Raw genomic sequence first — 221,748 nt, forward strand, 5'->3', positions numbered from 1 at the left:
ATAAAGCCGTACAGCGTCCAACCGTCGTCACGGATGCTGTGGTGCACGTGCAGGCCCAGATCGCTGCCCACCCCAGGCAGGCGCTGCCACTGCTTCAGGGTGAACTGGACCTCATAACCCACCCCCTGGCAGATCAACAGGGCCCCGCAGCGGTTCGCCTGCTGCCATGGTTCGGCCAGTCGCCCCTGCAGCCAGCCGATCATGGTGAGACGTGCGTCAGCCCCCATGCTGCCCCTCCTGCCAAGCCCCCCGGTCCGCTCCCGGTCGCCGCTGAGGCTGGTACTGGCACCCCTGCTGGCCCTGGTGCTGCTGCTGGGGGGCTGCAGCAGAGCCGCCCAGCCCCCCAGGGGCGTGCTGCTTGATGCCCTGTCCCTGCAGATCCAGCTCACCCAGGGGGCCATTGCCCGTGCCCTCGACCTGGAAGCCGGCGGCCTGCCCGAGGTGAGCCGGGTGCGGGTCGAGGAGCAGGAGACCATCGCCATCGGCGAGGGCCGGGGCCTGCACCTGAGCGGCCGCTTCGACTGGCGCCTGCCGGGGGATGCCATTCGCGTCGACAGTCCCTTCGAGCTCTACCTGCAGCGGGGCTCCAAGGGGGAAAGCTGGCGCCTGGCCCGCCCCAGCGGCAGCAGCGACGGCAACAGCCAGGACTGGATCACGGAGCCCCTGCCACTTCCTCGGAAAGCCTGAGCCAGCGGGCCACGTGGGGAAGGGTGAGGCCCTGCACCAGCAGGTTGATCACCACGACACAGAAGACGATGCCGCCGGCGTTCTGCACCAGGGACGGCACCGTGGCCGGGTCGATGCCGCGCACCCTGGGGATGGCGTCGACCATCTCGAAACTCAGGGCGAGCGGAACGGCGCCCCGCAGACCGCACCAGGACACCAGCAGCGAATCCCGCAGAGTGAAGGGGGAAAAGCGCTGCAGCAGCAGCACACTCGCCGGCCTGGCCACCAGCATCATGGCGAGGGCGACGACGATCCCCTCCGGCAATGCGGGCAGCAGCTCCAGGGGATGGACGCTCAGGCCGAAGATCAGGAAGACGGTGATTTCGGTCATGTTGTTGAACGGCAGCAGGGTCTGCTGCAGGGCTTCCGGTGTGATCTGTGCGTTGCGGTAGGTGTGGTTGCGCAGCATCAGGCCCGCCACGTAGGCGCTGATGAAGCCGGAACCGCCCATCAACTCCGCCACCCCATAGGAGATCAGGCCGATGGCGATGCCCAGGATCAGCAACTGGCTGGACTCCCGCACCAGACGGTTGAGGCTGAAGCGCCCCAGGTAGCTCACGCAGAGGCCAATCAGAAGGCCCGAACCGATCTTCTGCAGGAACGTCTGCAGCTGCTCCACCACCACCTGCTGCCCGCCGCTGGCACCGTCCAGGGTCGTCAGGCCGATCACCAGTCCCAGAAACAGGATGCCGGTGGGATCGTTGACGGAGGATTCGAACTGCACCAGGGCCGAAAGCCTGCCAGGGATCGCCCGTTGCACCAGTTGCAGCACATTCATCGTGGCCCCGGCGTCGGTCGAGCCCAGGCAGGCGGCGATCAGCATCGCCACGGCCACGGGCATCTGGCGGAAGCCGAGTTGGATGCCGCCCGAATCAGGGGAGGCCACGAACCAGATGATCAGCCCCAGCATCAGGCTGGAGAGGATCACGCCTCCCACCGCCAGGATGATTCCGTATTCGAGGAAGCCGCGAATCGAGCGGATGTCGGTTTCCAGTCCGGCGTTGAACAGCAGGATCGACAGACTCAGAACCTGCAGCCGCAGGATCGTGTCATGGCTGAACAGGGTGACGGAAGGATTGATCAGCAGGCCGAACAGCAGCACGCCCAGAATCGCCGGCACCCCGATTTTCAGGGAGAAGCGACTGATCGCCAGGGTGCCTAGAAAGATGCCACCGATGGTCAGCATCATCAGCGGCAGGGGGACGATGCCAGGCGCCATCGGCGGCCTGATCAGGGTCGTCTCCGCCACCTGACGGAAGCTGGCCACCATCGTGGCCAGCGAGGAATCGAAGACACCAGGTAGGGGGATCAGCAGCAAGGGAACCCAACCTGGCGGCGTCATCGTAGGAGTGGCTGGCCCAGACAGATCAGCGTGGCCATCAGGATCAGGGCCGCCCCGATCGCCGTCGGCAGATCAATGGCTTCCCCGAAGATCCACCAACCCCAGAGGGCGGCGAATCCCACCTGCACGTAGCTGATCGCCGTGGCCCTGGCCGCCGGCAGCTGGGTGAGGGCCCGGGTGAGTCCCACCTGACCCAGCTGGGTGAACACCCCCACCCCCAGCAACCAGAGCAGCTCGGCCGGTGTCGGCAGCACCGGATCGAGCAGCACCAGGGGCAGGCTCATGGGCAGCGCCACGAGCGGAAAGTAGAAAATGATCACGGCCGGCTCTTCACTCTCGGCCAGGCTCCGCACGCTCACGTAGGCCACGGCGGTGAGCAGGGCGCCGGCCACCGCCACCAGCACCCAGGCGACCGGCAGGGCGGAGCTGGCCGTGGGCTGGGCCACCAGCAGCACGCCCAGCCAACCCAGCCCCATGGCCAGCAGTGCCGTGAAGGTGGGGTAGAGGTACTGCAGCACCGTGGCGGCGGCCAGGGGCAGGTGCACCACGGCGGCATAGACGCAGAACAGGGCGGCACTGCCCACCAGGCCCCGCAGCAGTAGCAGTCCCCGGCGCCGGCCCCAGGGATCCACACCGAGCCTTCGGACCATGCCGTAGCTGAGCACCAGGCTCACCAGGGCCCGGGCCAGCACCACCTCGGCGATCGGCAGCCGGTCGCCCACCTGCTTCACCCCCACCACCATCAGGCTGAAGGCCAGGGCGCTGAGCAGCATCCAGCCCCCGGCCGGCAGGGCTCCACCGGGCTGGGGCTGGCGCGTTCGGTTCACCCGGTGATCTCCATCCGTGGTGTCAGGCCCCAGAATGGCGCCAAGTCCACCACTACCGATAGGGTCGGCGCCGCGGCGGCCCCTCCGTCCCGCCTGGCCCCCACGCCCTGGCTCTCCTTCACCCTGCTCGCCCCGCCCTGTCTTGAGCCTGCACCCTTGAGTCTTCCCCGTCTCCACCCCCGCACGATTGAGGCCGTCAAGGAGCGGGCCGACATCGTCGATGTGGTGGGGGAGCACGTGGTGCTCAAGAAGAAGGGCCGGGAATTCGTCGGGATCTGCCCGTTCCACGACGACAAATCACCGTCGATGACGGTGTCGCCCGCGAAGCAGTTCTATTACTGCTTTTCCTGCGGGGCCGGCGGCAACGCCATCAAGTTCCTGATGGAGCTGCAGCGCACCAGCTTCAGCGAGGTGGTGCTGGATCTGGCGCGCCGCTACCAGTTGCCGGTCGAAACGCTTGATGGCCCTCAGCAGGAGCGGTTGCGCCAGCAGCTCTCCCGCCGTGACCGGCTGCACCGGGTGCTGGCCCTGGCGGCGGGCTGGTTCCAGAGCCAGCTGCGCGCGCCCGAGGGGGCCCCAGCCCTCACCTACCTGCGCCAGACCCGCGGCCTCAGCGAAACCACCCTGGAAGCCTTCCAGCTGGGCTATGCCCCGGCCGGCTGGGATGGCCTGCTGCAGCACCTGCAGCAGGTGGAGGGCCTGGATGCCGACCTGCTGGAGGCGGCCGGTCTGGTGGTGGCCCGCAAGGGGGGCAGCGGCTTCTATGACCGTTTCCGCGACCGGGTGATGGTGCCGATCCGGGACCGCCAGGGCCGGGTGATCGGCTTTGGCGGGCGCGGTCTGGATGGGGCCGAACCGAAGTACCTCAACTCGCCGGAGACGGAGGTGTTCGAGAAGGGCAAGCACCTGTTCGGGCTGGATCGGGCCGCCGACGCCATCCGTCGCGATGACCGGGCCGTGGTCGTGGAGGGCTACTTCGATGTGATCGCCCTGCACGCCGCCGGCATCACCAATGCGGTGGCGGCCCTCGGCACGGCCCTCAGCTCCAGCCAGATCACCCAGCTGTGCCGCTGCTGCGACGGACGGCGACTGATTCTCAACTTCGACAGCGATGGGGCGGGCATCCGCGCCGCCCAGCGGGCCATCGGCGAGGTGGAGCAACTGGCGCTGCAGGGCCAGCTGGAGCTGCGGGTGCTGCACCTGCCCGCCGGCAAGGACCCCGACGAGTTCCTGCAGCAGCACGGCCCGGGGGAGTACCGCTCCCTGCTCGATCAGGCCCCGCTCTGGCTCGACTGGCAGATCGAGCAGGTGTTCGAAGGCAAGGATCTGGCCCGGGCCGACCAGTTCCAGCAGGCCGTCTCCGCTCTGGTGCAGCTGTTGGGCAAGCTGCCCCAGTCGGCGGTGCGCAGCCATTACCTGCAGCAGGTGGCCGAGCGCCTCTCAGGCGGCCAGGCCCGGCTGGCCATCCAGCTGGAGGAGGACCTGCGCCAGCAGGTCAAGGGCCAGCGCTGGCACGGCCGCTCGCTGAAATGGGAGCAACCCGGGGAGGTGGGGCACCGGGAGCGGGCCGAGGCGGAGATCCTGCGCCTCTATCTCCATTGCGCCCCCTGGCGCGGTGTGATCCGCGCCGAGCTGCGGCGCCGCGAACTCGATGACTTCGCCCTCCAGCACCACCGCCAGCTCTGGGCCGCCATCGGCGAGCTGGAGGAGGACAACCTCGGTGCCGGTCGGCTCGAGGCCATCAACCGGGGCTCCGATCCCGGGCTGGATCTGGCCGATCTCGACCTGCCCCGCCTGCTGGGCGACCGGCTGCTGGTGGAGCAGAGCGCCCTGCTCGGCCGGCTCACCCCCCTGCTGGAGCCCAGCGAGGTGCAGCGGCTCGCCCTGGCCCACCCGCCGCTGCAGCTGCGGGGCGCCACGGCGTCGCTGGAGCGGCAACGGGTGCTCAGGCGCTGCCGTCACCTGCTTGATGCCTGGTCGAGCCAGCGGCTGCAGACCCTGGAGCACTGCATCGCCCGGCTGCTGGAGGAGGAGCGCCAGGCGCCCGCGCCAGGGCCCGCCACCCCGCCGGTCGGCAGCGGCCTCGACATGGAGACCCGCATCCACGAGCTCTTCGATGCCCTCAACGGCGATGCCCTGCGTTTCCAGGAGGCCTATTACGCCGAGCGCCGCTACCTGAATCAGCTCGATGACGGCCGCCGCGCCGGCTACGAGGAAACCCTCGCGGTGCCGGCGGCCTGAGGCCTGGATCTCTGTTCGGATTCCGCTTGCCAGCGCCCGATCTGACTAGATTTTCTAAGGACGCAGGCTTGCCATGGCTCCCTATCCGGCTTACCCCGTCCCCGCCGACGAGAACCAGCGGCTTCGTGAGCTGGAGCGCTACGGCATCCTCGATGCCGACAGTGACGAGCACTTCGATCGCATCCTGGATCTGACCGCGGCCATCTTCCAGACCCCCATCGTGGCGATCTCCCTGGTGGAGGCCGACCGGCAGTGGTTCCTGGCCAAGCGGGGACTTGAGGTGCGCGAAACACCCCGTGAAATGGCCTTCTGTGCCCACGCCATCGTCCACGACGAGGTGATGGTGGTGCCCGATGCCCGCGCCGATGAGCGCTTCCGCAGCAACCCCCTGGTCTTCGCCGATCCCCACATCCGCTTCTATGCCGGGGCGCCCCTGCAGACCCCTGAGGGCCACAACCTCGGCACCCTCTGCGTCATCGACCGGGAGCCCCGTGACCTCAGCCCGAAGCATCGCGAACTGTTGCACCGCCTGGCCCAGCTGGCGATGCGAGAGCTGGAGCTGCGGCGCCTGGCCCACCTCTGCCCGATCACCGGCTTGCCCACCCGTCACGCCTTCCTGAGCATCGGCACCAGGGAGTTTGAGCGTGCCCGCCACGACCAGCACCCCCTGTCGCTGCTCCTCTTCGATCTCGACAATCTGCGCCTGATCAACAACCGCTGGGGCCACCTCGCCGGCGACCAGGTGCTCACCGATGTGGTCCAGCTGGCGCGCACCTTCCTCCAGGAGCAGGACTTCGCCGCCCGCCTGGGGGATGGCGAGTTTGCCCTGCTGCTGGTGGGCATTGGGCCCGATCAGGCCATGGCCCTGGCGGATGGCCTGCGCACCGCCGTCGCCCACATGCCCGGCGTCTACAGCCATTCCGACTTCCGTCTGCACATCAGCGGCGGCCTCACTGTCCTGGCCCCCGCCGATCGCGGCTTCACCGACCTGATCCAGCGGGCCGAGCGGGCCCTTGAGCTGGCCAAGGGCAACGGCCGCAACCAGATCGCCAGCCTCTTCGACGGACCCTGACTCTGACCCTCAGGCCCGCACCACCGGCACATCGCTCAGCCGGGTGGTGGCGGCCCTCGACAGGCGCGAGCGCCGCATGGTCCAGCGGGGCCGCAGGCCGCAGGCCGCCCACTGCACGGTGCCGCTGCCGTAGCGGCGGTTGAGGCCGTCGACCGTGGCCATCAGGGCTTCGCGCCGTTGCTGCTGTTCCGGTGGCAGCGGAGCCAGCAGGTGGTGCTGCAGCAGCCCCACCGGCTGCAGATCCTGCAGCAGCACCCCCGCCTTCTGCAGCGGCTTATGGGGCCGGAACAGCCGCTCGGCCAGGGGCAGGGCGGCGGCGAGCAGCACGGCGGTGTCGTTGCTGGGCAGCAGCAGGGAGACGGTGGCGGCATTGGCGTAGAAGCGGGTGCCGTTGAAGGGGCTGCTGCGCACGAACACCGTGACGCTGCCCGCCCGCTGCCCCTGGCGGCGCAGCTTCTCGCCGGCCCGGCTGAGGTAGGTGGCGATCGCCTGCCGCAGGCCCTCGAGGCTGGTGACCGGTTCGCTGAAACTGCGGCTGACGCAGGTTTCCTGCTTCGCCGGCGGTACGGCCACCAGGGGCAGGCAGCTGTGGCCGCGCAGCTCCTGCTGCAGGCGCACGCCCACGACGCCACAGCGGTGCCGCAGTTCGCCGCTCGGCATGTCGCGCAGGGCCCGGGCCTGGCTGATGCCCCGCAACCGGCACCAGCGGGACAGCTTGCGGCCGATGCCCCAGACGTCCTCGATGGCGATGGCCTCCAGCCAGGGGCCCGGATCCCCGACCTGGCCCAGGTCGAACACGCCGCCATGGGAGAGGTCGCGTTTGGCGATGCGGTTGGCGATCTTGGCCAGCACCTTGGTGGGGGCGATGCCCACCGCCACCGGCAGGCCCAGCTGGCGGCGCACCTGCCGGCGCAGGTCTTTTCCCCAGGCGGAGAGGTCGCCGTCGCCGGGGGGGCGGTGCAGGCGACCGAAGGCCTCGTCGATGGAATAGATCTCCAGCTCCTCCACCCAGGCTTCGAGGCTGGCCATCAGCCGCTGGCTCATGTCGGCGTAGAGGCCGTAGTTGGAACTGCGCACGATCACACCGCGGCGTTCCAGGTCGTGGCGCACCTGAAACCAGGGGGTGCCCATGGGAATGCCCATGGCGCGGGCCTCGGCGCTGCGGGAGACGATGCAACCGTCGTTGTTGGAGAGCACCACCAGGGGCTTTCCGATCACGGAGGGGTCGAGGGCCGCTTCGCAGGAGGCGTAGAAGTTGTTGCCGTCGACCAGGACGGTGGCCTGGCTCATCGGCCCCCCGGCAGCGAACGGATCACGTGCACGGCCACGCCCCAGAGCCGGTCGTCGTCGTTGCCACCGAGGGCCAGGGGCGGGTAGGCGGGGTTGGCGGGCTCCAGCCACCAGTGCGCCCCCCGGCGCACCAGGCGCTTGAGGGTGAATCCCCCCTCCAGCAGGGCCACCACGATGCGGCCCGATCGGGGTGTGGCCTCCCGGTCCACGACGAGCAGGTCGCCGTGGCGGATACCGGCACCGAGCATCGAGTCGCCGCAGACGCGCAGCAGCAGGGTGCGGCCGGGGTGGAGGTTCAGCTGTTCGTTGAGGTCGACCCCCATCCCGGCCCCGGGCGACGGCCTTCACCTTAGTATGCTTGTACTGGTCAGTCGTCGTCTTCGAGCAGCAACTGCTGGAAGGCGGTGTAGAGGTCCAGCTCGGGATCGGCGGCTGCGGGGCGGCTGTTTCCTCCGCTCCGGGGGGTCTGGGTGCGGCGGCGGCCGGTGTGGGCAGGAGGCTGGCTGCTGCCGGCGGGGGTGCTGGTGGGGGGAGGCACCTCCAGTTGCCGCAGCCGCTCCAGCAGGTGGGGCGGCACGCTGCCGTCGGCGCTGACGTCCATCAGCCCGCGGAACAGCTTCTCGGGGTCCTGCTCGGTTTCGACGGGATGGCGGCGGTCGACCGCCCGGCTGCCCGGGGCCGCATCGCCGGTCGTCGGGGTGGGTGGGGGCGGAGCGGGAAGCTTGCTGGGCAGCTGGCGGCCGAGGGCCTCCAGCCGTTCACGGCTGCGGGCATCGAAGCTCATCGGGGCGGGGTCAGCTGCAGTTCAGTGTGTCGCGGGTGAGCCGACCGCTGACGGGGTTGGTGCCGCTGGCGGCGGCGCAGAGGGTGGTGAGGGCATCGCCGCGCAGGGGCACGTTGGTGAAGTCGGCGCCGTCGATGAACACACCGCGGAATTTGGTGTTGAAGGCGAAGGCGTCGTCGAGGCGGGCGTTGCGCAGGTCGGTGCCCTCGAACACGGCCGAATCGAGGGTGGCGTCCCGCAGATCGCTGCCGCTGAGGTCGGCGTCCTGGAGCTTGGCGCCGAACAGGCTGGCGCCGCGCAGGTCGGCCCCGGAGAGATCGGCGTCGCGCAGGTTGGTGAGGTTGAAGGTGACGCCGCGCAGGTCGGCGCCGTGGAAATCGGCCCCGATCAGCACCTGCTTGGCATAGTCCATCGCCGCCGCCACAGGGAGGGGGCCGGCCAGCAGCAGCAGGCTGCCCAGCAACAGGGACAGCAGCAGGGTCAGGGACCGGGGCGGGACGAAGGGGCTCGCCATCGGGGATGGAGCGAAGGAGTGCAGCCTAGGCAAAGGGTTCTCACCACTCCGCGGCCCGCGGAACGATGCCGATGGGGACAGGGCGACTAGCGTGGTGAGGGTCTGGATCTCCGGCCCGTTCGCTCTCCGAATCCGTGGATGGCCCAGGACCTCCAGCCCAAGGACTTGCAGCCCAGGGACTTCCAACCCAGAGATTCCCAGCGATCAGGGACCGAAGCGTTCGAGGCCCTGTTGGAGAGGATCGAGCGGCCGGCGGCCCTGGCGGATGGCCTGGGCGAGATCCAGGCGGCCAATGGGGCGTTCTGCCGGCGTTCGGGGCTGGACCTGCAGGCGTTGTGCCAGCGGGGGCTGCAGGGGCTCTGCGCCGCTGATGTGACGCCGTTGCTGCAGGGTGCCGTGGCCAGCCTGAGCAGCGAACTGGCCGGCTCCCCGGTGGCGGATGGGGCGATTCCCCTGTCCCTGAGCCGCCTGCCGGCCAGCGGCGGGACGGAAGCGGTCTGGTGCCTGCTGGAGCTGCTCGACCGGCGGGTGGCCCTGGCTGACCTGGATGAACTGGTTACGGCCCGTTACGCGGATGGCGCCGTGCTGCTGCATCTGCAGGTGCTGCAACTCGACCTGGTGCGGGGCCGGTTGGGCATCGCCGCCTGCGAGGCCCTGATCGAGGAGATCGCCCACCGGCTGGAGGCGGCCCTTCCGGCCGGTGGCTTCTTCTCCCGCCAGGGGGGCGACCGCCTGCTGGCCCTGCTGCCGGGCGCGCTGGGCATCGACGCCGTGCGGGACATGGCCGGTGCGCTGCTCTCCAGCCTGGAGGCACCCACCACGGTGCTGGAGCACGTCATCGAGCCCTCGCTGAACGTGGGCATCAGCCGCGCCCCTGACGACGGCAACGAGTTCGCCGTGCTGCTGGAGGCCGCCACCCGGGCGCTGGAGGAGACCCATCGCCAGCCGTTCCCCAGCTGCTGCATCGCCTCGCCGGTGGAGCGATCCGTCCAGTTGCAGGAACTGCTGGCCCGTCCCCTGGCCCTGGCGATCGAGCAGGAGCAGCTGGAACTGGCCTATCAGCCGATCATAGAGCTGGAATCCGGCCGGGTGATCGCCGCCGAGGTGCTCTGCCGCTGGGATGATCCGGTGCTGGGCCGCCAGTCCCCCGCCGATTTCATCGACGTGGCCGAGGCCACGGCCCAGATCTCGTCCCTGGGGCGCTGGGTGATGGAGCGGGCGTTCGAGACCCTGCACCGCTGGGATGGGGCCGGACTGCAGCTGGCCAAGATCTGCGTCAACGTCTCGCCGCTGCAGGTGCAGGACCCCACCTGGAGCAGCGACCTGCTGATGGCCCTGGAACGCCACCAGCTGACCCCCGGTCGCATCGTGCTGGAGCTCACCGAAGGCAGCATCCTGGAGATGTCGAACCACGTCGCCAACCAGCTGCGGGACCTCCGGCGCCAGGGATTTGAGCTGGCCATGGATGATTTCGGTACCGGCTATTCGGGGTTGCAGCGCCTCACCGAGTTGCCGTTCAGCGAGGTCAAGATCGACAGGAGCCTGATCTCCGCGATCGACTACGACCAGCTGCAGCAGGCGATGCTCAGCGCCGTGATCCGGCTCAGCGACGCCACCGGAATCATGGTGGTGGTGGAGGGGGTGGAACGCTCCCGGCAGCGGCAGATGCTGCTCACCCTCGGTTGCCGCCATGGCCAGGGCTACCAGCTGTCGGCACCCCTTTCCGATCTGGAGCTGGAGGCCCTGCTCCAGAGCCAGATCGCTGCAGAGGCCTGAGCGGTCCCGTCAGGATGCACTGGATGGTCCCGCTGCTGCTGTCCGTGGACGTGGGGGATGGGCGCTCCGTGGCCGGCCTCTCCAAGGCGATCCAGCTGTCGGTGGCGCCGGTGTTCCTGTTCACCGGCGTCACCGGGCTGCTGAGCCTGTTCAGCTCCCGGTTGGCCCGGATCATCGACCGCACCCGCGTCATTCAGGAGGCCCTGGCCCAGAGCCGGGCGAAGGAGGAACCCGATCCTGAGGACGGCGACCGGCTGGAGCAGGTGCTGGCGGTGCAGCGGCGCCGCACCTTCCTGATCAACCGGGCGATTTTGGCGGTCACCGTCACCGCCCTGCTGGTGGCGGCCGTGGTGGCGGTGCTGTTCATCAGTGCCGTGGCGGCCCTCGATGTCACCGCCATCGTCGTGCCCCTGTTCGTGGCGGCCATGGGCGCCATGATCGTGGGCCTGCTGCTGTTCCTGGTCGAGGTGCAGCTGGCCATCAGCCAGAACCCCCGCCGGTACTACTGAGCCCCATCGACCCCTGGTGCGCCGCTCGCTGGCTTGACCGTCGCCGGGAACCCTGCAGCAGCAGCTGCTTGCCGCCATGCCCCCCAGCCCCGCCCAGCGTCAGGGAGCCTGGGCTGAGCAGCGGGTGCTGCGGCTGTTGCGGCTCCAGGGATGGCAGCTGCTGGCGCGCAACTGGCGCTGCCGGTGGGGGGAGCTGGATCTGGTGCTCCACAAGCCGGGACGGCTGCTGCTGGTGGAGGTGAAGGGGCGCCGCAGCGGCAGCTTGGACGGCTGGGGAATGGGCGCCCTGCGGCGGCCGAAGCGCCAGCGGCTGGAGCGGGCCTGGGACTGCTGGCTGGCGGCCCATCCCCACTGGGCGCGGACGCCGGTGGAGCAGGTGGCGGCCCTGGTGCCCCTGCCGCCCTCGCCGGGTCCGGTGCGCTGGATCCGGCTGGGCGATTAAGGGTGTGCGGGCCGGGTGCCCCGGCTCAGGGCTGGCTGGTGGCAGGGGCCGTTGTGGCTGGAACTGGCTTGGCCGGGGCTGTTGTGTAGAAGACCGTGCAGCGGTAGCGGGTGTTGTCCATGCCCACCTCCAGGTCCTCGCAGACCGTGCGGGTGATCGTGGCCCCCTTGGGCACCTGGCTCCTGGCCTGCTGGCGGGTGGCCTGACGGTCGAAGATCGATTCGGCGGTGACGCTGCCGGCCCGGGCGGCGCCTGCCAGCAGCGCAAGGACACCGGCCAGCAGGGCACCGGTCAGGCGGAAACCATGGGCCATGGCGGACGGAGGAACACTGCTCCATCTCTAGCCAGGCCCGACGGCCCTGCAATCTGGGGAGACCTGCCGGCGCCTCCATGACCTTCAGCGGCCACCGGGCCCGCAAGCGCTTCGGCCAGCACTGGCTCACCGATCCCCAGATCCTCGATCGCATCGTGGCGGCCGCCGATCTTCACGGTGCCGACCATGTCCTGGAGGTGGGCCCGGGGCGGGGCGCCCTGACCGAACGGTTGCTGGCCTCGCCGGCGGCGTCCCTGCTGGCCGTGGAGCTGGACCGGGACCTGGTGGTGGGCCTGCGGCAGCGGTTCGGCGGCGACGGGCGCTTCAGCCTGATCGAGGGTGACGTGCTTGAACTGGCCCTGCCCTGCCCCGAACGGCCCATCCCCACCAAGGTGGTCGCCAATATCCCCTACAACATCACCGGTCCATTGCTGGAGGTGCTGGTGGGCCGCCTCGGCCGGCCGGCCCCCTGCCGCTTCGAGCGGCTGGTGCTGCTGGTGCAGCAGGAGGTGGGCCAGCGCATCCGGGCCCGGCCGGGCAGCAGCGCCTTCTCGGCCCTCAGCGTGCGCATGCAGTTGCTGGCCCGCTGCAGCAGCGTCTGCACGGTGCCGCCCCGCTGCTTCTCCCCGCCACCGAAGGTCACTTCGGAGGTGATCGTGATCGAGCCGGTGGCGGCGGCGGACCTGCCTCCACTGGACCAGGCCCTGGCAGTGGAGAGCCTGCTGCGGCGCTGCTTCGCCGGGCGGCGCAAGATGCTGCGCACCAGCCTGGCGGGCCTGCTGCCGGCGCCGCAACTGCTGGAGCTGGCCGCCGCCGCCGGTGTGGACCTGCAGCAGCGGCCCCAGGAGCTCGGTCCCGATCGCTGGATGGCCCTGGCCAGCGCCCTGATGCTCGTGCGCGACGTCGCTCAGGGAGAGGGGGGGGTGTACCAGACGCTGCAGCGGTAGCGGGTATTGCCGACCACGGAAATCTCGGTGCATCGGGAGTCCGTCACCGTTGCGCCGAGGGGCACCTGATCCAGCGCCAACCGGAGGGCATCGCCACGATTGCGGATCGATTCGGTGCTGATCAGGGTTGGCTTCCCCAGCGGCACGGACGGCTGAGGCACGGTGAAGGCGGGCTCGGGCTGCCGGGGCATCGGCAGGTTTTCGATCCGACTTCCCCCTGGCGGAGCCGTCGCCTGGGGAGGTGGTGAGGCCGAAGGCGGTGAGCGTGGGTGGAGGGGCTGGAGGCTGCCGCCAGAGGCCCCGACGACTCGGAACACGATGTCGCCTTCATCCAGGCGAGGATCACGAATCTTTCCGTATTGGGGATTCTGAGCCGTGCTGTAGTTGGCCATCTGCTGGGGAAGATACTCGCCCAGTTCAGAACCAGTGATGTAGCCATCGCGGTTGATATCTGCCGCACCATCCAGGGCTCGTATGAGCAGTGGGGTGAATAAACTTGTCGCAGGGACCACCTCATTGACATCACCGGCAGTAAGAAACTGTCTGACCGGTAAATTCATCTTTCGTTGCAGGTAGGTGGGTACAGGAGAGGCTGATCGCACCTTGAAGATGGCACCGGAAAAACAGCTGTCGAAAATGAAAAGTACGTGCTTGGCCTCCATCTGCTTTGCCCATGACATGATCTGCTCCATGCTGAGGGCAGACCTCGCAAACTCAAGATCACTGTCTTGACGAGCGGCGGCTGGAGCATCCACTGGCACGAGATAGCCGAGGTCATTGTTGCGGGTCCAGCCGTGACCAGCGAAGTAGATCACCAAACGATGATCTGGGCGATAGCCAAACCGCTTCACGAAGTCTTCGATGGACTGCTTCAGCTTCAATGAGCCTGGATTAGCAACGACATCAACCTCAAACCCCTGGCGATTCAGCGCTGCGGCGACATCGGCGGCTTCATGCCGCAGATTGTTGAGTTTCTTCCAGAAAGGATCTTTGTAATCGCCTGCCCAGATGACCAGAGCGTGGCTGCCCCCGTAGCGGAACAGGACCGTGCCTCTGGGGTCGGTGACCTGCAATCCATCCTGAGCCGATGAGCTCGTGACGCACCCCCACCCAAAGCAAAGGGCGCACGCCAGCTGCACAAGGGCCGGGGGGCGGCTGGTGGTCATCGCAGCAGGGGGGTGATCGCCTCAAGCAACTCCCCGGAACCGGGCTTTTCACCGGCTCGGAAGATCCGCACCTCCTTCGCCTTTCCCTGATCGATGAGAATCGTTCCTCCTTCCAGGCGCTTGTCGTTCTGGATCTCCAACCTGCCATCGGCTCCACGACGAACAACGATGCCGCCGTAGCGCACCTCCTTGTAGGCGGTCATCAAGGTCTTCACCAGCAGATCGACGCTCACGATGCCCACGAGGACGTAGATCAGGGCCGGTGATCGGACGTCGGCTTGGGATGGACCCTCCGGCGTCACACGGCCATCGAAGGCAAGTTCCTTCTGGATGGCGATGGATTGACGCCCTGGGGCCCTCCAGAGGATGTCCACGGTTCGTCCAGACATCGGGTCGGCCCCAAGGGCTGCAGAGGTCTGCAGCAGCAGACTGAACAACACGACAGCGCCGAAGGTTGCTCGAAAGGTGTTGCCATGGCTGGCTTTCATCTGTGCACCCTGACGTTTCCACCATTCTGATTGCTCTGGCCGGACCCACGCCATGGTCGAGGGCCTCCCAGCGCCTGCCGGGTGCTCCGCTTGAATCAGGCCTGCACTCCGCGTTTCTGCAGGGACGTCCGCCCAGCCCCATGCCCGATCTGATCGTTTCGGCCCCCGCCAAGATCAACCTGCATCTCGAGGTGCTGGGGCTACGGCCCGATGGTTACCACGAGCTGGCGATGGTGATGCAGAGCATTGACCTGGCCGACACCCTGGTGCTGCGCTCAAGCGCCGACGCCACGATCCGGCTGCGCTGCGACAACGCGGATCTGCCCACCGACGGCACCAACCTGATCGTCAGGGCGGCGGAAATGCTGCGCTCCCGGGTCGGCCTGCCGGAGCTGGGGGTGGAGATCACACTGGACAAGCGCATCCCCATCGGCGCCGGCCTGGCGGGCGGCTCAAGCGATGGAGCCGCCACCTTGGTGGGTCTGGATGCCCTCTGGGGTCTGGGGCTGGGCACCGAGCGGCTCCATGGACTGGCGGCCGAGTTGGGATCCGACATGCCCTTCTGCCTGGAGGGCGGCACCCAGCTCTGCTTCGGCCGTGGGGAGAGGCTGGAGCCCGTGCCGCGGCAGCAGGTGGCGCAGCGGGCAGTGCTGCTGCTCAAGCACCCGCAGGCCAGCGTGTCCACCCCCTGGGCCTATGGCCGCTGCCGGGAGCTGCGTGGCGACTTCTACCTGGAGAGCGAGGCGGACTTCGAGCAGCGGCGCCAGGCCCTGCGCCAAGGCCCGCTGCTGGCCGCCCTGGCCGAGCCTGGCCCCCTGCCACCGTTGCGCAACGACCTCCAGTCGGTGGTGGCGCCGGAGGTGGAGAGCGTCCGCGCGGGCCTTGATCTGCTGCGCCGCGGACCGCAGGCTCTGGCCGTGGCGATGAGCGGTTCCGGACCGAGCCTCTATGCCCTCTACCCCGACCTGGCCGCAGCCGAGGCGGCCAGGAGCGCCCTGGCGGGGGAGCTAGGCGCCCTCGGTTTGGCCTCCTGGTGCTGCCGTTGCGGCGGGTCCGGTGTCAGCCTGGTGACGGATGGATCCCCACCATGACGGACGAACAACCCACCCCGCCGCCGCGCAAGGGACCGCTGAGCTTCCTGTCCGGTGCCCTCACCAGTGGCCTGCTGGCCTGGCTGAGCCTGGGCGTCAGCCAGCGGGTGGTGGGCTGGTACGTGACCCATCCGCCCCACTTCGATTCGGCCTTCGCCCAGAGCATTGCCACGGCGATGAAGACCCTGATGGTGGGGATGTGCTTCCTGGCCACCTTCACCTTCGCCTTCATCGGCCTGGGGCTGTTCCTGGTGTTCATCCGCAGCCTGTTGCCGGCTGAAGCGGAATCCCCTTCCTAAGCTGCCACCGCCGCCGTCCTTCCCCCTGATGACTCCCCACGACCTGGGTCTGCTGGTGGTTCTGCTGCTGCCGGGCATGCTCCTGTCGGTCCTGCTGCTCAGCACCTTCGCCGCCGGCGGCTGAGATAGGTTAGCCGCGCAAAGGCCCCCGCTCCGTGGCTGAAACTCTCCTGTTCAACGCCCTGCGCGAAGCCATCGACGAGGAGATGGCGCGCGACCCCCATGTCTGTGTCATGGGCGAGGACGTGGGCCATTACGGCGGCTCCTACAAGGTCACCAAGGACCTCTGTGAGAAGTACGGCGAACTGCGGGTGCTGGACACCCCCATCGCCGAGAACAGCTTCACCGGCATGGCCGTCGGTGCCGCCATGACCGGCCTGCGGCCGATCGTGGAAGGCATGAACATGGGCTTCCTGCTGCTCGCCTTCAACCAGATCTCCAACAACATGGGGATGCTGCGCTACACCAGCGGCGGCAACTACACCATCCCGGCCGTGGTGCGCGGTCCCGGCGGCGTCGGTCGTCAGCTCGGTGCCGAGCACAGCCAGCGCCTCGAGGCCTACTTCCACGCCGTTCCAGGCATCAAGATCGTGGCGGTCAGCACCCCCACCAACGCCAAGGGCCTGATGAAGGCCGCCATCCGCGACAACAATCCCGTGCTCTTCTTCGAGCACGTCCTGCTTTACAACCTCAGCGAAGACATCCCTGAAGGCGACTACATCTGCGCCCTCGACCAGGCCGAGGTCGTCCGTGAAGGCAAGGACGTCACCATGCTCACCTACTCGCGCATGCGCCACCACTGCCTCAAGGCGGTGGAGCAGCTGGAGCAGGAGGGCGTGGATGTGGAGCTGATCGACCTGATCAGCCTCAAGCCCTTCGACATGGAGACCATCGCCCGCTCCATCCGCAAGACCCACAAAGTGGTGGTGGTGGAAGAGTGCATGAAGACGGGCGGCATCGGTGCCGAACTGATCGCCCTGATCACCGAGCACTGCTTTGACGACCTCGACGCCCGGCCCCTGCGTCTCTCGTCCCAGGACATCCCCACCCCCTACAACGGCAATCTGGAGAACCTCACGATCATCCAGCCGCACCAGATCGTCGCCGCGGCGCTCGATCTGAAAGCGGGCCGTCGCTGAGATGGGACGCCAACAGGGCTGGTTCGCCCTCATCCTCGCCCTCACCATCGCCTCCGGCGCCCTGCTGGCCAACTACGGACTGCAGCTCGGTCTCGATCTGCGTGGCGGCAGCCAGCTGACCCTCCAGGTGATGCCCGCCGGCGCCATCACCCGGGTGGACACCGAGCAGCTGGAGGCCGTCAAGGACGTGCTGGAACGGCGCATCAACGGCCTGGGCGTGGCCGAATCCACCCTCCAGGCCGTGGGCAGCGACCAGCTGGTGCTGCAGCTCCCCGGCGAGCAGGATCCCAGCCAGGCGGCCCGGGTTCTGGGCAGCACCGCCCTGCTGGAGTTCCGCGCCCAGAAGCCCGGCACCGAGGAGGAGATGCGGGGTCTGCTGGCCCTCAAGCGCCAGGCCGAGTCGGTGCTGCGGGCCAAGCGCCCCCCCTCCCCCAGCGATGACCCCACGTCACCCCCCCCGCCGGAAACACCGTCCCTTTCGCCCCAGGATCTCTCCAAGGCGCTCAGCTCCCTCGGCATCCAGGTTCCCGCCGGCAGCACGGAGGTTGACCAGATCGAGCTATTGCTGCGGGAGACCAACCGCCGCATCCTCGGCCTCTACGGGCCGCCGCTGATCACCGGCAAGGATCTCACCAGCGCCGGTCGCCAGCAGCAGGCCACCGGTACCGGCTGGGAGGTGACCCTCGGCTTCAACCGGGAAGGGGGCGAGAAGTTCGCCTCCCTGACCCAGTCGATCGCCGGCACCGGCCGGGTTCTGGGCATCGTCCTCGATGGCCGCTCGATCAGCGAGGCCAGTGTCGGCGAGCAGTTCAAGGTGGCCGGCATCACCGGTGGTTCCGCTTCGATCACGGGCAATTTCAGTGCCGAAGAGGCCCGAGACCTGGAGGTCCAGCTGCGTGGTGGCTCCCTGCCCCTGCCGGTGAAGATCGTCGAGGTGCGCACGGTCGGCCCATCGCTGGGAGCCGAGAACATCCGCTCCAGCCTGGTGGCGGGCCTCTCGGGCCTGGTGCTGGTGGCGGTGTTCATGGCGGTTGTGTACCGCCTGCCAGGGATCGTCGCGGTGGTGGCCCTGAGCCTCTATGCCCTGTTCAACCTGGCGATCTACGCCCTGATCCCTGTCACCCTCACCCTGCCCGGCATTGCCGGCTTCATCCTCTCGGTGGGGATCGCCGTGGATGCGAACGTGCTGATCTTCGAGCGCATCAAGGAGGAACTCCGCGGCGGCAACACCCTGATCCGTTCGATCGACATGGGATTTTCCCTGGCCTTTTCCTCGATCTTCGACGGCCACGCCACCGGCCTGATCAGCTGCGCCGCCCTCTTCTTCCTGGGCACCGGCCTGGTCAAGGGTTTCGCCGTCACCCTGGCGATCGGTCTGCTGCTGAGCCTGTTCACCGCCCTCACCTGCACCCGAACCCTGCTGCGCCTGTTGATGAGCTATCCCGCCCTGCGGCGCCCCACCTACTTCCTGCCGGCCCGCCAGCTGCCCCCCGCCAAGTCCGGTGCGGCCCAGGCGGGTCTGGCCTGAATGACTGCCATGACCCCCGCCCCTACCCCCCGTTTCCGCATCAGCCGCCACCGGCGCCTGGCCTGGCTGGGATCGGCCCTGGCCTGCGGCCTGAGCCTGCTGGGTCTGGCACTCTGCTGGCTGAACCCGGCCATCCACGCACCCCTGCGGCCCGGCCTGGATTTCACCGGCGGCACCCAGGTGCAGGTGGAGCGCGATTGTGCCCCCTGCACGGCGATCACCGCCGCAGAGATTCGCCAGGGTCTGAGTGGCCTCAACCTGCCCTCCTCAGAGGGCGATCGCGCACCCAACCTGGGCAGTGCCTCCGTTCAGGTGCTGGATAGCGGCCGGTCCCTGCTGCTGCGGCTGCCGGCCCTCGAGGCTGAGCAGAGCTCGGCCTTGGTCGATGACCTGGCCAGCAAGTTTGGCCCACTGCTCAAGAGCGGCACGTCGGTGAACACGATCGGCCCCACCCTCGGCTCGCGCCTGCTGCGGGGCAGCCTCATTTCCCTGCTGGTCAGCTTCGTCGGGATTTCGGTGTACATCTCCTTCAGCTACAGCGGCATTTTCGCTGTCCTGGCCCTGCTGTGTCTGGCCCATGACGTCCTGATCACCTGCGGACTGTTCGCCTGGCTGGGCCTGCTGCAGGGCATCGAAGTGGATTCCCTGTTTGCCGTTTCCCTGATCACGATCGCCGGCTATTCGGTCAACGACACCGTGGTGGTGTACGACCGGATCCGTGAACAACGCCGCACCCTGGGTGATCTGTCGCTGGTGGATCAGGTGGACGTGGCCGTGGATGCCACCCTCACCCGCTCGCTTTACACCTCCTTCACCACCCTGTTGCCCCTGGTGGCCCTGATCTTCTTCGGCGGCAGCACCCTGTTCTGGTTCGCGGTGGCGCTCACCGTGGGTATCGCCGTCGGCAGCTGGTCGAGCATCGGTGTGGCTCCCACCCTTCTGCCCGTCCTCTCCAAGCGATGAGGGGCCCGGAACGTGTCGAAGGGGGCCGGCGTGGCTGGTCCATGTTGCCGCTGGTGCTGCTGGTGCTGGCCCTGATCGATCTGCGGGTGGAGTTGATCCTGCTCTGGGACCACTTCACCCTGGCGTCCCTCAGCGCCGCCGTCCGCTCCCATCTGCTGGCCGTGGCGGTGCTGGTGGCCCAGCCGTCGCTCTGGCACCACTACCGCCGCTCCCGCGGCTGAGCCGATCGGGACCGGATGGCTAGTTCTGTTCAGGTCAGGTCCCAGCGGTCCATCACGTCCCGCACCAGCACCTCTTCGCAGGCCACCTGCAGCACCACCACCAGGGGCAGGGCCAGTAGAAGCCCGGGCAATCCGAGCAGAGCCCCCAGACTCAACTGGGCCATCAGGGCGACGGTGGGCAACAGGTTGACGGTGCGGCTCAGCAGCAGGGGAGTCAGCAGGAAGGCTTCGCCGTTCTGCAGCAGCAGCCGCAGCACGAGCACCTGGACCACCTTCGCCGGAGAGATCAGCAGGGCCACAGCCAGTGGAAGCAGGGTGGCGGTCGTGGGTCCGATGGTGGGCACAAAGGTGAGAAGGCCGCAGACCAGGCCACTCAGCAACGCCAGGGGCACTTGCAGCAGGGCCAGCCCCGCCCAGGTGGTGATGAACACCACGGTGCCTGAGATCGTCATCCCCGCCAGCCAGCCACCGAGGGCCTCGCGGCATTCGCCCAGCAACTGCTCCATGCGCCGCCGGTAGAAGCGGGGTGTGGCGGCGATCACCAGCCGTTGGTGGCTGACCGGATCGAGTGCCATCAGGATCGCCAGCAACAGCATCAGCAGCAGCTGGATGGTGCTGTTGGCGGCACCACCCGCCACGCCGAGCAGTTGGCTGCCCAGGGGCTGAAGCCGGTCCCAGAGGGTTCCATCGTCCAGCTGCCGCTCCAGGTCGCGCAACAGGGGGGTCTTGGGCGCCATGTCACCGAGTCGCTGGACCAGCTCGGGCACCAGCTGGCTGAACTGGCGGATCTGGTCGATCAGCTCCGGCAGCAGCAGATGGCCCAGCAGCCAGCCGATCACCAGCAGCACCAGCAGCACCAGCGACAGGGCAGCCCCCCGGTTGAGGCGGGTGAGCCGCCGCAGCAGGGTGGTGGGCACATCCAGCGCCACCGCCAGCACCACGGCGCCGAAGAGGATCAGCAGCACCCAGCGAAGTTCCCAGAGCAGCAGGAACAGCGCCACCAGGGCCAGGGCCCCGAGCAGGGTGCGTGCCTTCATGTCTGCCGGCGCTCCCGCTTCCAGGGATCGAGGATGTCATGGATCAGCACATCCCGCAGCAGCACCTGCAGACAAACCGCCAGTGGCAGGGCCAGCAGCAGGCCGAGGGGGCCGAACAGCAGGGTGAAGAGGAGCTGGGCGGTGAGGGTCAGGCCCGGCAGCAGCTGCAGCTGATGGTGCATCACCGAAGGGGTGATGACATAGCTCTCGAGGTTCTGGATGACCACGTAAACCAGCAGGACGGCCACGGCCTTCCAGGGGGCATCCAGGAGCGCCACCGACATCGGGAAGATCGTGCTGAGCGTCGGTCCCACGTTGGGGATGATGTTGAGCAGGCCGGCCAGCAGGGCATTGGCCGCCACCAGCTTGACCCCCAGCACGGACAGGCCGATGGCGGCCAGCAGGCCCACGCAGACGGAGCTGATCAGCACCCCCACCATCCAGCTGCTCAGGGCGGTGCCGCAGGACACCAGCACCTGGCGCAGGCGCCTTCGGTAGAAGGACGGCGCCAGCAGCAGCAGGGCCTCCCGGTAGCCGGTGGGTTGGGCCGCGACCATCAGGGAGACGGCCACCACGAACAGGGTCTGGAGCAGGCCGGCACCGAGGTTGCCGGCCACGCCCACCAGGCCGATCGCCCCACCGCCGAGCCGGCCCAGCAGGTCAGGGGGCAGGCTGGCGGGAATCGAGAGAGTGGATTTGAGCCAGTCCAGGCTGCCGTCCCTGCGGCCGTAGACCATCTGGGACGCCCCCTCGAGGGCGTTGCGCACCAGCTTCCAGAGCTCCGCCCAGGCCCGCGGCACCTGCTGCACCAGTTCGCGGAACTCGGCGATGAAGGGGGGGATCACGACCGTGGCCACCAGCAGCACCACCAACGTCACCAGCAGCAGGGCCAGCAGCAGGGCGATGGGTCTGGCCACACCGAGGCGTTCGCGAATGGCGCCCACCAGGGTGCACAGGGCCATGGCAAGCACCACGGCGGCGAACAGCAGGATCAGGGCGTCACGCAGGCTCCACAGCAGAACCAGCGCTGCCAGCAGGGCGATCAGGCCCAGCCACTGCCCGAACTTCAAACCTCCTCCTGGCCCTCCTCGGCCGGTTCGTCACCCTGGCCGGCAAATCCCAGACCATGGCCGTCGGCATAGCGCTGCGCGAAGCGCATGAAGCGCTCGAAATCGGCGGTGCTCTTCCAGGTGTAGGTGGCTTCCAGGGCGCTGGCCTTGCCGTTGACGAAGCGGGCCTTCACCTCCCGGGTCACCATCTCGCCTTCCTCATCGAGCATGAACATGCCGGTGATGTCGCCCACCGCCTGGGGGGCCAGGGCCTCGGGTTCCTCGAACACGAAGGTGGCCTGGCCGGTGCGGCCATCCCGGGATCGGGTCAAGCGGATGTCGGGCACGACCGTCTCGTCCACCCCGCGGAAGAACTGAATGGCGGCGGCCATGGCACTCGCTGAAAAGGGGACTTTAGGCAGAGCCCGAACCCGCCCTCCACGCCCCTGGAGCCAGTGCCCATCGGCCCTGACATAGTGGGACCCACCATGCTGCCTTCTCGGCTGGTCGTTTTCCCATGCTTTCCGGTCCTCCGGTTTCCAGCACCGTTGATGCCGATCAGCTGCTGGAGCGTTTCCTGGCAGGCTCCGCGCGTCAGCGCCGCAGCCTGCTGGGCCCGCTCGAGCAGGCCGGCTCCGACCTGCTCGAGCGGATCCCGGACCGGCTCGACCGGCTCGATGCCACCGGTGATGACTGGGCAGCGGGCCATCTGATCCAGCTGCTGCTGGCCCGCGGGGACACAGGCCGGCAGGAGGCCTGGCGGGCCCGACACCCCGAGGGCTGGCTCGCCGTCGCCAGCGCCGCCGGCCTTGACTACACGCCGCTGCAGCAGCGCCTGATGCGGCAGGACTTCGAAGCGGCCGATCGCCTCACCAGCGAGCACCTGCGCCAGCTGGCCGGAGAGGCAGCCGTGCGGCGCGGCTATGTCTATTACAGCGAGGTTGCGGTGATGCCAGCCACCGACCTCACCAGCCTCGACCGTCTCTGGTGCTGCTACTCCCAGGGGCGTTTCGGCTTCTCGGTCCAGGCCCGCCTGCTGCAGGTGTGTCAGGGACAGTGGGATCGGCTCTGGCCCCGGCTCGGCTGGAAGAGCAACGGCACCTGGACCCGCTACCCGGGCTCCTTCCAGTGGTCGCTGGAGGCCCCGGAGGGCCACATGCCCCTGATCAACCAGCTGCGGGGCGTGCGGTTGATGGACGCGGTTCTGCAACATCCCGCCATACGGGCCCGCCTGGGGGAGGCGCCGGCCGGGGGTGCGCGTTAGGTTCCGGAGAGGCGAACTGGACTTCCTGCTGCATGCAGCTCCGCTGGGCCGATTACATCACCCCCTCCACCCTGCAGCTGGCCCCGCTGGTGGAGTTGCTGCTTGAACCCATTGGCTGCGCGCTCCGCCAGGCGGAGCTGCAGCTCGGTCTGCAGGAGGCCCTTGTCAATGCCGTGCGTCACGGCAACGGCTGCGATCCCGGCAAGTGCCTGAGGGTCCGCCGCATCGTCACCCCCCGCTGGGTGATCTGGCAGGTGCAGGACGAAGGCCCCGGGCTTCCACCCCATGCCCGCCACAGTTCCCTGCCCTGCCAGCAGGATGCTCCCTCAGGCCGGGGCCTGTTCCTCATTCATCACTGTTTTGATGACGTGCGTTGGAGCGGCCGGGGCAACCGGCTGCAGCTGGCGGCTCGGCGTGCGGTGGTCAGCGACCGTGGGCCGGGCAGCCCGGATCGCTGATCTCGGCCCGCAGCCAGGCCAAGGCGTTCTCCAGCAGGGCGATGGCGCTGCGCCGACCTTCGCTGTCCGCACGGGCGGCCGGTTCATCGGCGGCCAGAAGCTGAACCAGGGCTGCTGCCACCTGTTCGGCCGCGCGCCGGGAGCGCTGGTGCTTGAGGGCATGCCAGTCCCGATCACCGATGCTGAGCTGGCGATGCAGGCGTTCGGCCAGGGGCAGGGTCTCCGGCGGCCACGACCGGTGCGACGGGATCACAGCATCGGAAGGAGACGCCGTTTCGGCTGGAGAGCTGGTGGCTTCCACTGGACGATCGGACCACGGTGGCCCCATCCTGTCGTTCCAGGCCTCGCCCTGTCGATCGCGCCACCATGAGCCGCCTCCAGCGCCCCCGCCGCTCACCACCACCCGGACTCCTGCACCATCTGGCCGCGGTGCTGAGCATCGCCGGCCGCCCGGGGGCCGTTGCCCCCACTGGCGTGACGCTGCGGCGGCGGCGGCAGAAGCTGGAGCTGGCCCAGAGGCTGCTGGATCCCCTCCCCGACGGCCTGCTGCCGAGCAGCCGTCATGGCGAACGTTTCTGGTCGGCCCTGCGCTGGGGGGGGCTTGGGCTGCTGCTGGCCTGGCTGCTGCGTCCCTGAGTCAGCCGATGGGGTCACTGGCGAACTCAAGGGGATGGGGCCGGCGCTCCAGTTCCTCCAGCTCCAGGCGTTTGAGGGCGATCCAGTCCTCGATCAGCTCCTGGCTGAAGACACCACCGGCCAGCAGGTAGTCATGGTCGCCGGCGAGGGCCGCCAGGGATCCGCCCAGGTCGGTGGGCAGGCTGGCGCCAGCTGGCGGGACAGAACCGGCGGCGGGCTCCAGATCGCTGGGGGATCCGGGATCGCTCTGGCGGCGCACGCCATCGAGCCCTGCCATCAGCATCGCCGCCAGGGCCAGATAGGGATTGGCCAGCCCATCCGCCTGGCGCAGCACCAGCCGCCGCTTGTCGGGGTCGCTGCCGCTGTCGGCAACCGCGACCACCGTCGAGGGGTCGTTCCTGGCGTAGGTCAGGCGGGTCGGGGCCGCGGGGCCGCTCCGCAGCCGCCGGTAGCTGTTGGTACCTGGATTGGTGAAGGCGGCCAGGGAGGGGCCATGGTGCAGCAGCCCCCCCAGGTACCAACGGGCGGTCTGGGACAGGTCGCCATAGGTGCCTGCACCGCAGAACAGGGGCTGGCCGGCCCTCCAGAGGCTCTGGTGCACCGCCAGGCCGGCGCTGATCGGATCCAGCGTGGGCTTCGGCAGCATGGTGGCGCTCCAGCCGTGGCGCCGGGCCACGTGGCGCAGCACATAGCGGCTGACCATCAGGGCATCGGCGGCCCGCAGCAGGTCGTCGCTCCCCAGGCTCAGCCCAAGCAGGGGGGCCGGCGGAGACGGCTGACGCAGGCGGGCCGGCAGGCCCAGGGCCGTCAGGGTAAGCACCAGTTCGTTGCCAAGCGCCTCCGGTGGCTCAGTGCCGTTGGCGATCTGGTAGCCACAACCCTGGTCACTGCAGTGCCAGATCAGCTGGTTGAACAGGAAAAAGTCCTGCGTCACTCCGAAGCGGGCTGCATCGGCCAGGCCGCTGCCGGCCAGCAGGGCCAGGGCGCGGCCGGCCAGGGAGCGGGGGCAGTGGCGGACGTTCGGCCCGGACCCCGCCGGTGCCTCGACCGTGGCGATCAGGCTGAGGCTTCGGGGGGAGAGAAAGGGGTCGATCCAGGCGGTGGCGGGGTCCGGATGCAGGACCAGACCGCTGGCACGGCTGTCGAAGGAATCGCTGTCGAAGGAAAACTTGTCGAGGCAAAGGCCCCGCTGAAAGGCCCCCTCGCCGAGCTGGTCGGCCTCCAGCCCGAACGAATGCCAGCGGCCCTGCAGGTCACTCACCTTGAGGTCGATGCGCTCGATGCCGTCCTCCCCGAGGCGGCGCAGGACGTCCTGGGCGGAGGTGGCCATGGTGGAGGTGGATGGGAAGGCTGCCGCCACGATGGTGCCCCCCCGGCTGGCCGGTGGCCGCGTAACCGTTTCTGTCAGATTCCCCAGAACCAGCCGCAGCACAGGAATCTGGCGGATTGCGAGTGCTACCTTCCGCTGCAGGTGCGTCGATCCGTTTCGTCCATGCGAGATGCCATCACCGGTCTGATTGGTCGTTACGACCAGCTGGGCCGCTACTTCGATCGTTCCGCGATCGATCGGATCGATGCCTACTACGGCCAGGCCGAGTTGCGACTCGCCGCCGTCGAACTGATCAACCGGGAAGCGGCCGTCATCGTGCGCGAGGCAGCCCAGCGCCTCTGGCTTGAGGACCCCGAGCTGCTCCTCCCCGGTGGCAACGCCTACACCACCAGGCGCCTGTCGGCCTGCCTGCGCGACATGGATTACTTCCTGCGCTACGCCAGCTATGCCCTGGTGGCGGACGATTTCACCATCCTCGACGAGCGCGTTCTCAACGGCCTCGATGACACCTACAAGAGCCTGGGTGTTCCCACCGGTCCCACCGTCCGCAGCATCGCCCTGCTCGGTGAGGTGATCGCCGAGATGCTGGCCGATGCCGGCCTGGTGGACACCGGACTGGTTCGGGCCCCCTTCGAGCATCTCTGCCGCGGCCTTTCCTCCAGCAACGTCCGCGCCCGCTGAGCGGCTGTTCCCTAGTCTCAGATCACTTCTGCCGCTCCGCCAGGTCTTGCCTCTTCTCCCAGTGCCTCCCACCGTCAGCAGCACCCACAGGCTCGCTCTGGATCCCATCGCCACCCCGGAGCGGCTGCTGCTGGGCCCTGGCCCCTCCAACGCCCACCCCACGGTGCTGCAGGCCCTGGCACGGATGCCGATCGGGCACCTCGATCCCCTCTACATCGAGCTGATGGGTGAGGTGCAGGAGCTGCTCCGCTACGCCTGGCAGACCGACAACCGGCTCACCATCCCGATGAGCGGCACCGGCAGCGCCGCCATGGAGGCGACGCTGGCCAACACCATCGAACCCGGCGACAAGGTGCTGGTGGCGGTGATGGGCTACTTCGGCCAGCGCCTGGTCGACATGGCCGGCCGCTACCGGGCCGAGGTGGCCACCATCGAACGGCCCTGGGGCGAAGCCTTCGATCTGGCCGAGATTGAGGCGGCCCTGATCGCCCACCGGCCCGCCATCCTGGCCATGGTCCACGCCGAGACCTCCACCGGGGTGTGCCAGCCGATGGAGGGCATCGGGGAGCTCTGCCGGCAGCACGACTGCCTGCTGCTGCTCGACACCGTCACCTCGCTTGGGGCGGTGCCGCTGCACATCGATGCCTGGCAGGTGGATCTGGCCTACAGCTGCAGCCAGAAGGGGCTCAGCTGCCCTCCCGGCCTGGGTCCCTTCACGATGGGACCGCGGGCCGAGGCCAAGCTGGCCGGCCGCTCCGGCAAGGTGCCCAACTGGTACCTCGATGTCTCCCTGCTCAACAAGTACTGGGGCAGCGACCGGGTGTACCACCACACCGCACCGGTGAACATGAACTTCGGCATGCGCGAAGCCCTGCGGCTTCTGGCCGAAGAGGGCCTGGAGGCCGCCTGGGCGCGCCACCGCAGCAATGCCGAGCGCCTCTGGGCCGGTCTGGAGCGGCTGGGCCTTGAACTGCATGTCAGCGAGCCCCTGCGCCTGCCCACCCTCACCACCGTCCGCATCCCAGAGGGGGTCGACGGCAAGGCCTTCAGCCGCCATCTGCTCGATCGCTTCGGCATCGAGGTGGGCGGCGGGCTCGGGGATCTGGCCGGCAAGGTGTGGCGCATCGGCCTGATGGGCTACAACAGCACCCCGGAGAACGTCGATCGCCTGCTCGACCTCTTCGCCAGCGAACTGTCCGCCTTTCAGTCGTCCCCTGCCGCCGTGCCCGCCGCCATCGCCTGACGGGCCAGGCGTCGCTGCCGGAACCACTGCTCCAGCTGCTGACCGGCCCGCGCGCCCCTCACCCCACCGCTGACCGCCATGTGGTGGTGGGCGCTGGGGTGGCTGGAGAGGTCGAGGCTGCCGCCGAGGGCACCACGCTTGGGGTCGCCTGCGGCGTAGATCACACGGCCCACCCGCGCCTGGATCAGGGCGCCGGCGCACATCGGACAGGGCTCAAGGGTCACCAGCAGGGTGCAGCTGTTGAAGCGCCAGTCGCCCCTCGCAGCCGCAGCCTGGCGCAGGGCCAGCAGTTCGGCATGCCCAAGGGGATCTGCCTGTCGGTGGCGACGATTGCTGCCCCAGCCGACGCAGCGGCCGGCCTCATCCAGTAAGGCGGCGGCGACGGGGATCTCCCCCCGGGCCCCGGCCGCCTCGGATAGGCGCAGGAGCCGGTCCATCCACAGCAGGCTGACGGCGTCACTCACCATCCTGTTTTTCTAGCCATCCCTCCGCCAGGGCAGGCGGCAGAATGCCGAAGCCCCCACAGTCGCCGTTGGCCAGCGTCCCCCCCGCCCACCGGCCATCGCCGTCCCCTCAGGACTTCGGCGCCTTTGCCGATCCCTTTCAGCCGGACCCGGCCCTGGAAGAGGTCCTGCAGCAGGCGTCCGGACTCCTTTGCCGCTGGCTTGGCCAGGCCGGCCACGGCACCCCCCTTCCCGGGCTGAGTGTGCTGCCGGCGGTGGAACCGGAGCTGGCGGGACTGGGAAGCGACCGGCTGCTGGCCGATCTGCAACTGGTGATGGAAGGGGCCTACAACCCCAACCATCCCGGCGCCCTGGCCCACCTCGATCCGCCGCCCCTGTCGGCCTCGATCGTGGCCGATCTGATCTGCGCCGGCCTGAACAACAACCTGCTGGCCGAGGAGCTCTCCCCCAGCCTCAGCCGTCTGGAGCGGGCCCTGTGCGCCTGGATGGCCGGGCGGCTTGGGCTTCCTGACGGTGCCGGGGGCGTGGCCGCCAGCGGCGGCAGCCTCAGCAACCTGATGGCCCTGGTCACCGCCCGCCATCAGCGTGGCCTGGCCTGCCGGGGCGAGGCGGTGGTGCTGTGCAGCGAGGAGGCCCATGTCTCGCTTGTCAAGGCCACCGCCGTGATGGGTCTGCCGCCCGAAGCCCTGGTGCAGCTCCCCGTGACGGCTGCCGGCACGCTCGAACCCCAGGCCCTTGAGGAACGGCTGGCGCAGCTCGATCGGGCTGGTACGCCGGTGATCGCCGTGGTGGCCACCGCCGGCACGACCGTGCGCGGCGCCTTGGATCCCCTGGAGCCGATCGCGGCCCTGTGCCGGCGCTACGGCCATTGGCTGCACGTGGATGGCGCGATCGGCGCGATCTTCGCCTTCAGCGAACGCTTCCGTCCCGCGCTGACGGGCCTGGGGCTGGCCGATTCGATCACGGTCAACCCCCAGAAGCTGCTTGGCATCACCAAGACCTCCTCGCTGCTGCTGCTGGCGGATCCGCGCCACCTGCAGCGGGCCTTTGCCACCGGCCTGCCCTACATGGAACCCAGCTGGGGCGGCGGCCACCAGGGGGAGGCGGGGCTGCAGGGCACCAGGCCCGGGGAGATCCTCAAGCTCTGGCTGGGTCTGCGCCAGCTCGGCCTCGACGGCGTGGCCGCCCTCATCGACGCGGCCGTCCAGCGCCGCACGCAACTGGAGCAGCGGCTGCGGGCCATCGGGGGCCTCAGCCTCTGCAGCGGCCCCCTGCACCTGCTCGCGTTCCGGCCCGAGGGCTGTGAAGGGGTGCAGGCGGAGCGCTGGAGTGCCGCCACCCGGGCGGCCCTGCTGGCTGAACAGCTGATGCTCTCGCGGCCCGTCTACCGGGGCCATCACCATCTCAAGGCGGTGCTGGGCAACCCGCACACGCTCCCGTACCATCTGGACCGGCTCAGCCTGGTGGTGCAGCAAAGCCTGGCGGAGCCCAACCATGGCTGAACCAGTGGCTGAACCGATGCCGGATCCGATCCCGCCGAAGCCCCCGCTGAAGGATCCCCGCGGCAGGTGGGTGGCGATCTTCACCGGTGCCATCTCGATCCTGATCGGGGTGGCCTACCTGGTGCTGATCACGGTGCTGGATTCCCGCGGTCCCCTTCAGCCGCCCCCCCCCGAGGCCCTGGTCGGGGCGGTAGCCGCCGTCTCTGGCGTTGCTGCAGAGGTTCCACCACCCTGTTGAGGGCTGTTTCCAGGAAGCTGCGCAGCATCCCCTCCCGTTTGTTGAGGTCGTATTCGCGTTGCAGCACCTCCTGCAGCCCCCCATCGCCCCAGTCCTGGTTCTGGCTGAAGTAGGTGATGAAGCTGCGCCCCGCCACCCGGGTCAGCCAGGCCGCGCTGACCGCCTGAATCGCCCGGCTGACCACCAGGGCGGGGAGATTGAGGCTGAGGGCCGAAGTGAGCAGACCCACGCCCCCCTTGACCAGCCCCAGCCCGGCCAGGGTCCGGCCCACCGAGAGGGCCAGATCCTGGGCGATGTCGCGGCTGAGGCTGACGCCGTAGACACGGCCGATCTCCACCACCATCTGGGCATTCACCGCGGCGGTGGCGAGCAGGTCGACGCCCGGCAGCGGGGTCACCATCACCACCCCTGCGCCGATCCACATGTAGCGATCGACGATCGAGCTGGCGTCGCTGTTCCGTTGCCGGTCCAGCAGGTCCTGGCTGGCCTGGTTGAGGCGGCGGCACTGCAGCAGCAGGTTGTCGGCGATCAGCTCCTCCCCATCGGCATGCAGAACGCTGGCGACACGGCGCAGCAGGGCCTCCACCTCCGGGGCCGGCTGCAGGGGTCGGCCACCGGGCATCGGCACACTCTGGGGAGCGGCGCTGGCGGGGATCACATCCTCGGGGGCGAGTCGGCCGGCGCAGCGTTGCCGCAGCAGCGCCAGCAGGCGCCGCTCCTCCTCTTCGCCGCGCAGGTCGCACTTGTTGAGCACCAGCAGCAGCCGCTTGCCCAGCCCGGCCAAAGCCTCGAACACCTCCATCTCACTGGCGCGCAGGTCGCCATCCAGCACCAGCAGCAACAGATCGGCCCTGGCGGCCAGCCCCCTGGCCAGCCGCTCCCGCTCCCGGCCCTGGCGGCCCGCTTCGAGGATCCCCGGGGTGTCTTCCAGGATCACCGCGCGGGGCAGATCCCGCAGCCGCAGCCGGTAGCGGGTGGCGGCGGTGGTTGAACCCATCGGGGCGCCCACCTCACCCACCAGCTCCTGCAGCAGGGCGCGGATGAGTGAGGTCTTGCCGGCCGAGCCGGTGCCGAACACAACGATCACCAGGTCGCCCCGTTCCAGTTCCGCCTCCATGCGCTGCCGTTCCTGGCGCAGGGCTTCGCGCTCCACCGCGTGGCGCACCTGCTCCAGGGTCCGGTCGATGGCGCCCAGATTGCGCTGGGCCGCCTCCCGGCGGCTGGAGGGCACCGCCGCAGGAATGCGCTTGCCTGCCACCGAAGGGCCCGGGCGGCGCAGCCTCTGCAGCCAGGGCCAGCCGAGCTGCACCAGGGCCAGCAGCAACGCCACCAGCACGACCAGCATCAGCGGTCCCACCATCCAGTAGGGCAGCCAGGTGCTCAGGGTCCATTGCAGTTGCTGGACCGCCTGAAGCACCATCCCCAGCACCACCAGCGCCAGCAGACCCAGCAGGATCCAGATCCAGAGGCGTTGGGGCAGCTTCATGACCCCGGTGGGGCGGAGCGCACGATCTCCCCGAACAGTGAGGCCGCCAGGGCGCTGCTGGCGGCGGTGGGGCTGTTGTCATCGTTGCCCAGCCAGATGCCGATCACCCACTGACGCCGGGGTGCATAGCCCACGAACAGCAGGTCCCGGCCGTCGTTGGTGGTGCCGGTTTTTCCCCAGCTGCCGGCGCCCACGTAGGCGGCGCTGCCGGTGCCGCCGCTGACCACCGCTTCGAGCAGCGTTCGCATCGCCTTGGCGGTGGCGGGGCTCATCACCCGGCGGCCGGGACTGCTCACCGTCCTGGAGCTGCCGGCGGAGGCTCGGCAATCGGCTCCGCCCGAGGTGCCGCAGGCCTCGGCATCGGTGAGCCGCCGGATCGTGGTGGGTGTCCGCCAGAGCCCATCGGCGGCGACGGTGGCATAGGCGGCCGTGAGCTCCAGCAGGGTCACTTCGCTCTGGCCGAGGGCCAGGCCCGGCACCGGGGCCAGGGGACTGGTGAAGCCCAGATCCCGGCCCTTGCTGACGACGGCGTCGAGGCCATCTTTTCGGGCCAGGCGCAGGGCGGCGGTGTTGCTGCTGATCGCCAGGGCCTGGCGCAGGCTGAGGCTGCCGCCACAGCCGCTGCTGAAATGCTGGCCGCCCCAGTCCAGCGGTCCACAGCCGATCCGGTCTCCGGGCCGGGCGCCCCGCTCCAGGGCCACCACGTAGGGGACGAGCTTGAAGGTGCTGCCGGGTTGGCGCAGGGCCATCGAGGCCCGGTTGAACTGGCTCTGCAGGTAGTCCCGGCCGCCGGCGATGGCGCGGATTCCCCCCGTGCGGCTGTCGATCACCACCACCGCCCCCTGGCTCACCCCCAGGGAGCGGCTGGCATCGATGCGCTGCCGCAGCACCAGTTCCACCCGCTCCTGCAGCAGCGGATCCAGGTGGGTGTCGATCAGGAAGTTGCCTTCGGCGGCCACCTCCTTGCCCACCAGGTTCTCCAGGTCGCGGCGCACCTGGTCGGTGTAGAAGGGGGCCCCGCGCTGCTGGGCTGATCGGCAGGCATCCGGCGCCAGCCGGATCGGTTGGCGCCGGGCCCGCCGGGCCTGATCGGCGCTGATCCGGTTGGAGGCGGCCATCTTGTCGAGCACCTGGTTGCGGGAGGCCAGGGCGGCCGAGGGATCGATGCAGGGGTCGTAGCCGTTCGGGGAGGGCAGCAGGCCCACCAGCAGGGCGGCCTCCTCGAGCTTCAGGGCCGCTGCCGGCCGGCCGAAGAAGCGCCGGGAGGCATCCTCGAAGCCCCAGACCGCGCCGAGATAGACCCGGTTGAGGTAGCTCAGCAGCAACTCCTGCTTGCTGAAGCGCGCCTCCAGCTGCAGGGCCACCAGCAGCTCGCGCCACTTGCGCCCCAGCGTCTCGCCCTGGCCCACCTGCTCCGGGTAGAGGCTGCGGGCCATCTGCTGGGTCAGGGTGCTGCCGCCTTCCAGCACCCGGCCGCCGAGCAGGTTGGTGAGCAGGGCGCGGGCGGTGCCGATCGGGTCCACGCCAGGATGCCACCAGAAGCGGTTGTCCTCACTGGCGAGCAGCGCATCGATCAACACGGCGGGATAGGCGCCCAGGTCGGGGAGTTCGCGGCGTTTGCGATCGGCCACCGACGCCACCGGGCGGTTGTTGCGGTCGTACAGGAGCAGCGGTCCCCGCACCGTCGCCAGGCTGCCGCTGGTGGGCACCTGCAGCAGGGACAGGGCCAGCAGCAGGCTGCCGGCGCCGGCCACGGCGACCGCGGCCCGCGCCCCCCAGCGCCCCTTCCAGGACCGGCGCAGCCCCCCCTCAGGTCCGAACAGCAGCGTCGGCAGGTCCTCCTGATCAGCGGGCCCGAAACGCACCTGATCCCCCTGGCGCAGCACCAGCTCCCGCACCCGCCGGCCCTGCCACCAGAGCCCGTTGGTGGAGCCGGCATCGCTCAGTAACCAGTGGCCGCCGTGGTTTTCCAGCAGGGCATGGTGGCGGCTCACGGCCGTGTGGTCGATGACGATGCTGTTGTCGGTGGCGCGGCCGATCCGGTAGAGGCTGCCGTGCAGCGGATGGCTCTGCTCCGGCAGGCCGGGCCTGAGCACCCGGAGTTGGGGACCGGCGGCGGGGGAGCGGGGCCGCAGCCGCCGCTCCAGCCCCTCAAGGATGGCGGTCGGCATGGGGTCGCAGCAGATCGATGAGGAAGCACGCCACGGCCAGGTTGATGGCCACGTCGGCGAGGTTGAAGATCGGGAAATGGATCGGGACGAACTCCAGAAAATCCACCACCGCGCCGTAGCGCCAGCGGTCGATGCCGTTGCCCAGGGCGCCTCCGAGCAGCAGTCCCAGGGCCAGGCCGCTCCAGAGGCCGGCGGGAGGGCGCCAGAGGATCCAGACCAGCAGACCAAGGCTCACCAGGGCGCTCACCAGGCCCAGCTGGTTCGTCGCCCCGGTGAACAGGCTGAAGGCGGCCCCGGTGTTGCTGACCCGCTGCAGCTGGAGCAGGCCAGGCAGCAGCGGCCGGATGCTGCCGCTGGCGAGGTGGTCGAGGGCCCAGGCCTTGCTCACCTGATCCAGCAGCAGGGCAAGGGCCGCCAGCAGCACGATCCCCAGCCGCCGACGCAGCGGACGGGCCATCACGAGGGCACCAGCAGCAGCCGGCGCAGCAACCAGCCCAGAACGCCGGCGGCACAGCACAGCAGCAGCTGGGGCAGCAGGGCCAGGCTGTAGCCCACCACCAGGGTGAGGGTGTCACCCCCCCAGCGGCCGGCCAGGCTGCCCAGCAGTAGGTTGGTGAGGCCGCAGAGATGCAGCACCACCAGGCCGATGGCGGCGGCCCCGGCGAGGGTGAGCGGATCGTCCATGCCCGGCTGGCGCGCCAGCTTGCCGGTGATCCAGGCGGCCGGCAGGAAGCCGGCCAGGTAGCCGAAACCCGGATCCAGCAAGTAGCCGATCCCTCCACCTTCGTGGAATACCGGTAGCTGGAACAGACCGACGCTGAGATAGGCCACGGCCGCCAGGGTCGCACTGCGGGGCCCGCAGACCAGGGCGGTCAGCAGCAGGGCCGGCACCTGCAGGGTGATGCCGAGGGGCCGCACGCCCCAGCCACCGGCCTCGTGGACGGGAAAGGCCGCCGGCACCAGACCGCCGACAAGGATGAGCAGGAGGCCGGCGATGGCTCCGCTCCAGGTGGCAAGGGCTCGCAATGAACCGTCCGTGGCTGGCGCCCATCCTGCTCCAGCTAGGTTCGGCTGAGAAGGGCCCCCAGCCCGCTGAAGCGCCGTACCGATGCCGGATCTCACCCCCACCGATCCTGCGCCAGGGGAGGGTCTGCCGCTGGAGGCACCGGTGGTGATCCATCTGGGCGATGCCGTGCGGCTGCGCCAGCCCCTGCGCTACCTCAAGACCGCAGACCCGATGCCGATGCTGCGTCCCCCGGATCTGGTGGATCCGGGGGAAGTGGGCCGGGTCGTTGAAATCCGGGCGCTGGAACTGAGGGCCATCCGTTTCCGTCGGGGCACCTTTCTGATCAACCTCTCCGATCTGGAGCCGGCCTCGACGGACGGCTGAGTGCATGCTTCAGCCAGGCCTGGTGCGCCTGCTCCAGGGCCGGGGCTGGCCCCACCAGGCTCAGGCTGGGGGCGACCAGCCAGCGGCGGGCCGCCGCCCGCAGATCCTCGGGGCTGATCCCGGGTGCCCGCTCCATCACCTGGCGCACATGGTCGGAGGGCAGGCCATGGCTGAGCACAAGGGCCTGGCGTTCAGCGATCTGGGAGCAGGTCTGGCGCCCCATGGCGTCCTGCCCCTGGAACTTGGCCAGGGCCAGCAGCCGTGAGCCCTCGTCCAGGAGCTCCTCCAGGAGCCGCTGCCACTCCTCCAGCAGGCAGGTGGTGGCCTCGGCCACCCGCTCCGCCGACGTGGACAGGTGCATCACAAAGGGCGGAGCGCCGCGATAGGCCGGCAGGTGAACACCGACGTCGTAGGCCAGACCACGCTCCTCCCGCATGGTGATGAACAGTCGGCTGGACATGCCGAGGCCCAGGTGCGCCTGCAGCAACCGCAGGGCCAGGGCATCGGGATGGGCCAGGGGAACGGTCGCGGCCCCCAGCATCAGCACCACCTGTTCGGTGTCCTGCACCTGCTGGCCAAAGTGGCCCGTTGCCCGTGGTGGACCGGCGAACGCCTGCGGCCGGGGGGCGTGGGTGTTCCAGGGGGACGCCGCCAGTTCCCGCTCCAAAGCCGCCTCCAGGGCATAAGGGGCGTCGCCACAGAGCACCAGCACGGCCCCGTCAGCCCCGAGGCCATCCACCAGAGGGCGCAGGTCCTCCGGTCCGAGACCGGCCAGCTCGGCCTCGATTCCGAGGGGGTCATGGCCGTAGGGGCCGTCGCCGTAGAGCAGGCGGCGCAACTGGTCGTGGGCCAGCTGGAAGGGGTCCTCCTTCTGGCGCTGCAGCATCTGCAGGTTGAGCTGCCGTTCGATCGCCACCTGCTCGGGCTCCAGCCGCGGCCGCCGCGCCATCGCCAGCAGCAGGGGCACCAGGGTGGGGGCGTCGTCGGCGGCACATTTCAGGGCCAGCACCAGACCGTCCTCATGGGCCTCCACCCGCAGGGCGGCGCCGGCCCCCTCGACGCAATCGGCCAGGGCCTCGGCATCCAGCTCGCCGCAGCCCCGGGTCATGCTGCCGGCCAGCAGCTGGTGGGCCCCCCGGCCTCCGGCCGGGTCCCGGCCGCTGCCGCCTGGAATGGCCAGTCGCGCCGCCAGGATCGCCGGCCCTGGCCGATGCAGGATCCTCAGGGGCAGGCCGCCGTCCAGGGTGCGGTGGTCCTCGGCGCTGGCAGGCGTAGCGAGGCTCATGCCGGCACCGCCTCGAGCAGGCAGGCCCGGGCCGGATCCAGCAGGTCCAGCATCTGCTCCTGGAGCCGGTCTGGCGACCATCGGTCCAGCAGTGCCAGGGGGTGGTCGAGGGGCTGGCGCCGTCCCCAGAGGCGGCTGCTGCCGATCAGGCCCGCCACGCCGCCAGGGGATTCCAGGGAAAAGCGATAGCCGTTGGCCACCAGGCGGCGGGCCCGCCACCATTCCTGTTCGCCGAGGCTCTCCTGGCGCAGCTCCTGCCACACCTGGGTGATGGCCTCCCGCACGGCCGCCAAATCCTCCTCGTCGCAGACCGCCTCCAGCAGGGCGAAGCTGCCGCCCTCCATGGCGTGCAGGTCCAGGTCGATGCTCTCGACGATCTGCAGCTGCTCCCGCAGGCGGTCAACCAGACGGCTGCGGCGTCCCTCCGCCAGCACGGTGGTGGCCAGATCCGCCCCCGCCAGTCCTTCCACATCGCTGGCGGCCGGCAGCCACCAGAGCATCAGCAGCCGGGCGGCCTCCAGTCGCGGCAGGGCCAGTCGGTGCACCCCCGGGGTGACATGAAGCGTTGCCGGGGCCATGGCCGCGCTGGTGGCCGGCAGGCCCGCGAGGGGGCCTGCCGCAGCACGCGCCAGCAGATCGCCATCCGCCACGGCGCCGCTGAGGGCCAGGACGCAACGGCCGGCGGCGTACTGGCGCTGATGAAAGGCGGCCATGGCGGCCGGGTCGTGGGCCACCAGCGCCTCGCGCCGACCGAGGATCGGCAGGCCGTAGGGGTGATTGGGGCAGGCCAGGGAGAGCAGGCGCTGCAGGGCCACCTCCTCGGGCTGATCCTCGCTCTGGGCCAGTTCCTCCAGCACCACCTGCCGCTCCATGGCGAAGCTGTCCGGATCGAGGCGGGGCTGCAGCACCAGATCCATCAGCAGATCCATGGCTTCAGCGGCCCCCTCCGGCGGCATCAGAGCGTGGAAGTGGACATCGTCGAAGCCGGTGGCGGCATTGCTGCTGCCGCCCAGAGCCTCGATGCGGCGATCAAATTCGCCGGCCGCCAGCCCGTCACTGCCCTTGAACACCATGTGCTCGAGGAAATGGGCCATGCCGCTTTCCGCCGGGTCTTCGAAGGCGCTGCCGGCCCGGCACCAGAAGTCGATGCAGACCAGGGGGGCGTCCTTCAGATCGAGCTGCACCAGTTCGACGCCATTGGCGAGGGTGTGGCTGACGGGGTCAGCCAGCCCAGGCAGCAAGGACCCGCAACAACCCAGGGACACACTCACGGACGCATGGCAGGATCCGCATTCTGCTGTCACGACGTGTCCATGGGTGAGGTCGCTGCGGCCGGAGTTGGTGGTACCCACCCGCTGGTGGATGGCCTGGCGGAGCGGATCCGGCTCTGTCGCAACACGCTGCCGGATCTGGCGCCGTTGGCGATCGATCCCGAGCTCGAGGCCATCAGCGGCAGCCTGGACGGGGATGCCCTGTTCATCCGCAACGAGGTGCACCGCTGCCGCGGCATGCGCAAGCTGCATCTGGAGACGGCCCGGCTAGGCGCCGGACTGCAGATCCTCCACTGTGTTTTCTTTCCTGATCCCCGCCACGATCTGCCGGTGTTCGGCGCCGACATCGTGGCCGGCAAGGCCGGGGTAAGCGCCGCCATCGTTGACCTCTCGCCGGTCGGGGAGGCGTTACCGGCGACGATCGCCGCGGCCCTGGCCGCCCGCCCCCGTCCAGGCTTCGAGCAGGTGAGGGAGCTGCCGCCCTGGGGCTCGATCTTCTCGCCGCATGTGCTGTTCGTAAGGCCGGTGTCGGAGGCGGAGGAGCAGGGGTTCGTCGAGGAGGTCGCCGCGTTCCTCGGGGTGCTCGCCGAAGCCGCCAGAATCAGCCCTTCCCAAGCCCATGACCACCCAGCTACCGTTGCGCGATGGCAAGCGCAGTTAAGGTATTGCAAGCAACAGAAACAAAACGACAAGACCCGCAGGGTCCTGGAGAAGGCCTTCACCCCCCAGTGGGCGGATCGCTACATCGAAGACCTGCTCTTCGACGACCCACCGGCCCCTGGCGCAACACCCTGATCGTCGCCGGTTTGTTGGCCGCTGTGGCACTCACTGTCACAGGTGTCCGCAGAATGCTCTCAGCCAAGCCGGTAGCTGCCCCTCTAGTCACGCGTGCACCCGCCCCGATCAAGGCGGTGGCAGCTCTTGGGCGCCTCGACCCTGCCGGAGACATTCGTGTCCTGGCAGCCCCGATCACTGGCATCGGCGGCAGCCCCCGCATCACCCAGCTCTTGGTGGGGGAGGGTGACAAGGTGAGTTCCGGCCAGCTGTTGGCACTCTTCGACAACCAGCCCGTTCAGAAGGCCGAGCTCAACCTGATCCGTACACGCATCACCAACCTCATTCGCCGCCTCAGCATTCAGCAACGGGATCTGGACCGTTACAGGCGTCTCGCCAGTGACGGGGCCTATTCAGCAGCGGATCTTGATGTGCTTGAACAGCGAACTCTCGAGCTGCAGGGGCAGCTGCTGGAGGCAAAGGCGGCGCTGCTCAAGGCGAGCACCGACCTGGTCAACACCGAGTTGCGTGCCCCCATGGACGGCACCGTGCTGCGCATTCAGTCCCGTGTCGGCGAACGCCCTGGCGATAAGGGAATCCTTGAGCTGGGTGCGAGTGACCGGATGGAAGCTCTCCTCGAGGTCTACGAGAGCGACATCGATCGGGTGCGTCTTGGCCAGGCTGTGAACCTCACCAGTGAAAACGGTGGTTTCAGCGGCACCCTCAAGGGCACGGTCAGCCGCATCAGTCCTCAGGTGCGCCAGAGATCAGTGCTTTCCACCGACCCCACCGGAGATGCTGATGCCAGGATCGTGGAAATTCGCGTGCGGCTTGACGCCAACGATGCGGCCAGAGTCAGTGATCTCACGGGCCTGAAGGTGATTGCCCGGCTGGTCCCCTGAAATCCACGCCAAGTGATGCATTTCTGGCAAGCTCGAAAAATTCCCCTGGCGTGGTTGCTTCTGACCCGTCAGCCGATGCGGCTGGCGGTTGCCTTGGCAGGCATCGGCTTTGCAGGTCTGCTCATGTTCATCCAGCTGGGTTTCCGCGACGCGCTCTTTGACTCCAGCGTCACGATCCACAAGCTGTTTGACGCTGATCTGGTGCTCCTGAGTCCACGCACGACCAGTTCCATCCGAATGGCCAGTTTCCCCCGACGCAGGCTCATCCAGACCATGGCTGATCCTGATGTTGCGGAAATTGCCCCTGTGCATTGGGATTTTCTGCTCTGGAGAAACCCTGAAAACTTCAGTAATCGCCCCATCCTCGCCCTCGGATACGAACCCACGGATACCGTGTTTCTTGATCCAGCGGTCACGGAACAGTCCAGCCTGCTGTCCCAGAAGGGTCGCGTCATTTTCGATGAACTTTCCCGCGATGAATTCGGTCCCATACCCGAATGGTTTCGCCAGGGACGCACCGTCGAGACAGAAGCAGCTGGCAAAAAGCTTCGCGTGGCTGGTCTCTTCACCGCAGGCCCTTCCTTCGGAGCCGACGGAACGCTTCTCACCAGCACCGAAACGTTTCTCAGTCTGCTGCCCAACAACCCTCAGGGCGCTATTGAACTTGGGCTGATCCGTCTGAGACCGGGAGCAGACCTCCTGCAAGTGAAAAAGAGCCTCGGACGCCTTCTACCTGATGATGTAAAGGTTTTCACCATGCAGGACTTTGTAGATCTGGAGATGAACTACTGGAAAAACAGCACAGCCATCGGATTTATATTTGCACTTGGTGCTGCCATGGGTTTTGTTGTCGGCTGTGTCATTGTTTATCAGATTCTCTACTCCGACGTCAGTGACCACTTGCCTGAGTACGCCACCCTCATGGCGATGGGATACAAGCTGTTTACTCTGCTCGGTGTTGTCGCCCGAGAAGGCTTCTTGTTGGCGCTCATTGGTTATGTTCCTGCCTATGGGATTAGTCAGCTTTTATACATCTTCATACAGTCAGCCACAAAACTTCCCGTCATGATGGTTTTCGACAGAGCGGTGCTTGTGTTTGCCATGATCCTCGTGATGTGCATGGGCTCGGCAGCCTTGGCCATGCGCCGTCTCGGCGACGCCGACCCGGCCGAAATCTTCTGAAGCCCATGACGGTCTCGCTCCAGGCCGATGACACGGCTCGCGGCGCCTCCACCATCGTCTCGGTGCGGGGTCTGAGCCACTGGTACGGCACCGGCTCCATGGAGCGCCAGGTGCTGCAGGGCATCGACCTCGACATCCACCCCGGGGAGGTGGTGCTGCTCACGGGACCCTCCGGCTGCGGCAAGACCACCCTGCTCACGCTGGTGGGGGCCCTGCGCCAGGTGATGGAGGGATCGGTGCGGGTGCTGGGCTGCGAGCTCAAGGATTCCAGCCGCCACGAGCGCCAGCTGCTGCGCCGCAGCGTCGGGATGATCTTCCAGGGCCACAACCTGCTGCGCTGCCTCACGGCGGAGCAGAACGTCCAGATGGGGGCCGACCTGCTGCCGGATTTGGGCTATCGCGCCCGTCGCGATCTTTCCCGGGAATGGCTGCGGGCCGTGGGGCTGTCCGACCACCTCGGCAAGCTCCCCCACGACCTTTCCGGCGGCCAGAAGCAGCGGGTGGCGATCGCCAGGGCCCTGGCCGCCCACCCCCGCCTGCTGCTGGCCGACGAACCCACCGCCGCCCTCGATAGCCGCACCGGCCGGGAGGTGGTGGATCTGCTCAAGCGGCTGGCCCGGGATGAGGGCTGCGGGGTGCTGATGGTGACCCACGACCCGCGCATCCTCGATGTGGCCGACCGGCTGGTGCGCATGGAGGATGGCCGGCTCTGGGCCAGTGAGGTCCTGGTCGGTTGAGTAGGGTGGAGCCTGACAGTCTTTTCGAAGCGCCGAAGCCCTATGTCGAAACGCAGGAACCTGAAGAAGGAAAAGCAGGAACGCAACCGGGCCTACGCCCGCAAGTTCAAGAAGCGCAAGCTGCGTAACGACGGCCGTGGTGAAGGGGCCGGCAACGGTGTGACCGGCACGGCCAACAACGGCGGCGCCGCGGACTGATCGCGCCTGTCCGGTCATGGCGACACCGGGGGGATTCGATCGGGATCCCCCCTTTTTCATGGCCGCCTTCCCCATCTCCTTGCCGCTGCCTACGGCCCTGCCACGCCCCGGACCCCGATGTTCATCAGCGTCGTCATCCCCACCTACAACCGGCTGCCGATCCTGCGCCAGTGCCTGCAGGCCCTGGAGCGCCAGGAGACCGGCGGCCCCCTGCAGGCCTATGAGGTGGTGCTGGTTGATGACGGCTCCACCGATGACACGGTGCGCTGGCTGGATGCCCATGCCACCGCCTTCCCCCATCTGCGCCTGATCCGCCAGGACCACGGCGGCCCCGCCGAAGGCCGCAACCGGGGGGTGGACGAGGCCCGCGGCGACGTGATCGTCTTCATCGACAGCGACCTGGTGGTGACGGAGCGGTTCCTGCTGCACCACGCCACGGCCCTGCAGCGCGCCTGGGCGGAGAGCGGCGATCGGCTCTGCTTCACCTACGGCGCCGTGATCAACACCCACAATTTCGAGGCGCCCACAGCGGAGCCCCACAAGCTGCGCGATCTCTCCTGGGCCTACTTCGCCACCGGCAACGTGGCGATCGATCGCCGGGTGCTGGAGCAGTCCGGTCTGTTCGACACCGGCTTCCGTCTCTACGGCTGGGAGGACCTGGAGCTGGGGGAACGGCTGCGCCGCATGGGTGTGCGGCTGGTGCGCTGCCCCGAAGCCGTGGGCTACCACTGGCATCCGCCCCTGAGCCTGGATCAGATCCCGGACCTGGTGCGGGTGGAGCGGGAACGGGCCCGCATGGGCCTGGTGTTCTACCGCAAGCACCCCACCTGGCGGGTGCGCTTCATCATCCAGTACACCTGGCTGCACCTGGCGTTGTGGGAGTTGCTCACCCTGGGCGGCCTGATCAATGAGCGCAGCCTGCGGCCCCTGCTGCGCTGGCTGATCCGCCACGGCAAAGCGGGTCTGGCGATGGAGCTGCTGCGCTTGCCCCTCAATCGTTTCGGAGTGCGGGCCCTCCATGCCGAAGCCCGCCAGCAGGGCCATTTGGTAGGTTGACTGGGTAACCCCAACACCGCACACCTGCACGTTTCGGGTGATCCGCTGCCTGTCCTATGGCGCGGCATCCCTGGCAGGTGGAGGCCAACCCGAAACCCCCCAACACCCATGGCTGTCGTCACTCTCTCCGAGATGATGGAAGCTGGTGCCCACTTCGGACACCAGACCCGTCGCTGGAATCCCAAGATGTCGCGCTACATCTATTGCGCGCGCAACGGAGTCCACATCATTGATCTCGTGCAGACCGCCGTCTGCATGAACAACGCCTACAAATGGACCCGCAGTGCTGCCCGCAGCGGCAAGCGCTTCCTGTTCGTCGGCACCAAGAAACAGGCCTCCGAGGTGATCGCCCAGGAAGCCGCCCGCTGCGGCGCCTCCTATGTCAACCAGCGCTGGCTGGGCGGCATGCTCACCAACTGGAGCACGATGCGCGCCCGCATCGACCGGCTCAAGGACCTGGAGCGCATGGAGTCCTCCGGCGCCATCGCCATGCGGCCCAAGAAGGAAGCCGCCGTGCTTCGCCGTGAACTCGACCGTCTGCAGAAGTACCTCGGTGGGCTGAAGAACATGCGCCGCCTGCCCGATGTGGTGGTGCTGGTGGACCAGCGCCGCGAAACCAACGCCGTGCTCGAGTGCCGCAAGCTCGACATTCCGCTGGTGTCAATGCTCGACACCAACTGCGATCCGGATCTCTGCGACGTCCCCATTCCCTGCAACGACGACGCCGTGCGCTCCGTGCAACTGGTGCTGGGCCGCCTTGCGGATGCCATCAATGAAGGCCGCCATGGAGCCCAGGATCAGCGCAGCGGCGACGACGACGCCTGAGCCCTTCACTCCCTCCCGACCTCCCTCCCACCCAACCCATGGCTGAGATCACAGCGAAGCTCGTCAAGGAACTGCGCGACAAGACCGGCGCGGGCATGATGGACTGCAAGAAGGCCCTCACCGAGTCCGGTGGGGATGCCACCAAAGCGGCCGAATGGCTGCGCCAGAAGGGCATCGCCACCGCCGAGAAGAAGGCCGGCCGCACGGCGGCTGAAGGGGCCGTCGGCAGTTACATCCACACCGGTGCCCGCGTCGGTGTGCTGGTGGAGGTGAACTGCGAGACCGATTTCGTGGCCCGCGGTGAGCTCTTCCAGGAGCTGGTGCGCAACGTGGCGATGCAGATCGCCGCCTGCCCCAACGTGGAATACGTCACCACCGACGACATTCCCCCTGAAGTGGCGGAGCGCGAGAAGTCCATCGAGATGGGTCGCGACGATCTCGCCGGCAAGAAGGAGGAGATGAAGGTCAAGATCGTGGCCGGGCGCATCGGCAAACGCCTCAAGGAACTGGCCCTGATGGACCAGCCCTTCATCCGCGACAACACCCAGACGGTGGGTGAGATGGTCAAGTCGGCCGCCGGCAAGACCGGCGAGAACATCCGCGTGCGCCGCTTCACCCGCTACACCCTCGGCGAGGGCATCGAGGTGGAGCAGTCCGACTTCGCAGCGGAAGTGGCGGCGATGGCCAAGGCGGCCTGAGCCGGAGCCGTTGAGCGAACCCTCCGACGCGATCGATCTGCCGGGTCAGTTGCAGGCCCTGACCCGGCAGCTGACCGCCTCGAACCCGGAGCTCTATCGCCATGTGGCCCTCTATCTGCAGGTGCTGCGCCAGGTGCTGCCCCAGCGGGTGCAGCAGGCCTGCTTCCATCTGGCCACCCAGGTTCACCCCCATCGCTACGCCGAACTCCCCGAAGAGCGCCGTCGCCTGCTGCTTGGCCAGATCAACGAGCTGGTGAGCCGTTGCTCCAGCCTGCTGACGGTGGAGCAGCTGGTGATCCTCGCCTCCCAGATCTCCCGCGAACGTCAGCGGCGGGAGCGCCACGAGCGCCAGCAGCTCCTGGAGGAACTCTCCTGGGATGGGGAGTCCCCCGACCGTTCTCCCGAGCCGGAACCCCTCCCGCCAGGGTCGGTGCAGATCGCCATGGCTCCGCCCCTGAGCGGGGCCTCCTTCCTGATGGCAGCGCTGGCCCATGGGGCTGGCGTGGCCGCCGATGACCGCCCTTCCGACGACGAGGAGGCGGACGAGGACACCGATGGCGACGTCCAGGCCGAAGCCCAGGACCAGCCCGTTGACGACGAACAGGACGACGACGATGAGCCTGCATCCCCGCAGGATCAGTCCCTGTGGCAGGCGGGCCGGTTACCGGAAGATCCCGAGCAGGTGCTGCGCTGGATGGATGGCATGGAGCTGGCCCTGGGCCGGCGTCTTCGCAACCTGTCCCATGCCATCAACGTGGAGCTGCTGCGGGGCGGCGTCAGCCGCAGCCTGCTGCCGGTGAGCCTGCTGGATGCGGTGCTCGACGGTCAGCTGGAGACCATGGCCGCCCCAGCCAACCTGATGCGACTGCCCCTCCCCTTCGGCGCCAGCCGTTCCCCCCAGGCCCACGCCATGGCGGTGCTGCTGCGCCCCGTGGAACTGGAACTGGAAGAACCCCGGCTGCGCACCTGCCGGCGGCGGCTGCAGCAGCATCGCCAGGAGGTTCGCAGAATGGCCCAGCAGTTCCGTCGTCTGCAACGGCGGTCACGGATCCATCAGGCCGAACAGCTTTGGCTGCAGGACATCCGCCCCCCATCGATTCCCAGCGACTGACCGGGTCCTCCGACGGCCAGGGAGGGGGCGCGTCCGCCCTGGACGCTGTCGATGCCTGGTGCACCCCCCTGCAGCTCGCCTGCCGTCTGGAGGCCGAAGCCGGCTTTGGCGATCTCCAGGGACGGCGGGACCGTTTCAGCGGCTTCGTCAGCGCCAGCCTCGCCGCTCCGGTGGCGGGGCTCGAGGCCGCCGAACGCCAGCAGCTGGCCGCCCTGGCCCGTGACTTCGGCGGCTATGGCGAGCTGGCCCTGGGGAGCCGCCAGGGCCTGGTGCGCAAGCTGCGCCAGGCCCTGCATGAGCTGCGCTGCCGCCGCCGGGAGGTCTTGCCAGTGGCGCCCCCACGGCTGCGGCTGGCGGCGCCCCCCGCACGCTCCGCGGCCCGCTTGACCGCCCAGACCCCCCTTTCGGAGGTGGCCGGCATCGGGCCGAAGACCGCCACCCGGCTGGCCGCCCTGGGGCTGCTGGTGGTGCGCGATCTGGTGCACCACTACCCCCGCGACTACCTCGATTACGCCCATCTGGTGCGGATCGCCGCCCTGGAGCCGGGGCGGACCGCCACGATCGTGGCCACCGTGCGTCGTTGCCACGCCTTCGGCAGCCCCCGCAACCCGAATCTGGCGATCCTGGAGCTGCATCTCCAGGACGTCACGGGTCGCCTCAAGGTGACGCGCTTCTTTGCCGGCCGCCGCTTCAGCAGCCCCGGCTGGTTGAAGTCCCAGCAGCGGCTCTACCCGGTGGGGGCCACGGTGGCCGTAAGCGGCCTGGTCAAGGAGAGCCCCTACGGCCCTGGCTTCGCCGATCCCCTGCTGGAGGTGCTGGAGGCCCCCGGGGCGCCGGTGCGCTCGGAGCAGATCGGCCGCTTCGTGCCCGTCTATGCCCTCACCGAGGGCCTCAACGGCGAGACCCTCGCCCGGGCCATCGCCGCGGTGCTGCCCTCGGCGATCCGCTGGCCGGATCCGCTGCCGGAACCCCTGCGCCTGGCGTTGGGGTTGGTGGGCCGTGGCGAGGCCCTGCAGGGCCTGCACCGTCCCGCCGACAGGGAGGAGTTGCAGCGTTGTCGGCGGCGGCTGGTGTTCGACGAGTTCCTGCTGCTGCAGCTGGCCCTGGGTCAGCGGCGCGAGCGCCTGCGCCGCTCACCGGCCCCACCGCTGCTGCTGCCCGTGGATGGCGAAGACCTGGTGAGCCGGTTCCTGGCCCTGCTGCCGTTCCCGCTCACCGGCGCCCAGAACCGGGTGCTGGCCGAGATCCGCGCCGACATGGAGCGGCCCCAGCCCATGGCCCGGCTGGTCCAGGGGGACGTGGGCAGTGGCAAGACGGTGGTGGCCCTGGCGGCCCTGCTGGGCGCCATCCAGGCGGGCCATCAGGGGGCCCTGATGGCCCCCACCGAGGTGCTGGCGGCCCAGCATTTCCACAAGCTGGCCGGCTGGCTGCCCCAGCTCAACGTCAGCATCGCGTTGCTCACCGGCTCCACCCCCGCCCGCCGCCGCCGCCAGATGCTGCAGGACCTGGCCAACGGGCAGGTGAACCTGCTGGTGGGCACCCACGCCCTGCTCGAGGACCCGGTCCAGTTCGACCGCCTCGGCCTGGTGGTGGTGGATGAGCAGCACCGCTTCGGTGTGCGCCAGCGCAACCGGCTGCTGGCCAAGGGGCTCCAGCCCCATCTGCTGACCATGACCGCCACGCCGATCCCCCGCACCCTGGCCCTCTCGATCCATGGCGATCTGGACATCAGCCAGATCGACGAACTGCCGCCGGGTCGCACCCCCATCCGCACCCGCCTGCTGCGGGGATCGGAGCGCCCCAGTGCCTGGGAGCTCGTGCGCCAGGAGGTGGCCAAGGGTCAGCGGGCCTACGTGGTGCTGCCCCTGGTGGAGGAATCGGAGAAGCTCGACCTGCGCTCGGCGGTGGAGGTGCACCGCCACCTTGATGAGGAGGTGTTCCCCGCCCTTGCTGTGGGGCTGCTGCACGGGCGCATGACAGGCGAGGAGAAGCAACGCGCCATCAGCGCCTTCCAGGAGGGGCGCTCCCAGGTGCTGGTGTCCACCACGGTGGTGGAGGTGGGGGTGGACGTGCCGGAGGCGAGTGTGATGGTGATCGAACATGCCGAGCGCTTCGGACTGGCCCAGCTGCACCAGCTGCGGGGCCGGGTGGGCCGGGGCGCCGCCGCCTCCCATTGCCTGCTGCTGCACGAGGGCGACAACGCCATGGCCCGCCAGCGGCTGGAGCTGCTGGCTCGCAGCAGCGACGGCTTCGAGATCGCCGAGATGGACCTGAGACTCAGGGGCCCCGGCCAGGTGCTCGGCACACGCCAGTCGGGGCTGCCGGACCTGGCCCTGGCCAGCCTCAGCGACGACGGCGCCGTGCTGGAGGAGGCCCGGCTGGCGGCGCGGCGCATCCTGGCGTCGGACCCTGGCCTGGAACGCCAGCCGAACCTGCGCGAAGCCCTTGAAGCCCAGCGGCGCCGTTCGGTGGAGGCGGCCCAGTTGAATTGATCCGGCCCACCGGGCCGACCCGTGCCCACCGCCCCATGCCCCCTCTGCGCCCCTGGAGTCCGATCCCCATCGCCGAGGCCGGCGACCCCCTGGACGAGCTGCCGGCGACGCTGTGGCGACTGGAGCCCCATCCGTATCAGGCCCTGGGGGCGCCCTACGGCACCGGCGCCAGTCCGTTCCGGCTGAGGCGGGGGGTGATCGCCCGGCTGAAGATGGCCCAGGGCCTGCTTCAGCAGCAGCAGCCCCACTGGCGGCTGGCGATCTTCGATGCCTGGCGCCCCCTTGCCGTGCAGGCCTTCATGGTTCGCCACGCCTTCTGCGAGGTCTGCCGGGAGCGGGGCCTCGACCCCGATGCGATCGGACCTGCCCAGGCGGCCGTGGCGGCGGAGGTGGATCGCTTCTGGGCTCCGCCGAGCCCTGATCCGGCCACGCCGCCCCCCCACAGCACCGGGGCGGCGGTGGATCTCACCCTGGCCGAGGCCGACGGCCAGCCCCTGGCGATGGGCGGGGAGATCGACGCGATCGGGGCCATCTCCCATCCCGAGCACTACGCAGGCTCCTCACCTGGCAGCGAGGCTGCCGACTGGCACGCCCGCCGGCGCCTGCTGGCGGCGGTGATGGGGGCGGCGGGGTTTGCCCAGCACCCGAACGAGTGGTGGCACTTCAGCCACGGTGACCAGCTCTGGGCCTGGCGATGCCAGGAGCCGCAGGCGCTCTATGGCGCCGTCGCCGGGGAGGGTTGAGGCGCGGCCACGGGGATCACCGTGCCGGGCAGGGTCAGGCCCAGGGTCCTGAACAGCACGCTGGCCTGGGGACGGGTCAACAGCCCCTTCTGGACGCAGCGCTTGAGGCTGGCCAGGGTCAGGTCATCCTGGACGCGGCGCAACTTGGCCAGCACCTCGGGGCTCTGGTCGGCGTAAGGCCGCAGGTGGTTCTTGTAGGAGGCGCTGATCGACTCCGGTTTGCAGGCCTGGGGGTCTGAATCGAAGTACTGGACAGGCGCCTCGGGGGGCCGGGGGCGTTCCGCCGCCTCGCTGGTGCGGCCGGCCCCGGGCAGGAAACCCAGCAGCACTCCGCAGAGCAGGGCCTGGACGGCGACGTCCGTACGGTTCGGCATGCGCAGGAGCTGAAACGTGACCAACGTTAGGTGGCCTCCAGGGACGGCCTGATCAGGCGGCGGAGAGCAGCTGGCCGACCCGATCGTCACCGAGCCGGTCAATGAAGTCGCCGAAGCGGCTGCGGGCGCCGCCCTCGTCGCGCCAGGCCGTCAGCAGGGGCTCCAGGGTGGCCTCCAGCTTCTCCAGGGGCATCTTCTCCAGGTACGGCCGGGCCAGCCGCGTCAGGCCATGGCTGCCGCCGAGCCACAGCTGGTAGGTGTCCACGGCGCTCCCCACAAGCCCGATCTCCGCCATGTAGGGGCGGGCACAGCCGTTGGGGCAGCCGGTCATGCGCACCAGGAGTGGTTTGCTGATCTCCAGCCGCTCCAGCAGGGCATCGAGGCGAACCAGCACGTCCGGGAGGACCCGTTCGGCTTCGGTGACCGCCAGACCGCAGAGGGGCAGGGCCGGGCAGGCCAGGGCGTGCCGGGCCAGGGCCGGCGGGGCCTCAGGGCTGCTGAGACCCAGCGCCGCCAGCGCCTCACGCACCGACGTCCGCTGGGCGCTGCCGATGTTGCAGAGCAGCAGGTCCTGGTTGGGGGTGAGCCTTACCTCCAGCTGGTAGGTCTCGATCAGGCGGCGCAGGCCACTCTTGAGGTCTCCCTGCAGGCGTCCACAGAGCACGGGCAGACCCACGAACCACAGGCCCGGTGACTGGCGGTGCCAGCCCAGGTAGTCGGTGAGGACAGGGGCCGGTTCGCGGCGCAGTCCCTTGATCGGATGGGGGAAGTAACGGCCCAGTTCGGTCCGGAACCAGTCCACGCCACGGTCGTGGATCAGGTACTTCATCCGGGCGTGGCGGCGCTGTTCCCGGTCGCCGTGGTCGCGCTGCAGGGCCACGATCGCCTGCACCAGTTCCAGCACATGGGCGGCGGCCACGTAGCCGAGGGGATCGGCCGTGCGGGCGAAGGTCTCCTCCTTGTTGTGGGTCCGCCCCATGCCACCGCCCACGTAGACGTTGCAACCCAGGGGTCGGCCGGAGGGATCGCTGAACAGCACCAGGCCGATGTCCTGGGTCAGCAGGTCGACGGAGTTGTCACCGGGGACGGTGACGGCCACCTTGAACTTGCGCGGCAGGTAGGTGGCGCCGTACAGGGGTTCGGCCGTGTCGCCACTGAACACGGCACCGCTCTCCTGCCGCTTGCGCGCCTTCCTCACGGGCCCTTTGGGCTTGATGCGGTAGCTCAGGTCACCGTCGACCCAGAGGTCCAGGTAGGACCCCTCGGCCGCCTGGGGCGCCAGCAGGTCGGCGATCTGATCGGCCAGCAGACGGGCCTCCGGGTAGCCATCGCGCTCGAAGGGGGCGGCCGGGGCCATCACGTTGCGGTTGATGTCGCCACAGGCCGAGAGGGTCGAGCCAAGGGCGCGCACGATGCCGCCGATCACCTCCTTGAGGTCCGTCTTCAGCACGCCGTGCATCTGGAAGGCCTGGCGCGTGGTGATCCGCAGGGTGCCGTTGCCCAGCCGATCGGCGAGGGTATCGAGGGCCAGATACAGGGACGTGGGAATGCGGCCGCCGGGATTGCGCAGCCGCAGCATCATCTGCCAATCCTTTTCGGCCCCCTTGCGACGGTTGTCCCGGTCGTCCTGCTGGTAACTGCCGTGGAACTTGAGGATCTGGACGGCGGGATCGGTGAAGCTGGGCAGCGCGTTGCCCAGTTCGGCAGCCAGCGGATCATGCAGGTGGCCGCTGCCGGCCTTGAGCGCCTCCTGTTTGGTGGGGGGTTTGGCGGGGGATGCCGATGGGAGCGACGTGCTGTCGGCGACCGTCGTCGAGGACATCGGCATGCAGAAGGGTTGTTGGAACGAAACTAGCGAACGGGACGGATCGGTCCGCTGGCGCTGATCGCCATCTCCCTCCTTTGCATACAGTCGCGTCCTGCCCGCCCCCCCGCATGGCCACCTTTCTTCTGGAGATCGGAACCGAGGAACTGCCGGCCGATTTCGTGCGCCTGGCCCAGCCCCAGCTGGAGGCGATTGTGGCCAGGGATCTGCAGGACGCTCGCCTGTCCTGGGACAGCCTCAAGGCCAGCGGCACCCCCCGCCGGCTGGCAGTGACCATCGCCGGATTGCCCGAGCGCCAGCAGGATCTGATCGAAGAGCGCAAGGGGCCCCCGGCCCAGCAGGCGTTCCGCGATGGCCAGCCCACCCCGGCCGCCCTGGGTTTCGCCCGCCGCTGTGGCTGCGACCCCGAGCAACTCGAGATCCGCGACACCGACAAGGGCCCCTTCGTGTTTGCCCGCACCACCGAGGCCGGCCGCTCCGCCGAGGCGGTGCTGGCCAGCTGCATCCCCGGCTGGATCCGCTCCCTGCAGGGACGGCGCTTCATGCGCTGGGGGGACGGTGACGGCCGCTTCAGCCGGCCCCTGCGCTGGCTGGTGGCGCTGCTGGATGGGGCGGTGGTTCCGGTGCAGCTCACCGATGTGGATCCCCCCCTGACCAGCGACCGCCTCAGCCGCGGCCACCGTCTGCACCAAGGCGCGGTGATGATCCCCTCCGCCGGGGCCTACGCCGCGACCCTCGCCGCCGCCGATGTGCAGGTCGACCGCCAGGCCAGGGGCCAGATGATCCGGCGGGAGCTGGAGGCGGCCGCAACGCGGGCGGGGGCCGAGCTGGACCTGCCAGGGGCCCTGTTCGATGAGCTGATCGACCTGGTGGAGTCCCCCCGCCTGATCGAGGGCAGCATCGATGCTGAGTATCTGGCCCTGCCCCCGGAGGTGCTCAGCACGGTGATGCGGTCCCACCAGCGCTACGTGCCCCTGCGTCTCTCGGCGGCCAAGGCTGATCCCCTGGCCCTGGTGGCGGAGGGGGTGCTGCTGCCGCGTTTCCTCTGCATCTCCAACGGCCTCGAGGCCGCCGCCGCCACGATTCGGCGTGGCAACGTGCGGGTGCTGCGGGCGCGGCTGGCGGATGCGGCCTTCTTCCTGGCGGCCGATCGCCGCCAGAGCAGCGCCGAGCGGGTGGAGGCCCTCAACCGGGTCACCTTTGCTGAAGGACTGGGCAGCCTGGCCGATCGCAGCCAACGCCTGGCCTGGCTGGCCGATCTGCTCTGCCGCAGCCTGGAGATCGGCGACGACACCGCCACCGCTGTCCGCCGGGCCGCTCCCTTGTGCAAGCACGATCTGGTCAGCCAGATGGTGGGGGAATTCCCGGAGCTGCAGGGGGTCATGGGAGCCAAGTACCTGCTGGCGGAAGGGGAAACCCGCACCGTGGCCCTGGCGGTGCTGGAGCATTACCAGCCCCGCGGCGCCGGCGATGCCCTGCCGGAGTCGGAGGCTGGGGCGCTGCTGGCCCTGGCGGAGCGCCTGGAGCTGTTGCTCAGCATCTTCGCCAGGGGGGAGAGGCCCAGCGGCTCCTCCGATCCCTATGCCCTGCGCCGTGCCGGCAACGGCCTGCTGCAGATCCTCTGGGATCGGGGCTGGTCGCTCGATCTGGTGGCTGTGATGGCCGCAGCGACGGCCCATTGGCAGGGCCTGTTGCCGGCCCTGGCGATCCAGCCTGCGGCCCTGGCGGCCGACCTGCTCGAGTTCCTGCGCCAGCGCCTCGCCAGCCTGCTGGAGGAGGAGGGCTTCAGCGCCGATCTGGTCCAGGCCGTGGCTGGAGAGAGCGTGTCGCTGGAGCGGCTGCTGCGGGACCCGGCCGATGCCCGGGCCCGGGTGGAGCTGCTGCGGCGCCTGCGGGATGAGGAGCGCCTGCCCCTGGTGCAGGCGGTGGTGCAGCGGGCCTCCCGGCTGGCCGAACAGGCCGATCTGGCCGCCGACCTGCTCAGCCCCGCCGGGGTGGTGGATCCGGCCCTCTTTGCCTCGCCCAGTGAGGCCGCCGTCCTGTCGGTGCTGGAGCGGTTGGCGGTGCATGCCGCCGCCAGCGGCACGGCCCGCTACGACCCCCTCGCCCGCCTGCTGGGGGAGAGCGGCGCCACCCTGTCCGCCTTCTTCGATGGCGACGACAGCGTCATGGTGATGTGCGACGAGCCCGAGGTGCGTCGCAACCGGCTGCGGCTGCTGGCCGTGCTGCGCAACCAGGCCGCGGTGCTCGCCGACTTCGCTCGCCTGGGTGGCTGAGGCGCCTGGGGCCTGGATCACTCCAGCAGGGCCACCTCGATGCACAGGCCGGGTCCGAAGGCCATGGCCAGGCAGGGCCCGGCAGCGCCGCTGCGGCGCAAGCGCTCAAGGATGAACAGCAGCGTCGGGGACGACATGTTGCCGTAGTCCCGCAGCACCGACCGGGACGGTTCGATCAGCTCTGGATCGAGCCCGAGGCCCTTCGTGACGGCGGAGAGGATGCGGGGCCCGCCGGGGTGCACGGCCCAGGAGCCGATGGCGTCGAGGCTGAGCTTGTGGCCGGCCAGCCACCCCTCCAGCCAGGGCCGCAGATGCTCGCCGATCAGATCAGGGACCTGCGGGGAGAGGCCCATGGCGAAGCCGTGGTCCCCGATCCCCCAGGACATGGCGTCCGTGCTGGCCGGCACCAGCAGGGAGCCGCTGGCGATCAACCGACCCAGCGGGGCGATGGCTGGTGTCCCGCTGGCCACCAGGGCAGCGGCGCCATCGGCGAACAGGGCGTTGGCCACGATCCGCTCGGCATCCCAGCCGTACTGGAGATGCAGGCTGCAGAGCTCGACGGCGCACAGCAGCACACAGGCGTCCGGCTCGGCAGCGGTGAAGGCCGCGGCGACCCTCAGTCCATTGAGGGCACCGTGGCAGCCCATGAATCCCACATGGGTCCGGGCCACGCCGGCGTCCAGCGGCAGGGCGGCCATCAAGGCGAGATCCACGCCGGGGGCATGGAAACCGCTGCAGGACACCGTGATCAGATGGGTGACCCGCTCCGCGGGCACCTCGGCCTGGGCCAAGGCCGCCTGGACGGCCCGCAGGGCCAGGGGCGGCGCTTCGCGGGCATAGCGGCGCATCCGCTCCCCGGTGCCGGGGCTGGTGGCTCCGAAGAAGGTCTGCCTGGGGTCGCTGCCGGCGGGCTGGAGCAGCACGCTGTTGCGGCTGGCGACGCCGGAGCGGCGGTGCAGGGTCTCGAGCAGCCGGCGCTGGCCTGGTGAGGGGGTCTGCTGGGGCAGGGCCACCTTGGCGGCAATGGCGGCGGCATCGCCCTGGGCGATGTGCTCGGGGGGCAGGGCCGTGCCCAACCCCTGGATGGTCAGGGACATGGTTCGGGGACCGGCGGATACAGGCTGGTGCCAGCAGAGGGGTGCAGGAAGGGGGCGGCCAGGACCGGCCAGCGCTCCACCGCCGCCAGCAGCCAGTGGCTGAGGCCAGGGCGGCGCAGGGCGAAGGCCAGGCCATGGCAGAGGCGCTGGCGGGATCCGATCAGCTGGCCGTGGCGCCGCACCCATTGCCGCTCCAGCTCCCGGCTCCACTGGCCTTGGCCCTGCAGCACCAACGGCACCACCGCCAGAGCCCCCAGCAGGGCCCAGCCCATGCCCTCACCCGTGAACGGTTCGACATAGCCGGCGGCATCCCCCAGCAGCAGCAATCGCTCGGACGCCGGCGGCCACTGGCGGCCGGTGAGGGCCGGGGTGGCCAGCCAGGCGGCAGCGGCGGCCTCGGGCAAAGGCTCAAACCCCGCCTCCGCCAGCACGCCCGCGGCGGCGAGCGCCGCTCCTCCCGCCGCGATCAGATGGCCCCGTTCAAAGGCCGCCGCCAGGTTGAGGTCGCCGGCTTCGGTGCGCACCAGCCCGACATAGCCATGCCGGCCGATCGCCATGTGGATCGTGCCCGGGGCATAGCCGCTGGCCTGGGCCTCGACGCGGCAGCCGGCACCGACCCTGGAGTGCGCCTGGACCTGGCTGCGGATCGGGATGGCAGGGGTCAGGCCCGGGCTGCCCAGCCCGGTGGCCACCAGCACCACCCGGGCGCTGGTGGTGACAGGCGCGCCGCCGCTGCGCAGGTGCACCTGCCGGCCGCCAGGGCAGGGACCGGCCACCGTGGCCTCGGTGTCCATCCGCACCACCGTGCCTGCCGCCTCCGCGGCTTCGCACAGGGCCAGATCGAGGCAGCCCCGGGAGAGGGAGCGACCCAGGGGCCGTTCCAGTTCCAGCTGATGCTGTTGCAGGCCCAGACGCAGCCGCACCAGGGGCACACCGCCGAGGCCTTCCACCAGGTCGGAGAGGCCGACCTGCGCCAACGCCCCGAGGGCCACCCCGTTGAGACAGGTGCCGCACACCTTCCAACGGGGGAAGGTCCGCTTCTCCACCAGCAGCACCCGCAGCTGCTGTCTGGCCAGCTGGTGGGCCGCCAGGGCTCCGGCAGGCCCGGCCCCGATCACGATCACATCCCACTCCGGAGAGATCATGGCGCCGCAACCCAGCCGACAGGACGGTGCCAGCTGAGCAGGTAGCGCTCGGGCCAGCTGCGCTGAATGGTGGCGCCGCCGAGGCCGGCCCGTGCCGCCAGATCCAGCGCTTCGTCCATCCGGAAGGCACCTTGCACCGAAACGGGCCCATCGAAATGCACGATCGCTGAGCGGCTCAGCAGGCGACAACCCACCCAGGCCAGCCCATAGCCCAGGGGACTGCGGATCAGGTCGTTCACCAGCACCAGATGGCGGCAGCTCCGGCCCAGGCGGCGCAGCAGTTCGACGGCGTCAGCGTCGTCGAGGTGATGCAGAAACAGACTGCAGACCATGACGTCGTAGTCCGCAGGCAGGGGATCCACCAGCACGTCAGCCTGGAAGAAGGTTCCGGCCATGATCCCGCCGGCGCCATGGCGGCTGGCGATGGCCACCGCCTGCGGGCTCCGGTCGCAACCGTCGATCACAACGGCCAGTCCCTGCTTTCGGCAGCGTTCCGCCAGGGCGATGGTGTTGTCACCGCCACCACAGGCCACATCCAGAACCCGCAGAGGACGGGAGCGGTTCAGGGCGACGGCCAGAGCCTGGATCGGCGTGAACAGGGAGCCCACAGCACCGCTGACGGCGTTGATGCGGCGCAGCCCCTGGAGGGCCTGATCATGGGCAGCGGCGTCGAGGCCGCCCTGATCCATCCACTCAGGCTGTCGGTTTCGCTCGCCCAGGGGCTGCCATTGCATCGGGGAAGGTCGCTGGGGGGATGGCCGTGTGTGGCCCAGATCGGCTGGAAGGGGGGCTGAGGACCTCTTGGGAGAAGGGGCTCCTGGCCAGAAGCTTCAACCGTCGTCCCCTAACTTGTCCTTTCGATCCGTTTGCCGGCCGAGGGGCCATCACTGGACTTGCCGATGCTGTTCGATGGCGTTCTGATTGTCCTTCTGATTCTGATCAACGGGATCTTTTCCGGTTCGGAGCTGGCCATGATGTCGGCTCGGCGACTGCGCCTCGAGCACCAGGCGGAAGCTGGCGACCCGAAGGCGGATGTGGCTCTGAAACTAATCCGATCGCCCAACGATTTCCTCTCGACGGTGCAGATCGGCATCACATTGATCGGCATCCTCAGTGGCGCCCTGGGCGGTTCACGGGTGGCCGAGGCGCTGCGGCCGCTGTTGGAGGCGGTGCCCCCGTTGCGGGCCTGGGCCGAACCTCTGGCCCTGGGAATCGTGGTGACGTTGATCACCTTTCTTTCCCTGGTGCTGGGGGAGCTGGTCCCCAAGCGCATCGCCCTGAGTGATCCGGAGCGCATCGCCTGCCTGGTGGCACCGCCCATGCGGACCCTGTCGCGCTGGATGGCCCCCCTGGCCCACCTGCTCGGCTCCTCCACCGATCGGTTGCTCAGCCTGATAGGCATCGGCGAGACCGGCGAGCCGGAGATCACCGAAGACGAGATCCGGACCCTGCTGCGCAGGGGAACGGAATCAGGCCTGTTCGACGTGGCGGAACACGCCATGGTGGAGCGGGTGTTTCGCCTGGCCGATCGGCCCGTCAAGGCGATCATGACCCCCCGCACCGACATCTGCTGGCTGGATCTGTCCGAGTCCCCCCAGTCCCATCTGGAACGGGTGATGGCGGTGAATCACTCCCTGTTTCCGGTGGCGCGCGACAGCCTCGACGCCTGTGTGGGTGTTGTGCGAGGGCGCACCTTTCTGGCCGCCCAGCTGTGTGAGGGCCCGCGGAACATTGAGGCCTTCCTGCAGCCGCCGCTGTACGTGGGCGAGAGCACCAGGGCCCTGAAGCTGATCGAACAATTCAGAACCAGCGGTGTGCACATCGCCCTGGTGACCGATGAATTCGGCGGCATCGAGGGATTGGTGACCCTCAACGACATGATGGCGGCGATCGTCGGCGATCTTTCCGCCGCCAGAGACAAGGAAGACCCGATGGTGGTCGTTCGCCAGGATGGATCCTGGTTGCTGGATGGTGCCCTCGACATCGCCGACTTCAAGGACCTGGTGCAGAAAGGCCATCTGCCCGAAGAGGTCCGCGGCGGCTACCAGACCCTGGGTGGCTTTGTGATGCACCATCTCGAGCACATTCCCAGCTCCGGTGAGGTCTTTGAATGGGAAGACCTGCGCATTGAGGTGGTGGACATGGATGGCAACCGGGTCGATAAGCTCCTGGTCAGCCGCCTCGAAGCAGCCTCAGACCAACCCGAAGGGCTGGCCTGAGGACCGGATCACTTGGCCACCAGTTCCGGTTCCTTGGCGGAATCGCTTCCAGCCTGGGAATCCACCGACGCCGTGGTGGCATGAACGCCTGCAGGCTTCATCGAGGAACGCGGCTCTGCGGCCATGAAAATCGCTTCCGCCTCCTCGGCTGAGCGCACGGCGCTGGGCACGGGCTTGTAGCCGGCCGGGGCCAGGGCCTGGCCCCGCAGCACCGCACCCAGGGTGAGCACGGTCAGCTTGATCTGCTGCCAGGGGTTCATCGCCACCACCCGCTTGTAGAGGTAGCTGTCGAAGGTGAGGCGCTGGACATCCTTGTCGTCGCACATCTCGACGAAGGCTTCGCGGGCCGCATCGTTGCTGTAGAAAATGTTCTGCAGCAGCTCCAGCACCTTGTAGGTGGCGCCGTACTTGCGGTCCCACTTGCGGATGTAGACCTTCAGATCCTTCTCGCTGGGGATGCGGCTGCCGGAAGCGCTGGCCGCCACGATCTCCTCGGCACACATCCGGCCACTCTTGGCGGCGAAGTAGATGCCTTCGCCGGAGCTCTTGGTGACGTAACCGGCGGCGTCCCCCACCAGGGCCATGCGACCCACCACGCGCCGGGGGCGGGGATGCTCGGGAATCGGGTGCGCTTCCACCTTGATCACCTCGCCGCGCAGCAGCCGGCGGCTGGCCCGGGCGCGAATGCCCTTCTGCAGGCCCTTGATCAGCGACTGGTTGGCCTGCATCGTGCCGGTGCCCACCGCCACGTGGTCGTACTTGGGGAAGACCCAGGCGTAGAAATCAGGCGACACATCAGTGCCGACGTACATCTCCGCCAGATCCTCGTAGTAGGCCATCTCCTCGGCGGGGAGGCGGATGCGCTCCTGGAAGGCGATCGCCACGTTGTAGTCGCCGGCATCCATGGCCTTGGCCACCCGGCTGTTGGCGCCATCAGCGCCGACGATCAGGTCGACCTCAAGGGTCTTCAGCTCGCCGGTGGGGCCTCCGGAGGAATAGTCGGCGTAATGGAGGGTGTAGGGGCCCTGGCGCTGGCTGCCGGTGTCGATGCTCTGCACCAGGCCGTTGACCAGCTGGGCACCGACGTCGGCGGCCCGGTTGCGCAGGTAGCCGTCGAGCACTTCCCGACGGCACATGCCGATGTACTCGTTGCTGTTCTCCAGGTGGATGTCCACCTCCCTGTTGGAGGGGGAGATCATCCGCATGTTCCGCACCTTGCGGTCGATGATGGATTCGGGCAGGTCGAACTCCTCCACCATGCAGAGGGGGATCGCGCCGCCACAGGGTTTGGCATTGTCGAGCTTGCGCTCGAACAGCCAGGTCTGGATGCCTGCCTTGGCGAGAACTTCCGCAGCACAGGAACCGCTGGGGCCGCCGCCCACGACTGCCACTCGCAACATCTTGAAACCTGCTCTGCCATTGGGATGTGGCCAGGAAGCTAACACCGCTGGGCCGGCATCGGTCCGGTAGAAAAACCACTGAAATGAGCCTCCACTTAGGATCGTCTCCGGCTTGCAGCTGAGGGAATGGCCGCCCAGCGCTTTGGTGATGCCCTACGGCGATGACCCTCGGTGATGACATTCCGCTGGCCAGGCGCACGATGCCCCGCCCCCGCCGGCAGGCCTCCCTGCCCCGGCGTCTGGCCCAGGTCCTGCTCAGCGGTGCCCTGCTGGCCGGTGCTGCCGTGCTGCTGCTGGTCGGCCCGCTCCGCAACCTGATCACCCCTGTGCCCGTGCCGGGTCTGGCCGCCCGGCTCGGGGCAGACGGACGTTTGCTCGGCCATTTCCCCTACCCCGAAGCCAGGCCCGAAGACCTGGTGGCGATCGCCCCGGGTCTGCTGTTGCGGCCGGAGGCGGCCCGTTCCCTGGAAGCCATGCGGGCGGCGGCTGAGGCTGACGGCATCGCCCTCACGGTCCTGAGCGCCTATCGCGGCGTCGAGCTGCAGAAACAGCTGTTCTTTGATGTCAAGGCCGAGCGCAACCAGACCTCCGCCGATCGGGCCCGGGTGAGTGCCCCACCGGGCTTCTCGGAGCACAGCACGGGTTATGCGGTCGACCTGGGCGACGGCCGTCTGCCGGCCTCCAATCTGATGGAGAGCTTTGAGAGCACCGACGCCTACCGCTGGCTCGATCGCCATGCCGCCCGCTTTCACTTCGTGCGCTCCTTTCCGAAGGGCAACCGCCAGGGGGTGATCTATGAACCCTGGCACTGGCGCTTTGAAGGATCCACCGAAGCCCTGGAGATGTTTGAGCCGGCCCAGCGGCTGGCGCGTTGATCCGGGGGGTTCGGAGACCCGCCGCCTGTGGTCCTGGAGGGGGTGGGAGTAGGATCAAGATTCGCTTCAACGTTCGCCACTTGTCCATTCGGGCCGGCGCGGCAGGGTTTCACCGAAATCCCTGACGAAGCGTCAGAGCGCCGGTTGGCCCCATCAACAGCGGCCCGTTTTCAGCGGCCCCTTTTTCTGGCTCGTTGGCAGCGACATGTCTTCTTCGTCTCGCCATCAACGTCTCGTTTCCCTGGAAACGACCACCGTCGATTCGATTCCGTTGAATCCTTTCCCCTTACTTCGCAGGACGACATCCCCATGAGCGGCGAGATCAAAGGCGCCCCGATACGCAATATCGCGATCATTGCCCACGTTGACCACGGCAAAACCACATTGGTGGATGCTCTGCTTGAGCAGTCCGGCATCTTCCGCGAAGGCGAAGCGGTGCCCACGTGCGTGATGGACTCCAACGACCTGGAGCGGGAGCGGGGGATCACGATTCTCTCCAAGAACACGGCCGTGGATTACAACGGCATTCGCATCAACATCGTCGACACCCCCGGTCACTCTGATTTCGGCGGTGAGGTGGAGCGGGTGCTCGGCATGGTCGACGGCTGTCTGCTGATCGTGGACGCCAATGAAGGCCCCATGCCCCAGACCCGTTTCGTGCTCAAGAAGGCCCTGGAGAAAGGGCTGAGGCCAATCGTGTTCGTCAACAAGATTGACCGGGCCCGGGTGGACCCTGAGCAGGCCGTCGACAAGGTTCTCGACCTGTTCCTGGAGCTCGGCGCCGACGACGACCAGTGCGATTTCACCTACCTGTTCGGTAGCGGCATGGCCGGCTATGCCAAGCCCGACATGGCCACGGAAAGCGACACCATGAAGCCGCTGTTCGATGCCATCCTGCGGCATGTTCCGCCGCCGGTGGGAGATCCCGCCAAGCCCCTGCAGCTGCAGGTGACCACCCTCGATTACTCCGATTTCCTGGGTCGGATCATGATCGGCCGGGTGCACAACGGCACCATCGTCGGTGGCCAGAGTGTCGCCCTGATCCGCGATGACGGCAGCATCAAGCGCGGCCGTATCAGCAAGCTGCTGGGCTTCCAGGGGCTGCAGCGGGTGGAGATTCCCGAAGCCCGGGCCGGAGATCTGGTGGCCGTGGCCGGTTTCGATGAGGTCAACATCGGCGAGACGATCGCCTGTCCCGATCACCCCGAAGCCCTGCCGCTGATCAAGGTGGACGAACCCACCCTGCAGATGACCTTCGTGGTCAACGACTCGCCGTTCGCCGGCAAGGAGGGCAAATTCGTCACCAGCCGTCAGCTGCGTGATCGCCTGCAGCGGGAACTGCTCACCAACGTGGCCCTGCGGGTCGAGGACACCGACTCCCCCGACCGTTTCTCCGTCTGTGGACGGGGCGAACTGCACCTCGGCATCCTGATCGAGACGATGCGCCGCGAGGGCTTCGAGTTCCAGGTGTCCCAGCCCCAGGTGATCTTCCGCACCATCGACGGCACGCCCCACGAGCCGTTCGAGACCCTGGTGATGGATGTGCCCGAGGAAGCGGTGGGCAGCTGCATCGAGAAGCTCGGCATGCGCAAGGGCGAGATGCAGAACATGGAGGCCACCAGCGATGGGCGCACCCAGCTGGAGTTCGTGGTGCCATCCCGGGGCCTGATCGGCTTCCGCGGCGAGTTCATCAGGGCCAGCCGTGGCGAGGGCATCATGAGCCACTCCTTCCTCGATTACCGCCCCATGCAGGGGGACTTCGACGCCCGCCGCAATGGCGTCTTGATCGCCTTCGAGGAAGGCACCGCCACCTTCTATGCCCTCAAGGGTGCCGAAGATCGCGGCCAGTTCTTCATCACCCCCGGCACCAAGGTGTACAAGGGGATGATCGTCGGCGAGCACAACCGTCCGCCCGATCTGGAACTGAACGTCTGCAAGGCCAAGCAGGTCACCAACATCCGCTCAGCCGGTGCCGAAGTTCTCGACACCCTGCAGTCCCCGATCCAGATGACGCTGGAGCGGGCCCTGGAGTACATCGGCCCCGACGAGATGCTCGAAGTCACACCCGAGTCGATCCGGCTGCGCAAGCTGCCGGTGAAGAAGCCCGCCAAGCGTTGAGCGGCGGTCCTGGTCCCGCCGATGAGGAAACCCTGCTGCAGGCCGATCCCCGCCTGCAGCAGGCGGTGGCGGACTTCAACGCCGCCGACTGGTATGCCTGCCACGACGGCTTCGAGGCGCTGTGGCACGAGACCCAGGGACCCATGCGTCCGGTGCTGCAGGGCCTGCTGCAGATCGCTGTGGCCGAACTCCACCTGGAAAGGGACAACCGACGCGGTGCCACGGTGCTGATGGGCGAAGGACTCGGGCGGCTGCGCCGCTGCGACGATGAAGCCCTTGGTCTGGCCCTGGCTCCCGTGCGTCAACGGGCCGCCGCACGCTTCAACGCCCTGCAGCAGCAGTCCGATCTCGGTTCCCTGCCCCTGCCGCGGCTGGAACTGGCGCGAGCGGCGGGCACGTCGCCGGTACATTGAGCACACTCAAGGCCTCAACGATTTCCACCTTGACCCTGCCCCCACGCCCCCTGTTGTTCGTGCTCGCCGCAGGGCTTGCCGCCGCCGCCCTGCAGGTGATTCCGCCGCGCCCAGTTGCGGCTCAGGCACCAGCAGAAACGGCCCAGGCCCCCAGGGCGAAAACAGCCGCCACGGGCATGGTCACGATCGAATCCGACAAGCAGCAGGCCGACAACCAGAACGGCATCGTCACTGCCACGGGCAACGTGCGCATCGTCTATGCCGACCGCGGCATGACGGCCACCTCGCGCCAGGCCCAGTACTTCACCAATGAAGGGCGCCTGGTGCTCACCGGCGATGTTGACGTGATCGACACCGATGGCCAGCGCCTGCGCGCGGAACGGCTGGTGTATCTGTTGGACAGCGAGCGCATGGTGGCGGAACCGCCGGCCGGCAAGCAGGTCTTCAGCAAGTTCCGCCTGCAGCAGCAGGGGAGTGGCAAGCCTGCCATCACCAAGCCGTGAGCCTGGTACTGGAGAGGGTGGCCATCACCCTCGCAGGCCGTCCCTTGGTGAGCGATGTGAGCCTCGACCTCCATCCCGGTGAGGTGGTGGGGCTCCTGGGGCCGAACGGGGCCGGCAAGACCACCACCTTCAACCTGATCACCGGACTGCTGAGGCCCGATTGCGGCGAGGTGCTGTTGGACGGGGACTCCGTCGCCCATCTGCCGATGCCTCGCCGCGCCAGGCTGGGCATCGGCTACCTCCCCCAGGAGGCGAGCGTGTTTCGCCAGCTCAGTGTCCGCGACAACCTGATGCTGGCCCTCCAGGAGAGCGGTTCCGATCCGGCCGGTCGTCGCCAGCGGCTCGAGCAGCTGATCAACGACTTCCATCTGGGCAGCTTTCAGTACCGGCGTGGCTTCCAGCTCTCCGGTGGCGAACGGCGCCGTTGCGAAGTGGCCCGGGCTCTGGCCGTGGGGAACCAGGGTCCCCGCTACCTGCTGCTCGATGAACCCTTCGCCGGGGTGGATCCCATGGCCGTGGCCGACCTCCAGACCCTGATCGACAGCCTGCGCCATCGTCAGATGGGTGTGCTGATCACGGATCACAACGTTCGGGAGACCCTGGCGATCACCGACCGGGCTTACATCCTGGCCGATGGCAAGATCCTGGCGTCCGGAGCTTCCCTGTCGGTGGCCAATGATCCCCTGGTCAGGCGTCACTATCTCGGCGAGGGCTTCCAGCTTTGAAAGGAGCCCTGCTGGAAAGGCGCCCCACCTGGCTGCAGCTGCCCAGCCGTGAACGGCTGCGGAACTGGAAGCGAACCCCCCGCTGGCGGGATTTGCCCCTGCTGGATCGCTGGCTGCTGCAGGAACAGTTGGGGCCCCTGCTGTTCGGCATCGCCGCCTTCACCGCCGTCTCCCTGTCGGTGGGTGCCGTGTTCGAACTGGTGCGGCGGGTTGCCGAGTCCGGCCTGCCTGTGCTGGCGGCGGTGAAGGTGCTGGTGCTGCGGCTGCCCTCCTTCCTGGTGCTCTCTTTCCCAATGGCCACATTGATGGCCACCCTGCTCGCCTACAGCCGTCTGTCGGGGAGCAGCGAACTGACCGCCCTGCGCAGCGTGGGCGTGAGCACCCGTCGCATGGTGCTGCCGGCGATGGCCCTGGCCCTGGTGATGTCCCTGCTCACCTTTGTGTTCAACGACGCGATCGTGCCGCGGGCGAATCTGGAGGCCACCAACAGCCTGGAGCGAGCTCTGGGCAAGGCCATCGCCACCGAGCAGAGCGACAACGCCCTGTATTCCCGCTTCACCGACGTCAAGCTGGCGAACGGAGAATCGGTCAAGTGGCTGACCCACATCTTCCACGCCCGCCAATTCCGCAAGGGGGTGATGCTCGACGTCACCCTGCTCGACTTTTCCCGCCACGGCTACCGGCAGATGCTCACCGCCCTCACGGGCAAGTGGAATGAGGAGCAGGGCATGTGGGAGTTCAACAAGGGCCGCATCACCAACATCGATGTGGCCAGCGGCACCACCACCTCCGCCAGCTTCGATCGCTACCTCTATCCGTTCACCCGTGATCCGATCGAAGTCGCCCAGCTGCCCACCGATGCCAGCACCATGACCGTGGGGCAGGCGCTCACGGCAGAAAGGCTGCTGCTGGAAGCCAACAACACCAAGGAGGCGCGCCGGTTGCGGGTGCGCATCCAGGAGAAATTCGCCTTCCCGGCCATCTGCCTGGTGTTCGGGCTGATCGGCAGCAGCCTGGGGGTTCGTCCCAACTCGCGCACCAGTCGCAGCCAGGGTTTCGGCATCAGTGTGCTGCTGATTTTCGGCTATTACCTGATGTCCTTCATCTTCAGCTCCCTGGGCATCACCGGCACCCTGATGCCCTTCCTGGCGGCCTGGTTGCCGGTGATCATCGGCCTGGCCGGCGGGCTCTGGTTGCTGCGTCAGGCCAGCCGCTGAGTCCCCAGCCGCCGGACGACACGGCAGAGTGGATCGGTTTCGCTGCGCTCCTTGGTGAACGATCCGGTCATCGGTCTTGGTCTGGCGGCCTTCGCCCTGCTGCTGCTGGTCCTGCCCATCGCCTTCTGGTCCGTCAGCGGCGGCCAAAGCAACCCGGTGGTGAGGATCCTGGTGGCTTCGGCCAACCTCTGCCTCACGGCCCAGCTGGTGCTGCGCTGGTGGGAATCGGGCCACTTCCCGATCAGCAACCTCTACGAATCCCTTTGTTTCCTGGCCTGGGCCTGCACCCTCACCCAGCTGCTGGTGGAGCGCAGCTGGCCCAACCCCCTGGTGGCGGCGGCAGCTACGCCGATGGGCCTGGGCTGTGTGGCCTTCGCCAGTTTTGCCCTTCCCGATCGCCTTCAGGAAGCCTCACCCCTGGTGCCGGCCCTGCGTTCCAGCTGGCTGGTGATGCACGTCAGCGTGATCATGGTGAGCTATGCGGCCCTGCTGGTGGGCTCCCTGCTGTCGGTGGCCGTGCTGTTCGTCGACCGCAACCAGGACCTGGAGCTGCGCGGCAGCTCGATCGGCAGTGGCGGCTACCGTCAGGCCCAGCTGGCCAACGACGGCCCCGGCGCCATGGCCCTCAGCAGCAGCAGCTTCCGCATCAGTGAACAGCTCGACAGCCTCAGCTACCGCACGATCACGGTGGGTTTCCTGCTGCTGTCCGTCGGTCTGGTGAGTGGGGCGGTCTGGGCGAATGAGGCCTGGGGCAGCTGGTGGAGCTGGGACCCCAAGGAAACCTGGGCCCTGATCTGCTGGCTGGTGTACGCGGCCTATCTGCACACCCGCCTGATCCGGGGCTGGCAGGGCCGTCGTCCGGCGCTCGTGGCCTCCGCTGGCCTGGTGGTGATCGCCGTCTGCTACATCGGCGTGAATCTGCTCGGCATCGGCCTGCACAGCTACGGCTGGTTCCTGGGCAGCTGAGCGGAATTCTCATTGCCAAGAAGGACGCAGCACACGAGGGCAAGGCTGCGAAGCAAGCTTGGCACTTCGTGAGCCTGGAGTCACACTATGCTCATTCGGATTTCACCAAGTCCACCCCGCCCAATCAGGGCAAAGCGACACTTTCTCCTTATTTTAATTTATATGTGATTAAGCATCGATGCTGATTTATGCTGGTGATAGTTTACTTGATACTGGAAACCTATTAGAGGTCACAAGCCTCGGAAAACGTTTTGCCGAGGCTCTCGGCATTCCTGTTTCCGACTTTTCCGTGAGCAACGCACCGGAAGAGGAGATTGACCTCTACTTCACGGAACTCTTCTCAGGTGTATTTCCTGGTGTTAATCTTGACAACTCAGACTACACAGATGAGCTCGTCAACTTTTCCGTTTCAGCGGCTACCACTGGCAGCTTTGGGTCCAGCAGAGTCACCCTGCCGAACGGAACAAACCTGAGTGCGCTACCCGTCGGACTGCTGTCCCAGGCGGACTATCTGCTGACAAGTTTTCAATTCAATCCTGGCTTCCAAAACAGCTACAATGGATCCGACCTATTCTTGAGCGGTGGTGGGAATGACATCTTTGGCTTTCTTGATCGTGATGCCACAGATGCTCAATTGTTGAACCCTGAAATCCTCAGCGCCCTGCTGAGCCCCAATGCTGTGGATGACAAGCAGCTGATTGACAGCATTACGGGGACCGTAGTGGGCAATCTCAAGAGTGTGGTCGACAAGGTCTCTGCGTGGGTGGATGACATTGCCATCCTTGGGCCGCCGAAAGTCGCCGAGACACCCTTCCTGCTCGGAGTCGCTGAAGCTCTCAACAGCCAGTCACGAGGCCTGGGAAATCAATACACCATGTTCGTCAATAAAGTTTCAACTTCGATCAACGAGCAGTTGAGGAAAGACTTCAAGGGAGGTTACAAAGGAAAAGATATTCTCGTCATTGATGGCGAAAGACTCTTTGGCACTGTCATCACCCAGAAATACACCAAATTTTCCAGTATCGCATCATACCAACAGGCCTATTTTCAGGATCCAGTACATCCCAATGACGCCAGCAGCATTCTAGGGGCCGCCTATCTCGCCGATCTAACCACCAACTATTTCGGTGAATTCGGCTGACCAACCAGGCCCTCTGACTGACAGAATGATGCTGCTTCGGTCGGGCAAGTGATCATCCTGCTGCTATGGCAGAGAAAACAGCTCCGTTATCCCCATGCCTGATGCCTTTCAAGCCATCCCGAGAGCGCAGCTGCCGGGAACGGAAGTGCGTGGCACAGGGGAAGGGGCAGGGTGCCTGACTTCGCGGCCATGGTTGATTTGCTTCCAATGGCCGGCAGGCTCCAGAGAATGGCCGATCCCCTTGGTGTCGCGGCTGGTCCGACATACACCGGATTCGGACTGACCAGCTTTCCGAGGTTACTGGCCCTGGCCAAGGGAAGATCTGGTTGGGAGTGAAACACTGCGGCTTCCTCGCGGCTGACGATGGCATCGAGAGAACCGTCAGTCCTGCCCTGCGGAACCCTATGAGTCGGTGCCATGACAGGACGATCACAGCCCGGTCGGTGGGCTGCTTCAAACAGATCCTGGTCCCTGGGACATCCCAGGGACCAGGATGGGGTCACACCAGCGCCGGTTCGGGGCGGCGGCTGTTGCGGATGCCGGTGATGGCCTCGGCGTAGTCGGCGTGGCCGAAGACACCGGAGCCGCTGACGATGGCGTTGGCGCCGGCCTCGATCACCTGCCAGGCATTGCTGCCCTTGACGCCACCATCCACTTCGATCCAGGGATCAAGGCCGCGCTCGTCGCAGAGCCGGCGCAGCTGGCGGATCTTCTCCACCTGGGAGGGGATGAAGCTCTGGCCGCCGAAGCCGGGGTTGACGCTCATGATCAGCACCAGATCACAGAGCTCCAGGCAATACTCGAGGGTGTCGAGGGGGGTGCTGGGGTTGAGCACGGCGCCGGCCATCTTGCCCAGGTCCTTGATCTGGCTGAGGTTGCGGTGCAGGTGCGGGCAGGCCTCCACCTGGACGCTGATGATGTCGGCGCCGGCCTTGGCGAAATCAGCCACATAGCGTTCGGGTTCGACGATCATCAGATGAACGTCCAGAGGCTTGGTCGTCACCGGCCGCAGGGCCTCGACGATCAGGGGGCCGATGGTGATGTTGGGCACGAAGCGGCCGTCCATCACATCCACATGGATCCAGTCGGCACCGGCGGCGTCCACGGCCCGCACGTCGTCACCGAGGCGGGAGAAGTCGGCGGAGAGGATCGACGGGGAGATCACCAGGGGCTTGGTGCTCATGGACAGCCACCGCAGCGGAAGAATGAAGGGATTGTAAGGAGCGGCCCACCTTGGGGCTTCCGAGGGGCTCCCGGGGGCCTCCCGGGCGCGCTGATACGATGGCCCCGCTTCGACTCCGAGAGGCCTTGCAGCGGCTGGATCCTTCCCCGCTTTGCCTGCGGTCCGCCTCCGGCGTGCCGGCCCCTCGTTGAGGCCCCTCCCCCCGCCGGACCGTTGTGGATCGCACTCTCATCCAGGAACTGCTCGAAGTCGTCGAGCAGGCCGCCATCGCCTCTGCCCGCCTGACAGGGCTCGGCAAGAAGGACGAAGCCGATGCCGCTGCCGTTGAGGCGATGCGCACCCGCATGGGCAGCATCGCCATGCAGGGCCGCATCGTCATCGGTGAGGGCGAGCGGGATGAAGCCCCGATGCTCTACATCGGCGAGGAAGTGGGCAGCGGCACCGGTCCCGGCGTTGATTTCGCCGTGGATCCCTGCGAAGGCACCAACCTCTGCGCCAACGCCCAGGACGGCTCGATGGCCGTGCTCGCCGCCAGCGACCGCGGCGGCCTGTTCTATGCGCCCGACTTCTACATGAAGAAGCTGGCGGCGCCGCCGGCCGCCAAGGGCAAGGTGGACATCCGCAAGAGCGCCACCGAGAACATCGCCATCCTGAGCGAGTGCCTGGGTGTGCCCGCCAGCGACCTCACCATCGTGGTCATGGATCGCGCCCGCCACAAGGGCCTGATCGCCGAGATCCGCGCCACCGGCGCCCGGGTCAAGCCGATCAGTGACGGCGACGTGCAGGCCGCGATCGCCTGCGGCTTCGCCGGCACCGGCACCCATTGCCTGATGGGCATCGGCGCCGCCCCCGAAGGTGTGATCTCCGCCGCCGCCCTGCGCTGCCTCGGCGGCCACTTCCAGGGGCAGTTGGTGTATGACCCCGCCGTCGCCCAGACCAGTGAGTGGGCCGACTACACCAAGGAGGGCAACATCGCCCGCCTCAACGAGATGGGCATCACCGACGTCGACAAGGTCTACGAGGCCGAGGAGCTGGCCTCCGGCGAGAACGTGGTCTTCGCCGGCAGCGGCATCACCCCGGGCCTGCTGTTCAAGGGCGTCGTGTTCGAGGCGGACTGCACCCGCACCAGCAGCCTGATCATCAGCTCCCTCGACCGCAGCGCCCGCTTCACCGATACGGTGCATATCAAGGAGGGCGCCAAGAGCATCGCCCTGCGCTGAATCCACCAGAGCCCGGACCTCGGAGCCCGCCTGCATGCACATCGCCGTCGTCGGTCTGAGCCATCGCACGGCTCCGGTGGAGATCCGCGAACGCCTGAGCATCCCCGAGCAGACGATGGAGGATTCCCTCCAGCGTCTGCGGGCGGATGAGCAGGTGATCGAGGCCTCGATCCTGAGCACCTGCAACCGGCTCGAGATCTACACCTTGCTGCGCCATCCCGAACGGGGCATCAGCGCCGTCGGCGACTTCCTCAGCCAGCAGTCCGGGCTGGCGGTGGAGGAGTTGCGCCCCCATCTGTTCACCTACCACCACGAGGAGGCGGTGGGCCACCTGCTGCGGGTGGCCGCCGGCCTCGACAGCCTGGTGCTCGGGGAGGGTCAGATCCTTTCCCAGGTGAAGAAGATGGTGCGCCTGGGCCAGGAGCACCGCTCCGTGGGGCCGATCCTCAACCGCCTGCTCAACCAGGCGGTGAGCACCGGCAAGCGGGTCCGCACCGAAACCAACCTGGGCACCGGGGCGGTCTCGATCAGCTCCGCAGCCGTCGAGCTGGCCCAGCTCAAGGTGGGCCAGGCCCGCGGTCGGGACGAACTGGTGCCCCTCGACCAGGAACAGGTGGCGGTGGTGGGGGCCGGCCGCATGGCCCGGCTGCTGCTGCAGCACCTCCAGGCCAAGGGCTGCCGGGGCGTGGTGGTGCTCAACCGCACCGTCTCCCGGGCCGAAGCCCTGGCGGCCGATTTCCCCACCCTGCCGGTGCAGTGCCGTCCCCTGGACGACCTCGACCACTGCCTGAGCACCTGCTCGCTGGTGTTCACCAGCACCGGCGCTGAGGAGCCGATCATCACGGCCCGCCGGTTGGAGGGGCTCAACCGCCGCTCCAGCCTGATGCTCATCGATATCGGTGTGCCCCGCAACATCAGCGCGGATGCGGCCGAGCTGCCGGGGGTCGACAGCTTTGATGTCGACGATCTCCAGGAGGTGGTGGCCCGCAACCAGGAGGCCCGCCGGGAGATGGCCGCCGAGGCTGAGGGGCTCCTGGCCGAGGAATCGCGCCTGTTCCTGGAATGGTGGGACGGCCTTGAGGCGGTGCCCCTGGTCAACCGGTTGCGCCTGCAGCTGGAGGACATCCGCGAACAGGAGCTCCAGAAGGCCCTGAGTCGCATGGGCCCGGACCTTTCCGCCCGGGAGCGGAAGGTGGTCGAAGCCCTCAGCAAGGGCATCATCAACAAGGTCCTGCACACCCCGGTCACCAAGCTGCGGGCCCCCCAGCCCCGTCAGCAGCGCCTGGCGTCGATGGCGGTGCTGCGCGACCTCTTCGAGCTCCACGACGAGCCACCGGAGGCCTGAGCCCCCGTCCCCGGGATCACCCGGACCCAGCCCCATCCACCACTGCAACGGAACATGAACCGAGTTGCCGCCGCGGGGCGCTCCGCGTCACCACGCTCCAGTACGGTCTGGCCAGCCAAGGACCGAGGACTGGGCTCATGAAACGCGTTCTGGCCATCATTCTGGGAGGCGGAGCGGGAACGCGTCTCTACCCCCTCACCAAGATGCGGGCCAAGCCCGCCGTGCCTCTCGCAGGCAAGTACCGCCTGATCGATATTCCCATCAGCAACTGCATCAACTCGGAGATCAACAAGATCTACGTGCTGACCCAGTTCAACAGCGCCTCGCTCAACCGTCACCTGACGATGAGCTACAACCTTTCAGCCGGTTTCGGCCAGGGGTTCGTGGAGGTGCTGGCCGCCCAGCAGACCCCCGACAGCCCCAGTTGGTTCGAAGGCACCGCCGATGCGGTACGCAAATATCAGTGGCTGTTCCAGGAGTGGGACGTCGACCACTACCTGATTCTTTCCGGTGACCAGCTCTACCGGATGGACTACAGCAAGTTTGTGCAGCACCACATCGATTGCGGCGCTGACCTGACCGTCGGTGCCCTGCCGGTGGACGGGGCCCAGGCGGAAGGATTCGGCCTGATGCGGACCTCCTCCGACGGCCGCATCCTGGAGTTCAGCGAGAAGCCCACCGGGGACGCCCTCGAGGCGATGCGGGTCAACACCGAAAGCCTGGGCCTGTCCGCCGAGGAGGCCGTCAAGCGGCCCTTCCTGGCGTCGATGGGGATCTACGTCTTCAACCGCAACACCCTGTTCAACCTGCTGGCCAGCAATCCGGAGTCGACGGATTTCGGCAAGGAGATCATCCCCACCTCCCTGCGGGAAGGGGACCATCTGCAGACCTTCCTGTTCGACGACTACTGGGAGGACATCGGTACGATCGGCGCCTTCTACGAGGCCAACCTGGCCCTCACCGAACAGCCCAACCCGGCCTTCTCCTTCTATGACGAGAAGTTCCCCATCTACACCCGGCCCCGTTACCTGCCGCCCAGCAAGCTGCAGGACGCCCAGGTCACCCAGTCGATCATCGGCGAAGGCTCCCTGCTCAAGGCCTGCAGCATTCACCACTGCGTCCTGGGGGTCCGCTCCCGGGTTGAAGACGAGGTGGTGCTCCAGGACACCCTGGTGATGGGGGCCGACTTCTTCGAGTCGTCGGAGGAGCGCCTGGTGCTGCGCGAGCGGGGCGGCACCCCGATCGGCGTGGGACGCGGCACCACGGTCAAGGGGGCCATCCTCGACAAGAACGTGCGCATCGGCCGCGACGTCACCATCGTCAACAAGGACCGGGTGGAGGAAGCCGACCGACCGGAGCTGAACTTCTACATCCGCAACGGCATCGTGGTGGTGGTCAAAAACGGCACCATCGCCGACGGCACGGTCATCTGAAGGCCACTTCGGGGGGAGGGCTGGGCCAGCAGTTGCTGACATCCCTCCCCAGGAGACCGACGAGCCGCCGACCGCTGGCCACACTGCCAACGAATCAAGGAAACCTCGGTCCTATGGGCAAGGCGCATTTCGGACTCATCGGCCTTGGCGTGATGGGTGAGAATCTGGTCCTCAACGCTGAGAGAAACGGGTTCTCGAGCGTCGTCTACAACCGGACCTACGCCAAGACCGAAGACTTCCTGGCCGGACGCGGTGCCGGCAAGGACATCGTGGGAGCCGCCACCCTGGAGGAGTTCGTGGCGGCCCTGGAGCGGCCCCGCCGCATCCTGATGATGGTCAAGGCGGGCGCTCCGGTGGATGCCACCATCGCCAGCATCTCGCCGCTGCTCGAGGAAGGTGATCTGCTGATCGACGGCGGCAACTCCCTCTACACCGACACCGAGCGGCGGGCGGCTGAGCTGGAGAGCAAGAGCTTCGGCTACATCGGCATGGGCGTCTCCGGTGGCGCCAAGGGGGCCCTGGAGGGCCCGAGCATGATGCCCGGCGGCACCAAGGCGGCCTATGACGCCATCGAAAGCCTGGTCACCAAGATGGCCGCCCAGGTGGAGGACGGCCCCTGCGTCACCTACATCGGCCCCGGTGGCGCCGGCCACTTCGTCAAGACCGTCCACAACGGCATTGAGTACGGCATCGAGCAGATCCTGGCCGAGGCCTACGACCTGATGAAGCGCATCGGCGGCCTCGATGGCGACGCCATGGCCGACGTGCTGGGTGGCTGGAACCAGACCGAAGAGCTCGCCTCCTTCCTGGTGGAGATCACCGAGGTGTGTCTGCGCACCAAGGATCCCGAAAGCGGTGGCGATCTGGTGGAGCTGATCGTTGATGCCGCCGGCCAGAAGGGCACCGGCCTGTGGACCGTGGTCAGCGCCCTGGAGATGGGGGTGCCCGTTCCCACGATCTACGCCGCCCTCAACGCCCGGGTGCTGAGCTCCCTGCGCAACGAGCGGATGGAGGCCGAATCGGTGCTGCTCGGCCCCGCGCCCCACAGCTTCTCCCTGGGGGAACCGGCCACCGGCATGGCGCCGTTGCGGGATGCCTGCATCCTGGCCTGCATTGCCAGCTACGGCCAGGGCATGGCCCTGCTGCAGGAGGCCTCCAAACTCCACGACTACAACCTTGACTTCTCGGCCATCGGCCAGATCTGGAAGGGGGGCTGCATCATCCGGGCCCGGCTGCTGCAACGCATCCAGGACGCCTATGGCGCCAATCCCTCCCTCCCCAACCTGATGCTGGATCCCTGGTTCGCCGCCCAGGTCAACCAGCGCCTGGGCGGCCTGCGTCAGGTGGTGGCGGGGGCGGCCCTGGCCGGCATCCCCGTGCCCTGCCTGAGCAGCACCCTGGATTACATCGACAGCTACCGCAGCGGCCGTCTGCCCCAGAACCTGGTGCAGGCGATGCGGGACTGCTTCGGCTCCCATACTTATGAACGCACGGACCGCCCCGGCGCGTTCCATACCGAATGGCTCGATTGACCGAATCCAGCACCCGTTACCACCTGATTGTCGCCGCCAGCCCCGAGGAGCTGGCCCGCCAGGCGGCCGAACAGATCGCCGCCGGCATCGACCTGGCCCTGGCCGAGCGGGACCGGGCCCAGATCGCCCTGGCCGGTGGCGAAACCCCCCGGGCGGCCTACAGCCGTCTGGGGGGCGAGCACCTGCCCTGGGAGCGGGTCGATGTGCTCCTGGGCGATGAGCGCTGGGTGCCGGCCGACGACCCCTCCAGCAATGCCCGCATGCTGCGCGAAACCCTGCTGGCCCAGGCGCCCGCCAGCCGGGCTCGCTTCCACCCGGTGCCCACCGACCGGCCCAGCGCCGAGGCCAGCGCCATGGCCTATGCGGCGGAACTGGCGGTGCTCTGCCCCGGCCGGATGCCCCGCTTCGATGTGGTGCTGCTGGGCCTGGGCGACGACGGCCACACCGCCTCCCTGTTTCCGGGCACGGCGGCCCCCGCTGTTGTCGACCGCCCGGTCACCATCGGCGAAGGCAAGGGTCTGCCCCGCATCACCCTCTCCGCTCCGGTGCTCTCGGCCGCCCGCCGGGTGATCTTTCTGGTCAGTGGTGCCGGCAAACGCCAGGCGCTGGCCCGGCTGCTTGATCCCAATGAGCCCGCCGAGCGCACCCCCGCCCGGCTGGTGCGGCCGGCCTCGGAGGTGCTGATCCTGGCCGATGCCGCCGCCGCCGCCGACCTTCCCCCCCACTGAGACAACCATGCAGGTGATCCGTGGCGATGGTTTCAGCGGCTGGCATGCCCTCAACGACACCGTGATGGGCGGCCGCAGCAGCGGCAGCTGCACGGTCAGCAGCCGCGGGCTGCGCCTGGAGGCGGAGGTGGTGGAGCAGGGCGGTGGCTTCGTGAGCTGCCGCTCGCCGGTGTTCTCCCCACCCCTGGATCTTTCCGATCAGGCCGCTTTCGAATTGGAGTTGCAGGGCGATGGCCGCCACTACAAGCTGGCCGTCGCCTGCGCCGACGGTGTGGCGGGCCTCACCGAACTGATCCCCGGCGGGGTGCGCTGGGTGGCCAACTTCGCCACCGCCGCCGATGGCCCCTGCCGGCTGCGGATTCCCTTTGATCAGCTGCGTCCGTCCATCCGGGCCAAGCCGATCGAGGCCCTGCCCCTGGGCCTGCCACTGCGCTTCGACGCCGCTCGCATCACCCGGCTGCAGATCCTGCATTCGAAATTCGGCGACGACGGCACCGCCAATCCAGGCTTCCGGGCCGGCCCGCTCCTGCTGGAGCTGATGGCGATCGATGCCGTCGCCTGAGTCTTCGATCGGCAACGCCAACACCGACCTGAGCCGGCTGGTGGCGGCAGCGGCCGACCTCTGCCGCAAGCCCCTGCGCCATGCCGTGGTGTCGCCAAGCCACGGCGGCGCGGCAGCCGAGACGCAGCAGAGTCTCGACCTCTGCCTGCGCCTGGAGGCCCGCACGCCCGAGGGGGAGCGGCTGCCGGCGGAGGATCTGGAGCTGGAGATCTACCGCAGTGGCGACGCGCTCAACCTCACCCTCGCCTGGTGCTACAGGGACGACCAACCGCTGCTGTGGCAGGGAAGCCACCCGGTCTGGATGGATGGGGCCACGGGCCTGCGCAGCAGCTGTCCGCCCCAGGGCGCACCGCTGGAGGCCCTGGCCCGCCGGCTCAGGGCCCTGCTGCGGCCCGATTAAGCCTGAGGCGTTGGCAGCAGCACCAGCAGGGCCCCGATCCCCACCGACCCTGGCAGACGCCAGAGTTCGGCCGGGGACTCCAGCGTGCGGCCATCCCGGTGGCGCAGGGTGAGGTCTTCGGTGCGCAACAACGGCTCAGCGGCCGAAGCTTCGCTGGACTGGTCCGCCCACACCGCCTCCGGCAGCGCGCAGAAAAGTGACGCCGGCGAGCCCACCAGGCTGGCCCGGTCGAAGCCGATGCGTTCGCAGAGGCTGCTGTTGACCATCACCACCTTCTGGTCGGCGTCGAACACCGCCAGGGCGAAGCTGGGGCTCTGGATCAGGGTCTCGAAGAGAGCGCTGAGGTCCTGGCCACGCTTCTGCACCTGGCGCTGCTCCGTCACGTCGGCCAGGGTGCCGACCACGTAGCGATCGGTGGCTTCGGTGAGCACCCGGGCGTTCTCGTTCACCCAGCGTCGCTGGCCATCACGGCGGATGATCCGGTACTCCACCGACCAGCCCCCCTGCTTCAGGTCGCGGCTGGCCCAGACCCGCTCGCGGTCAGCCGGATCGATGGCGTCATCGAGCAGTTCCGAATGGGCGAACAGCTCGGCCGGGGTCCAGCCCGTCAGGGGCAGGATGCGTTTGCTGGCATAAAGAAGGCGATGCAGGGTGTCGTCCCGCTTCCAGACCGCCTGGTCGAGGGCATCGGTGAGGCTGGAGAAGGAATCCAGGGAGTCCTCGGCGGCCCTGCGCAGGGCCAGCAGTTCCGACACGTCGGTGAGGGTGACGATCGCCCCGCGGCGCTTGCCTTCCAGTTCCTGGTAGGGCAACACCTGGGCCAGGTAGGCGATCTCCTCGTTCACGGCCTCGATGCTGCGCCGTGAGGCCCCGGCCAGCACCTCCCCCAGGGCAGCCCGCAGACCGGGCACGGCCACCGTGGTGGGGATGCCGAGCAGGGGCTGGCCGATGTCCCCCTCCACCAGGGCGAAGACGCGCACCGCCAGCGGGGTGTAGCGGGTGATGCGCAGGTCCCGATCGACGATCACCATCCCCTGATTCAAGGAGCGCTGGATGTTCTCCAGGTCGGAACTGAGCTGCTGCAGGTCCTCCGTCCTGGCCCGCAACTGCTGGTTGAGGGTGGCCAGTTCCTCGTTGGTGGCCTGCAGTTCCTCGTTGGAGGATTCGAGCTCCTCATTGGACGACTGCAGTTCCTCGGAGGAGGCCTGCAGTTCCTCGGCGGAGGCTTCCAGTTCCTCGTTGGCCCCTTCCAGGTCGGCCATCGAGCGCCGCAGGGTGTCATGGCTGGCGAGCAGTTCCTTTTCCAGCCGAGCGATCTGCTGGTCGAAATCCGGTGCCCGGATCACCGGCTCGCCACCGCTGGCGGACTCCGGTCCATCCGCCGGCTCCGGCAGAAAACTCAGCAGCGTCAGCCGTCGCTGGTTGACGTCCAGGGGCCGTGCCTCCAGCTGCAGGCTCAGGCCGAAATCGGGCAGGTGCAGCACCCGGCTGCGCACCGGTTGGCCATCGGCCCGGACGATCAGCAGCAGGGCGCGGGCCTCGGCCTGCAGATCAGGCAGCAGGAAGGTGGTGGCGGCACTGGAGATCCGGCCTTCCGGGAGCCGGCAGTAGGGGCTGACATCGCCGATCACCTCGACCAGTTCGTGGGCTTCATCAAGGACCACGCAGGGGGGACAGGTGCTGCGCACCAGGGCTTCGAGGGTGGCGACGTGCTCCTCCACCACGGTTTCCCGCAGGATCGAGATGCGGCCGACTGGACTGAACAGCTGGGGGGGGCGCTGGGCGGCCTGGGGGAACGTGGAAAAGCGCGTGGGCTGGTTTTCCCCGGTGCGATGAAAGATCCGGTGCTCGGCATTGGCCACGCCGAACCCTTCGGTCCTGTTGCCAAGGGATTCGGTCCGCCCCAGGAACAGCAGCCCGGAGGGCAGCAGGCCGAAGCGGAACAGGCCCAGCACCCGGTCCTGCAGCGGTGGGGTGAAGTAGATGAGGGTGTTGCGGCTGCAGATCAGATCCAGGCGTGGGAAGGGGGGATCGATCCCGACGTTGTGACGGGCGAAGACGACGCAGTTGCGCAGGGCTTCGCTGATCTGCATCTCGCCGTTGTGGCGAACGACAAAGCGCTCCCGCAGGGCCTCCGGGATCGCCATGGTGCTGGCCGCCGGGTAGGTGGCCCGGCGCGCGATCGCCAGGCTTTCCTCATCGAGATCGGTGCCGAAGATCTTGAGGTGATTGGTCAGATCCTGGGGGTGGTCGAGCACCTCACTGATCAGCATGCCGATGGAGTACACCTCTTCGCCGGTGGCACAGCCCGGCACCCACACCCTGAGGCGATCCCGGCGCGTGCGCTGCGCCACATAGGCCCGCAGCAACTCCCCCAGGACCGCGAACGAATCGGGGTCGCGGAAGAAGGACGTGACGGTGACCAGCAGGCACTGGACCAGGGCGGAGGACTCATTGCGGTCGGCCGACAGCAGCTGCAGGTACTCCTCCATCGTGTCCATCTGGCGCAGGGCCATGCGCCGCGACAGCTGCCGCTGCAGGGTGGAGTGCTTGTACTGGCTGAAGTCGATGCCGCTGTTGTGCTTCAGCAGCTCCAGGGCGCTGCTGACGTTCACCACTTCCGGCTCCGGCGGGTTGTGTTCCACCCAGTCGTCACCTGAATGCATCAGGTCGCAGAGGTGCTGACCGATGCCGACCGGGTCGAGGATGAGGTCGGCCCCACCCATGGCGATGGCGGCCCTGGGCATGCCATCAAAGCGGGCGCTTTCGGGGGTCTGGGCGATGGTGAGACCGCCGGCGGCCCGGATGGCCCTCAGGCCGCGGGCCCCATCGGAACCGGTGCCCGAAAGGACCACGGCCGCGCCACGTTCGGACCAGTGCTCGGCGATCGACTCGAACAGGCGATCGATGCTGGGGCTGGGGCCGAAGCGCGGTTCGGGATCCGCCAGGGCCACCCGGTTCCCCAGCACGCGGATGTCGTGATTGGGCGGACAGACGGTGATGGTGCCGGGGAGCAACTCGGCCCCATCCACCGCGTTGAGCACCTGCAGCGGCGTGACTCGGGCGAGCAGATCGACCATCAGGCTGCCGTGGTCGGGGGCCAGGTGCTGGGCCACCACGTACGCCACATGGCCACCGACGGCGAGGCTGCCCAGCAGCAACTGCAGGGCCTCCAGCCCACCTGCCGATGCACCGATGCCGACAAGATGCATCAATTTCTCTGTACGACCTGATTCATTCGCTCCCTTCGGCCCCGAAGATGGAACGGCATCGGCAGAGGAGGCAGGGGATGGCGCAGGCAAGGACTCTGCATCACTTGATACTTCCATCCGCAGAGAGGCGATGAGAGGAGGATTAGCCACTCTAGCTGCTCAACACTTTTCCTCCCCGAGATGAGGTTGCTCCAGCCGCCGATCTGACGCTGGAGTGCATCGCATGGGATGGCTTTCTCTTTCATCGGCTTCGATGCCTTCAAAACTGACGGAATGGGTCTGTTGAGAACTTATGTCCTGGTCTCCTATCCGGCAATCAAGCCGATGCCTGTTTGTTCGAATCAACATCTCTCATAGACATTGAAGCCTTCAGATTACTTCGAGACCGCTCCTATAGAGGCATTTCTTGAAGCCAGCCTGAATTGTGATAGAATTATTAACAAGCGAGAAGGGGGGGTGGGTCGACTGATGAGCAGCGAGGCCAATTTTCCCAATCTGCGGCATCAACAGGCTGCTCGCTTCTCGAATCCTCTGCTGCGCCAGTGGCACCTCAGCGAGGACCCGCGGACCTGTGCGTCGTTGTTGCAGGAGGCCTTGCCCCTGATGGAGTTGCAACCGCTCGAGCCCGCCGCCTCCTGGTGGTTCTACGGCGCCAATCTTCACCTTGGCTCCATGGTGGCCACCGCCTGGACGGCCAAGCCGATGCGCGCCACCTTCAGCGATCGCCGCGATCGCATTGCCGTGCTGGGCTACGGCGGCGAGCAGCGCCTGCGGCAGGCCTCCCGCACCTGGCGCTGCGGCATCGGTTGCTGTGTGCTGATGGCGAAGGACCCTTGCACCATGGAGAGTTCCCTCTCCTCCGCCGTGGCCTTCGCCCTGTCCGATGAGCAACTCCTGCAGGCGGCGATGAGCATGGGGGGCTACCACCATCAACCATCCGGCTGGCAGGACATCCTCGACCAGGCCCATGGCTGGAGCCCGCCGGAGAATCCGTCCGCCCCGTCGCTTCTGGCGGCCCTGCGGCAAACGGTTGACATGGCCGGTCAGCTGTCCGGCTATGGACGGGGTCTGCTCGACTCCCTTCAGCTTGACGACCAGATTCACCGGCTGATGGCGGCGATGCTGCTGCCGGATCTGCGCGAAGAGAAATCCCTCGAACGTCTCAGGCACCGCCAGCGGCAGGGCCGTGATGCCTTCGACGAACTGATCGACTACATCAAGCAGAATCTCGGCAGTCCATTGACGCTGAGCGTCCTGGAGTCCAGGAGCCATTATTCACGCCGCGCCCTGCAGTACGCCTTCGCTGAACGCATGGGCTGCGGCGCCACCCAGTGGATCAAGAACCAGCGTCTCGACCTGGCCCGACGGCGGCTGGAGAATCCCACACCGACCGACAGCGTCGGCAGCATTGCCAAGGAGTGCGGTTACCGTTCCCTCGGCCTGTTCAGTGTGGATTTCCAGCAGCGCTTTTTCGTCAAACCGTCCCAGCTGCTGCGGGAGTCCCGGCCGGACTAGCGGCCGGGACCATGGCCCTCAGTTGCGTCGTTGAAACACGTCCATTCCCTCCGAACGGCTTTGTTGATGCTCGTTGGGTTGGAGCGCCTCCAGCGATGTTTCCAGTAGGTAGGCGGCCAGATTGGACAGGGAACGACCCTGGTGATTGCTGCGCTCAACCAGGGATTGGTACGCGTTGTAAGGAATCGTGATCGTGACCCGCACAGGTCGCAGGAAAGGACCGGGCGTCGATTGGCTTCGCATGGGTTCATTGCTGCTACACCTCTGATCTAGAACCGTTTCCACAGGCTGGGAAGCCGTGATGTCTGGCGCAATGGCTACACGATGTGGGCGAAACGCGAGGACTGCACAACGATTGAGCCTGCTGTGAGCTGCAGCGCCTCTCCGGCGCCGGCGGTGCAGGTCTGCATCAGAGTGTGCCTGCTGCACGATTCTGAAGCCTGGCTTCATGACAGGTGATCATTCCGGTGGCTGGTCGGTCACCGCCCCCAGGCTGCTGCTGCTCACCTGGCGGGCGTACTTGCCAAGCACGCCGGTGCGGTAGCGGGGTTCGGGCTTTGTCCAGGCGCTGCGGCGCTGCGCCAGCTCGTCGTCCGCCACGTTGAGCTGGATCAGGCGCTGCTTCGCATCCACAGTGATGCTGTCGCCCTCCTGCACCAGGGCGATGGTGCCGCCCACGGCGGCCTCCGGGGCCATATGGCCCACCACCATGCCGTAGGTGCCGCCCGAAAAGCGGCCGTCGGTGATCAGGGCCACCGAATCGCCCAGCCCCTCGCCGATGATCGCGGCGGTGGGGGCCAGCATTTCACGCATGCCGGGGCCGCCCACGGGTCCCTCGTAGCGGATCAACACCACATCACCGGCGCTGATGCGCTTGGCGAGGATGGCCTCCAAGGCCTCCTCCTCACTCTCGAACACCCGCGCCGGGCCGGTCATCACCGGATTCTTGACGCCGCTGATCTTGGCCACGCTGCCTTCTTCGGCCAGGTTGCCCCGCAGGATCGCCAGGTGGCCCTGGGCGTAGAGCGGGTTGGAGAGGGGCCGGATCACCTCCTGATCGGCCGGGGGCTCGGAGGGCACCTCAGCCAGCACCTCGGCCAGGGTGCGCCCCTCGATCGTGCGGCAATCGCCGTGCAGCAGGCCACCGTCCAGCAGCAGCTTCATCACCTGGGGGATCCCGCCGGCCCGGTGCAGATCCACGGTCACGAAGCGGCCGCTGGGCTTGAGATCGCAGATCACCGGCACCCGTTGGCGGATCGTCTCGAAGTCGTCGATCGTGAGCGGCACGCCGGCGGTGCGGGCGATTGCCAGCAGGTGCAGCACCGAATTGGTGGAGCCGCCCACCGCCATGATCACGGCGATGGCGTTCTCGAAGGCTTCCCGGGTGAGCAGATCCCGCGGCCGGATGTCGGCGGCGATCGCCTGCACCAGCACCTCGGCGGAGCGGGCGGCGCTGTCGGCCTTCTCCGGATCCTCCGCCGCCATCGTGGAGCTGTAGGGCAGGCTCAGCCCGAATGCTTCGAAGGCCGAACTCATCGTGTTGGCGGTGAACATGCCGCCGCAGCTGCCGGCGCCGGGGCAGGCGTTCTTTTCGATCGCCAGCAGTTCCGCCTCATCGATGCGGCCGCCCGACAACTGCCCCACCGCCTCGAAAGCGCTGACCACGGTGAGATCGCAGGGGCCCAGTTTTCCCGGTTTGATCGTGCCGCCGTACACGAAGATCGCCGGGATGTTCATGCGGGCCATGGCGAGCATGGCGCCGGGCATGTTCTTGTCGCAGCCGCCGATGGCCAGCAGGCCATCCATGCTCTGGGCGTTGCAGGCGGTTTCGATCGAGTCGGCGATCACCTCGCGCGACACGAGCGAATACTTCATCCCCTCGGTGCCCATCGAGATGCCGTCGCTGACGGTGATGGTGCCGAACATCTGGGGCATCGCTCCGGCGACCCGGGCAGCCTGCTCGGCCCGCCGGGCCAGGTCGTTGAGGCCGATGTTGCAGGGCGTGATCGTGCTGTAGCCGTTGGCGATGGCCACGATCGGCTTGCCGAAATCCCCATCCCCGAAGCCCACGGCCCGCAGCATGGCCCGGTTGGGGGAGCGTTGAAGGCCCTTGGTGATGGCGTCGGAGCGCAGCATGGCCGGGGTGGATCGGATCTGCAGCAACCTACCGAGGGGCCTGCGCCCTCAGGGCTGGGGCTGCAGCTGCTCCAGCTGGCGGCGCACCTCGTCGATCGCCTGGTTGAGCTTCTGGACGCGGTCGTGCAGCTGATCACGGCCCACCGGCTCGCCGCTGGCCTCCGCCAACCGGGAGATGCGCAGCATCCGCAGTTGGCGCTGCACGAGGTGCCGCCGTTCGGCGCGGCGCAGCAGCCAGACCGCCAGGCCCGCGGCTCCGGCCACCGCGCCGGCGGCCGCCGCCAGCAACACGATTCCGCCGGCGGACGATTGCTCCCTCGTATCAGCCATGAACCTGCACGCGTTGGTGAGCCCGAAAGGGAAAACCCAGCCTAGGCAGAGGTGGAGGCGATTCCATACAGCCGTTCACTCACCTCCCCGAAGCCGGGAACGACGCGGTGCTGGTCGTCCACCTCGGGGTCGATGCCGGCGCAATAGATGGTGAGCTGCCCGTGGCGCTCCCCGACGACCTGCAATCCGGGATTGGCCGCCAGGGCCGTGATCACCCGCAGGCGTTGGCCCGCCACTCCGAGCCCCTGGAGCCGGTCGAGCAGGGCCAGCAGGACCGAACCGCTGGCGAGGCAGGGCAGGAACACCAGCACGCCACTGCGGGGATCGATGCTGGCCGGCAGATCATCCAGAAACCAGTGGGGCTTGTGGTCCGGCCCGCAGGGCTCGATGCCCACGTGGGCGAGCTGGGCCGAGGGCAGCACCGTCTGGGCCCCCTGCCACAGGCCCAGCCCGCCCCGCAGCACTGGAATCACCAGCAGCGGGATCTCCGGATCCACCACCTGGCCATCGCTGGTGCCCAGCGGCGTCTGCACCGTCACCCGGCGATGGGGCAACCAGTCGCGCAGGGATTCGTAGGTGAGCCAGCGGCCCAGTTCCGCCATGGCCGTGGCGAACAGGGGCGATGGGGTGGCGCCATCCCGCAGCAGGGTGAGCCAGTGGCCGATGAGGGGATGGGGGGGCACCACCACCCGCAGGGACATGCTCATGACGGGCTGCGTCTGCCATAGCTTGAACCGGCAGCGTACCGGTGTGGCATGGCCCCCAGCTTCCAGTCCTTTGTGGCGATCGGCCGCCGGATCGTCCCCCTGCTGGGGCCCCTTCTCGCCCTGGTGCTGTGCTGGTCGGTGCTGCCGGCCAGGCCGGCGCTGGCGATCACCGCCCCGGAGCTGCGGGCCCAGCGCTCCTTCCAGGACCTCGATCCCGATCTGCGCGGACGCAATCTTCAGCAGCAGGAATTCCTCAAGGCCTCCATGGAGGGCTTCGACCTGCGCGATACCGATCTGCGCGGGGCCGTGTTCAACTCCGCCAATCTGCGCCAGGCGGATCTGCGCGGTGCCGATCTCGAGGACGTCGTGGCCTTCGCCACCCGTTTTGATGGCGCCGATCTGCGCGGGGCCCAGTTCCGCAACGCCATGCTCATGCAGAGCCGCTTCCGGGATGCCCAGATCGAGGGGGCCGACTTCAGCGATGCGGTTCTCGACCTGCCCGAGCAGAAAGCCCTCTGCGCCCGCGCGACCGGCCGCCATCCCGTCACCGGTGTGGCCACCAGCGAGAGCCTCGGCTGCCGCTGAACCCACCCAGCGCCGCCTCCCCTAGGTTTCGGTGCTGCCTTCGCGTCTGCTCTGATGACGGCCACCCGCTCCAGACGTCTGCCGGTCACCGTGGTGACAGGGTTCTTGGGGGCCGGCAAGACCACCCTGCTGCGCCACCTGCTGCTGGAGAGCGGCCTGCGCCTGGCCGTGCTGGTCAATGAGTTCGGCGAGGTGGGCATCGACGGCGACCTGATCGCCTCCTGCGGCTTCTGCCCGGAGGAGGAGCTCGACGACCGCCTGGTGGAACTCGCCAACGGCTGCCTTTGCTGCACGGTGCAGGACGAGTTTCTGCCCACCATGACCCGCCTGCTCGAGCGCGCTGACCGCCTCGACGGCATCGTCGTGGAAACCAGTGGCCTGGCCCTGCCCGAGCCCCTGGTGGCCGCCTTCGGCTGGCCGGAGATCCGCAGCCGCACCCGCGTGCACGGGGTAGTGACGGTGGTGGACGGGGAGGCCCTGGCCGCCGGCCATGTGGTGGGCGATGCCGCGGCGGTGGAAGCCCAGCGCCAGGCCGATCCCAGCCTCGACCACATCAGTGCGATCGAGGATCTGTTCGCCGACCAGCTCGGTGCGGCCGATCTGGTGCTGGTCAGCCGGGCCGACCGGTTGGAGCCGGAGGCCTTCGAGCGGGTGAAGACCAGCCTGGCGGCAGGGCTGCGCCCCGGCACCGTGGTGTTGCCGATGGCCCGGGGCCGCCTCGATCCCTCCCTGGTGCTGGATGGCCCCGGCCGGGAGGAGATCGACCACCACGACCACGATCACGACCACCACGATCACGATCACCACGACCATGCCCACGTGGAGATGGAATCCCTGCTGCTGCACCGCTCGGGCCGCTGGCAGCGGGCCGCCCTGGAGGCGGAGCTGCAACGGTTGCTGATCGAGCATCCGGTGGTGCGGCTCAAGGGCCGACTGCGCCAGGCCGGCAAGAAGCTGCCGCTGCAGATCCAGGGGGTGGGCCGTCGGCTCGAGTGTTGGTATGAGGAGCGCGCCGCGTCCCCAGCCACCGAAGCGCCCGCTGCAGAGCCCGGCGAGCAGGACGCCGATGGTCTGGAGCTGGTGGTGCTGGCCACCACAGGAGCCGCCGGCCCCCTGCGCCAGGCCCTCGATCGCCTCTGAGCCCCCACCTGTCTGGGTCAGTCGAGGGGGATGTCCCCCCTGGCGCAGACCCCATCCCAGCAAAGGTCGGTGTTCTCCACCCAGCGGCTGTTGACCGGCTGCCAGTTTCCGGAGGGTTTGAGCATCGTCACCTTGCCCCGGCCGTCGTGGCGGAACTCGATGCGCTGCCCCCCCACCAGCAGGAACCAGTGCAGGCCCAACTCCTCCACCTGCATGTGGCAGTCCTGCCAGGGCCCATCCGCCAGGCGGCACTGCAACGACACCAGGCCCGGAATCGAATGGGCCTGCAGGGCGGCACAGGCCACGGTGAGACCCATCTGCCAGGCCAGCACGCGGGGGGCCAGCGGATCCAGCAGAAACCTCCGCAGGGAAGGCACCACGGCCAGTGGAACATGGGACCACCCCCAGGCTGGTCAATCGGGGAGTGGCTGGTGGGGCGTGCTGCCAAGATTTAACAAACGTCCGTGCCCCCGGTGCCGCTCTTCAACGCCCGCGTTCAGGTCTCCCTGCGCCCCTCCGTGCTGGATCCCGCCGGGGAAGCCACCCGGGCCGCCGCCGCCCGGCTCGGGGTGGAGGGCGTCAAACGGCTGCGGATCGGCAAAGCGATCGAACTGGATCTGGAGGCTCCGGACCGGGCCACGGCCCAGGCCCGACTCGAACTCCTCAGCGACCGTCTGCTGGCCAATCCGGTGATCGAGGACTGGTCACTGGATCTGGCCGAAGCCGGTTGAGGGGAACGGATCGATGACCGTCGGCATTGTTGTGTTTCCCGGCTCCAACTGCGACCGGGATGTGGCCTGGGCCCTGGAGGGCTGTCTCGACATCCCCGTGCGCTTCCTCTGGCACGAGGAGCGGGACCTTTCCGGCCTCGAGGCCGTCGTGCTGCCGGGGGGCTTCAGCTACGGCGACTACCTGCGCTGTGGAGCCATCGCCCGCTTCGCCCCGGTGCTGGAGGAAGTGCGCACGTTCGCCGAGCGCGGCGGGCCGGTGCTCGGCATCTGCAACGGCTTCCAGGTGCTCACGGAGATGGGTCTGCTGCCCGGAGCCCTCACCCGCAACCGGGACCTTCACTTCCTCTGCCAGAGCAGCGAGCTGGAGGTGCGGCCCGGTGCCTGCCGCTGGCTGGCTGCCTACGGCGCCGGCGAGCGGATCAGCCTGCCGATCGCCCATGGAGAAGGCCGCTACCAGGTGGAGCCGGAGGAACTGCAACGCCTTGAAGACCAGGGGTCTGTCGTGCTGCGGTACGTGGCCAACCCGAATGGTTCCCGGGGGGATGTGGCGGGTCTGACGGACCCGACGGGCCGTGTGCTCGGACTGATGCCCCATCCGGAGCGGGCCTGCGACCCGATCACCGGCGGCCTCGATGGCCGCCGCCTGCTGGCCTCGCTGCTCGGCTGAGCGCTCAGTCCAGGGCGGAAAAGAAGTCCCGACTGCCCCGGGGATCGGCCGCCAGGGTCCGGCCGCCCGGCGTCCAGCCGGCGGGACAGACCTGGCCCGGATGGTTCCGCACCCACTGGAAGGCCTGCAGCAGCCTGAGGGTTTCATCCACACTGCGGCCGACGGCGGGGTCGTTGACGGTGCTGTGGCGGATCACGCCGTCGGGATCAATCAGGAACAGCCCCCTCAGGGCCGTACCGGCCTCTTCATCCAGCACCTGGTAAGCCCTGGCGATCTCCTTGTTGAGGTCGGAGATCAGGGGGTAGGCCACATCGCCGAGGCCACCGCTCTTGCGCTCGGTCTGCACCCAGGCCAGATGGCTGTAGGGACTGTCGACGGAGACGGCCAGGATGTCGGTGGCGAGGCGGGCGAATTCAGCGTGCCGGTCGCTGAAGGCGGTGATTTCGGTGGGACAGACGAAGGTGAAATTGAGCGGGTAGAAGAACAGCACCACATGCCGGCCGCGGTAGTCACGCAGTGACAGTTCTCGGAACTCCTGATCCACCACGGCCGTGGCGCGAAAGTCGGGGGCCTGAAGGCCGACGAGCCTGCCAGTGCTGGTCATCGTGGCGCCGTCCTTGGGAGGGGATCAGCCCCCATGCTGCCCCCACCGAGCCTGGCCCTACGATGGTTGTCAAGTAAGCGATGAATCCGCGATGGGTTGGGATCCAGCCGTTCTACGCAAATACAACACCACCGGTCATTTCCGGCTGATCAATCAGCTGCGCTCCGAACTCAAAGGCAACCCCCTGATCCGCCCCAAGGATGGTGAGACGGTCGGTGCCGCCAACCGCAGCAAGAGTCTCACCCGGGCCCTGCAGAACCGTTCCCAGGCCGGAGGTTATGGGCGCAGCCGCCGCCCGATTCAGACCCCCCAGGCCGCAGCCCCTGCCCCCCTGCCCGTGATCACTCCGGTGCAGGTTCCTGTTGACAGTGCAGAAAGTCAGGAGGCGGCCAATGCCCGCAGCTTCCGTGAACGCCTCAACGCCATCGAAATGCGCTGAGCGGCACCAAGCCTTCAGGTCGATTGATCAGAACGACATCCACAATGGCTCGGGGGAGACTTGAACTCCCGACCTTGGGGTTATGAATCCCACGCTCTAACCAGCTGAGCTACCGAGCCAATCGAAGGGATCCTAGACGATCACCTTCACAGCCCCGAGCCGGATCAGGCCCGGGGAGGCAGGATCTGCAGGGGGTTGATGGCGCCGCGGCCGGGGGGGTGAATCTCGAAGTGCAGGTGGGGGCCCGTGCTGCGGCCGGTGCTGCCCATCTGGCTGATCACCTGGCCCTGGGTCACGGCCTCGCCCTTGCTCACGAGCAGTCGGCTGTTGTGGGCATACAGGCTGCGGCTGCCATCCGGGTGGGCGATCTCCACGAGGTAGCCGTAGCCGCCCTCATGCCAGCCGGCGAAGGAGACCTGACCCTCCTTGGCGGCCATGATCGGTGTACCAACGTTGTTGGCCACGTCGATGCCTTTGTGCATCCGGCCCCATCGCCAGCCGAAGCCGGAGGTGAACACCCCCTTGGTGGGCCAGATCCAGGTGGTGGCAGGGGAGTTGTTGCCGCCATTGAACGGGGGCTGGGGATCTCCAAAGTCCGGGATGTCGGGCCAGCTGATGCCGCCACTTGTCGAGGGCTTGAGGCCCAGCAGCATGCGGGTCCGGCCCGGAGCCGACTGGACGAGTCGCACCTGGCTGCCCACCACGAGCCTGGCGGTTTCCAGACCTGGATTCAGCCGAACCAGCTCGGCCACGCTGAGGCCGTAGCGCTGGGCCAGCTTCAGCACCGTGTCGCCAAAGCGCACCACGCCGTCGTTTTCCACCGGCGGAGGGGTGGAAACAGGTGGGGACTGGCGCTGGATGGAGGAATCGAGGGAGGCAATGCGTCCGAGGCGCTCCTTGCCCCGGGAGGGGACCACAAGCCAGTCGCCGTTGCCAAAGCGATGGTCTTCATCCACATCGTTCAGACGGGCCAGGCGGCTCTCATCAAGGTCGAGGGCGGTGGAGAGCTCCTCGATGGAGACAGGCCGGCGCACCTTGACCCAGACCCGATCAGCGGATGTGGGCAGGGACGCCAACAGAGTTTCGGTGGACACCGTGTTGGGGGTGTCGTCTGCAAGGGCAGCCACGAGCGGCACGACGGCCGGTGCGGAAAGGAGAAAGGGAAGAATCAAGCGGAAAGGCTTCATGCATTTCACATCCATCGGACAAAACCCAGCAGAGAAGCCAACATCTGCGGGTCGGCCAGACAGTAGCGCTATGAACCTCCTGCAGCAAGGTTCATCAGGCACAACTCGGTCCGAACACCAGCAGCCATCCGTTCCGCTAGCCCTGTTCGCCGCTCCCGGCCGGGCCGAGCTGGCGCAGGGCCTCGAACAGCACGATGCCAACGGACACCGAGAGATTGAGGCTGCGGACCCCCCCCTCGCCGGGGCGGGCCCGGCGGGCCATGGGAATGGTGAGGCGCGCCTCGGCCGACGCCTGCAGGGCGTTCGGTAATCCGTCCGTCTCGCGCCCGAACAGCAGCCAGTCGTCGCTGCGGAAGCGGAAATCCGTGTAGGCCGCCTCCACCTGGCTGCTGAGGGCCACCAGGCGGCCGCCCCGCCGCTGCCGTTCTGCCTGGAAGCAGGCCAGGTCGGCGTGGCGCTGCAGCGACACCCATGGCCAGTAGTCCAGGCCGGCCCGGCGCAGGTGGCGGTCGCTGATCGTGAATCCCAGGGGCTCAATCAGATGCAGTTCCGAGCCGGTGGCGGCGCAGGTGCGCGCCACGTTGCCGGTGTTCGGCGGAATCTGCGGTTGGTAGAGAACGACGCGGGGCATGCGGGGTGGCCCTCAGTGGTCGGGAGGCACAGGCTGGCTGAGAGCCAGCAGATCGATGGCACGGCCCTGCAGAACGAGCCAGACGGCTTCGCTTTGACCCTGGAGCTGCTGCTGCATCGTCCCCAGCCGATCACGGAAGCGGGACCCAACGGCCGTGGCCGGCACCACGCCCCAGCCCGTTTCCTCGCAGACGACCACCAGGGGCGCCCGGCAGCGGCGGATGGCCGTGATCAGCTCGTTGCAGCGGAAGGCCCAGGCCTCGGGCTCCAGATCCAGATGGGCCGCCACCCAGGTGCCGAGGGAATCGACCAGAGCCAGCTGGGCTGGTTCCAGGTCGGCGAGGGCGGCGGCGAGAGCACCACCCACCTCACGGCAGCCCCACTGGGGCGGGCGCCGCTGGCGATGGAGCTGCAGCCGCGCCTGCCAGGACGGGTCGTCGGGCAGGGATGGTCCGGTGGCGAGGTAGACCACCGCCAGGCCGCTCTGAGCGGCCAGATGTTCGGCCCAGCGGCTTTTGCCTCCCCGCGAGGGCCCGCTGACGAGGGTGAGGTGAGGGTGGCTGGGCTCCAGCGATTCAGCCGCCACCGTTCATGTTGCGCAGGGTGGCCACGGAGGACGGCGAGACGCGGTTGAGGTACCGGAAGATCCAGTACTTGAAGATCGTGGCCAGCACCACCGGGAACGTGGCGATGAACAGCATCACGAAATTCTCCCGGGCTGGTAATCCAAGATGGTCGGCAATCCCACCGAGGAGCACCGTCCAGCCCTCCGGGCTGTGGAATCCCACGAAGATGTCGGTGAACAGGATGATGGCGAAGGCCTTGGCACTGTCGCTCAAGCCATACACCAGTTCATCGATGAAGCCCCGCAGCACCTGAATATCGCGCCGGCCGGCGATGGCGACGGCCACAAAGCCGATGAAGCCACAGACATCCGCCAGGACATTCTTGATGGCATGGGTGCTTTCCTGATCGGCCTCCTCCTTGAGGACATGGGCCCGTTTGGCCAGCTCCGTCTGGAGCTCCTCGCGGCTGGGCAGGGGCTTGCCCTCCAGCAGTGCATCAAACTCGATCTCTGCCTGGTAGACGCGCAGCTTCTCGACGGCCCTCTCCTCCAGGTGGGGCCTGGGGTAGGTGAGGAAGGCGTTGTCGGGGGCGAAACGATCCACCAATGGCGACACCACGTAAGTGCGGCTCACCTGTTGCACCAGCACCGGCACCAGGATCAGCAGCAGCAGGATGCGCAGCGACACCAGGGTGGAGTCGCGGCGGCGGCGGAAGCCCGCCACCACACTCGCCTCCGCTTCCGGATCCAGTTGGCGGCGCACCGTGTCGACCACGCTCACCAGGCTGCGGGGGAGCATCTCCGGCGAGCGACTCAGGGCCGGCAGCTCCTCCCTGGCCACGGCGTAACGGCCGGTGACCGTGTCGATCAGCTGGAACTGGCGCAGTTCCTGTCCGGAGAGTTCCTGGCGGTAGGGGGCCAGCACCGTCCTGGCCTGACGGCAGACCTGCAGGGCTGCACGAAAGCGGCGCAGCACCTGGGCCTGCATGGCCCGCGGAATGCTCAGCTCCAGTTCCGGACGCACCGGGCGGTCGTTGTAGTGCTCCATCTCGATGCTCTGGATGAGCAGGGCGGCTTCGTAGCCGCGCTCGAGATCGGCGCTCAGGTCAAGCGTCCGGGCCCTCCCGAAGGTGCCCATCCAGTCAGTCAGTCCCATGGGGAGGAAAGGCGCGCGGGGATCAACGGGAGAAGACCCACCAGGTGAGCATCGGCACCACGGTTCCCACCACCAGCAGCACGATCACCCAGGTGAAGGCATTGCTGCTGGAGGTTTCCTCACGGGTGGGGATGTTGCTGACGACGGCGGCGGTCTCCTCGATGACGGGTTCCCCCGGATCTTCACCGCCCTGGAGAACGGTGGCAAGCCGTTGCAGGGCATCGACGGCGGCCTGGCGGTAGCGCTCTCCACTGCGCAGCGGCTGGGCCATGGTGGTGGCGGCGGTGCTCTCCAGCAGTTCGCTCGGCAGCTGCCGGTCGAGGGGGGCCTGGGCGGCAATCGCCGTGGCCCTGGTCTGGGTGTCGATCAGCAGCAGCAGCAGGGGATCCGGGCTGCTGCCGGCCGCGGGATCGGCCGACCAACGCTCCAGCAGCTGGTTGGCCAGGCTGTCGAGACCCAGGCCGTAATCGAGCCGGGTGAGGGTGATCAGCCGGGCATCGACCCGTTCAGCGGAGAAGGCCTCCAGTTGGTGCTCGATTTCGGCCGTGCCGGCCCGGCTGAGCACCTTGGCGCCGTCGAGCACATGCTCGGCCGGAGGGCGCAGGGGCAGGTCGGCGGCGGAGACGGCCAGGGCAGCGGCAACGGGAGCGGCCAGCACCAGGGCCAGGGCCAGCACCAGGGAGAGCAGGGACCGGCGCAGATGGGTCACTGAAGCCAAGGCCATCGTGCAAGACGCCACCAGTCTGCCGTTGCCGCTGCGTTCCGGCATCCTGAAAGAACTTTCGGTACCCGAACTCCACGATGGCGATGCCCGCCGCCGCCCGCGTCGTCCTGGCCTGTGGTCTGACGGGACTGGGCCTGGTGGTGCTCAACCAGATGACGGCCCCCAGCCTCGATCCTTCCCTGGAGCGGGCCTCGGTGCTGGGCAGCATCCTGTCGGTGCTGCTGCTGCTGGTGGCCCTGCTGTGGCAACGGGTGGAGCCCGTTGCTCCGGAGCGGGTGCCCCTGCAGGGGCGTGAGGGACTGCAGCTGGCGCCGGATCTGGACGCTCCCCTGGCCGAAGAGCTGGGCTGGGGCAGCACGATGCTCCTGACCGCCACGCCGGCGGCGGTGGTGCTGCTCCACTGGCGCGGCCGCGTCCTGCTGGAGAGGGGTCTGCTGGGCAGCGGTGCGTTCCAGCCGGGGGCGATCTGCCGGCGCTGCACGGCCACCGGCAAGGCGATCTCCCTGGTGGACCTGAAGCTCTATCCGGGTCGGGAGGAGTTTGCCGCCCTGCCCACCGGTCTGCCGGCCGTGCTGGTCCAACCCCTGGGACAGGAGGGGGTGCTGGTGCTGGGCGGCTGGTCTCCACGCTGTTTCAGCCGCAGCGATCTGATCTGGGTGGACGGCTGGGCCCGGCGCCTCACAGGCGAATTGGCTCGGGTTTCGGCCGGGGAGGAGCCGGCCGGGGAGGTGTCTTCGACGGCGGCACCTGGAACTGGCTGAACACCCGACCGCCTGGAGCGGTGACAACGACAGAACCCTTCTCCCCCAGCTGGCCCCGCAGCAGGCGACCCCGGGTGAGCTGGCGACTGGCGGGCCGTTGCAACAACACCGAGCCATCGGCGGCGACCGCCTGGGTCTGCCAGTTCCAGGAACAGCTCCGGGCCTCGAGGCTGGCGCCGCCCTGCTGGATGAAGCAGCCGGCCGGAATCCGCACCATGTGCTGGGCCGCATCCACCTGCATGGCCTTGCCCCGGGCGCTGGCGCCACCAGACACCGCTGGATCGCTGAACAGCACCGGTGGCCCCAGGTTGAACAGCTGCTTCTGGGTGTTGCCGTTCAGGGAGGTGGCCGTGAGGGTCTGGAGGGGGGCGCCGGCGGGCGACCCCGGCGGCCGCCGCTCCCCCAGAACAGGCCCGCGGGCGTTGAGGGCGCCGCTGCCGGGTTGCCACAGCACCGAGGCCACCGTCACCACGATCTGGGGAGCGCCGACGGGATTGGCCAGGAAGGGATCGAAGGCCTGGGCCCAGCGCTGCAGACGCGGTTTCCCCTGCAGCTCCAGGGTGTCCTTGTCGAGGCGGAAGGTGGCCCGTTCGGCGGTCAGCCGCGTGTTGGGATCGAAGCCCTCGGGGTGCCGGTCGATCTCCATCAGGTTGCGGCTGGGGATCCAGCGCACCCGGGAGCCCTGGATCATCACCGGCTCCTTCCCGAGCCGCTGCAGCCGGATCCGACCCTCCAGCAGGATCACGGCCCCGTCGTTGATCACCGTTCCGGTGGAGGCCTCCACCCGGTAGGCGGGTTTGCCGTTGCTGTAGATCACGCCGCGGGGCTGCAGGGCCCGGGCCACCCGTCGCCGCAGGTCATAGCGGGCCTCCGGACTGGTCAGCTCCCAGTTGGGACGCCCAAGCACGTCCTGCTGACGCAGATCCAGGGAGCGGAACACGAAAGGGGTGGGGGCCGTCTCGCGGGCCACCTCACCGCCACCGCAGCCCGTGAGCAACAGCAGCGGGGCCGCCAGGAGCCAGGGTCGGGTCAGGAGGGGAGGGGTCAAAGGGGGGAATCCAGTTCCAGACGGTGCAGCACCGGCGTCGGCTCGGGCAGGGGATCGCCGCAGGCCAGCTTCCCCCAGTGTCGGGCCGCCGTCCAGCCGCTGTCGCCCACCAGTTCCGGCTGGGCCAACTGGCCCAGCATCCGCCCGGAGAGATCGGGCAGCAGGGGGGCCAGCAGCACGGCCACCCAGCGGCTGGTTTCCAGAACGGCGTAGAGATCGGCGGCCACTCCGCCCCGGCCCTCTTCGCTCTTGATCGCCTTCCAGGGAGCCCGGTCGTTGAGGAAGCCGTTGGCGGCCTCGGCCAGCTCCAGGATCGCCACGGCGGCGGAGCGGAAATCAAGGGCCTCAAGGGCAGCATCAACGGCCTCGGCACAGGCCGTGCAGCGCAGGGCCAGCGGATGGTCGGCAGCGCTGGCATCACCGGCCGGCGGCACGGCCCCGTCAAACCAGCGCCGCGCCATCGAGGAGGTGCGGTTGAGCAGGTTGCCGATCGTGTTGGCCAGATCGTTGTTGACCAGATCGCTGAAGCGCTGCTGCTGGAAATCGCCGTCGTCACCGAAGGGGATGTCCCGCAGCAGGTACCAGCGCACCGCATCGGCGCCACAGCGCTCCAGCAGCACGTCGGGATCGAGCACGTTGCCGAGCGACTTGCCCATCTTCTGGCCCTCCCGGGTGAGGAAGCCATGGCCGAAGACTTTTTCCGGCAACGGCAGACCGGCCGACAGCAGCATCGCCGGCCAGTAGACGGCGTGGAACCGCAGGATGTCCTTGCCGATGACGTGCAGCTGGGCGGGCCAGCCGCGCTGAGCCAGCAGCTCCAGGTCGGCGGGGTCGTCGGGCTCCAGCAGGGCCGAGAGGTAGCCCAGCAGGGCGTCGAACCACACATAAAAGGTATGGCCGTCGTAGCCGGGCACCGGAATGCCCCAGGGCAGATCGAGCCGGGAGATGGAGAAGTCGCGGAGGCCGCCGGCGACGAAGTTCTCCACCTCCCGGCGCCGGGAGCGCGGCGCGATGAAGCCCTCGCTGGCCACCAGCTTCTCGATCTGTTGCTGGTAGCGGGAGAGGCGGAAGAAGAGGTTGAGCTCGTCGCGCCACTCCAGGGGGCGCAGATGAATGGAGCAGTGGGGCTCGGTGGCCGAAGGGGATTCCTCCTTGAACTCTTCGCAGGCCACGCAGTACCAGCCCTGCTGGCGCCCTTCGATCACATCGCCGCTGGCCTCGACCCGGGCGAAGAACTGCTCCACGATCGCCCGGTGGCGCGGGTCGGTGGTGCGGATGAAGCGGTCGTTGCTGATGCCCCAGCGCCGCCACAGGTCGCGGTACTCGCCGCTGATGGCGTCGCAGTGGGCCTGGGGGGTGAGGCCGGCGGCTTCGGCCGAGCGCTGGATCTTGAGGCCGTGCTCGTCGCAGCCGGTGATGAACGTGACCCGCTCGCCCTGCAGTCGCCGGAAGCGGGCGATGCTGTCGCAGGCGAGGGTGGTGTAGGTGCTGCCCAGGTGGGCGCGGTCGTTGACGTAATAGAGCGGGGTGGTGAGGGTATAGGTCATCGGCAGGCGACGTCGGCCGGATCCGCCGGCGGTAGGAAGATTCCCCGTGACACCGCTGGGACCTGGCCCGGGGCTCGGATCCTAGCCGTGGCCCCCACTGAGGCTCCACTGAGGCCCCGGGATGGGATGCTGGCCCCCTGATCCCGGCCTGACCGATGCGCACGGGTTTCGATCGCAAGGCAGAGGTGCTCGTCTGGGGCGGCGGCAGCGGTGGTGTGGCCGCCGCCCTGCAGGCCGCCCGCTCCGGCGCCGACACCCTGCTGCTCACCCCCGGGCCCTGGCTCGGCGGCATGGTGAGCGCCGCCGGCGTCTGCGCCCCCGATGGCAACGAGCTGAGCCCCTGGCAGAGCGGTCTGTGGGGGGCCCTGCTGCGGGCCCTGCAATGGATCGAGCCGGAGGGGCTGGATCAGAACTGGGTCAGCTGCTTCGGTTACCGCCCCTCCAGCGCCGAGCGCATCCTGCGCCGCTGGGTGGCCGCCGAGGAACGGCTGGCGTGGTGGTCCGGCGTGCGGCTGGAGGCGGTGGAGCGCGACGGCGACCGCATCGGCGCCGTGACCGTGGAGCACCGGGGCGCTTTGCGGCGCCTGCTGCCCACGGTGGTGATCGATGGCAGCGACCGGGGCGAGCTCTATCCCCTGGCTGGGGCCCCCTTCCGCTTCGGCTGGGAGGCCAAGGAGCTCTGGCAGGAACCCAGCGCCCCCTCAGCCGAGCGCCTCGGGCGCGATCCCTTCTTCCAGCGGCAGCCGGTCCAGTCGCCCACCTGGGTGTGCCTGGGCCAACTGGATGAACGGGGCGGAACGGCGGCCCCCGAGGCCGAGGCCTGGCGTCGCAGCCCCCCCCACCTGCCGGAGCCCTTCGCGGCGGCCACTGAGTCCTTCGGCCTGGAGCGCACCCTCACCTACGGCCGCCTGCCCGGGGGCCTGGTGATGCTGAACTGGCCCCTGCAGGGCAACGACTGGCACCACGGCCTGGAGCGGGCCTTCGCCGAGCAGGTCGCCGGCGGGGGCGCGGATGCCGACGCGGCCGAAGCGGAGCTGCTGGCCGCCATGCGCGACCACAGCGAGGCTTTCGCCGCCGCCCTGCGCCAGGCCAGCGGCGGCTGGCTGGGGCCGGCGGCGGTGTTTCCCACACCTGAAGAAGCCGCCGCCGGCCGACTCAGCGGCTCTGGCTCCCTGGCCCTGATGCCCTACTGGCGCGAGGGTCGCCGGCTGGTGGCCCGGGAGCTGGTGCTGGAGCAGCACCTGTTGCCTCAGGGGGAGGGTGCCTGCATCGCCCCGCTCCGCTGCGATGCCGATAGCGCCTTGAGCAGCATTGCGGTGGGCAATTACGCCAACGACCACCACTACCCCGGCGGCGACTGGCCCCTGGCCCCCAAGAGCTGCCGCTGGGGCGGCCGCTGGAGCGGCACCCCGTTCACGATTCCCTACGGCGCCCTGGTGAGTGCGGGGGTGACCAACCTGCTGGCGGCCGACAAGGGCTTTGGCGTCAGCCACATGGCGAATGGGGCCACCCGGCTGCAGCCCCTGGTGCTCAACATCGGCCAGGCCGCAGGTCTGGCGGCGGCCCTGTGCGTGCAAGGCGGTCTGGAGCCGGCCGCCCTGCCGGTGCGGCGTCTGCAGGAGGCCCTGATCCGGGATCCGCTGGCCCCGGCCGGTGTGGTGCCGTTGTGGGACACCCCCTGGCACCACCCCCTGTGGCGAGAACGCCAGCTTCAGGCGCTGGAGACGCCGGAGCGGATCGATCGCCACGGGCAGCTTGAGGCAGACGAGCAGCTCGCGGCGCCGGCGGGGTGGGCGCCTCCCCCGGAGCCCGGCGAACGCCTCTGGCGGGGCGAGCTGGTGCCCGACGGCGAGGGCGGTTACGTGCTCCATGGCGAGGCGGGGGTCTGGCCGCTGATCACCCTGGAGCCGGCCCTGCACCACTGGCTGCTGGGCCTCGATCGCCCCACCCCAGCAGCCCTGATCGGCTGCCTCAATCCCTGGGGCCCCTGGCTGCGGGTGTCGCGCGCCGTGACGTGAAGGCACTGCTCAGCGCGGCAGCCATCGCCCTCACCTTCGCGGCCTTCTTCCCCTACATCGGCTCGATTCGGGCCGGCCGCACCCGCCCCCATGTGTTCTCCTGGCTGATCTGGGGCGTGACCACCCTGCTGGTGTTCCTGGCGACGTGGGCCGGCGGCGGCGGGGTCGGGGCCTGGCCCACCGGCGTGTCGGCCCTGATCACCTTCCTCATCGCCTGGCTGGCCCACGCCCATGGCGCCGACCGGGAGATCACAGCAAGCGACTGGCTGTTCCTGCTGGGGGCCAGCTCGGCCCTGCCCTTCTGGTTCCTCACGGCCGATCCCTTGTGGGCGGTGGTGATCCTCACCCTGGTGGATCTGCTGGGCTTCGGCCCCACCCTGCGGCGCGCCTATGCCCACCCCGAGCAGGAACGGGTTGGCTTCTACAGCCTGTTCGTGCTCCGCAATCTGCTGGTGCTTCTGTCCCTGGAGCGCCTGACGCTCACCACGGCCCTGTTCCCGGCGGCGGTGGGCCTGGCCTGCATGGGGCTGGTGGCGCTGCTGCTCTGGCGGCGGCGCTGCCTGCTGGCCTGAGGTCGGCGAGGATGACTTTGATCAGCGTCGTTGCCCGATGGTTTCCGCCAACCCTGGATCCGCCCTCCGGCCCGTGCCCGTGCTGTTCTCCCTGGCGGTTTCGGCGCTGCTGCTGGCCGGCCTGCCCGCCCGGGCCCAGGGCCTCAACAACATGCGCGACCAGCTGATCATCCATTACTGCACCCTGGCGGTGAACGCCGATTTCACCAAGGCAGGCAAGACGGTGCCGGCCGGTCTGGCCAAGGACACCTGCACCTGCGTCGCCCAACAGGTGAACGCCCGGGCGACGATCCCCCAGGCCGAAACCATCTGCAAGCAACAGGCGATGGGCAAGTACAACCTCAGTCTCTGAGATGGGGGTCAGCGTTTTCGAGGCCCGCGAGAGCTTCAAGGCCGTGCTGGATCGCGTCGAGACCACCCAATGGAAACGGTTGACCTGCTGCGCTCGCCCGCCAATGCGTTTGTCCAGTCGGATTGACCCTGAACACCGTCTGGTGTTTTGCCTCGAGTCAAGGCTGCGGGGAGGAATCGCTTGCAGCCCCACCAACGTCCGTCACGGCCTCCACCGCCATGGCAAGGATCAAATAAGGGGGGCAACCAATGTGCCCATCGATACCGCCGAAGTGGCCAGTTGGCTTTTGGTGTAAGTTGGGCGAGTAAGGATGAATTTTCTTTGAAACCAGCTGCCCTCAGAGCTTGTATTGCTGCCGCCCTTGCTGTTTCCACGGCCTCCTTGTTGGCTCCACAGGCAGCATCAGCTCTCGACTTCAACTTCTCTTTTGCAGGTGTGTCGGGCCTTATAGAGAACCTTGCTGAGGGTCCAAACACCTGCGATGCAACTTCATCTTGCGTTGTGAAGGTGACTAACAACGGAGGGACCGGCGCTGCCACCGGCACCTACCTCTCGCAGCTCGGATTTCAATTTAACGTTCAAGGTGGGGAGTTGGTTAGCTGGATTGGGAACGGCACGGCGGATGGGTGGCCGGCACCGGGTGGGTCACGCCTAGACCTTGGGGGCCCATCTAGTTTGGCTTTCGGGGTGTGTTCTGACCCGAGGGACTGTCCCTCGACTGTTTCCGGTCCCGTGACGTTTTCGCCAGCGTCGTCTGTCCCAGGCCCCCTGCCCCTCTTCGGTGCTGCCGCCGCCTTCGGCTTCAGCCGCAAGCTGAGGAACCGCATCAAAGTTACCAGAACCACTGCGCCCACTCGCCCAGCGGACTGAGCGATACCTGGCACCTTCAGCCCTCCTTTGGTCCCCTCTGCCGCGCTGCAAGGGGACCATTGATTTGTTGGCACGCCGGCACTACGCCACAGCTGCTAGAACAGCTTGTTGCCGCCAATTCCGGATCTCACCAGCACCGATTTCCCCATCGCAGCCCCCCTTCTTTGCTCCTCCCTCTGCAGCCACTTGTGGCCCCGCTGATCTAAGCCCAGCTGCTTGCCCTGGCCCCATTGGCCCTTCGGAACGTCTCCGCCAGCCGTTGCCATTCTTCCGGCAGCGGCAGATCCGGCCCACCGCCACCCCACGGCAGCCTGCTACCCCAGCCAGATTTGCGGGCCGGCTTGGCCCGTGGCCGGTAGTGCCGGCAGTAGTGCGCATAGCGTCTGGCACATCCCTCCAGCGTCGGCGCCAGCTGCAGGAAGGCCGGGTGCCATTCGCTCAACCCATCCCCCGCCAGCCCCTCGTAGTGCCCGTAGTTGCTGTAAGGGTCATGGAAGCCCTTGCGCACCCCGGCCGCCTTCGGGTTGGCGTGGATGTAGCGCAGCGTGGCCAGCAGCGCCCCGTGAGCCGGTTCAGCACCATCGCCGAGGGTCCAGCCGATCCACGGCATGATCCGCGGCAGGTCCCTCCCCTGCTGGCGGTGCAGCAGCCATCGAGGAGCTGCCTGGTGCTGCGGCCCAAGGTTTCCAACATCCACAATCAACTCAGGCCTCCACCTTTTCGCCCAGTTGCAGCAGCAGCGTCAGGGCGCTGATCGGTGAGGGGCGGAACCCCATGGAGCGGTAGAACGCCGCCGCCTGTTCATCCATCGCGTGCACTAGCAGGGCTCTGGCCCCGATCAGTTGGCGGGCCTGGAGGCTGCGGCTGATGGCTTCGGCAACCAATGCATGGCCGAGACCCCGACCCTGATGGCGCCGGTCGACGGCCAGCCGCCCCAGAACCACCACGGGCAAAGGGTCCGGCGCGTTGCGCCGCAAACCACCAGGCACCTCGGCGAGCACGACCGCGCCAGCAGAGAGGCAGACGTAGGCGATCACCTCATCGCTTGGCTCAGGGCACACCACCAGCGTGCGTGAGACCCCTTGCCGTTCGTTGTGCCGAGCTCGCTGCCTCAGCCAACGGTTCAGGCTTTCTTCCCCGCAATCGAAGCCATCCAGCTGGTGCTGGTCCCCCAGTGGCTCAGGGGGCCGCATGCCAGGGCCGGGGTGCCGCGAGGAGGCGGTCGAGACTGGCCTGATCCCGCTCGGCCAGGGCAGGGTCCTGCAGGTCGTTAAGCAGGGCCTCGCTCTGCTGTGGTGTGAGCGAAAAGAGGGTGCGATCGAGCAGCACCTCGCGGGCGCGCTCCTGGCAGCAGCGCAGCATGAATTCGGTGCGGCTGGTGCCTTCGGCGGCAGCGGCTTGATCGATCAATTGCCTCTGTTCAGCCGTCGCTCGCAGCTGCAGCACCTGGTCCCTTCCCATCCGCCTGCCTGTGTGTAGGGACATTGTATGGCGCCTGGGCATGGACTTCAGACTGGCGCCATCCCACCTGCTCCCTCTGCAGTTCCGTGACCAGCAGCCCCACCCCAGCGATCAGCCCCAACCCGACCCTCGCCCGGCTGCTGGCACCCCTCTCGATCGTTCTGCTGGTGGTGTTCCTGGCCGCCGTGCTCACCACCGCCCTGCCGCCCAGGCTCCTGGATCCCCAGTGGCAGCTTCAGGCCATCGCCGTTCTGGTCAACAGCGCCTCCCTGGCCCTGATCGGTGCCCTGCTGCTTCCGCTGGCGGTGTGGGTCGACGCCGACAACCAGCGCCTGCGGGCGCGCCGCAACGCCTGCCGTCGCTGGGCCCTGGCCGCCGCGATCGGCTTCCTGCTGTTGATCCCCCTGCAGGGCTATGCCGGCTGGAGGGCGTACAGCACCATCACGGGCAGCCGGCAGCAGCAGATCAGCCAGTCGACCCAGAGGCTCGATGATCTGCGCCAGACCATCCGTTCCGCCACCAGCCACCAGGAGCTGCAGGCCGGCGTGCAGAAGCTCTTCGGCCCTAACGCCGGCCTTTCGCCCGCCGAACTGGGCACCCCCATGAGCGAACTGCGCAACATGCTGCTGGCCCGGGCCGAGCAGGCCTCCCGGCAGCTGATGCAGCAGGTCGAGGCGCAGGCGGCGATCAAGCCCGATCAGCTGCTGAAGGAAACCCTCCGCATCGCCATCTCAGCGCTGGCCTATGCCGTCGGCTTCGCGTTCCTGGCGGGCGTGCTGCCGCGGGGCTCCGGTGCCGCAGCCCCGCCGCGCCGGGGTGTGGACGAGGACTACTTCAGGCAACTGGCTGAGTAACCCGCCTAGCCCGCGGCCGTGAAGCGCAGCAGGTCCCGCAGGGAATCCACCTGCTGCAGACGCACCAGCAGGGCGTCGCCGGGTCCGGGATCGCCATGGCATTCGGCGGCCAGATCCATGGCCAGATCCGGCAGGTGCACCAGGCCGAGCCGGTCCTGGGGCCGCAGCCAGCGCAGAAACAGCCCCGGCCACTGGTGCTGCTCCTGGGCCTCGAACCACACCTGCTGCCAGTGACGCTGGTCCTCCCGGGCGATCTGCAGGCCCTGGCGGATGGCCCCCTCCAGCTCGCTCAGCAGCACCCCCAGCTCCGCCTCCTCCAGCACCGGCTGCCCCTGCTGGTGGGCCAGCAGCTGGCGCTGCACCAGCAGATCGTTGTAGCGGCGGATCGGTGAGGTGGCCTGCACGTAGCAGGGCAGGCCCAGGGAGAAGTGGGGGGCCGGACTGGTGCCGAGCAGGCCCCGGCTGAGGCAGCGCTTGATGGCCGCATGGCGCACGGGCCCGGCCGGCAGGCCCTGCAGCTCCGCCTCAGGCGGCAGCTCCGCCGCCAGCTGGCTGCGGTACGGCAAGGCCAGGCCCTGCTCCTGCCCGTGGCTGGCGATCACTGCACCGGCCAGGATCATGGCCTCGGCCACCATCGTCCGTGACGGCGAGGGTTCGGTGATCTCCAGTTGGGGCCCCTGGTCGTCGCAGCGGATCCGGCCCTCGGGCTGATCCAGGTTGAGCGCCCCCCGGGCCAGCCGCCAGCGTCGCCGCCGCTCCATCAGGGCGTGGATCTCCTCGAGGTAGCGCTCCTGGGGCGGGGCCAGCTCGATCAGCTCATCGGCATCGGCATAACTGAGCCGATAAGCGGGTTGCACCCAGCTGGGCTCGAGCCCGTAGCCAGCCACCGTTCCGTCGCCCGTCAGCTCCACCCAAAGACTCAGGGCCGCACTGCGCTGGCCCATGCGCAGGCTTAACGGGCCAGTGCTGAGCACCTCGGGGAACATCGGCAGCGGCCCCCGGGCCAGGTAGAGGCTGCTGGCCCGGCGCCGGGCTTCGGTGTCGAGGGGGCTGTCCGGCGCCACCAGCCGGCCGGGGTCGGCGATGTGGATCCACAGCCGCGGTGTGCCGTCGGCCCCGTGCTCCAGGGAGAGGCCGTCATCGATGTCGCGGGTGTCCTCGTCATCGATGGTGACGGTGTGCAGGCCGGTGAGGTCGCGGCGGCGTTCGTCACCGGGAAGCTCGCTGGCGGCCAGGTCCACCAGCCGGCGGGCCTCAGACTCCAGCTCCGCGGAGAAGCCGGCGGCCCAGGTGGTGTTCTCCAGCGAGGGCAGGTGGTGGCGCTCCCACTGGCCCAGATCCACCAACAGATGCCGGATCGGCGAGGCCTCCATCGGGCAGTGGGCCGCCTGCAGGGCGCGGTGCAGGTCGTCGGGAAGGGGGCGGCTGGTGTCCCCACCGGCCCACTCCCGTAGCAGGGCCAACTGTTGGCGCTGCTCAGGCTCGAGCTGCTGCGGGTCGATCGGCTGGCGCTGGCGCAGGGCGTCCTGCCACTGGCGCCGGCGCTGCTCGGCCAGGTGCTGGCGGCGGGCGTCCCGACGCAGCCGCCGGACATCCACCAAGGGACGGGCCTCCACCTGCTGCTGGCGCCAGCGAAACAAGGTCTGGGGGCTTTGCAGCCAGAGCCAGCAGGCGGCCCGCTGGATGGGGTCGCTTCCGTCGCCGATCAGATCGACGAAGTCCTCGAGAGCGAGCGGTACCGGATCCGCCACCAGCAACAGCCAGGCGGCAGCCAGCTCCCTGTGGCTGGGGGCGGCCTGCTGCAACGACTCCTGGCTCAGGCTCCAGGGTGGCTGGGACAGACGGGACGGAGGCGCTTGATCACCAGGCAGGGCAGCCAGCAGGTCGAGCTGACGCACCCCGCGCTGGACGGCTTTCGCCTCGAAACCGACCTTGAGATCCAGGCGCGTGCCTTTCTCGGCCGCCACAACGGCCAACAGACAACGGCTCTCGTCGTGCAGGCCGACGAGGTCGCCCGCCGTGAACCGACGCGAGGCGGGGGGCAACTCAGCCTTCGGGATTCACGAAGGGCAGCAGGGCCACGATGCGCGCCCGCTTGACGGCGTTGGTCAGATCGCGCTGCTGCTTGGCCGTCAGGCCGGTGAGCCGGCGGGGCAGGATCTTGCCGCGTTCGGTGATGAACTTCTTGAGCAGATCGACGTCCTTGTAGTCGATCGGATCACCGGGCTTGATCGGCGAGAGGCGCTTCTTGAAGAAGGAACTGGACATGGAAACGGAATGGGGGAACGAAGAGGGGGAACTGCCGCTGCAGGGTCCGGAGGATGGTCAGGAGAAAGGCTTCCGCGAGGAAAGCAGATTCACTTGATCTCCTTGTGGACGGTGGAGGCGTTGCAGTGCGGGCAGAACTTCTTCAGTTCAATCCGTTCGGTGGTGTTGCGGCGGTTCTTCTGGGTGGTGTAACGGGACACGCCAGGGGACCGCTTGGCGGGGTTGGACCGGCATTCGGTGCACTCGAGGGTGATCACCAGCCGGACGCCCTTGTTCTTGGCCATGGAAGGACGTTGCGCCGCGTATGCGTTGCAGGGAGACGATTCAGCACCATACCTCCCGGTGGGACAGGCTCTGATCGCTTCCTAAGCTGGATGGCTGCTGTGCAACGGTCCGATGCTGGTTTCGCTCCAATGGCTCCGGGAGCTGGTCAGCGTTGAACCGGCCTGCCTCGAGCCTGCGTACCTGGCGGAGCGCCTCTCGATCGCCGGCTTCGAAGTGGAAGGCATCGAAGATCTGGCGGCCCGGGCGGCCGGTGTGGTGGTGGGCCATGTGGTGCAGCGCGATCCCCACCCCAATGCCGACAAGCTCAGCGTCTGCAAAGTGGATGTGGGGGATGGTGAACCGCTTCAGATCGTCTGCGGCGCCCCGAATGTGCGCCAGGGCCTGCACGTTCCCGTGGCCCTGGTCGGCAGCACCCTGCCGGCGGTGGGGCTGACCATCAAACCGGCCGAACTGCGGGGGGTGGCCAGCAGCGGCATGATCTGCTCCCTGCGGGAGCTGGGCCTCGACGACGGCAGCGACGGCATCGCCGAGCTCGACAAGCTGTTGGCGGCCGTCCCCCCGCTGGGGACTCCCGTGGGTCCGCTGCTGGGCCTGGATGACCAAGTGCTCGAGCTGGCCATCACCGCCAACCGGCCCGATGGCCTGTCGATGCGGGGGATCGCCCGCGAGGTGGCGGCCCTCAGCGGCGGCAGCACCACCTTCCCGGCGGCGGCGCCCGTGGTGGCGGCCGAGCCCCTGGCCGCCGCGGCGGCCGACCGCCAGGCCATCGAGGCGGGAGGGCTGTTCAGCCTCACCGCCCTCAGGGGCCTGCGGGTGGGCCCGTCCCCGGACTGGCTGCGCCAGCGGCTGGAGCGGGCCGGTGTGCGCCCCATCAACAACGTGGTGGACATCACCAACCTGGTGATGCTGGAAACGGGACAGCCCCTGCACGCCTTCGACCGGGATCGCCTGGGGGCGCTCACGGGCGGCACGCCCGAGCCGGCCAGCATCGGCCTGCGCCAGGGACGCTGTGGTGAGGCCTTCGTGGCCCTCGATGGCCAGGAGCGCACCTTGAGCGAGGAGGCCCTGGTGGTCACCTGTGCGGGCCACCCCATCGCCCTGGCCGGGGTGATGGGGGGCCTGGGTGAGGCCGTCACCGATACGACCACCGCCATCTGGCTGGAGGCGGCGGTGTTCGCCCCCCAGGCCGTGCGCCGCTCCGCCCGCAGCGTCGGCCTGCGCACCGAGGCCTGCAGCCGCTTCGAGAAGGGAGTGCCGCCGGAGATCACCCTGGCCGCCGCCGACCGGGCCGTGGCCCTGCTTCAGGAGCTGACCGGAGCCCAGCTGGAAGGCCGCTGGCTGCATCAAAAAGAAGAGGCAGCGCAGCTGCCGCTGGGGCTGCGCCGCGACGCCCTCCACAACCTGCTCGGTCCGGTCCTGCTGCCGGATGGTGAGGAGCAGGATCTCGACGACGGGCGCATCAGCGCCACTCTGGAGGCCCTCGGCTGCGTGCTGGAGGAGGACGAGGACGGCTGGCAGGTGCGGGTGCCGCCGGAGCGGGCCATGGACCTCAAGCGCGAGGTGGACCTGATCGAGGAGGTGGCCCGGCTGGTGGGTTACGACCACTTCGCCGCCCACCTGCCCGATCCCCTGATTCCCGGGGGCCTCGAACCGGCCCAGCAGCTGGAGCGGCGCCTGCGCCGCGCCCTCTGCGCCGCCGGCCTGCAGGAGATTGTGTCTTTGTCGCTGGTGGCGGCGGCACCGGGGCGGGTTCCGCTGGCCAATCCGCTCCTGGCCGACTACGGCCACCTGCGCGACAACCTGCACCAGGAGTTGCTCCAGGCCGCCCGCCGCAACCTGCAGGCCTCCCTGCCAGGGTTCTGGGGCTTCGAAATCGGCCGCGTGTTCCCGGGTGGGGCAGCCAGCGGCGAGGAACGCCTTGCTGAGCGCACCCTGCTGGTGGGCGTGATCGCCGGGGAACGGCGAGGCGAACGCTGGCGCAGCTCCGGCAAGCCCACGCCCCCCGACTACTTCCAGGCCCGCGGCGTGCTCCAGGCCGGCCTTGAACCCCTGCGGCTGCCCCTGGAGGATCGTCCCCTGACCGACGCGCCTCTGCTGCACCCGGGCCGCGCCGCCCAGCTGGTGGTGGAAGGCAAGCCCGCGGGTTGGTTCGGCCAGCTCCACCCGGCTGAAGCCGACGCCCTCGACCTGCCTGCCGCCACCTTCGTCTTCCAGCTGGAGCTGGAGCCGTTGCTCAGCGCCGGCACCCGCCGCAACCGCTGGCAGCCGGCCTTCCGCCCCTTCGCCACGGTGCCGGCCTCCGAGCGCGACCTGGCCCTTGTCGTTCCCACTGACACCAGCGCCGCCTCCCTGCTGGCGGCGATCCGCAAGGCGGGCAAGCCGTTGCTGGAGCAGGCCGAACTGGTTGATCGCTACGAGGGCTCCCAGTTGGAGGCCGGCCGCTGCAGCCAGGCCTTCCGGCTGCGCTACCGCGACAGCGCCCGAACCCTCACCGACGAGGAGGTGGAGGCGGCCCATGGCCGGGTGCGTGAAGCCCTCGAGCGCCAGTTCGGTGCCGAGCAGCGCCGCTAGCGGCGTTCCAGGGCCGCCAGGGCCTCCACATGGCTGGTGTTGGGGAAGAAGTCGATGGGCTGCACCCAGTTCAGCCGGTAGACACCGGAAGCACACAGCTGGGCCAGGTCGCGGGCCAGGGCGGCCGGGTCACAGCTCACGTAGGCGATGCGTCTGGGGGGGGCCGCCAGGATCGCCGCCGTGGCGGCCGGGCTGAGGCCCTTGCGGGGTGGATCCAGCACCAGGGCCCGCATGCCCTGCAGCCGCTCCTCCAGCACCAGGGGCACGTCGGCCTGCTCAAACTGCGCCCGACTCTCCAGTTCATTGGCGGCGGCGTTGAGCCGGGCCATCGCCACGGCGCGGGGATGCAGCTCCAGGCCGGTGACATGCCAGCCGGCGGCGGCCAGGGGCAGGCTGTAGGTGCCGATGCCGCAGTAGGCATCCAGCAGGGACGCATCGCCCGGGCCGGGCCCGAGGGCTTCCATCAGATGGGGCACCAGCCGCTCGGCCTGGTGCGTGTTGACCTGGAAGAAGGTGTCAGCAGCGATGCGGAAGCGCAGGCCGGAGAAGGTTTCGTTCAGCCAGTCCCGGCCGCGGATCACCCGCGTCTCGTCCCCCATCAGCCGATTCGTCGGCCGGGGTTGGAGGTTGAGGCAAACGCCCACCAGTTCCGGCCATCGCTGCCGCCAGGCGTCGGCCAGGGCCTCGAGGCCGGGCAGGTCGTCATGGCTGCTGATCAGGGTGAGCAGCAGCTCGCCGGTGGCGGCCCCCACCCGCAGGCCCAGATGGCGCAGGCCAGGGCCGTCCGCGGCCTCGGGGTCACCGCCATGGCGATCGATCGGCCAGTCACTGGCTTCCAGATCGGCCTTGAGCGGCGCGATCATGGCGTCGATGCGGGGGTCGAGCACCGGACAGCGGGCCATGTTGACGATCCGATGCGAGCCGCGCCGGTAGTAGCCGGCCCGCAGGCTGCCGTCGCCGCTGCGCTCCAGGGGAATCAAGGCGCGGTTGCGGTAGCCCAGGGTGGGCTCGGCCGCCAGCAGGGACCGCACCGGCGCACTCAGGCCGCCGATGCGATGCAGGGTCTGCTCCAGGCTTCGCTGCTTCCACTGGGCTTCCGCGTCGTCTTTGAGGGGCTGCAGGCTGCAGCCACCGCAGTTATCGGCCAGGATGCAGGGGGGACGCCGGCGGTCCGGGGAGGGCGTGAGCACGCGCAGCAGCTGGCCCACCAGGTGGCGGCGGGCCACCACTTGCAGCCGCACCTCCACCGTGTCCCCGGGCAGAGCGCCGCTGACGAACACCACCTGGCCGTCGTGCCGTCCCACCCCCTGGCCGTCGTGGCCGAGATCGGTGATCTCCATCTGCAGCTTTTCGCCCACCGAGGCCATGTGCGATCCGCACCACTGCTGCGACCCTATCGGGGGTCGTGCAAAGGGGCGTTACACCTTGCGCCCGAAGCCCGGGCTGGGGCTCCGGTCTCGATAGGATTCGCCGGACTGTGGTCGCTGCTATGAGCGTCGTTCGCGATCTGATCCTCCAGGCCGATGATCAGCTCCGCTATCCAACGGGCGGCGAGCTGCGCGCGATGGTGGAGTTCCTCAGTGGGGGAGCCCGCCGGCTGAGTGTCGTCAGGGTGCTGACCGACAACGAGAAGAAGATCATCGCCGAGGCCTCCAAGCAACTCTTCCTGCGCAAGCCGGACTACGTGGCCCCCGGCGGCAACGCCTTCGGCCAGAAGCAGCGGGCCCAGTGCCTGCGGGACTACAGCTGGTACCTGCGGCTGGTGACCTATGGAATTCTGGCCGGCAGCACCGAGCTGATCCAGCAGATCGGCGTGGTGGGCGCCCGTGAGATGTACAACAGCCTGGGCGTGCCCCTGCCCGGCATGGTGGAAGCGATGCGCACCCTCAAGGAGGCATCCCTGGTGTTACTGAGCGGCGAGGAAGCCACCCTGGCCGGCCCCTACTTCGACTACCTGATCCAGGGGCTGCAGACCTCCACCTGATGCCCAGAAGTCTCGACTGAGACACAGTGCAAGACTATGATTGTGACTCAGGTGAGAATACTGAGCCCCTCAATCTCCTCCGTCATATTTTGATGGGGGATTTTTCGTGTCTGCAGAAATCGCAGCGAGACCCCAGGCCAGGGCGGTGATGGAGTCCCTCCCAGCTTCATCTCGTCTGTCTTGGCTGCGTCTCGAATGGTGTCTTGTATAGAGACCAAGGCGAGCATGCTGCGATACATTGAGTCCCCCCCCTTGGTTGGCATCGGGCGGCAACCTCCCGATGCAGTTGGAGGTCTCGAAGCCGATGCGACCACCCACTGCCATCCGCAGGTCCAGGGAGAATCGGACCCATTGGCAAGGTTGACCAAGGAGGCCCATGTGTCTCACTCAGGTCTAGATCCTGGTCTTACTGCAGATCCCATCCAAGACATCTGATGCTATCCAGGGCCGGTGGCGGAGGCGGGTCCACCCCTGTTCGCCTGGGACGGCTGCGCAACTCCAATTCTGCTTGCGTATCTGTGTCAAAGACAGATACGCAAGCCTCTGGAGGTCCTATGGATACTGCGATGTCAGGTCATGTCCAATGGATGGACAGGACTTGGGCGGAATGGACAGTCCCCTGTCGCCGACACGTTTGGCGAACCAGGCGTTCGTGGATCGGACATCACCTTCAACAACTCAAAACGAGGAAAAATCGCTGTATCAGACGAACCAGCTATGTCTCGTTGTCAGACCTGACCAGAGCCTCAGGTGGGTCACGTGAGACAACATGACGCGCAGGGATGCACAATGCAGTCTTTGTGCTCTTGTCGTGGACTCACCTCAGGACTAGGGATGGGTCTTAGGCAGGACAGTCGATAGGGAGGCTTGGGCAGGTCATGGGCGCGGTCTCAGACCTCAGCGATCCGCGGACGCTCCCTGGCGGTACAACTCCTTCAGCAGCTGGTAAGCCTCATTGAGCCGCCGCATCGCCTCGAGCGATCCTCCGGCGTCGGGATGGTGGCTCTGGGCCATGTCCCGGTAAGCCTCCCGGATCTGGGCCAGGGTGAGGCGCTGGCCGGGATCCGTGGGCAGCTGCAGCAGCCGCAGCGCACCGTGCAGGGTCATGGTGTGCTCCAGGGTCTGGAAGGAGGTGCCGCGGCGTCGGCGGCGGAACCGGTGCACGAAGCGACGGATCAAGGTCGGGATTCGCAGGGTGAGGGTCTGTCCGCTGAAGGGGTCTTCCAGCACGCCGGCGGTGACCATGACCCGCTCGAAGGTTGGTGGCCCGTCACTCCAGCCAGGCGCGAAGGGCTGCATCACCTGGCAGGCGGCCGACCAGGTGAAGGTGCGGCCATCGCTCTGATCCGACTGGGGCCAGATGTCCTGGGCAAGCCACACCATCGCCGCCTCCAGCACGGCCTCGTTGGCCGGTGAGCCGTAGAGGGTGCGCCAATGGTTTCCGGCTTCCTCCAGGGCCTGTTGCACCAACTCGCCGCCAAGTGGTGGCAAGGGGCTGAGGGGCAACGCGGCGGAACGCGCCGTTGAAGGCGGCCGCAGGCTGCGCTTGAGCACATCGGAGCGTCGACGCACGAAGCCGGGCAGATCGATGCCCCCGCCCCCTGGCGCCGGCCGGGGGGGATGCTCCGTTGGAGCCTCCCATTCGAATTCCGCCTGGAGGGTGTCCATGGCCCCGCGCCCGACCAGCACCAGCGCCCCCTGCTCATCGAAGTCCTGGTTGTCTTCCCGGTGCAGCAGGATCTGGCCGGACTGAGGCAGGAGCCCATCACCGTCCTCCTCCTCGTCGGTGCCGAACAGATCGTCGAGCAGCCGTTCCAGCACATCGCCGCGACTGCGCAGGCCCCACTCCCGGCGCAGACCATCCAGGTGCGCCACCAGATCGCGGTTGAGGTCAAGACTGATCCGCTGCCTGGCTTCGTTCGACTGTTCAGCCACGGCAGCCATCCATCGGCGCTGGGTTCGCTGGCATGGGGCTTCGGATCAGGGTCCCCGTTGGTCCCGCAGAAACTGCTGCTGGGCCTCCACGGCATCGCGGTAGCGATCCACCAGGGTGCCCCCCGTACCGGCGGATCCCGATCGGCTGCGCATGGGGGACATCAGGGGGGAGGGGGCCAGGCCGCCGCGGTTGGAGGAGGCGGGCGGCGGCGGCGGCGGGTTGAGCCAACCCGGAGTGGGTGCCGGCCGCAGGATCTGGGGTGGTGGCACCAAGGGGCCGGTGCCCCCCATCGGCGTTGGTGTGATCGGCCCCGGTTGGGGGGCGATGGTCAGGGCGGGAGGGGCGACGGGCGGTGCGGCCGGCCGGCTGGTGGCACCGGCCCGGGCCAGATCCAGCTGCCGCTCCCGCTCCTGGACGAGGGCCAGCTGACTGGCACTCACCACACTCAGGAGGTGGCCCGGTGTGGCATCGGCTGGGTAGACCAGACTGACCCGCACGGGATTGATGACACCAGGGACCAGATCGATCTGGCCCAGGGACAGGCTCTGGCCCGAGCGAAGGCCCACGTGCACCTCCCGAAGGCCGGCGGGGGTCTGGATCTGGATCGAACCGCGAAAAGCCGTGAAGGGCTGTCCGCCGATCAGGGTGGGATGGCTCATCACCAGTTCGTAGGGCCCATTCCCCTTGAGGTTCATGTCGACATCGAACCGCACGCCGTAGGTGCCGACGTTGTCGAGAGAGGAATCGAGCATGCGGCTGGCCAGGGCGTTGACCTGCACGTCACGCGTACCGAAATTGTGCCGATCCGTGCTGGTGAAGGGCACATGCAAGGGCCCATTCGTGTCCAGGTCGTGGCTGATGCTGGCCTGGTACGCATCACCGAGGGCCACACCACCGACCCGGGAGAAGATGCGCCGGTTGTGGATGTCGTTGATGCGGCTCAGGTAGACGCGGCCAGGGGCCAGCCGGCCTTCGTCCAGCACCGCGAGCACATCACGATCGGAGTCAGGGGTCTTGGCGGCCACCACGGCGATCTGGAACGGCCCATCACTGCGGCCCCGCAGCAGGGCATTGGCGATACCCAGCGCCGGCAGGTCGGTCTGGAACAGGACCATCCGACTGCGGGCCGGAATGGTGATCTCGTCGGCCAGCCGGCTGTCGAGCCTGCCGCGCAGCATCTGGACCGCGGTGGCATCACCGGGGCCGGTGTTCCATGGCCTTGGCCCCAGGGGTTTCACCCCCATCAGGTTGTTGGCGAGGTAGGGAGCTTCGAAGCTGTTGCGCACCGCCCCCTTGGAAAAGCGGATGTGCACAGGCCGTACGCCCGGATTGATCAGAATGGCCGCCAGGGTGAGCTCGGCCCGTCGGTCGGAGCGGGAGATGGAGCGGCGATTGGGCGGGAAATACTTGTGGTGGAGATGCATGCCGAACTCACCGTTGAAGGTGTACTCGGCATTGCGGAGGGCCTGACCCGTCTCGCTGGCGTAGGCGTACCCAGGTGACGTGCTGATCAGGATGCCCGGCCCCTCGACCTCCTCGGGCTGGTTGGAATGCAGCACCGGCACGCTGTTGAAGGTGCCGTTCAGTGGACGGGCCTTCTGGCCGGCCATCAGGGCCACGTAGGCGTGGGCGGGCTGCACGATGGCCACACCCAGACCGAGCGTCAACCAGACACTGATGGGACCAATGGGAAGGACCGATCTCAAATCGCGACAGGCTTGATGGTGTGGGTGGCCAGGGGAGGGTAAGGCGGGAAGCGACCGGCCCAGTCACTGGGGGGTGCGTGCACCTGGTGAGCCCCGGATGGAACGGCGGGCTCGCTAGAACGGTCCCACTCTGCAGATTTTGTCATGATTCCTCCCTTCGGGTACTGCTCCGGGTCGGAGTCCGGAACGGGTGCCCTGCGGCGGTATCAGGAACGCAAGCTGCGGATGATGAGCTTCTGGCGGGATGGCATCGAGCGCCAGCTGGCCGCGTTGAACGCTGCCATCAGCACCCTGGAACAGCAGATGCACCGCGATCAGGCCGACCACCAGGGCTGAGGCCACCCCCCTCCAGCTGCTGGCGAAGCTGTTCAAGTCCCTTGTGCAGCAGCCGTTTCACCGTCATCGGGCTGATGTCCATCTGGCGGCCCAGGCGCCGATAGCTCCAGCCCGCCAGCACCACCTGACGCACCACCAGTCGCTGGCGGGGCTCCAGCAGGGCCAGCATCGTGGCCACCGTGGGGCCCGATGACTCCAGCGGGAAGGGCTCAACAGCGGCGTGGGTCGCCACCGACTCGGCCAGCGATGGATCGTCCAGGTTGGCGGGCCTCGCCAGCAGGCGCTGCACCTCCAACCGGTGCCATTCCGACGGGGTGACCCCCAGGGTCTGGCTCAGGACCCTGATTCCCTGCCCTGGATCCGCCTGGAGCAGGGGGTGGTGCTGCAGGCGGTTGAAGCGTTCCTGCAGTTCCGCCTGCCGCCTGGGCAGACGCACCAGGGGGGCGGCATCACGCAGGTAGTGCAGGATCGCCCCCCGAATGTGGGGCCTGGCAAAGGCCTCGAATGGGGTGTGGCGGTCCTCGCGGTAGAGCTCGGCGGCCCGGATCAACCCCATCAGGCCCACCTGAAGCAGATCGTCGAAGGATTCCCGGCTGCAGCGGCAGTAATGCAGGGCGAGGGGTCGGACCACGGCCCTGTACTGCTCGACGCGGCGGTTGCGACCGGCGGAGTTGGGCTGGGTCCTGTGGCTGTTGGCTGGGGTCATGGTCTGAACGGCTGGGCCTGGGCTGGATCGTGGAGCTGGAATCACGCTTGGCCGAGGCAAGGCCGCAGTGATCTCCTTTCCAGAGAGGGGCAGGTGTGCCGAATGACGCAACCGTGAAACCACGGAAGCTTTCCGCTGCCGATGGATCACGTCCTGATGCGCTGGCTCAGGGACGGGGGGCGGCCACGTGGGCCAGCAGCGACCAGGGACCGTGGCTCGCCAGCCATTCCCTGTCGGAATCCTCGGTGCTGAGCAGAAACCCCGCGAAACCCAGGGCGTTGACGCTGAAACCAGCGCCGTGCTCCCGCACCCGGCGCACGCTCAGGAACCACTGGTCGTCGAACAGCAGGTTGTAGGGGTGCAGGGGCTCGCTGTCGCGTCGTGGATCTCCGAGGCCGAGCGCGCCGGCGTGGGCGTGGTACAGCGCCGCCAGGTCGGATCCGCCGTGGGGATCGGTGCGCCGGCTGAGGCGGTAGTCCCAGCTCCAGGACGCTTCGGTCCCCGCCAGCTGGGCCAGAAACAGCGGGGCCAGGGGACAGCTGGGCTCACCCTGCCGGCGCGGCAGCAGTTGCAGGTGCCGATGGGGCTGGCTGGCTCCGGAACGGGCGCCGCTGTTGAAGAACCAAAGCCCGCCGGTGTCCTGGCTCACCTGGCGGACGGCCTGCCAGTCGGAGGACGCGATCCAGCCGCCCTGGGGCCGCCAGTCGCGGGTGATCACCAGCAGGTGGGCCTCCTGGACCGGGTACTTGTTGAGCAGGAGCACGTGGGCAGGCTCCAGCAGGTCCACTTCCAGGGGACTGTCCCAGGGCAGAAAGGGGTTGGGCCGCGGCCCCCCCTGGCGCAGGTGACGGGGGGTCGAGGAGAGAAGCTGGCGAACGACAAAGGGCTCCACGCCGGGAATCGCCAGCAGACGCGTCTCCAGGGGGACCAGGGCACCCTCCAGGCGGGCCCGCTCCGACACCTGCCTGGCCCGTTGCCAATGGCGTTCAGCTCGCACCGGCCTGCAGACGGGCCAGGGAGGCGCCCTGGTAGTAGCGCCCGAGAATCTCGTTGTAGCGCAGGCCCTGCTCGGCCAGATCCTGGGCACCGTGCTGGCTCATGCTGGCGCCCAGGTGCCCATGGGCCTCCTGGGTGATGCGTGTCGTGGCCGCGTACAGACTCTCAACGATGCCCCCCTGGTAGCTCAGGATCACCCCGGAGGTGCTGGCGGTGGCCTGACGGGTGCGGGGGTTGACGCTGCCCAGGCCCCGGTAGGCCTGCCAGCGGGTGGTGTCGCCCAGATGCCAGTGGGCGCTGGCCGGGCGGGCCATGTGGGCCATGGCATAGGAGCGGGCCGCCACCGCCTGGGCCTTGAGGGCCTCCAGGTGCCAGCTGCTGGGCATCTCGGCCCCCACCACCGAGCTGATGTAGCGCTCCAGGGAGAGGTGGTTGACCAGCTGCAGGCCCCCGGAACCACGCAGCACTCTCAGCCGGCCCTCATAGGGCCGGCCATCCACCAGCAGGCTGTGGCCCGAACCGGTCTCCATCCACACCTCGGCCCGACCCGCCATGGCCGCACCCAGGTCGGGGGAGGTGTCGGGGCCGCCATCCTGCACGGTGCGTCCATCGCGATCGACAAGTCGCCAGTAGCCACTGGCCCCGAGCTGGGGGGAGGCCGAGGCCCCCAGCAGGGCGACACGGATCTCGAGAGGCACCTCCGGCCCCGCCTCCGGTTCCACCAGGGACGGGTCGGGATCGCTCAGGCTGGTGCGCTGGGCCTGGAGCGAGGTCGCGGCCAGGAGATCCTTGTCTGGGGACGCCGCCGTGCTGGCGGCCGATTGCGAGACCTCCTGGGGCTGGGCGATGAGGGCTTCCAGCAGATCCGGCTGCGAACGGGACCGGGTGCCAGGCAGGAGGTCCTGGGCGGCAAAGCCAGCGCCCACCGCCACGACGGCAAGGGGAGCCGTGAGCAGGATGGGGTGGCGCCGGCAACCCTGAAGCAGCCGCCGGCCACTGGCACGGAGTACGGCGATGGCGGCCGTGAAGTGCCGGCGCACGGCAAGGTTCCACAAGGGCGTAGCCGGATCATGCCGGACAACACGGCCCTTCAGCCGCCCGACGCAGGACGGTCGCGGCATTGCACCCATGCCCAAGGCGTGGCCAGGGCCGCGTTCAGGGGGCCGCTTCCGCCTTCAGATCCCGTTGCATCAGCTCCTGCACCGCCTGGCGTGCCGCCACCCGACCGGCCAGCAGCCGCACCACCTGGCCGCAGATCGGCAGCTGCCAACCCTCGCGCTCAGCCAGGGCCAGGGTGGCCCGGGCGGTGCGGGTTCCCTCCACGGTGGCGCCGATCCGGGCCAGGGCGCTGGCCTCGTCACAGCCCTCGGCCAGCAGGCAGCCGAAACGGTAGTTGCGGCTCAGGCTGCTGTTGGCCGTGGCCAGCAGATCCCCCAGCCCCGCTAGCCCGTAGAGGGTGCTGGGCTGGCCCCCAAGGGCCTGCAGCACCACGGCGATCTCCGCCAGGCCACGGCAGAGCAGGGAGGCCTTGGCATTGGCGCCCAGGCCCAGCCCATCGCTGATGCCAGCCGCCAGGGCGATGACGTTCTTGAGGGCCCCGGCGGCCTCGGTGCCGATGGGATCGGCGTTGGTGTACAGGCGGAAATGGGGAGCCCGCAGCTGCTCCTGCAGGCGGCGGGCCAGGTGGTGATCCTGGCTGCTCAGCACGCTGGCCGCCGGCAACCCCCGCTCCAGTTCATCGGCCAGGTTCGGGCCGCTCAGCACCGCCAGCGGCACATCGGGGAGATGGCGGCGCCACAGCTGGCTGGCGGTGCAGAGGGTGTCGAGATCGATGCCCTTGCTGCAACTCAGCAGGGGGAGATCCGCCGGCCAGTGGTCCTGCAGCTGCCTGGCCAGGGGGGCCACACCCACCATCGACACGGCCACGACCACGAGGTCGCAGTCGTTGAGAACCGTTGCCGGATCTCCGCCATCACGCCGCGACCAGCTGTTGAGACGGTGGCCCTGGCGCTCCCAGAGCCGCAGCAACGTGCCGCCCCAGGCACCCCGGCCCAGCACCGTGATGCGCAGACTCATGGACCTACGCGAGGGTCGGTTCCCTTGATGGCCTTGCCATCATGCGCCATCCCCGAGCCCGCCATGGCGACTGCCCCTACCCCCTACTGGCAGGCCTGGGAAGGTCAGGCCCTGGTCGTTGGTCCTGGGGGCCTGGGCCTGGCCCTGGCGGCCGAACTGGCCCGGCGGGCGCCATCGCTGCGGGTCCGCACCGCCGGGCGCCGCGGCGCCGACCTGGCGCTCGACCTGAACGACGACGGCAGCCTGGAGCGCTTCTCGGCCATGGCCGCCCGCGACCTGACCCCGTTGCGGGTCGTGATCAACACGGCCGGGCTGTTGCACGACGGCACGTTGCAGCCGGAGAAGCGCCTTTCCCAGGTGCGTCGTCACGCCCTGGAACGCAGCTTCGCCGTCAACGCCTTCGGGCCCCTGCTGCTCGCCCAGGCGATCGAGCCGGCCCTGGCCAAGGATGGTCCCGTGCACTTCGCCAGCCTCTCGGCCCGGGTGGGAAGCATCGGCGACAACCGCCTCGGGGGCTGGTACGCCTACCGGGCGGCCAAGGCGGCCCAGAACCAGCTGTTGCGCACCCTGGCGATCGAGTGGCAGCGCCGCCTGCCCCAGGCCTGCGTGACCCTGCTCCACCCAGGCACGGTGGCAACCCCTCTCTCGGCCCCCTTCAGCGGCTCCCAGGCCCCCTCTGCCCTGTTCACCCCGGAACGCTCCGCCTCCCACCTGCTCGACGTGCTGGAGGGCCAGACGGCCGCCGGCAGCGGCGCCTTCCTGGCCTGGGATGGACAGGCGGTGCCCTGGTGAGGCCAGCTAGGCGGCATGGCCGCGCAGCACCTCCAGGGGAATCACCTGCAGGGTGGCGAGGGCGGAACACTCCAGCCGCACCGGCGGGGCCATGCCGTCCTCATAGGCCTCCAGCCAGCGAGCCGCACAGACACACCAGTGATCTCCAGCCCGGAGGCCGGGAAAGGAATGGGCCGGCACCGGCGTCGAGAGATCGTTGCCCTGGGCGCGGCTGTAATTGAGGAAAGCGTCGTTCACCACGCAGCAGACCGTGTGGCGGCCGAAATCAGCGGGATCGTCGTGGCAGTAGCCGTCCCTGAACCAGCCGGTGAGGGGAGCACAACCGCACTCCTGCAACGGTTCACCCAGGACGTTGCGGGGTTCGGATGGGGGCTGCAGGGAGGAAGCGGCCAAGACCCGGGAGGTGGCGGTACGGGCAGAGTCTGACGGAGGACTGGCACAAAAAGCGGCCAGGAGGTTGACGAATTCCGGGGGGGAGGCGTTAAAGGTCTTTCAGCACGACCCCCTTCATGAGCTGGGATTTCACCGAGGATGCGGCCTTCCTGGCCCTCTGCGACGCCTACAAGGAAAGCGGTGAGCCCTCCGCCATGGAGTTTCTGGCCCATGGCGAAGGTGCCTTCCACTTCCAGGAACTCACCCAGAACGCGGCCGGTGAGGGCATCGATCTGAGCGATTCCGATGCCCTCGACACGTTCCAGCAGGAGGTGATCGACAGTCTCGAAGAGCTGTGCAGCTGAAGGCGCCCGAAGGCCCCCCAGGGCTCAGCCGTAGAAGAAGGCGATTTCCTTGTCCTTGAGCCCCTCCCAGCCGGCCTCCCGCAGGCGTTGGTCGAGGGTCAGGCGATCCAGGTGCTTGGCGCCGGTGCGCACGATGCGGTTGCGCATCGACTTCTGCACCCCGCTGCGGGCCCGGCGGCCCTCCAGCTCCATCACTTCGCCGTAGAGGGCGAGCATCGCTGCCGGTATCGGCGTGCCGTCAAGGTCGACACCGGCCGCAATGGCGTCATCGACACCGCCAGGTCCTGCGATGGCCATGGCAAGGGAGGCAAAGGATCCCCAAAGCCTGCCATGGCCAGGTGAGCCTCAGGCGCTGAAGTACCGGGCCTGGCTGTGCAGAGCCACCAGGGCCGTGGTGCTCTGCTCCGGCTCCAGCTGGTCGCTCTCATCCATCGTCAGGCCGATGCGATCGGTGTGCAGCCAGGCGAGCTGCTGGCGGGAATCGGCCACGTTCGGGCAGGCGGGGTAACCGAAGGAGTAGCGGCTGCCCCGGTAGCGCTGGGCGAGCACGTCCCGCAGGGCCTTGGGCTCGTCGGCGGCGAATCCCATCTCCCGACGGATGCGGGCGTGGGTCCATTCCGCCAGCGCTTCGGCCATCTGAACCGCCAACCCATGGAAGTAGAGGTAGTCGGTGTAGCGATCGGCCCGGAACAGCTGCTGGGCAAAGCTGGTGGCGCCTTCCCCCATGGTGACGGCCTGCATCGGCAGCACATCCGAGGGCCGCAAGGAGCCGTCAGCGGCCGTGACGCCGTCGCGATAGAAATCGGCAATGCAGTAGCGGTTGCCGCTGCGCTGGCGCGGCAGCACAAAGCGCCCCAGTTCCTGCCCGCCGGTCGCCGGTGTCGCCCCGGCCGCCATCCCCTCGGGGTCGAACACCACCAGGCAATTGCCGACGCGGGCGCAGGGGAAGTAGCCGTAGGCCACCCGTGGGGTCAGCAGGCCTTCGGCGCGGCAGCGACCGAGCCACTCCTGCAGCACCGGCTCCGCCTTCTCGGCCAGCATCGCGTCGTACTCCTGTCGGCTCTGCTGCTGGGTCTTGCGCAGCTGCCATTGGCCGGCGAACAGGGCGTTGCGATCGAGGTAGGCGAAGACCTCGTCAAGGTCGATGGCCGCCTCAGTGAGCACCTGGGTGCCCCAGAACGGCGGGGCGATGGCCGTTTCGGCCGGCACGGCGGCGGAACGCTCCTCGCTCGCGGCCGGAGGGGCTTCTGCCTGAACGGCGATGGGGCTCACCGTGGCGGCCTCCTGGGGGGGCTCCTCTGCGGCTGCCGCCGGGGCGGCGGGGTCGCCGAGACCCAGCCCCTCGGGGGCGCCGTCGAGGAAACCTTCGTGGTCGTCCCAGCGGCCGCCGGTCTTGGCGTCCATCAGGGCGTCCATGAAGCGCAGGTCGGCGAAGGCGTCACGGCCGTAGATCACCTGGCCCCGGTAGGCCTGGCGGCAGTCACCGTGGACGAACCGGGGGGTCAGGGCCGCACCGCCGAGGATCACGGGCACGGAGATTCCGACCGCATTGAAAGTTTCCAGGTTGTCCTTCATGAAGGCGGTGGATTTCACCAGCAGGCCGCTCATGGCGATGCAGTCGGCCCCGTGCAGACGCTGCGCTTCGACAATCGCATCGACGCTCTGCTTGATGCCCAGGTTGATCACCTCATAGCCATTGTTGGTGAGGATGATGTCCACCAGGTTCTTGCCGATGTCGTGCACGTCGCCCTTGACGGTGGCGATCAGGAACTTGCCCTTGCTGCTTGATTCGCCCTCCTTGCGCTCCATGTGCGGCTCCAGAAAGGCCACGGCCGACTTCATCGTTTCGGCGCTCTGCAGCACGAAGGGCAACTGCATCTGCCCGGAGCCGAACAGTTCACCCACCACCTTCATGCCATCCAGCAGGAAGGTATTGATGATCTTCAGCGGTGGATGCTCCACCAGGGCCTGCTGGAGGGCGGCCTCCAGACCGATGCGCTCGCCATCGATGATGTGCTGCTTGAGCCGCTCCTCGAGTGGCAGATCGGCCAGCGAAGGGCCAGAAGCCCTGGCCTCCTTGGCGCTCACCCCCTCGAACTCGGTGGTCAGCAGGGTGAGGGGGTCATGGATGCAGATCCCGTCCTCAAAACGGCGCCGGTCGTGGATCAGATCGCGACAGATCTGCTGGTGTTCCTCGCTGATCTTCGCCATCGGCAGGATCTTGGCCGGACTGACGATGGCGGCGTCCATCCCGGCCTGGCAGCAGTCGTGCAGGAACACCGAGTTGAGCACGATGCGGGCGGCTGGAGACAGCCCGAAGCTGACGTTGCTGACCCCCAGCACCACGTGCACGCCGGGAAGTTCGCTGCGGATGCGTCGGATCGCCTCGATCGTGGCCGCCGCGTTGGCCCGGTCCTCCTCGATACCCGTGGAGATCGGCAGAGCCAGGGGGTCGTAAAAGATTTCGTGGGCTGGCAGGCCGAACTCAAGCGCATCGCGGTAGGCCCGCTGGGCGATGGCGAATTTGCGCTCGGCGGTGCGGGCCATGCCCTCCTCGTCGATCGTGCCCACCACCACGCCGGCGCCGTAGTCACGGGCCAGTTCGAGCACCTTGAAGAAGCGCTCATCGCCGTCTTCGTAGTTGGTGGAGTTGAGAATGCACTTGCCACCAGCCACCTTGAGGCCAGCCTCCATCTTCTGCCACTCGGTGGAATCGAGCATCAATGGCAGGTTGACGTTGGTGACCAGTCGGCTCACCAGATCATGCATGTCCTTGACCCCATCCCGGCCCACGTAGTCGACGTTCACATCGAGGACATGGGCGTTCTCCTTCACCTGGCCCCGGGCCACCGCCACCAGGCCATCCCAGTCCTCGTCATTGAGCAGCTCCCGCACCTTCTTCGACCCGCTGGCATTGAGCCGCTCGCCGATGATCAGAAAGGAGTTGTCCTGGAAGTAGGGGGTGACGCCATAGATCGAAGCCACTGCCGGCTCGTAGTGGAGCGGCGGCCTCTCCAGACGTTGCTGGGGCCGTCGCACCTGTCGCTGGGCCGGGTGCAGACCGGCGGCTAGCTCCGCCAGGGCACCGATGTGGGCCGGGGTGGTACCGCAGCAGCCACCGATCACCTGCACGCCGAGATCCTCGACGAAATGCATCATCTGCATGCGCATCTCGGTGGGGGTGAGCCGGTAGTGGGCCACACCGCCGATGTTCTCCGGCAGTCCCGCGTTGGGAATGCAGCTCACCACGAAGGGACTGTGCTGGCTCAGGTAGCGGATGTGCTCCTTCATCTGCTCGGGCCCCGTGGCGCAGTTGAGGCCGAGCACGTCGATCGGGAAGGGCTCCAGGATCGCCACCACGGCGGCGATGTCGGAGCCAACCAGCATGGTGCCGGTGGTTTCCATGGTTACGGAGACCATCAGGGGGCGCCGTTCACCGGCAGCGGCGAAGGCCTCCTCGATCCCCTGCAGGGCCGCCTTGATCTGCAGCACGTCCTGGCAGGTCTCGACGATGAACAGGTCGACGTCTCCGGCGATCAGGCCGGCGGCCTGCTCCCGGAACGAGGCCTTCATCGTGTCGAAGTCGATGTGACCCAGGGTGGGCAGCTTGGTGGTGGGACCCATCGATCCCGCCACGAAACGGGGCTTGGCCGGGGTACTGAAGGCGGCGGCCATCTCGCGGGCCAGCTCGGCGGCCCGGCGGTTGATGGCGAAGGCCTGCTCCTCCAGTCCGTACTCGGCCAGCACGATCGAGGCGGCCCCGAAGGTGTCGGTTTCGATCACGTCGCAGCCCGCCTCCAGGAACAGGCGGTGGACCGCCTGGACCGCATCGGGCCGGGTGAAGACGAGGTTCTCGTTGCAGCCCTCCAGGGCCGCACCACCAAAATCCTCAGCCGTCAGGTCCATCTCCTGCAGCGAGGTGCCGGTGGCGCCGTCGAAGACAAGCACGGGACGTTCCGGACCGTGCAACCAGTCGAGGAAGCCGATGCGGTCGGTGGGGTGGTGGATGGCGGCGGTGACGACCATCAGGCGTCGAGGCGGATGCGGGTGACCCAGTGGTCATAGGAGGGATCGCGGCCCTCCGTGATCGCCGTGAGGCGGTCGCGGAGGCGCTCCATGACGGGGCGGTGGCTGGAGAGGTCGGTGGATTCGATCCGCCGCACCGGGGTGACGCGGGCGGCCGTTCCGCTGAGGAACACCTCGTCGGCGATCATCAGTTCGGTCTTGTCGACCGCCCGCTCCAGGACGGGGATGTCCATCGATCGTGCCAGTTCCATGATGCTGGCGCGGGTGATGCCCTCGAGGATGTCCTGATCGACGCCGGGGGTGATCAGCACGCCGTCCCGCACGATGAACAGGTTCATGCCGCTGGCCTCGCTCACCTTGCCGCGGCTGTTGAGCAGCAGGGCCTCGTCGAAGCCGCTCTTGACCGCTTCGGTCTTGGCCAGTGAGCTGGTGATGTAGGCGCCACTGATCTTGCCCCTCAGGGGCAGGGAGCGATCTTCCTGGCGGCACCAGCTGCTGATCCGGCAGCTGACACCCTCGGGAGAGAGATAGTCGCCCATCTCGATGCCGTAGATGAGGAAGTCGGTCTGGATGTTGTGCAGCCGCGGGGCGATGCCGAGGTCGCTCGTGTAAACGAAAGGCCGCAGGTAGATCGGGCAGGTGGGTCGGTTGGCCTGCAGAAAGGCCGTGATGGCGCTGTGGATCGTCTCCTCGGCCAGCTCGGTCAGCAACAGCCGGGCGCTCTGGCTGAGGCGGCGGGCGTGGCGATCGGCGCGGAACAGCAGGATCTCGTTGTTGTCGGCGGGATTGGGCAGGGCCCGCATGCCACCGAAGGCGCCGGTGCCGTAATGCAGTGCGTGGGTGGCCACCGACAGGGTGGCTTCAGCAAAGGGGACGCACTGTCCGCCGAACCAGGCATAGGGCAGGAACTGGTGCATGGAAGGCGGTGGCGACGATGCGATCTTCTCACCGCGTTCGGCAGGATGGGGGCATGCATCGACTCGCGTCCATACCCGGGGACAGGACGGAGGACGACGGGGCCCTCTTCGTGGAGCAGCCACCCGCCCCTGTGGTTCTGCTCAGCAGCGCCGACACGGATCTGCTGGCGGTGTCCCAGCTGCTCGCGAGCGAGCCGGAGCTGCTGCCGGCGGAGCTGAGAGCGCTCAACCTGGCGGCGCTGCAACACCCGGCGGTGATCGACCACTACGTGGCCACCACCCTGGCCAGCACCCGCCTGGTGGTGGTGCGGCTGCTGGGCGGCCGCGGTCATTGGAGCTACGGCCTGGAGTGCCTGCGCCACTGGCTGGAGGGCGGCGAGGGCCGCCAGCTGCTGGTGCTGGCCGGCACCGCCGAGGAGGAGCAGGCCCTGGCTGGCCTCGGCAGCCTTGATGGCCCCCTGGCCCTGGCCTGCGCGGCCTGCCTGCGGGAGGGCGGCGCGGCCAATCTGCGCCTGCTGCTCCAGACCCTGGCGGCCCTGCTGGTGGGCGAGCGCCCCGAGCCGCCGTGCCCGATGCCCGCCGCTGACCCCCTGCCCCACGACTGGCGCGACGAGCCCGGCTCGCGGGTGGGGGTGATCCTCTACCGGGCCCTCTGGCAGGCGGGAGATCTGGCGCTGATGGAGGCGCTCCTGGCGGCCCTGCGTGGCCGGGGGCTGGCGCCCCGGTCCCTGTGGGTCAGCAGCCTGCGGGACGGGGCCGTGCAGCGGGGTGTGGCAGACCTGCTGGGGCGGGAGCAGGTGCAGGCGGTGCTCTGCGGCACGGGCTTTGCTTCGGTGTCGTTTGAGGAGGCGGGCCTCGGAGCCCCCCTGTGGGAACGGCTGGGGGTGCCGGTGCTGCAGGTGCTGTGCAGCGGCCGCAGCCGGGAGGCCTGGCAGCAGAGCAGCATCGGCCTGGCCCCGCTCGACCTCAGCCTGCAGGTGGCCCTGCCGGAACTGGATGGGCGCCTCACCACCCGGGTGGGTGCCTTCAAGGAACGCAGCTCCACCAGCGATACCCTGGCCACCGCCCTGCACCGCTACGAACCGGACCGTGAGCGGCTCGACTGGATCGCCCAGCTCACCACCGCCTGGACCGGTCTGCGGTTGACACCAGCCCCCGAGCGCCGTGTCGCCCTGGTGCTGGCCAACTACCCCAACCGCAACAGTCGCCTGGCCAATGGCGTGGGCCTGGACACCCCCGCCAGCGCTGCCCTGATGCTCAGCTGGCTGACTGGCGCCGGCTACGACCTGGGGGCGGCCGACGACCTGCCGGCCGATGGCGATGCCCTCATCCACCGGCTGCTGGAGGGCCGCAGCAACGACCCGGAGAGCGGCCATCGTCCTCCCCTGGCCCACCTGCCCCTGGCCACCTACCTGGCCTGGTACGCCACCCTCCCGGTGGAGGGCCGCCAGCGGCTGGAGGCGGTCTGGGGGCCGCCCGATACCGACGCGGGCCTCGAACGGGTGACTGGGTGCCCGGCTTTCCCGGTGCGAGGGCTGCGTTTCGGCCGGGTGCTGCTGCTGATCCAGCCCGAGCGCGGCTACGACCGCGATCCGAGCCTCAGCTACCACAGCCCCGACCTGCCCCCCACCCACGCCTACCTGGCCCAGTACCTGTGGCTGCGCCAGAGCTTCGGCGCCCAGGTGGTGGTGCACGTGGGCAAACACGGCAACCTCGAATGGCTGCCGGGCAAGGGGCTTGGACTGTCGCAGGACTGCTTCCCCGAATGGGCCCTGGGGCCCCTGCCGCACCTCTACCCGTTCATCGTCAACGACCCGGGGGAGGGCAGCCAGGCCAAACGCCGGGCCCAGGCGGTGATCCTCGACCACCTGACCCCGCCCCTGGGCCGGGCCGGGCTGCACGGCGACCTTCAGGCCCTGGAGGCCCTGCTGGATGAGTACTGGGAGGCTCGGCAGCTGGGCAGTGCCCGGGCGCCGTTGCTGCGGGAGCGCCTGGGCACCCTGCTGGAGCAGCTGCAACTGCCCGCCATGGCCCAGGCGGACCTCGAAGCGCGCCTGGAGGCGGCCGATGGCTACCTGTGCGAACTCAAGGAAGCCCAGATCCGCCTCGGCCTGCACACCTTCGGCACCTTGCCGGCCCCAGCGAAACTGGCCGAACTGCTGCTGTGCCTGGCCCGGGCGCCCCAGGCGGGGGTGCCGGGGCTCACCCAGGCCCTGGCCCATGACCTGGGGCTGGATCTCGACCCCTGGTCCGATCCGGAGGAGGCCCCCCTCACCGCCGCCGATCGCTGCCGGCTCACTGCCCTCGTGGAGAGCGGCCCCCGGCTGCGGCATGTCGGCGACGGGGTGGCCCTGCTGGAGGGCCTCGCCCTGGCCTTGGTGCGCCACGAGCTGACTGACGCCGTCCCGGGGCCTCCACTGCCCCTGGGGGCCGCCACCGAGCGGGCCCTCCAGCACCTGCGCCAGAAGCTGCTGCCGCCCCTGCTGGCCTGCGGCGAGGCCGAGCGCCAGGCCCTGCTCACCGGCCTGGCCGGCGGCCGCATCGCCGCCGGGCCTTCCGGGGCGCCCACCCGCGGCCGGCCGGACCTGCTGCCCACCGGCCGCAACTTTTACAGCGTCGACCTGCGCGGCCTGCCGACGGAGGCCGCCTGGGACCTGGGACGTCGCAGCGCCGAGCTGCTGCTGCAGCTCCACCTGCAGGCGGAGGGCGACGACCTGCGCACCCTGGCCCTGTCGGTGTGGGGGACCGCCACCATGCGCAACGGCGGCGAGGACATCGGCCAGGCCCTGGCCCTGATGGGGGTGCGGCCCGTCTGGGATGGCCCGACGCGGCGGTTGGTGGATGTGGAGGTGATTCCCCTGCGCCTGCTCGGCCGTCCTCGGGTGGATGTCACCCTGCGCATCTCCGGCCTGTTCCGCGACGCCTTCCCCCAGCTGGTGGGCTGGTTCAACCGCGCCACCCGCCTGGTGGCGGCCCTGCCGGAAGATCCCGGAGACAACCCCCTGGCGGCCTCAGCCAGGCTCGAGGGCCACGGCGGACGCATCTACGGCTCGGCGCCTGGGGCCTACGGGGCCGGGCTTCAGGGCCTCATCGACAGCGGCCACTGGGAGGAGCGCAGTGACCTGGGCGAGGCCTTCCTCAACTGGAGCGCCTGGCGCTACGACGGCGATCCCTCCGATGGGGCCAGCGGCGGTGCCATCGCCGCCACGGCCGACCGCAGCGGGCTCGAACGGCGTCTGGCCCAGGTGCAGGTGGTGCTGCACAACCAGGACAACCGGGAACACGACCTGCTGGATTCCGACGACTACTACCAGTTCCAGGGGGGCCTCAGTGCCGCCGCCGAGCGGCTCCAGGGCCAGGCCCCTGCCCTCTGGTTCGGCGACCATTCCCGCAGCCAGCGCCCCCGACTGCACCGCCTCGAGCGGGAATTCGACAAGGTGCTGCGCTCCCGCCTGCTCAATCCCCGCTGGATCGAGGCCATGCAGGAGCACGGTTACAAGGGCGGTTTCGAGATGGCCGCCAGCCTCGACTACCTGTTCGCCTACGACGCCAGCACCGGGCGGGTGCCGGACTGGGGCTACGGCGCCATCAGCGCGGCCTGGCTGGAGGACGCGACCGTGCGGGAGTTTCTGGGCCGCTCCAACCCCTGGGCCCTTCGGGACATGGCCGAGCGGTTGCTGGAGGCCCACCACCGGGGCCTGTGGGAAGGGGCCGATCCCCAGCGGCTGGAGGGGCTGAGGGCGCTGGTGCTGGAGAGCGAGGGCCTGGTGGAGCAACGCTGAACCAGACCCTCGCGTTCTTCAGGGGATCAGAGGTCGAGGTCCCGAACCATGGAGCGAAAGGGATCGGTGTTGCCGGGCTTGGCGGGCTGCTGGCTGATCTTCGGCTGGCTCTGGGCCTCCGCCTCCTTCTGCTGCTTCGCCGCCGCCGCACCGCCGGGGACGTTGGTGGGGGTGACGGCGGCCCCCTTCATGCGCTGGCCGAGCTCGGCGGCGCTCATCTGCTGGGCGAAGGTCTTCTTGACGGGCTTGGGGATGCCACCGGTGAGGTTGACGGAACCCTTTTCGGTGGGCTGGATGCCGGCCAGGCCAGGGGTCATCTTCTCCACCCGGGCCTCCATCGACGCCACTTCGGCCACCATCTCCTTGTCGCCGGGGCTATCAGCGTTGCCGGGGAAGGTGTGGCGGATCGTGTTCGACCGCTTCATGAACTTGACATCGCCAAGGCTGGTGGAAGCCTCGGGATCGAGGAAAAAGGTCTCGGCCTTGGGTTTGGCCTTGGCCGCAGCTTCAGGCTTGGTCACCGAGGCGGCACGGGAACCGAACAGACGATCGAACAGGCCCATCGACGCAAGGAGAAACGTGTCAGCAAACCCTAGCGGCCGTGGAGCACCAGCCCATGGGTATCCGTACCACAACTCATCAGAAGGCCGCGCCGCTCCAGATCCGCCGCGATCGCCTCGCACACCAGCGGCGTCGGCTGCCAGCGGCTCTGCATGGCGTAGTCGTACCAGACTTCGGCCCCGTCGAAGCCCAGATCCGCCGCCGCCGCGATCAGGCGCTGGTGGGGCAGGCGGTAGCGGGCGGGGTGGGCGAGCAGCGCCAGGCCCCCGGCGGCCTGGATCGCCGCCACCACCGCCTCGGCCCGCAGGGCCGGCCCTACAACGGATGTGCCCTGCAGGTAGGGGTGCAGGGAGGGGTGCTCCGCGGCGAAGCCCAGCCCCAGGACGTGGACCAGGCAACCCTCCAGCAGGCAGCTGATCTCCACCCCGCGCCAGAGGACGGGGACCGGTTCGCCCCGCCGACTGTGTTGCTCGAAGGCCGAAGCGATCGCCCCATGGGCCGTCAGGGCGTGGTGATCGGTCACGGCCAGGTGTTCCAGACCGATGGCCAGGGCCTCGTCGGCCAGGTGGTCGGGGTGGAAGCTGCCGTCGCTGCAGATGGTGTGGCAGTGGAAGTTGAACCGCTCCGGGCAGCTGTCGGCCCGCACCTGGCGCAGCACCGGCGTGAGCGGATGGGCGAGGGCTTCAGGCCGCAGCACCACCGCTCTCCTGTTGGGCCAGCCGTTCGCTGCGCAAGCGCCGCCAGCGGGCATAGAACTGAATCGAGGCCGCCATGGTCACCACCAGGGCCACCAGGAACCAGGTGGCGGCACCGGTGGGGAACTGGTTCTTGAACACCACCAGCATCACTACCAGCACCAGCAGCAGGGTGGGCAGTTCGTTGAGGGCCCGCAGCTGGCGGCCCGTCCAGTTGCACGCGCCGCGCTGCAGCTGCCCCATCAGCCGGTAACAGAACCAGTGGTAGATAAGCAAACCGGCGACGGCGGCCAGTTTGGCGTGCATCCAGGCCTGTTTCAGCCAGATCGGCTCCACCAGCAGCAGGCCCACCGCCATGGCCACGGCCACCACCATGCCCGGGGTGGTGATGATGTTGGCCAGGCGCCGCTCCATCACGGCGTACTGGGCCTCGAAGGCCTGCCGCAGGGGGGGATCCAGCTCGGCGGCCTCCTTGTGGTAGATGAACAACCGCACCAGGTAGAACAGCCCGGCGAACCACACCACCACCCCGACGATGTGGAGCGTCTTGAACCAGAGGTACGCCTCGGGGGGAAAGCTCACGGCCAAGGGCAGCGGCAGCGTCATCTCAAGACCTGGGGGCACCAGGTGGTGCATCGGACCGCCAAGTTAGTCGGCAGTAGCGGCGGGCCACGGCGGCGGCATAGGCCCGATCCACGGGCCCCAGCTGTGGGCTGATGCCCCCATTGCGGCAGTCCACCAGGATCCGCTCCCGGTGGTTCTCCTGGTCGCTCACCCGGAGCCTGAGCTGCCAGTGGTACTGGGCACTGCGGCTGATCTCGTCGCCGCAGACCGGCCCGACGCACAGACCCGGTGCGGCCAGCGCCGCCCCCCATGCAGAGGGGAGCAGCAGCAACAGGCCCAGAAGTCCGCACCACAGCCGCCTGGAGAGCAGCCCCGCGGCACCCCACCTCCCAGCGGCTCTCATCCGGCCAGCTCCAGGGGGGCGCTCTCGCCGTCGCCGGAGGCTTCGGGCTCCTCCATGGGGGGATGGAAGTGCTCCCACACCTGCCGCGCCATGGCCGGTCCGATCCCCGAGACGACGGCGATCTGCTCGGGGCTGGCCAGCTGGATGGCGTCGATGGAGCGGAAATGGGCCAGCAGATCCTTGACCCGCTTGGGTCCGAGCCCGGCGATGTCGCTGAGGCGGGAGCGCTTCATCCGCTCGCCCCGCTGCTGGCGGTGGTAGCTCACGGCGAAGCGGTGGGCCTCGTCCCGCAGCCGCCGCAGCAGCACCACCCCCAGCTGGTCGGGCTCGGTATCGAGGGGCTGGCTGGCGCCGGGCAGGAACACTTCCTCCCGCTGTTTGGCCAGGGAACAGACGGTCAGGTCCTCGTGCAGATCCAGCTCCCGCAGCGCCTCCATCACCGCCGACAGCTGGCCCTTGCCGCCATCGATCATCACCACATCCGGCCAGTCGCTGAGGCCGTCGGTGTGCAGGGCCGAGGCACCGGCACGGCGCAGGGCGGCCAGATCGGCCCCCTCCGCCTTGGCCTGCGACCAGCGGCGGAAGCGCCGCCGCATGATCTCCGCCATAGCCATGAAGTCGTCGGAATGGCCGGCGCGGATGCTGCTGCTGCGGATCCGGTACTTGCGGTAGTGCTGCTTGGCCGGCAGGCCGTCGATGAACACCACCTGGGAGGCCACGGCATCACTGCCCTGGATGTGGCTGATGTCGTAGCCCTCGATCCGCCGGGGCGGCACCGCCAGCTCCAGCAGCTGGGCCAGGTCCTCGGTGGCCAGCAGCTGTTGCTCCGCCCCCCGCTGGGCCCGGGCCAGTTCGAAGCCGGCGTTGCGTTCCACCAGCTCGATCAGATCGGCCTTCTGGCGCCGCTGGGGCACGGCCAGCCGCACCTTGCGCCCCCGCCGCTCCGCCAGCCAGTCGCCGATCAGCTCCTGGGCTGGCAGGGCGTGCTGCAGCACCAGTTCCGGCGGAATCTCCACCGGCTCCACCTGGCTGTAGTGCTCCTCAACCACCCGCTGCAGCACCTCGGCCGGTGTGGCGATGGCCGCGTCGGCGGTGTAGCCCAGCCGCCCCACCAGCTTGCCGGCGCGCATCTGGAAGATCTGCACCGCCGCCACGCGATCATCCGCCGCCAGGGCGATCACATCCCGGCTGACCGAGCTGTCCCCCAGGCTCATCTTCTGGTCGGCGGTGAGCAGGTCGAGGCCCTGCAGCTGGTCGCGGACCCGGGCGGCGGCCTCGAAATCGAGCCGCTCGGCATAGCGATCCATCTGCTGCCGCAGCAGATCAAGCAGCTCGTCATTGCGGCCCTGGAACACCATCGCCACCTTGCGCAGGATGTGGTGGTAGTCGTCGGAGCCGATCTTTTCCTGGCAGACCCCCGGACAGCGGCCGATGTCGAAGTTGAGGCAGGTGCGGTCGCGGTAGAGGGGCTGGGGACGCTGGCGCAACGGGAACACCCGCTTGACCACGGCCAGGGTGCGGCGCAGCAGGCCCACATCCACATAGGGGCCGTAGAAGCGATCCAGGGGGCTGCGCAGGCGGCGGCGGCGGGTGATGAAGATGCGCGGGTAGGCCTCGCTCCAGGTGATGCAGAGGTAGGGGTACTTCTTGTCGTCCTTCAGCAGGACATTGAAGTGGGGCTGGTGATTCTTGATCAGATTCGATTCCAGCGCCAGCGCCTCCGCCTCGCTGTCGGTGACGATGAACTCGATCTCACAGACCTGGCGCACCATCAGGGCGATGCGGGGGCTGATGTCGTGGGAGCTGCGGAAGTAGCTGCGCACCCGCGCCCGCAGGCTCTTCGACTTGCCGATGTAGAGGATGCGATCGCTCGCATCCCGCATCAGGTAACAGCCCGGCTCCGCCGGCAACTCCCGCAACCGTGCCGACAGCCGTTCACGCTGCAGCAGCAGCGGCCCGATGACGTCACCGGCCGGTTCAGCCATGGCGGCGCCTCAACCGCCGTACTGCCAGCCCGTGGCGGACAGTTCCAGGGCGGGGGCATCGCGGTGCAGGGTGGCCGTCTTCACTTCCCCGACGAAAACGGTGTGATCACCATGGGCCACCTGGCCCACCAGGGTGCACTCCACGGCGCCGAGGGCGTCGTCCAGCACCGGCAGGCCCAGGGGGCCCAGGCTGAAGGGCGCGGCGTCGAAGCGTCCGCCCACCCCCTTCTGGGGCTTGAAGAACACGGCGGCCAGGTCCTTCTGATCGGCGGCCAGCACGTTGAGGCAGAAGCGCCCGCTGCGCTGGATCATGCCGTTGCTGGTGGAGTCGGAGCGCACCGCCATCACCACCAGGGGCGGTTCGAAGGAGCCCTGGGTGACCCAGCTGGCCGTGAAGCCGTTCACCTCCTCGCCTTCGGCCACGCCGCAGATGAACACGCCGTGGGGAATCTTGCGCAGGAGCGTCTTCTTGGCAGCCGCGTCCAGAACAACGTCGGTCATGGGGGTGGGCGGCAGGGATCCAGCGACTCTAGGAACCCGACCGGGTCCGTCTCCATAGGCTGGGCGCATGCGAGCCCTCTATCCCGGCAGTTTCGACCCCCTCACCCTCGGCCACCTCGACCTGATCGAGCGGGCGGCGCACCTCTTTGACGGTGTCGTGGTGGCGGTGCTGATGAACCCCTCCAAGCAGCCCAGTTTTCCCCTTGAGCGCCGGCTGCAGCAGATCCGCACCGCCACCGAAGGGATGGCGGGCATCGAGGTGGGCCATTTCGATGGGCTCACCGTGAGCTACGCCCAGACCTGCGGCGCCCAGGTGATCCTGCGGGGTCTGCGGGCCATGAGCGACTTCGAATTCGAGTTGCAGATCGCACACACCAACCGGACCCTGGCCCCCCGCGTCGAAACCCTGTTCATGGCCACCTCAGCGCACCACAGCTTTCTGAGCAGCTCGGTGGTGAAGGAGGTGGCCCGCTTCGGTGGGGACGTCGGCCACATGGTCCCGCCGGGAGTGGCGATCGACCTGGAGAGGCTCTTTAATCGACAGGCAGCGCCGGAAACCCCAGATGGCTGAAGTCCGCCTCACCGTCCTCGACCAGCTGGACCAGCTGGAGGACATCGTCCTCGAAGGCAGCAGGATCCCCTTCAGCGGCGGACGGCTGGTCAACGAGCAGGACGCCATCGAGATGATGGATTCGCTGCGGGAGGCCCTGCCGGGGCAGATCTCCCAGGCCGAGGACCTGATCCGGCAGCGCGAGGGCTTCATCGAGAAGGCCAGGCTGCAGGCGGAGGAGATCGTCACCCAGGCCCGCCGCGAGCGGGAGCAGCTGATCAACGCCGCCGCCATCCGCCAGGAGGCCGAGCGGCAGGTGACGGAACAGCGGGAACTGGCCCGCCAGCAGTGTGAGCAGATGGTGCTGCAGGCCCGCCAGCAGGTGGCCCAGACCGAACAGGAGCACCAGGCGCGGATGGCCCAGTTCGAGCAGCAGTTCGCCGGCCGCCGCCAGCAGCTGGAGCAGGAAGCCCAGCAGCGCCGCCAGCAGCTGGAGCAGGAGGCAGCCGAACGCAATCGGCAACTGCTGGAGCAGCACGAACGCGGCCGGGCCCAGGCCCTGCAGGATCTCGAAGGCATCCGTCAGGAAGGGCTGCGCCTGCAGCGTGAAAGCCAGGCCGAAGCGGAGCGCCTCCATGCGGACGCGCTCCAGTTCCGCCAGCAGACCCAGCAGCAGTGTGATGCCCTGATTGCCCGCAGTCGCCAGGAGTCCTCCGCCATCCAGGAGGGGGCCAACCGCTACGCCGAGCAGGTGCTGGGGGAATTGGAGGTGCGCCTCAAGGAACTCAGCCAGGTGGTCCTGGGGGGTCGGCGCGAACTGGTGCGGCTGCAGGGCCAGGAGACGGCCATTGCCAGCCGCCCCTCCGAAGCTCCGATCCCGCTGGAAAACGCGACCGTCGACCGGGCCCGCCGTGCCGCCGGCCGCCTCAAGCGTGCCGCCAGCCGGGGCCTGGCCAGCTAGCTGAGCGCAGGTTCAGGCCCGGGAAACAGGGGGCTCAGAACGCCGGTTGGCAGGCCCCCACCGTCTGAACCTGGCGCAGAACGCGGCCGATGGTGGTGTTCGGCGCTCCCGCCCCGGCGGACACCGCACTGACGTAGCGGGGGCCATCCGTGGTCTGGAGGACGCCGCTGATCGAGCGCACACCCGTGAGGGTGCCGGTCTTGGCGAAGAACTGACCATCCAGGCTGGTGCCCTTGTAGAGGTTGCGCAGCGTGCCCCGCCGACCGGCGATGGCCATGGAACTGAGGTAATCCCTGGAATAGGGATGGTGATCCATGCGCAGCAGCAGGGCCACGAGGAAACGGCTGGTGAGCCGGTTGGCCCGGTCCAGGCCGCTGCCGTCGGCGATCCTGACCCCCTCCATCGGCAAGCCCTGGTCGTTCAGCCAGAGAAACGTGCGACGACTGGCTTCGGCCAGGTCCCAGGTGCCGGCGGCCTGACGCAGCAACACTTCGGCGGTGAAGTTGTGGCTTTCGGTGTTAGCCAGGCTGAGCAGGCCGTGCATGGAGGTGGAGGGCTCCTCATGCATCAGCACGGCATCGCTGGGCAGGGGCTGGCGGGCTGACACCAGGGCCAGCTGCACCTGCGGACCGCCGTTCTGGGCCATCGAGCGGCGCAGCAGGGTCTGCAGGCGGGAGGCGGGATTGCTCACCGCATCGTCGATGGCGTTGCTGGTGATGGCCAGCCGGGTGATCGGTGCGCCGTAGGCATAGGCGCGGTCTCCCATGTGCCAGCCACTGGGCCACCAGTTCTGGGGCGCTTCCTCCGCCAGTTCCAGCCGCACGGGGGTTCCGGCCGCCATGGCCAGCTGGGCAAAGCGTTGCAGCTGGGGGAGGGCCAGGTCGGGATCGCCCTGGCCGACCATGCGCAGGGTGCCATCCTGCAGGCGCCACAGCTGGGTGGTGAGCCGGTAGTCGGGGCCGAGTCGGTCGAGGGCGAAGGCGGTGCTGATCAGCTTCTGGTTGGAGGCCGGCACCCTCGGCTGCCGGCCGTTGACATCGGCCAGCAGCCGGCCAGTGCCATCGGCAACGCTGACGCTCCAACGGGACTGTTCACCCCCCAGGACCTGGGCGACCTGGCGTTGGAGCAGCGGGCAGCTGACCTCCCCGGCCAGACGCGGCATGCCCACCGGTGGCGGCGCCACCGGCAGGGCGGCCATCGGCAGGGAGCGCAGGGCCCGGGGGGAGGGCAGTGCCGGTGCGTTCTGGGCCCAGGCCGCCGTGCCCACTGGGCTGGTGCTCGCGGCCACCAGCAGCACCGCCACCGCCCGCAGCGGGCCGCGGGGGCGATGCAACCCGGGCAGAAGGCGGAGGGGCGAGGTCATCTCAGGAAGCTCCGAGTTTCAGGTCGGTGACGGTGCCGTTGAACCGGTAGTTGGTTCCCTCCAGTTCCACCGGAGCACCGATCTTGATCGTCTGGTTGCCGAAGACAACCCCCCCGGCGGTGCGGCGCCCCTGGCCTTCGAGAACGAAACGCCCATCAAAGGTGCTGAAGGTCTTCTGGTTGGGATCGGGGGCGCTCACCACTTTCCCGTCGGGGGTGAGGGTGGAGATGATCCGATCGAACGGAAGGATCTGCTTCACAGCCACGCTGCCGTGGGGCTGGTTGCGGATCACGATCGCCACCTTGCCCTCGGCGCGGGCCTGTTGCAGCAGCTCCAGCGGGGCCGCCGCGGGGGCACCACGCACGTCCACCATCACGGTGACGGGCTCGAGGGCGCCGGTGGCCTGGGCCACCGCACCGCTGAGGCGGGGACTCCAGATCACGCCCCCGATCGCCAACAGCGCCGCAGCGGCAGCGCCGAGGTCGACGAGGCTCCAGGAACGGGGTCGAGGCGAATCGCTGGGCATGGGCACCTGAAAGCCAGCGCGAAGTGTACGCAGCCTTTCCGGGATGCACCAGTCGGGCCGCCCAGTCAGTTCTGCAGGTCTTCGATCATCTGGCCGAGGGCCCGCAGGTTGCTCCCCAGGCCCGCCTGCTCGCGACCACTGAGGGCCAGGTCCTGTTGCTCGGCATCGGGTTTCTGCTCGAAGCGACCAGCCAGCCGGTAGCCGTCAGGGTCGAGCCGGTAGAGCTCCCACTCGCCCGGGTAGGCGCAGCGCAGGGCGCTTTCGGCCTGGGGCAGCAGGGCGTAGGCGGCCCGCCAGCCGGCCAGAAAGCCCTTGCGGCGCTGGCGCGCGACGCTGCCGATGCCGATGGCGGCGTCCTCCAGCGAGGGATTGAGCAGCACCACGGTGCCGGTGTGGCCGCCACACACCGCTTCCACCAGCTCGTATTCCGCCTGGCTGGCCCCCACCAGCAGCAGCACCCCCTCGGAGGGGCCCTCCTGCTGCAGCCGGCGCTGGTCGGAGAAGCTGCCGATGCGATCCGCCAGGGCCGGAGCATCACGGCGGGCCAGGGCCGTGGCACCGGCATCCGGGAACAGCAGTCGCAGCTCGGACCGTTCGGCCAGCAGCCCCTCCAGCAGGCGCAGCACCACCGGCAGCAGCCGCAGCCCTTCGAAGCGGAACTCCACGGTCCAGCGCCCGCCGGATCCGGACGCCAGGGCCGCCTGCAGGGCCTCAAGGGCTTCGGCTTCGGCGGTGCGCAGATCGGCGGGCAGCATTGGCGTTTGGCAGGTCCGAGCGGACCCTACCCAGGCGCTGCGGCGACGCTGCGGAGCGCCTCCTCCAGGGCCGTCGGCAGGCCGGCCAGATCGGCCGGGCTGAGCCAGGGTCCCAGGCTGATGCGCAGGCCGCTGGCGGCCTCCTCGGGGCTGTAGCCCATGGCAAGCAGCACGGCACTGGCGCCCGGAGCCCCGCGACTGGTGCAGGCCGACCCACTGCTGACGGCGTAACCCCGCCGGGCCAGTTCGCGCACCAGCCGGCGTCCAGGCAGCGGTCGGCCATCCGGTCCAGACACCAGCAGGCTGATGTGATGGGGCAAGCGTCCACAGGGATCTGCCGGTGCCGGCCCGCTGAGGCGCACCCCCTCGAGGGCCAGCAGCCTCTCCAGCAGCCGGTCCCGCAGGGACCCGATCGGGTCCTCACCGCCATGGGCCGCAAGGCGCTGCCGGGCCAGCTCCAGGGCCGCCGCGAATCCGGCCACCAGGGCCACGGGCTCGGTGCCGCCACGACGCCCCCCCTCCTGCGCGCCGCCGATCAGGGGCTCCAGTTCGAGCCCGTGACGCACCAGCAGGGCGCCGACGCCGCGGGGACCCTGCAGCTTGTGGGCCGCGCAGCTGAGCAGGTCGACCGGCAGCTGGCGGAAGTCAACGGGTTGGTGGCCCACCACCTGCACCGCGTCCACATGCAGCAGCACGCCGGCCTGGCGGCAGAGCTGACCGATGCTGGTGATCGGTTGGAGCGTGCCCACCTCGCTCTGTCCCCAGAGGATCGACACCAGGCGGGTCGGCGGCACCAGCAGCTCCTGGAGGGCCTCCAGGTCGACCAGACCACGGCCATCCACCGGCAGCAGCTGCCGCTGCCAACCCCGCCTCTCCATGGCGGCGGCGGCCGCGTAGCTGGCGGGATGCTCCACGGCCGAGAGCAGCACCCGCCCGGGCTCCAGGCAGCCGGCGCAGCCAATCAGGGCCGTGTGGATGGCTTCGCTCCCTCCCGACAGAAGCACCAGTTCGTCCCGGTCGCAGCCCAGCTGCTCCGCGATCGCCAGGCGGTCGCGCTCCAGCCGGTCCGCTGCCGCCAGCCCGAAGCCATGCAGGCTGGAGGGATTGGCCCAGGCCTGCCGATGGGCCTGGGCCATGGCCTCGAGCACCTCAGGCGCCGGGGGGCTGGTGGCGCAGGCATCGAGGTAGACCCCAGGGGCTTCAGGGGGTAGGGGAGGCATCGCGGGAGAGGCGTCCCAGGGTGCGGGATTCCAGGGACTCTCCGGCCAGGGCCACCAGATCATCAAGGGAGCGACCCTCCAGCAGGGCCGTGACCCGGGCCCGGGCGTCGGCACTGGCACAGGCCTCGGGGCGGAGGCAACCGTTGACGCACGCCGTGGCGCAATCAATGCTGGCCGCCGCCGGAGCCGTCTCGACAAGGGCCGGTGGGGCGTCTGCCATTCCGAACAGGGAGGGGGCCACCACCCCGTCGAACACCGCCTCGGCAGGACCGGTCATGAACACGTGCCCGCTGGCCTCATCCCAGTCGATCTCCAGGGGTCCGCCGGGCAGATCGAGCCGGGCCTGGCGGTCGGCCAGACCCAGCAGGTGGCAGGCCACCAGGGTGGCGCAGGCGCCGGTGCCACAGGCCAGGGTGGGCCCGGCCCCCCGCTCCCACACCCGCATCACCAGGTGGTCGGGAGCGATCACCTCAACGAAATGGACATTGGTGCGGGCTGGAAAGGCCTCGTGCACCTCCAGGGCGGCACCCAGGGTGTCCAGATCGATGGCTGCCACGTCGTCGACCGGGACCACGGCATGGGGATTGCCCATGCCGGCGGCCGCCACGGCCAGGGGCTGGCCCAGCACCTCCAGCACACCCACCGGCAGCCCCTCCACCCCGACGTCAAGGGCGGTGGGAATGGTCTCCGGCGTCAGAAAGGGTGCGCCCATGTCGACGCGGATGCGCCCGTCTTCGGCCAGGGCCGGCACGATGCGACCGGCCAGGGTCTCGACCTCCCAGCGACGGGGGGCGACGTCACCGTCGCTGTCGGCCAGGAACCGGGCCAGACAACGGATGCCGTTGCCGCACATCTCGGGCTCGGTGCCATCGGCATTGAAGATGCGCATGCGCAGCTCGCCTCCCTCCCGGGGCGGCAGGGCCAGGATCACGCCATCGCCACCGACCCCGAAACGACGGTCGCAGAGCCGCTGCACCCGCTCGGGCGTCAATCCGAAGGTGTCCTCAGAATCCCCTAAGCTGCGGCCGTCCAGCAGCAAGAAGTCATTCCCAAGACCCTGGTATTTGCTGAATTGGAGCACCTTGAGCACCGTTCCGTAAATCCTTGAGGTTGGGCTCGATCCTATGCAGAGTTTCTTTGAACGACGGGGGCCCAGGCTCGACACCACACTGCCGAGTGTGCGCCATGTTCAGGAGCTGATCCGCATCCGCACACCCGTGAACGTCGTGCTGCTCTCCGGACAGGAGTGTGACGGTGTGATCCGCTGGCAGGACAGCCATTTTCTGGCCATGAGCACTGAACCAGGCACCCCTCTGCTGTTGATCAGCCTGGCGGCGATCGCCTCGCTGCGCGCCCTCAGCTGAGCCACCCATGGGTTGTGACACGATCACATCCACCCCATAGGCCCCGTGACAGACCCCTCCCGCTACCGTCCCGAGACGATTGAGCAGCGCTGGCAACGGCAGTGGGAGCAACTGGGACTCCACGCCACGCCTGACCTCAGCGGTGACAGCAGCGACGCCTACTACGCCCTGTCGATGTTCCCCTATCCCTCGGGGAGCCTGCACATGGGCCATGTGCGGAATTACGTGATCACCGACGTCATCGCCCGGGCGGCCCGCTTGCGGGGCCGGCAGGTGCTTCACCCCATGGGCTGGGACGCCTTCGGTCTGCCGGCGGAGAACGCCGCCATAGAGCGGGGAGTCGACCCCGGCGACTGGACCGACCGCAACATCGCCCAGATGCGCGAGCAGCTCAAGCGCCTGGGCCTGTCGATCGACTGGGACCGGGAAGTGGCCACCTGCCACGCCGATTACTACCGCTGGACCCAGTGGCTGTTCCTGCAGTTCCTGGATGCCGGCCTGGCCTACCGCAAGGAGGCGACGGTCAACTGGGACCCGATTGACCAGACGGTGCTCGCCAACGAACAGGTGGATGCCGAGGGGCGCTCCTGGCGCTCCGGCGCCCAGGTGGAGAAGCGCCGGCTGCGCCAGTGGTTCCTCAAGATCACCGCCTATGCCGATGCCCTGCTCGACGATCTCCCCTCCCTGGAGGGCTGGCCGGAGCGGGTGCGCACGATGCAGGCCAACTGGATCGGCCGCTCCCTCGGGGCCGAGCTGACCTTCACGGCCGAATCAGGGGAGACCATCACCGTGTTCACCACCCGGCCCGACACGATCTACGGGGCCACCTATGTGGTGCTGGCGCCGGAGCATCCCCTGGTGGCGGAGCTCACCACGGACGACTGCCGCCTTTCGGTGGCCGCCTTCTGCGATCTGGTCGGCCGCCAGAGTGAGCAGGAGCGAACAGCCGAGGACCGGCCCAAGCGCGGCGTACCCATCGGCGCCTGGGTGCACAACCCCGCCAGCGGCGAGAGGATTCCCGTCTGGATCGCCGACTACGTGCTGGCCGACTACGGCACCGGTGCCGTGATGGGGGTGCCGGCCCACGACCATCGCGACTTCAGCTTTGCCCGCCAGTACGAACTGCCGGTGCTACGGGTGGTGATCCCCGAGGGTTCCGACCCGCACGCCTACGAGGGCCAGGCCTGGACCGAAGCCGGCGTGCTGATCGGCTCCGGTCCCTTCGACGGCCTGACCACCGCCGAGGCCAAAACCAGCATCGTTGCCAGCGCCGAAGCCCAGGGCTGGGGCCAGGGACGGGTGCAATACCGATTGCGCGACTGGCTGATCTCCCGCCAGCGCTACTGGGGCTGCCCCATCCCCGTGATCCACTGCGACAGCTGCGGTGTGGTGCCGGTCCCCGACGACCAGCTGCCGGTGGAACTGCCCCGGAACATCCCCCTGAGTGGCAAGGGGGGCACCCCCCTGGCCAAGTTGGCGTCGTGGGTGAACGTGGCCTGCCCCTGTTGCGGCGCCCCCGCCCAGCGGGAGACGGACACCATGGACACCTTCATGTGCTCGTCCTGGTACTACCTGCGCTACAGCGACCCCCACAACGACCAGAGACCGTTCGGCCGCGAGGCCGTCGACCGCTGGTTGCCCGTGGATCAGTACGTGGGCGGCATCGAGCACGCCATCCTGCACCTGCTCTATTCCCGCTTCTTCACCAAGGTGCTGCGGGACCGGGGCCTGCTGGGCTTTTCCGAACCCTTCGCCCGCCTGCTCACCCAGGGCATGGTGCAGGGCATCACCTACCGCAACGCCCACACCGGCCAGTACGTGGCGCCGGCCCAGGTGGCCGACCCCAGCGACCCCCGCGACCCGATCAACGGCGAGGTGCTGGAGGTGTTCTACGAAAAGATGTCCAAGTCGAAGCACAACGGCGTCGATCCGGCGGTGGTCATCGACCGCTACGGCGCCGACACGGCCCGCATGTTCATCCTGTTCAAGGCGCCGCCCGAGAAGGATCTGGAGTGGGACGACGCCGACGTGGAAGGCCAGTACCGCTTCCTGCAGCGCCTCTGGCGCCTGGTGGACGGGGCCCACGGCCGGGGCCTGCGCCTGACTGGCTCTGGGGCGCCATCGACGCAGGAGCTCGATCCCACCTCCTTCAGCGACGCAGAGCGGCAGCTGAGGCGGGCGGTCCACACGGCCATCGCCGCCATCAGTGAAGACCTGGAGGGGGAGCTCCAGCTGAACACCGCCGTCTCGGAGCTGATGAAGCTCAGCAACGCCCTGGCCGCCCATCTGGAAGGGTCCGGCCCGGCGGTGGGCCGCGAGGCGCTCGCCACCCTGCTGATCCTGCTGGCCCCCTTCGCGCCCCACCTGGCCGAGGAGCTGTGGCAGAAGCTCAACGGCCACGGGGATGGGGCGAGCGTGGAGGCGGCGGCGAGTGTCCATCGCCAGCGCTGGCCCGCCGTGGACCCGACCGCGCTGGTTCGCGACACGATCCCCCTGGTGATCCAGGTGAAGGGCAAGATGCGCGGCAGCCTCGAGGTGCCCGCCGACGCCGATGCGGCCACCCTGGAACGCCTGGCCCTGGAGAGCGAGGTGGCCCAGCGCTGGCTGGAGGGTCAGCCACCCCGGCGGGTGATCGTGGTGCCCGGCAAGCTCGTCAACCTGGTGCCCTGAGGGCGGCCGCGTGGTGGCGCAGGTGGTCGTCGATGAAGCTGGCGATGAAGAAGTAACTGTGGTCGTAGCCCTCCTGGTAGCGGAGCTGCAGGGGGTGACCAGCCGCTGCGGCCGCCGCCACTAGGTCGGTGGGGCGCAGCTGGCTGTCAAGGAACGGGTCGGCGCTGCCCTGATCCACCAGCAGGGGCAGCCGCTGCGCCGCTGAGGCGAGCAGGAGCGTGGCGTCCCAGGCAGCCCAGGCACGTGGATCCGCCCCCAGGTAGGCCGCGAAGGCCTTCTGGCCCCACGGACAGGCCGAGGGGTGGCAGATGGGCGCGAAGGCGGACACCGAGCGGTAGCGGCCCGGGTGCCGCAGGGCTGCGACCAGGGCACCGTGGCCCCCCATCGAATGGCCACTGATGCTGCGCGCCTGGCTCAGCGGCAACTGGGCCTCCAGCAGCGCAGGCAGCTCCTCCACCACGTAGCTGTGCATGCGGTAGTGCCGGTCCCAGGGGGAAGCGGTGGCATCCACGTAGAACCCCGCCCCATGGCCCAGGTCCCAGCCGCCCTGCGGATCCGTGGGCACTTCGGGGCCCCTGGGGCTCGTGTCCGGCGCCACCAGGGCCAGCCCGAGGCTGGCGGCGAGGCGGTGGGCCCCGCCCTTCTGCATCACGTTCTCGTCGGTGCAGGTGAGGCCGGACAGCCAGTAGAGGGCCGGCACCGGCTCCCCGGCGAGGGCCTGGGGGGGCAGGTACACCGCCAGGGTGGCCGTCCCGTTGAGCTGGGTGGATGGGTGCCGGTAACGGCGGTGCAGACCGCCGAAGCTGCGGTTCTCGCTGAGCAGCTCGAGCATGGTGACGCCGACCTCGGGGGTCGCAGGGGGGTCAGAAGTGGATCACGGAGCGGATGCTCTGGCCGGCGTGCATCAGGTCGAAGGCCCGGTTGATGTCTTCCAGTCCCATCGTGTGGGTGATGAAGGTGTCGAGGGGGATCTCCCCCTGCTGGAACCGCTCGACGTAGCCGGGGAGTTCGCTGCGGCCCCGCACCCCGCCGAAGGCCGAGCCCCGCCACACCCGGCCCGTCACCAGCTGGAACGGCCGAGTGGCGATCTCCTGGCCCGCCCCGGCCACGCCGATGATCGTGGATTCGCCCCAGCCCTTGTGGCAGCACTCCAGGGCGGCGCGCATCACCTGGACGTTGCCGATGCATTCGAACGAGTAGTCGACCCCGCCGTCGGTGCGGTCAATCACCACCTCCTGGATGGGGGCGTCGAAGGCCTTCGGGTCGAGGCACTCGGTGGCGCCGAGCTGGCCGGCGATGGCGAACTTGTCGGGGTTGGTGTCGATGCCGATGATCCGCTCCGCCCCGGCCATCACCGCCCCGATGATCACCGCCAGGCCGATGCCGCCGAGGCCGAAGACGGCCACGCTGCTGCCCGGTTCCACCTTGGCGGTGTTGAGCACCGCGCCGATGCCAGTGGTGACACCACAGCCCAGCAGGCACACCTTCTCCAGGGGCGCCTCCGGGGCGATCTTGGCCACCGCGATCTCAGGTACCACGGTGTACTCGGAGAAGGTGGAGGTGCCCATGTAGTGGAAGATCCGTTCGCCGTTCCTGGAGAAGCGGCTGCTGCCATCCGGCATCAGGCCCCGGCCCTGGGTGGCGCGGATCGCCTGGCAGAGGTTGGTCTTGCCGGAGAGGCAGAAGCGGCAGGAGCGGCACTCGGGCGTATAGAGCGGAATCACGTGGTCTCCCACCGCCAGGGAGGTCACCCCAGGACCCACCTCCTCCACCACGGCGCCGCCCTCGTGGCCGAGCACCGCTGGGAAGATCCCCTCGGGATCGGCCCCGGAAAGGGTGAAGGCATCGGTGTGGCACACCCCCGTCGCCACCACCCGCAGCAGCACCTCGCCGGCCCGGGGCCCCTCCACATCGATCTCGGTGATCTCCAGCGGCTGACCTGCGGCCCAGGCGACCGCGGCACGGGATCGAACCATGGGAAAGATCCGAAACTTATCAGGTGCGGTGGAAGGTCAGGCTGTCCGGCCGGCCCCAGTCGCCAACGGCGCCATAGCCGCGATCATTGGCGCAGAGATGGCGCAGCAGCCAGAACACCGGCTCCACCGCCTCCAGCTCCAGTTCAGACTGAATCGCGGCCAGGCTGCGGGGCTGGCCGTCGGCCAGCAGCCCTTCCACCTGGCTCTGCACGGACAGGATCCCGGCGGCCGCCATCTTGCCGGCTTCCACGCCTGGCTGGTGGTAGGCGTTGACATTGACCAGTTCTCCGTAGAGCCCCACCGCCCGCTCGAACAGGCCGATGAGCGCCCCGAGACCCCGGGCATCGAAGCGGCGCAGGGTGATGGTGATGCTCTGGCGATCCTGCTCGGCGAGGGCCGTTCGGGTGCCCTGCAGGAAGCCTTCCAGGAAATCGGCAGGGCACTCGCCATCGATCGTGGGGATCTCTGCCGGGTCCTCCAGCACTTCGATGAAGGTCACGAAGAAGTTGTCGAGTCCGTCGCGCAGCTGTTGCACGTAGGCGTGCTGATCGGTGGAACCCTTGTTGCCGTAAACGGCGAGGCCCTGGTGCACCACCTGACCGTCCCGGTCGAGGCGCTTGCCCAGGGACTCCATCACCAGCTGCTGCAGGTAGCGGCTGAACACCTCCAGCCGGTCGCGGTAGGGGAGGACCACCATGTCGCGGCGACCGCGGCCGCCACCGGCCACATGCCAGGAGGCCGCCAGCAGGGCCGCCGGGTTGGCGCGCAGATCGGGCACGCGCGTGAGGCGATCCATCGCAGCGGCCCCCTCCAGGAAGCCGCGCAGGTCGGCACCGATCAGCGCAGCGGGCAGCAGGCCGACGGCGCTGGTGATGCTGGTACGGCCCCCCACCCAATCGAACATGTCGAAACGCCGCAGCCAGCCGGCGGCCTTGGCCTCCTGATCCAGGTGGCTGCCCGCCATGGTGATGGCGACGGCCTGGGCGCTCCAGTCGCCGCCGGCCGCGACCACCCGGGCCCGTGCCTGCACCATGCCGAGGTGGGGTTCGGGGGTGCCCCCCGATTTGCTCACCACAATCACCAGGGTGGTGCTGAGCCGCTCGCCAAGGCCGGCCAGGGTGTGGGCCATGCCGTCGGGATCGACGTTGTCGAAGAAGTGGAACGGCAGACCCCTGCCGTGCCGCTGCAGAGCCCTGAGCATCAGCAGGGGACCGAGCCCCGAGCCGCCGATGCCGATCCAGAGGACATCGGTGAAGGGCCCGCCGCCGGGCGCCGTGATCGCGCCCGCCAGCACGTCTCTTCCGAAGGCTTCGAGGCGATCCACCTCGGCGCCGATGGCAGCCGCCACCGCTGGATCGGGAGCCAGCTCCGGGGCCCGCAACCAGTAATGACCCACCTGGCGCCCCTCGTCGGCGTTGGCGATCGCACCGGCCTCCAGGGCCTCCATGGCGGCGAAGGCGCGGGCAAAGGGGGCCTGAAAGGCCTGCAGATCCCCCTCCTCCAGGGCCATGCGGCTGACGTCGAGCCAGAGGCAGAGGTCGGGATCGTGCCAGATCAACTGGCGGAAACGCTCCCAGAGGGCAACGGAATCGTGGCCGTTCAACGGCGGCAGCGGGGACATGGCTCCTGGGACGCCGTGACGGGCCCCCGAACCGTATCCATCAGCCTCCACGTTCGGCAAGCGGATCGGCGGATGCGGGTCATCCGCCACAGGGTCCAGCGGTGAGAGCGCCCCAGACAGGCGGCCATTCTGGAAGTCTTCGTTACAATTGGTCTACAGAGCACTGTTTTGCTTGCTGTCGCGCCCCGCAGGAACTAGCTCCGTCCGCTCGCAGTGGCGGCTTCGTCCTGTCCTGCAGGGCGCCTCTTTGCTGGGGGCTGTCGCCCTGTGTCTGGTGCCCCTGCTGCGTGAACCCCAGCTTCAGGGTCCCCGACCCGTGCTGCTCACCGATGGCAAGCGTGGCGTTGACGCCTTCCCCCTGATCAGCCCCTCCACCAGTGAAGGTCTGCGGCCCGACCCGATCGATTTCAGCCCCGAGGAACTGCGGGAACTCAATCGCCGTTTCGGTGTCCACGGGCCCCAGCCCCGGCTGGCGCAGCTCTTCACCGAAGGCATCGACCAGCTCCAACCACTGCGGACCCACACCCTCGGGCGCCTCGAGGAGCTCAGGCCGGTGATCCTCAGCGAAAGCCGCCGGCACCAGATCAACCCGATGCTGGTGACCGCCGTTCTGTTCGATGAACTGCAGCACGCCAAGCCCGGCGAGGACCATCCCCTGGCGGCCCGCAGCGGCCTGTTCAGCACCCATGGACCTGCCCAGCTCAGCCTCGGTGAACTGGTGAAGCAGGGCCTGTTGCCGGCCAATGCCACCCAGGAGCAGATCGAAGAAGCGCGCATGGAGCTGCTCGATCCCGATCGCAACGTGCGGCTGCTGGTGGGCAAGTTCGTTCGCCTCAAGCAGGCCCTGGGTCTGGCCGACCGGGCCCTGTTGATGGCCAGCACCTCGCCCGCCGATGCCAAGGCGATGGCCACGCTGGCCTACCTGCACAACGGCAAGCTCGATTACCCCGCCCGGGTGCTCCGCTACATGCAGGACCCCGAACTGCACGCCCTCCTCTACGGCAGCCGCAAGCCGATCACCAGCCCGCTGATCTGAGCCGGCCCCATCAGCACAGAACACCGATCGAAGCCAGGCGCACCTGCAGCTCGCGCCAGTCGAAACTGCGCGGATCCATGCGCTCCCCACCCAGATCCACATGGCGGTGGGTGGTGATGTTGTTGGCCGGAATGCTGAAGCGACGCATCCAGCGGCCCAGAACGATCGCCAGGGCGTCGTACTGGGCGGCGGTATAGCCGCTGTGGGCCGCCTCCTGGTCCTCCCCGTCGATGGGGGTCTCCAGGCTCAGGTGCAGGGAGAAGTTGTTGATCGACCCCCCCACTTCCGGATTGGTGACCACCCAGCGGCCGTTGAAGGCGGAATTGCCGGACCCGAAGGCCCGCTTGGAGGGGTCGAGCACCTCCACCACCCGTCCGTCCAGACCGATGAGGGTGTGGTAGCTCACCTGGTCCTCGTCGCGGGGATGGGGCGTCATGAACGTGTTGATCGCCGAGTTGATGCCGTACACGGTCTCGTGCAGCACGACGACCTGGGGGGTGGGATCCAGCGGCTGGCCGAAGACATCCTGACGAAAGCGCTCGCCGTAGTTACTCGGGTCGATCCGCAGTCGGATGGTCTCGTAGCGGAGGCGTTCCGCCAGCGCGAGCAGGCGGCCGCGCAGCTGGGGATCGGCCTGGCAGGCGCCCCCCAGCGGGGCACGCCAGGCCGCATGGGGCGGTGGCAAGGCCTTGACCGGTGGGGTTTGCTGCGGCTGGCCGCCGGCGCCCGGGGACTGGCGCACCTCCTCCAGCAGGTCGAGCAGGGAGGAGCGCCCCCCGGCGTTGCCAGGGGCGCCGAACAGGTCGCGACCCAGCCAGGTGAGTCCGCCGATGCTCAGCACGCCAGCGCCTGCCACCGCCAGCACCAGGGGTCGCAGGGACGCACTCATGGCTGCAATGACAGCCAGCGCCGCCGGTTCAGGTCCGTGTGCTCGTTGGCCAGCAGCGGGTCGACCACCAGCTGCCAGCTGGCCACGGCAGGGGGTTCGGGCCGCAGCCTTGTGGTGCGCACCAGACCGTCACGGCAATAGAGCAGCTCCCGCTCTGACGGCGTCTTGACGTGGTCGATGGCCAGGCTCAGGTCGTCCGGCCGCCGCAGCCGCACACCATCGAGGGCCAGCAGCTCATCGCCGCTCTGCAGGCAGGCCCGTTCGGCCGGGCCGTCCCTGTGCACCCGCTTCAGGTGCATCGGCCTGTCCGCGGCGTCCTCCAGCAGCCAGCCGCAGAAGGACTCGCTCGCCGGCTTCGGTACCAGGGCCAGGCCCACGTCTGCCAGGTAACCGGCCAGATCGGGGTCGTCCGTGCTCTCCAACCAATGGGGCAGGAGCTCGGCCAGGTCGGCGGCCTGCTCGGCGAAGGCTTTCACCAGGTCGTCGTTCCGGTAGCCCCGGCCCCAGGCCCCATGGCTGCGCCAGAGGTCCCGCAACACCACGGCCAGGCAGGAACCCTGTCGCCGCAGATGCAGGTCGAGCATCAGGGCCACCACGGCCCCCTTGAGGTAGTAGCTGATCTGGCTGTCGGCCGAGGAGGCATCCTGCCGGTACAGCTTCACCCAGGCTTCTTCGGCGCTCTGCCGCAACCCCTGCACCCGACGACCGGGGGTGAGCAGGTAGCGGCTGAGGTCGGCCCCCAGATCTTCAAGCAGTTCGGCTTCCGTGCCGATGCCGGCCGCCAGGGGCAGCAGCAGGTCGAGGTAGGAGGTGACACCTTCGGCGAACCAAAGACCGGGCACGATCGTGACCCGGTCGTAGTCGATCGGCGTCAGTTCGGCGGGCCTGAGGCGGCGCACATTCCACTGGTGCAGGTACTCGTGGGCCACCAGTTGCAGCAGCTTGCGGCGACCCGCTGGGGCCGCCAGGGCCCGGCGGCCGAACTGCAGCACGCAGCTGTGGTCGTGCTCAAGGCCGCCATAGGCCTCGGCCAGAAGATGCAGCACGAACAGATAGTTGTCGCTCGCAGGCGCCGGCTCCCCCATCAGGCGGCAGCAGGCCACGGCGACCCGTTCCACGTCGGCGAGCCAGAGGGGATCGTCGGCGGGCAGGTCGGTACCCCAGGTGACCCATCGGTGCGGCACGCCGGCGACGTTGAACCGGTGGCACGGATGGGGGCCGGCCTCGACCGGACTGTCGATCAGCTGGTCGAAGTCGGCGGCGATCCAGGCGTTGTCAGCAGCGTTGGGCAGGGGAACGAAGGCCTGCCATCCCTCGGGCAACGCCAGTTCGAGTCGATGGGGGTGCCAGCGTTCGCCGCTCACCTGCAGCACCACCCCGGCCAGGGCCAGAAAGCCGTGGTCGGCACTGAGGTGGCAGGTGCGCACGCTCAGCTCCGTGGCCTGGAGGCGGTAGCGAATCACCAGTGGCGCCAGGCTGGTGAGCTCCAGGCGCCAGCAGGCCTCCGCCGCTCGCGCGCTGGCCACGGGGATCCCCCCCTGGTGCACCTGCAGGGCCTCCAGATGGCGGACGTAGTCGCGGATCAGGTAGGAGCCCGGCGTCCAGGCCGGCAGGCGCAGTTCCGGCTGCAGGCAACGGGGCGTGACATGCAGCGTGACCCTGACCAGGTGACGGTGGGGTTCACGCAGATCAAGCTGGACGGTGGGTCCGGCGACCGGATCTCGAAGGGGTGGGTCGTCAGACACGGAGCTCGATCGACGCCGTGGGGAGGGCCAGGCTGGCGTCCTGGAGGGCCGCTCTGGCGGCATAGGCCCGGGTGATCCGGCCCAGCAGCCGCTGCAGGGCGGTGTTGCGGCTGAGGCGCTGGAGATCGCCCACCACGGCCAGCGATCCATCCGACTGCCGGGTCCATCCCAGTCCCTGGCCATCCTGGAGCTGCAGCTGCAGCGTCACCGCCTGCCGTTCGCCACCGAAGCCGACGAGTTCACCGCCGCGGCGCCAGGGGAGGTTGAGGGAGGAGAGGGTGTCCGCCAGGACATCGGCATCCCGCAGCACGGTGGGCAGGATGGAGAGATGGGACATGGACGCAATGCCCGATTCCGCTGACCATAGCGATCCCAGCGGGACTCTCCAGTGGCCATTGCCACAGCCACTTCCGGCCGCGAAGGCACCACTGCGACTGGCGGTGATGGCCTCCGGCGAAGGAAGCAACTTCGAGGCCCTGGTGGAGGCCTGCCTGGAGGGGCGCCTGCAGGGGGACGTGGTCGTTCTGGCGGTGAACCGGGAGGGCTGCGGCGCCCAACGCCGGGCCGAACGGCTCGGCATTCCCTGCCAGGTGATCGACCACCGCCTGCAGCCGTCCCGGCAGGCCCTGGACGAGGCCCTGATCGCCCTGTTCCGGGCGCACCGGGTCGATCTGGTGGTGATGGCGGGCTGGATGCGGATCGTCACCCCGGTGCTGATCGAAGCCTTCCCGGATCGGCTGGTGAACATCCACCCCTCCCTGTTGCCCAGCTTCCGCGGCGCCGATGGGGTGGGTGAGGCCCTGGCCGCCAGGGTCACCCTGGCGGGCTGCACGGCCCACCTGGTGAGTGCCGACGTGGATGCGGGCACGATCCTGGTGCAGGCGGCGGTGCCGGTGCTGGCTGAGGACGACCGGCAGCGGCTCCACGCCCGCATCCAGAAGCAGGAGCACCGGATCCTGCCCCTGGCCGTCACCCTGGCCGCCCAGAGGTTGGCTCAGGGGTAGAAGGGCAGCAGCGGCAGTCCGGTGCCCGCCTCCAGGCCACTGAGCAGGTTGAGGCACTGCACCCCCTGGCCGGCCTGCCCCTTCACGAGGTTGTCGATGGCGCTCATGATGATCAGTTGGCCGGTCCGCGGGTCGACCTGCACCGAGAGCAGACAGCGGTTGGTGTTGCGCACCCATTTGGTGGAGGGGTAGGTCCCCACCGGCAGCACCTGCACCATGGGGCTGTGGCGGTAGGACGCCTTCAGCAGGGTCGTGCAGTCCTCGGCCGTGAGTCCGGGGTCCCGCAGCCGGCCGTAGACCGTGGCCAGCAGGCCGCGCACCATCGGCATCAGGTGGGGCGTGAACTGCAGCTGGATCGGCTGGCCCGCCGCCTGGGCCGCCAGTTGTTCGATCTCACTGGTGTGGCGATGGCCCACCACCCCATAGGGGGCGACCGCTTCGGCGGCTTCAGCCAGCAGCAGGTTCTCCTTGGCGGCCCGGCCGCCACCGGAGGTGCCCGTCTTGGCATCGATGACGATGCCGCCCGTCTCGATCAGTCCCTGCTCAAGGAACGGCAGCAGGGCCAGCAGGCTGGCCGTGGGAAAGCAACCGGGGGCCGCCACCAGGCGGGCCTCCCGGATGCGCGCCTCAGCCACTTCCACCAGGCCATACACCGCCTCCTGGCAGAGCTCGCTGTCCTGGCGGGACACCTGGCGAGCTTCGGCGGCGTACACCTCCTCCCACTGGGCCAGGGAGCGGTAGCGGTAGTCGGCCGACAGATCCACCACCCTGACGCCGCGCTGCAGCAGATCGGGAACCAGGCCGGCCGCCAGGCCGTTCGGCAGGCTCAGGACGGCCAGATCGGCGGCGGCAGCAATGGCCTCCGGATCCGGTGAGCGCACCACCAGGTCGTCCTCCAGGGGAAGGAAGGGCACCAGCTCACTCCAGCGCTTGCCCGTGCTGCGCTCACCGCCCAGAAAACTCACCGAGAGATGGGGGTGGCCCTGCAGCAGCCTGAGGGTCTGCAGTCCCCCGTAGCCGCTGGCACCGATCACCGCAACGCGCTGTCCAGCCATGCGGAACGCCGAAGAACGCTGGATCGTACCGGCACCCTATAAATAAGGTTCGATCCTTTCAGGGATCGGCCACGTCCATCGCCACGTCCGTCGCCCATGGGGGCGCAGGTCTTCCTTTTCTTTCCGTCCCTTGACCGTCCTGTCCGGCCCACGTCAGTCCACGGGCATTCACTTCGATGCCATCGCCGATGCCCTGGCGGCGATTCGCAACGGTGAATCGATCGTGGTGGTCGATGACGAGAACCGCGAAAATGAAGGTGATCTGATCTGTGCGGCCCAGTTCGCCACACCGCAGCAGATCAACTTCATGGCCACCGATGCCAGGGGACTGATCTGCCTGGCCATGGAAGGCGAACGGCTCGATGCCCTGGATCTGCCCCTGATGGTGGATCGCAACACCGACAGCAACCAGACCGCCTTCACAGTCAGCGTCGATGCGGGCCCGGAGCGAGGGGTGAGCACGGGCATCTCGGCCGACGACCGGGCCCGGACGATCCAGGTGGCGATCCATCCGGACTCGCGCCCCGCCGACCTGCGCCGTCCCGGCCATATCTTCCCCCTGCGGGCCCGCCAGGGCGGCGTGCTGCAACGGGCCGGCCACACCGAGGCAGCCGTCGACCTGGCCCGCCTGGCCGGGCTCTACCCCGCCGGTGTGATCTGCGAGATCCAGAACGCCGACGGCTCCATGGCCCGCCTGGCCCAGCTGGCCGACTACGCCCGCCACCACGGCCTGCGGCTGATCAGCATCGCCGATCTGATCCGCTACCGCCTCGACACCGAGCGGTTCGTGGCCCGCCAGGCGGAGGCCACCCTGCCCAGCAGCTTCGGCCAGTTCCGGGCGATCGGCTACCGCAACGAACTCGACGGCAGCGAGCACGTGGCGATCGTCAAGGGCTACCCCGAACGGGGCAGCGGCCCGGTGCTCGTGCGCGTCCACTCCGAGTGCCTCACCGGCGATGCCTTCGGCTCGCTCCGCTGCGACTGCCGCCCCCAGCTGGAGGCGGCCCTGCGCATGATCGAGTCGGCCGGGGAGGGGGTGGTGGTCTACCTGCGCCAGGAAGGGCGCGGCATCGGCCTGATCAACAAGCTCAAGGCCTACAGCCTCCAGGACGGCGGTCTGGACACGGTGGAAGCCAACGAGCGGCTGGGTTTCGCCGCCGATCTGCGCAATTACGGCGTCGGGGCCCAGATCCTCAGCGACCTCGGTGTGCGGCGCCTGCGGCTGATCACCAACAACCCCCGCAAGATCGCCGGACTGGGCGGCTACGGCCTGCAGGTGGTCGACCGGGTCCCCCTGGTGATGGACCCCGGCATCCACAACGCCGCCTACCTGCGCGTGAAGCGCACCAAACTGGGGCACCTGATGGATGTGGAGTCGCATGGACTCACGGCCGTGCTGGGCTGGCACGGCCCCGAGAATCCCCTTCTGGGGGCGAGTCGTCTTGAGAGCCTGCGGGAATGGGCTCGCCTCAAGGGCCTGCTGCTGGAACGGGAGGAGGATCCTCGTCTGCTGGCCCTGCTGAACCGTCCCGGCCTGGCCCTGTTGCTCGCCGCCTACCAGAACCGTCAGCTCACCGCCGCCGACCTGGCCGGTCCGCTGATGGAGATGGCCCGCTGGCAGGGCACCTCCGGGGTGAGTCTCCTGCTGGCCCCCGACGCCCGCCGAAAGGGCCACCCGAGCATCGACCTGGAGCCGGAGCGCCGCCAGCTGAACGACCTGGCTCCGGCGGCGGCCCCTAACATGACCTGCCCGCTGCTCAACCTCACCCCCGGAGCTTTCATCGTCTGGAGCTGAGGCGGGAGCGCCGGGCGATTGCGAAGGGTGAAGGCGGTAGCCATGATCACAGCGTCTTTGCACCACTCCATCGATCCAGGCCAGAAAAGCGGCTAGGGGTGGAAGGGAAGCTCAGCGAAAGGCAAGGTGATGGTTCAGTCCGTCCGCCGTTTCGGCAAAGCGTTGAGTCTCCGGAACGATTCCGGCCGACTGTCCCTGGAGAGCGTGCTAAGCGGAACGGCCCTGTGGCTGGCCGTTCTCTACCTGATGCAGGACGTGGCCGAGGCGGCGGGCCCCGTGCAGGGGGACCAGCCCTCCCCCGATGGGTTCGCCGGTGGCGGGGATCCCGGCAACGGGGGCGGCGCGGACTCTGCCCCCCGAGGGGGAGCGGATGACTCCCGCGGGGCGCTGGGTGCCCCGGCGCCTCCCGCCGAGACCGTCGGGGCCGACGGGATCGCCGCCGGGGAACTCCCGGCGGCGGTGAGCGGCCCGGGGCGCTGGAGGCCGCCGTCGGGGGGCGAGGGGCCGACGGCCGGCGCCCCCGCCAGCCTCTCCCAGGACCTGGCGCCCACCGCGGCCCGCTCCCTGGCTGCCGGCTCCTCCGCCCTGCCCCTGGCCGGCTCTGCGGCCCAGAGCGATGCCCCCCGCCCCACCGCATCGCCATCCGCGACCGGGAGGGGCCCGGGCGGGGAGACCGCCGCTGCCGATGGCGTTGCCACGACCACGGTCATGGCCATGGCCGCTGAGCCCGAAATCCCCTCGCTCAGGGTTGTGCTGCGCAGTCAGGAAGGCATCGTCAGCCGCTCGGTGGAGGGCGTGGCCAGCACCAGCTTCCGGAACGAACTCGGGTCGATCAACGACGCGGTGATCGACCTGCGCAACGTCGCCACCCCCCTGGTGGAGGTGAGCTCCGACCAGCAGCTCAGCCAGCTCAGCCTTTCGGTGCTCAATGACGCCGATCTGACGATGGAGAGCCGGAACACCGGTCTGAATCAGACGCGGCTGCTGTTCGGGCCCGAGACCAACGACATCCGCCTGAAGGTCTCCGACGTCATCGACCTCGCCCTGCTGGCCGGCGGAACCGCCCGGGGACAGATCCTGGAGTCGCTCATCGGCATGCTGGACAGCCAGCTCCAGGACACCGGCGGTGGCGGTACCCTCGAGCTCAGCAGCCTGGCCCGATTCCAGCTCAGGGCCCCGACGGCCCCGGAGAACCGTCAGCTGGGGATCGACCTGCTCGCCCAGGCGATGCAGAACAGCTCCATCCTCCTGGGGGACGGGGACGACAGGGTCACCATCTCCAGCGGATTCCAGGACCTGGAAGGCTCGGGCCCTGGCCTGATCCTTGACATCCCCTCCCCCCAGGCCGGAGAGGACGATGGCTCCCTGCAGCTGCGGGCCCGCGCCCTTGGACTGGTCGACAGCCTGCTGGATGCGGGAGGCGGCGATGATCTGGTCAGCATCAACGTCCGGCTCGAGGGCCCGGACGGACGGGACGGCGAACTCCAGCGGATCGCCCTGGTGAATTCGGACGTGTTCCTTGGGGATGGTGATGACCAGCTGAGCGTGGAGGGTGCCGTGATCGATTCCCGCATCGCCTTGGGAGGCGGCTCCAACGGGATGCTGATCAACGGCGACGTAGCGGCGTCCACCGTGGAGCTGGCGCCGGATTCCAGCAATGACATTCGCCTGGCGGACGGCGATGACGAATTGACCGTAACCCTGGCACCCGGGGAACGGGCGGCATTGACGCTCGACACGGCGGCGGGGGATGACCTGATCCTGCTTCCCGCGGAGGCCCTGTCCGGGTCCGTCGACGGGGGCGCGGGGGTCGACACGCTCAGGAATGTTTCCGGCACCGGCACCACCGAGGAACCTCGTCCGGAGGATCAGGGAAGCGACCCCCTGCAGGTCCGTGTGGATGGCACCGGAGATGGAACCATCGGATCGCTCAGCTTCCAAGGAATGGAGAACCTCGCTCTCGGCGACGGGGATGCGGTGGTGTCGGTGGGGGCCCGCGGAGCGCTCGATGGGGTGCTGGAGGCGGGGACCGGTTTCGATGAGCTCGATTACGGCGCTTGGCAGGAGCCGGTGAGCGTCGATCTCCGCCAGGGTGAGGCCAGCGGCATCCTGGGGGGTATCAGCGGCTTCGAGGCGGCCTGGGGCGGGGCGGGAGACGACCGGCTGGTCGCCGCCGCCGACACCGTGCAGCTCGAGGGCGGGGACGGAGACGACACGTTCGAGCTGGATCTTTCCGCCCTTTCTCCGGCCGGGACAGCACCGGCCGCCGCCCTGGTGGTGGGTGGCGGCCAGGGTCGCGATCACTTCGTCCTGGCAGGCATGGAGGCCATCCGTACCATGGCGGCCGGTAGCGACCGCGTCCTCCCTGTGCTGGCCGACCTGGAACGCAGCCCGGACCCGGCAGCCGATGGCATCGGTCTCACCGACCTGGTGTCCTGGCGACTGGGTGGCGTCCTGCCTGGGTCGGTGGGGGAAGTGATCGACCTGACGCCCGCGGGGCTCGACGGGATCGGCCAGGCCCGGCTGCTGCCGATCGCTCCCCTCGATCAGCTGGTCGCCGGCATGGACGCCCGCAGCACCTTGATCGACCAGCTGGCGATCGCCACCGGAGAGCTGGGCAGCCGGCTGGTGCTGCTGGGCTCCGACAGGAGCGTGACGGCCCTCGCCGAACTGCCGGCCCTGCGCTCAACCGGCCTCCCCGCCGATGGTGGCACGATGGCGGTGGCTTAGCGGTCAGCGGATGGTACGGGTGGCGTCCAGGAAGCCTCCCACCCGATCGTTGAGCAGGGCCAGCACTGGCCTCGTGCCCAGCTGCACCATTCCCGTCACCGCCATGCCGGCCTGGAGGGGATAGGACTGGTCCCTCCGACCCAGGCTGGTGCGGTCGAGGCGCACGATCGCGGGGAAGGACTCCTGCCCCGTGCGCTGGTCAGGGGGCAGTGCATCCGCCCCCACCCTCACCACGGTGCCGTGAAGGGAACCGTAATCGGTGAAAGGGAGCGAGGTCACTCGCACGTCCACCGGCATCCCCGGCCGCAGGAAGGCGATGTCCCGGTTGGAGATCGCCAGTTCGGCCTCCAGCCCCTCCTGCCCCACCAGCTTCAGCAGGGGCCGGCCGGGGGTCGGAAGTTCTCCGGCCCTGGCCTGGAGGTCGAACACCCTCCCCGGACGGGGCGCCAACACCCTTCCGAGGCGGAGACGCTCCTCCACCTGGCCCAGCCGGGTGGTGGTCTCCAGCAGACGCTGGCGGGCCTCGTCGTAGCGATCCCATAGTCGACGGGTGTTTTCGGTGCCCACCTGTTCCTGGTTGGTCAAGCTCTCGACCACCCCGCTGCCGGCGGCGGCCAGCTGCTGCTCGGTGCGGCGGATGGTGCTCAGCAGATCCATCTGGCGCTCATCCTGACGCTCCAGCTCCAGGTGGGAGATCGCGCCCTCCCGGGCCAGCTGGGCCATGCGGGCGCGGATGTTGGCATTCAGGGCGTAGCGGGCCCGAAGAGCCTCCAGCACGTCGGCCTGTTCCCGCTCACCGGCCTGGCTGCGTCGCAGCCGCTGCAGGGCCACCCGATGCCGCAGCTGGATGTCCCTGCGCTCCAGGGCCAGCACCTGCCGCTCCTCCCGGCTGCTCCCCGGCAGGGGAGGGAGGTTCAGCTGCCGGGCGGCCTGGTTCACCTGCCTGCGCCAGAGATCGGCCTGGGCCAGCAGGTCGCGGCGCTCGCGGCGGGCCTGCCGGCTGTCGAATTCCACCAGCACGTCGCCGGTCTTCACCGTCTGTCCGTCCCGGACCCGGACCGTCAGGACCGGTGCGGTGAACGGGGGAAGCACCGCGAGGGTGCCACCGATGGGACGCAGCTTGCCCGTGGTGCTGATCGAGGAATCGATCCGGGCCACGGAGCCGTAGATCACACCGAACCCGGTAAGTCCGATCAGGCTCCAGACGATGGCGCGGCTCCAGCCGCGGGTGGAGCGGGGCAGATGGGTGCGGCGACGACTGCGGGAGAGGCGCACCAGGGGCAGGGTGGCCGCCTCGGGGGGGGCGAGGGTGGCCGTGCGAGTGGCCTGGCCGCCGTGAACCTGGACCGTGGCGTGACTGGGGCCGTGACCGTTGCCGTTGCCGTTGCCATGGCCATTGGCATGGCCGTTGCCATTGGTGAGGCCCGTGCCCTTGCCGTTGCTGGAGGGACTCATGGTTCGATCGCTCCTGGGGGGATGACCGGATGGGCTCGCCCCCCCGTGGCCACCGCCAGGGGCGGCGGGGCGGGAACGGGGGAACTGCCCGAGGAGGAGCGCCCCTGCTGGCGGAAGAGCGCGTAGTAGGGCCCGCGGGCCGCCATCATCTCGTCATGGGTGCCCACCTCGAGCACGGCACCCTGACCCATGCAGACGATTATGTCGGCCTTCACGATCGAGGAGAGCCGGTGGGTGATGAACAGCACCGTGCAGCCCTGCAGGGCCTGCATCAGGTTTTCACTCACCACCCGTTCGGTCTGGTAGTCGAGGGCTGAGGTGGCCTCATCCATGATCAGCAGCCGGGGACGCTGCAGGATCGTGCGGGCAATGGCGATGCGTTGGCGCTGGCCGCCGGAGAGGCTGCTGCCCCGTTCGCCGACTTCGGTGGCATAGCCGGCCGGCAACTCCATGATGAAGTCGTGGGCGGCGGCGATGCGGGCGGCCTCGATCACCTCCTCGGTGCTGGCCTCCGGGTTGGTGAGGGTGATGTTCTCCTCCACCGAACCGTCGAACAGCACCGTGTCCTGGGGAACGATGCCGAGCTGCCGGCGCAGGGAATGGAGTTCCACCTTGGCGATGTCGATGCCGTCGACCAGCACCACCCCCTCCTCCGGGGCATACAGCCTCGCCAGCAGCTTGGTGAGGGTGCTCTTGCCCGATCCGCTGGTGCCCACGATGGCCACAAAGGTGCCCCGGGGGATCTCCAGGTTCAGGCCCTTGAGCAGCAGGGGAGAGGAGGACTTGTAACGGAAGGAGATGGACCGGAAGCTGATCTCCCCCTGGATCGGGGGCATGATCAGCCGGGTGGCATTGTCGGCGGGAGCCTCCTGGGGATGGTCGATCACATCGCTGAGGCGCTCCAGTGACAGGGCCGTCTCCTGCACGGACTGCCAGATGGAGGTCATGCGCAGCAGGGGGCCGGTGACATAGCCCGCGATGATGCGGAAGGCGATCAGTTCCCCCAGGCTCAGGGATCCGGACAGCACCATGCCGGCACCGGCCCAGATGACGATCAGACCGGAGAGTTTGTTGAGAAATCCGCTGATCGAGCTGGCCGTGGTTCCCACCAGCGTGTTGTCGAATCCATCCGCTACGTAATCGGTGTACAGGTCCTGCCACTTCCAGCGACTGCGCAGTTCGATGTTCTGCGCCTTCACCGTCATCATGCTGCTGAGCACCTCCACCAGGTGGCTCTGGGTGCGGGCATTGGCCACGGCCCGGTTCTGAAGCTGGAGACGCACGATCGGGGACACCACCAGCACCAGCAGCACCAGGAAGGGCACCACCGCCAGGGTCAGGAGGGTCAGCTGCCAGCTGTAGATCAGCATCACCCCGATGTACAGAACGGAGAAGATGGCATCGAGGATGGTGGTCAGGGCGGTACCGGTGAGGAAGCCGCGCACCTTCTCCAGTTCAGCGATGCGGCTGCTCACTTCCCCCACCGGCCGCCGGTCGAAGTAGCTCAGGGGGAGACGAAGCAGATGATCGATGATCTGGGTTCCCAGGCTCAGGTCGATGCGGTTCGTGGTGTCCACGAACAGGAAGGTACGCAGGCACAGGAGCAGACCCTCGAACAGGGCGAAGACCACCAGCAGCACTCCCAGGACCCCGAGGGCACTGGGGCTGTTGTTGATGATCACCTTGTCGATCACCTGCTGGATGAGTAGCGGATTGACCAGACCGAAGAGCTGCACAAAGAAGCTGGCCAGCAGCACCTCCATCAGCACCGCGCGGTGCTGGCGCAGGGCCGGCAGGAACCAGCGGAAGCCGAAGCGGCGCTGCGGCGTCAGATCGTTCACCCGCAGCGTCAGCACATCCCCCGACTCCCCCCACTGCTCGCGGAAGTCGGCCAGCGAGAGCTCCTGGTTGCCGACGGCCGGAATCCCCAGCACCAGCGACTTGGCACTGCAGCGGTAGACCACCGCCAGACCATCACCCCAGCGGATCATGAGGGGGGGTGTCAGCCGGGGCAGGGCCTCCGCCTGGATCGACAGCATCTGGGTCTGCAGGCCCATCGATTCGGCCACGGCACCGGCCAGTGGCAGGGACGATTCGCCGTGCCGCTGCACCTGATCGCCGAACACGCGGCGCGTCATGTCGCGGCGGAAGGGCAGGTTGAGATGCTGGCTCAGCATCAGGAAGGCGGCGATCGGCGACTCCAGCGGCCCGATGCCCCTCACCCATGGGAAGGCGTCGGGCCCCAGCCGGTCAGCGTCGGCCGCCTCGATCGCCACGCTGACGTCGATGGGCTCCGCCGCGGTGATCGCGGCGGGCTCCAGGGTCCGGCGCTGCTGCTCCCAGCGGGCGAGCAGCCTGGCGTGCCAGCCGTTGCCGGCCCCGCCGGTCTCCTCGGAGGCCGGTGGCTCCAGGATGGCGGCCAGTCGCTGACGGTCGAGGCCCAGCAGCCGAAGGGGGGCCCCGGCCTCGATGGGCTCCTCGCTGGTGAACGACTGGCCGAGGGGCAGCGCCCCCCCCGCCACCAGCCACAGCCGTTCTCCCTGCAGAGGGGGGAGGGCTGGGTCTGCGGCCGTCCAGGTCAGGGCGACGCTGTCGTCCGCCAGCTGGGTCGCCGCTTCCACCACCTCCTGGGAGAGGGCCCGGGGATAGTCCTGCAGGTGGGCGTCGAGGACCCCGAACAGCTCCGACGCACTGACGCTGCTCCGGACGCGCTGGGCCAGGGCCGGGTGGCGCGCCATCTCCCGCTGCAGGGCCTCATGGGGAAGGGCCACCACCACCAGATCGGTGGAGGCGATCAGGGTCTCCCAGCAGCGTCCGCAGCTGACCAGGGTCCAGCCCATCACAGTGCCCGGCTGCAGCCGCTGCAGCGTGGCCACACCCCGGGACAGTCGGCTGGAGAAGACCACGGCCCGGGCCGTCCCCTCCAGCAGGAAATAGAGCCGGGTCGGCGGCTGGTCGACCCGGCAGATGGGCTGACCCTGCTGAAAACGCTGCAGCTGGGCCTGGGCGGCGAGGCGCTCCAGCCCCTCCTCCGGTTGGTCGGCCAGAAAAGGGAAGCAGCGCAGCAATTCCTCGATGCGGGTGGTGGTGGCCATGGCTCAGCCTCCCGCCACGGCCAGGGCCGGAGCCGGCACCGGAGCCAGCGGGCCCTGCTCCGCCGCGAGGGAGCGGCGCAGCTCCGCCAGGGCCGCTTCGATGCAGGACTGCAGGTCCGGCTGCAGCAGTTCCTCGAGCAGCCGGTGGCGCAGGTCCTCGGTCAGGCTGGCGGGTCGGCGATGTTCGAGCCGCACCAGCAGCACCGCCTGGTCCAGCAGGAAGGGGGGATGGATGTCCCCCACCGCCAGGGTGCCCAGGACCCCACGCAGGGTGGGGTGAAGCTGGGAGCGTTCGATCGGGCCGACGATCCCGCGGGTGACGCTCTCGTCCCCGAGGGAATAGCGGCTGGCCAGGTCGCCGAAGCCAGCGCCGTCATCGACCAGCCGGAGATAGAGCTCCTCGGCCAGTCCCTGCTGGGGCAGGCGCAGGAGGCGGAACACCACCTGCTCCAGGTCTGCACGGCGTTCGAGGAAGTGGGCCTCCACCCGGTCGCCGTAGCGATCTGCCAAGGCCTTCTGGTGGCGGAGGTGATTCCACCGCTGCCGCACCGTGTCCCGCAGGTTCTCGGGCAGGGTGGCGATCCAGTCGCCCTCCAGGCTGGAGGGCGGGGTGCAGGGCAACCCTGCACAGACCCGTGCCAGCACCGCCTGCCGTTCCTCCTCCGTGAAGCGTGCCTCCTCGCGCAGGCTCTTCAGGGCCAGGTCCCGGGCCAGCGTCTGGAGCAGGCCGTGCTGCTCGAGCAGCTCGAGCAGCGGCTGCCGAGCCATGGCCTCGAAGGAGCTGCGGAGGTCGAGGTGGAGGCGGGAATGAGGAAGCATGGGGCAAAGCCGCGGGGAACGATCGGAACCGGGAGGGGCACCCCCCCCCTCAGCTGCCGCTGCCGAAGTGGATGTTGGCCTTGGTGAGGGCGCCCGGATCGGCCATGTTCACGGTGCCGAGGCTCTGGCTTCCCTTCGACCAGTCGCCGTCGGCATCGAACATCAGCTGGCGGGTGTCGGTGGCATAGGCCAGCGAGGGGGAGCCGATGCCGAGCGAGCGGATGTCCGCCAGGGTTCCCACCACCACCCCCAGCTGGCTGTTCGCCGGACCGTCGCGCACCACCAGCTGGGCGCCCTGCACACCGAACAGTGCGCCCTGGGTCTCCCAGAGATTCTGGGTGAGGGAGCCCAGGGAACTGCTCAGCTCCAGGATGTCGCCGCGGCTGGCATCAAAATTGTTCATCGTGTCGGCACGGAGCACCTGGCTGCCCTGGAGCAGCTCACCGCTCTGCCAGAGGCCCTGTTTCTGCTGGGTCCCCAGTCCCGCCCAGAAGGCGGGATCGGCGAGCCGCTCCGCGAAGGACGCCCCGGGAGCGGCGCTGCGGCTGGCAGCATCCAGGGCCGCCCCGGCATTGGACTGCAGAAAGGTGTTCTGGCCGTTGCCGCCCACCACCAGGTCCTGGCCGAAACCGCCGTCCAGCAGGTTGCCGTCGCCTGCGGCCACATCCACTTTGTCGTTGCCGAAACCGCCGTTGAGCCGGTTGCCCAAGGCCAGCTGACTCACCTGGACGCTGTCATTGCCGAAGCCCCCATCAAGAAAGGAGCTGCGGGCCCTCTGCAGAAGGATGGCGTCATTGTCGCTGCCGGTGTCGATCCGGCTGCCACTGGCGGAGCCAGACACCCCATCGCTGCCGGAACCGGTGTGGATGAGGCTGTTGCGAATGCCGTCGAAGCCCCCCGGTCCTCCGATCAGAGCGGAGGCATCGAGGAAGGTGGTGGGTGAGAGCGTGCCATCCCCATTGGCATCCACCCCGGAATCCTGCTCAGTGAGGATCCGGCCGATCACCACATCGTTGCCGGAGCCGGTGAGCACCGTGGAACGGTCGATGCCCGCCGCATCCATCGAGGGAAGCAGGCCTACGGCCGGCGGCGCGGCGAAGCCGCCCATGGCCACCACGGTGGCATCGCCGCCGTTGCTCTGGATGTCGCTGCCCAGGATGCCGATGCCGCGCAAGCTGCCCAGCGTCACCGCCTCCGGTGCCGCAGGGATGGCGGCCGGGGCAGCCTCCAGCAGGGCCAGACCGGATCCCGTGAACAGCACGGCACCGCTGCCGGGGCCCCGCAGGGCGGCATGGTCGATGCCGATGGCCGTGGCCGAAAGGTCGGCCGGCAGGGCAGCGGTCGGTGGTGCGCCGGCCAGGCCCAGGGTGGCGGCGGCCAAACCACCGACCAGGGCGGGGGATCCCGGGCCCGGAGACAGGGCCATGACCCGATACCCCTCAATGCCCCGGGCATCGGCCACGGCCCGGGCACTCGTGGCGACGGGACCCGGGTCCAGGTCGAGATCGGCGCTGGCGAGCACCGAGGCTACGGGCTGGCCGTAGAAGGTGGGGAGGGAGCCGTTCGCAAGGGGGTCGGCGCCGGGAGTTCCCTCCAGTCCCCGCACCGTGGCGAGGGCGCTCAACTGGGCGGCCAGCGGTGGGTTGGCCTGGGGCGCCAGCAGCGAGCGGGTGGCCGCCGCCGCCGCCGCCCGCAGGGGATCGGCAGGGTTGCCGATCCGCAGGACGCCGCCACCGCGGGAGACGAGATTGATGTTGGCGAGGCCGACGTTGACCGCCGTAGCCTCGGCGCTGTTCTGATTGCGGCCCGTGGTGCTGGCCGAGGCGTCGGCAGCGCCGGTGAGCGATCCACCTCCGGTGACCACCGAAAGGCCGGGACTGTTGAAGAAGGCCGCATCGTCGGGGGCGGTGAAGAACCGACTGGAGCCGAGGCCCAGGCCCAGGGCGGAGGCGATCGCGCCGATGGGCTGGGAGGTTGGCTGCACCACCCGGTTGCTGGCCTGGGCGCTGGGGGAAATGGTGAGCTGGAGGCCACCCCCGAGGAAGGTGGTGCCGGGATCGAGGCGCAGGGCCAGGGCCCGCGACAGGGCGGTGGTGATGGGTTGGAACGCCATGGGGAGCGACAGGCGCAGGGACCGAGAAGGAGGCGGAGAGGAGGCCGGATCAGGGGATCCGGCCCCCGGGAGAGACCTCTCAGGCGAGGGGTCAGACCGTCACGGTGGACGCCATGGCGATCGTGTCGCTCACGGCCGAGGCGGTGATGTTGCCGCTCTGAGCGATGTTGACGTGGTAACCGCTCAGGCCCACCGCGTTGCTGTTGGCGGTGGCGGTGGCTGCACCGGTGGTGGTGGAAGCCATCACGATGTTGCTGAGCACCGCAGTGGCCGTCAGATCACCGCTGAGGCTTGCGGTGTTCCCGCGCCCCAGCAGGCCCGCCACCGTCACGTAGGCAGTGGCGTCCGCATCCCCGTTGACGTTGGTGGCGTCGGTCCGGTAGGTGCCGGTGCCCTGGGCCGTCACGTTGTCGGCGGAGAGATTGACCTTCTTGATGCCCACCACGAGGGCATCGGTCATGCCGGTGGCCAGCCCGGTGATCGTGTTGGCGGCGCCGACGGCGCTGCCGGTGCCCGTGCCGGTGATGTTGCCGGAGAGGCCGGGTCCGATCGAGCTGCCGCGGCTGCCCTTGATACCGATGGCGGTGGATTCCACATCGGTGGAGGCGTCCCCGGTGGTCGTGGTGGCCAACACGTTGGGAGCCGTGGCGGAAGCGGTGCCGGTGATGTTGCCGGTGGTCCCGATCGAGATCGGGGTGCCGCTGCCCAGATGGATGCCGATCGCCTTGAGTTCGGATTCGCCGGTGGCGTCGCCGGTGACGGCGGCGGCCGTGGTGCCCTGGTCGGCGGCCGAGGCCGTGCCGGTCACGTTGCCGGCCTGACCGATGGAGATCCTCACATCGTTGTTGATGCCCTTGGCGGTCAGGGAGGTTTCGGCGTCGGCATCACCGGTGGTGGTGCTGGCCGAGGCCGTGCCGGTGAGGCCGGCGCTGCCGCTCACGTTGCCGTTGGTGCCGACCGTGATCTCGCTGTCCCTGATGCCATAACCCTTCATGGCGGCATCGGAGGTGGCATCCCCCGTGACCGAGCTCGCCGTGGCCGCCACGCTGCCGGTGGCCGCCGCCGCCACGCTGCCGGCCTTTCCGATCGAGACCGGAGCCCGGTTAAGACCGATCACCTTGGCGGTGCCGTCCCCCCCTGCCTGGGCGGTGGAATCTCCGGTGACCGCAGACGCGGCCGCGGTGAGGCCGGAGGACGCGGTGGCATTGAAGACACCACTTCCGACGATGCTCTCCCCGATGGAGAGGCTGCCCTTGTTGAAGCCCACCACCTTGGAGTCGACGCCGGCCGAAGCGTTGCTGCCGGAGGTGGTGGTGACGCCAGTGGCCGTGGCGCTGGCCAGGAGGCCGGCGTCGGCCACGGGATCGGTGGCATCCTTGCCCACCGTCACCTTGGTGTCATGAACACCGGCGACGAAGTCGCCATTGGCCGCACTGGCCGCCGGATCACCGCCGGAGGTGGTGCTCTGGGCCGTGGCCGCCTGCTGGCTGAAGGCCTGGGCGAACAGACGGGTCGCGTTTTCCCCGATGGCCAGCTTGTCGATGGCGATGCCCACCACGTTGGAGTGGTTGGTGGTCGCCGTGACGTCCTGCATCTCGGGGGCCGTCACCGACGTGGCCGTGGCGATGCTGGTGCCGACACCGGCCGCCTGGACATCACCGTTCTTGCCGATGGTGAGGGTGCTGGGGGCTTCGGAAGGACCGGCACCGGGAAGGTTGTTGACATCGACGATGCCGCCGATGGTCTTGATGCCGACGGTCGCGTTGGCGGGGCCGGTGGTCGTGGCGGCCACGGCATTGGCATCCGAGGTGCCCTGGGCCGCCACCACGCCGTTCTCGCCGAAGCTGATGGCGAGCCCGCCCGTCGACTTCATCAGCGACTCGGCCTGGACGTCTTCGCCTCCAGAGCCGTTGGTGGTCTTGGTCTCGCCGATGGCGATGCCGGCCACCAGCTTGGCCAGGCTCTCGGCATTGGCCGCCCCGGTGACGCTGTTGGCGGTGGCGTTGAACACACCGTCACCGAACGCCGTGGCGACTCCGCTGTTGCCGAAGGCGATCTTCATGGGACCAGAAAGGCCGCCGTAATCGCCGTTCTGGGACGAGACGGCCGCCTCGGGGGCGGGTGCCTCCCCATCCGACGGGGGAGGGGGAGTGGTGGAGCCGAGCTTCCCGCCACTGGCATAGATGCCCACCACCTTGGCGGAGTAATCACCGGCGGTGGCGGTGGCATTGCCTGTCCCGGGGGGCAGCCCCACCGACTGGGCCGCCGCGGTGTTGGTGGCGGTGGCGCTGGCATCCAGGCTGGTCCCGTTGCCGGCGTTGAGGCCGACGTTCTTGATGCCGAAGACCTTGCCGGTGTTGGCCGTGGCGGTGGTGGCGCCATCCACAGCGGTGGCCGCGGCGGCCGCGTCGTTGGTGGCCGTCGCCGTCACCACCGCATCGGTACCGATCAGGATCTGATTGGGACGGTGTCTGCTGTTGATGATCCCGCCGGTGGGTCCGTCGTTGCTGGCGCTGGCGGTGGCATCGCCGGTGGTGGTGGTGGCGGCGGCGCCCACCGATCCGTTTTCGGTGGCATTGAGGGTGCCGGCGGTGCCGATCCTGATCTTGCTGTTCAGGATCGCGGCCTGGGCCGTGGTCCTCGCCGTGGCACTGGCGTCACCGGAGACGACGTTGTCGATGGCGGGGGTGGTGGACGTTGCCGAAGCCGTCAGGACCGTGCTGGTGCCGACCTCGATCTTGGACTTCTCAATCCCGACGGTGCGGGTGGTGTTGGTGGCGGTCATGATTGCGAAGGATGAAGGTACTTTTAGTCCTGTAATCCCAGAAGGGCAAGGCAGAAGTTGTCAGCCGGGCCGCCCTCCACTCCTATCACCATTGCCACAAGTCGATCCACTGGAGAAATGTGCTTATTTGCTCCAATTCAGCACATCTGCAGCAGATCGACAGGAACATTTTGAGACGTGTCTTTTCATAAAGTCGTGTTCATGAACCACGCGATTGTCAGACGCCGCAGATTTCTTTGATCCTGTCTTCCATTCATTGATGAAAAACGTGCAGAGAATGAACGGCTGAAAGCCTCATCGAAGCCATGCGGAAGGGCATGGACTGCTGGGGTCTCCGGCCACAGGAAAGCGGCCCAGACCCGTTGGTCTGTCTCGGTTGCTACGGATCAGCCCCTACGCTGTCCATGGTCTTCCATGGCTCCGGCTTCGCTGTCCATCAGATGGATGATGGCGGCCACTCCTGCGGCCATGGGGTGCGGAGGCTGCTGCCTCTCGGTCCCGCTCCGGCTGGATCAGACTCCGTTGAACGCTCTGCCGGCGGCCAGGCCGTTCGATCGGAGCCTTTGCTGCATCATCGCATCGATCAGAAACGGTAATCGTCCATACAGCCCACAGATTGCCTGCGCGTATGTAACAGACGCGGGGTTATCCCGGCAAGACTTCTCCATCAGGGGGGCCGCCGACCAGCAGCGACCCGGCCGAAAGCCCCTTACTCCTCGATCGTCACCGTGCGGATCCTGCTGCCGTTCTTGAGTGCCAGAACCACATCCATGTTGTCGGTGTGGCCGAACACGGTGTGCTGACCATCCAGGTGGGGCTGGGGGCCGTGGCACAGAAAGAACTGACTGCCACCGGTGTTGCGGCCTGCATGGGCCATCGACAGGCTGCCGGCCTTGTGCTTCTGGGCATTGATCTCGCAGGGGATCGTGTAGCCGGGGCCGCCGGTGCCGGCCGTGCCGCGGGCGCCTTCACGGCTGTTGGGACAGCCCCCCTGGGCCATGAAGCCTTGGATCACCCGGTGAAAGGCGAGGCCGTCGTAGAAGCCGTCCTTGGAGAGCTTGACGAAATTCGCGACGGTGCCGGGGGCCTCGGTGTCGAACAGATCAATGGTGATCAGCCCGGCGTCGGTGTCCATCAGGGCCTTGGTCACGGTCGAGGAGGCAAACTTCGACTGTATCCGTCCAGGGCACCCCGCTTCCATGGCCACCCTTGAGCCCACTTCCCCCTCCCCCCAGACCGGCGGTCTGGCGAGTGCCGACCTTGCCCGCGCCCGCCTGGGGGTGCTCGGCGGCAGCGGCCTCTATGCCATGGAGGGGCTGGAGGACGTCCGCGAACTGACCGTCGAGACCCCCTACGGTGCTCCCTCCGACAGCCTGCGGATCGGGCGCATCGGCGACCTGGAAGTGGTGTTCCTGGCCCGGCACGGCCGGCACCACAGCTTCACCCCCAGTGAGGTGCCCTACCGGGCCAACCTCTGGGCCCTGCGATCCCTCGGCGTGCGCTGGATCCTGTCGGTATCGGCCGTGGGCTCGCTCCAGGAGAACGTGCGTCCCCTGGACATGCTGGTGCCCGATCAGTTCATTGATCGCACCATGCAGCGGCCGCTCACCTTTTTCGGTGAGGGGCTGGTGGCCCACGTGGGCAACGCCGATCCCTACTGCGCGGTGCTCTCCCGGGTGCTCGGCGACGTGGGCGACAGCCTGATGCCGGAGGGTCGCCAGCTGCACCGCGGCGGCACCTACCTCTGCATGGAGGGGCCAGCCTTCTCCACCCGGGCCGAGTCCGAGCTCTACCGCTCCTGGGGCTGCACGGTGATCGGCATGACCAACCACACCGAAGCACGGCTGGCCCGGGAGGCGGAGATGGCCTACGCCACCCTGGCGATGGTCACTGACTACGACTGCTGGCACGCGATGCACGACGCGGTGACCGTCGAGCTGGTGATCGACAATCTGCGCGCCAATGCGGCCCTGGCCCAGCAGATCGTGCGCCTGGCCGCCGAGCGGGTGCAGGCCCTGCGGCCCCCCAGCCCTGCCCACCAGGCGCTGAAGGATGCGCTGATGACACCGGCCGCCCAGGTGCCCCCGGCCACCCGCCGCCGCACCGAGCTGTTCACCGCCCCCTACTGGGGACCGTTCACGGCACCGGAGGCGACGACGACGGCACCAGGCTGACCCCGAGGCCATCGAGGCACTGACGCAGGCCGGGGCCGTGGCGGTCCAGGGCCGCCCGCGCCGCCTCGACCTCCAGCCCTGAAGCCGCCATCAGCAACGCCAGCCGCACCGATCCCCCGGTCTGCTGGAGCAAGCGCAGGCCCGCGTCCCTGGGAACCCCGGCCAGGTCCCGCAGGATGCGCAGGGCACGGTCCTCCAGCTTGCTGTTGGTGACCGCCACATCCACCATGCGGTTGCCGAAGACCTTGCCCAGGCGCACCATCACGCCGGTGGACAAGATGTTGAGCGCCATCTTGGTGGCCGTGCCTGCCTTGAGCCGGGTGGAGCCGGTCAGCAGCTCGGGGCCGGTCAACAGCCGGATGTCGATGTCGCAGGGCATCGGCACCTGATCGGAGGGCACACAGGCCATGGCCACGGTGAGGGCCCCGATGGCGCGGCCATGGGCGAGCCCTCCCAGAACATAGGGGGTGGTTCCGCCAGCGGCGATGCCCACCAGGGCATCCGCCGGGCCGAAGCCCCGCTGGCTGAGGTCATCACGACCGGCGTCCGGCAGGTCCTCCAGGCCTTCGGAGCTACGCAGCAGGGCCGCCGCACCACCCGCCAGCACCCCCTGCACCAGCTCAGGGGGGCTACAGAACGTTGGCGGACACTCCGCCGCATCCAGCACCCCGAGCCGGCCGGAGGTGCCGGCCCCCAGATAAAACAGGCGGCCGCCGTTGGCGAGCCGAGAGGCGATCGCATCGATGGCCGCCGTCAGGGCAGGCGCGGCGGCCGCCACCGCCTGCTGGGGCAACAGATCGTTGGCACAGAACAAGGCCACCAGGGACGCCGTCGGCAGCCTGTCGAGGTCTTCGCTGGCCGGGTTGGGCCGCTCGGTGAGCAGGTGGCCCCTGTCGCCGCCGAACGCGCTCACAGCAACCCTTCAAGGCGGCGACGGAAGGCCTCCAGCTCCGGATCACTGCCGGGGCCGCCGGAATCCTCAGCGCCGGATTGTTGCGCCGCTGCCTGCTCTTCTTTCCAGGTGGTGACGTCCATGTTGCGTTCGGGCGGCGCGATCAACAGCCGCTCCTCTTCACTGTTGGGCAGGAAACCGGCCGGAACGAAGCGGGCTTCGTAACCAGCTTCGGCACAGAAGTTCTCGAGTTCCTCCCGATCCAGGGCCTCAACGCAGGGCACCGGAAAATCCTGAGCTTCCAGAAGGCCGGCATAGCGCTCGGCATCGTCAGGGTCCTCGAACAGCAGAACCACCGTGCGGCCCCCGAGTTCGAGGGAATGGATGCCCTCCTGGTCACTGCCCGGATCGAACAGCAGGACATGCACCGGCTTGTGGGGGGAACCGCTGGCAGTCACATCGTCATGGATGGGGCGCAGGCCAGTGTCTCATCCGTTGGCTGCCGGTGTAACGATCAGGCCTCGTTGGCGCTGTTCTGCTCCAGGTCGAGCTCCCGCAGGCGCCGGAACAGGGCCTCCTCCGCTTCCGTGGGCTTGGCAGGAACAACGATCCTCACCTCCACCAGCTGGTCGCCCCGCTGATCCCCCTGGCTCTGGCCCCGCTGCCTCAGGCGCAGCTGCCGGCCGCTGGAGGAACCGGGGGGCACCCGCAGCCGCACGGGACCCTCGAGGGTGGGCACCACCGCCTGGCAGCCCAGGGCCGCGTCGGCCGGGTGGAGATCGAGCTGGTAGAGCACCCGCAGGCCATCGATGCGCAGTCCCTCTTCGGTTCGCACCCGCAGCTGCAGGAAGTGATCGGCGCCGCCGGCCGCCACGCCGGCCAGCCGTAGGCGCCAGCCATCCCCCGCCAGGGGGGGCGTCCAGACCTCCACCACGGTGCCGTCCCGCAACTCCAGTTCCAGCCGCTGGCCGCTGAGCGCCTGCTCCGGGGTGAGGCTCACCAGGGTTTCCTCGTCCGTGGCGGCCATCACCGGTGGCGGCGATGCCGGTGCGGTGGTGACGCTGCGCGCCTCAGGCGGATCGTCCGGCTCGGGCTCATCCTCCCAGCGCCGCGAGCCGCGGGGCTCCTGACCGAAGAGCTGCGCCAGGTAGTCCTCGAACTGGGGAAAGCCACTGGCAAAGGGATCGTTGTCGAGGCCGGCGCTCTCCTGCCCCTCACCGGCCTCCCAGGCGCGGCGCCGGATCGGATCGGAGAGCACCGCATAGGCCTCGTTGACCCGCTTGAAGCGGGCTTCGGCCACCGGATCGTTGCCATTGAGGTCGGGATGCCAGAGGCGGGCCTGCTGGCGGAAGGCCCGTTTGATGCTCGCCGCGTCGGCACCTGCAGCCAGACCGAGCACCTCCCAGTGGTCGCGGGCGGCCGTCGCCGCCGAATCGGAGCGGGTGGATGGGCTCACGACGCTCAGCCGTCGGCCCAGGGATCATCCTGATCGGCCCGACCGCCGCGACGCGGCCGGTGACGATCGGCGCCCAGATCGCGATCGACGGACTCCTGCCGATCCCAGGAGCGGCCATTCTCCCAGCGGCGGGACGGAAGGTCGTCGTCGTAGCCACCCTCCCGCTCGGCGAAGCGTCCGAGCGGGTAGGGATCCCGCTGGGGCAGCCTCGGCGGGCTGGACCAGGGATCGGAGCGGCCCGATCCGCCCCAGTCGTCCCAGTCGTCGTCGGAGAAGAGTTCGTCCTTGAGGGAGCCCAGGGTGTTCTTGAGGCCCTTGAGCGGGCCGCTCTCCGAGCGCCGTTCCCCCAGCAGGCGCCGGTTGAGCCCGAACAGCGCCTCCTGAAGCTGGCTCACGGTCAGGTCGAGGTCGGCAGGGTCGTCCTGGGCCAGCACGTCCTGCACATCGCGCAGGGCCAGCTCCACGGCGCGCTGCTGGCGTTCGGCCCCGGCGGGGCCCAGCTCCAGGGCAGCATCCCTCAGGCGCCGTTCGGCCTGGGCCACCAGGGTCTGGGCACGGTTGCGGCGGTCGATGACGGCCCGCTTGCGGCGATCCTCCACCGACTTGCGCTCCGCCTCCTCCAGCAACCGGTTGATCTCCTCTTCGCTGAGGTTCGATCCCCCCTGGATCGAGACGCTCTGCTGGCGTCCGGTTGTGCGGTCGGTGGCGGACACCTGCAACAGACCGTTGGCATCGATGTCGAAGGACACCTGCACCTGGGGAACTCCGCGTGGGGCCGGTGGAATGCCGGAGAGCCGGAAGCGACCGAGGGACTTGTTGTCGGCGGCCATCTGGCGCTCGCCCTGCAGCACATGGATCTCCACCGACGACTGGTTGGCCTCCGAGGTGCTGAACAGATCCGACTTGCGCACCGGAATCGAGGTGTTGCGCGGGATCAGCACCTTCATCACCCCACCGATCGTCTCCAGGCCGAGGGAGAGCGGGGTGACGTCGTTGAGCATCAGGTCGCGCAGCTCGCCGGTGAGGATGCCGGCCTGCACGGCCGCCCCGATGGCGACCACTTCGTCGGGATTGACCGACTGGCAGGGCTCGCGGGGAATCAGGGTGCGCACCATCTCCTGCACCATCGGCATGCGGGTGGAGCCCCCCACCAGCACCAGGTCATCGATGGCATCGGCCGTCAGGCCCGAATCGCGCAAAGCGCGCTGGACGGGGCGCAGCAGCCGGTCGAGCAGATCGGGGCAGAGGCCTTCGAAGGTGCCCCGTTCCAGGGTCGTTTCGATGTGCAGGGGGCCGTCGGGCCCCGTGGCGATGAAGGGCAGTGACAGGGGGGTGCTCTGGACACCGGAGAGCTCCTCCTTGGCCTTCTCGGCGGCCTCGGTCAGTCGCTGCAGGGCCTGGCGGTCGCGGCGCAGGTCGAGGCCGTTCTGCTGCAGGAAGGCTTCGGCCACCCAGTCGACGATGCGGCGGTCCCAGTCGTTGCCCCCCAGCTGGGTGTCGCCGCTGGTGGCCATCACGTCAAAGACGCCATTGGCGATGCGCAGCACCGAAACGTCGAAGGTGCCGCCGCCGAGGTCGAACACCAGCACACGCTTGACCGTGCTGCGATCGAAGCCGTAGGCCAGAGCGGCCGCGGTGGGCTCGTTGAGGATCCGCTCCACGGCGATCCCCGCCAGCCGGCCGGCATCGCGCGTGGCCTGGCGCTGGGCGTCGTTGAAATAGGCCGGCACCGTGATCACGGCCGCCTCGACCTCCTCGCCGAGATAAGTCGTTGCGTCGTCGACCAGCTTGCGCAGGATGGAGGCCACCAATTCCTCCGGGGCGTACTCCCGTTCGGTGGCTGGGGAGATGACGCGCACGTTGCCCTGGTCGTTGGCGCGCACGCTGTAGGGCACGCCCAGGCTGCCCTCGTCGAGCTCGTCCCAGCTGCGGCCGACGAAGCGCTTCAGGTTGGCGAAGGTGTTGCGGGGGTTGAGCACCAGTTGGCGCCGGGCCAGCTGCCCCACCAGCAGCTCCTGATCCCGGCTGAATCCCACCACCGAAGGGGTGGTGCGGCCCCCCTCGGCATTGGCAATGACCTGGGGCCTGCCGCCTTCGAGCACGGCCACCACCGAGTTGGTGGTGCCCAGATCGATGCCGACAATGCGCCCCATGGAAGTCTTGATGGCGGCCCAACGCTACCGGAGCCTGACGGCCGTTAAACCCAGCTTAAACGCGGGGGCTGAAACTCATGCTCAGATCAGGTGGAACGTCCATGCCGACTGGCACCATCCCTGCATGAGGAGCGCCCCACCCATCGATGCGTTCACCCTGAGGCGACGGCCCCCCCAGGAAAAACTGGTCGACATCGGTTTCCGCCAGCTGACACTGGTCTTGGCAGCTTCGGTGGGGATCGTGCTGCTGGCGATCTTCCTGACCGTGTTCAGCGGCGCCAGGGAGGCCATGGCCACCTTCGGCCTCAAGTTTCTGACCACCTCCGCCTGGGATCCGGTCAACGAGGAGTACGGCGCCCTGATCGCCATCTACGGCACCCTCGTCACCGCGATCCTGTCGCTGCTGATTGCCGTGCCCATCGGGTTGGGGACCGCCATCTTCATCACCGAGGATCTGCTGCCCCGGCGCCTGCGGGACCTCATCGGCCTGCTGGTGGAACTGCTGGCCGCCATTCCTTCGGTTGTGCTGGGCCTCTGGGCGATCTTCGTGATGGAGCCGGCGATCCGCCCCTTCCTGTCGCTGCTTCACACCACCCTGGGCTGGACTCCCTTCTTCGCCACCGAACCCCAGGGACCGGGCACGGCTCCAGCGATCCTGATCCTGGTGGTGATGGTGCTGCCGATCATCACCGCCATCTCCCGGGATGCCCTCAACCAGGTGCCGATCGAGTTGCGCCAGGGGGCCTATGGCGTGGGCACCACCCGCTGGGGCGCCATCTTCAACGTGATCCTGCCGGCGGCGGTGTCATCGATCATGGGGGGCGTGATGCTCTCCCTGGGCCGGGCGATGGGCGAAACCATGGCCGTCACCATGATCATCGGCAACTCGCTCAACTTCAGCGTGTCCCTGCTGGCCCCGGGCAACACCATCTCCTCGATGCTCGCCAACCAGTTCGGTGAAGCCGATGGCATCCAGGTGTCAGCGCTGATGTATGCCGCCGTCGTGCTGATGATCCTCACATTCGTCGTCAACGTGCTGGCCCAATGGACCGTGCGGCGTCTCAGCCTGCGCTACTGAAGCCGATCACATTCCCCCCTCCGCTCACCGCCCACGCCGATCCCTGGCCATGTCCTACTTGACACCACCAACGACCAGTCAATTCACGCAGCGGCTCACCCTTCACTACGACCCGGCCCTGAAGCGCAACCGCTTCAACCAGATCGCCAACGCCATTGCCGCCTTTTTCGCGGCCCTGGCGGTGGTGCCCCTGTTTCTGGTGCTGATCTACGTGCTCATCCAGGGGGGCCGGCTGCTCAGCCTGCGGCTGCTCACCGAACTGCCCCCTGCTCCCGGCCTTGAAGGCGGCGGTATCGGTAACGCGATCCTTGGCACCATCGTCGTGACCCTGATCGCCTCCCTGATCGCGATCCCGGTGGGGGTGGGAGGTGGTGTCTACCTTTCGGAATACGCCCAGGACGGCTGGTTTTCGAAGTTCGTGCGCTTCGGCAACGATGTGCTTGCTGGGGTGCCCTCGATCATCTGCGGGGTCTTCATCTATTCCCTGATCGTCACCACGCGGATCTTCTTCGACCAGAGTTTCAGCGCCATGGCCGGCGGCATCGCCCTCTCGGTGCTGATGCTTCCCACCGTCATCAAGACCACCTATGAGGGCTTGCTGCTGGTGCCCCAGGAGATGCGCATGGGGGCCTACGGCGTCGGGGCTTCCCGGTTCGTCACCATCACCCAGATCACCCTGCCCGCGGCGTTCACACCGATCGCCACGGGCGTGGTGCTGGGGATCGCCAGGGCCGCCGGCGAAACGGCCCCACTGATCTTCACGGCCCTGTTCTCCCCCTTCTGGCCGGAAGGACTGTTCAATCCGATCGCCACCATGTCGGTGCTGATCTTCAACTTCGCGATCATGCCCTATGAAGCGCAGAACGAGCTGGCCTGGGCCGCCTCCTTCGTGCTCGTGATCATGATTCTCGGAGCCAACCTGCTGGCCCGCTGGATCAGCAACGCCTCCCGGTCCTGAACCTGTTCCCAGTCCATTCCCTCCGGCTTCGATTCACCTCCTCCCTGACATGACTGCTTCCTCCCCCTCCACCGTGGCCAGCGACGTCTGCATGTCCCTGCAGGACGTGACGATCTCCTACGGCAGCTTCGAAGCGGTCAAGAACGTCTACATGGATCTGCCCAAGGGCAAGGTGACCGCCTTCATCGGCCCCTCGGGCTGTGGCAAGAGCACGGTGCTTCGGGCCCTCAACCGCATGAACGATCTGATCCCGGGCTGCACCCTCAAGGGCCGGGTGATCTTCGATCAGCACGACCTCTACGACAAACGGGTCGATCCGGTGGAGGTGAGGCGCCGCATCGGCATGGTGTTTCAGAAGCCCAACCCCTTCCCGAAATCGATCTACGAGAACATCGCCTTCGGTGCCCGGATCAACGGCTACAAGGGCGACATGGACGAGCTGGTGGAGCGCTCCCTGCGTAAGGCGGCCGTGTGGGACGAGTGCAAGGACAAGCTCAAGGAGAGCGGCTTCTCCCTCTCCGGCGGCCAGCAGCAACGGCTCTGCATCGCCCGGGCCATCGCCACCGAACCGGAGGTGATCCTGATGGACGAGCCCTGCTCGGCGCTCGATCCGATCTCGACACTCAAGATTGAGGAGACCATGCACGAACTCAAGCGCAGCTACACGATCATGATCGTGACTCACAACATGCAGCAGGCCGTGCGCGTGGCCGACATGACCGCGTTCTTCAACGCCGAGGCCGTCGAAGGGGGCACGGGCAAGGTGGGCTATCTGGTGGAGTTCAACGAAACTGAAAACATCTTCAATTCCCCCAGTCAGCAGTCAACGCTCGACTACGTCAGCGGACGCTTCGGCTGATCCCTGGCCCTGGGGTCGTCATCAGCAAAGCTGCCAGTGGAACCCTTTCAGACCCTGAGCTGAAGGGGCTTTCGGCGTAGCGGCGAACGAAAAAAAAGCCGGCCCGGTGGGCCGACTCAGATAACGGAGAGGGAGGGATTCGAACCCTCGATAGAGTTGCCCCTATACAGCATTTCCAGTGCTGCGCCTTCGACCACTCGGCCACCTCTCCAGGGGCGAAATGGGGCAGATGGCAATGTAGCAGGGGCAGCACCTCGCCTCCCCGCCCCACCGGCACCTTCCCCTCCGCCCACGTCCCCATGCCCCGCAGTTACCCGATCACGGTCCACTGGCGACAGACCAACCGCGTCATCCGCCTCGATGTGCCGGAGGGGGAGTACATCCTGCGCAGCTTCGAAGCCCAGGGCGAGCCGCTGCCCTTCAGCTGCCGCAACGGCTGTTGCACCGCCTGCGCCGTGCGGGTGCTGCAGGGAAGCATCGATCAGCGTGAGGCCCTCGGCCTCTCCAAGGAGCTGCGCCAGCAGGGCTACGGCTTGCTCTGCGTCGCCCGGGCCACCGGTCCGCTGGAGGTGGAGACCCAGGATGAGGATGAGGTCTACGACCGCCAGTTCGGCCGCTTCTTCGGCCGCGGACTGGTGCGTCCCGGTCTGCCCCTGGACGACGAATGACCTCCCTCTGTCAACGGGCCCTGGTGGGCTCAGGCCTGGATGCCGCCGAACTGGAGCGGTTGCTGCTGGTGGCCCGCGAAGCCGCCGAGGCCGGGGGCCGCGAGCTTCGGCGCCACTTCGGCCGGCTGGAGCAGGTGAAGGAGAAGGGCATGGCGGGCAACCTGGTCACCGAAGCCGACCTGGCGGCCGAAGCAGCCGTGCTGGCGGTCCTGGCGGCCGGCAGCCCCACCGTGGCCGTGCTGGCCGAGGAAAGTGGCCAACTCGCTGGCCAGGGCGACCTGCTGTGGTGCGTCGACCCCCTCGATGGCACCACCAACTACGCCCACGGCTATCCGTTCTTCGGCACCTCCGTGGGGCTCAGCTGGCAGGGGCTGCCGTTGCTCGGTGCCCTGGAGGTGCCGGTGCTCGAAGAGCATTACTGGGCCGCCCCGGGCCGGGGCGCCTGGTGCAACGAACGCCGGCTGAAGGTGAGCGACTGCGGTGCCCTGGCGGATGCCCTGCTCGTCACCGGTTTCTCCTACGACAGGGTGCACCGCCTCGACAACAACTACGCCGAGTTCGCCTGGTTCACCCACCGCAGCCATGGGGTGCGACGGGCCGGGGCTGCCGCCGTGGATCTGGCCTTCGTCGCCGCCGGCCGGGTCGATGGTTACTGGGAACGGGGTCTGTCCCCCTGGGACCTGGTGGCTGGCGTGGTGCTGGTGGAGGAGGCCGGCGGACAGGTCTGCGCCTACGACGGTGGCCGCCTCGACCTGGGCGACGGCCGGGTGATCGCCTGCACCCCCGCTTTGCGCCAGCCCCTGATCGAAGGGCTGGCCCATTGCCGGCCGCTCAGTGGTGCCAGCTTCGGGGCCCCCGAACTGGACGCCACCACTCCATAGGATCCGACCCCCCACCCCCGCCCGACCCCCGTCCTCCATGGCCCTCCAACCTGCCGCCGGCGCGCGGGACCTGAACCCGGGTCAGGTGGACAGCAACCGGCGCCTGTGCGACCTGCTGGCCAACGTGTACCGCCTCTGGGGCTACCAGGAGGTGGCGCCCCCCACCATCGAGCGGCTCGACACCCTGGAGGCCGGTGGCGCCATCGCCGAACGGGAACTGGTGCGGCTGGTGGCCGATGAGCCCCTGGGGCTGCGGCCGGAACTCACCGCTCCGATCGCCCGCGCCGCCAGCACCCGGATGCTGGGCCGGCCGCGGCCCCTGCGGCTCTGGGCCAGTGGCACCACCTTCCGCAGCTTCACCGGTGATGGCGGCGGCCAGCGCATCAGCGAGCAGTTGCAGAGTGGCGTGGAGCTGCTGGGGGAGCCCTCCCCCGCCGCCGACGCCGAGCTGCTGCACCTGCTGCTGGCTGCCGTGGCCAGCCTGGGGCTGCCGCCCCGGCACCAGCCCACCCTGCTGGTGGGGCACCACGGACTGCTCAGCGCCCTGTTGAGCCAGGTGCCGGAAGAGCAGCGCTCGCTGGCGCGCCATGCCCTCACCGATTTCGACCCCCTGGCCCTCGCCGCCCTCTCCCTGCCGGACAGCCAGCGCCAGCGGCTGATGGCCCTGATCGGGTTGCGGGGCGAGCCGGTGCGGGTGCTCTATCAACTGGAGCAATGGCTCGGCCCGGTGCCACTGCTGGAGTCCCTCGCCGCCACCCTGGCCAGTGTCACGACCCCGGCCGCCGCCCTTGGTGTACGGGTGCAGCTCGACCCGACCTTCCAGCCCCACTTCGATCTTTACGACGGCCTGGTGTTCAAGCTCGTCTGCCAGGGGGCCGATGCTCCGGTGGCCATCGCCAGCGGCGGTCGCTACGACGCCCTGGTGGGTCGCTTCTGCTCCGGCAGCTCAGAGGCGGCCGGCACCGGCTTCGGTTTCGACGTGGAGGCCATCCGCGACTTGCTCGAATCGGAGGCTGCTCCTGCGGCGGCTGATGGCCAGGCCCCGGGTCCCTGGCTGGTGGCCAGCGCCACCGCCGCCGGGCTCGGGGCGGCCCTGCGCCGCATGGCGGAACTGCACGGCGGCGGCGAGGCCGCCGAGCTCTGCACCCAGCCCTGCGCCGACCAGGCGGCGGCGGACCAGCTGGCGGCGGAACGGGGCTGCCGCGGTGCCAAGTGGCTGGCTGCCTAGGATCCGGCCGCTGCGTCTCCCCATCGATGGCCCACTCGATCGTCACCAACGTCTGCGAGGGCGTGGCCGACTGTGTCGATGCCTGTCCGGTGGCCTGCATCCACCCCGGAGCGGGGGCGAACAGCAAGGGAACCGCCTTCTACTGGATCGATTTCGACACCTGCATCGACTGCGGCATCTGCCTGCAGGTGTGTCCGGTGGCGGGGGCGATCCTGCCCGAGGAGCGGCCCGACCTGCAGAAGCCCGGCGTCTGAGGCCCGCGGGTTCGGGGACCCCACCCTCGCTGGGCTTGAGCCACCACGCACGCCCCACTTAGGTTCAGGGCGATTCTTCTCATTCGTCATGACGGTGCTGGAACAGGGCCAGATTCAGATCCACACCGAGAACATCTTCCCGATCATCAAGAAGGCCGTTTACTCCGGCCATGAGGTGTTCCTGCGGGAGCTGGTGAGCAACGGGGTGGATGCGATCAGCAAGCGCCGCATGGCCGCCATGGCCGGCGATTGCAGCGAAGGCACTGAAGGGACCATCGCCATCCGCATCGACCGGGAAGCCAAAACACTCACCATCAGTGACAACGGCATCGGCATGACCGCCGATGAGGTGAAGCGCTACATCAACCAGGTGGCCTTCTCCAGCGCTGAGGACTTCCTCGAGAAGTACAAGAGCGAGAGCGACGCCATCATCGGCCACTTCGGCCTCGGTTTCTATTCCAGCTTCATGGTGGCGTCACGGGTGGAGCTGGTCAGCCTGAGCGCCAGGCAGGATGCCGAGGCGGTGCGCTGGAGCTGCGACGGCTCGCCCAACTTCAGTCTCGAGGCTACCGAGCGCTCCGAACCCGGCACCGATGTGATCCTGCACCTGATGGAGGAGGAGCTGGAGTACATCGAGCCCTCCAGGATTCGCACCCTGATCACCACCTACTGCGACTTCCTGCCGGTGGCGGTACAGCTCGATGGCGAAACGGTCAACAAGCGGGAAGCTCCCTGGCGCAAGAGCCCCCGCGACCTCAGCGACGACGATTACATCAACCTTTACCGCTATCTGTACCCCTTCCAGGGCGATCCCCTGCTCTGGGTGCACCTCAACACCGACTATCCCTACAACCTGCAGGGGATTCTCTATTTCCCCAGGATCACCGGGAGGGCCGACTGGGAGAAGGGCGAGATCCGCCTCTACTGCAACCAGGTGTTCGTCAGTGATTCCATCAAGGAGGTGGTGCCCCGTTATCTGTTGCCCCTGCGGGGCGTGATCGATTCCCCCGACATCCCGCTGAATGTCAGCCGCAGCGCCCTGCAGACCGATCGGCGGGTGCGCTCCATCGGCGGCTTCGTGGCCAAGAAGGTGGGCGACCGGCTCAAGGAGCTGTACCGCGACGAACCGGCCCGCTACGCGGAGATCTGGGATTCGCTGGCCCCCTTCATCAAGATCGGCGCCATGGAGGACGAGAAATTCGCTGAGCAGGTGGCGGATCTGATCCTCTACGGCACGACCGCGGCAGCGGCCGAACCGTCAGAAAACGGCGAGCAGGCCACCGGCCTCGACCCGGTCGCCACCGATGGCCGCACCTACACCACCCTGGCCGGTTACCGGGGCCGCCTGGCCGGCGACAACGCCGATCGGATCCTCTACTGCACCGATGAGGCCGGCCAGGCCGGCGCCCTGGCCCTGTGGAAGGGACAAGGCGCTGAGGTGCTGCTGGCCGACACCCTGATCGATTCCCAGTTCATCCCCTGGCTGGAGGCCCGCCACGGCGACCTGCGCTTCCAGCGGGTCGACGCCGAGCTCGACGCCAGCCTGCACGAGCCCGAGAGCGAGCTGGCCGATGCCGAGGGCAAGGACAGTGGTGAGAAGCTGCGCGACCTGTTCAAGGCCGCCCTCGCTGACAACAGGATCACCATCCAGGTGCAGTCACTGAAGGGGGAGGGCTCACCGGCTGCCCTGATCCTGCTGCCGGAGCAGATGCGCCGGCTCAACGACATGGGAGCCCTGATGGAGCAGCGGCTGCCGGGTCTGCCCGACCACCACGTGCTGCTGGTCAACCGCCGCCATCCCCTGGTGGAGGGTCTGCTCAAGCTCTCGGCCGGCGCCGTCATCACCGGGGCCGACACCACCTCCCCCAGCCGCCAGCTGGCGGAGGATCTCAGCCGCCATATCTATGAGGTGGCCCGCCTGGCCGTGGGGGGGCTGGAGCCGAACCAACTGGCCGGCTTCCAGCAACGCAGCTCCGACCTGATGGGCCAGCTGATGCAGCGGGGCCTCTGAACGGGCCGCGTAACGTTGGCCCATGGCGGCCCGCCCCCCTTTCTCCAGCCTGCGGCGGCAGCCCGCCGTTGTGGGTCTGCTGGCGGTCCTTCTGCTGGTGCTGTTCTCCGCCAGCGGCCAGAGGGCGGTGCAGGCGGTCGCGGCAGAGCCGGTGCCGATCCGGGTGCTGATGCCCGCCCCCCTGGCCGATGCGGTGGCGGGCCCGGTGGCGCGCTTCAACAGCAGCGGCTCCGGGGTGGCGGTGGAGGTGATTCGCGGCCCCCTGGACACCGAGACCATCTCCGATCTGGCCATCAGCAGCCTGCTGCTGGGGGAGGCCCCGTTCGATCTGCTGCTGGTGGATGTCAGCTGGCTGCCGAAGTACGTGGCCGCCGGCTGGTTCGTGCCGTTGGAGCGCTGGTTCGGCCCGGAGCTGCTGGCGGCCATGGAGCCCGGCGCCCGCCTGGGCAATGGCCTGGGCGAGCACCTCTGGCGCATGCCCCTCACCGGCGACACTGGCCTGCTTTACTGGCGCACCGATCTGATGCCACGCCCGCCCCGGGACACGGCGGAGTTGGTTGCCATCTCCCGCGACCTGCAGCGCCGCGGCAGGGTGCGCTGGGGCTACCTCTGGCAGGGGCGCCAGTACGAGGGGCTGAGCTGCGTGATGGTGGAGATGCTGCAGGGCTTCGGCGCCCGCTGGTGGGATGACGCCACAGCACGCACGGAGCTGGACACTCCCCAGGCCGTGGCGGCCGCCGCCTGGCTGGATGGCCTGCTGCGCGATGGGGTGAGCCCCAGGGCAGTGGCCAATTACGCCGAGAACGATGCCCTGCAGTCCTTTGCCGCCGGTGAGGCCGCCTTTCTGCGCAACTGGCCCTACGCCTGGCGGGAGATCGAGAAGGGCGAGGGGCCGGTGAAAGGCAAGGTGGGCGTCACCGCGATGGTGGGCGCCCCGGGGGAGCAGGGAGGGGGCACCCTGGGCACCTGGGGGCTGTCCCTGATCAAGGGCAGCCCCCATCCTGAGGAGGCGGTGGCCGTGATCCGCTGGCTCACCAGCCCGGAGGTGCAGCGCCAGCTGGCCCTTGAGCAGGGCTACGCCCCCACCTGGAGCCGGCTCTATGACGACCCGGACCTGCAGCGCCGCGCTCCGCTGCTGGCGGTGCAGCGCCAGGCCCTGCAGCATCCCCAGCTGCGGCCGCCCACGCCGGCCTATGCACAGCTCAGCGACCTGCTGGCCCGTCAGGTGAACGGCATGCTCACCGGCCAGGCGGGGCCCGACCAGACCATGGCCACCGCCCAGCGCCAGAGCCTGCAGGTGCTGCGCTCCCTGGCCGGTCCCCCGGGGAATGGATCGGCAAACCCATGAAATCCCGCACGGTCACCCTGCTGTTGATGCTGCCGGCCTTGCTGCTGCTGGCGGCGGTGTTCCTCTACCCCATGCTGCGCTACGGCTGGCTGAGCCTGCAGGCCAGCTCGGTGCTCACCGGCCTCGTGCCCGTTCCGAATGGTGGCGCCAACTGGGGGCGGCTGCTCGATGACGCCCGGTTCTGGACGGATGCGGGCCAGACCCTGCGCTTCGCCCTCTGCTCGGTGATCCTGGAACTGCTGGGGGGCCTCGCCCTCGCCCTGCTGCTGCACCGCCCCCTGCGGGGTCGGGGAGCTCTGCGGGCCCTGACCCTGCTGCCCTGGGCCCTGCCCACCACGGTGATGGCCCTGGGCTGGCGCTGGATCCTCAACGATCCCCACGGTCCGCTCAACGCCGCCATCCACTCCCTGGGCGGCAGCAGCTACGGCTTCCTCTCCACCCCGGCCACCACCTGGTTCTTCGTGGTGCTGGCGGATGTCTGGAAGACCATGCCGTTCGTGGCCCTGCTGCTGCTGGCAGGACTGCAGACCATTCCGGCGGATCTGGAGGAAGCCCTGCGCCTGGAGGGGGCCAGCCGCTTCCAGATCCTGCGCCGCCTCACCCTGCCCCTGCTGGTGCCCTACCTCACCCTGGCGCTGTTGTTCCGGCTCGCCCAGGCCCTGGGCGTGTTTGACCTGATCCAGGTGCTCACGGGCGGCGGGCCGGCCGGCAGCACCGAGAGCCTGGCCCTCTACGCCTATCTCAATGCGATGCGGTTCCTCGACTTCGGCTACGCCAGCACCGTCATGCTCGCCACCTTCCTGCTGTTGCTGGTGTCCCTGGGTGGCGGCTGGCTGCTGCTGCGGCGCCACGGCCTGGAGCGCACCACGGAGCGGGCGGCATGAGGCTGCTCGTTCTGCTCTGGAGCCTGGGTCCCCTGCTCTGGCAGCTGCGCACCTCCCTGCTGCGCCCGGAGGCCCTGGTGGCGCCGCTGCTCGAAGGCAACCCCTGGACGCTGGCCAACTACCAGCTGGTGCTCTCCGGAGACCCCCCTTTCTGGCGGTACCTGGCCAACAGCACCCTGGTGGGGCTGGCCACCACCCTGCTCACCCTGCTGCTGGCGGTGCCCTGCGCCTACGGCTTGCACAAAGAACGCGGCCCCTTGCGCTGGGGGGTGGGCCTGGCTCTGGTGGCGGCGGCCATGTTCCCCACCGTGCTGCTGTTTCTGGCGCTGCTGGAGATCGCCCGCAGCTTCGGCCTGGCCAACAACCTGCTCACCCTCAGCCTGCCGTACACAGCCCTGTCGCTGCCCCTGGCGGTTCTGCTGCTGCGGGCCGCCTTCGCCGACCTTCCCGGGGAACTGGAGGATGCGGCGCGACTCGAGGGGCTGGGGCTGGGGCAACGGCTCCGCTTCGTGCTGCTGCCCCTGCTGGGGCCGGCCCTGGCCAGTACCGCCGTCCTGGTGTTCCTGGCCAGCTGGAACGAGTACGCCATTGCCCTCACCTGGATCAGCCGCAGTGATCTGCTCACCCTGCCGATCGCCATTGCCCGGATCGGGGGGGGCTCGGTGTTCACCATCCCCTACGGAGCCTTCGCCGCTGCCACCGTTCTGGGCAGCCTGCCCCTGCTGCTGCTGGTGCTGCTGGCCCAGAGGTCGATCGTCTCGGGACTCACCCGCGGGGCGGTGAAGGGATGAGCTCCCGCTCCGGCGCCGGTCTGGAACTGCGGCAGCTGGGCCGGGAGGTGGGCGGTCGGTGCCTGCTGGATCGCCTCGACCTGCAGGTCGCCCCCGGCGAATGCGTCGCCCTGCTCGGACCCAGTGGCTGCGGCAAATCCACCACCCTGCGCCTGGTGGCGGGGCTGGATCCGGCCAGCGGCGGACAGGTGCTGCTGGACGGGGTGGATCTCAGCGGCCGAAGCCCGGGTGAACGGCAGGTGGCGATGGTGTTCCAGAGCTATGCCCTCTACCCCCACCTGAGTGTCGAGGGCAACCTCGACCTGGGCCTGAAGGTGCGCGGCATGGCCCGCCGGGAGCGCCAGCGGCGCATCGATGCCACCCTTGAACTGCTCCAGCTGGGCGAACTGCGCCAGCGGCGGCCCGCCCAGCTCTCCGGCGGCCAGCGCCAGCGGGTGGCCCTGGCCCGGGCGTTGCTGCGCCAACCACGGATCGTGCTGCTCGATGAGCCGATGAGCAACCTCGATGCCCAGCTGCGGGAGGACCTGCGGCCGGAACTGCGCCGGCTGCTGTGCGGCCGCGAGCAGCCGGTGATCTACGTCACCCACGACCAGCAGGAGGCCGTGGGCATGGCCGACCGCATCGCCCTGCTCGACGCCGGTCGGCTGCAGCAGGTGGGCAGCCCCAGGGAGCTCTACACCAACCCCGCCAACCGATTCGTCGCCGCCTTCCTGGGGAGGCCGGCGATCAACCTGCTGACGATCGAACCCGGGCGTCAGCTCGGCCTGCGGCCCGAGCACCTGCGCCTGGGCGACGACGGGGCCCTCGCGGCCAGGCTGTTACGCCGGGAGTGGTGGGGCCACCAGCAACTCCTCTGGTTCGACAGCCAGTGGGGCACCCTGCGGGTGCTCACCGCGCCGGAGGCGCCGATGCCCCAAGAACCGCGCCTGGGCTGGCAGCGGCAGCATGAGCTCTGGTTCGATACCGAAAGCGGCGCCAGGCTCGCTGCCTGATCGGCCCGCAGGTGTGGTTGGGCACCATTTGTTAAGCTCTCTAGCTGGCTCAGGCCTGCATCGTCCACCGTCGTCACAACGTCATGTCCCGGGTCTGTCAGCTCACCGGCAAGCGCGCCAACAACGGCATGGCCGTCAGCCATTCCCACGTGCGCACCAAGAAGCTGCAGCAGGTGAACCTGCAGGAACGGCGGCTGTGGTGGGCCGAGGGCAAGCGTTTCATCAAGCTGCGGGTGTCCACCAAGGCCCTGAAAACCATCCAGAAAAAGGGCCTTGGTGCCTACGCCAAGGAACTGGGTGTCAATCTGGCCAAGATCTGAGTCGCCGGGCTGCACAGCCAGCATCGCTAGGGTCCAGTCTCGATGCAGGCAAGCTCGTGGAGCGACGCGCGTTTTTAGGCGGAACGTTTCTTGCGGCCATCGGCCTGCTGATCCGTCCGCAGCAAGCCACTGCCATGGGTGGCACCTTGCCGGACATCGGCAAGCCAGCTCCGGCCGTTGATCTGGACGGTGTGGCTCCTGGCACTGACGGGGCCGTGCGAACGACCCACCTGTCCACGGCTGATTTTCGCGGTCGCTGGCTGGTCCTTTATTTCTACCCCAAGGATTTCACCAGCGGCTGCACGCTTGAGGCCCGCGGCTTCCAGCGCGACCTGGCCAGCTTCCGCGCGAGGAATGCTGAAGTGGTGGGAGTCAGTGCCGATGACGCCGAGGCCCATCTTTCGTTCTGTGGCAGCGAAGGCCTGGCCTATCCGCTGCTCTCCGATCCCGGCGGTGGCGTCAGTCGTCGCTACGGCTCCTGGCAGGCCCCCTTCTCAGCACGCCACACCTTCCTGATCGACCCGGACGGCGTGCTGCGGGCCAACTGGGTGGCGGTCAGGCCCTCCGGCCACAGCCATGAGGTGCTGGCGGAGCTGTCCCGGCTTCAGGGGGGAACGGGCCAGTGATCCAGCGCCGACAGCTTCTGGGCCTGTTCGCAGCCGCCGCCATCGGGCTGCCGCTGCTGGCCGCGCCGGGCCATGGCAACCCCTCCGCGGAACGCCTGCACGTCCTGGCCACCGGCGACAGCGGCAGCGGTAATGCCCACCAGCGGGCCGTGGGCCAGCGCATGGGCGACGTCCATCGGCGCACGCCGGTGGATCTGGTGCTCCTGGCAGGCGACAACATCTACCCCTCCGGCGACCTGGCGCTGGTGGAGACCACCTTCCGGCGGCCATACAGCGCCCTGCTGCAGGCCGGAGTGCCCTTCCACGCGGTGCTCGGCAACCACGACATCCGCACCGCCAACGGCGACCAGCAGATCGCCTACAAGCCCTTCGGCATGAAGGGCCGCTGGTACACCCTGCGGCGCGGCCCGGTGCAGTTCTTTCTGCTGGACACCAACGTCAACGCCCCCTGGCAACATCAGCGACCCTGGCTGCAGCAGGCCCTGGCCGTCAGCACGGCCCCCTGGAAGGTGGTGGTGGGGCACCACCCGATGCGCTCGGCCGGCTTTTATGGCGATGATCCGGCCGCCATCGCCAGGCTCGCGCCCCTGTTCCGCCGCTACGGCGTGCAGCTCTACATCAATGGCCACGACCACCACTACGAGCGCACCCGCCCGATCGATGGCACCACCTACCTCACGGTGGGCAACGGCGGCGCCCAGCTGCGGGCCGTGCTGCCCAACGCCAACACCGCCCGGGCCCTGAGCACCTACGGCTTCGCCGAACTGAGCGCCACCGGCGACCGGTTGCGCATCGACGCCTGGGACAGCCAGGGGCGGCGCATCGACCAGGCTGAGCTGCTGCGGTCCGACTGAATCGCCCCAGCCGGGCGGGACTCAGGCCTGCAGGGCCGCCAGCACCTCCCGGTGCACCTGGCTGCTGCGTTGCAGGGCCGCGATGCCAGCGGCCTGAGGCGGCGTGTCGAGCACGGCGGCCCAGGTGGCCTGGAGATGGCCATCGGTGGGGGCTTCGAGCTCCTGGCAGGGACAACCGATCCCCGCCGCCGCAGCGGCCACTTTGGGGTCGTAGCTGAGGGCGGCGCAGGGGCTGCCGGCCAGGGCGGCCAGGATCAAGCCATGCAGGCGCATGGCCAGCACCAGGCCCGCCTGACGGAAGGCGTCCATGGCGTCTTCGGGCGTCTGCACCGCCAGTTCCCGGCTGCGGCTGGCGAGAGCCGCGCCCAGCAGATCCTGCTGGATCAGACGCGCCAGCAGACCCCGGTCCTGATCCTGATGGAAGGGCAGCCAGAGCACCTCCCGATCGGCCGCCACCGCCAGCCGCTCGAGGGCCTGCAGGTAGGGGATCCAGGCTGCACCGCTCAGCTGCTGCACCGGCCGGAAGCAGAGCACGATCGGGCCACCGCGGCCACTCCAGGGCTGGGCCGGCAGTGCCCAGACCGGATCACTGCCGACGGACGCCTCCACCCCCCAGGCCCTTGCCTGGGCGGCAGACGCGGCGTCCCGCCAGCTGATCGCCGTCGCCAGGGGCAGCAAGCGCCGCACCAGGGCACGGCTGCGGCGGCGGCGCAGGGGACCCAGTCCCTGGCCCCACAGGATCACGGGTTGGCCCCGGAGCCGGGCCGCGAGCATCAGGGCGCCGTAGTAAAGGAGGCTCTGAAAGCTGGTGGTGTCCTGCAGCAGGCTGCCGCCGCCGAGCACCAGGGCCTGACACCGGCCGAGAGCCGCGATCACCCCAGCCAGCCGGCGGCGGTCGGTGGTCTCCACCCCGAAACGGTCGCGCACCAGATCCTGGTCGTGGGCCGTGACCAGCGGAACGCAACCGGCCGGCAACTGGCCCAGCAACACCTGCAGCAGGGCGTCATCGCCAAGGTTGTGCTCCCCGTAGTAGCCGCAGATCAGAGCACGCATCCGACACAGCGGTGATTCCGGCTCCGTACATTACGGATCACACCAGGCCTTGCCCATGCACGCGCTGTCGCTGCCCACCTGGTGGATCCACATCACGTCGGTGCTCGAGTGGGGGCTGGCGATCCTGGCCGTGCAGGCCTACGGTCGCCTGCGGCGGGAAGGGGGCTGGCGCTGGCTGGCCCTGGCCATGGTGCCGGCCCTCGTGAGTGCCATGGCGGCCTGCACATGGCATCTGTTCGACAACAGCGAGGCCCTCAAGGGGTTGGTGGTGTTGCAGGCCGGTCTCACCGCCCTGGGTAACGGGGCCCTGGCCCTGGCCGCCTGGAACCTGCTGCGTCTGCAGCGGCTGGCTTCAGAGGAAGGCCGCCCGTGAGCCTGCCCCTGGCCGACTGGTTTGAGCGCCTCGGCGGTGTGGATCCGGCACCGTTCTTCGTGCTCTCGCTCCTGCCCTACCTGGCCTTTCTGTGGTGGGCGCAGAAGGTGCGGGCGTTTCCGCGCCTGGCCTTACGCGGCTTCCAGCTGACGCTGCTGTTCGTGGCGGTCACGATCGTCGCTGCCGTGGTGGCCCAGCAGGCCTTCGGCCGTCAGCTGGCGGACGTGGATCCCCTCCACGGTGGCGCCGAAGCCTTCCTGACCCTCAGCAACCTGGTGGTGCTGCTGGGATTTCGTCCCCGGCAGGAGCCACCACTCGCAGGTGAACAAGTCTTAAGGGGGCGGGGCGCAGCTCCCGCTGACCCGGAAGATGGGGCGTCAGCAAGTGCATCATGATCGCTCCCCTCCTGGCCATGGCTCCCGCGTCGATCAGCTGGTCTCCCAAGGTGGCCCTGGTCATGATCGTGTGCAACGTCATCGCCATCGCCATCGGCAAGGCCACCATCCAGCAGCAGAACGTGGGTCTGCAGCTTCCCAACAATTCCTTCTTCGGCGGTTTCAGCCACGGCGCCATGCTCGGCACCACCAGCCTGGGACACATCCTCGGCATGGGCGCGATCTTGGGTCTGGCCTCCCGCGGCGTCCTCTGAGGTTCCGGCGCCGGCTGGACTTCAGCGCCAGCCGAGCAGGTACGGCATGGCCCTGAGGCCGTAGCGCTCGAAGCGATAGCCGAACAGCAGGGCCGAGAGATCCTCCGCCCTGCAACCGTCCAGCCCCCGCAGCACCTGGTCGAGACGGCCATCGGCCTTCGCTTCGTGCAGGCCCAGCCAGGTGCGTCGCGCCAGCCGGCCGCTGAGTGACCAGCGCCAGCCCAGGGCTCGCCTCAGTTGGGGCGCATAGTCCTGCAGCGCCTGCTGTGCCGAGGTTGAAGCACCTGAGGCCGCCAGGGCCTCTTGCAGCAAGGGAGCCAACACGGCGCTGCTGGTGAGGGCGTGACGGATGCCTTCACCGCCCAGCAGGTTGGCGGTGCTGACCGCATCGCCCAGGCCCACCAACCGGCCCCGTTGATGGGGTTCGCGGCGGCGGATGGTGCTGCGCACCAGACCGCCATGGCGGTCCAGGACCTTGAAGACCTCGCCAGGCAACAGCCGCCGGCCCAGCTCCGTGATCAGCCGCCCCAGGGGAGGCTGCTGGCGCTGGGGATCCACCAGCCGGCACACCCCGAGCTTCAGCACGCCCGGCTGCATCGGAAAGATCCAGCCATAGCCCTGTGGCACCCAGTCGCTGCCGAGGCAGAAACTGAGCCGATCAGCCCAGCGTTCCCAGCAGGTAAGGGAAACCTGCAACAGCCATTCCAGGCCGGCGGCCCGCACCAGCCCATCCCGCGGGCGCTGGGCCGGTGGCGGATCCCCCAGCAGGGCCCGGGCCTGGCCGCTGGCATCCACGGTCCAGTCGCTGCTGACGCGCAGCAGGGTGCCATCGGCGCGGCGCAGCAGGGTCACCATCCGCTCGCCCTCCTGGTGGCTGCAGCAGGCCTGGAGTCCCAGAGCAACCCGACCGCCCCAGCGCAGGCACTGGTCGGCCTGCCAGCGGCGTAGAGCGCCGAAATCGAGCACCACTCCGAGGGGCTGGGGGGAGGCCCAGGAGCGGGTGGCGCTGCCAGGACCGATCAGCTGCCACTGCCGCCAGCGGCTGCCCACCACCTCCGCCGGCAGGCCGAAGACCTGCATGGACGCGATCGGCAGGGCGGCGCTGCTGAAGGCGGAGCGGTTCAGGTCGGTGAGGCGGTCGACCAGGATGACATCGACGCCCTGAAAGGCAAGACGCCGGGCCAGATCTCCGCCGGCCGGACCGGCCCCCACCACCAGCACCTGGCAGTGGAGGGAGGACTCAGACGGCAAGGGCGGTGGGGACGGTGGCGCGGAACACAGGGCCGAAACGCTCGTAGATGCGATCGGCCATCTGGGCAGGGGTCAGGCCCAGGCTTTCCTTGCTCTGGTCAGGGCTGGCGTGGTCCACCAGGACGTCAGGGATGCCGATGCGCAGCACCGGCACGGGCAGGTCGTGGTCGTTGAGGGATTCCACCACCGCCGCCCCGAAGCCACCGGGCAGGGCGCCTTCCTCCATCGTCACGACCCGGCCGATGCGCCGCGCCAGGGGCAGGATCAGGGCCTCGTCAAGGGGCCGCAGGAAACGGGCGTTCACGACGGCGGCCCGGAGGCCCTTCTCCTGGAGCAGACCGGCGGTGGCCATGGCAGGGGCCACCATGGCGCCGTAAGCCACGATCAACACATCGTCGCCGTCGGTGAGCAGCTCACCGCGGCCGATCTCCAGGGGCTGCCAGCCCTCGTCCATCAGCGGCACCCCTTCGCCTTCGCCCCGGGGGATGCGGATGGCGCAGGGGCCGTCATGGGCGATCGAGGTGACCAGCATGCGTTGCAGTTCGGCCTCGTCCTTCGGAGCCATCACCGTGAAGTTGGGGACGGCCCGCAGATAGCTGATGTCGTACTGGCCCTGGTGGGTGGGACCATCAGCGCCGACGATGCCGGCCCGATCGAGAACGAAGGTGACAGGCAGCTTCTGGATGCCGACGTCATGGATGAGCTGGTCGTAGGCCCGCTGCAGGAAGGTGCTGTAGATCGCCACCACCGGCCGCAGACCTTCGCAGGCCATGCCCGCCGCCATCGTGACGGCGTGCTGCTCGGCGATGCCCACATCGAAATACTGCCCGGGGAGCGCTTTCTCCAGCAGATCCAGCCCGGTGCCGGTGGCCATGGCGGCGGTGATGCCGACCACCCTGGGATCCTGTTCGCAGATCTTGATGAGGGTCTGGCCGAAGACCTTGCTCCAGCTGGGCGGTTTGGGCTTGCTGGACGGGTAGGCCTTACCGGTGGCCAGATCGAAGGCGGACTGGGCGTGGTACCCCACCTGATCGGCTTCGGCGTAGGGGTAGCCCTTGCCTTTGGTGGTGGCCACATGCACCAGCACCGGACCATCGCAGCGGTGCGCCGCCTGGAAGGTGCGCACCATCTCGGGGATGTCGTGGCCGTCGATCGGTCCGACGTAGGTGAAGCCCAGCTCTTCGAACACGGCCCCCACCTTGGGAACCGCGAGCCGTTTCATGCTCTCTTTGAGTGTCTTGAGCTCGGTGGGCAGTTCCCCGTGCAGGAAGGGGAGGTGCTTCACCGCCTCCTCGGCGCTGCCGGAGAGAAACTGCACCGGCTTGCTGAGCCGCATGCGGTTGAGGTGGGTGGAGAGGGCCCCAACCGGCGCTGAGATCGACATGTCGTTGTCGTTCAGCACCACCAGCAGCTTGGTGTGCGGCAGGTGGCCCGCATGGTTGATGGCCTCCAGGGCCATGCCGCCGGTGAGGGCACCATCGCCGATCACGGCGACACATTTGAAATCTTCACCGCGGCTGTCACGGGCCAGGGCCATGCCCAGGGCGGCCGAGATGCTGGTGGAGGCGTGGCCGGCACCGAAGTGGTCGAAGCGGCTCTCGCTGCGCTTCAGATAGCCCGCCACGCCGCCCTTCTGGCGCAGGGTATGGAAATCCTTGTAGCGGCCCGTGACCAGCTTGTGGGGATAGGCCTGGTGGCCCACGTCCCACACCACCCGGTCGTGGTCGAGGTCGAGGGTCTGGTACAGGGCGAGGGTGAGTTCGACGACCCCGAGCCCCGGACCCAGGTGCCCACCACTGGTGGCCACCACCTCCAGGTGCTTCTCGCGGATCTGGCGGGCCATGGCCTCGAGTTCTGCCGTGCTCAGGCCGTGCAGCTGATTCGGATGGCTCAGCTCGCTCAGATGCATGCCCTTCCTTGCTTCCAGGTGGCCAATCTACGGGGTTCGCTCCAACCCACGGCGGCGAACGCCACCGTTCCAGGGTCGGGTTGCGACACTGGGGCCATGACTTTGGCCGCCCACGACGACGCCTTTCCCGAGGCAACCGCTTACCTGCAGCGGATCCTGCGGGCCCGGGTGTACGACGTGGCGATCGAATCCCCCCTCGATCCCGCCCCCAACCTCTCCCGCCGGCTTCTCAACCAGGTGCTGCTGAAAAGGGAGGATCTCCAGCCCGTGTTCAGCTTCAAGCTGCGCGGCGCCTACAACAAGATGGTCGGCCTGGAGCGGGCCGAGCTCGACCGGGGGGTGATCGCCGCCAGTGCCGGCAACCACGCCCAGGGGGTGGCCCTGGCGGCCCAGCGGCTGGGCTGCACCGCGGTGATCGTGATGCCCGTCACCACTCCGGAGATGAAGGTGCGTTCGGTGGCGGCCCGCGGCGCCGAAGTCGTGCTGCATGGCGACACCTACGACGAGGCCTGCGAGGAAGCCCACCGCCTGCAGCGGCTGCGCGGACTCACCTTCATCCATCCCTTCGATGACCCGGATGTGATCGCCGGCCAGGGCACGATCGGTCTGGAGATCCTGCGCCAGTGCTCCGATCCCCCCGATGCCATCTACGTGGCGGTGGGCGGTGGCGGGCTGATCGCCGGCATCGGCGCCTACGTCAAGAGCCTCTGGCCCCAGGTGGAGGTGGTGGGCGTCGAGCCGAGCGATGCCGATGCCATGACCCGTTCGTTGGCAGCGGGGCGGCGGGTCCGGCTCGACCAGGTGGGCCTGTTCGCCGACGGCGTGGCCGTGCGACAGGTGGGTGAGCACACCTTTGCCCTGGCCCAGCGCTGCGTCGATCGCATGGTCACAGTGGACACCGATGAGATCTGCGCCGCCATCAAGGACGTCTTCGAGGACACCCGCTCGATCCTGGAGCCGGCGGGCGCCCTCTCGGTGGCTGGCATGAAGAAGGACGTGGCCCAGCGTCAGCTGCGGGACCGGACCCTGGTGGCGGTGGCCTGCGGCGCCAACATGAACTTCGACCGTCTGGCCTTCGTGGCGGAACGGGCCGAGCTGGGCGAGGAGCGCGAAGCCCTGCTGGCGGTGGAGATCCCGGAGCAACCCGGCAGCCTGGCGCGCTTCTGCGCTGTCCTCGGCCAGCGCAGCCTCACCGAGTTCAGCTACCGCCTGGCCGACCCCCAGCTGGCCCACATCTTCGTGGGGGTCCAGATCAGCGGCCACCAGGACACCCGCCAGCTGATGGAGGCCCTGGAGGCCCACGGGTTTCCTTGCCTCGACCTGAGCGGCGACGAGCTGGCCAAGCTGCACCTCTGCCACATGGTGGGGGGACGGCTGCCGGCCAGCGCCGGGGCGGCCCTGAACCAGGGAGAAGAGCGGCTCTACCGCTTCGTGTTCCCGGAACGGCCCGGGGCCCTGATGGCGTTCGTGAACGCCCTGCACCCCAACTGGAACATCAGCATCTTTCACTACCGCAACCACGGCGCCGACGTCGGGCGCATCGTGGTGGGGGTGCAGGTGCCGCCCTCGGAGCTGGAGGACTGGCAGGCCTTCCTCGCCGATCTCCCGTACCAGCACTGGGAGGAGACCCACAACCCGGCCTACCGGCTGTTCCTGGGGGAAGTGGGCTACAGCCTTCTGCCACGCCCTGCCGCCCTTCCCCATGGCTGATCCCGAACCCTTCTGCGGCCTGTCCCTGCCAGCCCGGCTGGAGGCCATCCTTTATCTCAAGGGGCGGCCGCTGGAGCTGGGGGAACTGGCCACCATCGCCGGCATCGAGCGGGACGCGGCCGAGCTGGCCCTGATCACCCTGATGGCCGACTACGCCCACCGGGACACGGCCCTGGAGATTCATCAGGAGGGACAGCGCTACGCGCTGCAGCTGCGGGCGGGCCTGGGGGATCTGGTGCAGAACCTGCTGCCGGTGGATCTCTCCATCGCCGCCCTGCGCACCCTGGCCACCATCGCCCTCAAAAAGCGTCTGCTGCAGTCGGAGCTGGTGGAGCTGCGCGGCTCCGGGGCCTACGAGCACATCAAGGAACTGCTGGCCCAGGACTTCATCGAGCGCCGACGCCAGAGCGACGGCCGCTCCTACTGGCTCAGCCTGAGTGAGAAGTTCCATCGCACCTTCTCCCTGAAGGCCGACGACCTGGCGGCCCTGGGGTCGCGCCTGGCGGCCGCCGAGACAGACGCGAGCCCGCCGACGCCCGAGGATGAACTGGATCCATAGAGTTGGCTGGCGGTTGCAGCCCACCCCTCGACCCTTTCCATGAACATCTTCGTCTTTCTGCTCCAGGTGCTGGCCCAGACCCTCAGCATCTACCTCCTGGTGCTGCTGGTCCGGGTGCTGCTGAGCTGGTTCCCCAACCTCGACTGGAGCAACCCCGTGCTCTCCAGCGTCAGCGCCATCACCGACCCCTACCTGAACGCCTTCCGCGGCCTGATTCCACCGCTTGGCGGCATCGACCTGTCGGCGCTGGTGGCCTTCATCGCCCTGCAGCTGGCCCAGAGCCTGTTGGGGGCCTCGATCGCCACCCTCTCGGGCGGCCTCCCCTACTGAGCGGACGGGTCTTCGGAGGCGCCCAGGGCCTCTTCCAGCGGCAGGAGTTCATCGTCCGCCCCGGCCCGGGTGCGCACCGGCGCGCTGAAGCCCCTCGCCTTGACGCTGCGGGTGCCGAGGGGGCCGGGCGTGCCAGCAGGCACGGCCAGGCGCAGGGCAAAGCTCGAGCTGCCGGGCGGCACGTCGCCGATCGAACCCACCCGGGTGCGGTTCGGCAGCACCGGTTCACCGCTGGCATCGAGGATCAGGCCGAACACATCGGTGTCCATCACGGGCTTGGCTCCGGGGTTCACCACCACACCCCGCAGGGCCCAGCAGCTGGCCCCACTGGGGCGGGCCAGCTCCGGCTGAGTGCCCAGGTCGTCGGCGGGACAGGGCTCTACCACCACCTCTGACACCTTCAGATCGGTGGCGGCCGCCAGGGCGGGGGCGCCCAGCAGCATCAGCAGTCCCAGGAGCAGACCTGCCAGCCGTCGGGCCAGGGTGGTCCGGGCGAATCCTCGCTGCTTCACCGCCGATCGCCGCTGCCTCCGATCACGTTACGGTCCGCGCGGCTGGCCAGCTTGGCCAGGTTGGCGCCGGCCACCTCGTCGAGATCCAGCCCCAGTTCCGTGGCCAGCTGGGCCACGTACCAGAGCACGTCGCCCAGCTCCAGCCGCAGGTCGTCGCGGACCTCGGGGCCGAAGTCGCCGCCCCGATCCCGCAGCACCTTCTTGACCTTGTCGGCCACTTCGCCGGCCTCGCCGCACAATCCCAGCGTGGGGTAAAGAATGTTGGCGCCCACATCCGGGTAGCGCGCCGTCTCACGGGAGCGTCGCTGGTAGTCCTGAAAGTCCATTTCAAGCTCGCTCCGGGCAAGTCCGGATGGTAGTTTCCGCCCTTGTACAAGGTCGTCCAATGGCCCCTCACGATCTCATGCGTCGCACAAAGATCGTGGCCACGATCGGTCCGGCCACCGAGTCGCCCGAGGTGCTGCGGCAGCTGATCGCCGCCGGGGCCACCACCTTCCGTCTCAACTTCTCCCACGGCGATCACAGCGACCACGCCGATCGGATCGCCACCATCCGCCAGGTGGCCCACGAACTGGGCGTGCACATCGGCATCCTTCAGGATCTCCAGGGCCCCAAGATCCGTCTGGGACGCTTCCAGGCCGGTCCGATCACCCTGGCCAAGGGGGACCCCTTCGCGCTCACCTCCCGCGCCGTCAACTGCGACAACACGATCGCCACGGTGACCTACGAGCGCCTGGCGGATGAGGTGACCAACGGCAGCCGGATCCTGCTCGATGACGGCCGGGTGGAGATGGTGGTGGTGGAGGTCGACGGCCCCGAACAGACCCTGAAGTGCAGGGTCACCGTGGGTGGCGTGCTCTCCAACAACAAGGGGGTCAACTTCCCCGACGTGCAGCTGTCGATCCGGGCCCTGACCCCCAAGGACCGCCGCGACCTCAGCTTCGGGCTGCAGCAGGGGGTCGACTGGGTGGCCCTCAGCTTCGTGCGCAACCCCTCCGACATGCTGGAGATCCGCGAGCTGATCCGCAGCCAGGGCCACAACACCCCGGTGGTGGCCAAGATCGAGAAGTTCGAGGCCATCGATGCCATCGACGCCATCCTGCCCCTCTGCGACGGGGTGATGGTGGCCCGCGGGGACCTCGGGGTGGAGATGCCCGCCGAGGAGGTGCCGCTGCTGCAGAAGGAGCTGATCCGCAAGGCCAACAGCCTCGGCATTCCGATCATCACGGCCACCCAGATGCTGGATTCGATGGCCTCCTGCCCGCGGCCCACCCGGGCCGAGGTGAGCGATGTGGCCAACGCCATCCTCGACGGCACCGATGCGGTGATGCTCTCCAACGAGACCGCCGTGGGCGACTATCCCGTGGAGGCCGTGGCCACCATGGATCAGATCGCCCGCCGTATCGAGCGCGACTACCCCCAGCGGGTGCTGGACAGCCACATGGCCACCACCATCCCCAACGCCATCTGTCAGGCGGTCAGCAGCATCGCCCGCCAGCTCAACGCCGCCGCGATCCTGCCCCTCACCAAGACCGGCTCCACGGCCCGCAGCGTCAGCAAGTTTCGCCCCAGCACGCCCATCCTGGCGATCACCTCCGACGTCACCGTGGCCCGCCAGCTGCAGCTGGTGTGGGGGGTCAACCCGCTGCTGATCCACGATGAGCCGAGCAGCAGCCGCACCTTCAGCGTGGCCATGGCCGCTGCCAAGGAGCTGGGTCTGCTGAGCGCCGGCGATCTGGTGGTTCAGACCGCCGGCACCCTGGAGGGGGTGAGCGGCTCCACCGATCTGGTCAAGGTGGGCATCGTCTCGGCCGTGATGGGCCGCGGAGTCGGCATCGGCAGCGGCACGATCAGCGGCAAGGTGCGCCTGGCCAGCACTCCTGAGGAGGCGGCCCGTCTTGAGCCCGGTGAGATCCTGGTGGTGCGCGAAACGAGCGCCGCCTATCTGGAGGCGATTCGCAAGGCCCGGGGGGTGATCGCCGAGGAGGAGGGTCGCCAGAGCCATGCGGCCGTGATCGGCGAGCGGCTGGGCGTGCCCGTGATCGTGGGCGTGGCCAATGCCACCCTCGAACTGCGCATGGGGGAGGTGGTCACCCTGGACGTTCAGGATGGGGTGGTGCACCGGGGTGCCCAGAGCACCCACCCCTCCGCGGTGCCGTCGTTCCTCTAGAACCGAAGCCCCTCCGGCTGCTCCGCCATGGCCTCCAAGCTGCCCCTGAGCGAAACGGTGGCCATGGCGTTGCTGACGCTGCGTTCGAATCGCCTGCGCAGCCTGCTCACCATGCTGGGCATCGTCATCGGCAACGCCTCGGTGATCACCCTGGTGGGCGTCGGCCGGGGCGCCCAGAACCTGGCCGAGAGCCAGCTCAGCACCCTGGGCGCCAACGTGCTGTTTGTGGTGCCCGGCAACAATGACACGCGGCGCCAGGGGATCGAGATGCCCCGCACCCTGGTGCTGGAGGACGCCAAGGCCATCGCCGAGCAGGTGCCAAGTGTGCGCCGGGTCGCCCCCCAGATCACCCTCAATGAGGTGGCCCAGGCCGGTGGTTTCAGCTCCTCGGTATCGGTGTCGGGCGTGACGCCCGAGTTCCTGCCGGTGCGCAGCTTTGAGGTGGCCAGGGGCCGCTTCATCGACCAGCGTGACGTGCAGGGGGCCCGCAACGTGGTGGTGATCGGCCCTGACCTGCAGGAAAAGCTGATGCCCACCGGCGAAGCCCTGGGGCGCCAGCTGCGCATCCGCGACAAGTCGTTCGAAGTGATCGGCGTACTGGCACCGAAGGGCGCCGTGTTCGGATCCAACCAGGACGAGAACGCCTACATCCCGCTCACCACCATGGTGAGCCAGCTGAGTGGGCGTGATCCCACCTTCGGCATCAGCCTCACGTTCATCAGCGTGGAAGCCCGCGACGAAGCCAGCACCGGAGCTGCAGCCTTCCAGATCACCAACTTGCTGCGCCAGCGGCACCGGCTGTTGCGGGAGGACGACTTCGCGGTGCGCTCCCAGAAGGATGCCCTCACCATCGTCGGCACGATCACCGGCGGCCTCACCCTGATGCTGGGGGCCATCGGTGCGGTGTCCCTGCTGGTGGGGGGAATCGGAATCATGAACATCATGCTGGTGTCGGTGAGCGAACGCACCGAGGAGATCGGCCTGCGCAAGGCCCTCGGCGCCCGCAGCAGTGACGTGCTGCTGCAGTTCCTGGTGGAGTCCCTGGTGCTCGCCAGCCTCGGTGGCGTCATCGGCAGTGCCCTGGGGCTGGGCACGGTGGCCCTGGTCGGGGCCCTCACCCCACTGCCGGCCACGATCGAAGCGAGCACGGTCCTGCTCACGGTGGGTCTGTCCGGCTCGATCGGTCTGTTCTTCGGCGTGGTGCCGGCACGGCGCGCGGCACGGCTGGATCCGATTGCGGCCCTGCGAAGCCTCTGATCTGCAGCGTCATCCCTGCGTCATCGCAGCGAGGCCGGCGGCACCAGCCACCCAGAGGGCCAGAGAGAACAGAAGAAAATCTTTAGAGTGGCAATCCGTCGCCTTCGTCACCAAATCCCCACAGCCGGAATGTCTTGATGGTATTGAAGCCGCCGGATGCAGGTGTTGGAACAGTTGGCCAGGACGGAACAGGTGGATTGCGGCTACCGGAATGGATCCGACCGCATGATCATCCTGCGCTGCATCGGGCCGGAACAGTTCTTCCTGGAACGGGTCGTCTTTCCTTTTGAACTCCTGACCTTTCAATGTCCATCCAGGAGCGAAGTCGAGATCTGGACCCATGGTCTGGGCGGCCCCGAACTGCTCGAATCGATCGAGGCCCGCGAACTGGTCATGGAATCGGCTCCGATTCCCGACTCTGCCGTGGCTGTCCACGACCCTGCCGTGGGTGGCATTGAGACCAACCCCTGGCTGCAGGCGGGCTGAGCCGAGCGGAACCGACCGCCGAGGACGTCAAGCTTGACGCCGAAAGGCTCCCGCTGCAGGGCCGGCCGCTCTTAAGGTTGTGCAAAAGCTTCACAACCATGAATCAGCGCTGGCGTGTCCTTACCCTGTGGCTGTTGCCGATCGCCGTGGCCCTGTTCCTGGGCTGGCAGTTGCTGAGTTCAGGGGGACGGCTGGCGCCCGGGCCCACCGGTGACACCACTGCGCCCCGCAATGCCGCCGTGGCCCGCATGAGCTACGGCCGCTTCCTCGATTACGTCGAAGCGGGCAGGGTCACCGCAGTCGACATCTACGACGGGGGCCGCACCGCTGTGATCGAAGCGGTCGATCCCGACCTCGACAACCGGGTGCAACGGCTGCGGGTGGATCTTCCCGGCGTCGCCCCTGAGCTGATCAACAAGCTCAAGGACCAGGGCATCAGCTTCGATGTCCATCCCCCGAAGTCGACGCCACCGGCCCTGGGCCTGCTGGGCAACCTGCTGTTCCCACTTCTGCTGATCGGTTCGTTGATCTTCCTGGCCAGGCGTTCCTCGGGCATGCCCGGTGGGCCTGGTCAGGCGATGCAGTTCGGTAAGTCCAAGGCTCGTTTCGCCATGGAAGCCGAAACCGGTGTCAAGTTCGATGACGTGGCCGGCGTCGAGGAAGCCAAGCAGGACCTGCAGGAAGTGGTCACCTTCCTCAAGACCCCGGAACGCTTCACCTCCGTTGGGGCCAAGATCCCCCGCGGCGTGCTGCTGGTGGGCCCCCCGGGCACCGGCAAGACCCTGCTGGCCAAGGCCATCGCCGGCGAGGCCGGGGTGCCCTTTTTCTCCCTATCGGGTTCGGAATTCGTCGAGATGTTTGTCGGTGTCGGCGCCAGCCGGGTGCGCGACCTGTTCAAGCGGGCCAAGGAGAACAGCCCCTGCCTGATCTTCATCGATGAGATCGATGCTGTCGGTCGGCAACGCGGTGCCGGAATCGGTGGCGGCAACGACGAGCGGGAGCAGACCCTCAACCAGCTGCTCACCGAGATGGATGGCTTTGAAGGCAACAGCGGCATCATCATCATCGCGGCCACCAACCGCCCCGACGTTCTCGACTCAGCCCTGATGCGGCCCGGCCGTTTCGATCGCCAGGTGCAGGTGGATGCCCCCGACATCAAGGGTCGCCTGTCGATCCTGAAGGTGCACAGCCGTAACAAGAAGCTGGCCGAGGATGTCTCCCTGGAGATGATTGCCCGCCGCACGCCGGGCTTCACCGGCGCCGACCTGGCCAACCTGCTCAATGAGGCGGCGATCCTCACGGCCCGGCGCCGCAAGGAAGCCACGGGCCTGGCGGAAATCGACGACGCCGTCGATCGGATCATCGCCGGCATGGAGGGCAAGCCCCTCACCGATGGCCGCAGCAAGCGCCTGATCGCCTATCACGAGGTGGGCCACGCCCTGGTGGGCACCCTGGTGAAGCAGCACGACCCCGTCCAGAAGGTCACCCTGATTCCCAGAGGCCAGGCCCAGGGACTCACCTGGTTCGCCCCCGACGAAGAGCAGATGCTGGTGAGCCGGGCCCAGCTGCGGGCCCGCATCATGGGGGCCCTCGGCGGCCGTGCCGCCGAGGATGTGGTGTTCGGCCATTCCGAGGTCACCACCGGCGCCGGCGGTGACATCCAGCAGGTGGCCTCGATGGCCCGGCAGATGGTCACCCGCTTCGGCATGAGTGAACTGGGCCCGATGTCGCTGGAGGCCGGCAACCAGGAGGTGTTCCTGGGCCGCGACCTGATGACCCGCAGCGATGTGTCTGATGCCATCGCCCACAAGATTGATGGGGCCGTGCGTCACATTGTTCAGAGCTGCTACACCGACACCGTCAAGTTGGTGGCCGAGCATCGCGCCTGCATGGACCGGCTGGTGGAGCTGCTGATCGAGAAGGAAAGTCTCGATGGCGATGAGTTCCGCCTGATCGTCTCGGAGTTCGCCACCATTCCCGACAAGGACCGTTTCTCCCCCCTGCTCACAGCGGCGGACCTGGCGTCGGCCAACCATCAGGAAGTGGCTGTTGCGGATGCCGCCGAGGCCCCCTGAGGCGAGGAGTTATCGCCACCCACTCATGGAAAAGGCCTGCATCTGCAGGCCTTTTTTGTGGTTGATTGCGTTGTTGAGATCAACGCGGTCAACAACATTGATCATTTATCAGCGTCAGACCGGACGGATGGGACGCTTTTCGATCACCTTATCGATCAAGCCGTAGGCCATCGCTTCGGCCGGGGACATGAAGAAATCCCGGTCGGTGTCGATCTGGATCTGCTCGAGGTCACGGCCGGTGCGGCTGGCCAGCTCCCGGTTGAGCTTGTCCTTGAGGTAGAGGATCTCGTCCGCCTGGATGCGGATGTCGCTGGCCTGGCCGCGGGCCCCACCGAGGGGCTGGTGGATCATGATCCGCGAGTGGGTCAAACTGCTGCGCTTGCCTTTGGCTCCGGCGCAGAGCAGGAAGGCTCCCATGCTGGCGGCGAGGCCCACGCAGACGGTCTGAACATCGGGTTTGATGTGCTGCATGGTGTCGAAGATCCCAAGGCCGTCGTAGACCGAACCACCCGGAGAATTGACATACAGGAAGATATCCTTTTCGGGATCCTCCGCCTCCAGAAACAGCAGCTGCGCCACCACGCGGTTGGCGGATTCGGCCGTCACCGGTTCCCCGAGGAAAATGATCCTCTCCCGCAGCAGGCGGGAATAGATGTCGAAGGCTCTTTCACCGCGACCCGACTCCTCGATGACGATCGGGATCATGGGCTCCAGACAGACGATTGAAACGATCCTACCCAGCCGCGGAACGGGTCGAGTGCCTGCAGCGCTATGGTCGCAGCAACGAAGAATCCAACCGCGTGAGCGCTGCTCTCACCGTCGCTGACAGCAAGCGTGCCTTCCATGGCGCCTTCCCCCATGTCATCGGTCCCCTCTACCGGCGCATGGTTGACGAATTGCTGGTGGAGCTCCACCTGCTGAGCCGCCAGAAGGGCTTCCAGAGTGACCCCCTGTTCGCCGTTGGGCTTGTTCAGGTGTTCGACGGCTTCGCCCGCGGTTATCGGCCCGAGGACCAGAAGGGACCCCTGTTTGAGGCCCTGTGCGCTTCCTCCGGCTACGACGGCCCCGATCTGCGCCGCCAGTGCGATGAGGCCCTTGCGGCCATGGGGCGCCACAGCCAGCAGGAGGTGCGCCAGTGGATCGAAGCCCAGGGGGAAGGGGCACCAGCACCGGTAGCCACAGCCCTGGCCAGCATCCGCCGGTCGGATTTCCACTACTCACGCCTGATGGCCGTGGGGTTGCTCACTTTGCTGGAGCAGGCCCTCGCCGACGACGCCATGGAGCCCCAGGCCCTGCGCCAGCTCGCCCACGACATCGGTGCCTCGATCGGCCTGTTGCGCGACCGGCTCGACAAGGACCTCTCGCTCTACGCCAGCAACCTCGAGAAGATGTCCATGGCCGTCGAGCTGATGGAGGAAACCGTGGCCGCCGAGCGCCGCCGGCGCGAACGGCAGGAGATCACGGGATCACCCGAAGGCGTCCCCTCAGCCAGCTGACCCCACCTGGGCCCGGGGCAGCCTCCATCGCCAACTGGTCGGCGCGACGCACCAGTTCCGGCAGCGGTTCGGGCAGCAGGCCCAGCTGATCCAGGCCCTGGGGGCGGACCCGCAACCACAGCGAACCGGAGCCGGGTGCCTGTTCTCCGGTGGTGGCCATGGTCTGCCAGCGGGACGGAACCGGTCCGAGAAATAGCAGCAGCTGGGGCCTGGGCCCGTTGTCCCCGATCCAGCGCCAGCCACCGAGCACCACGCCATCCTCCCGCCGCCAGGTGGCCGTCCGGTCCTGGGACGCTGATCCAGTAACGGGCACCTCCTCCAGGGCCTGGGCCTGCAGGGAACGGGCCAGACCGAGCAACAGCTGTCGCCAGGCCTGACGGTCGGTGCCAACTGCCACCTGGAGCTCAAGCGACGCCTGGAAGGGGCCGCTGGCCTGGGGCTGGAGCCGCAGACGGAACGGGGATCGCCGCAGCAACGCCAGGCCCTTGGTGTCGATGCCGTAGCGCGCCGCCAGGGGATCCCGGATCAGCTGACGGGACAGCAACCCACGAAACAACTGTTCCAGGGAGGATCCCTGAAGTTCCAGCAGCAGGTCGGGTGGCAGGGGCGGCAGGGTGGAGGCCGCGCCGTCGGGGGCCCGGACGGATTCGGCCCGACCTGCCGCCGCGGCACGGTCGGTGGCTTCACCCCGCCAGTGCAGCTCGGAGGACTCCAGCGACAGGGACAGGCAACCCTCCTGGTACGCCTCCAGCAGTGGGGCCAGGGGGCCCACCAGCGCCCCGAGGCCGGAGGCGTTCCAGAACACCCCCTGACCGCTCTCCAGCCGGGGCAGACAGGCGCTGTAAAGGCCTCGCCCGGCCCGCTGATCGGGCCGCAACTGATCCTGGAGCAGGCGCCGCGAGAGGGCATCCGGTGCTACCACAAGCAGGTTCCCCACCCGCAGGCCATGGGCGGGCAGGGGGCGCTGGGAGCCGGCACCGGCATTGTCCTGGACGGCCAGGTAAGCCCCGCCGTCGGCATGGGGCCCCCAGAACTGCCACCAGGTGCGGCGTTGCTCCCGCCACAGCCGGTTGGCCGGCGTGTCCCCGAAGCGCTCGCGCCAGAGGGCTGGGACGGGCCGCTCCGGACTGGCGGCAAAACTCTGCAGCAGGCTGCTGGCCGCCATCAGCTGCTCCAGACCCTGGGCCCTGGGCCTGGGCCAGCGCCACAGGGTCAGGCTCGGCAGCAGCAACAGCAACAGCAGCGTGGCCGTGGTGGCTGGCAGTGGGGGCAGCGGCAGCGGGGGCAGCGGCAGCCGTGGCAGCGGCAGCCGGGGCAGGGCCGGCGCCGCCAGAGAACGTCGCAGACGATCGAACGGACGACTCATGCAAACGCCGACAGGGTTCGGCCTAGGTGGGTGATGCCCTGCTCTGCTTGAGCCACGGAGCGAAAAGCCAGCGACACCAGGCTCAGTGAAAGGGCTCAGGAGCGGGGGCGGCCCTCGGTGGAGCGACGGCGGCGCCGGTCACGCCATTCGACCGTGGACAGGTAAATGACGCCGATGCTCACGAAGAGGAGCAGAGCGGAGGCCAGACCCGCCAGCAGGGTGGTGGTGGGGAAGGCCAGATCAGAAACCGATGCTGTTGTCACCGTTGCGGCCCCACACCACCATGGCGATCGAGAAGGTGAAGATGGCCGCCAGGGCGGACCAACCAAGGGTGATCAACATCGAGCCCGAATCAGGGGTGAGCGCATGTTACCTACGCTGGTGACCGGCAGCCGCTGAAGGCCCATGGTCGTCGCTCCAACGAGAAGTCCCGCCCAGGCAGGGCAGCGCCTCCAGCAGCGCTACCCCCAGGTGAACGTCATCGTCCTCGACGATGACGTCAACACGTTTCAGCATGTGGTGGAAGCCCTGGTGCGACACCTGCCCGGCATGCAGCCCGATCAGGCCTGGAGCCTGGCCCACCGGATCGATGGGGAAGGTTCGGCGGTGGTCTGGAGTGGTCCGCTGGAGCAGGGGGAGCTGTACCACCAGCTGCTCAGCGCCGAAGGGCTGACCATGGCACCGCTGGGCCAGGGCTGAGGAACGGCGATGGCTCGGCTGGTGATCACCCACAGCACCTACGTGGAGGGTCTGATCCCGCTGCTGCGGCGTCTGGCCACCCTGCCGGACATCGACACGATCACTCCGGCGGTGATCTCACGGGTGAAGGGCCGCAGTATCGGCTTGCGGCTGCGGGTCTCGAGCCCGATCACCGGAGGACACAAGCTGCTGGCCCGCAGGGGCAGCACGGCTCAGGAGGTCTTTGTGGTCACGCGCCTGAACCGGGATCAGCTGCAGGAGGCCTTGGATCGGCTGACGAACTGAGCAGGCTGGTGGGGGCGACCCGCTCGTAGACAGCCGGGGTGCGGAAGCGGCCATAGGCCCCGCTCTGGCGGAACCAGCTTGCCCCTTCCACCTCCTGCAGATCGTGGGGCCGCAGCCCCCAGCGACGCTCCAGGTAGGCGGCCGCAGCGTCCGTATCGAAGCTGGGTTGGCCCCAGGCCACAACGGCCAGGGCCAGGGCCCGGATCCTCACAGCACCGGCGGGACTCTCCTGGATGTCCTCCTCCAGCAGAAAGGTGCGGAAGTCACCCTGGCTCTCCTCTTCCAGGGGGTACTTCTGCAGATAAAGAGCCCTGGCACGGGGGAAGATGGGGCCCGGGGCGCGGGCCAGGAGGCGCTCGAACGACGACTGGAAGTTCGGAAGCTCGCTGATCACGGCGGCGGATGGACGTTGCACCAGCATGCCTGCCTGGTGAGCCCGCCATGATGCGGATCCCCAGCCACGTTCCCATGGCCTTCACCCCTGAGGACCTCGCCGGAGCCCTGCGCTGGCGCTACGCCACCAAGAGTTTCCAGGCCGGAGCCAGGATTCCATCAGCCACCTGGTCGGCCCTTGAAGACACCCTGGTGCAGAGCCCTTCCAGCTACGGGCTGCAGCCCTGGAAGTTTCTGGTGATCGAGGACCCAACCCTGCGCGCGACCCTGAAACCCCACTCCTGGGACCAGACCCAGATCACGGACTGCTCCCACCTGGTGGTCTTTCTGGTCCGCCGGACGATCGAGGAGGCCGATCTGGATCGGCTGATCCAGGCCACGGCCGACGCCAGGGGGCTGGACCCCGAGCAGCTGGCCCCGTATCGGGCGATGATGGCCAAGGATCTGATCCATGGCCCCCGCAGCGCGGTGATCGATCGCTGGGCGAGCAACCAGGTGTACATCGCCCTCGGCACCTTTCTGACGGCGGCGGCGCTGCTGTCCGTGGACACCTGCCCGATCGAAGGCTTTTCCCCGGCCGATTACGACAGGATTCTCAAGCTGGAAACCAGCCCCTACCGAAGTTGTGTTGTCTGTGCGGCGGGCTACCGCGATCCCGAGGACCGCTATGCAGCCCTCGCGAAGGTGCGTTACTCAGCAGAGGATCTGATCGAGACGCTCTGATCAAAACCCGTTGATCAAAGCAGAAAGGGGTGGACCGCCGTGCCGTCTTGCCCCAGTGTTCGACCTGGATGAACCAGGTGGGGAGTCAGGGGCGGGGCTTCGTTTCCGGCCGTGAAGCCGGTATACGTTGCCGTCGCTGAAGACTCCCCGCGTCGAAAGGGAGTCAGATCAGAAAACTGTGAAAGGCAGTCACCAACACAGCAGTCCGAACCCATCCTAAGTGGGTTGGTCCGGCAGCGGCCAGATGGCCCGCACCTCCGCCAGCCGGCGCTGTTTCTCCAGCTCACGCTCGGTGTCGTTGCGGCCCTCGAGCAGCAGGGTGAGGTGGCCCAGCTTGCGGCCGGCCCCGCCGCCTTGCTTGCCGTACCAGTGCAGGTGGGCGCCGGGAAGCGCCTCAAGGGCGCGGCGCCGTTCCAGCTGGTCGGCATCGCCTCCCTCCGGCGCCAGCAGGTTGACCATCAGGGCACCGGGCACCACGGCGTCGGTGCTGCCCATCGGCAGCCCGGCGACGATGCGCACCTGCTGGGAGAACTGGCTGGTGCGGCAGGCCTCGATCGTCAGGTGGCCGGAGTTGTGGGTGCGGGGGGCCAGCTCGTTGACCTGCAGGCCCGAGGGCCCGTAGAAGAACTCGATCGACAGCACGCCCACGTAGTCGAGGGCGGTGAGCAGGGAAGCGGCCACGTTGCGGGCGAACACCTCGACCCGGTGATCCACCGGCGCAGGGAAGAGCACCCAGTCGCAGACACGGCGGTGCTGGTGCGTCTGCACCAAGGGATAGCAAGCCACCGTGCCGTGCTGGTCGCGACAGGCCACCAGCGCCAGCTCCTGCTCGAAGCGCACCAGCTCCTCGAGGATCCAGTCGTCGGGGACGACCCTGGCGAGCAGCGCCTCCAGTGCGGCCAGGTCGGCCACGGGCACCGTGCCCCGGCCGTCGTAGCCCCCGCGGCTGGCCTTGGCCATCATCGGGAAGTCAAAACCCTGGGGCAGGCGGGGAGCGGCTGGCGAGGGGAGGGAACGGGGCAGTGTCGGCGGCATCAAGGCCTGCCCCCCATCCGCTGGGGTGGAGGAGGGCTGGAACACATCGGCCAGGGGGAACCAACGGGGGGACGGCAGGTGCAGCTCGGCCAGAAGGCGCCGCTGGCCCGCCTTGTTCACCAGGGGCTGGAGGGCGTCAAGGCCTGGCAGGAACTGGAGGCCAGGCCCCTCAAGCGCCCGTAGGGCCTCCAGGGGAATCCACTCGTTTTCGAAGCTGATGGCGTGGCAACGGCTGGCCAGCTCCCGGGTGGCGGCCACGTCATCGACGGGGGCCAGGACCACACTGGCCGCCTCGCGGGTGGCCGGATCGTCGGCGCCGGGGGTCTGCACATGCAGGGCGACGCCAAGGTCCCGGGCGGCATGGGCCAGCATCCAGGCCAGCTGGCCGCCCCCCACGATGCCGATGGCATCGATCGCAGCGGGTTCTGTCTGGGGATCGGTGTCAGGGATGGTCTGCACCCTGCAAGGTCATTCGAACCGTGGTCCAGCCTGCCACTAGGGCGTCAACGCCCAACCTCAGAGCCGGGAGGATCCTCACTGCAGGGGGTTCTCGGCGGCGAAGGCGTAGCGGAGCAGGCTGAGCAGCAGCACGATCAGGAACAGAGCAAGCCCCACGGTGCAGGCGTAGCTGATCTCCAGCTCCGAAAAAGCCTGGTCGTAGACGTAGTAGACGATCGTGCGGGTGCTGTCGGCCGGCCCCCCCTGGGTCATCAGGTACACCTCCTCGAACACCTTGGTGGCCCCGATGGCTGAAATCACCGCCACCAGGGTGATGTAGGGCCTGAGCAGGGGCAGGGTGATGTCCAGGTGGCGGCGCCAGCCCTCGCTGCCATCCAGGGCCGCCGCCTCGTAGAGATCGGCGGAGATGCCCTGCAGGCCGGCCACGAAGATGACCATGTAGTAGCCGAGGCCCTTCCACAGGGTGACCAACATCACGGAAGGCAGGGCCAGGCCCGTGGAGGTGAGAAAACCGATCGGCATGAAGCGATCGCCCAGCAGGGCGCCGAGCCAGCCATTGACCAGACCGTTTTCCGCATAGAGCCAGCGGAAGGCGATCGCCGCCACCACCAGGGACACCAGCACCGGGGTATAGAAGGCGCCGCGGAACCAGTGGATGCCCGGCAGCTGGCGGTTGACCAGCACCGCCAGGCCGAGGGCCCCGAGGACGATCGGTGGCACCACCCCCACCAGATAGAGAAAGGTGGTGCCGGTCACCCGCAGCAGCATCGGATCGGCCAGCAGCCGGCGGAAGTTGGCCAGGCCCACGAAGGTGAGCGGCTCGCTCACATCCAGCCCCGTGCGGGTGAAGCTGATCACCAGGGCCATGGCCGCTGGAATCAGCACCGACACCGCCAGCAGCAGCAGGGCGGGGGCCAGAAACGCCCAGGCAGAGCGGCCGGGTGCCGGCGCAGATGGGGTGGGTGTGGCCATCGGTGCATCCTGCCGGACGTGGGGCGTTGCACAATCGGCAGCCAGGCTGGAAGCCACCGATGCCGTTCGATCCGCCATCACGATGACGGCGAACCCGAAACAGGTGCTGCGGGACGTCTTCGGCTACGACGCCTTCCGCGGCCCCCAGGAATCCATCGTTGCGCATGTCTGCGCAGGGGGCTCGGCCCTGGTGCTGATGCCCACCGGTGGCGGCAAGTCGCTCTGCTATCAGATCCCGGCGCTCTGCCGGCCGGGGACGGCGGTGGTGGTATCGCCGCTGATCGCCTTGATGCAGGACCAGGTGGGCGCGCTGCGACAGGCGGGCGTGCGGGCGGCCGCCCTGCATTCAGCCGAAAGCGCCGATGCGGTAGCGGCCACCTGGCGGCAGCTCCAGGGCGGCCAGCTTGATCTGCTCTACGTGTCGCCGGAGCGGTTGCTGAACGGTGATCTGATCGAGCGGCTCGCCGATCTGCCCCTGGCCCTGTTCGCCATCGATGAGGCCCACTGCGTCTCCCAGTGGGGCCACGATTTCCGGCCCGAGTATCTGCAGCTGGCGGTGCTCGCCGAGCGCTTCTCCGCCATTCCCCGCATCGCCCTGACGGCCACCGCCGATCCCCGCACCCGGGCCGAGATCGTGGCGCGCCTGGGCCTGGAGCAGGCCGCGGTGTTCCTGGCCAGCTTCGATCGGCCCAACATCCGCTACGTGCTGAGGGACAAAAGCGAACCCCGGCGCCAGCTGCTTGCGTTCCTCGACACCCAGCGGGGCCATTCCGGCATTGTCTATGCCCGCTCCCGCAAGCGGGTCGAGGAGTTCGCCACCGCCCTGAAGGCCGCTGGCCACGACGCCCTGCCGTACCACGCCGGACTCGCCGCGGAGACCCGCAGCGCCGCCCTGGAGCGCTTCCGCCTTGGCAGCGGCGTGGTCGTGGTGGCCACCATCGCCTTCGGCATGGGCATCGACAAGCCGGACGTGCGCTTCGTGGCCCATGTGGACCTGCCCAAGAGCCTGGAGGCCTATTACCAGGAGACGGGCCGGGCGGGCCGGGATGGCCTGTCTGCCGTCGCCTGGATGCTGCACGGCTCCAGTGACGTGCCGCCGCTGCGTCGCTTCATCGACGACTCCGACGCCGATCCGGCCCAGAAGCGGATCGAGCACGGCCGCCTCGACGCCCTGATCGGCTTTGCCGAAGCCTCCAGCTGCCGCCGCCGCATCCTGCTGAGCTACCTGGGCGAAGCGGACAGCAGCGACTGTGGCAACTGTGACGTCTGCCTGGAGCCGAACCAGGGAGCGGACGTGACCGAGCCGGCCCGCAAGGCCCTCTCCGCCGTTTATCGCACCGGAGGACGTTTCGGCGCCGCCCACCTGGTGGACGTGCTGCTGGGGGGCGAGACAGCCCGGATCCGCAGCCTCGGCCATGACCAGCTGGGGGTGCATGGGATCGGCAAGGAACTGGATCGGGGCCAGTGGCGCAGCCTGTTCCGCCAGCTCTCCGCCAGGGGCTACCTGGTGGCCGCCGCCGATGGCCATGGGGGCCTGCAGTTCGGTGACGACGCGCTGGTGCGGCCCCTGCTGCGCGGCGAGACCCGCCTGGAGATCCGACTGCCGCCGGCGGCGAAGCAGCGTCGCGGTGCGGCGGTCGGGGCAGGGGCAGGGGGCGGGCCGCCTGCCCCTGCGGACAACGCCGATCCGGGACTGCTGGCGGCCTTGAAGGCCTGGCGGCTGGAGCAGGCCCGCCAGCAGGGTCTGCCGCCCTATGTGGTCTTCCATGACCGCACCCTGATCGCCATCGCCGAACGCCGGCCCACCGTCCTCGAGGACCTGGCCGGCATCACCGGCATCGGCACAGCCAAGCTCGCCAGTTATGGCGAGGCGGTGCTGGCCGTGGTCGGGAGCCAGACCGCACCGGCCTAGCCTCAGCCCACCCTTGAAACCCCGTCCGTGCCGCAGGACCACCGCACCATCACGGTGTCCCTGAGCGCCGATCCCTATCCGATCCTGATCGGTGAGGGCCTGCTCGGCCGCCTGGGTTCCTTCCTGGTCGAGCGCGGCTTCCAGAGCGGCACCCGGGTGCTGGTGGTGACCAACCCGGAGGTGCAGGGGTTCCATGGTGCTGAAGCGCTGACGGGCCTTGAGTCCAGCGGGTTCGTGGTGCGGACCCTGGTGCTGGAGGCCGGCGAAGAACGCAAGACCCCCGCCACGGTGGCGGCGATCCACGACGCCGCCTTCGCCCACCGCCTGGAACGGAGCTCCCTGATCGTCGCCCTGGGGGGCGGTGTGGTGGGCGACATGGCCGGATTTGCCGCCGCCACCTGGCTGCGGGGCATCGCTGTGGTGCAGGTGCCCACCACCCTGCTGGCGATGGTGGATGCCGCCATCGGCGGCAAGACGGGGGTGAACCACCCGGGGGGGAAGAACCTGATCGGCGCCTTCCACCAACCGAAGCTGGTGCTGATCGACCCGCAGGTGCTGGTCACCTTGCCGGAGCGGGAGTTCCGCGCCGGCATGGCCGAGGTGATCAAGTACGCCGTCATCGGCGATGAGCAGCTCTTCAACGACCTGGAGCAGGCAGCCGAGCGGGATCCCCAGGGCGGCCTGGCCAGCCGCGAAGCCATCGGGCCCGAGCTGCTGCAACGCCTGCTCGAGCGCTCCGCCGCCGCCAAGGCCCGGGTGGTGGCCGCCGACGAACGGGAAGGGGGCCTGCGGGCGATCCTCAACTACGGCCACACCCTCGGCCATGCGGTGGAAAACCTCAGTGGCTACGGCACCTGGCTGCACGGGGAAGCGGTGGGCCTGGGCATGGTCGCCGCCGGTGACATCGCCGTGGCGATGGGTCTGTGGGGCCAGGCGGATCAGGACAGGCAGCGCCGGCTGGTGGCGGCCGCTGGGCTGCCGATGGGCTGGCCGGCCCTCGATCCGGAAGCGGTGCTGACCTCCCTGCAGGCGGACAAGAAGGTGCGTCAGGGGAAGGTGCGCTTCGTGCTGCCCACCGGTGTGGGATCGGTCGCGATCCGCGACGACGTCGATCCCGCCACGATCAGAGCCGCCCTGGCGGTCGCCGCTTCGAACGTGGTTGTTCGCTGACAGGGAAGGCGCGGGCCCCCTGGATCGGAGACCATCACCGGAAGGTTTTTATTCCTCACGGCCCATGAGCAGTCGTCCCAGCCGGTTCACCACCTTTCTGAGCCAGCCCCTGCGACGACTCGGCGCCCTGGCCAGGACCATCGGGCTCGGCGGCCGGGACGAGTCGGCCGGGCCGGAGTCATCACCCGCTCCGGATCCTTCCCCTGAGGCAGTGTCCCCACTCCCCGCCAGCCCTGCCGTGGCGGCCCCGAGCGGGGGCGGCGGAGAGGCTTCCTGGGTGGCCTTTCTGCCCCGTGATCCCCAGTGGTCCCAGGTGCGCTGGTCGATCAACCCGGCCGACAGGAGCCGGGCCCAGGCCGATGGCGCCACCCAGCTTTGCCTGCGTGTCGCCGACGTGACCGGACTCGACGGCGGTTCCACCCATCCCCACACCCTCCAGGAAGTGGTGGTCGAAAGCCAGGCCACCGAGTGGTACCTGCCAGTGCCCCTGTCCGGTCGCGACTACAGGGTGGAGCTCGGCTTCCGTAAGGGAGGCAGCGGCGGCTGGATTTCCATGGCGTTTTCCGCCACGGCCCACGTCCCCGTTCTGGACAGCCCGGCCATCAGCGTGCCCGACCCCTTCGTGGCCTTCTCCATGCCTCCGGCGGTTGACGGCACGCCCGCTCCTGCGCCGACCGGGGAGATCATCAACGACCTGCACGAGCGGCTTTACCAGAGCGCCACCAGCCCTTGGCGCCCCCTCGGAAGGGGGTCGGAGGCGTTTCATGAGATCGATTCCGCTTCCGGTCTGTATGGCGGCGGCGACTTCTCGGCTTCCGGTGCGGGCCCCTGGGCCTCCGGCCGCAGCGGCTCCGGCATCGGCGGTGTGGCCGCTCGCCAGCGCTCCTTCTGGCTGGTCGCCGATGCCGAACTGATTGTGTACGGCGCCACTGATCCCTCGGCCCGACTGACCATCGGCGGGGAGGAGATTCCCCTGTCGTCTGATGGCACCTTCCGGCTCCAGGTGCCCTTCCGGGATGGCCAGCAGCTCTATCCGATCGAGGCCCTGGCCGCCGACGGGGAGCAGAAGCGCAGCATCACCATGGAGTTCCGTCGCACCACCCCCCACGCCAAAGTGAACCCCAAGGCGGACGCCCAGTCGGAGTGGTTCTGAGCCGCCTGCATGGCACTGACGCAGTTACTTGGCCCTTGATAGGGGGATTGAACGGCAAGGCCGCCGATCAGACGCTCGGCTGGCGCAGAAACAGGGGTGCTGGCTCAGGCCTCGGAGCCTGACCCGACACCGGTGACCCCCAGCGGAAGGCCAACCAGCGGAAGTCACCGAGCCCGGCGGGATCCACCAGCCGCAACAGACACTCCCGCCGTTGCAACAGCTCCGCCAGCCGAGACCCCGGCTCGTGCTGAAGCGCATGCAGACGGCTGGCCAAGCCCAGCGCCAGCAGGGCCTCCCCCTGGCGGCAGCCGCCGAGGGGCCGCCAGCCTGCGGCCAGGGCCGCCGTCTCCAGGCTTTCGAGGCAGAGATGGGCCGTCAGGTCCCACAGACCAGGCTCCAGCAACGGGTTGTCACTGGCCTGCTGGCGCCGGTAGGCCATCAACGTGCCGCTGGAGCGGTGGGGAGCGTAATAGCGGCGTGCTTCGTGGGCATAATCGATCACCAGCAACCATCCCTCGCTCAGCGCTTTGCCGCAGGCGGCCAGCCAGGGCTCCAGCCCGGGATGGAGCTCCGTGCTCCAGCCCTGAGGGCGGCTTCCATCGAGGGGGAGAAGGCCGAGGGATTCCAACTGCTCAAGCACAGGCCCTTCCAGGGGCTCGGCGGCCTCCAGGCTCAGGCTGTCCCCCCGCAGAACGACCCGCTGGCGGCACCAGTGATCGTCCTGGCGCTCGATCCGCTCGATGGCGAGGGCGTCAAGCACTTCATGGGCCAGCACCACACCCCGCAGGGGAGCGCTTGCCAAGGCATCGAAATCGATCCAGCGCACCGCCAGCGGACAGGCACGGAGCCGCTGGCGCTGCCGCTGGGCCATGCCGGCATTCGGCTCCACCAGCACCAGTTCGGTGCGCCCGGCCAGTTCGGGCCAGCCGGCGTGGAGCGCCTCGGCCAATTGCTGGGCCAGGTGTCCCTCACCCGGTCCGGTCTCCACCAGGGCCAAGGGGGCCTCCGCCGGCAACAGGGCCAACCACTGGGCCACCTGGGGGGCGAGCAGCTGGGCGAAGTCAGCCCCGAGCGAGGGGGCGGTGGCGAAGTCCCCTCGGGGGCCGATGGTCAGGCGGCCGCTGCCATAGGCGCCGACCTCCGGATCATGCAGGACCCAGTCCATGTAGGCGTGGAACGGCACCGAACCGCCCGCCGCCCGCAGCCGCTGGCCGAGCCATTCGGGTACCGGCGTGGGGCTTCGAAGGGGGGTCTGCACGCGGCGTCAGGGTGACTCAGTGAGAATGCTGAACGATGGGAGCACGAGCGATGGCGACAGGCACACCGGCAGCGGCGGGAACGCCACGGGATCACCGGGGACGCAGCTGGCGCGGTGGACTCGGACCGCGGCTGGCGGCAGGCCTGGCCACCCTCACCCTGGTGCTGGTGACCTGGCTGCTGCCGGGTCTGGGAGCTGCGGCCTACGCCGCTGACAACCCCCAGCTGTTGCCCGATCACCCAACCCCGGTGATCGACCTGGCCAAGGCCCTCACGGACGGTGAACGTGGCGAACTGGAGGCCGAACTGGAGAGCTTCGAAGCCTCCAGCGGCTGGAAGCTCAGGGTGCTGACCCAGTACGAGCGCACCCCAGGCCTGGCGGTCAAGGGCTTCTGGGACCTGGACGAGCGCAGCCTGCTGCTGGTTGCCGATCCCAGGGGCGGCAACTTGCTGAACTTCAACGTGGGCGAAGCCCTGTTCGCCCTGATGCCTCGCACCTTCTGGGTGGAACTCCAGACCCGTTACGGCAACCAGTTCTACGTCCGTGACCACGGCGAGGACGGCTCGATCCTGTCGGCCATCCATGCCGTCAAGGGGTGCCTGGCCATCGGTGGTTGCCAGGTGGTGCCGGGCTTACCCCAGGAACAGTGGATTCTCACGCTCTGCACGTCGATCCTCGGGGGCCTGATCGTGGGGTTCGCCGCCTTCCCGCGTCAGGAGGGGCGCCGGGTCGAATGGACCTGGGTGTTGCTGCTCTCTCCCCTCTGGGTGATCCTGTTCGTGGCCCTGGGCATGGGGCCGATCATCACCCGCACCAACGACGTGCTGCCATTGCTGCGCAACGTGCTGGGGTTCCTTGGAGCTTCAGTGGTGGCCTACCTGATCGCCCAGAAAACCCTGGGCGGCGTACGCCTGCAGGGCAAGGGCGAAGGCTGAACGCCCCGAACCGGTTCGGGAATCCTGCTCAGGGTGCGGTGGAAGGGCCTCCCACCCGCTCCAGCTGGCAGGAGAGGCTGGAATCGTTACAGGCCGGAGGCAGCTGACGAATGGCGACGTCTTCCCAGACAGCGGCCGCTTCGTTACGCAGCTGGGCCAGGTTCTGCTCGTAGAAGCGGCGCAGGTCGTTGAGGCGCTTGACGGGTTGCCCATAGAAGCTGCGACCGGCCAGGGTTGGGAAGGAGGCCCACTCAGGGGCCAGACGGGCCGCCAGGTCGGGGCTCAGCTCACCCCGGTCGGCCAGGTGCAGGGCGCCGCGGCGCTGCACCAGAAACAGGGCGGCCTGGTCCTGGGACTCGGGGCCGAAGTCAGGGATGCCCATGGCGCGGGTGACCATGTCCCAGGTGAAGGGCATGAACTGGTAGGCACCTGCCGCCGCACTGGCGTAACGGGCGGTGCGCATCACCCGGTTGGGATGACGGTCGAGGGAATCGAACAGGCTGCCGCCGAAGAGGATGCGGTAACCAACCTCCTGGCCGTTGGCCCAGGTCCCTTCGGCGTAGCGGATGGTGTTGAGCAGGGCCCGGCGTTCCGGGGTGATGGCGAAGACCCGGGGCGCGGCCGGCAGTGGCGTCATCATCGCGACCCTGGCGGGGGCCACACGGGCCTCAGGGCCCAGCTGCCAGGCGAGAGAGGCCTCAGCGGCAGTGGCTGGGCCAGCAAGGCTCAGGCCAGCAAAGGCGAGGACAAGGTGACGGCGCTGAAGGTTCGGCAAGAGAAACGGTCGTAAAGGACAAGTGGGGGAAAAATCCGTTAGATGGAGAACGGAATTAATCCGACGGAATGTGCTTGATGTGACCAGGTCTTCTGGGGAACGGCATCAGGAAGAACCAGCGATCCCGTGGCGAGGAATAGTGATTCCATGCACCAGGACTTGGCGGTAATTTGCCGATGAATGTGCCGAAACGATTTGATGTACGTGACGGTCAAACAACTGTCCACTGGTATCAAGAATGACGCTTTGCATTCGAGTTACAGCCAGGCACTGAAGTTCTTCGACGTCGATGAACAGATGATCAAATCCTGAAGCCAGACCCCATAGGCAGTGCTGATCGTCCATCCAGCAGCGAAACGATCGCCCGGGCGGCGGTCGAAGCCCCATCGAGCGGCAGGGGGCCGTGCCGGGGGGGCTGCAGGGGCTGATCCAGCTGCCAATCGCCCAGGCGGAAGGCCTCCTGGCTCAGCAGCCGGTGCCAGCCGTGGTTGCGCAGGTCCTCCTCCAGCACGGGCGCTTCGGCGAATCCGCTCCGGTGCACCAGGTGGATGCCCACCCCCTGGCTGAAGGCCTCACAGAAGCTGCTGTAGCCGGGTTTGGTGATCAGCCGTCCCGCCAGGGGCATCAGGTCGAGGGGCCGTATCCCCGCCGGCAGACAACGGCCGTTGGGCACCGTGGCCAGCAGCGGCTCCGGCCCGATGAACACGTGCTCAGGCCAGCGGGCCAGCAGGGCCGGGTCGATGGCCATGCCGAGGCCCCCGAAGCTCACCAGCACCACCCGCTGCCGATCAGGCGGCAGGTGCAGCTCGCGGGCAAGCCACTCCAAATCAAGCCGGGGCCTGGAGCTCGTCAGGCCCAACATCACCTCCGGCAGACCCCAATCCATCGGCAGGGAGAGGGGGCAACGGAGCAGCAGATCCCCCTGGGCGTAGAGCTGCCGATGGTGTTCGACGAAGGGCTGGAAGGGGGGGCCCATGGGGGCGTGGATCGTGTCCCAGCCGAAGCTGGCCAGCCACACCAGGGGCACCTGCAGGCGTTTCGCCAGCAGGGCCGCCGCCGGGGGCACATCCCCGAGCACCAGGATTGGCTGGTGCTGGGCCTCCAGCCAACGGGCCTCGCGCTCGACCAGGTCGGGCAGATCCAGCTCCAGGTCATGGAGCGCCGCCAGGGTGGCGGCGGCGTCAGCCCCCAGGGCATCCGCCTGGATCACCCCCACGTCCCAGCGACAGAGGCGGTGCTCGAAGGGAACCTCGCCCATGGAAAGCTGCAGGAACGCTTCGGGCAGTGCGGTGGAGAGCACCAGACGCCAGTCGGGCTTCAGGGCAGCCAGTTCACAGAGCACCGACGCCGTGCGGGAACCGTGGCCGAAGCCATGGCTGCTGATGCAGGCGTGAATCAGCAAGGACTCAGCACGCCTGCCGCTGGCAGGGAGGCCGTCCACAGGGTCTGCTCGTAGTGGAGGGCGCCATCGATGCCATACCAGCGGTGACTGATATGGCGCAGGTCACCGTTGTCGTCAAACACGACCCAACTGAAGTGGCGCAGGGCCCGCCCCTGCTGATCCACCCCGTGACGGGGCACGGAGGCGGTGTTGAGGAAAGCTGTGCCCTGGGCGTCGCGGCGGAAGCTGAGCCTCTCCCCCTGGTGGTGGCACAGGGCGTGGTGCATGTGGCCGAAGATCACCAGCGGCAGGGGTCGGCGGCGGCGAATCTGGTCCACCGCCAGGGCCAGATCCTGATCGCCCCAGTCGCAGGCGGGGGCCTTCCAGTCGCGGGCGCAGAGGTCGTCCACCTGGCTGCCCAGGCCACTGGGGCCGGAATGGGCCAGCAGCACCAGCGGCAGCTGGGGATCGGCCGATAGGGCCGCCCGGGTGATGCGTTCGGCGGACTCCTGCAGGCCCACCGGCCCATAGACGGCTCTGACAGCCTTCGAGAGGTGGTAGCCGCCACCGGCGGTCCCGGGACGGGCCCCCACCACGGCCAGGCCCGGGGGACGCAGCTCCCTGAGGCCCCAGCCGCAATGGAGATCACCCAGAAGCTCCATCTGGTGCCGCAGGGTGCGACCGCTGCCGTCCTTGCCCGCATCGTGGTTGCCGAGCACGCAGGCCACCGGCAGCTCGAGGGTGGCGAGCCGTTCGGGGATGCGACTTTTGCCGTCGCTGAAATCTCCCACCAGCAGCAGGGCATCCGGACGGATCCGATCCAGCACCTCGTGGTCGCTGCGGTCCCACTGATCGTGCAGATCCCCGGCGATGGCGATGTTCAGCTCAGCCAATACCAACCGCTTCCTAGAGTGGGATCATCGTGCATGAGAAGGGGCATCGGTTGGTCTTCACGCAGACGCTGACCCAGGCACCGCTCCACCATGACCCCCAACAGGGCGATGTTGCTGCTGCGACCGCCGCAGGAACCAGGCCGTTTCCTCCTCGCCACGAACTGGCTGCCGCCATCGAGGCGTTGAAAAAGGACCGCAACGCCATCATCCTGGCCCACTACTACCAGGACGACGCCATCCAGGACTGCGCCGATTTCATCGGTGATTCCCTTGAGCTCTCCCGCAGGGCGGCCAGCACCGAAGCCGATGTGATCGTCTTCTGCGGCGTTCACTTCATGGCCGAGACCGCCAAGATCCTCAACCCGGGCAAGACCGTGCTGCTGCCCGACCTTGAGGCCGGTTGCAGCCTGGCCGATGCCTGTCCGGCCGAGGCCTTTGCCGACTTCCGCCGCCGCCACCCGGACCACATCGTGGTGAGCTACATCAATTGTTCGGCGGCGGTGAAGGCCCAGAGCGACCTGATCTGCACCAGCAGCAACGCCGTGCACCTGGTGCGGCAGCTGCCGGCCGACCGGCCGATCCTGTTCGCCCCCGACCAGAACCTGGGCCGCTGGGTCGCCCGCGAGAGCGGCCGGGAGCTGACCCTCTGGCCGGGAAGCTGCATCGTCCACGAGACCTTCAGCGAGCAGGCCCTGCTGCAGCTCCGCCTCGAACACCCCGAAGCCGAGGTGATCGCCCATCCGGAGTGTCAGCAGCATCTGCTGGATCTGGCCGACTTCATCGGCTCCACCAGCAAGCTCCTGCAGCGCACCGAAACCAGTGCCGCCCCCTCCTTCATCGTGCTCACCGAGCCGGGCATCCTGCATCAGATGCGCCGCCGCTCCCCCGGTAAGACCCTCTATGAAGTCCCGGGAGCGGACGGCTGCAGCTGCAACGCCTGTCCCTACATGCGCCTGAACACGCTGGAGAAGCTGTGGCAGTGCCTGCACACCATGGCGCCGGCCCTCGAACTTGATGAGCAGATCCGCCAGCGGGCCCTGGTGCCGATCGAGCGCATGCTGGCGATGAGTGCCTGAGGCACGGCCCCTGGCTCAATAGCTGTAATTGGCCACGAACAGGGAGGCGGCGTCATCGGAGGGTTCGGAGCCGGCCACGTAGGTCCCGCGAGCCGCCGCGCCGTTGGCCCGGGCCCGGGCCAGCAGAGCCGCCTGACCCGCCGCCGTGTCACTCCCCTGCCAGTGGCTCAGGCACGAGTGCTGCAGCGCGCGGCCGTAGGAGAAACCCAGGTGCCAGGGAGCGTCGGGGGCCGCATGGTGAATCGCCGAAAGGAACACGCTGGCCTCCTCCTCGCCCAGGCCGCCTGAGAGGAACAGGATCGCCGGCACGGCGGGGGGAACACTGCGCCGCAGGGTGCGTACGGTGAAGGCGGCCACCTGCTCGGGATTGGGGCGCTCGGAGCTGTCGGCGCCGGGCAGGGTCATCGAAGGCTTGAGCAGGGTGCCCTCCAGGAACACCCCGTTCTGGCCCAGGGCCTCGTAGACGCTGCGCAGCACCCACTCCTGCACCGCCGCGGTGGTGAGGATGTCGTGGTCACCGTCCATCAGGATCTCCGGCTCCACGATCGGCACCAGCCCCTCCTCCTGGGCCGTGCGGGCGTAGCGGGCCAGGCCCCAGGCGTTCTCGCGCACGCACAGCTCCGAGGGGCAGCCATCGGCGCTGATGCGCAGCACCGCGCGCCATTTGGCAAAGCGGGCGCCACGGGCGTAGGCCCGGGCTGCCCGTTCCCGCAGCCCTCGCAACCCGGTGCACCAGGTCTCGCCGGGCAGGCCGCCCGCCAGGGGCTCGACGCCCAGATCCAGTTTGATCCCCGCCACCAGCCCCTGGGCCTGGAACAGCTCGAGGATCGATCCACCCGGCTGGCCCGGCAGGTCGGCGGCCTGCTGAAACAGGGTTTCCTCGTAGAGGATCACGCCGCTGATCGTCTCGCCGAGGCCGGGGGCGGTGGCCAGCAGGGTGCGGTAAGCGCGGCGGTTGTCCTCGCTGTTGGCCAGACCGATCGCTTCGAAGCGTTTGCCAATCGTGCCGGTGGATTCATCGGCCGCCAGCAGACCGGTGCCCGGCCTCGCCAGGGCCAGGGCGGTGGCCTCCAGGTCCTCGCGATGGGTGTCGAGTGCCATGGGGCCGCAGAACATCACTGACCCATGGCTAGGGGGCTGCGCCCTCGCCGTCAACGGGGCAGGTTCGCCAGGATGCCGGCACCCACCGCCATCGGAGCCATCCGGGCCTGCGCGCACCATGGTCCTGCCGGCCGACGGCCTGATCCAACTCACACCCGAGGGGCTCTACTGTCCGGCCGCTGAAGCCTGGATCGACCCCTGGCGGCCGGTCAGCCGCGCCCTGATCACCCACGGCCACGCCGACCACGCCCGGCCGGGCTGCAGCGAATACTGGGCGGTGCGGGCGGGCGAGGGCGTGCTGCGGCAGCGTCTGGGGGCCGGCATCACCCTGACCGGGGTGGACTACGGAGAGGTGCGGCGCCTCGGCGGGGCCATGGTGTCGTTCCATTCAGCCGGGCACGTCCTGGGCTCGGCCCAGATCCGGATCAGCGCCGGCGGAGAGAGCTGGCTGATCAGTGGCGATTACAAGCGGGATGAAGACCCCAGCTGCGCCCCGTTCGAACCGGTGGCCGCCGACGTGCTGATCACCGAGGCCACGTTCGGGCTGCCGATCTACCGCTGGCGCCCCGGCCGGCAAGTGGCGGCCGAGATCCTGGCCTGGTGGCGCGAGGCCCCCCAGCAACCCTCGCTGCTGTTCGCCTATGCCTTCGGCAAAGCCCAGCGGCTGCTGGCGGAACTGGCCGCCCTGGGGGTGGAGGAGGAGGTGCTGCTGCACGGGGCGGTGCAGGCCCTGATGGCGCCTTACCGGAGCGCTGGGGTGGTGCTGCCCCCGACACGGCCGCTGAGTGAGCTCCCCCGCGGCGAATCGCTGGCGGGGCGCCTGGTGATCGCTCCGCCATCGGCCCATCGCTCCCCCTGGATGAAGCGGTTCAAGGCTCCCCAGACCGCCTTCGTCAGCGGCTGGATGGCGGTGCGGGGGGCCAGGCGGCGGCGTGGGTTCGAGCGGGGTTTCGCCCTCAGCGATCACGCCGACTGGGACGGCCTGCTGCGCACCGTGCGGGACACCGGTGCCGGCCAGGTGTACGTGACCCACGGCAACAGCGACGGGCTGGCCCGTTTTCTGCGGGAGGAGCGAGGCCTGGCGGCGGAACCGCTGGGGCGGGCGTTTGAAGGCCTGGAGAGCGAAGAGGGTGAGATGGAAGGTGCGGCAGCGGCATCGGTGCCCTGAGCCCATGCAGGCCTTCGCCGACCTCATCCAGCAACTGGAGCGCGCCGCCGGCACCCGATCCCGGGTGGACGCGCTGGCAAACCATCTTGAGGCGGTTGGGCCGGCCGATGGCGCCTGGGCCCTGGCCCTGTTGCTGGGCAAGCGGAAGCGGCGGCTGATCACCGGCCGAAGATTGCGGCAGATCTGCCTGGAGCGTTCCGGGCTGCCCGAGTGGTTGTTTGAGTCCTGCCATGCCCAGGTGGGGGACTCGGCCGAGACCATCGCCCTGTTGCTCCCCCAGCTGAGCCTGCCGCCGGCCCCGCCCCTGGAGCTGCCCCTGGCCGAATGGATGGAACATCGGCTGCCAGCTCTGGCCGTTCTGGAGGCCGAGGCGCAGGCGGAAGCCGTGCTGGCGACCTGGGCGGCCCTGCCCGACGGCCAGTGTTTCCTGTTCAACAAGCTGCTCACCGGCGGCTTTCGGGTGGGGGTGGCCGCCGGCCTGGTCACCCGGGCGCTGGCCCAGGTGTCAGGGCTGGAGGAGGCGGAGCTGGCCCACCGGCTGATGGGCGGTTTCGAGCCCTCCGCCGCGGCGATGGAGGCCCTGCTGGCGCCCCTGGAGGCCGATGCAACTGCCCCGATCAGCCGTCCCTATCCCTTCTGCCTGGCCTCCCCCCTGGAGGCGGAACGCCTGGCCGCCAGCGACCCCGCCGGCTGGCAGGTGGAGTGGAAGTGGGACGGGATCCGGGCCCAGCTGATCCGGCGCAGCGGCCAGACCTTTCTCTGGAGCCGCGGTGAGGAGCTGATCAATGCCAGCTTCCCTGAGCTGGAGCCCGTCGCCGAGCTTCTGGAGCCAGGCACGGTGCTGGATGGGGAGCTGACTGTCTGGCCGGCACAGGCCACCCAGCCCGCCGGATTCGGCCCCCTGCAACGGCGGCTGGGGCGCCAGAAACCCGGCGCCGCCCTGCTGCGGGAATGCCCGGCGGCCTTCGTCGCCTATGACCTGCTGGAAAAGGGGGGACAGGACCTGCGCCCCGACCCCTTGAGCCAGCGCCGCGCCGCCCTGGAGGACCTGGTGCGGCGGCTGCCGGAGACGGCCTCCACCCCCGCCGCCGGGCTCCTGCGCCTCTCCCCTCTGCTGCCGCTGGGGTGCTGGGACGATCTTGAAGCCCTGCGCCAGCAGGCTCGATCGGTGGGCGCCGAGGGGCTGATGCTCAAGGCCCTCGATTCGGCCTATGGCGTCGGCCGGCGCCGCGGACTGTGGTGGAAACACAAGCTGGAGCCGATGGAACTCGATGTCGTGCTGCTTTACGCCCAGGCCGGCAGCGGCCGCCGCGCCAATCTCCACACCGATTACACCTTCGGTCTCTGGGACGGCGACGGCCGCCTGGTCACCTTCGCCAAGGCCTATTCGGGGCTCGACAACAGCGAGATCACCGAGCTGGACCGCTGGATCCGCCGCCACACCACCGAGCGCTTCGGTCCGGTGCGGGCCGTCGATCCGCTGCAGGTCTTCACCCTGGGATTCGAGGGGCTGCAACGCTCCAGCCGCCACCGCAGCGGCCTGGCTGTGCGTTTCCCACGCATCCTGCGCTGGCGTCGCGACCGCACCCCCGAATCGGCCGACAGCCTCTCCAGCGCCCTGGCCCTGCTGGTGACGTCAGCCCGTTAGCGATCAGCGGTTCAGCGGTAAACCGTGCGGCCATCACCGGGAAGCAGCACCGGGGCGGCCGGGTCGATGCGCCGGCCCAGGCTGAGCTCCGGCGGGCCGGGATCGTCCCCCTCCTCCCAGCGCTCCAGCGACAGGACGCGGCCCTCCTCCCCCTCGTAATCACCGAAGCGGCAGCCCTGCAGGCGGCGGTTCATCACCCGGGCGGCGGCGCTCACCGAGGCCCGGCCCGTTTCCTTGAGGTGATACAGCTGGCCGCGACAGCGCAGGTGATCGGGAAAATCGGCGCTCAGACCCTCCAGCTCCGAGGCCGGAGCGTCCTCCAGCCAGCTCACCTCCAGCCAGTCGTCCTCACAGACGCTGAGCCAGCGACCATCGCTGCCGTCGCGCAGCAGATACTCCAGCCACTGGAAGCCGCCGTCGTCGTAGAGGAGCCGGTCCTCCACCACCCAGTCGCGGCCGTCGTACTGGACGATGTCGCCGGTGGTCAGGTTGAACAGGGTGCGTCCCAGCAGCTTGGGCGCCTGGCGACGCAGACGCGAGCGGCGCAGCAGCAGCAGGGCAACGGCGGCCAGCAGCAGCAGGGGCAGGAGGAACCAGACAGCCATCGGTACGCAGTGGCCGGACCATCACGGCCAGCTGGCTCAGCTTATGGATGCGGGCACCGATCAGTTCTCCCGCCAGCGCCCTTGGCGCTGGTAGTCGGCCAGCACCGGCCGGTGCAGGCGGTTGGGCAACACCCGCTCCCCCGGCGGCAGGGCCAGATCCCGGCTCAGGGGGAAGAGCCGGTCGAGCTGCCCCTGGTCGATCCAGCGGCCCTGGAAGGGAAGCACCGCCTGGGGCGGCCGCAGCTGGCCCCGGTGGGCCAGCACGAATCCCCAGGGGCCGAAGCTGGGCACATCCACGCCGTAGGGCCGAGTGGTGAGGTTCAGCTCCGTCAGGGTGGCCTGGATCGAGGCCAGCACCTTGGGGCTGAAGAAGGGCGTCGAGGCCTGGGTGACCAGCAGGCCGTCGGGGGCCAGGCGCCGCAGCAGGCGCCCGTAGAAGGTGACGCTGTACAGACGCGCCAGCGGCGGCGTGGCCGGGTCGGGGAAGTCGGCGATGATCACGTCGTAGGTGCCCCGCAGCTGCCGCACCCGCTCGAAGGCGTCGCCGATCAGGAGCCGCACCCGCCGGTCCTCCAGGCTGGCGCCGTTGAGGCGCCGCAGGAAGGGTTGCTCCCTCGCCAGGCGCACCATGGCTGGATCGAGTTCCACCACATCCACCTGCCGCACGCCGGGCCAGCGCAGCACCTCCCGCAGGGCCAGGCCATCGCCCGCCCCCAGCAAC

The 221,748-nt window shown here is 68.6% G+C and carries 217 protein-coding genes, 2 tRNA genes and 1 other RNA gene (2 of these 220 only partly in view); 110 read left to right on the forward strand and 110 right to left on the reverse strand.

Translation table 11 applies throughout. The features are described from left to right. Positions 1–203, reverse strand: the beginning of a protein-coding gene (gene ruvA, locus KUG43_RS09530) for a Holliday junction branch migration protein RuvA (protein ID WP_216908455.1). Its footprint begins 451 nt before the window's first position; only the first 203 of its 654 coding nucleotides appear in the window; the start codon lies at positions 201–203; its stop codon lies beyond the left edge, outside the window. 22 nt (positions 204–225) lie between these two features. Between ruvA and KUG43_RS09535 the strand changes: the two genes are divergently transcribed. Beyond that, complete coding sequence (locus KUG43_RS09535; RefSeq protein WP_216908457.1) at positions 226–687, forward strand: hypothetical protein; 462 nt, start codon at positions 226–228, stop codon at positions 685–687. On the opposite strand, the gene KUG43_RS09540 is transcribed toward KUG43_RS09535, so the two are convergent. Together KUG43_RS09540 and KUG43_RS09545 are read right to left on the reverse strand one after the other, a co-directional pair. Further along, positions 653–2,044, reverse strand: a complete 1,392-nt coding sequence (locus KUG43_RS09540; RefSeq protein WP_286194598.1) for a cation:proton antiporter domain-containing protein — start codon at positions 2,042–2,044, stop codon at positions 653–655. The genes KUG43_RS09535 and KUG43_RS09540 overlap by 35 nt on opposite strands. Positions 2,045–2,064: 20 nt before the next feature. Beyond that, on the reverse strand, positions 2,065–2,895 hold the full coding sequence (locus KUG43_RS09545) for a DMT family transporter (protein ID WP_353617990.1): 831 nt from the start codon (positions 2,893–2,895) through the stop codon (positions 2,065–2,067). A gap of 156 nt (positions 2,896–3,051) precedes the next feature. Here KUG43_RS09545 and dnaG point away from each other — a divergent pair, with 156 nt between their 5' ends. Both dnaG and KUG43_RS09555 read left to right on the forward strand, forming a co-directional pair. Beyond that, positions 3,052–5,136, forward strand: coding sequence for a DNA primase (gene dnaG / locus KUG43_RS09550; RefSeq protein ID WP_216908461.1), 2,085 nt, complete (start codon positions 3,052–3,054; stop codon positions 5,134–5,136). A gap of 73 nt (positions 5,137–5,209) precedes the next feature. Next, positions 5,210–6,208, forward strand: a complete 999-nt coding sequence (locus KUG43_RS09555) for a sensor domain-containing diguanylate cyclase (RefSeq protein WP_216908463.1) — start codon at positions 5,210–5,212, stop codon at positions 6,206–6,208. A 9-nt stretch (positions 6,209–6,217) separates the two neighbouring features. On the opposite strand, the gene KUG43_RS09560 is transcribed toward KUG43_RS09555, so the two are convergent. From KUG43_RS09560 to KUG43_RS09575, 4 genes are read right to left on the reverse strand one after another with little or no spacing between them, the layout of a single operon-like run. Further along, positions 6,218–7,498, reverse strand: coding sequence for a Y-family DNA polymerase (locus tag KUG43_RS09560; protein WP_216908465.1), 1,281 nt, complete (start codon positions 7,496–7,498; stop codon positions 6,218–6,220). Beyond that, positions 7,495–7,821, reverse strand: coding sequence for a LexA family protein (locus KUG43_RS09565; RefSeq protein ID WP_216908467.1), 327 nt, complete (start codon positions 7,819–7,821; stop codon positions 7,495–7,497). Before KUG43_RS09565 ends, KUG43_RS09560 begins: the two co-directional genes overlap by 4 nt. 44 nt (positions 7,822–7,865) lie before the next feature. Next, positions 7,866–8,282: a hypothetical protein gene (locus tag KUG43_RS09570; protein WP_216908469.1), complete on the reverse strand. Its 417-nt coding sequence runs from the start codon at positions 8,280–8,282 to the stop codon at positions 7,866–7,868. Positions 8,283–8,292: 10 nt separating this feature from the next. Continuing rightward, positions 8,293–8,796 carry a pentapeptide repeat-containing protein gene (locus tag KUG43_RS09575; RefSeq protein ID WP_216908471.1) on the reverse strand — a complete coding sequence of 168 codons (504 nt, stop codon included), beginning with the start codon at positions 8,794–8,796 and terminating at the stop codon, positions 8,293–8,295. Positions 8,797–8,934: 138 nt separating this feature from the next. Here KUG43_RS09575 and KUG43_RS09580 point away from each other — a divergent pair, with 138 nt between their 5' ends. From KUG43_RS09580 to KUG43_RS09590, 3 genes are all read left to right on the forward strand, one after another. Continuing rightward, positions 8,935–10,572, forward strand: coding sequence for a putative bifunctional diguanylate cyclase/phosphodiesterase (locus tag KUG43_RS09580; RefSeq protein WP_216908473.1), 1,638 nt, complete (start codon positions 8,935–8,937; stop codon positions 10,570–10,572). A gap of 14 nt (positions 10,573–10,586) precedes the next feature. Then, the gene (locus KUG43_RS09585) at positions 10,587–11,081 is read left to right on the forward strand and encodes a DUF2721 domain-containing protein (protein WP_216908475.1); all 495 of its coding nucleotides are present in this window, start codon (positions 10,587–10,589) and stop codon (positions 11,079–11,081) included. Positions 11,082–11,157: 76 nt separating this feature from the next. Beyond that, entirely contained in the window at positions 11,158–11,523 is a 366-nt protein-coding gene (locus KUG43_RS09590) for a YraN family protein (RefSeq protein WP_216908477.1), read from the forward strand. A 25-nt stretch (positions 11,524–11,548) separates the two neighbouring features. Here the strand turns inward: KUG43_RS09590 and KUG43_RS09595 are convergent, their stop codons facing one another. After that, positions 11,549–11,836, reverse strand: a complete 288-nt coding sequence (locus KUG43_RS09595; protein ID WP_216908479.1) for a hypothetical protein — start codon at positions 11,834–11,836, stop codon at positions 11,549–11,551. A 77-nt stretch (positions 11,837–11,913) separates the two neighbouring features. On the opposite strand from KUG43_RS09595, the gene rsmA reads away from it, so the two are divergent. Continuing rightward, positions 11,914–12,783, forward strand: a complete 870-nt coding sequence (rsmA, locus tag KUG43_RS09600; protein ID WP_216908481.1) for a 16S rRNA (adenine(1518)-N(6)/adenine(1519)-N(6))-dimethyltransferase RsmA — start codon at positions 11,914–11,916, stop codon at positions 12,781–12,783. Here the strand turns inward: rsmA and KUG43_RS09605 are convergent. Continuing rightward, positions 12,744–13,856, reverse strand: coding sequence for a caspase family protein (locus KUG43_RS09605; protein WP_216908483.1), 1,113 nt, complete (start codon positions 13,854–13,856; stop codon positions 12,744–12,746). The genes rsmA and KUG43_RS09605 overlap by 40 nt on opposite strands. Positions 13,857–13,945: 89 nt before the next feature. Beyond that, a complete protein-coding gene (locus tag KUG43_RS09610; RefSeq protein WP_216908485.1) occupies positions 13,946–14,338 on the reverse strand; it encodes a hypothetical protein in 393 nt (130 codons plus the stop codon). Positions 14,339–14,577: 239 nt separating this feature from the next. Between KUG43_RS09610 and ispE the strand changes: the two genes are divergently transcribed. From ispE to KUG43_RS09640, 6 genes are all read left to right on the forward strand, one after another. Then, complete coding sequence (gene ispE, locus KUG43_RS09615) at positions 14,578–15,528, forward strand: 4-(cytidine 5'-diphospho)-2-C-methyl-D-erythritol kinase (RefSeq protein ID WP_216908487.1); 951 nt, start codon at positions 14,578–14,580, stop codon at positions 15,526–15,528. After that, complete coding sequence (locus KUG43_RS09620) at positions 15,525–15,827, forward strand: DUF3082 domain-containing protein (RefSeq protein ID WP_216908489.1); 303 nt, start codon at positions 15,525–15,527, stop codon at positions 15,825–15,827. Before ispE ends, KUG43_RS09620 begins: the two co-directional genes overlap by 4 nt. Before the next feature lie 155 nt (positions 15,828–15,982). Further along, positions 15,983–16,966, forward strand: coding sequence for a pyruvate dehydrogenase complex E1 component subunit beta (locus tag KUG43_RS09625; protein ID WP_216908491.1), 984 nt, complete (start codon positions 15,983–15,985; stop codon positions 16,964–16,966). Between the two features lies 1 nt (position 16,967). Beyond that, complete coding sequence (secD, locus tag KUG43_RS09630; RefSeq protein ID WP_216908493.1) at positions 16,968–18,494, forward strand: protein translocase subunit SecD; 1,527 nt, start codon at positions 16,968–16,970, stop codon at positions 18,492–18,494. Between the two features lie 9 nt (positions 18,495–18,503). Beyond that, positions 18,504–19,457, forward strand: a complete 954-nt coding sequence (secF, locus tag KUG43_RS09635; protein WP_216908495.1) for a protein translocase subunit SecF — start codon at positions 18,504–18,506, stop codon at positions 19,455–19,457. Further along, the gene (locus KUG43_RS09640; protein WP_216908497.1) at positions 19,454–19,678 is read left to right on the forward strand and encodes a hypothetical protein; all 225 of its coding nucleotides are present in this window, start codon (positions 19,454–19,456) and stop codon (positions 19,676–19,678) included. Before secF ends, KUG43_RS09640 begins: the two co-directional genes overlap by 4 nt. 29 nt (positions 19,679–19,707) lie before the next feature. Here the strand turns inward: KUG43_RS09640 and KUG43_RS09645 are convergent, their stop codons facing one another. Genes KUG43_RS09645 through psb28 form a run of 3 tightly spaced genes read right to left on the reverse strand, consistent with a single transcriptional unit; the run spans position 19,708 to position 22,156 of the window. Continuing rightward, positions 19,708–20,715: an AI-2E family transporter gene (locus tag KUG43_RS09645; RefSeq protein ID WP_216908499.1), complete on the reverse strand. Its 1,008-nt coding sequence runs from the start codon at positions 20,713–20,715 to the stop codon at positions 19,708–19,710. After that, positions 20,712–21,785 carry an AI-2E family transporter gene (locus tag KUG43_RS09650; RefSeq protein ID WP_216908501.1) on the reverse strand — a complete coding sequence of 358 codons (1,074 nt, stop codon included), beginning with the start codon at positions 21,783–21,785 and terminating at the stop codon, positions 20,712–20,714. Before KUG43_RS09650 ends, KUG43_RS09645 begins: the two co-directional genes overlap by 4 nt. Continuing rightward, positions 21,782–22,156 carry a photosystem II reaction center protein Psb28 gene (gene psb28 / locus KUG43_RS09655; RefSeq protein WP_216908503.1) on the reverse strand — a complete coding sequence of 125 codons (375 nt, stop codon included), beginning with the start codon at positions 22,154–22,156 and terminating at the stop codon, positions 21,782–21,784. The genes KUG43_RS09650 and psb28 overlap by 4 nt, the downstream gene beginning before the upstream one ends. Before the next feature lie 125 nt (positions 22,157–22,281). Here psb28 and KUG43_RS09660 point away from each other — a divergent pair, with 125 nt between their 5' ends. Beyond that, on the forward strand, positions 22,282–23,028 hold the full coding sequence (locus KUG43_RS09660; protein WP_216908505.1) for a GUN4 domain-containing protein: 747 nt from the start codon (positions 22,282–22,284) through the stop codon (positions 23,026–23,028). Between the two features lie 32 nt (positions 23,029–23,060). After that, on the forward strand, positions 23,061–23,486 hold the full coding sequence (locus KUG43_RS09665) for an ATP-binding protein (protein WP_216908507.1): 426 nt from the start codon (positions 23,061–23,063) through the stop codon (positions 23,484–23,486). Here the strand turns inward: KUG43_RS09665 and KUG43_RS09670 are convergent. Further along, positions 23,452–23,739, reverse strand: coding sequence for a DUF6439 family protein (locus tag KUG43_RS09670; RefSeq protein WP_353617991.1), 288 nt, complete (start codon positions 23,737–23,739; stop codon positions 23,452–23,454). The two genes, KUG43_RS09665 and KUG43_RS09670, sit on opposite strands and share 35 nt — an antisense overlap. 113 nt (positions 23,740–23,852) lie before the next feature. Between KUG43_RS09670 and KUG43_RS09675 the strand changes: the two genes are divergently transcribed. After that, a complete protein-coding gene (locus KUG43_RS09675) occupies positions 23,853–24,122 on the forward strand; it encodes a hypothetical protein (RefSeq protein WP_216908509.1) in 270 nt (89 codons plus the stop codon). Between the two features lies 1 nt (position 24,123). Here KUG43_RS09675 and KUG43_RS09680 read toward each other — a convergent pair whose 3' ends face one another. Next, positions 24,124–25,452: a glutamine synthetase beta-grasp domain-containing protein gene (locus KUG43_RS09680; RefSeq protein ID WP_216908511.1), complete on the reverse strand. Its 1,329-nt coding sequence runs from the start codon at positions 25,450–25,452 to the stop codon at positions 24,124–24,126. 162 nt (positions 25,453–25,614) lie between these two features. On the opposite strand from KUG43_RS09680, the gene KUG43_RS09685 reads away from it, so the two are divergent. Then, entirely contained in the window at positions 25,615–26,133 is a 519-nt protein-coding gene (locus tag KUG43_RS09685) for an allophycocyanin subunit beta (protein ID WP_216908513.1), read from the forward strand. 61 nt (positions 26,134–26,194) lie between these two features. Beyond that, on the forward strand, positions 26,195–27,376 hold the full coding sequence (locus KUG43_RS09690; protein WP_353617992.1) for a pyridoxal-phosphate-dependent aminotransferase family protein: 1,182 nt from the start codon (positions 26,195–26,197) through the stop codon (positions 27,374–27,376). On the opposite strand, the gene KUG43_RS09695 is transcribed toward KUG43_RS09690, so the two are convergent. Continuing rightward, positions 27,337–27,843, reverse strand: coding sequence for a nucleoside deaminase (locus KUG43_RS09695; RefSeq protein WP_216908517.1), 507 nt, complete (start codon positions 27,841–27,843; stop codon positions 27,337–27,339). The genes KUG43_RS09690 and KUG43_RS09695 overlap by 40 nt on opposite strands. Before the next feature lie 41 nt (positions 27,844–27,884). Between KUG43_RS09695 and KUG43_RS09700 the strand changes: the two genes are divergently transcribed. Then, positions 27,885–29,342, forward strand: coding sequence for an aminotransferase class V-fold PLP-dependent enzyme (locus KUG43_RS09700; protein ID WP_216908519.1), 1,458 nt, complete (start codon positions 27,885–27,887; stop codon positions 29,340–29,342). 128 nt (positions 29,343–29,470) lie between these two features. Here the strand turns inward: KUG43_RS09700 and KUG43_RS09705 are convergent, their stop codons facing one another. The 4 genes from KUG43_RS09705 to KUG43_RS09720 are packed head-to-tail and all read right to left on the reverse strand — an operon-like array spanning position 29,471 to position 34,263. Beyond that, positions 29,471–31,066, reverse strand: coding sequence for a YcjF family protein (locus tag KUG43_RS09705; protein WP_216908521.1), 1,596 nt, complete (start codon positions 31,064–31,066; stop codon positions 29,471–29,473). Beyond that, complete coding sequence (locus KUG43_RS09710; RefSeq protein ID WP_216908523.1) at positions 31,063–33,237, reverse strand: transglycosylase domain-containing protein; 2,175 nt, start codon at positions 33,235–33,237, stop codon at positions 31,063–31,065. The genes KUG43_RS09705 and KUG43_RS09710 overlap by 4 nt, the downstream gene beginning before the upstream one ends. After that, complete coding sequence (lspA, locus tag KUG43_RS09715; protein ID WP_216908525.1) at positions 33,218–33,694, reverse strand: signal peptidase II; 477 nt, start codon at positions 33,692–33,694, stop codon at positions 33,218–33,220. Before lspA ends, KUG43_RS09710 begins: the two co-directional genes overlap by 20 nt. Further along, positions 33,694–34,263 (reverse strand): biotin transporter BioY, encoded by a 570-nt coding sequence (locus KUG43_RS09720; protein WP_216908527.1) that lies wholly within the window; start codon positions 34,261–34,263, stop codon positions 33,694–33,696. The genes lspA and KUG43_RS09720 overlap by 1 nt, the downstream gene beginning before the upstream one ends. A gap of 82 nt (positions 34,264–34,345) precedes the next feature. Here KUG43_RS09720 and KUG43_RS09725 point away from each other — a divergent pair, with 82 nt between their 5' ends. After that, positions 34,346–34,627 carry an NAD(P)H dehydrogenase assembly family protein gene (locus KUG43_RS09725; RefSeq protein WP_286194604.1) on the forward strand — a complete coding sequence of 94 codons (282 nt, stop codon included), beginning with the start codon at positions 34,346–34,348 and terminating at the stop codon, positions 34,625–34,627. Here KUG43_RS09725 and KUG43_RS09730 read toward each other — a convergent pair. Together KUG43_RS09730 and KUG43_RS09735 are read right to left on the reverse strand one after the other, a co-directional pair. Beyond that, a complete protein-coding gene (locus KUG43_RS09730) occupies positions 34,587–35,912 on the reverse strand; it encodes a M16 family metallopeptidase (protein WP_286194605.1) in 1,326 nt (441 codons plus the stop codon). The genes KUG43_RS09725 and KUG43_RS09730 overlap by 41 nt on opposite strands. Further along, a complete protein-coding gene (locus KUG43_RS09735) occupies positions 35,909–37,153 on the reverse strand; it encodes a M16 family metallopeptidase (RefSeq protein WP_286194606.1) in 1,245 nt (414 codons plus the stop codon). Before KUG43_RS09735 ends, KUG43_RS09730 begins: the two co-directional genes overlap by 4 nt. Positions 37,154–37,225: 72 nt before the next feature. Between KUG43_RS09735 and KUG43_RS09740 the strand changes: the two genes are divergently transcribed. The 11 genes from KUG43_RS09740 (at position 37,226) to KUG43_RS09790 (ending at position 47,901) form a co-directional block, all read left to right on the forward strand. Continuing rightward, complete coding sequence (locus tag KUG43_RS09740; protein ID WP_216908534.1) at positions 37,226–37,978, forward strand: phycocyanobilin:ferredoxin oxidoreductase; 753 nt, start codon at positions 37,226–37,228, stop codon at positions 37,976–37,978. A 116-nt stretch (positions 37,979–38,094) separates the two neighbouring features. Continuing rightward, positions 38,095–38,859, forward strand: a complete 765-nt coding sequence (locus KUG43_RS09745) for an HlyD family efflux transporter periplasmic adaptor subunit (protein ID WP_353617993.1) — start codon at positions 38,095–38,097, stop codon at positions 38,857–38,859. Positions 38,860–38,874: 15 nt separating this feature from the next. Continuing rightward, positions 38,875–40,041: an ABC transporter permease DevC gene (gene devC / locus KUG43_RS09750; RefSeq protein WP_216908538.1), complete on the forward strand. Its 1,167-nt coding sequence runs from the start codon at positions 38,875–38,877 to the stop codon at positions 40,039–40,041. Between the two features lie 5 nt (positions 40,042–40,046). Then, positions 40,047–40,778 (forward strand): DevA family ABC transporter ATP-binding protein, encoded by a 732-nt coding sequence (locus KUG43_RS09755; protein ID WP_216908540.1) that lies wholly within the window; start codon positions 40,047–40,049, stop codon positions 40,776–40,778. Between the two features lie 42 nt (positions 40,779–40,820). Then, a complete protein-coding gene (locus KUG43_RS09760; RefSeq protein WP_011293689.1) occupies positions 40,821–40,976 on the forward strand; it encodes an Asl3888 family RNA-binding protein in 156 nt (51 codons plus the stop codon). Positions 40,977–41,093: 117 nt separating this feature from the next. Then, a complete protein-coding gene (locus KUG43_RS09765; RefSeq protein ID WP_216908542.1) occupies positions 41,094–42,032 on the forward strand; it encodes a glycosyltransferase family 2 protein in 939 nt (312 codons plus the stop codon). 108 nt (positions 42,033–42,140) lie between these two features. Continuing rightward, positions 42,141–42,857, forward strand: coding sequence for a 30S ribosomal protein S2 (gene rpsB / locus KUG43_RS09770; protein WP_216908544.1), 717 nt, complete (start codon positions 42,141–42,143; stop codon positions 42,855–42,857). 38 nt (positions 42,858–42,895) lie between these two features. Beyond that, positions 42,896–43,555 (forward strand): translation elongation factor Ts, encoded by a 660-nt coding sequence (gene tsf, locus KUG43_RS09775; RefSeq protein WP_216908546.1) that lies wholly within the window; start codon positions 42,896–42,898, stop codon positions 43,553–43,555. A 10-nt stretch (positions 43,556–43,565) separates the two neighbouring features. Beyond that, positions 43,566–44,666, forward strand: coding sequence for a hypothetical protein (locus KUG43_RS09780; RefSeq protein WP_216908548.1), 1,101 nt, complete (start codon positions 43,566–43,568; stop codon positions 44,664–44,666). Positions 44,667–44,704: 38 nt separating this feature from the next. After that, complete coding sequence (recG, locus tag KUG43_RS09785) at positions 44,705–47,158, forward strand: ATP-dependent DNA helicase RecG (RefSeq protein ID WP_216909026.1); 2,454 nt, start codon at positions 44,705–44,707, stop codon at positions 47,156–47,158. A 35-nt stretch (positions 47,159–47,193) separates the two neighbouring features. Continuing rightward, positions 47,194–47,901 (forward strand): M15 family metallopeptidase, encoded by a 708-nt coding sequence (locus tag KUG43_RS09790; protein ID WP_216908550.1) that lies wholly within the window; start codon positions 47,194–47,196, stop codon positions 47,899–47,901. Here the strand turns inward: KUG43_RS09790 and KUG43_RS09795 are convergent. Together KUG43_RS09795 and sir are read right to left on the reverse strand one after the other, a co-directional pair. After that, positions 47,874–48,275, reverse strand: coding sequence for a hypothetical protein (locus tag KUG43_RS09795; protein ID WP_216908552.1), 402 nt, complete (start codon positions 48,273–48,275; stop codon positions 47,874–47,876). The genes KUG43_RS09790 and KUG43_RS09795 overlap by 28 nt on opposite strands. 52 nt (positions 48,276–48,327) lie before the next feature. After that, positions 48,328–50,097, reverse strand: a complete 1,770-nt coding sequence (gene sir / locus KUG43_RS09800; protein ID WP_216909028.1) for a sulfite reductase, ferredoxin dependent — start codon at positions 50,095–50,097, stop codon at positions 48,328–48,330. Between the two features lie 113 nt (positions 50,098–50,210). On the opposite strand from sir, the gene glyS reads away from it, so the two are divergent. Further along, positions 50,211–52,376 carry a glycine--tRNA ligase subunit beta gene (glyS, locus tag KUG43_RS09805; RefSeq protein WP_216908554.1) on the forward strand — a complete coding sequence of 722 codons (2,166 nt, stop codon included), beginning with the start codon at positions 50,211–50,213 and terminating at the stop codon, positions 52,374–52,376. Positions 52,377–52,393: 17 nt separating this feature from the next. On the opposite strand, the gene KUG43_RS09810 is transcribed toward glyS, so the two are convergent. From KUG43_RS09810 to KUG43_RS09820, 3 genes are read right to left on the reverse strand one after another with little or no spacing between them, the layout of a single operon-like run. After that, on the reverse strand, positions 52,394–53,473 hold the full coding sequence (locus KUG43_RS09810) for a type III polyketide synthase (RefSeq protein ID WP_216908556.1): 1,080 nt from the start codon (positions 53,471–53,473) through the stop codon (positions 52,394–52,396). Beyond that, the gene (locus tag KUG43_RS09815) at positions 53,464–54,618 is read right to left on the reverse strand and encodes an NAD(P)/FAD-dependent oxidoreductase (RefSeq protein ID WP_286194607.1); all 1,155 of its coding nucleotides are present in this window, start codon (positions 54,616–54,618) and stop codon (positions 53,464–53,466) included. Before KUG43_RS09815 ends, KUG43_RS09810 begins: the two co-directional genes overlap by 10 nt. Continuing rightward, entirely contained in the window at positions 54,615–55,307 is a 693-nt protein-coding gene (locus tag KUG43_RS09820; RefSeq protein WP_286194608.1) for a methyltransferase domain-containing protein, read from the reverse strand. Before KUG43_RS09820 ends, KUG43_RS09815 begins: the two co-directional genes overlap by 4 nt. Before the next feature lie 210 nt (positions 55,308–55,517). On the opposite strand from KUG43_RS09820, the gene KUG43_RS09825 reads away from it, so the two are divergent. Next, on the forward strand, positions 55,518–56,837 hold the full coding sequence (locus tag KUG43_RS09825; RefSeq protein ID WP_216909032.1) for a hemolysin family protein: 1,320 nt from the start codon (positions 55,518–55,520) through the stop codon (positions 56,835–56,837). A gap of 8 nt (positions 56,838–56,845) precedes the next feature. Here the strand turns inward: KUG43_RS09825 and chlP are convergent, their stop codons facing one another. Beyond that, complete coding sequence (gene chlP / locus KUG43_RS09830) at positions 56,846–58,237, reverse strand: geranylgeranyl reductase (RefSeq protein ID WP_216908560.1); 1,392 nt, start codon at positions 58,235–58,237, stop codon at positions 56,846–56,848. Positions 58,238–58,398: 161 nt separating this feature from the next. On the opposite strand from chlP, the gene KUG43_RS09835 reads away from it, so the two are divergent. From KUG43_RS09835 to KUG43_RS09870, 8 genes are all read left to right on the forward strand, one after another. Continuing rightward, complete coding sequence (locus tag KUG43_RS09835) at positions 58,399–59,112, forward strand: M15 family metallopeptidase (RefSeq protein ID WP_216908562.1); 714 nt, start codon at positions 58,399–58,401, stop codon at positions 59,110–59,112. A 309-nt stretch (positions 59,113–59,421) separates the two neighbouring features. Beyond that, the gene (gene typA / locus KUG43_RS09840) at positions 59,422–61,230 is read left to right on the forward strand and encodes a translational GTPase TypA (RefSeq protein ID WP_216908564.1); all 1,809 of its coding nucleotides are present in this window, start codon (positions 59,422–59,424) and stop codon (positions 61,228–61,230) included. Beyond that, positions 61,227–61,643, forward strand: a complete 417-nt coding sequence (locus KUG43_RS09845; protein WP_286194609.1) for a DUF309 domain-containing protein — start codon at positions 61,227–61,229, stop codon at positions 61,641–61,643. The genes typA and KUG43_RS09845 overlap by 4 nt, the downstream gene beginning before the upstream one ends. Before the next feature lie 29 nt (positions 61,644–61,672). Further along, complete coding sequence (gene lptC / locus KUG43_RS09850; RefSeq protein WP_286194610.1) at positions 61,673–62,146, forward strand: LPS export ABC transporter periplasmic protein LptC; 474 nt, start codon at positions 61,673–61,675, stop codon at positions 62,144–62,146. Beyond that, positions 62,143–62,871 (forward strand): LPS export ABC transporter ATP-binding protein, encoded by a 729-nt coding sequence (gene lptB / locus KUG43_RS09855; RefSeq protein WP_216908568.1) that lies wholly within the window; start codon positions 62,143–62,145, stop codon positions 62,869–62,871. The genes lptC (KUG43_RS09850) and lptB overlap by 4 nt, the downstream gene beginning before the upstream one ends. After that, positions 62,868–64,088: an LptF/LptG family permease gene (locus KUG43_RS09860; RefSeq protein WP_286194611.1), complete on the forward strand. Its 1,221-nt coding sequence runs from the start codon at positions 62,868–62,870 to the stop codon at positions 64,086–64,088. The genes lptB and KUG43_RS09860 overlap by 4 nt, the downstream gene beginning before the upstream one ends. Before the next feature lie 54 nt (positions 64,089–64,142). After that, positions 64,143–65,054, forward strand: a complete 912-nt coding sequence (ccsB, locus tag KUG43_RS09865; RefSeq protein WP_216908570.1) for a c-type cytochrome biogenesis protein CcsB — start codon at positions 64,143–64,145, stop codon at positions 65,052–65,054. 178 nt (positions 65,055–65,232) lie between these two features. Then, positions 65,233–66,195: an SGNH/GDSL hydrolase family protein gene (locus tag KUG43_RS09870; RefSeq protein WP_216908572.1), complete on the forward strand. Its 963-nt coding sequence runs from the start codon at positions 65,233–65,235 to the stop codon at positions 66,193–66,195. Between the two features lie 499 nt (positions 66,196–66,694). On the opposite strand, the gene rpe is transcribed toward KUG43_RS09870, so the two are convergent. Beyond that, a complete protein-coding gene (gene rpe / locus KUG43_RS09875) occupies positions 66,695–67,378 on the reverse strand; it encodes a ribulose-phosphate 3-epimerase (protein WP_216908574.1) in 684 nt (227 codons plus the stop codon). Positions 67,379–67,593: 215 nt separating this feature from the next. On the opposite strand from rpe, the gene glpX reads away from it, so the two are divergent. The 7 genes from glpX (at position 67,594) to KUG43_RS09910 (ending at position 74,598) form a co-directional block, all read left to right on the forward strand. After that, the gene (gene glpX, locus KUG43_RS09880) at positions 67,594–68,598 is read left to right on the forward strand and encodes a class II fructose-bisphosphatase (protein ID WP_216908576.1); all 1,005 of its coding nucleotides are present in this window, start codon (positions 67,594–67,596) and stop codon (positions 68,596–68,598) included. A gap of 34 nt (positions 68,599–68,632) precedes the next feature. Further along, a complete protein-coding gene (locus KUG43_RS09885) occupies positions 68,633–69,943 on the forward strand; it encodes a glutamyl-tRNA reductase (protein WP_216908577.1) in 1,311 nt (436 codons plus the stop codon). Between the two features lie 137 nt (positions 69,944–70,080). After that, positions 70,081–71,376: a glucose-1-phosphate adenylyltransferase gene (locus KUG43_RS09890; protein WP_216908579.1), complete on the forward strand. Its 1,296-nt coding sequence runs from the start codon at positions 70,081–70,083 to the stop codon at positions 71,374–71,376. 113 nt (positions 71,377–71,489) lie between these two features. Next, positions 71,490–72,908, forward strand: a complete 1,419-nt coding sequence (gene gnd, locus KUG43_RS09895; protein ID WP_216908581.1) for an NADP-dependent phosphogluconate dehydrogenase — start codon at positions 71,490–71,492, stop codon at positions 72,906–72,908. Then, positions 72,896–73,636: a 6-phosphogluconolactonase gene (gene pgl / locus KUG43_RS09900; protein ID WP_216908583.1), complete on the forward strand. Its 741-nt coding sequence runs from the start codon at positions 72,896–72,898 to the stop codon at positions 73,634–73,636. Before gnd ends, pgl begins: the two co-directional genes overlap by 13 nt. Positions 73,637–73,643: 7 nt before the next feature. Beyond that, on the forward strand, positions 73,644–74,198 hold the full coding sequence (locus KUG43_RS09905; protein WP_216908585.1) for a CIA30 family protein: 555 nt from the start codon (positions 73,644–73,646) through the stop codon (positions 74,196–74,198). Next, positions 74,185–74,598: a DUF8659 family protein gene (locus KUG43_RS09910; RefSeq protein ID WP_216908587.1), complete on the forward strand. Its 414-nt coding sequence runs from the start codon at positions 74,185–74,187 to the stop codon at positions 74,596–74,598. The genes KUG43_RS09905 and KUG43_RS09910 overlap by 14 nt, the downstream gene beginning before the upstream one ends. Here the strand turns inward: KUG43_RS09910 and KUG43_RS09915 are convergent. Continuing rightward, positions 74,595–77,810 carry a chemotaxis protein CheB gene (locus KUG43_RS09915; protein ID WP_216908589.1) on the reverse strand — a complete coding sequence of 1,072 codons (3,216 nt, stop codon included), beginning with the start codon at positions 77,808–77,810 and terminating at the stop codon, positions 74,595–74,597. The genes KUG43_RS09910 and KUG43_RS09915 overlap by 4 nt on opposite strands. Positions 77,811–78,278: 468 nt before the next feature. Between KUG43_RS09915 and KUG43_RS09920 the strand changes: the two genes are divergently transcribed. Further along, on the forward strand, positions 78,279–79,325 hold the full coding sequence (locus KUG43_RS09920; RefSeq protein WP_216908591.1) for a helix-turn-helix transcriptional regulator: 1,047 nt from the start codon (positions 78,279–78,281) through the stop codon (positions 79,323–79,325). Between the two features lie 18 nt (positions 79,326–79,343). Here KUG43_RS09920 and KUG43_RS09925 read toward each other — a convergent pair whose 3' ends face one another. The 4 genes from KUG43_RS09925 to upp form a co-directional block, all read right to left on the reverse strand. Beyond that, a complete protein-coding gene (locus tag KUG43_RS09925; RefSeq protein ID WP_216908593.1) occupies positions 79,344–79,568 on the reverse strand; it encodes a ribbon-helix-helix domain-containing protein in 225 nt (74 codons plus the stop codon). A 216-nt stretch (positions 79,569–79,784) separates the two neighbouring features. Continuing rightward, a complete protein-coding gene (ilvD, locus tag KUG43_RS09930) occupies positions 79,785–81,461 on the reverse strand; it encodes a dihydroxy-acid dehydratase (protein WP_216908595.1) in 1,677 nt (558 codons plus the stop codon). Positions 81,462–81,509: 48 nt separating this feature from the next. After that, entirely contained in the window at positions 81,510–81,791 is a 282-nt protein-coding gene (locus tag KUG43_RS09935; protein ID WP_216908597.1) for a winged helix-turn-helix domain-containing protein, read from the reverse strand. Between the two features lie 41 nt (positions 81,792–81,832). Next, positions 81,833–82,498: a uracil phosphoribosyltransferase gene (upp, locus tag KUG43_RS09940; protein WP_216908599.1), complete on the reverse strand. Its 666-nt coding sequence runs from the start codon at positions 82,496–82,498 to the stop codon at positions 81,833–81,835. A gap of 48 nt (positions 82,499–82,546) precedes the next feature. Between upp and KUG43_RS09945 the strand changes: the two genes are divergently transcribed. Both KUG43_RS09945 and cobW read left to right on the forward strand, forming a co-directional pair. Then, complete coding sequence (locus KUG43_RS09945) at positions 82,547–83,083, forward strand: pentapeptide repeat-containing protein (RefSeq protein WP_216908601.1); 537 nt, start codon at positions 82,547–82,549, stop codon at positions 83,081–83,083. Positions 83,084–83,137: 54 nt separating this feature from the next. Beyond that, entirely contained in the window at positions 83,138–84,223 is a 1,086-nt protein-coding gene (gene cobW, locus KUG43_RS09950) for a cobalamin biosynthesis protein CobW (RefSeq protein WP_216908603.1), read from the forward strand. A 17-nt stretch (positions 84,224–84,240) separates the two neighbouring features. On the opposite strand, the gene KUG43_RS09955 is transcribed toward cobW, so the two are convergent. Further along, positions 84,241–84,603, reverse strand: a complete 363-nt coding sequence (locus tag KUG43_RS09955) for a hypothetical protein (RefSeq protein WP_353617995.1) — start codon at positions 84,601–84,603, stop codon at positions 84,241–84,243. A 93-nt stretch (positions 84,604–84,696) separates the two neighbouring features. Between KUG43_RS09955 and purS the strand changes: the two genes are divergently transcribed. Both purS and purQ read left to right on the forward strand, forming a co-directional pair. Next, positions 84,697–84,954, forward strand: a complete 258-nt coding sequence (purS, locus tag KUG43_RS09960) for a phosphoribosylformylglycinamidine synthase subunit PurS (RefSeq protein WP_094584545.1) — start codon at positions 84,697–84,699, stop codon at positions 84,952–84,954. A 13-nt stretch (positions 84,955–84,967) separates the two neighbouring features. Continuing rightward, positions 84,968–85,621 carry a phosphoribosylformylglycinamidine synthase subunit PurQ gene (gene purQ / locus KUG43_RS09965; RefSeq protein ID WP_216908605.1) on the forward strand — a complete coding sequence of 218 codons (654 nt, stop codon included), beginning with the start codon at positions 84,968–84,970 and terminating at the stop codon, positions 85,619–85,621. Positions 85,622–85,625: 4 nt separating this feature from the next. On the opposite strand, the gene KUG43_RS09970 is transcribed toward purQ, so the two are convergent. Beyond that, positions 85,626–86,225: a peroxiredoxin gene (locus KUG43_RS09970; protein ID WP_216908607.1), complete on the reverse strand. Its 600-nt coding sequence runs from the start codon at positions 86,223–86,225 to the stop codon at positions 85,626–85,628. Between the two features lie 91 nt (positions 86,226–86,316). Between KUG43_RS09970 and KUG43_RS09975 the strand changes: the two genes are divergently transcribed. Then, complete coding sequence (locus tag KUG43_RS09975) at positions 86,317–86,664, forward strand: hypothetical protein (protein WP_216908609.1); 348 nt, start codon at positions 86,317–86,319, stop codon at positions 86,662–86,664. A gap of 45 nt (positions 86,665–86,709) precedes the next feature. Here the strand turns inward: KUG43_RS09975 and KUG43_RS09980 are convergent. The 6 genes from KUG43_RS09980 to psb32 form a co-directional block, all read right to left on the reverse strand. Beyond that, positions 86,710–86,783, reverse strand: a tRNA-Met gene (locus KUG43_RS09980). A 45-nt stretch (positions 86,784–86,828) separates the two neighbouring features. Continuing rightward, on the reverse strand, positions 86,829–87,791 hold the full coding sequence (locus KUG43_RS09985; RefSeq protein ID WP_353617996.1) for a LysM peptidoglycan-binding domain-containing M23 family metallopeptidase: 963 nt from the start codon (positions 87,789–87,791) through the stop codon (positions 86,829–86,831). 196 nt (positions 87,792–87,987) lie between these two features. Next, positions 87,988–88,482 (reverse strand): tRNA (cytidine(34)-2'-O)-methyltransferase, encoded by a 495-nt coding sequence (locus KUG43_RS09990; RefSeq protein WP_216908613.1) that lies wholly within the window; start codon positions 88,480–88,482, stop codon positions 87,988–87,990. A 12-nt stretch (positions 88,483–88,494) separates the two neighbouring features. Continuing rightward, complete coding sequence (cobU, locus tag KUG43_RS09995; RefSeq protein ID WP_353617997.1) at positions 88,495–89,067, reverse strand: bifunctional adenosylcobinamide kinase/adenosylcobinamide-phosphate guanylyltransferase; 573 nt, start codon at positions 89,065–89,067, stop codon at positions 88,495–88,497. After that, the gene (gene pxcA / locus KUG43_RS10000; RefSeq protein WP_216908615.1) at positions 89,057–90,202 is read right to left on the reverse strand and encodes a proton extrusion protein PcxA; all 1,146 of its coding nucleotides are present in this window, start codon (positions 90,200–90,202) and stop codon (positions 89,057–89,059) included. Before pxcA ends, cobU begins: the two co-directional genes overlap by 11 nt. Positions 90,203–90,224: 22 nt before the next feature. Next, complete coding sequence (gene psb32, locus KUG43_RS10005; protein WP_286194613.1) at positions 90,225–90,926, reverse strand: photosystem II repair protein Psb32; 702 nt, start codon at positions 90,924–90,926, stop codon at positions 90,225–90,227. 77 nt (positions 90,927–91,003) lie between these two features. On the opposite strand from psb32, the gene KUG43_RS10010 reads away from it, so the two are divergent. After that, positions 91,004–91,687 carry a cofactor assembly of complex C subunit B gene (locus KUG43_RS10010; protein ID WP_286194614.1) on the forward strand — a complete coding sequence of 228 codons (684 nt, stop codon included), beginning with the start codon at positions 91,004–91,006 and terminating at the stop codon, positions 91,685–91,687. Here the strand turns inward: KUG43_RS10010 and lptC (KUG43_RS10015) are convergent. Further along, complete coding sequence (gene lptC, locus KUG43_RS10015; RefSeq protein ID WP_216908619.1) at positions 91,605–92,735, reverse strand: LPS export ABC transporter periplasmic protein LptC; 1,131 nt, start codon at positions 92,733–92,735, stop codon at positions 91,605–91,607. The genes KUG43_RS10010 and lptC (KUG43_RS10015) overlap by 83 nt on opposite strands. Next, positions 92,732–94,282, reverse strand: coding sequence for a methionine--tRNA ligase (gene metG, locus KUG43_RS10020; RefSeq protein ID WP_216908621.1), 1,551 nt, complete (start codon positions 94,280–94,282; stop codon positions 92,732–92,734). Before metG ends, lptC (KUG43_RS10015) begins: the two co-directional genes overlap by 4 nt. Positions 94,283–94,437: 155 nt before the next feature. On the opposite strand from metG, the gene KUG43_RS10025 reads away from it, so the two are divergent. The 3 genes from KUG43_RS10025 to KUG43_RS10035 are packed head-to-tail and all read left to right on the forward strand — an operon-like array spanning position 94,438 to position 97,224. Beyond that, positions 94,438–96,300 (forward strand): FAD-dependent oxidoreductase, encoded by a 1,863-nt coding sequence (locus KUG43_RS10025; RefSeq protein WP_216908623.1) that lies wholly within the window; start codon positions 94,438–94,440, stop codon positions 96,298–96,300. After that, entirely contained in the window at positions 96,297–96,872 is a 576-nt protein-coding gene (locus KUG43_RS10030) for a hypothetical protein (protein ID WP_216908625.1), read from the forward strand. Before KUG43_RS10025 ends, KUG43_RS10030 begins: the two co-directional genes overlap by 4 nt. 37 nt (positions 96,873–96,909) lie before the next feature. Beyond that, positions 96,910–97,224 (forward strand): hypothetical protein, encoded by a 315-nt coding sequence (locus KUG43_RS10035; RefSeq protein ID WP_216908627.1) that lies wholly within the window; start codon positions 96,910–96,912, stop codon positions 97,222–97,224. Between the two features lie 1,072 nt (positions 97,225–98,296). Here the strand turns inward: KUG43_RS10035 and KUG43_RS10040 are convergent. From KUG43_RS10040 to KUG43_RS10050, 3 genes are all read right to left on the reverse strand, one after another. Continuing rightward, positions 98,297–98,704 carry a hypothetical protein gene (locus tag KUG43_RS10040; protein ID WP_216908629.1) on the reverse strand — a complete coding sequence of 136 codons (408 nt, stop codon included), beginning with the start codon at positions 98,702–98,704 and terminating at the stop codon, positions 98,297–98,299. Positions 98,705–98,798: 94 nt separating this feature from the next. Next, entirely contained in the window at positions 98,799–99,287 is a 489-nt protein-coding gene (locus KUG43_RS10045; protein ID WP_286194615.1) for a GNAT family N-acetyltransferase, read from the reverse strand. Further along, positions 99,274–99,555, reverse strand: a complete 282-nt coding sequence (locus KUG43_RS10050; protein ID WP_216908631.1) for a type II toxin-antitoxin system TacA family antitoxin — start codon at positions 99,553–99,555, stop codon at positions 99,274–99,276. Before KUG43_RS10050 ends, KUG43_RS10045 begins: the two co-directional genes overlap by 14 nt. An 86-nt stretch (positions 99,556–99,641) precedes the next feature. Here KUG43_RS10050 and KUG43_RS10055 point away from each other — a divergent pair, with 86 nt between their 5' ends. After that, positions 99,642–100,409: an HpsJ family protein gene (locus tag KUG43_RS10055; protein ID WP_216908633.1), complete on the forward strand. Its 768-nt coding sequence runs from the start codon at positions 99,642–99,644 to the stop codon at positions 100,407–100,409. 5 nt (positions 100,410–100,414) lie between these two features. Here the strand turns inward: KUG43_RS10055 and KUG43_RS10060 are convergent, their stop codons facing one another. From KUG43_RS10060 to rpmG, 3 genes are all read right to left on the reverse strand, one after another. After that, positions 100,415–102,454: a ribonuclease catalytic domain-containing protein gene (locus KUG43_RS10060; RefSeq protein ID WP_216908635.1), complete on the reverse strand. Its 2,040-nt coding sequence runs from the start codon at positions 102,452–102,454 to the stop codon at positions 100,415–100,417. Between the two features lies 1 nt (position 102,455). Further along, positions 102,456–102,677, reverse strand: a complete 222-nt coding sequence (gene rpsR, locus KUG43_RS10065) for a 30S ribosomal protein S18 (RefSeq protein ID WP_006041316.1) — start codon at positions 102,675–102,677, stop codon at positions 102,456–102,458. An 89-nt stretch (positions 102,678–102,766) separates the two neighbouring features. Then, on the reverse strand, positions 102,767–102,961 hold the full coding sequence (rpmG, locus tag KUG43_RS10070) for a 50S ribosomal protein L33 (RefSeq protein ID WP_015108195.1): 195 nt from the start codon (positions 102,959–102,961) through the stop codon (positions 102,767–102,769). Between the two features lie 112 nt (positions 102,962–103,073). Here rpmG and pheT point away from each other — a divergent pair, with 112 nt between their 5' ends. Next, positions 103,074–105,533, forward strand: a complete 2,460-nt coding sequence (gene pheT / locus KUG43_RS10075; RefSeq protein ID WP_216908637.1) for a phenylalanine--tRNA ligase subunit beta — start codon at positions 103,074–103,076, stop codon at positions 105,531–105,533. On the opposite strand, the gene rlmD is transcribed toward pheT, so the two are convergent. After that, on the reverse strand, positions 105,530–106,900 hold the full coding sequence (rlmD, locus tag KUG43_RS10080) for a 23S rRNA (uracil(1939)-C(5))-methyltransferase RlmD (RefSeq protein ID WP_216908639.1): 1,371 nt from the start codon (positions 106,898–106,900) through the stop codon (positions 105,530–105,532). The genes pheT and rlmD overlap by 4 nt on opposite strands. Positions 106,901–107,022: 122 nt before the next feature. Between rlmD and KUG43_RS10085 the strand changes: the two genes are divergently transcribed. After that, positions 107,023–107,517, forward strand: a complete 495-nt coding sequence (locus tag KUG43_RS10085) for an allophycocyanin subunit alpha-B (protein ID WP_216908641.1) — start codon at positions 107,023–107,025, stop codon at positions 107,515–107,517. A gap of 897 nt (positions 107,518–108,414) precedes the next feature. On the opposite strand, the gene KUG43_RS10090 is transcribed toward KUG43_RS10085, so the two are convergent. Together KUG43_RS10090 and KUG43_RS10095 are read right to left on the reverse strand one after the other, a co-directional pair. Further along, complete coding sequence (locus KUG43_RS10090) at positions 108,415–109,452, reverse strand: J domain-containing protein (protein WP_216908643.1); 1,038 nt, start codon at positions 109,450–109,452, stop codon at positions 108,415–108,417. Between the two features lie 45 nt (positions 109,453–109,497). Beyond that, on the reverse strand, positions 109,498–111,063 hold the full coding sequence (locus KUG43_RS10095; RefSeq protein ID WP_286194652.1) for a DUF3370 family protein: 1,566 nt from the start codon (positions 111,061–111,063) through the stop codon (positions 109,498–109,500). Positions 111,064–111,303: 240 nt separating this feature from the next. Here KUG43_RS10095 and KUG43_RS10100 point away from each other — a divergent pair, with 240 nt between their 5' ends. After that, entirely contained in the window at positions 111,304–111,495 is a 192-nt protein-coding gene (locus KUG43_RS10100) for a sigma factor SigF (RefSeq protein ID WP_216908647.1), read from the forward strand. Here the strand turns inward: KUG43_RS10100 and KUG43_RS10105 are convergent. From KUG43_RS10105 to KUG43_RS10120, 4 genes are all read right to left on the reverse strand, one after another. Further along, positions 111,443–112,201 (reverse strand): sigma-70 family RNA polymerase sigma factor, encoded by a 759-nt coding sequence (locus KUG43_RS10105; RefSeq protein WP_216908649.1) that lies wholly within the window; start codon positions 112,199–112,201, stop codon positions 111,443–111,445. The genes KUG43_RS10100 and KUG43_RS10105 overlap by 53 nt on opposite strands. Positions 112,202–112,367: 166 nt before the next feature. Further along, on the reverse strand, positions 112,368–113,198 hold the full coding sequence (locus tag KUG43_RS10110; protein WP_216908652.1) for an ATP adenylyltransferase family protein: 831 nt from the start codon (positions 113,196–113,198) through the stop codon (positions 112,368–112,370). After that, the gene (locus KUG43_RS10115; RefSeq protein ID WP_286194618.1) at positions 113,188–114,252 is read right to left on the reverse strand and encodes a SpoIID/LytB domain-containing protein; all 1,065 of its coding nucleotides are present in this window, start codon (positions 114,250–114,252) and stop codon (positions 113,188–113,190) included. Before KUG43_RS10115 ends, KUG43_RS10110 begins: the two co-directional genes overlap by 11 nt. A gap of 100 nt (positions 114,253–114,352) precedes the next feature. Continuing rightward, complete coding sequence (locus tag KUG43_RS10120) at positions 114,353–115,273, reverse strand: NAD(P)H-dependent glycerol-3-phosphate dehydrogenase (protein WP_216908654.1); 921 nt, start codon at positions 115,271–115,273, stop codon at positions 114,353–114,355. 63 nt (positions 115,274–115,336) lie between these two features. Between KUG43_RS10120 and KUG43_RS10125 the strand changes: the two genes are divergently transcribed. Next, positions 115,337–116,065, forward strand: a complete 729-nt coding sequence (locus KUG43_RS10125) for an SDR family oxidoreductase (protein WP_286194619.1) — start codon at positions 115,337–115,339, stop codon at positions 116,063–116,065. Between the two features lie 6 nt (positions 116,066–116,071). Here KUG43_RS10125 and KUG43_RS10130 read toward each other — a convergent pair whose 3' ends face one another. After that, the gene (locus KUG43_RS10130; protein WP_216908658.1) at positions 116,072–116,458 is read right to left on the reverse strand and encodes a DUF2237 family protein; all 387 of its coding nucleotides are present in this window, start codon (positions 116,456–116,458) and stop codon (positions 116,072–116,074) included. 116 nt (positions 116,459–116,574) lie between these two features. On the opposite strand from KUG43_RS10130, the gene KUG43_RS10135 reads away from it, so the two are divergent. Next, positions 116,575–116,802 (forward strand): DUF8667 family protein, encoded by a 228-nt coding sequence (locus tag KUG43_RS10135; protein ID WP_216908660.1) that lies wholly within the window; start codon positions 116,575–116,577, stop codon positions 116,800–116,802. Positions 116,803–116,826: 24 nt separating this feature from the next. Here KUG43_RS10135 and KUG43_RS10140 read toward each other — a convergent pair whose 3' ends face one another. From KUG43_RS10140 to KUG43_RS10150, 3 genes are read right to left on the reverse strand one after another with little or no spacing between them, the layout of a single operon-like run. Then, positions 116,827–117,099: a small RNA NsiR4-regulated ssr1528 family protein gene (locus tag KUG43_RS10140; protein ID WP_216908662.1), complete on the reverse strand. Its 273-nt coding sequence runs from the start codon at positions 117,097–117,099 to the stop codon at positions 116,827–116,829. A gap of 48 nt (positions 117,100–117,147) precedes the next feature. Further along, entirely contained in the window at positions 117,148–120,828 is a 3,681-nt protein-coding gene (gene metH, locus KUG43_RS10145; protein WP_216908664.1) for a methionine synthase, read from the reverse strand. After that, positions 120,828–121,745, reverse strand: a complete 918-nt coding sequence (locus KUG43_RS10150) for a branched-chain amino acid transaminase (protein WP_216908666.1) — start codon at positions 121,743–121,745, stop codon at positions 120,828–120,830. Before KUG43_RS10150 ends, metH begins: the two co-directional genes overlap by 1 nt. Before the next feature lie 53 nt (positions 121,746–121,798). On the opposite strand from KUG43_RS10150, the gene cobN reads away from it, so the two are divergent. Continuing rightward, positions 121,799–125,527 carry a cobaltochelatase subunit CobN gene (cobN, locus tag KUG43_RS10155; RefSeq protein WP_216908668.1) on the forward strand — a complete coding sequence of 1,243 codons (3,729 nt, stop codon included), beginning with the start codon at positions 121,799–121,801 and terminating at the stop codon, positions 125,525–125,527. Between the two features lie 26 nt (positions 125,528–125,553). Here cobN and KUG43_RS10160 read toward each other — a convergent pair whose 3' ends face one another. Genes KUG43_RS10160 through KUG43_RS10185 form a run of 6 tightly spaced genes read right to left on the reverse strand, consistent with a single transcriptional unit; the run spans position 125,554 to position 130,236 of the window. Beyond that, positions 125,554–126,090: a hypothetical protein gene (locus KUG43_RS10160; RefSeq protein WP_216908670.1), complete on the reverse strand. Its 537-nt coding sequence runs from the start codon at positions 126,088–126,090 to the stop codon at positions 125,554–125,556. 29 nt (positions 126,091–126,119) lie between these two features. Continuing rightward, positions 126,120–126,785: a PHP domain-containing protein gene (locus KUG43_RS10165; protein WP_216909050.1), complete on the reverse strand. Its 666-nt coding sequence runs from the start codon at positions 126,783–126,785 to the stop codon at positions 126,120–126,122. Then, the gene (gene hemJ / locus KUG43_RS10170) at positions 126,772–127,389 is read right to left on the reverse strand and encodes a protoporphyrinogen oxidase HemJ (RefSeq protein WP_286194620.1); all 618 of its coding nucleotides are present in this window, start codon (positions 127,387–127,389) and stop codon (positions 126,772–126,774) included. The genes KUG43_RS10165 and hemJ overlap by 14 nt, the downstream gene beginning before the upstream one ends. Before the next feature lies 1 nt (position 127,390). After that, positions 127,391–127,750 carry a hypothetical protein gene (locus tag KUG43_RS10175; RefSeq protein WP_286194621.1) on the reverse strand — a complete coding sequence of 120 codons (360 nt, stop codon included), beginning with the start codon at positions 127,748–127,750 and terminating at the stop codon, positions 127,391–127,393. Further along, positions 127,747–129,735, reverse strand: a complete 1,989-nt coding sequence (uvrC, locus tag KUG43_RS10180; protein WP_216908672.1) for an excinuclease ABC subunit UvrC — start codon at positions 129,733–129,735, stop codon at positions 127,747–127,749. The genes KUG43_RS10175 and uvrC overlap by 4 nt, the downstream gene beginning before the upstream one ends. 9 nt (positions 129,736–129,744) lie before the next feature. Beyond that, on the reverse strand, positions 129,745–130,236 hold the full coding sequence (locus KUG43_RS10185; RefSeq protein WP_216908674.1) for a flavin reductase family protein: 492 nt from the start codon (positions 130,234–130,236) through the stop codon (positions 129,745–129,747). Between the two features lie 67 nt (positions 130,237–130,303). Between KUG43_RS10185 and coaD the strand changes: the two genes are divergently transcribed. Then, complete coding sequence (gene coaD / locus KUG43_RS10190; RefSeq protein WP_216908676.1) at positions 130,304–130,807, forward strand: pantetheine-phosphate adenylyltransferase; 504 nt, start codon at positions 130,304–130,306, stop codon at positions 130,805–130,807. Continuing rightward, positions 130,800–131,747: a coiled-coil domain-containing protein gene (locus KUG43_RS10195; RefSeq protein WP_216908677.1), complete on the forward strand. Its 948-nt coding sequence runs from the start codon at positions 130,800–130,802 to the stop codon at positions 131,745–131,747. The genes coaD and KUG43_RS10195 overlap by 8 nt, the downstream gene beginning before the upstream one ends. 34 nt (positions 131,748–131,781) lie before the next feature. On the opposite strand, the gene KUG43_RS10200 is transcribed toward KUG43_RS10195, so the two are convergent. The 5 genes from KUG43_RS10200 to dapF form a co-directional block, all read right to left on the reverse strand. Then, the gene (locus KUG43_RS10200) at positions 131,782–133,110 is read right to left on the reverse strand and encodes a D-alanyl-D-alanine carboxypeptidase/D-alanyl-D-alanine-endopeptidase (protein WP_216908679.1); all 1,329 of its coding nucleotides are present in this window, start codon (positions 133,108–133,110) and stop codon (positions 131,782–131,784) included. 1 nt (position 133,111) lies between these two features. Continuing rightward, the gene (locus KUG43_RS10205; RefSeq protein ID WP_216908681.1) at positions 133,112–133,636 is read right to left on the reverse strand and encodes a DUF4330 domain-containing protein; all 525 of its coding nucleotides are present in this window, start codon (positions 133,634–133,636) and stop codon (positions 133,112–133,114) included. A gap of 65 nt (positions 133,637–133,701) precedes the next feature. Then, positions 133,702–134,391 (reverse strand): DUF1995 family protein, encoded by a 690-nt coding sequence (locus KUG43_RS10210; RefSeq protein ID WP_216908683.1) that lies wholly within the window; start codon positions 134,389–134,391, stop codon positions 133,702–133,704. A gap of 26 nt (positions 134,392–134,417) precedes the next feature. Then, positions 134,418–135,611: a cysteine desulfurase family protein gene (locus tag KUG43_RS10215; protein ID WP_216908685.1), complete on the reverse strand. Its 1,194-nt coding sequence runs from the start codon at positions 135,609–135,611 to the stop codon at positions 134,418–134,420. Then, entirely contained in the window at positions 135,592–136,692 is a 1,101-nt protein-coding gene (dapF, locus tag KUG43_RS10220; RefSeq protein WP_216909054.1) for a diaminopimelate epimerase, read from the reverse strand. Before dapF ends, KUG43_RS10215 begins: the two co-directional genes overlap by 20 nt. 43 nt (positions 136,693–136,735) lie before the next feature. Here dapF and KUG43_RS10225 point away from each other — a divergent pair, with 43 nt between their 5' ends. Continuing rightward, positions 136,736–136,975, forward strand: a complete 240-nt coding sequence (locus KUG43_RS10225; RefSeq protein ID WP_216908687.1) for an Hfq-related RNA-binding protein — start codon at positions 136,736–136,738, stop codon at positions 136,973–136,975. Positions 136,976–137,020: 45 nt separating this feature from the next. Next, complete coding sequence (gene leuS, locus KUG43_RS10230; RefSeq protein WP_216908689.1) at positions 137,021–139,645, forward strand: leucine--tRNA ligase; 2,625 nt, start codon at positions 137,021–137,023, stop codon at positions 139,643–139,645. On the opposite strand, the gene fghA is transcribed toward leuS, so the two are convergent. Genes fghA through KUG43_RS10245 form a run of 3 tightly spaced genes read right to left on the reverse strand, consistent with a single transcriptional unit; the run spans position 139,629 to position 143,242 of the window. After that, positions 139,629–140,477: an S-formylglutathione hydrolase gene (fghA, locus tag KUG43_RS10235; protein ID WP_216908691.1), complete on the reverse strand. Its 849-nt coding sequence runs from the start codon at positions 140,475–140,477 to the stop codon at positions 139,629–139,631. The two genes, leuS and fghA, sit on opposite strands and share 17 nt — an antisense overlap. Positions 140,478–140,508: 31 nt before the next feature. Further along, positions 140,509–141,621, reverse strand: a complete 1,113-nt coding sequence (locus KUG43_RS10240) for an S-(hydroxymethyl)glutathione dehydrogenase/class III alcohol dehydrogenase (protein ID WP_216908693.1) — start codon at positions 141,619–141,621, stop codon at positions 140,509–140,511. 19 nt (positions 141,622–141,640) lie between these two features. Continuing rightward, on the reverse strand, positions 141,641–143,242 hold the full coding sequence (locus KUG43_RS10245) for a glucose-6-phosphate isomerase (RefSeq protein WP_216908695.1): 1,602 nt from the start codon (positions 143,240–143,242) through the stop codon (positions 141,641–141,643). A 247-nt stretch (positions 143,243–143,489) separates the two neighbouring features. Here KUG43_RS10245 and KUG43_RS10250 point away from each other — a divergent pair, with 247 nt between their 5' ends. Further along, on the forward strand, positions 143,490–144,278 hold the full coding sequence (locus tag KUG43_RS10250; RefSeq protein WP_502988600.1) for a helicase DnaB: 789 nt from the start codon (positions 143,490–143,492) through the stop codon (positions 144,276–144,278). A 10-nt stretch (positions 144,279–144,288) separates the two neighbouring features. On the opposite strand, the gene KUG43_RS10255 is transcribed toward KUG43_RS10250, so the two are convergent. Genes KUG43_RS10255 through KUG43_RS10265 form a run of 3 tightly spaced genes read right to left on the reverse strand, consistent with a single transcriptional unit; the run spans position 144,289 to position 147,249 of the window. Then, positions 144,289–145,167, reverse strand: a complete 879-nt coding sequence (locus KUG43_RS10255; protein ID WP_216908697.1) for an N-acetylmuramoyl-L-alanine amidase — start codon at positions 145,165–145,167, stop codon at positions 144,289–144,291. Further along, entirely contained in the window at positions 145,164–146,912 is a 1,749-nt protein-coding gene (locus tag KUG43_RS10260) for a M61 family metallopeptidase (protein ID WP_353617998.1), read from the reverse strand. Before KUG43_RS10260 ends, KUG43_RS10255 begins: the two co-directional genes overlap by 4 nt. Then, on the reverse strand, positions 146,905–147,249 hold the full coding sequence (locus KUG43_RS10265) for a DUF1257 domain-containing protein (protein ID WP_216908701.1): 345 nt from the start codon (positions 147,247–147,249) through the stop codon (positions 146,905–146,907). Before KUG43_RS10265 ends, KUG43_RS10260 begins: the two co-directional genes overlap by 8 nt. 7 nt (positions 147,250–147,256) lie before the next feature. On the opposite strand from KUG43_RS10265, the gene purN reads away from it, so the two are divergent. Beyond that, complete coding sequence (gene purN, locus KUG43_RS10270; RefSeq protein WP_216909058.1) at positions 147,257–147,916, forward strand: phosphoribosylglycinamide formyltransferase; 660 nt, start codon at positions 147,257–147,259, stop codon at positions 147,914–147,916. Here purN and argC read toward each other — a convergent pair. Continuing rightward, positions 147,907–148,971, reverse strand: a complete 1,065-nt coding sequence (gene argC / locus KUG43_RS10275; RefSeq protein WP_216908703.1) for an N-acetyl-gamma-glutamyl-phosphate reductase — start codon at positions 148,969–148,971, stop codon at positions 147,907–147,909. The two genes, purN and argC, sit on opposite strands and share 10 nt — an antisense overlap. Before the next feature lie 130 nt (positions 148,972–149,101). On the opposite strand from argC, the gene ribBA reads away from it, so the two are divergent. Both ribBA and KUG43_RS10285 read left to right on the forward strand, forming a co-directional pair. Further along, on the forward strand, positions 149,102–150,766 hold the full coding sequence (ribBA, locus tag KUG43_RS10280; RefSeq protein WP_286194623.1) for a bifunctional 3,4-dihydroxy-2-butanone-4-phosphate synthase/GTP cyclohydrolase II: 1,665 nt from the start codon (positions 149,102–149,104) through the stop codon (positions 150,764–150,766). Positions 150,767–150,928: 162 nt separating this feature from the next. Next, positions 150,929–153,496: a hypothetical protein gene (locus tag KUG43_RS10285; RefSeq protein WP_216908705.1), complete on the forward strand. Its 2,568-nt coding sequence runs from the start codon at positions 150,929–150,931 to the stop codon at positions 153,494–153,496. Positions 153,497–153,499: 3 nt separating this feature from the next. Here KUG43_RS10285 and KUG43_RS10290 read toward each other — a convergent pair whose 3' ends face one another. From KUG43_RS10290 to KUG43_RS10315, 6 genes are all read right to left on the reverse strand, one after another. Continuing rightward, entirely contained in the window at positions 153,500–154,951 is a 1,452-nt protein-coding gene (locus KUG43_RS10290; RefSeq protein ID WP_216908707.1) for a beta-barrel domain-containing protein, read from the reverse strand. After that, positions 154,948–158,046 carry a peptidase domain-containing ABC transporter gene (locus tag KUG43_RS10295; protein WP_216908709.1) on the reverse strand — a complete coding sequence of 1,033 codons (3,099 nt, stop codon included), beginning with the start codon at positions 158,044–158,046 and terminating at the stop codon, positions 154,948–154,950. Before KUG43_RS10295 ends, KUG43_RS10290 begins: the two co-directional genes overlap by 4 nt. A 3-nt stretch (positions 158,047–158,049) precedes the next feature. After that, a complete protein-coding gene (locus tag KUG43_RS10300) occupies positions 158,050–158,865 on the reverse strand; it encodes a peptidylprolyl isomerase (protein WP_216908711.1) in 816 nt (271 codons plus the stop codon). A gap of 49 nt (positions 158,866–158,914) precedes the next feature. Then, on the reverse strand, positions 158,915–160,978 hold the full coding sequence (locus KUG43_RS10305) for a hypothetical protein (protein WP_216908713.1): 2,064 nt from the start codon (positions 160,976–160,978) through the stop codon (positions 158,915–158,917). Between the two features lie 91 nt (positions 160,979–161,069). After that, positions 161,070–163,763: a beta strand repeat-containing protein gene (locus KUG43_RS10310; RefSeq protein WP_216908715.1), complete on the reverse strand. Its 2,694-nt coding sequence runs from the start codon at positions 163,761–163,763 to the stop codon at positions 161,070–161,072. A 709-nt stretch (positions 163,764–164,472) separates the two neighbouring features. Further along, complete coding sequence (locus KUG43_RS10315; protein WP_216908717.1) at positions 164,473–164,913, reverse strand: peptidylprolyl isomerase; 441 nt, start codon at positions 164,911–164,913, stop codon at positions 164,473–164,475. A gap of 49 nt (positions 164,914–164,962) precedes the next feature. Between KUG43_RS10315 and mtnP the strand changes: the two genes are divergently transcribed. Then, complete coding sequence (mtnP, locus tag KUG43_RS10320) at positions 164,963–165,937, forward strand: S-methyl-5'-thioadenosine phosphorylase (RefSeq protein ID WP_216908719.1); 975 nt, start codon at positions 164,963–164,965, stop codon at positions 165,935–165,937. On the opposite strand, the gene murQ is transcribed toward mtnP, so the two are convergent. From murQ to dnaK, 4 genes are all read right to left on the reverse strand, one after another. Continuing rightward, the gene (gene murQ, locus KUG43_RS10325) at positions 165,900–166,850 is read right to left on the reverse strand and encodes an N-acetylmuramic acid 6-phosphate etherase (RefSeq protein WP_216908721.1); all 951 of its coding nucleotides are present in this window, start codon (positions 166,848–166,850) and stop codon (positions 165,900–165,902) included. The two genes, mtnP and murQ, sit on opposite strands and share 38 nt — an antisense overlap. Continuing rightward, positions 166,847–167,257 (reverse strand): DUF3110 domain-containing protein, encoded by a 411-nt coding sequence (locus KUG43_RS10330; protein WP_216908723.1) that lies wholly within the window; start codon positions 167,255–167,257, stop codon positions 166,847–166,849. Before KUG43_RS10330 ends, murQ begins: the two co-directional genes overlap by 4 nt. Positions 167,258–167,343: 86 nt before the next feature. Next, positions 167,344–168,285, reverse strand: coding sequence for a DnaJ domain-containing protein (locus KUG43_RS10335; RefSeq protein WP_216908725.1), 942 nt, complete (start codon positions 168,283–168,285; stop codon positions 167,344–167,346). A gap of 5 nt (positions 168,286–168,290) precedes the next feature. Next, a complete protein-coding gene (gene dnaK, locus KUG43_RS10340; RefSeq protein WP_216908727.1) occupies positions 168,291–170,438 on the reverse strand; it encodes a molecular chaperone DnaK in 2,148 nt (715 codons plus the stop codon). A gap of 124 nt (positions 170,439–170,562) precedes the next feature. On the opposite strand from dnaK, the gene pstC reads away from it, so the two are divergent. From pstC to pstB, 3 genes are read left to right on the forward strand one after another with little or no spacing between them, the layout of a single operon-like run. Then, on the forward strand, positions 170,563–171,516 hold the full coding sequence (gene pstC / locus KUG43_RS10345; RefSeq protein WP_216908729.1) for a phosphate ABC transporter permease subunit PstC: 954 nt from the start codon (positions 170,563–170,565) through the stop codon (positions 171,514–171,516). 49 nt (positions 171,517–171,565) lie between these two features. Next, entirely contained in the window at positions 171,566–172,474 is a 909-nt protein-coding gene (pstA, locus tag KUG43_RS10350; RefSeq protein ID WP_216908731.1) for a phosphate ABC transporter permease PstA, read from the forward strand. A 49-nt stretch (positions 172,475–172,523) separates the two neighbouring features. Continuing rightward, on the forward strand, positions 172,524–173,333 hold the full coding sequence (pstB, locus tag KUG43_RS10355; protein WP_216908733.1) for a phosphate ABC transporter ATP-binding protein PstB: 810 nt from the start codon (positions 172,524–172,526) through the stop codon (positions 173,331–173,333). Positions 173,334–173,457: 124 nt separating this feature from the next. Here the strand turns inward: pstB and KUG43_RS10360 are convergent. Beyond that, positions 173,458–173,544 (reverse strand) — tRNA-Ser (locus KUG43_RS10360). 88 nt (positions 173,545–173,632) lie between these two features. Here KUG43_RS10360 and KUG43_RS10365 point away from each other — a divergent pair. From KUG43_RS10365 to KUG43_RS10420, 12 genes are all read left to right on the forward strand, one after another. Continuing rightward, the gene (locus KUG43_RS10365; protein WP_216908734.1) at positions 173,633–174,001 is read left to right on the forward strand and encodes a 2Fe-2S iron-sulfur cluster-binding protein; all 369 of its coding nucleotides are present in this window, start codon (positions 173,633–173,635) and stop codon (positions 173,999–174,001) included. Beyond that, entirely contained in the window at positions 173,998–174,882 is an 885-nt protein-coding gene (locus tag KUG43_RS10370; RefSeq protein WP_216908735.1) for an inositol monophosphatase family protein, read from the forward strand. The genes KUG43_RS10365 and KUG43_RS10370 overlap by 4 nt, the downstream gene beginning before the upstream one ends. Positions 174,883–174,919: 37 nt before the next feature. Continuing rightward, positions 174,920–176,110 (forward strand): ATP phosphoribosyltransferase regulatory subunit, encoded by a 1,191-nt coding sequence (locus KUG43_RS10375; RefSeq protein ID WP_216908737.1) that lies wholly within the window; start codon positions 174,920–174,922, stop codon positions 176,108–176,110. Between the two features lie 26 nt (positions 176,111–176,136). Then, positions 176,137–176,364: a ferredoxin family protein gene (locus tag KUG43_RS10380; RefSeq protein ID WP_159816942.1), complete on the forward strand. Its 228-nt coding sequence runs from the start codon at positions 176,137–176,139 to the stop codon at positions 176,362–176,364. Positions 176,365–176,452: 88 nt separating this feature from the next. After that, positions 176,453–178,375, forward strand: coding sequence for a molecular chaperone HtpG (gene htpG / locus KUG43_RS10385; RefSeq protein WP_216908739.1), 1,923 nt, complete (start codon positions 176,453–176,455; stop codon positions 178,373–178,375). 22 nt (positions 178,376–178,397) lie between these two features. Further along, a complete protein-coding gene (locus KUG43_RS10390) occupies positions 178,398–179,723 on the forward strand; it encodes an extracellular solute-binding protein (protein ID WP_216908741.1) in 1,326 nt (441 codons plus the stop codon). Next, complete coding sequence (locus KUG43_RS10395; RefSeq protein ID WP_216908743.1) at positions 179,720–180,607, forward strand: carbohydrate ABC transporter permease; 888 nt, start codon at positions 179,720–179,722, stop codon at positions 180,605–180,607. The genes KUG43_RS10390 and KUG43_RS10395 overlap by 4 nt, the downstream gene beginning before the upstream one ends. Next, a complete protein-coding gene (locus tag KUG43_RS10400; RefSeq protein WP_216908745.1) occupies positions 180,604–181,398 on the forward strand; it encodes a carbohydrate ABC transporter permease in 795 nt (264 codons plus the stop codon). The genes KUG43_RS10395 and KUG43_RS10400 overlap by 4 nt, the downstream gene beginning before the upstream one ends. Beyond that, positions 181,395–182,390: an ABC transporter ATP-binding protein gene (locus KUG43_RS10405; RefSeq protein ID WP_216908747.1), complete on the forward strand. Its 996-nt coding sequence runs from the start codon at positions 181,395–181,397 to the stop codon at positions 182,388–182,390. Before KUG43_RS10400 ends, KUG43_RS10405 begins: the two co-directional genes overlap by 4 nt. A gap of 83 nt (positions 182,391–182,473) precedes the next feature. After that, positions 182,474–182,710 carry a 50S ribosomal protein L28 gene (gene rpmB, locus KUG43_RS10410; protein WP_216903196.1) on the forward strand — a complete coding sequence of 79 codons (237 nt, stop codon included), beginning with the start codon at positions 182,474–182,476 and terminating at the stop codon, positions 182,708–182,710. 56 nt (positions 182,711–182,766) lie between these two features. After that, positions 182,767–183,336, forward strand: coding sequence for a peroxiredoxin (locus KUG43_RS10415; protein WP_502988601.1), 570 nt, complete (start codon positions 182,767–182,769; stop codon positions 183,334–183,336). Next, positions 183,333–184,190: a metallophosphoesterase gene (locus KUG43_RS10420; protein ID WP_353618000.1), complete on the forward strand. Its 858-nt coding sequence runs from the start codon at positions 183,333–183,335 to the stop codon at positions 184,188–184,190. Before KUG43_RS10415 ends, KUG43_RS10420 begins: the two co-directional genes overlap by 4 nt. A 21-nt stretch (positions 184,191–184,211) precedes the next feature. On the opposite strand, the gene csaB is transcribed toward KUG43_RS10420, so the two are convergent. After that, entirely contained in the window at positions 184,212–185,243 is a 1,032-nt protein-coding gene (csaB, locus tag KUG43_RS10425; protein WP_216908751.1) for a polysaccharide pyruvyl transferase CsaB, read from the reverse strand. A 55-nt stretch (positions 185,244–185,298) separates the two neighbouring features. On the opposite strand from csaB, the gene KUG43_RS10430 reads away from it, so the two are divergent. From KUG43_RS10430 to psaK, 3 genes are read left to right on the forward strand one after another with little or no spacing between them, the layout of a single operon-like run. Continuing rightward, on the forward strand, positions 185,299–185,616 hold the full coding sequence (locus KUG43_RS10430; protein ID WP_216908753.1) for a DUF2499 domain-containing protein: 318 nt from the start codon (positions 185,299–185,301) through the stop codon (positions 185,614–185,616). After that, positions 185,613–186,011, forward strand: a complete 399-nt coding sequence (locus KUG43_RS10435) for a DUF3593 domain-containing protein (protein ID WP_216908755.1) — start codon at positions 185,613–185,615, stop codon at positions 186,009–186,011. Before KUG43_RS10430 ends, KUG43_RS10435 begins: the two co-directional genes overlap by 4 nt. Continuing rightward, on the forward strand, positions 186,008–186,265 hold the full coding sequence (gene psaK, locus KUG43_RS10440) for a photosystem I reaction center subunit PsaK (protein ID WP_216908757.1): 258 nt from the start codon (positions 186,008–186,010) through the stop codon (positions 186,263–186,265). The genes KUG43_RS10435 and psaK overlap by 4 nt, the downstream gene beginning before the upstream one ends. 21 nt (positions 186,266–186,286) lie before the next feature. Here the strand turns inward: psaK and KUG43_RS10445 are convergent, their stop codons facing one another. Together KUG43_RS10445 and dxs are read right to left on the reverse strand one after the other, a co-directional pair. Continuing rightward, on the reverse strand, positions 186,287–187,516 hold the full coding sequence (locus tag KUG43_RS10445; RefSeq protein ID WP_216908759.1) for an FAD-dependent monooxygenase: 1,230 nt from the start codon (positions 187,514–187,516) through the stop codon (positions 186,287–186,289). After that, a complete protein-coding gene (gene dxs / locus KUG43_RS10450; protein WP_216908761.1) occupies positions 187,506–189,425 on the reverse strand; it encodes a 1-deoxy-D-xylulose-5-phosphate synthase in 1,920 nt (639 codons plus the stop codon). Before dxs ends, KUG43_RS10445 begins: the two co-directional genes overlap by 11 nt. A 96-nt stretch (positions 189,426–189,521) precedes the next feature. Here dxs and ilvA point away from each other — a divergent pair, with 96 nt between their 5' ends. From ilvA to KUG43_RS10465, 3 genes are read left to right on the forward strand one after another with little or no spacing between them, the layout of a single operon-like run. Beyond that, the gene (gene ilvA, locus KUG43_RS10455; protein WP_216908763.1) at positions 189,522–191,135 is read left to right on the forward strand and encodes a threonine ammonia-lyase, biosynthetic; all 1,614 of its coding nucleotides are present in this window, start codon (positions 189,522–189,524) and stop codon (positions 191,133–191,135) included. Then, positions 191,128–191,694, forward strand: coding sequence for an SMC-Scp complex subunit ScpB (gene scpB / locus KUG43_RS10460; protein WP_216908765.1), 567 nt, complete (start codon positions 191,128–191,130; stop codon positions 191,692–191,694). The genes ilvA and scpB overlap by 8 nt, the downstream gene beginning before the upstream one ends. A 39-nt stretch (positions 191,695–191,733) precedes the next feature. Then, positions 191,734–192,024: a YggT family protein gene (locus KUG43_RS10465; protein ID WP_216908767.1), complete on the forward strand. Its 291-nt coding sequence runs from the start codon at positions 191,734–191,736 to the stop codon at positions 192,022–192,024. On the opposite strand, the gene KUG43_RS10470 is transcribed toward KUG43_RS10465, so the two are convergent. Together KUG43_RS10470 and KUG43_RS10475 are read right to left on the reverse strand one after the other, a co-directional pair. Then, positions 192,018–192,467, reverse strand: a complete 450-nt coding sequence (locus KUG43_RS10470; protein WP_216909064.1) for a hypothetical protein — start codon at positions 192,465–192,467, stop codon at positions 192,018–192,020. The two genes, KUG43_RS10465 and KUG43_RS10470, sit on opposite strands and share 7 nt — an antisense overlap. A 65-nt stretch (positions 192,468–192,532) precedes the next feature. Beyond that, the gene (locus KUG43_RS10475) at positions 192,533–192,862 is read right to left on the reverse strand and encodes a nucleoside triphosphate pyrophosphohydrolase family protein (RefSeq protein WP_216908769.1); all 330 of its coding nucleotides are present in this window, start codon (positions 192,860–192,862) and stop codon (positions 192,533–192,535) included. Between the two features lie 59 nt (positions 192,863–192,921). Here KUG43_RS10475 and pyk point away from each other — a divergent pair, with 59 nt between their 5' ends. The 4 genes from pyk (at position 192,922) to ftsH (ending at position 198,524) form a co-directional block, all read left to right on the forward strand. Next, positions 192,922–194,706, forward strand: coding sequence for a pyruvate kinase (gene pyk, locus KUG43_RS10480; RefSeq protein ID WP_216908771.1), 1,785 nt, complete (start codon positions 192,922–192,924; stop codon positions 194,704–194,706). Between the two features lie 27 nt (positions 194,707–194,733). Next, positions 194,734–195,963, forward strand: a complete 1,230-nt coding sequence (locus KUG43_RS10485; RefSeq protein ID WP_216908773.1) for an ABC transporter permease — start codon at positions 194,734–194,736, stop codon at positions 195,961–195,963. 156 nt (positions 195,964–196,119) lie between these two features. After that, a complete protein-coding gene (locus KUG43_RS10490) occupies positions 196,120–196,449 on the forward strand; it encodes a DUF1830 domain-containing protein (RefSeq protein WP_216908775.1) in 330 nt (109 codons plus the stop codon). Positions 196,450–196,547: 98 nt separating this feature from the next. After that, positions 196,548–198,524: an ATP-dependent zinc metalloprotease FtsH gene (ftsH, locus tag KUG43_RS10495; protein ID WP_216908777.1), complete on the forward strand. Its 1,977-nt coding sequence runs from the start codon at positions 196,548–196,550 to the stop codon at positions 198,522–198,524. A gap of 114 nt (positions 198,525–198,638) precedes the next feature. Here ftsH and clpP read toward each other — a convergent pair whose 3' ends face one another. Further along, positions 198,639–199,229, reverse strand: coding sequence for an ATP-dependent Clp endopeptidase proteolytic subunit ClpP (clpP, locus tag KUG43_RS10500; protein WP_216908779.1), 591 nt, complete (start codon positions 199,227–199,229; stop codon positions 198,639–198,641). A gap of 95 nt (positions 199,230–199,324) precedes the next feature. Between clpP and psb29 the strand changes: the two genes are divergently transcribed. Continuing rightward, complete coding sequence (psb29, locus tag KUG43_RS10505) at positions 199,325–200,020, forward strand: photosystem II biogenesis protein Psp29 (protein ID WP_216908781.1); 696 nt, start codon at positions 199,325–199,327, stop codon at positions 200,018–200,020. Here psb29 and KUG43_RS10510 read toward each other — a convergent pair. From KUG43_RS10510 to petN, 3 genes are all read right to left on the reverse strand, one after another. Beyond that, the gene (locus KUG43_RS10510; RefSeq protein WP_216908783.1) at positions 199,983–201,386 is read right to left on the reverse strand and encodes a hypothetical protein; all 1,404 of its coding nucleotides are present in this window, start codon (positions 201,384–201,386) and stop codon (positions 199,983–199,985) included. The two genes, psb29 and KUG43_RS10510, sit on opposite strands and share 38 nt — an antisense overlap. Positions 201,387–201,481: 95 nt before the next feature. Next, entirely contained in the window at positions 201,482–201,649 is a 168-nt protein-coding gene (locus KUG43_RS10515) for a hypothetical protein (RefSeq protein WP_216909112.1), read from the reverse strand. Beyond that, the gene (gene petN / locus KUG43_RS10520) at positions 201,627–201,728 is read right to left on the reverse strand and encodes a cytochrome b6-f complex subunit PetN (protein WP_015108283.1); all 102 of its coding nucleotides are present in this window, start codon (positions 201,726–201,728) and stop codon (positions 201,627–201,629) included. Before petN ends, KUG43_RS10515 begins: the two co-directional genes overlap by 23 nt. Before the next feature lie 63 nt (positions 201,729–201,791). Here petN and clpS point away from each other — a divergent pair, with 63 nt between their 5' ends. Together clpS and KUG43_RS10530 are read left to right on the forward strand one after the other, a co-directional pair. Beyond that, entirely contained in the window at positions 201,792–202,085 is a 294-nt protein-coding gene (gene clpS, locus KUG43_RS10525) for an ATP-dependent Clp protease adapter ClpS (RefSeq protein ID WP_216908785.1), read from the forward strand. Positions 202,086–202,094: 9 nt separating this feature from the next. After that, positions 202,095–202,370, forward strand: a complete 276-nt coding sequence (locus KUG43_RS10530; RefSeq protein WP_216908787.1) for a DUF2103 domain-containing protein — start codon at positions 202,095–202,097, stop codon at positions 202,368–202,370. Here the strand turns inward: KUG43_RS10530 and KUG43_RS10535 are convergent. Then, positions 202,315–202,764 carry a hypothetical protein gene (locus KUG43_RS10535; RefSeq protein WP_216908789.1) on the reverse strand — a complete coding sequence of 150 codons (450 nt, stop codon included), beginning with the start codon at positions 202,762–202,764 and terminating at the stop codon, positions 202,315–202,317. The two genes, KUG43_RS10530 and KUG43_RS10535, sit on opposite strands and share 56 nt — an antisense overlap. 74 nt (positions 202,765–202,838) lie before the next feature. On the opposite strand from KUG43_RS10535, the gene KUG43_RS10540 reads away from it, so the two are divergent. Further along, on the forward strand, positions 202,839–203,486 hold the full coding sequence (locus KUG43_RS10540; RefSeq protein ID WP_216908791.1) for an NAD(P)H-dependent oxidoreductase: 648 nt from the start codon (positions 202,839–202,841) through the stop codon (positions 203,484–203,486). A gap of 27 nt (positions 203,487–203,513) precedes the next feature. Here KUG43_RS10540 and ssrS read toward each other — a convergent pair. The 3 genes from ssrS to KUG43_RS10555 form a co-directional block, all read right to left on the reverse strand. After that, positions 203,514–203,696, reverse strand: a non-coding RNA gene (gene ssrS / locus KUG43_RS10545) — 6S RNA. 6 nt (positions 203,697–203,702) lie between these two features. Next, positions 203,703–204,980, reverse strand: a complete 1,278-nt coding sequence (locus KUG43_RS10550) for a 5-(carboxyamino)imidazole ribonucleotide synthase (RefSeq protein ID WP_353618001.1) — start codon at positions 204,978–204,980, stop codon at positions 203,703–203,705. A gap of 75 nt (positions 204,981–205,055) precedes the next feature. Next, positions 205,056–205,952, reverse strand: a complete 897-nt coding sequence (locus tag KUG43_RS10555; RefSeq protein WP_216908792.1) for a carbohydrate ABC transporter permease — start codon at positions 205,950–205,952, stop codon at positions 205,056–205,058. 82 nt (positions 205,953–206,034) lie between these two features. On the opposite strand from KUG43_RS10555, the gene recQ reads away from it, so the two are divergent. From recQ to KUG43_RS10570, 3 genes are all read left to right on the forward strand, one after another. After that, on the forward strand, positions 206,035–207,864 hold the full coding sequence (gene recQ / locus KUG43_RS10560; protein ID WP_216908793.1) for a DNA helicase RecQ: 1,830 nt from the start codon (positions 206,035–206,037) through the stop codon (positions 207,862–207,864). Between the two features lie 27 nt (positions 207,865–207,891). After that, positions 207,892–209,034 carry a 3-dehydroquinate synthase gene (gene aroB, locus KUG43_RS10565; RefSeq protein WP_216908794.1) on the forward strand — a complete coding sequence of 381 codons (1,143 nt, stop codon included), beginning with the start codon at positions 207,892–207,894 and terminating at the stop codon, positions 209,032–209,034. A gap of 64 nt (positions 209,035–209,098) precedes the next feature. After that, positions 209,099–210,187 carry a DUF4912 domain-containing protein gene (locus KUG43_RS10570; RefSeq protein WP_216908795.1) on the forward strand — a complete coding sequence of 363 codons (1,089 nt, stop codon included), beginning with the start codon at positions 209,099–209,101 and terminating at the stop codon, positions 210,185–210,187. A 67-nt stretch (positions 210,188–210,254) separates the two neighbouring features. Here KUG43_RS10570 and KUG43_RS10575 read toward each other — a convergent pair whose 3' ends face one another. Next, entirely contained in the window at positions 210,255–211,445 is a 1,191-nt protein-coding gene (locus KUG43_RS10575; protein WP_353618002.1) for a class I SAM-dependent methyltransferase, read from the reverse strand. Positions 211,446–211,495: 50 nt separating this feature from the next. On the opposite strand from KUG43_RS10575, the gene KUG43_RS10580 reads away from it, so the two are divergent. Continuing rightward, the gene (locus KUG43_RS10580; RefSeq protein WP_286194624.1) at positions 211,496–212,380 is read left to right on the forward strand and encodes a TPM domain-containing protein; all 885 of its coding nucleotides are present in this window, start codon (positions 211,496–211,498) and stop codon (positions 212,378–212,380) included. A 28-nt stretch (positions 212,381–212,408) separates the two neighbouring features. Here the strand turns inward: KUG43_RS10580 and KUG43_RS10585 are convergent, their stop codons facing one another. The 3 genes from KUG43_RS10585 to KUG43_RS10595 form a co-directional block, all read right to left on the reverse strand. Beyond that, positions 212,409–213,155 carry a glycoside hydrolase family 24 protein gene (locus KUG43_RS10585; RefSeq protein ID WP_216908796.1) on the reverse strand — a complete coding sequence of 249 codons (747 nt, stop codon included), beginning with the start codon at positions 213,153–213,155 and terminating at the stop codon, positions 212,409–212,411. Positions 213,156–213,456: 301 nt separating this feature from the next. After that, complete coding sequence (locus KUG43_RS10590) at positions 213,457–214,557, reverse strand: hypothetical protein (RefSeq protein WP_216908797.1); 1,101 nt, start codon at positions 214,555–214,557, stop codon at positions 213,457–213,459. Next, positions 214,551–215,429 carry a TIGR04168 family protein gene (locus KUG43_RS10595; RefSeq protein ID WP_216909073.1) on the reverse strand — a complete coding sequence of 293 codons (879 nt, stop codon included), beginning with the start codon at positions 215,427–215,429 and terminating at the stop codon, positions 214,551–214,553. The genes KUG43_RS10590 and KUG43_RS10595 overlap by 7 nt, the downstream gene beginning before the upstream one ends. A 161-nt stretch (positions 215,430–215,590) precedes the next feature. On the opposite strand from KUG43_RS10595, the gene nadA reads away from it, so the two are divergent. Beyond that, positions 215,591–216,505, forward strand: a complete 915-nt coding sequence (nadA, locus tag KUG43_RS10600; RefSeq protein ID WP_286194667.1) for a quinolinate synthase NadA — start codon at positions 215,591–215,593, stop codon at positions 216,503–216,505. A 15-nt stretch (positions 216,506–216,520) separates the two neighbouring features. Here the strand turns inward: nadA and KUG43_RS10605 are convergent, their stop codons facing one another. After that, entirely contained in the window at positions 216,521–217,606 is a 1,086-nt protein-coding gene (locus KUG43_RS10605; protein WP_216908801.1) for a class I fructose-bisphosphate aldolase, read from the reverse strand. Between the two features lie 118 nt (positions 217,607–217,724). Here KUG43_RS10605 and KUG43_RS10610 point away from each other — a divergent pair, with 118 nt between their 5' ends. After that, entirely contained in the window at positions 217,725–218,774 is a 1,050-nt protein-coding gene (locus tag KUG43_RS10610) for a ligase-associated DNA damage response exonuclease (RefSeq protein WP_216908802.1), read from the forward strand. 4 nt (positions 218,775–218,778) lie between these two features. Then, entirely contained in the window at positions 218,779–220,422 is a 1,644-nt protein-coding gene (locus tag KUG43_RS10615; RefSeq protein WP_216908803.1) for an ATP-dependent DNA ligase, read from the forward strand. A gap of 11 nt (positions 220,423–220,433) precedes the next feature. Here KUG43_RS10615 and KUG43_RS10620 read toward each other — a convergent pair whose 3' ends face one another. After that, on the reverse strand, positions 220,434–221,027 hold the full coding sequence (locus KUG43_RS10620) for a DUF4178 domain-containing protein (RefSeq protein WP_216908804.1): 594 nt from the start codon (positions 221,025–221,027) through the stop codon (positions 220,434–220,436). A gap of 60 nt (positions 221,028–221,087) precedes the next feature. After that, a protein-coding gene (locus tag KUG43_RS10625; RefSeq protein WP_216908805.1) for a polyamine aminopropyltransferase crosses the window boundary here: on the reverse strand, positions 221,088–221,748 show its 3' portion. 887 nt of this gene lie beyond the right edge of the window; 661 of the gene's 1,548 nt are visible here — the last part of the coding sequence; the start codon falls outside the window, past its right edge; the stop codon is at positions 221,088–221,090.

It is taken from the genome of Synechococcus sp. CCY 0621 (assembly GCF_019038465.1).
In the GTDB taxonomy this organism is placed as follows: Bacteria; Cyanobacteriota; Cyanobacteriia; order PCC-6307; family Cyanobiaceae; genus Cyanobium.

What these genes read in the sequence shown, in the direction of transcription:
- KUG43_RS09535 (WP_216908457.1), top strand. Translation starts at nt 226, where the DNA reads ATGCTGCCCCTCCTGCCAAGCCCCCCGGTCCGCTCCCGGTCGCCGCTG.
- KUG43_RS09555 (WP_216908463.1), top strand. Translation starts at nt 5,210, where the DNA reads ATGGCTCCCTATCCGGCTTACCCCGTCCCCGCCGACGAGAACCAGCGG.
- KUG43_RS09560 (WP_216908465.1), bottom strand. Translation starts at nt 7,498, where the DNA reads ATGAGCCAGGCCACCGTCCTGGTCGACGGCAACAACTTCTACGCCTCC.
- KUG43_RS09565 (WP_216908467.1), bottom strand. Translation starts at nt 7,821, where the DNA reads ATGGGGGTCGACCTCAACGAACAGCTGAACCTCCACCCCGGCCGCACC.
- KUG43_RS09570 (WP_216908469.1), bottom strand. Translation starts at nt 8,282, where the DNA reads ATGAGCTTCGATGCCCGCAGCCGTGAACGGCTGGAGGCCCTCGGCCGC.
- KUG43_RS09575 (WP_216908471.1), bottom strand. Translation starts at nt 8,796, where the DNA reads ATGGCGAGCCCCTTCGTCCCGCCCCGGTCCCTGACCCTGCTGCTGTCC.
- KUG43_RS09580 (WP_216908473.1), top strand. Translation starts at nt 8,935, where the DNA reads ATGGCCCAGGACCTCCAGCCCAAGGACTTGCAGCCCAGGGACTTCCAA.
- KUG43_RS09585 (WP_216908475.1), top strand. Translation starts at nt 10,587, where the DNA reads ATGCACTGGATGGTCCCGCTGCTGCTGTCCGTGGACGTGGGGGATGGG.
- KUG43_RS09590 (WP_216908477.1), top strand. Translation starts at nt 11,158, where the DNA reads ATGCCCCCCAGCCCCGCCCAGCGTCAGGGAGCCTGGGCTGAGCAGCGG.
- KUG43_RS09595 (WP_216908479.1), bottom strand. Translation starts at nt 11,836, where the DNA reads ATGGCCCATGGTTTCCGCCTGACCGGTGCCCTGCTGGCCGGTGTCCTT.
- rsmA (WP_216908481.1), top strand. Translation starts at nt 11,914, where the DNA reads ATGACCTTCAGCGGCCACCGGGCCCGCAAGCGCTTCGGCCAGCACTGG.
- KUG43_RS09610 (WP_216908485.1), bottom strand. Translation starts at nt 14,338, where the DNA reads ATGTCTGGACGAACCGTGGACATCCTCTGGAGGGCCCCAGGGCGTCAA.
- ispE (WP_216908487.1), top strand. Translation starts at nt 14,578, where the DNA reads ATGCCCGATCTGATCGTTTCGGCCCCCGCCAAGATCAACCTGCATCTC.
- KUG43_RS09620 (WP_216908489.1), top strand. Translation starts at nt 15,525, where the DNA reads ATGACGGACGAACAACCCACCCCGCCGCCGCGCAAGGGACCGCTGAGC.
- secD (WP_216908493.1), top strand. Translation starts at nt 16,968, where the DNA reads ATGGGACGCCAACAGGGCTGGTTCGCCCTCATCCTCGCCCTCACCATC.
- secF (WP_216908495.1), top strand. Translation starts at nt 18,504, where the DNA reads ATGACCCCCGCCCCTACCCCCCGTTTCCGCATCAGCCGCCACCGGCGC.
- KUG43_RS09640 (WP_216908497.1), top strand. Translation starts at nt 19,454, where the DNA reads ATGAGGGGCCCGGAACGTGTCGAAGGGGGCCGGCGTGGCTGGTCCATG.
- KUG43_RS09645 (WP_216908499.1), bottom strand. Translation starts at nt 20,715, where the DNA reads ATGAAGGCACGCACCCTGCTCGGGGCCCTGGCCCTGGTGGCGCTGTTC.
- psb28 (WP_216908503.1), bottom strand. Translation starts at nt 22,156, where the DNA reads ATGGCCGCCGCCATTCAGTTCTTCCGCGGGGTGGACGAGACGGTCGTG.
- KUG43_RS09660 (WP_216908505.1), top strand. Translation starts at nt 22,282, where the DNA reads ATGCTTTCCGGTCCTCCGGTTTCCAGCACCGTTGATGCCGATCAGCTG.
- KUG43_RS09665 (WP_216908507.1), top strand. Translation starts at nt 23,061, where the DNA reads ATGCAGCTCCGCTGGGCCGATTACATCACCCCCTCCACCCTGCAGCTG.
- KUG43_RS09675 (WP_216908509.1), top strand. Translation starts at nt 23,853, where the DNA reads ATGAGCCGCCTCCAGCGCCCCCGCCGCTCACCACCACCCGGACTCCTG.
- KUG43_RS09680 (WP_216908511.1), bottom strand. Translation starts at nt 25,452, where the DNA reads ATGGCCACCTCCGCCCAGGACGTCCTGCGCCGCCTCGGGGAGGACGGC.
- KUG43_RS09685 (WP_216908513.1), top strand. Translation starts at nt 25,615, where the DNA reads ATGCGAGATGCCATCACCGGTCTGATTGGTCGTTACGACCAGCTGGGC.
- KUG43_RS09695 (WP_216908517.1), bottom strand. Translation starts at nt 27,843, where the DNA reads ATGGTGAGTGACGCCGTCAGCCTGCTGTGGATGGACCGGCTCCTGCGC.
- KUG43_RS09700 (WP_216908519.1), top strand. Translation starts at nt 27,885, where the DNA reads ATGCCGAAGCCCCCACAGTCGCCGTTGGCCAGCGTCCCCCCCGCCCAC.
- KUG43_RS09705 (WP_216908521.1), bottom strand. Translation starts at nt 31,066, where the DNA reads ATGAAGCTGCCCCAACGCCTCTGGATCTGGATCCTGCTGGGTCTGCTG.
- KUG43_RS09710 (WP_216908523.1), bottom strand. Translation starts at nt 33,237, where the DNA reads ATGCCGACCGCCATCCTTGAGGGGCTGGAGCGGCGGCTGCGGCCCCGC.
- lspA (WP_216908525.1), bottom strand. Translation starts at nt 33,694, where the DNA reads ATGGCCCGTCCGCTGCGTCGGCGGCTGGGGATCGTGCTGCTGGCGGCC.
- KUG43_RS09725 (WP_286194604.1), top strand. Translation starts at nt 34,346, where the DNA reads ATGCCGGATCTCACCCCCACCGATCCTGCGCCAGGGGAGGGTCTGCCG.
- KUG43_RS09730 (WP_286194605.1), bottom strand. Translation starts at nt 35,912, where the DNA reads ATGAGCCTCGCTACGCCTGCCAGCGCCGAGGACCACCGCACCCTGGAC.
- KUG43_RS09740 (WP_216908534.1), top strand. Translation starts at nt 37,226, where the DNA reads ATGGGTGAGGTCGCTGCGGCCGGAGTTGGTGGTACCCACCCGCTGGTG.
- devC (WP_216908538.1), top strand. Translation starts at nt 38,875, where the DNA reads ATGCATTTCTGGCAAGCTCGAAAAATTCCCCTGGCGTGGTTGCTTCTG.
- KUG43_RS09755 (WP_216908540.1), top strand. Translation starts at nt 40,047, where the DNA reads ATGACGGTCTCGCTCCAGGCCGATGACACGGCTCGCGGCGCCTCCACC.
- KUG43_RS09760 (WP_011293689.1), top strand. Translation starts at nt 40,821, where the DNA reads ATGTCGAAACGCAGGAACCTGAAGAAGGAAAAGCAGGAACGCAACCGG.
- KUG43_RS09765 (WP_216908542.1), top strand. Translation starts at nt 41,094, where the DNA reads ATGTTCATCAGCGTCGTCATCCCCACCTACAACCGGCTGCCGATCCTG.
- rpsB (WP_216908544.1), top strand. Translation starts at nt 42,141, where the DNA reads ATGGCTGTCGTCACTCTCTCCGAGATGATGGAAGCTGGTGCCCACTTC.
- tsf (WP_216908546.1), top strand. Translation starts at nt 42,896, where the DNA reads ATGGCTGAGATCACAGCGAAGCTCGTCAAGGAACTGCGCGACAAGACC.
- KUG43_RS09790 (WP_216908550.1), top strand. Translation starts at nt 47,194, where the DNA reads ATGCCCCCTCTGCGCCCCTGGAGTCCGATCCCCATCGCCGAGGCCGGC.
- KUG43_RS09795 (WP_216908552.1), bottom strand. Translation starts at nt 48,275, where the DNA reads ATGCCGAACCGTACGGACGTCGCCGTCCAGGCCCTGCTCTGCGGAGTG.
- sir (WP_216909028.1), bottom strand. Translation starts at nt 50,097, where the DNA reads ATGTCCTCGACGACGGTCGCCGACAGCACGTCGCTCCCATCGGCATCC.
- glyS (WP_216908554.1), top strand. Translation starts at nt 50,211, where the DNA reads ATGGCCACCTTTCTTCTGGAGATCGGAACCGAGGAACTGCCGGCCGAT.
- KUG43_RS09810 (WP_216908556.1), bottom strand. Translation starts at nt 53,473, where the DNA reads ATGTCCCTGACCATCCAGGGGTTGGGCACGGCCCTGCCCCCCGAGCAC.
- KUG43_RS09815 (WP_286194607.1), bottom strand. Translation starts at nt 54,618, where the DNA reads ATGATCTCTCCGGAGTGGGATGTGATCGTGATCGGGGCCGGGCCTGCC.
- KUG43_RS09820 (WP_286194608.1), bottom strand. Translation starts at nt 55,307, where the DNA reads ATGGATCAGGGCGGCCTCGACGCCGCTGCCCATGATCAGGCCCTCCAG.
- KUG43_RS09825 (WP_216909032.1), top strand. Translation starts at nt 55,518, where the DNA reads ATGCTGTTCGATGGCGTTCTGATTGTCCTTCTGATTCTGATCAACGGG.
- chlP (WP_216908560.1), bottom strand. Translation starts at nt 58,237, where the DNA reads ATGTTGCGAGTGGCAGTCGTGGGCGGCGGCCCCAGCGGTTCCTGTGCT.
- KUG43_RS09835 (WP_216908562.1), top strand. Translation starts at nt 58,399, where the DNA reads ATGACCCTCGGTGATGACATTCCGCTGGCCAGGCGCACGATGCCCCGC.
- typA (WP_216908564.1), top strand. Translation starts at nt 59,422, where the DNA reads ATGAGCGGCGAGATCAAAGGCGCCCCGATACGCAATATCGCGATCATT.
- KUG43_RS09870 (WP_216908572.1), top strand. Translation starts at nt 65,233, where the DNA reads ATGCTGATTTATGCTGGTGATAGTTTACTTGATACTGGAAACCTATTA.
- rpe (WP_216908574.1), bottom strand. Translation starts at nt 67,378, where the DNA reads ATGAGCACCAAGCCCCTGGTGATCTCCCCGTCGATCCTCTCCGCCGAC.
- KUG43_RS09885 (WP_216908577.1), top strand. Translation starts at nt 68,633, where the DNA reads ATGCACATCGCCGTCGTCGGTCTGAGCCATCGCACGGCTCCGGTGGAG.
- KUG43_RS09890 (WP_216908579.1), top strand. Translation starts at nt 70,081, where the DNA reads ATGAAACGCGTTCTGGCCATCATTCTGGGAGGCGGAGCGGGAACGCGT.
- gnd (WP_216908581.1), top strand. Translation starts at nt 71,490, where the DNA reads ATGGGCAAGGCGCATTTCGGACTCATCGGCCTTGGCGTGATGGGTGAG.
- pgl (WP_216908583.1), top strand. Translation starts at nt 72,896, where the DNA reads ATGGCTCGATTGACCGAATCCAGCACCCGTTACCACCTGATTGTCGCC.
- KUG43_RS09905 (WP_216908585.1), top strand. Translation starts at nt 73,644, where the DNA reads ATGCAGGTGATCCGTGGCGATGGTTTCAGCGGCTGGCATGCCCTCAAC.
- KUG43_RS09910 (WP_216908587.1), top strand. Translation starts at nt 74,185, where the DNA reads ATGCCGTCGCCTGAGTCTTCGATCGGCAACGCCAACACCGACCTGAGC.
- KUG43_RS09915 (WP_216908589.1), bottom strand. Translation starts at nt 77,810, where the DNA reads ATGCATCTTGTCGGCATCGGTGCATCGGCAGGTGGGCTGGAGGCCCTG.
- KUG43_RS09920 (WP_216908591.1), top strand. Translation starts at nt 78,279, where the DNA reads ATGAGCAGCGAGGCCAATTTTCCCAATCTGCGGCATCAACAGGCTGCT.
- KUG43_RS09925 (WP_216908593.1), bottom strand. Translation starts at nt 79,568, where the DNA reads ATGCGAAGCCAATCGACGCCCGGTCCTTTCCTGCGACCTGTGCGGGTC.
- ilvD (WP_216908595.1), bottom strand. Translation starts at nt 81,461, where the DNA reads ATGCTGCGCTCCGACGCCATCACCAAGGGCCTTCAACGCTCCCCCAAC.
- KUG43_RS09935 (WP_216908597.1), bottom strand. Translation starts at nt 81,791, where the DNA reads ATGGCTGATACGAGGGAGCAATCGTCCGCCGGCGGAATCGTGTTGCTG.
- upp (WP_216908599.1), bottom strand. Translation starts at nt 82,498, where the DNA reads ATGAGCATGTCCCTGCGGGTGGTGGTGCCCCCCCATCCCCTCATCGGC.
- KUG43_RS09945 (WP_216908601.1), top strand. Translation starts at nt 82,547, where the DNA reads ATGGCCCCCAGCTTCCAGTCCTTTGTGGCGATCGGCCGCCGGATCGTC.
- cobW (WP_216908603.1), top strand. Translation starts at nt 83,138, where the DNA reads ATGACGGCCACCCGCTCCAGACGTCTGCCGGTCACCGTGGTGACAGGG.
- purQ (WP_216908605.1), top strand. Translation starts at nt 84,968, where the DNA reads ATGACCGTCGGCATTGTTGTGTTTCCCGGCTCCAACTGCGACCGGGAT.
- KUG43_RS09970 (WP_216908607.1), bottom strand. Translation starts at nt 86,225, where the DNA reads ATGACCAGCACTGGCAGGCTCGTCGGCCTTCAGGCCCCCGACTTTCGC.
- KUG43_RS09975 (WP_216908609.1), top strand. Translation starts at nt 86,317, where the DNA reads ATGGGTTGGGATCCAGCCGTTCTACGCAAATACAACACCACCGGTCAT.
- KUG43_RS09990 (WP_216908613.1), bottom strand. Translation starts at nt 88,482, where the DNA reads ATGCCCCGCGTCGTTCTCTACCAACCGCAGATTCCGCCGAACACCGGC.
- pxcA (WP_216908615.1), bottom strand. Translation starts at nt 90,202, where the DNA reads ATGGGACTGACTGACTGGATGGGCACCTTCGGGAGGGCCCGGACGCTT.
- psb32 (WP_286194613.1), bottom strand. Translation starts at nt 90,926, where the DNA reads ATGGCCTTGGCTTCAGTGACCCATCTGCGCCGGTCCCTGCTCTCCCTG.
- KUG43_RS10010 (WP_286194614.1), top strand. Translation starts at nt 91,004, where the DNA reads ATGGCGATGCCCGCCGCCGCCCGCGTCGTCCTGGCCTGTGGTCTGACG.
- metG (WP_216908621.1), bottom strand. Translation starts at nt 94,282, where the DNA reads ATGACCTATACCCTCACCACCCCGCTCTATTACGTCAACGACCGCGCC.
- KUG43_RS10025 (WP_216908623.1), top strand. Translation starts at nt 94,438, where the DNA reads ATGCGCACGGGTTTCGATCGCAAGGCAGAGGTGCTCGTCTGGGGCGGC.
- KUG43_RS10035 (WP_216908627.1), top strand. Translation starts at nt 96,910, where the DNA reads ATGGTTTCCGCCAACCCTGGATCCGCCCTCCGGCCCGTGCCCGTGCTG.
- KUG43_RS10040 (WP_216908629.1), bottom strand. Translation starts at nt 98,704, where the DNA reads ATGCCGTGGATCGGCTGGACCCTCGGCGATGGTGCTGAACCGGCTCAC.
- KUG43_RS10045 (WP_286194615.1), bottom strand. Translation starts at nt 99,287, where the DNA reads ATGCGGCCCCCTGAGCCACTGGGGGACCAGCACCAGCTGGATGGCTTC.
- KUG43_RS10050 (WP_216908631.1), bottom strand. Translation starts at nt 99,555, where the DNA reads ATGGGAAGGGACCAGGTGCTGCAGCTGCGAGCGACGGCTGAACAGAGG.
- rpsR (WP_006041316.1), bottom strand. Translation starts at nt 102,677, where the DNA reads ATGTCCAGTTCCTTCTTCAAGAAGCGCCTCTCGCCGATCAAGCCCGGT.
- rpmG (WP_015108195.1), bottom strand. Translation starts at nt 102,961, where the DNA reads ATGGCCAAGAACAAGGGCGTCCGGCTGGTGATCACCCTCGAGTGCACC.
- pheT (WP_216908637.1), top strand. Translation starts at nt 103,074, where the DNA reads ATGCTGGTTTCGCTCCAATGGCTCCGGGAGCTGGTCAGCGTTGAACCG.
- rlmD (WP_216908639.1), bottom strand. Translation starts at nt 106,900, where the DNA reads ATGGCCTCGGTGGGCGAAAAGCTGCAGATGGAGATCACCGATCTCGGC.
- KUG43_RS10085 (WP_216908641.1), top strand. Translation starts at nt 107,023, where the DNA reads ATGAGCGTCGTTCGCGATCTGATCCTCCAGGCCGATGATCAGCTCCGC.
- KUG43_RS10095 (WP_286194652.1), bottom strand. Translation starts at nt 111,063, where the DNA reads ATGGCCGGCCAGAAGGCCCGTCCACTGAACGGCACCTTCAACAGCGTG.
- KUG43_RS10100 (WP_216908647.1), top strand. Translation starts at nt 111,304, where the DNA reads ATGATTCCTCCCTTCGGGTACTGCTCCGGGTCGGAGTCCGGAACGGGT.
- KUG43_RS10105 (WP_216908649.1), bottom strand. Translation starts at nt 112,201, where the DNA reads ATGACCCCAGCCAACAGCCACAGGACCCAGCCCAACTCCGCCGGTCGC.
- KUG43_RS10120 (WP_216908654.1), bottom strand. Translation starts at nt 115,273, where the DNA reads ATGAGTCTGCGCATCACGGTGCTGGGCCGGGGTGCCTGGGGCGGCACG.
- KUG43_RS10125 (WP_286194619.1), top strand. Translation starts at nt 115,337, where the DNA reads ATGGCGACTGCCCCTACCCCCTACTGGCAGGCCTGGGAAGGTCAGGCC.
- KUG43_RS10135 (WP_216908660.1), top strand. Translation starts at nt 116,575, where the DNA reads ATGAGCTGGGATTTCACCGAGGATGCGGCCTTCCTGGCCCTCTGCGAC.
- KUG43_RS10140 (WP_216908662.1), bottom strand. Translation starts at nt 117,099, where the DNA reads ATGGCCATCGCAGGACCTGGCGGTGTCGATGACGCCATTGCGGCCGGT.
- metH (WP_216908664.1), bottom strand. Translation starts at nt 120,828, where the DNA reads ATGGTCGTCACCGCCGCCATCCACCACCCCACCGACCGCATCGGCTTC.
- KUG43_RS10150 (WP_216908666.1), bottom strand. Translation starts at nt 121,745, where the DNA reads ATGCACCAGTTCCTGCCCTATGCCTGGTTCGGCGGACAGTGCGTCCCC.
- cobN (WP_216908668.1), top strand. Translation starts at nt 121,799, where the DNA reads ATGCATCGACTCGCGTCCATACCCGGGGACAGGACGGAGGACGACGGG.
- KUG43_RS10160 (WP_216908670.1), bottom strand. Translation starts at nt 126,090, where the DNA reads ATGGGCCTGTTCGATCGTCTGTTCGGTTCCCGTGCCGCCTCGGTGACC.
- hemJ (WP_286194620.1), bottom strand. Translation starts at nt 127,389, where the DNA reads ATGACGCTGCCGCTGCCCTTGGCCGTGAGCTTTCCCCCCGAGGCGTAC.
- KUG43_RS10175 (WP_286194621.1), bottom strand. Translation starts at nt 127,750, where the DNA reads ATGAGAGCCGCTGGGAGGTGGGGTGCCGCGGGGCTGCTCTCCAGGCGG.
- uvrC (WP_216908672.1), bottom strand. Translation starts at nt 129,735, where the DNA reads ATGGCTGAACCGGCCGGTGACGTCATCGGGCCGCTGCTGCTGCAGCGT.
- KUG43_RS10185 (WP_216908674.1), bottom strand. Translation starts at nt 130,236, where the DNA reads ATGACCGACGTTGTTCTGGACGCGGCTGCCAAGAAGACGCTCCTGCGC.
- coaD (WP_216908676.1), top strand. Translation starts at nt 130,304, where the DNA reads ATGCGAGCCCTCTATCCCGGCAGTTTCGACCCCCTCACCCTCGGCCAC.
- KUG43_RS10195 (WP_216908677.1), top strand. Translation starts at nt 130,800, where the DNA reads ATGGCTGAAGTCCGCCTCACCGTCCTCGACCAGCTGGACCAGCTGGAG.
- KUG43_RS10200 (WP_216908679.1), bottom strand. Translation starts at nt 133,110, where the DNA reads ATGACCTCGCCCCTCCGCCTTCTGCCCGGGTTGCATCGCCCCCGCGGC.
- KUG43_RS10205 (WP_216908681.1), bottom strand. Translation starts at nt 133,636, where the DNA reads ATGCCCAGCGATTCGCCTCGACCCCGTTCCTGGAGCCTCGTCGACCTC.
- KUG43_RS10210 (WP_216908683.1), bottom strand. Translation starts at nt 134,391, where the DNA reads ATGCTGCCCGCCGATCTGCGCACCGCCGAAGCCGAAGCCCTTGAGGCC.
- KUG43_RS10215 (WP_216908685.1), bottom strand. Translation starts at nt 135,611, where the DNA reads ATGCCTCCCCTACCCCCTGAAGCCCCTGGGGTCTACCTCGATGCCTGC.
- KUG43_RS10225 (WP_216908687.1), top strand. Translation starts at nt 136,736, where the DNA reads ATGCAGAGTTTCTTTGAACGACGGGGGCCCAGGCTCGACACCACACTG.
- fghA (WP_216908691.1), bottom strand. Translation starts at nt 140,477, where the DNA reads ATGCTCGAGCTGCTCAGCGAGAACCGCAGCTTCGGCGGTCTGCACCGC.
- KUG43_RS10240 (WP_216908693.1), bottom strand. Translation starts at nt 141,621, where the DNA reads ATGGTTCGATCCCGTGCCGCGGTCGCCTGGGCCGCAGGTCAGCCGCTG.
- KUG43_RS10245 (WP_216908695.1), bottom strand. Translation starts at nt 143,242, where the DNA reads ATGTCCCCGCTGCCGCCGTTGAACGGCCACGATTCCGTTGCCCTCTGG.
- KUG43_RS10255 (WP_216908697.1), bottom strand. Translation starts at nt 145,167, where the DNA reads ATGAGTGCGTCCCTGCGACCCCTGGTGCTGGCGGTGGCAGGCGCTGGC.
- KUG43_RS10265 (WP_216908701.1), bottom strand. Translation starts at nt 147,249, where the DNA reads ATGTCCCATCTCTCCATCCTGCCCACCGTGCTGCGGGATGCCGATGTC.
- purN (WP_216909058.1), top strand. Translation starts at nt 147,257, where the DNA reads ATGCCCGATTCCGCTGACCATAGCGATCCCAGCGGGACTCTCCAGTGG.
- argC (WP_216908703.1), bottom strand. Translation starts at nt 148,971, where the DNA reads ATGGCTGGACAGCGCGTTGCGGTGATCGGTGCCAGCGGCTACGGGGGA.
- KUG43_RS10290 (WP_216908707.1), bottom strand. Translation starts at nt 154,951, where the DNA reads ATGAGTCCCTCCAGCAACGGCAAGGGCACGGGCCTCACCAATGGCAAC.
- KUG43_RS10295 (WP_216908709.1), bottom strand. Translation starts at nt 158,046, where the DNA reads ATGGCCACCACCACCCGCATCGAGGAATTGCTGCGCTGCTTCCCTTTT.
- KUG43_RS10300 (WP_216908711.1), bottom strand. Translation starts at nt 158,865, where the DNA reads ATGCTTCCTCATTCCCGCCTCCACCTCGACCTCCGCAGCTCCTTCGAG.
- KUG43_RS10305 (WP_216908713.1), bottom strand. Translation starts at nt 160,978, where the DNA reads ATGGCGTTCCAACCCATCACCACCGCCCTGTCGCGGGCCCTGGCCCTG.
- KUG43_RS10310 (WP_216908715.1), bottom strand. Translation starts at nt 163,763, where the DNA reads ATGACCGCCACCAACACCACCCGCACCGTCGGGATTGAGAAGTCCAAG.
- mtnP (WP_216908719.1), top strand. Translation starts at nt 164,963, where the DNA reads ATGGCCACCCTTGAGCCCACTTCCCCCTCCCCCCAGACCGGCGGTCTG.
- dnaK (WP_216908727.1), bottom strand. Translation starts at nt 170,438, where the DNA reads ATGGGGCGCATTGTCGGCATCGATCTGGGCACCACCAACTCGGTGGTG.
- pstC (WP_216908729.1), top strand. Translation starts at nt 170,563, where the DNA reads ATGAGGAGCGCCCCACCCATCGATGCGTTCACCCTGAGGCGACGGCCC.
- pstA (WP_216908731.1), top strand. Translation starts at nt 171,566, where the DNA reads ATGTCCTACTTGACACCACCAACGACCAGTCAATTCACGCAGCGGCTC.
- pstB (WP_216908733.1), top strand. Translation starts at nt 172,524, where the DNA reads ATGACTGCTTCCTCCCCCTCCACCGTGGCCAGCGACGTCTGCATGTCC.
- KUG43_RS10365 (WP_216908734.1), top strand. Translation starts at nt 173,633, where the DNA reads ATGCCCCGCAGTTACCCGATCACGGTCCACTGGCGACAGACCAACCGC.
- KUG43_RS10370 (WP_216908735.1), top strand. Translation starts at nt 173,998, where the DNA reads ATGACCTCCCTCTGTCAACGGGCCCTGGTGGGCTCAGGCCTGGATGCC.
- KUG43_RS10375 (WP_216908737.1), top strand. Translation starts at nt 174,920, where the DNA reads ATGGCCCTCCAACCTGCCGCCGGCGCGCGGGACCTGAACCCGGGTCAG.
- KUG43_RS10380 (WP_159816942.1), top strand. Translation starts at nt 176,137, where the DNA reads ATGGCCCACTCGATCGTCACCAACGTCTGCGAGGGCGTGGCCGACTGT.
- htpG (WP_216908739.1), top strand. Translation starts at nt 176,453, where the DNA reads ATGACGGTGCTGGAACAGGGCCAGATTCAGATCCACACCGAGAACATC.
- KUG43_RS10390 (WP_216908741.1), top strand. Translation starts at nt 178,398, where the DNA reads ATGGCGGCCCGCCCCCCTTTCTCCAGCCTGCGGCGGCAGCCCGCCGTT.
- KUG43_RS10395 (WP_216908743.1), top strand. Translation starts at nt 179,720, where the DNA reads ATGAAATCCCGCACGGTCACCCTGCTGTTGATGCTGCCGGCCTTGCTG.
- KUG43_RS10400 (WP_216908745.1), top strand. Translation starts at nt 180,604, where the DNA reads ATGAGGCTGCTCGTTCTGCTCTGGAGCCTGGGTCCCCTGCTCTGGCAG.
- KUG43_RS10405 (WP_216908747.1), top strand. Translation starts at nt 181,395, where the DNA reads ATGAGCTCCCGCTCCGGCGCCGGTCTGGAACTGCGGCAGCTGGGCCGG.
- rpmB (WP_216903196.1), top strand. Translation starts at nt 182,474, where the DNA reads ATGTCCCGGGTCTGTCAGCTCACCGGCAAGCGCGCCAACAACGGCATG.
- csaB (WP_216908751.1), bottom strand. Translation starts at nt 185,243, where the DNA reads ATGCGTGCTCTGATCTGCGGCTACTACGGGGAGCACAACCTTGGCGAT.
- KUG43_RS10430 (WP_216908753.1), top strand. Translation starts at nt 185,299, where the DNA reads ATGCACGCGCTGTCGCTGCCCACCTGGTGGATCCACATCACGTCGGTG.
- psaK (WP_216908757.1), top strand. Translation starts at nt 186,008, where the DNA reads ATGATCGCTCCCCTCCTGGCCATGGCTCCCGCGTCGATCAGCTGGTCT.
- dxs (WP_216908761.1), bottom strand. Translation starts at nt 189,425, where the DNA reads ATGCATCTGAGCGAGCTGAGCCATCCGAATCAGCTGCACGGCCTGAGC.
- ilvA (WP_216908763.1), top strand. Translation starts at nt 189,522, where the DNA reads ATGACTTTGGCCGCCCACGACGACGCCTTTCCCGAGGCAACCGCTTAC.
- scpB (WP_216908765.1), top strand. Translation starts at nt 191,128, where the DNA reads ATGGCTGATCCCGAACCCTTCTGCGGCCTGTCCCTGCCAGCCCGGCTG.
- KUG43_RS10465 (WP_216908767.1), top strand. Translation starts at nt 191,734, where the DNA reads ATGAACATCTTCGTCTTTCTGCTCCAGGTGCTGGCCCAGACCCTCAGC.
- KUG43_RS10470 (WP_216909064.1), bottom strand. Translation starts at nt 192,467, where the DNA reads ATGCTGCTGGGCGCCCCCGCCCTGGCGGCCGCCACCGATCTGAAGGTG.
- KUG43_RS10475 (WP_216908769.1), bottom strand. Translation starts at nt 192,862, where the DNA reads ATGGACTTTCAGGACTACCAGCGACGCTCCCGTGAGACGGCGCGCTAC.
- pyk (WP_216908771.1), top strand. Translation starts at nt 192,922, where the DNA reads ATGGCCCCTCACGATCTCATGCGTCGCACAAAGATCGTGGCCACGATC.
- KUG43_RS10485 (WP_216908773.1), top strand. Translation starts at nt 194,734, where the DNA reads ATGGCCTCCAAGCTGCCCCTGAGCGAAACGGTGGCCATGGCGTTGCTG.
- KUG43_RS10490 (WP_216908775.1), top strand. Translation starts at nt 196,120, where the DNA reads ATGCAGGTGTTGGAACAGTTGGCCAGGACGGAACAGGTGGATTGCGGC.
- ftsH (WP_216908777.1), top strand. Translation starts at nt 196,548, where the DNA reads ATGAATCAGCGCTGGCGTGTCCTTACCCTGTGGCTGTTGCCGATCGCC.
- clpP (WP_216908779.1), bottom strand. Translation starts at nt 199,229, where the DNA reads ATGATCCCGATCGTCATCGAGGAGTCGGGTCGCGGTGAAAGAGCCTTC.
- KUG43_RS10510 (WP_216908783.1), bottom strand. Translation starts at nt 201,386, where the DNA reads ATGAGTCGTCCGTTCGATCGTCTGCGACGTTCTCTGGCGGCGCCGGCC.
- petN (WP_015108283.1), bottom strand. Translation starts at nt 201,728, where the DNA reads ATGTTGATCACCCTTGGTTGGTCCGCCCTGGCGGCCATCTTCACCTTC.
- clpS (WP_216908785.1), top strand. Translation starts at nt 201,792, where the DNA reads ATGGTCGTCGCTCCAACGAGAAGTCCCGCCCAGGCAGGGCAGCGCCTC.
- KUG43_RS10530 (WP_216908787.1), top strand. Translation starts at nt 202,095, where the DNA reads ATGGCTCGGCTGGTGATCACCCACAGCACCTACGTGGAGGGTCTGATC.
- KUG43_RS10540 (WP_216908791.1), top strand. Translation starts at nt 202,839, where the DNA reads ATGGCCTTCACCCCTGAGGACCTCGCCGGAGCCCTGCGCTGGCGCTAC.
- KUG43_RS10555 (WP_216908792.1), bottom strand. Translation starts at nt 205,952, where the DNA reads ATGGCCACACCCACCCCATCTGCGCCGGCACCCGGCCGCTCTGCCTGG.
- recQ (WP_216908793.1), top strand. Translation starts at nt 206,035, where the DNA reads ATGACGGCGAACCCGAAACAGGTGCTGCGGGACGTCTTCGGCTACGAC.
- KUG43_RS10570 (WP_216908795.1), top strand. Translation starts at nt 209,099, where the DNA reads ATGAGCAGTCGTCCCAGCCGGTTCACCACCTTTCTGAGCCAGCCCCTG.
- KUG43_RS10580 (WP_286194624.1), top strand. Translation starts at nt 211,496, where the DNA reads ATGGCGACAGGCACACCGGCAGCGGCGGGAACGCCACGGGATCACCGG.
- KUG43_RS10605 (WP_216908801.1), bottom strand. Translation starts at nt 217,606, where the DNA reads ATGGCACTCGACACCCATCGCGAGGACCTGGAGGCCACCGCCCTGGCC.
- KUG43_RS10610 (WP_216908802.1), top strand. Translation starts at nt 217,725, where the DNA reads ATGGTCCTGCCGGCCGACGGCCTGATCCAACTCACACCCGAGGGGCTC.
- KUG43_RS10615 (WP_216908803.1), top strand. Translation starts at nt 218,779, where the DNA reads ATGCAGGCCTTCGCCGACCTCATCCAGCAACTGGAGCGCGCCGCCGGC.
- KUG43_RS10620 (WP_216908804.1), bottom strand. Translation starts at nt 221,027, where the DNA reads ATGGCTGTCTGGTTCCTCCTGCCCCTGCTGCTGCTGGCCGCCGTTGCC.